The sequence below is a fragment of the Streptococcus cristatus genome (assembly GCF_003943815.1).
GTDB lineage: Bacteria > Bacillota > Bacilli > Lactobacillales > Streptococcaceae > Streptococcus > Streptococcus cristatus_F.
The window spans coordinates 1-169,751 of sequence record NZ_RJNA01000005.1 but is presented as its reverse complement, the minus strand read 5'-3'; the positions used below and the strand labels follow the sequence as shown (position 1 = coordinate 169,751).

Sequence of the window (169,751 nt, the reverse complement as noted above, 5' to 3'; positions counted from 1 at the left end):
AGAAAGGGAGCGAACAATGGGGCATTTAGCAGAAAAAATTAATCATTTTTTGAATGAGGTTATATTGACAGCTGAGAATCAACATGAAATCTTGGTCGGCTCTTGTACGAGCGATGTGCGGCTAACGAACACGCAGGAACATATTTTAATGCTCTTGTCTCAGGAGTCTTTGACAAATTCTGACTTGGCAAAAAGACTGAATGTTAGTCAGGCTGCTGTAACTAAAGCTGTTAAGGCGTTGGTGGAGCAAAAGATGTTGGAAACATTCAAGGATGAGAAGGATGCTCGTGTGACTTTTTATCGATTGACTGATTTGGCACGACCGATTGCGGAAGAGCATCAGCACCATCATGTGCATACTTTAGATACCTACCAGAGATTGGCAGAGCAATTTTCTTCTGATGAGCAAGAAGTGATTGTGAGGTTTTTGGATGGTTTGATTGGAGAAATTGGGAAATGAGATATATCACAGTGGAAAATCTGTCCTTTTACTATGACAAGGAACCTGTGTTGGAGCATATTCATTATTTTTTGGATAGTGGCGAGTTTGTAACCTTGACAGGGGAGAATGGGGCTGCTAAGACGACACTTGTCAAGGCTAGTCTGGGGATTCTGCAGCCTAAGCATGGCGAGGTCAAGATTTCCAAGACCAATGAGAGAGGCAAGAAATTGAGAATTGCTTATTTGCCTCAGCAGATTGCTAGTTTTAATGCAGGTTTTCCTAGTACGGTATATGAGTTTGTCAAGTCTGGACGTTATCCGCGCAAGGGTTGGTTTCGTCGTTTGAATGAGCATGATGAGGAGCATATCAAGGCAAGTCTGGAGTCGGTTGGAATGTGGGAACATCGGGATAAGCGAATTGGTTCTCTTTCTGGCGGGCAAAAGCAGAGGGCTGTGATTGCTCGGATGTTTGCTTCGGATCCGGATATTTTTGTCCTAGATGAGCCGACAACAGGGATGGATGCAGGCAGCAAGGATGAATTTTACAAGCTCATGCACCATAGTGCTCACCAGCATGGGAAAGCTGTTTTGATGATTACACACGATCCGGAAGAAGTTCGTAAATATGCCGATCGTAATATTCATTTGGTCCGTAATCAGGACTCACCTTGGCGCTGTTTCAATGTGCATGAAAGCGACAATAGACAGGAGGTGAGTCATGCTTAATCTATTTTCCTATGATTTTATGCAGCGAGCCTTTTTAGCAGTTATTGCCATGAGCCTCTTTTCACCGATTCTGGGGACTTTCTTGATTTTACGGCGGCAGAGTCTTATGAGTGACACGCTTAGTCACGTTTCATTGGCAGGTGTGGCCTTTGGCTTGGTTCTAGGTTTGTCACCGACCTTCACAACGGTAGTGGTGGTTATAATCGCAGCAGTCTTCTTAGAGTATCTGCGGACTATCTATAAAAATTTCATGGAAATCGGGACAGCCATTCTTATGTCAACTGGCTTAGCCATTTCCTTGATTGTTATGAGTAAGGGCAAGAGTTCCAGCGCCATGAGTCTGGACCAGTATCTATTTGGCTCTATTGTGACTATCAGTAGGGAGCAGGTGATTTCTCTTTTTGTTATTGCTGCTGTGGTGCTTGTCTTGACCTTCCTATTCATTCGGCCTATGTACATATTGACCTTTGATGAGGATACGGCCTTTGTGGATGGGCTGCCGGTGCGGTCTATGTCTATTCTCTTTAATATCGTGACGGGCGTTGCGATTGCTCTCATGATTCCAGCTGCGGGAGCCTTGCTGGTTTCGACCATTATGGTCTTGCCGGCCAGTATTGCCCTGCGGATTGGGAAAAATTTCAAGTCGGTTATTCTACTGGCAAACGTCATCGGCTTCTTTGGTATGATTGCCGGACTTTATATTTCTTACTATGCAGAAACGCCAGCAAGCGCCAGCATTACGATTATCTTCGTCAGCTTGTTCTTGCTGGTCAATCTGGTCAAAAAATTTATGAAATAGGAGCATAAAATGAAAAAAATTAGTTTACTATTAGCAGGTTTACTGAGTATTTTCTTAGTAGCTTGTTCCAATCAAAAAAATGCAGATGGCAAGCTCAATATTGTCACGACTTTTTATCCGGTTTACGAGTTTACTAAGCAGGTGGCTGGAGATGAGGCGAGTGTTGAACTTCTAATCGGGGCTGGTACAGAGCCGCATGATTATGAGCCTTCAGCTAAGGCAGTTGCTACCATTCAGGATGCAGATGCCTTTGTCTATGAAAATGAAAACATGGAGACTTGGGTTCCTGATTTGCTAAAAACCTTGAAAAATAAGGAAGAAAAGGTTATCAAAGCGACTGGAAATATGCTTTTGCTGCCTGGTGGTGAAGAGGAAGAAGATCACGACCATGGTGAAGAGGGGCATCATCATGAATACGACCCCCATGTTTGGCTGTCTCCGAAGCGAGCTATTAAAATGGTGGAGCACATTCGAGATAGTCTGAGCAAGGCCTATCCTGACAAGAAAGCTGCCTTTGAGAAAAATGCAGCGGCTTATATCAAGAAGCTGGAAGCCTTGGACAAAGAGTTTGAAGATGGTTTAGCCAACGCCAAGCAAAAGAGTTTTGTTACTCAGCACGCAGCCTTTAACTATCTGGCGCTGGACTATGGTTTGAAGCAGGTGCCAATTTCTGGACTTTCACCAGATAGCGAGCCATCCGCTTCACGCTTGGCTGAATTGACCGAGTATATCAAGAAAAATAAAATCAAGTATATCTACTTTGAAGAAAATGCCTCTCAGGCTTTGGCTTCTACTCTGGCTAAGGAAACAGGAGTAGAGCTTGATGTCTTGAATCCGCTGGAAAGCTTGACAGAAAAGCAGACCAAGGACGGGGCAGACTATATTTCAATCATGAAGGCCAATCTCAAGGCTCTCAAGAAAACGACTGACCAAGAGGGAGCAGAGATTGCTGCTGAGAAAGAAGAGGATACTAAGACAGTGCAAAACGGCTACTTTGAAGACAGTGCCATCAAGGATCGGACCTTGTCTGACTACGCTGGCGAGTGGCAGTCTGTTTACCCTTATCTGAAAGACGGGACCTTGGACCAAGTCTTTGACTACAAGGCTAAGCTGACTGGTAAGATGACGGCAGCTGAATACAAGGACTACTATGACAAGGGCTACAAGACAGATGTTTCCAATATCAATATCACAGACAAGACCATGGAATTTGTGGTAGATGGAAAATCCAAGAAATATACGTATAAATACGTTGGTAAGCACACTCTGACTTACTCTAAGGGAAATCGTGGAGTTCGCTTTATGTTTGAAGCGACAGATGCGGATGCTGGCCAGTACAAGTATGTTCAGTTTAGCGACCACAACATTGCACCGACCAAGGCAGCTCACTTCCATATCTTCTATGGCGGCGAAAGCCAGGAAGCACTCTTTGATGAGCTAGAAAACTGGCCAACCTACTATCCAAGTAAGTTGACCGGTCAAGAAATCGCCCAAGAGATGTTGGCACACTAATAGAATAAAGCAAGAAGACGGGATTATCCCGCCTTCTTTTTTGTATATCAGGAAATAACGATAAAAATACTTGACAAATTACGATTACAATTGTAAACTATTAAAGAATCGAATTACAAATGTAAATGTTAAGGAAGTGTTAAACAATGGAACAGCAAAATATGAGCCAAGCAGAATGGCAAGTGATGCGTGTGCTATGGGCGTATCCACACAGTCGCAGTACAGAGATTATAGCGCGGTTGGAAGCCGATTTTTCCTGGAAACCGGCAACAATCAAGACTCTTTTGAATCGTCTGAAGACCAAAGAATTTATCGCTATGGAAAAAATCGAGGGCAAGTTTTACTACGATGCTCGGATTTTAGAAGCGGACCATCTGGAAAGTACTTGGCAGGCTCTTTTTGACAATATCTGTAATACTAAACATGGAGATCTTTTGATTTCGATGATTGAGAGAAGTCAGTTCAGTCAAAGGGACTTGGAGCGGCTCAGCCAAGTCATTGATAAGAAAAGAGCTTCGGCTCCGCTAGAAATCAAATGCCACTGCCCTCAAGGTCAGTGTCGTTGCGGGCACGGAAAGGAGACACATTGATGAGCGAGAAGAAAGAATACAAGCTCTCAGGTATGACCTGTGCTGCCTGTGCTATGACGGTGGAGATGGCGGTCAAGGACTTGGAAACGGTAGAGGATGTCAGTGTCAATCTGGCGACAGAACGTCTCAGTTTAGTCCCTAAGGCGGGATTTGACAGCCAGCAAGTGCTGGATGCGGTAGCTGAGGCTGGTTATCAGGCTGAAGAAAAAGGAAAAAATAAGCCGTCTGACGTAAACGAAGAGGCTGTAGCTAGAGCGCAAATATTACGAAGAAAGAAACAAGAGCTACTAATTCTTTTATTTACAGCTCTGCCCTTGCTTTATATCTCTATGGGCAGTATGATTGGTCTTCCCTTGCCTAGCTTCTTGGATCATATGGCACATCCCTTGGTCTTCGTTCTGTCACAACTGCTTTTGACACTGCCTGCTGTGTGGATCGGTCGTGGCTTTTATCAGAGAGGATTTCGCAATCTGATCAAGCGACATCCTAATATGGATAGTTTGATTGCGGTAGGGACCAGCGCAGCATTTTTCTACAGTCTCTACTCGGTCAGTCAGGTTTTTCGAGGTCATCATGCCTTTGTGCATCAGCTTTATTTTGAGTCTGTTGCAGTGATTATTGCCTTGGTTCTTCTGGGTAAATATCTGGAAAGTTCAGCCAAGGGGAGAACGTCTCAGGCGATTCAGTCTCTACTTGAGCTAGTGCCTAGTCAGGCGACAGTGATTCGCTATGGAGAGGCTGTGACCATTGATACAGAGGATATCCGAGTTGGAGACATTATCCGTATCAAGCCAGGGGAGCGTATGCCGGTAGATGGCCTTGTGACAGACGGGCAGACCTTTGTGGATGAGTCCATGATGACTGGAGAAAGTGTCCCGATTGAAAAGAAGGTCGGCGACACTATCACCAGTGCAACAATCAATCAAAATGGTAGTATTGACTACCAAGCAATCAGGGTGGGTTCAGATACGACCTTAGCTCAGATTGTTAGATTGGTGGAGGAAGCACAGGGGTCTAAGGCACCGATTGCGGCCTTAGCTGATAAGATTTCGCTTTATTTTGTTCCAATCGTGCTGAGCTTGGCTACTTTATCTGCATTTGGCTGGTATTTTCTGGCTGGTGAGAGTCTTAGCTTCTCCCTGTCAATCTTTATCGCAGTTCTGGTCATTGCCTGCCCTTGTGCGCTGGGCTTAGCCACTCCGACAGCCATCATGGTCGGGACTGGTAAAGGGGCTGAAAATGGCATTCTGATTAAGTCTGGGCAAGCCCTGGAGGCTGCTTATCAGCTGGATACTATTGTTCTTGATAAGACGGGGACGATTACGGTTGGTAAGCCCAGTCTGACGGATTTGTTACCTTTAGGTGCTTTTAATCGCTCTGACTTGTTGCGGCTAATAGCCAGTGCTGAGCAGCATTCTGAACATCCTTTGGCTCAGGCTATCTTGGAAGCAGCTGAAGAGGAGGTGCTTGACTTACTGCCTGTCAGTCATTTTGAGGCCGTAATTGGACGAGGTTTGTCAGCTCAGATTGAGGGCAGACAGCTTCTGGTGGGAAATGAGTCATTGATGAAAGAAGAGCACATTGATAGCAGTTCTTTTCAGGAACAGTTGTTAGAGCTATCCCAGGAAGGGAAGACAGCCATGTTTGTCGCAATAGATGGACAGCTGGCTGGTATTTTAGCGGTAGCAGATGAGATGAAATCCAGCAGTCTGTCGGCTGTGCAGGAGCTACAGTCTATGGGACTGGAAGTCATCATGCTGACAGGAGATCGTGAAGAAACAGCGACAGCTATTGCCCAGAAAGCTGGAATCCAAAAAGTTATCGCAGGAGTATTACCAGATGGTAAGGCCACTGCTATCAAGAACTTGCAGGAAGCTGGGAAAAAACTAGCCATGGTCGGAGACGGTATCAATGATGCACCAGCTTTGGTTCAGGCAGATGTTGGAATTGCCATCGGTTCAGGCGCCGATGTGGCTATTGAGTCGGCAGATGTAGTGCTCATGCATAGTGATTTGCAGGATGTGGTCAAGGCTATCAAGCTCAGCCAGGCGACCATTCGTAACATCAAGGAAAATCTTTTCTGGGCCTTTGCCTACAATACACTAGGCATCCCGATTGCTATGGGTCTGCTGCATCTTTTCGGCGGTCCCTTGCTCAATCCGATGTTGGCTGGTCTAGCCATGAGCTTGAGCTCAGTGTCAGTTGTGGCCAATGCCCTGCGTCTAGGACGCTTTAAATTTTAAAATGAAGGAATATACGGAGGAATAAATCTATGAAACAAACAGTTCAATTAGAAAACTTATCTTGTCAAAACTGTGTTAAACACGTTACCCAGCACTTCCTATCTATGGAGGGAGTGTCAGATGTGACAGTAGATCTGGACAAGCAGACAGCAGAAGTTATTGCGGATAGATCCTTGAGTGTAGAGGATTATCAGGTAGCTTTGAGCAAAACCATCTATAAAGTCTTAGGGGTGCAGGATAGCTGAGCCAACTTGTAAAATAGGCTGAAAAAGTCTATAATATTAGTAATCATTTATTGGATAAGGAGAAAGCCATGAAGCAGAAAATAGTCTATCCTTTGTTATGTTGCTTAGCTCTATCGACTTTGGCAGCCTGCTCTAGTAAGTCAGTTAATTCTACTCAAACAAGTTCGAGTACTACTCAGGAATCTTCTCAAGTAGCTTCTAGCCAGAGTGTTGCAGAATCGTCTTCTTCTGCCACAAGCAGTCAAAGCTCAGCAGAAGTTAGTCCAGAAAAGACGCAAGAGGAGAAAAAAGCAATGGATATTTCGGCCTTGGCCAATGGAGACTACTCCAGTGTAAAAGGAACCTGGCAGAATGCTGCTGGTCACCAGCTAGTGTTCAATGATAAAGGGTTGGTTTCCGATAGCTATGAGCTGTATGGAGCATCGTTAACGGATTATGGAACAGCTTCTGGCGGTGTATACGGCGGTGAAACTGGTGGTTTCTTGCTAGAATTCATTCCAAAAGGTGTCAAGCTTGCGAATAAAGAAAATTTCCAAGATAGCTCAGATGCCAGCCAAGATCGTCTGTGGACGGGAGTTGGGATGAATAGCTTTGATGAACAAGGTCAATTTTATTATCGTGTTACTAACTAGTCGTGTAGGATAGAAATTTTCTATCCTATTTTTTGTTTTAAAAGAGTAGTTAGTTAAAATATGATAAAAAATTGTGCAAACGTTTGAATAAATGCTTGAAATAATAATTAAAAAAGGATATAATATCTTTATGAAAGCGCTTTGAAATTTTTAGGGGTTTCAAAGGCAACTATTTTCACATAAAGTAAAGGGGAACTTATGGTTGAGTTAAATCTAAAAAATATTTATAAGAAGTATCCAAATAGTGAGCACTATTCTGTTGAAGACTTTAATTTGGACATTAAGGACAAGGAGTTTATCGTTTTCGTCGGTCCGTCAGGATGCGGAAAATCCACAACGCTACGTATGATTGCAGGTCTTGAGGATATCACAGAAGGAACAGCGTCGATTGATGGTAAAGTGGTCAATGACGTGGCGCCGAAAGACCGCGATATCGCCATGGTCTTCCAGAACTATGCCCTCTATCCACACATGACAGTCTATGACAACATGGCTTTCGGATTGAAACTGCGCAAGTACAGCAAGGAAGATATCGACAAGCGGGTGCAAGAAGCAGCTGAAATCCTTGGTTTGAAAGAATTCTTGGATCGTAAGCCAGCGGACTTGTCAGGTGGTCAACGTCAGCGTGTTGCTATGGGTCGTGCTATTGTGCGTGATGCAAAGGTTTTCCTAATGGACGAGCCTTTGTCAAACTTGGATGCGAAGCTGCGTGTGTCCATGCGTGCTGAGATTGCCAAAATCCACCGCCGTATCGGAGCAACAACCATTTACGTTACCCATGACCAGACAGAAGCGATGACGCTTGCAGACCGCATTGTTATCATGTCAGCAACCAAGAATCCTGCTGGAACTGGAACCATTGGTCGAGTAGAGCAGATCGGTAGTCCACAGGAAGTTTACAGAAATCCAGTCAACAAGTTTGTGGCGGGCTTCATTGGCAGCCCGGCGATGAACTTTATTACTGTGACGCTTGAGGGAAATCAAATTGTTGCCGATGGCTTGCGTTTGACAGTGCCAGAAGGAACACTGAAGGTGTTGCGTGAGAAGGGTTACGACGGCAAGAAGTTGATCTTTGGTATTCGTCCAGAAGACATCAATACAGAACCTGCTTTCTTAGAGACCTTCCCAGATTCTGTGGTTCATGCGACCATTTCTGTCTCTGAACTTTTGGGTTCTGAGTCTCACCTTTACTGTCAAGTTGGTGACAGTGAGTTTATCGCGCGGGTAGATGCTCGTGACTACTCAGAAACAGGTGCTGGAATTGACCTTGGCTTTGATCTAAACAAGGCGCATTTCTTTGATTTCGAAACAGAGAAAACAGTTTATTAAAATATGAGTTATAAAAAAGATAGTCCGCAAGCCAAACGGAATGCATTTGGTCTGCGGACTATCTTTTCTTTATTTTGCTTTTCCGACAAGAATGGTAGCTGCAATGGTCACTTGGGTGAGGTCAGTCCAGTCAATCTGGTCTTGCTCAACGTGAAAGAGGAGTGGTGTCATTGCTAAAAGAGCGGCTCTACTTTCGGTAGTCAAGGAGTGGCTAGACTCAACATTGATTTCAGAGATTATATCGAAGTGCTCTTGGAAATGCTGGATGACTTCTTGGTTAGAGTAATCCTTGTTACTGAGTTGAGGCGCGGCTTTTTGGCGAATTTCCTGAAGGTGGCGCTCGGTGGGGATGACCTTGATGAGTAGGGCATTGTCAGACATGACTCTCCGAAATTCCTGATAATTGGCTGGGGAAAAGATGTCTAAAATGATGTCCATGCTGGCATCTTGTAGCGGCAGCTTGGCCAAATCACCAACGAACCAATTGACTGCGAAAGTGCTGTCGCTCCTGGCCGCCAACTGGATGGAATCCTTTGAAATATCAAAAGCATAGAAGGTTTTTTGTGGATGGGTTTCCTGGAGTTTACGAGAGTAGAAGCCCTCACCGCAGCCAATATCTAAGACTGTTTTGGCAGATTCTGAGCTAGCAAGTAAGTTCGAGACAGCTTCTAAGATAGCTTGGTAAAATCCTGCTTCTAAAATCAACTGCCGATTTTGAAAACTGGCCTTATCGTAGTCTTTGGGTTGTTTGATTTGGGGTGCTAGATTGACATAGCCAAACTTGGCCAAGTCATAAGAATGCCGATGTTGGCATTTAAGGCTGCTATCCATCAGCTGCAGCTCTTCCTTGCAGATGGGACAGGCAAAAGCGGTCGCTGTGGCAAAACGCTGGAGTTTGGGTTTGAGGTTTGTATTCATAGTTTAAGTGTATCAAAAGAGACAAGTGAAAGCAACTTTAGGAGTAAGTAGATGGGAGATTCAGTAGAAATAAAACTAATTCTCCAATTTATAAAATGAAATTGCTTTTATATCTAAATTTCTATATAATAATGATAAGGAGGAAATAAGTATGTTAAAAGAAGTATTAACCGTTGCAAAAGTTGCGAAAAAATCTTCACTATTTTTGGGTGGTGTCGCATTTGGTACCCTTGGCTTGAAAATCTTAGCAAGTAAGGAAGCTAAAAAAGGTTATTCTAAAGCTTTGGCTAAGGCTTACAAGTTGAAAGACGGGCTAGATGCATCTGTTTCTGTTGTAAAACAACACGGTGATGATGTTTTACAAGATGCTAAATATTTATACGAACAGGAAAAGAAAGAAGAACAATTAGATAGCCTGATAGGAGAATAATATGTCTTTTAAAGTGCTATATAGAGGATATCAACATATCCGACTATCATCTTCTTTTTCATTGACCTTGGATATTCAAGACTATCTTCGTTCCTTGGCGAGAGATGAAAAGGGAATTGAGTCTATCCAGTTTTATATGGATCAACAGCACTTTACTCTACGTATAAAAGAAGGCTTCTCCGTATTAGACAATGCAGAAGCCTTTTTAAAAAGAATTGATAAAGGGAAAGTTTCTGAGTTGATGACTCTTCCCATTCGTAGAGAAGAGAGTGCTTATTCTATTGTTTCAGGTGCAGCGGTTAAGCGTGTACTTTTTCGTAGTTTTGTGCCGTATCCTATTCGCTATATATGGACTTGTTATCAGGCTTTTGGCTATATTAGAGAAGCCTATCAAACACTAGCGCGTAAGGAACTAACGATGGAAGTCTTGGACTGCTCGGCGATTTTATTGTCCTTGTTCATGAATCAATCCAAGACTGCTAGCAACATCATGTTTATGCTTGATTTGGGGAATCATTTAGATCAGTGGTCCTTGAAAAAAACTGCAACAGATTTAGAACAGAGTCTTCTTGCAAAAGAGAGCGATGTATTCCTAGTACAGGGCGATACGGTTGTTAGTATCAAGAGTTCCGATGTTCAAATAGGAGATGTTTTGGTCTTATCTCAAGGAAATGAAATTCTGTTTGATGGACAAGTAGTTTCAGGTTTAGGTATGGTCAACGAAAGTTCCTTGACGGGAGAGAGTTTTCCAGTTGAAAAAAGAGAGTCTAATTTGGTTTGTGCAAATACAGTATTAGAAACTGGAGAGTTACGCATTCGTGTAACCGATAATCAGATGAACAGCCGGGTTTTACAACTGATTGAGTTGATGAAGAAATCTGAAGAAAACAAGAAAACGAAACAACGCTATTTCATCAAAATGGCGGACAAGGTCGTCAAATATAATTTCTTGGGGGCTGGGCTGACTTACCTATTGACAGGTTCTTTTTCTAAGGCTATTTCTTTCCTATTGGTCGATTTCTCCTGCGCTTTGAAAATCTCTACTCCTGTAGCTTATTTGACAGCTATCAAGGAGGGGTTGAACCGTGAAATGGTGATTAAGGATGGAGATGTTTTGGAGAAATATCTGGAAGTTGATACTTTCTTGTTTGATAAGACGGGAACAATCACAACTAGCTATCCGATAGTTGACAAGGTGTTACCTTTTGGGGACTATAGTGAGGAAGATATTCTCAGAATCAGTGCCTGTCTTGAGGAACACATTTATCATCCTATTGCTAATGCCATCGTCAAGCAAGCTGAGATAGAGGGGATTGAACATGAGGAAATGCATGGGAAACTCCAATATATCGCAAGCAAGGGGATCAAATCTCATATAGATGGCCAACCAGTTCTTATTGGGAATTATGTCTTGATGCAGGATGAGCAGATTCATATCAGTTCAGAACAAAATGCTTTAATTGAAGAGTACAAGAGTCACTACAATCTCTTATTCTTGGCTTATCAGAATGAATTGATTGGAATGTTCTGCATTCATACTCCTTTGAGAAAAGAAGCAAAAACAGCCTTGGATAAACTTAAGGCACAGGGGAAAAAATTGATTCTGGCAACAGGGGATACCTCGGTTAGGACAGAGGAATTAGTCAAAGATTTGCCCTTTGATCAGGTATATACAGACTTGAAACCTGATGGGAAATTTGAATTGGTGCAGGAGTTACAGCAATCTGGTCATACTGTCTTAATGGTCGGAGATGGCCTGAATGACTCGGCAGCTCTAACCCTTGCGGATATTGGTGTTGTGATGAATGAAAGTGCAGATATTTCTAAGCAAATGAGCGATATATTATTATTAGATAATCGCTTGGATTTTTTTGAAGAATTAGACTCTCTGTCATCGTCTTTGCAAAAACTGATTCAGAAGAATATCCAAGAAACCGTCGTCGTAAATAGTAGTTTGATTGGCTTTGGTTTATTTAACTGGCTTAGTCCTTCCAATCTTTCTATCTTACATAACCTCACAACTTTGCGAATTGTACTTCGTAGTCTTTCTGTTAAGAATAGATAAGTAAGAAGATTTTAATCTACTATGAGCAAAAAGGAGTTATCTCAGAGAAGAGTAACTCCTTTTGTTTGTGTGGATAAATTTTGAATGTTTTAGTATGTAAGGACGAAGTATTTCTTCTTACCACGGCGGATAACAGTAAGTTCATTCTCTAACTTATCTGCGTCGCTCAAGACATAGTCAAGGTCTTGGATGCGGTCGCCGTTGACGTAAATTGCTCCGTTTTGAACATCTTCGCGGGCTTGGCGTTTTGAGTTGACTACGCCAGATGACACGAGGATTTCCACGATGTTAAGATTTTCGTCGGCTTGAACTTGGTAGTTTGGTACTCCACGAAGTCCTTGTTTGAGTTCTTTGACAGAAAGGTTTTTGATGTTTCCAGCAAAGAGTTGCTCGGTAATATTGAGGGCTTCCTTGTAGGCTTCTTCACCGTGAACAAGAGTCACGACTTCACGAGCGAGGATTTTTTGAGCCAAGCGTTCGTGTGGAGCTGCTTCGAATTGTTTGCGGATGTCTTCAATCTCATCCAGTGACAAGAAGGTAAAGATCTTCAAGAAGCGAACAGCGTCAGCATCCATGACGTTCATCCAGAATTGGTACATTTCGTATGGAGAAGTCTTGTCAGCATTGAGCCAAACAGCATTTCCTTCTGACTTACCAAATTTCTTACCGGTCGCATCAGTGATAAGGGGAACAGTGATGACGTGACCTGTCTTGTCAGCCTTGCGACGAAGTAATTCGGTACCTGCTGTCATATTGCCCCACTGGTCAGAACCACCGATTTGCAGGGTAACATTGTGGTCTTGGTTAAGGACAAAGAAGTCGTAACCTTGCATGATTTGGTAGGCAAACTCAGTGTAAGAAATCCCTGTTTCAATCCGTTTTTTTACGGATTCCTTGCTCATCATGTAGTTGACAGTGAAGTATTTACCAACATCACGGAGGAAGTCAATGAAGCTGATGCTGCCAAACCAGTCGTAGTTGTTGACCATGACAGCTTTGTTATCACCATTTTCAAAGTCAAGAAAGCGTGACAGTTGGCCTTGGATAGACTGAACCCAGCCATCAACGGTTTCCTTGGTTTGCAGGCTACGCTCTGCATCTTTAAAGGATGGGTCGCCAATCAAACCTGTTGCACCACCGACGAGGGCATAAGGCTTGTGACCAGCTAACTGTAAGCGGCGGCTGGTCAAAATAGCCACCAAGTGACCTAAGTGCAGACTGTTTGCTGTTGGATCATAGCCAGTATAATAAGAGACCTGCCCTTCTTCTAAGGCTTTACGCAAAGCTTCTTCATCCGTAGTTTGAAAAATTAAACCACGCTCTTTTAGCTCATCAAAAATGTGCATAGTTGTCTCTCCTTTTCTAAGATAGCAAAGATTTTGCCCTTGCTCAATTATTTTTTGTCTTATCTTTCTATTGTATCACAAACGCGACAAATAGCAATGAGTAGCCAGAAAATAATTCTTGTAAAAGCGCTAGAATTAGCTCTTTCTTGATATAATCTGCTGATGTTTGCTATAATAGTCGAGAAGGAGAATCTATGTTGAAACCATTTATAAAAAAGTTAAAACAGTTTGGTAAGGGGGAGCCCTCACCTGCTAAGACGTCTAAGTCAAAAGGAGAGACTTGGTCGGTACTGGATATTGTTTCCGTTATTTTTCGGACAGTAAAACTACTCTTAAATGTCGCTTTTGTATTTATCTTTTTTGGAATAGTATTGGGAGCTGGACTCGGATTGGGCTATGCCGCCAGCCTTTTTAGTGATGTCTCTGTGCCGAAGCAGGAAGAGCTGGTAAGTCAGGTTAATAAAATTTCTGGGATTTCCAAGCTGACCTATGCTAATGGAGAGTTGATTTCTGAAATCGATAATGACTTGTTGCGGATCCCAGTTGCCAGCGATGCGATTTCTGATAATGTCAAAAATGCTATCATTGCGACGGAAGATGAGAACTTTGAAACTCATAATGGTGTTGTGCCCAAGGCGGTTCTGCGGGCAACCTTAGGTTCTGTAGTTGGAGTTGGTTCATCCAGCGGGGGCTCGACCTTAACTCAGCAGTTGATCAAGCAGCAGGTCGTGGGGGATGCTCCGACTTTCAAGCGGAAGGCAGTAGAGATTGTTGATGCCTTGGCTTTGGAACGCTATATGTCTAAGGATGAGATTCTGACTGCTTATTTGAATGTAGCACCTTTTGGTCGGAATAACAAAGGACAAAATATTGCTGGAGTGGAAGAAGCAGCTCAAGGGATTTTTGGTGTATCAGCCAAGGAGTTAACCATTCCGCAGGCTGCGTTTATTGCAGGATTGCCTCAGAGCCCGATTGTCTATTCGCCCTATGCCGCTGATGGCAGTTTGAAGAGTCCAGATGATATGGCTTTAGGTCTAGAGCGGGCTCGGAATGTTTTGTATAATATGTACCGTACAGGTCGACTGAGTGAGGCAGACTATCAGCAGTACAAAGACTATGATCTGACGCAAGATTTTAAGCCGACTGAGAGCCTTCAAAAGAGCTCGCATAGTTACCTCTACCATACAGCTTTTTCAGAAGCGCAGACGGCCATGTATCAGTATTTGATTCAGCGAGACAACGTATCCCAGCAAGAATTAAAAAATAATGCAACGGTTGAAGCCTATCAGGAGTTGGCTCGAAAAGAGCTGAGCGAGGGTGGTTATACGGTCACAACAACCATCAATCATTCTATTCATCAGGCGATGCAGAATGCAGTTGCCAACTACGGTGGTCTCTTGGATGATGGGACAGGAATGGCCGAGGTTGGGAATGTCCTTCAGGATAATAAAACAGGAGCCATTATTGGTTTTGTCGGTGGTAGAGACTATAGTTCTAATCAAAACAACCATGCTTTTGATACGGAAAGATCTCCGGGTTCGACTATCAAGCCGATTTTAGCTTATGGGATTGCCATTGATCAAGGGCTGATGGGAAGCGCAAGTGTCCTTTCTAATTATCCGACGAATTTCTCTAGCGGTGAGCCAATTATGCACGTGGACAGTCGCGGGACAGGTATGATGGACCTGCAGGAAGCCCTCAATACTTCTTGGAATATTCCAGCTTATTGGACCTATCGTGCACTTCGTGAGAAGGGTGTGAATGTCCGAGGCTATATGGAAAAAATGGGCTACCATATTGACAACTACGATATTGAAAGTCTACCAATGGGTGGGGGAATCGAGGTTTCGGTTGCTCAGCACACCAACGGTTTCCAGACCTTGGCTAATAACGGTTCTTATCAAGAAAAGTATATGATTGAAAAGATCACAGCTCCAGACGGCAAGGTAGTTTATGAGCATAAGGCAAAACCAGTTCAGGTTTATTCGCCTGCTACTGCAACGATTATGCAAAGCTTGATGCGGGGTGTGCTCAACTCTGGTGCAACTACGACCTTTAAATCAAGAATTAGTCAAGTCAATGGCACCTTGGCAGGCGCAGATTGGATTGGTAAGACAGGTACAACCAACAGCAATGGTGATATGTGGCTCATGCTTTCTACTCCTCGGATGACTCTTGGAGGCTGGATTGGTCATGATGACAATACTTCTATGGCTGCCCTGACAGGCTACAATAATAATGCGACCTATATGGCCTATCTAGCCAATGCCATTTATGAGGCGGATCCAAGTGCCTGGGGAATCGGAGAGAAGTTCAATCTTGATTCGAGCGTTATCAAGTCTGATGTTCTCAAGTCTACTGGAGAAAGACCAGGAACCGTCACAATCAATGGTCGCTCCATCAATCTAAACGGTCCGACTGTTCCTAGCTACTGGGCTAAGAATGGCGCTCCAACGACGAGCTATCGCTTCGGCATTGGTGCATCAGATGCGGATTATCAGAAAGCTTGGGGAGCAATCTTGGGTGGTACAGCTGGCAACACCAATCGTAATAGCCAATGAGAAATTGCCTAACAATTAGAACGAAAGGTAGGGAATGCTAGATGTCAGGGAAGATTTCTTCAGATACTATCGCAGCAAGTTCCGCAATTAGTGAATTAGTAGGAGTGGATACTTCAGCCTTCAGGAACAATCAAGTTGAATTTGGTTATACAAGTGATATTGCTGGAATGGAAGCTGGTCGTCAAGCCTGCAATCAAATGTTGCAGGCTGTCAGTGACTTCAGTTCGGCCGTCTTAACTCAGGCTAATAAATTTCCAGAAATTGCTGCAAAAATTGAGAAACGCGATATAGAGCAGGCGCAACGTTGGAGCAACTGATGATAAAAGATAAAAATCAAGAAAAACGTGAACAATTATATAAGCAAATCATCCAGCTTGAGAATCAAGAAGAAGATCTTTTAGTTATCAAAAGACGTTACGAAGAGAAGGTAATGGATTTTCGTGCAGATATCTGGACGATAAATGCCCAAATAGAAAACTTGATAGATCCCGTATCAGAGACAAGCCATACCAATCGTAAAATATGGGAAGAAAACCAAGCCTTGCAACAAGCAATTGACAGCTACGTAGAGCAAGAGTTGGACAATGTTTCCAAACAAACAAGGAAAGTTCGGCAAAAATTAGATGAAAATCGAGAAAGATTGACGAAAGAAAGGAACTCTTTACCATGGGAGTAAAGTACAGTGCATCGGAGTCTTCACAGCTGATGGAGGCTATGGCTAATAATATTCAAGTGGCCAATGAGGTAACAGACCGATTGTCTCAGGGATGTGACCACCTAATAGCTACTCTAGACTCTGGAGAACTCATGGGAGCAGCCTATACAGCAGGTAAGGGTCTTTTTTCAGAGATTATCATTCCTGCCATTAAGAAGCTACAGGCTGCAGTGGACGACATTCAAACGGAGTTAAATTCATATAGGATTGCCGATGCTCAGGTATCAGAGTATGGAAACCTCGATCTGGATCAGCTGAAAAAGACAAAAGAATTGCGAGAGAAACAGCTAGCCTCTATCAAAAAGGCTATTGAAGCTAAAGAATCATTCTTAGAGCGGATGAAGTCTATTGCTACATTTAATATCGTTTCTCATATGGAGTCTCTAGTGATTCTTTCTAGTGCAGAGTCGCAAATTGAAACACAAATTAAAGAGTTGGAAGAGAAGATTGAAAAGCTGGAGTTCTTTGTCGCTCAAGTTTCTCAATATTTCAGTGATAGTCTAGAAGTTCTTCGTCTAGCTATCCAAGGAGCCACACAACTAAGTGAAATCATTGTCGATAGTGATGGCAACTACTATGCGGACGGTGTGGACATGAATTGGGTCAAGAAGATGAAAGAGCAGAAGATTGAAAGTATAAAATATGATTCTTCTAAGAAAACCAAAGACTTGCATAAAGAGTATCAAAGTATTTTAGACAAGTTGAAAAAGGGCAAAGAGCTGAGCGATAAGGAATTTGAAACCCTAGAATCTTATGCTCGACGTTATCCGAAAGTTCAGTTACCAGAAATTGTCACCAACAAGCTGAAGACAGAAGCTGCTAATAGAGCTAATCCAAAGAAACTACAGGAAAAGGTTGAGAAAATCAAAAAGAGTGATAAGACTTCAATTGAAAAAGCAGACCAAATCGTCAAAGCTTATGAGGATTATCTGTTTTATAATAATAGAGAAGCCTTTGAAGAGTATTGGCGAATACGTAGTGCATACAATGGTAAGTGGGATCCATACTCAGATAATCCATTTATTAGAGAAGCTGAGGGAATTATCTTGGAATCAGTAAATAGAGAAAATATAAGAAAAATTGTAGCAAGGATGGGAGACGATGTATTAGATGTTAAAAAAATAGAGGATAAAAAGAAATACAATTTGATTCAAAGGGGTAGAAGTACATGGAAAAGCCCAGGAGATAATGGTTTAGTAGATAATGCCATAGCTGTCGGTTCACAGTGGGGAGCTCTTCCTGCTGATAATTTAAACTTTATGGAGTTGGTGAACACAGGCCAGCCTTTGGATTTAAAAACACGAGTTTATAGAGAAGATTACCCTTTTTCAATTTGGAGTCGGCAATGGGAAGAAGGAATGGAGTCTGACTACCTTGGGAATTATCTTTTTGGCTATGTTGGTAAAGGTTATTTAGAATCTAGTGATACATATTTGAAAGTTGGTGCAGGAATGGCTCAGGGATGGTCAGATAAGAATCCTTTGAAATATTTAGAGAACGTTATTAATGGAAATTATGGAGATAATCCAGGAGATGCTAAGACAATTCAAGATGGTATTAATGATTATAGGGAGAATTACAAATGACCTATAGTAAGAAAAAAATCTGGAAATTAGGCTGTGGCTTGCTAATATTAATCCTAGCAACTAGCATTTTTGGACTATATTTATGGGCAAAAAACATTGGTAAGTACACTCTGCAACCAGGTCAAAGTGTTAAATTGAAAGTTTTTTCTAAAACAGAGCAGCTGGAGTATCATTCGGAATTGATTTTAGAAAAAAAAGATGACGCTAAATTAAAATTATCGGGCCGAAAAGGCTGGGGGATGAAAGGAAGTAATACGGTTTATAATGTTGAGAAGCGGTCAATAACTGAGATTATTATTTCTAAAGATGGAACAGAGCGCAAAGACTTACCGAATGATAAGAGTAAAAGTATCTATTTAGAGAGTGATGGAATAGTGGTTCAAGGGGAAATAAAGGAAGTATTTGGGGTGACGGAAGAAACCCCCTACACCATCACCATCACCAATGTAGACAATAAACCGGCCAAATTTGAGGCTCAAGTGGTGGATAGGTAAGGTAGAGCGCTGGCAACAACTTAGAATTAGCAATCAAGTTACAGACCGACTGCCTAAAAGAGCGTGACTACCTAATAGTTACTCTAGCCTTTGGAGAACTCTTGTAAGTAGCCTATATACAGCAGGTGGACAATTTATCAAGCACGGGAAAAGATGGGATTTCTTATGGAAACCAGATACGGATGAGCATAAAAAATCAAAAGAAGATTTTTATGATTATTTGAAGCGAGGAGAAGATAAGAATGTCGGTACGTAAAAAAATAATAAGCATCCTACTTTTGATAATAACTGCTTTTGCCATTTGGTTGCTCTTTTGGTCAGATGATAAACCTGAACCAGATTTTTCCTCTGCCAATAAAATTGAATTACTGGCAAGTATCCTCGCAGGTAACAACGAGGATATTATCCGAGATGCTGGCTATGGAATTCCGGATGACCCAGTGATTCGCCGATGGGGGATAAATAAACTTAAAATATCTGGGAAATTAAACTTGGATGTACGCCCACCGACTAGTTTGGAAGACAGTGAGCTTCTAGTTCTTTTTTCTACTATGATTAACGGTAAAGAAACAGATGTAGCGTTTTTCTTAGATAAAAAATTGAATTTAATTGATTCGAGTTATGAGTCCATAGAGGAAAATGATACTGGGAAAAAATTGAGATAGATGAGACTCAAGAAAAAGAGTTACTACATCAGGTTCAAACAGAATTAAATCAGTTCTTTGAAAAAATGAAACAGCAGCTAGCTTCTAAATAGGAAATATAATAAAAGAATCATAAAATAAAGATTCGGAAGGCTGTTGATGAGCCGCTCTGGGAAGAATTGGATAGGAAACATGAAGGATACATCAAAATCCATGGTGAACATGTTCATGACGACGAGGAAGTGGATGAGAGCGGCTTAAAATAAGCATGCTTCTATTTCAAGATTAAAGATGAAAGTGTCCTGAAAATTATATAAAACTACTTGAATTTTTATATAATTATGGTATAATAGTATCAATAATTTGTCGTGTGCTTTAATTGAAATATTGTCCGATTAAAGCTTGCAGCAGTTAAATCAAACTTTTTATAAGTCAGATTTAGCTGCTCTTTTTGTGTCTATTTTTCAGAATTCTAAGATTTGTAACGCAAACTTAAAGATTCTAAAAACTTAGCAAAAGGGACTGATTGTAGCTGTTTTGACGAGAGTCAATGGCGTAGAAGGGGTCTCCCCTTGGTAAGAGTGAAGAAGAGTGTGATATGAGAGGCAAATGGTTATTATTTTAATAATCAGAAAATCTCAATTCTCTCCGATTTCCTCCCTCTGTACTTTATAAAAAAGGAGTTAGAAACTTGGCAGGACATGACGTTCAATACGGGAAACATCGGACCCGTCGTAGTTTTTCAAGAATTAAAGAAGTTCTTGATTTACCAAACTTGATTGAAATTCAAACAGACTCGTTTAAAGATTTCTTGGACCATGGTTTGAAAGAAGTCTTCGAGGATGTGCTTCCTATTTCAAACTTTACCGACACCATGGAACTGGAATTTGTCGGCTATGAAATCCGTGAGCCTAAATACACGCTGGAAGAAGCTCGTATCCACGATGCTAGCTACTCAGCGCCAATCTTTGTGACTTTCCGTCTGATTAACAAGGAAACTGGTGAAATCAAGACTCAGGAAGTCTTCTTTGGTGATTTCCCAATCATGACTGAAATGGGAACCTTCATCATCAATGGTGGTGAGCGGATTATCGTATCCCAGTTGGTGCGTTCTCCAGGGGTTTACTTTAACGATAAAGTTGACAAAAACGGTAAAGTTGGCTACGGCTCAACCGTTATTCCTAACCGCGGAGCTTGGTTGGAGCTAGAAACAGACTCAAAAGACATTGCCTATACTCGTATTGACCGGACGCGTAAAATTCCATTTACGACCTTGGTTCGTGCACTTGGTTTCTCGGGCGATGATGAGATCTTGGACATCTTTGGTGACAGCGACTTGGTGCGCAACACCATCGAAAAAGATATTCACAAGAACCCAATGGACTCTCGTACGGATGAAGCTCTGAAAGAAATCTATGAGCGCCTTCGTCCAGGTGAGCCTAAGACGGCTGAAAGCTCACGTAGCTTGCTTGTGGCTCGTTTCTTTGATCCACATCGCTATGACTTGGCTGCCGTTGGTCGTTACAAGATTAACAAGAAGCTCAACATCAAGAACCGCCTGCTCAATCAAACATTGGCAGAACATTTGGTAGATGCTGAAACAGGTGAAATTCTTGTCGAAGCTGGTACAGTCATGACCCGCAGTGTGATTGACAGCATTGCAGAGCAACTGGACAATGGTTTGAACAAGATCACTTATATTCCAAACGACTCAGCTGTCTTGACAGAGCCTGTGGAATTGCAGAAGTTCAAGGTTGTCGCACCAAGCGATCCAGACCGTGTTGTGACCATTATTGGCAATGCGAACCCATCTGACAAGGTTCGGACTGTAACACCAGCTGATATCTTGGCTGAAATGAGCTATTTTCTCAACTTGGCAGAAGGTATCGGTCGTGTGGATGATATTGACCACTTGGGGAACCGTCGTATTCGTGCGGTTGGTGAGCTTTTGGCTAACCAAGTTCGTCTCGGACTTTCTCGGATGGAGCGTAATGTTCGCGAACGGATGAGCGTTCAGGACAATGAAGTGCTGACCCCACAACAAATCATCAACATTCGTCCAGTAACTGCAGCTATTAAAGAATTCTTTGGTTCTTCACAATTGTCACAGTTCATGGACCAACACAATCCGCTGTCTGAGCTTTCCCACAAGCGTCGTCTCTCTGCCTTGGGACCTGGTGGTTTGACACGTGACCGCGCTGGTTATGAAGTGCGGGACGTGCACTATACTCACTATGGTCGTATGTGTCCGATTGAAACGCCTGAAGGACCAAACATCGGTTTGATCAATAACTTGTCTTCTTATGGGCACCTTAACAAATACGGATTTATTCAAACGCCTTACCGTAAGGTGGACCGTGAAGCTGGTGTGGTAACCAACAAAATCGTTTGGCTGACAGCTGATGAGGAAGATGAATTTATCGTAGCGCAGGCAAACTCTAAGCTTAATGAAAAAGGTGGCTTTGCAGAGCCTATCGTTATGGGACGCCACCAAGGTAACAACCAAGAATTCCCATCAGACCAAGTAGACTACATGGATGTATCGCCTAAGCAGGTAGTTGCCGTGGCGACAGCATGTATTCCTTTCTTGGAAAATGACGACTCCAACCGTGCCCTCATGGGTGCCAACATGCAACGTCAGGCTGTGCCTTTGATTGATCCAAAAGCGCCTTATGTTGGTACTGGTATGGAATACCAAGCTGCCCACGATTCTGGTGCAGCGGTTATTGCCCAGTATGATGGTAAAGTTACTTACGCAGATGCTGACAAGGTAGAAGTTCGCCGTGAAGATGGTTCACTAGACGTTTATCACATCCAAAAATTCCGTCGTTCAAACTCAGGAACTGCCTACAACCAACGCACCCTTGTAAAAGTTGGCGATGTTGTTGAAAAAGGCGACTTTATCGCTGACGGACCTTCTATGGAAAATGGAGAAATGGCGCTTGGACAAAACCCAATCGTTGCCTACATGACATGGGAAGGTTACAACTTCGAGGATGCCGTTATCATGAGTGAGCGTCTGGTGAAAGACGATGTCTACACCTCTGTTCACTTGGAAGAATACGAATCAGAAACCCGCGACACCAAGCTTGGGCCTGAAGAAATCACTCGTGAAATTCCAAACGTTGGTGAAGATGCCCTTAAAGATCTTGACGAAATGGGTATTATCCGTATCGGTGCGGAAGTTAAGGAAGGCGATATCCTTGTAGGTAAAGTGACACCTAAGGGTGAAAAAGACCTTTCAGCTGAAGAGCGCCTCTTGCACGCTATCTTCGGCGACAAGTCTCGTGAAGTTCGTGACACTTCTCTTCGTGTACCACACGGTGCCGATGGTGTCGTTCGCGATGTCAAGATCTTTACCCGCGCTAATGGTGACGAGCTACAATCTGGTGTCAATATGCTGGTACGTGTCTACATTGCTCAAAAACGTAAGATCAAGGTCGGAGATAAGATGGCCGGACGCCACGGAAACAAAGGGGTTGTATCCCGTATCGTTCCTGTAGAAGACATGCCTTACCTTCCAGACGGAACTCCAGTCGATATCATGTTGAACCCACTCGGGGTACCATCCCGTATGAACATCGGTCAGGTTATGGAGCTTCACCTTGGTATGGCAGCGCGTAATTTGGGTATCCACATTGCGACACCAGTCTTTGACGGAGCTAGCTCAGAAGATCTCTGGGATACTGTCCGTGAAGCTGGTATGGATAGCGATGCCAAGACGATTCTTTATGACGGCCGTACTGGTGAGCCATTTGACAACCGCGTTTCTGTCGGTGTCATGTACATGATCAAGCTCCACCACATGGTTGACGACAAACTCCACGCCCGCTCAGTCGGCCCTTACTCAACCGTTACCCAACAGCCACTCGGAGGTAAAGCTCAGTTTGGTGGACAACGTTTCGGGGAAATGGAAGTTTGGGCCCTAGAGGCTTACGGTGCGTCAAACGTTCTTCAGGAAATTTTGACCTACAAGTCTGATGATATCAATGGTCGTCTCAGAGCCTATGAGGCCATCACCAAAGGGAAACCAATTCCAAAACCAGGTGTGCCGGAATCCTTCCGCGTCTTGGTAAAGGAATTGCAGTCTCTCGGATTGGATATGCGTGTGCTCGACGAAGATGACAACGAAGTAGAATTGCGTGATTTGGATGAGGATATGGATGAAGATGTGATCCATGTGGACGATTTGGAAAAAGCACGTCAAAAACAGGCTCAAGAAGCGAAAGCAGCTTTTGATGCTGAAGGAAATGAAGAAAAATAATTCGTCGCTGATTAGATAAATAAGAAAGGTAAGAAATAGTGGTTGATGTAAATCGATTTAAAAGTATGCAAATCACCCTAGCTTCTCCAAGTAAGGTCCGTTCATGGTCTTACGGAGAAGTGAAGAAGCCTGAGACAATCAATTACCGGACCTTGAAGCCAGAACGTGAAGGCCTCTTTGACGAGGTGATCTTCGGGCCAACCAAGGATTGGGAGTGTGCCTGCGGTAAGTACAAACGGATTCGTTACAAAGGGATTATTTGTGACCGCTGTGGTGTCGAAGTAACACGGACTAAGGTTCGTCGTGAGCGTATGGGCCACATTGAGCTCAAAGCACCGGTTTCTCATATTTGGTATTTCAAAGGAATCCCAAGCCGTATGGGCTTGACTCTGGATATGAGTCCGCGCGCCCTAGAAGAAGTCATTTATTTTGCGGCTTATGTGGTGATTGATCCTAAGGAAACACCACTGGAGCATAAATCTATCATGACTGAGCGCGAGTATCGTGAGCGCCTCCGTGAATATGGTGCAGGTTCATTCGTTGCCAAGATGGGAGCAGAAGCGATCCAAGACTTGCTGAAACAAGTGGATTTGGAAACAGAAATTGCGGCTCTCAAGGAAGAATTGAAAACAGCTTCTGGTCAAAAACGAATCAAGGCTATTCGTCGATTGGACGTTTTGGATGCCTTCTACCGCTCTGGCAATAAGCCAGAATGGATGATTCTCAACATCCTGCCAGTCATTCCACCAGATCTACGTCCAATGTTGCAGTTGGATGGTGGCCGCTTTGCCTCATCTGACTTGAATGACCTCTACCGCCGTGTTATCAACCGGAACAACCGTTTGGCTCGTTTGCTTGAGTTGAATGCACCAGGTATCATCGTTCAAAATGAGAAGCGGATGCTGCAAGAAGCGGTGGATGCTTTGATTGACAACGGTCGTCGTGGTCGTCCGATCACAGGTCCAGGTAGCCGTCCACTTAAGTCTTTGAGCCACATGCTCAAAGGGAAACAAGGTCGTTTCCGTCAAAACTTGCTGGGTAAACGGGTTGACTTCTCAGGACGTTCCGTTATCGCTGTTGGTCCGACATTGAAAATGTATCAATGTGGTGTGCCACGTGAAATGGCGATCGAGCTCTTCAAGCCGTTTGTCATGCGGGAAATTGTTGCTCGTGATTATGCACAGAATGTGAAAGCTGCTAAGCGCATGGTAGAGCGTGGCGATGAGCGCATCTGGGATGTCTTAGAAGATGTTATCAAAGAACACCCAGTGCTCCTTAATCGCGCACCGACTCTTCACCGTTTGGGTATCCAAGCCTTTGAGCCAGTTCTGATCGACGGTAAAGCTCTTCGCTTGCACCCACTGGTCTGTGAAGCCTACAATGCCGACTTTGACGGTGACCAAATGGCCATCCACGTCCCATTGTCTGAAGAAGCGCAAGCTGAAGCTCGTATCCTCATGCTGGCTGCTGAGCACATCTTGAATCCGAAAGACGGAAAACCAGTTGTAACACCATCTCAGGATATGGTCTTGGGTAACTATTACCTGACCATGGAAGAAGCAGGTCGTGAAGGTGAAGGTATGGTCTTTAAAGACCGTGATGAAGCTGTGATGGCCTTGCGTAATGGCTATGTCCACTTGCACACTCGTGTAGGTATCGCGACAGATAGCCTCAATAAGCCATGGACAGAAGATCAAAAACACAAGATCCTCATGACCACAGTAGGTAAGATTCTCTTCAACGATATCATGCCAGAAGAGCTGCCTTACCTGCAAGAGCCAACGAATGCTAACTTGACAGAAGGCGTTCCAGCTAAATACTTCTTGGAGCCAGGTAAAGACATCAAGTCTGCTATTGAAGCTCTAGAGCTGAATATTCCGTTCAAGAAGAAAAATCTAGGAAATATCATCGCTGAAATCTTCAAACGCTTCCGCACGACAGAAACATCTGCCCTGCTGGACCGCTTGAAAGACTTAGGTTACCACCATTCTACTCTGGCTGGTTTGACAGTGGGTATCGCTGATATCCCAGTTGTTGAAGACAAGGCAGAGATCATTGAAGAGTCTCACAAGCGTGTAGACCAAATCACCAAGCAATTCCGTCGCGGTATGATTACCGATGATGAGCGCTACAATGCAGTTACTGCTGAGTGGCGTGCTGCCCGTGAAAAATTGGAAAAACGCTTGGTTGCCAACCAAGATCCGAAGAACCCAATCGTTATGATGATGGACTCTGGAGCCCGTGGTAACATCTCTAACTTCTCACAGCTTGCCGGTATGCGTGGTCTGATGGCTGCGCCAAACGGACGTATCATGGAATTGCCAATCCTTTCAAACTTCCGCGAAGGCTTGTCAGTACTCGAAATGTTCTTCTCAACTCACGGTGCCCGTAAAGGTATGACCGATACGGCCCTCAAGACAGCCGACTCAGGTTATTTGACTCGTCGTCTGGTTGACGTTGCTCAAGATGTGATTATCCGTGAAGACGACTGTGGTACAGATCGTGGACTTCTTATCACTTCTATCACAGAAGGCAAGGAAATGATCGAGTCTCTGGAAGAACGTCTCAATGGTCGTTACACTAAGAAGACGGTTAAACATCCAGAAACTGGTGCTGTCATTATTGGTCCAAATGAATTGATCACCGAAGACAAGGCGCGTGAGATTGTCAATGCTGGTGTTGAAGAAGTGACGATTCGTTCCGTATTTACATGTAACACTCGCCACGGTGTCTGCCGTCATTGTTACGGTATCAACTTGGCGACTGGTGATGCGGTTGAAGTCGGTGAAGCAGTCGGAACCATCGCTGCTCAATCTATCGGGGAGCCTGGTACACAGCTGACCATGCGGACCTTCCACACGGGTGGTGTTGCCTCTAATACCGATATCACACAAGGTCTTCCTCGTGTCCAAGAAATCTTTGAAGCTCGCAATCCGAAAGGGGAAGCGGTCATCACTGAAGTCAAGGGTGAAGTTACTGCCATCGAAGAAGATGCATCTACTCGTACCAAGAAAGTCTTTGTCAAAGGTGCAACTGGCGAAGGTGAATATGTGGTACCATTTACAGCCCGCATGAAGGTTGAAGTGGGCGACCAAGTTTCTCGTGGTGCTGCCTTGACTGAAGGTTCTATCCAGCCTAAGCACTTACTGGCTGTCCGCGATGTCTTGTCTGTTGAAACTTACCTGCTTGCTGAGGTACAAAAGGTTTACCGTAGCCAAGGGGTAGAAATCGGCGACAAACACATCGAGGTAATGGTTCGTCAAATGATTCGTAAGGTGCGCGTCATGGATCCAGGTGATACAGATCTCCTCATGGGAACTCTCATGGATATCACTGACTTTACAGATGCTAACCGTGATGTGGTTATCTCAGGCGGAGTGCCTGCGACAGCTCGTCCAGTCCTCATGGGAATCACCAAAGCTTCCCTTGAAACAAACAGCTTCTTGTCTGCAGCTTCCTTCCAGGAAACAACTCGTGTCCTGACAGATGCGGCTATCCGTGGTAAGAAGGATCACCTGCTCGGTCTCAAGGAAAATGTTATCATTGGTAAGATTATTCCAGCTGGTACTGGTATGGCTCGTTACCGTAACTTGGAACCACAAGCAATCAATGAAGTTGAAATTATTGACGAAGTTGTGGAAACAGCAGAGACTGAAGAAGTTGAAACAAGCGTAGAATCATAAGAGCTTGCTTAAGTTTACAATATAAAAGTCTATCGAGAGTGGGACAGAAATCGGTAATTCGTTAGAATTCGATTTCGTCGTCCCACCTCCGCACAGTTGAGTAGGGCTGTAAAAGCTGATGAAATCAGCGTAGTAGAGCCCACTCAACCACTGCGTCTTGCTCGACAATCCAAAGACAATTGAGAGGCTAGGACTTTTGTCCTAGCCTCTTTTTGCTAGGTGCACTGCATTGGTGAAGGTATAATAAAAATTGAAATTTTAGCGCTCTATTTTGCTGCCAGATTGAATCGAAAGCATAGGAAAGGAGCTTCCTAGTGAGCATGATGGCACATTTTTTGATTTTATATGGCTCTTAGCTGTACAGGAAGGGAAAAATTCGATATACTAAGTAAAAGGAGGAAGAAATGAAATTTTTTTTGCAAAAAGTAGAATATAGTTTACTGGCTTTGTTTTTAGCCGTCCAGACTCAAGTTCCTTTTGTGCTGATCCAGTTTTACAAAGGTCGAGATCAAAATTTTTCAATAGGATACACCTTGCTTGTCCTGATGGTTTATTTGCTGATTATTTTTTATGCCCTGCGAATGGCTAAAAAAGAAGGCTTACTGACCCTTGATTTTAGTTTTTTTAATTTAAAATCAGTAATCTGGTTAGTGTTATCCTATTTGGTAAGTATTGGAATTAATATCTTTGCAGCGATTATCATGGTTCTAGAGGGTCAATTTTCAGGAACGACAGCCAATCAAGTTGCTTTGCAAAACTTGTTTCAGAGTACGCCCGTTATTTTGCTTGTTGTGGGAGCACTTTTCTCAGCGCCAATTTTGGAAGAGATTCTTTTCCGTGGTTTGATCCCCCAAAAGCTGTTTCCAAAGCATGAGTTGATTGGTTTGATAGTTGGTTCTATTCTTTTTGGTTTTTTCCACGGACCGACCAATATCGGTAGTTTTATTCTTTATGCTGGCATGGGTGGCGTCTTAGCTTTAGTAGTTTACCAGACCAAGCATTTGGAAATGGGAATTTTAGCCCATATGCTACGAAATGGAATTGCTATTTTGGTGATGATCATCTCACAAAGTTAACGATATATCATTCATGGATGAAGAGGTCAGCTTGACCTCTTTTTTGACATTTCAGGGATAAAAAGTGACTTTTTAGGACAACGAGCCAACAGAGCGAATCTTTTGCTTTATAATGATAATTGTATCTTAGCTTTAGGGAGTGAAAAATATGCGTCTCAAATTTCAAAAATCTATCCAAATCTTATTAGTAGTTATGCTGCTTCAATCGGGTTTGTTGCTTTTGCTTCAGCCAATGACCAACCGCTTGGTTTTAGCAAGGCCCAGTTTGCTCTTTATCTCTCTCTTTTTGCTCATTCTTTTTGGGTATGCCTCTTACTTTTCTCGTGAGTGGTGGGATTTTAAGGTAGAGCTACGGGCTTCCAAGCGGTTTCAGCACTTACGTTGCCTTTATTTTTTAATGATTGCAAGCAATGCAGCGAGTCTTGTTCTCCTTTGTGGGCAGGCCAGTTTGGTGCAAGCACCCTTGCAGCAGCTAGTTTCAGACAGTTTTTTGGCTACCACCTTGCTGCTACTTGGCATGGATTTACTGGCTTTGTCGCCGCAGGTTAGCCAAAATAGGCAGATGAAATATGGGAAAAGTTGGGCTTTTGCCTTGGGAATCACTCTCTTTGCTTTCCTGAGAAATCCCGGAGAATCATCTTGTTTTCTGATTTATCTAAGTTTAGGCATGGCTTTTGTCCAGCTCTTAAAAACCTGGGTTAGCTCTCTGGAATTGTCCTTACTGGCTCATCTTCTTCGGAATTTACTTCTGATTCTCCTTTTGCCTTTCTGTTTGTAAAAAGTGTTTTCTTAAATAGGGGAATTGTGGTAAAATGGTAAATGAAACAAGGGGCAGATGAGGTCTTCTTGTGAAGTCGAGTGCAGTTCATAGGACTGGATGCTGCATCTGCTGTTGGCTTTGCGGTACACTAGATGGGTGTGCCTTTTTTGTTGAAAGGTAGTAGCAGCAAGAGGAAAGGAAATACGATGAATCTAAGACAGCTTGCCCCAGAGGGTAAGACAGCCCTTTGCGGGATTCTCAATGTTACCCCAGATTCCTTTTCGGATGGGGGCAGATATGATACGGTGGAAAAGGCTCTGGAGCAGGCGCGCAAGATGATAGCTCAAGGAGCTCACCTGCTGGATATCGGTGGTGAGTCGACTCGTCCGGGCAGCCATTTTGTGGACATTGGAGCGGAGATAGGTCGTGTGGTACCAGTCATTGAGGCTCTTCGTCGGGCGACTGATATTCTTATTTCTGTGGATACTTGGAAGGCACCAGTTGCAGAAGCAGCTTTGGCCGCTGGAGCCAATATCATCAATGACATCACAGGACTCTTAGGTGATGAGAGAATGTCAGTTGTGGCTGCCAAGGCTGGAGCGCCAGTTATTGCCATGTTCAATCCAGTCATGGCCCGGCCCCAACACACCAGTTCGAAAATCTTTCCGACTTTTGGCTTTGAGCCAGCTTTTACGGATTCAGAATTAGCAAATTTTGAACAGCTGGATATTGAGGCACTCATGTGGGCATTTTTTGAAAAAACACTGGGGAAAGCTAAGCAAGCTGGTCTGGACCGTGAGCAAATCATGCTGGATCCAGGGATTGGTTTTGGCTTGACCAAACGGGAAAATCTCTTGCTCTTACAGGAACTGGACAGCATTCATCAGGCAGGCTTTCCCATTTTTCTGGGTGTCTCTCGCAAGCGCTTTTTGGTCAATATCTTGGAGGAAAATGGTTTTGAGACTGACCCAGAGACAGCCGCTGGTTTTCAAAACAGAGACCTAGCTTCAGCTCATTTGACCAGCATTGCAGCTAGTCAGGGTGTCGAGGCTGTCCGAGTGCATGATGTGGAAGTCCACCGGATGGCAGCCGAGATTGGCGATGCTATTCGACTGGCTCAGAAAATGGAAGATCTAAATTTACAGCAGTATAAATGAGTATGATAAAAGAAGAATTGCCAGATTTAAGCTGGCTGGAAGCCTATCGGACGGATAGTCCTAATTTTGGCTTGGAGCGGATGGAGCGGATGCTGGCGCTGCGGGGAAATCCCCATTTGCAGCTGTCAGTGATTCATATAGGGGGGACCAACGGGAAGGGTTCAACCATTGCCCACCTGCGTCAACTCTTGGAAATGCGGGGTCTGCGTGTAGGAACCTTTACCTCCCCCTATTTGATCAGCTACAATGAACAAATCGCCATCAATGGCCGGTCTATTCCCAATCAAGATTTGTCGCGCCTGCTAGAGATCTATCGAGCTCTCTTTGAAGAGCAAGCGAACGATGAGGTTTTGCAGGGAGTGACTGAGTTTGAAATCATGACGGCTTTGGCCTATGATTATTTGGCTCAGGAGCGGGTCGATGTGGCCATTATGGAGGTCGGCATGGGCGGCCTCTTGGACAGTACCAATGTCTGCCGCCCTGATTTGACAGCCATTACGACCATTGGCTTAGATCATGTGGCTTTGCTGGGGCATTCGCTGGCAGCAATTGCCGAGCAGAAGGCTGGGATTATCAAGCCAAATGTGCCCTTGGTGACTGGGCGGATTGAGCTAGAAGCTCTGGCGGTTATCGAGGACAAGGCTCATCAAATGCAAGCGCCTCACTATGTTTATGGGCAGTCTTATCAAGTGCAGAGCTTGGGCGGGACTGACTCAGGAGAGCAATTTAGCTTTTCCAATGCCTATCGGGAGGCGGAGCCTTACCTGACACCTCTGTTGGGGCAACATCAGGTAGACAACGCTGGTTTGGCGATTCAGCTCTGTGACCTCTATTGTCAGCTCAAGCAGCTACCGCTGTTAACAAAAGAGCAAGTTAGCGCAGCTTTAGTGGCGACAAACTGGCCGGGGCGGATGGAGCAGATTTTGCATCAGCCTCGTATTTTGCTTGATGGTGCCCACAATCCCCATGCCATGGAGAGGTTGACGAGGACCTTGAGCCAGCATTATCCAGACTTAGATAAGAAAATCCTTTTCAGCTGTATCCAGACCAAGTCTCTGGAGGAAATGGTGGGTCAGCTTAAGCAGGTGCCTAAGAGTCAACTAATTTTAACTAGTTTTGCGGATCTACGGAGCTTTTCCAAAGAAAACATGGAGGCGCTGGCCGGTGAGCAGGGCTTGGACTATGCTGATTGGCAGAGATTTTTAGAGGCTTATTTGAAAGCTGAGCATAGGGATGATGAGCTGCTGCTTATCACGGGCTCCCTTTATTTCCTAGCTCAGGTCAGGGCCTATATCATTGACAAAGAAAAAGAATCTAGGAGTGAATATGGACACGAAGAAAATTGAAGCAGCAGTTGCCCAGATTATTGAGGCGGTTGGCGAAGACGGAAATCGCGAAGGCTTGCAGGAGACGCCACAGCGCATTGCCAAGATGTATCAGGAAATTTTTGCTGGGCTGGGCGAGACGGCTGAGGAGCATCTATCCAAGTCTTTTGAAATCATTGACAATAATATGGTGGTGGAGAAGGATATTTTCTTTCATTCCATGTGTGAGCACCACTTCCTGCCATTTTACGGGAAGGTTCACATCGCCTATGTGCCTAATGGTCGGGTAGCAGGCTTGTCCAAGCTGGCTCGAACGGTAGAAGTCTATGCTAAGAAACCGCAGATTCAAGAGCGATTGACCGTAGAGATTGCTGAGGCCTTGATGGACTATCTGGGTGCTCAAGGTGCCCTGGTCTGGGTGGAAGCTGAGCATATGTGTATGAATATGCGCGGAGTCAGAAAGCCTGGCACTGCAACGGTTACTACAGCGGCGCGCGGCGTTTTAGCGACGGACAAGGACCTGAAAAATGAAGCTTACAAACTGATGGGGCATTGATTTTATCAGTGGTGGAGCAAGTCAGGAAGGGCTAGATAGTTTTATCAAGGGTGAATGCAGAAACTTGAATCAGAAAGGATAAGAAAATGGATCAGCTGCGCATTAAGGATTTGGAAGTGTATGCCTATCACGGTCTGTTTGGAGCAGAGAAGGAATTGGGCCAGCGTTTTGTGCTGGATCTGATTTTGGACTATGATATGACTCGAGCGGCCAAAACAGGTGACCTGACAGCTTCTATCCACTATGGAGAATTGGCTCAAGATTTGACCCACTGGTGTCAGGAAAGCAAGGAGGACTTGATTGAGACGCTGGCTTACAAGCTGATTGATCAGATTTTTCTGACCCATCCTTTAGTGCAGAAGGTCAGCTTGGAGGTCAAAAAGCCTTGGGCGCCAGTGCCGCTGCCTTTAGAGACCTGCTCAGTCAAACTAGTGCGTCAAAAGCGGAAGGCCTTTATCGCTTTGGGAAGCAATCAAGGCAACCCAGCTGCCAATCTGGATGCTGCTTTGGAAAAAATGGCAGAGCAAAATATAAGAATTTTGCAGGCATCAAGCCGCATTGAGACGGAGCCTTGGGGTGGCGTTGAGCAGGATCCGTTCCTCAATCAAGTTGTTGAAGTGGAGACTTGGCTCAATCCTGAGGAATTAATGCAGACACTCTTGGCTATCGAAGCGGAACTAGGGCGCGTGCGGGAGATCAAATGGGGGCCTCGTGTGATTGATCTGGATATTCTTTACATAGGACAAGAAGAGTTATACAGTCCAAACTTGATTGTTCCTCATCCTTATGTGGCGGAGCGGGCTTTTGTCTTGCAATCTCTGGTGGAAATCGCCCCACACTTTGTCGATCCGGTGCAGAAAAAAAGCATCCGCCAGCTCTGGGATGCAGTTGAAAAATGAGAAAAGAAACTTGTCGCGAGGCAAGTTTTTTTATTGTCTGAACTTTCTCTGAACTTGTCCTTGTATACTAAAGAAAAAACAAAAGGAGTTCAGTATGGAACATATAGTGAAAATAGAAGGAGTCTGCAAAAAGCATGGCAGCAAGCAGATTCTAAAAGATATCTCTTTTACAGCTAGAAGCGGGCGGATTACAGCTTTTCTAGGCCCAAATGGTGCAGGGAAAAGTTCGACCTTGAGGATTCTCTTGGGGCTTGATCGGGCGACAGCAGGGACTGCGACTTTTGATGGGCAAACCTATCAGTCAATGACCTATCCGCTCAGAACGGTAGGTGCAGCCTTTGACGGCATTGGCGGTCTGCCAAATCGAAAGGTCTATGACCACTTGAGGATTATTGCGGCTAGTAATGCTATTCCCAAGTCTCGGATCGATGAGGTTTTGGAGATGACTGGAATCGCTCATAAGAGGAAGGACCTCTTGTCAAGCCTGTCTCTAGGGGAAAGTCAGCGGCTGGGTTTGGCTGCAGCTTTGCTGGGTGATCCTCAGTTTCTTATATTAGATGAGCCGACTAATGGACTGGATCCAAGTGGGATTAAGTGGTTTAGAAAGTTCATCCGTCAGCAGGCTGATTTAGGGAAAACGGTACTTCTATCTTCTCATATCCTATCAGAGGTGCAAATGGTGACAGATGATGTAGTCTTGATTCATCATGGGCGAATTATTGAGCAGGGACCATTGGAAGAGGTGCTGCAAGATTCAGACAGTCTAGAAGATCTCTTCTTTGATTTGACAGAGGAGGTTTAAGATGAGAGAATCGGTGTCCTTATTGCATTCAGAATGGTTGAAAATTCGCTCAACCAAGGCTTTCAAAGTGAGTATGGCCTTCATGCTGCTATTGGTGCCTGCCGTATCCTGGCTGGAGGGTCGACAGTATTTATCTGTCGGCTTGGATGCCACGCCTGAGACGGTTCCCGGCCTGGCAGAAGCCATTGACCCGCTGGAATATCTAGGCCTCAATGGGGCTTCTATGGCAGGCATGGTTTTGGTCATCTTAGCTGGAATTTTGGGAGCTATGGAATTTCAGTCTCATAGCTTGAGAACCAGTCTCTTGACCTGTAATAACCGCCTGAAGTTGCTTGTGGGGAAACTCATGACCTTTGCTTGCTTTTCTCTTGCCAGTAGCTTTTTATCAATCTACTGTAGTTATATGGTCATGCATCTTGCTTTAGGAAAGGAAGGGCTTGATCCGATTCTGCTCAATCAGGCAGCTTGGAGTTTGATTTTGTGGAAAACCTTATCTCTAACCCTATTAGGAATCCTTTCATTTTTGTTAGGTTTATTGGCTCGGACCATGCTAGTTCCTCTGCTTTTTCTCGTGCCACAGATCTATAATCTAGGAAACTACCTGGCAGCTCACACGAGTTGGGGAGCTTATCTGCCACAACCAGCAGGAGAGTTGTTTGCTGCAACGCCAACTTCCCAATATGTCAATAATCCCTTGCAAGGGCTGTTGATACTAGGCACATGGTTGCTGGTCATTGGCGGCATGACCTCTCTGCGCTTTTTGAAGACGGATTTAGGAGGGCGATACTGATGATAAAAGCTCTACTTAGAAGCGAATGGATTAAGTTCCGTTCTTACTATCTCGCTCTTGGTGCAGCCTTGGTGGCTCTGGTAGCTGTTCCATTTTTTCTAATGAATCTTGACTACAGTCAGACAGCAGTTGGTCAGATGAAGGCTCTGAGCGAGGTTTTGCACGCCCTCTATCTGGCGCAGCCTGTCATCGTCATCTTTACTTCTCTCTATTTTGCCCAGGAGTTTGTCAAGTCTGGGATGCGAACGAATTTTCTAACCGTATCAAATAGAAAGGCTTGGTTGGCTGGGAAATTCCTGTTTCTGGCCTTGCTGCTCTTGGCTCTCTACAGTGTCATGATAGGCAGCTGTTTCCTTGTTATGCTGGCTCGATTTGACCTAGACTTTAGCTGGTCCTTACTGGGGAAATTCCTTTATTACAGCTTTTTTGGTCTTCTCAGCAATCTTTTTATGGCTTTTTTAACTGCCGGCCTCGCTTTGCTATTTCAATCTTGGGTTGTGCCGGTGTCAGTGCTCTTTCCTCTCTTGATTGGTCTCAGCCGTTTATTGGCAACGTTCATCAAGGAAGCAAAATACCTGCCCGATCTGGCTACGCTAAATCTTTTTGAGTATGAAGGGTTTCAGCATTCAATAGATCTATCAGGGCTGGGAATACAGCTGTTATGGTTAGCTTTGGTTTGGAGCTCTGCTATATTCTTAACCTTGAAACGAGATGTTCGCTAGAGGTATGCTATAATGGAAAATATGAGACAGTATCGTATTTTGGTAGTTGATGACGACCGGAGCATTTTGAAGCTGGTGAAAAACGTCTTAGAGCTCGATGCTTATGATGTGACGACGCTTGATCGGATAGAAGACCTAGAGCTGACGCATTTTGTCGGATATGACTTGATTCTGCTGGATGTGATGATGGAGCCTGTTAATGGTTTTGAGCTGTGTTCCTACATTCGTCCTCATTTTTCGTGTCCAATCATCTTTCTGACGGCCAAGGAGTTGGAGGAGGACAAAGTAGAAGGGCTCTTTCGCGGAGCAGATGACTATATTGTCAAGCCTTTTGGAACCAAAGAATTGCTGGCGCGTGTCAGGGCTCATCTTCGGCGGGAGGAAAGACGTGAGGAGCGCTATTCTGAGATTGCTTCTTGTCAATTTTATCCAGAGCGCTATGAAGTTGCCTGTTTTGGTAAAGTCTTGAAATTTTCAGAGCGAGAGTTTAAGTTGCTGCATTTACTTGCTAGCAATCCCAAGCAGACCTTTTCAGCTGAACGCCTGCATACCTTGCTTTATCCAGAAAGCTCAGAAACACAGCTTCGATCCATCTCAGAATACGTATATCAGATTCGTCAAAAATGTAAACAAGAAGGGCTGCAAGCAATCGCAACAGTGAGAGGAGTAGGCTATAGATGGCAATTAGAACCCGAAATTTCAAAAGCCTAGTCTGGACAACCAGTTTAAAAATCGTCTTTTTCCATGTTTTAATTTTTGTGCTTATAGGTTATGAATTTACACAAGGCAGCGATTATGCCCTTTTCACCTTGTTCTTTTGGGCAGGGAGCTTGCTGCTGATTACTTTTTATCATATTTTGAAATTGCTCCGAAAAATCGACAGGGAAATAAAAATGCTAACGAGCAAGAAGCTTTTAGAAGAAAATCAAAGCCAGCTTTTTCGGATCGAGGAAATGCTCGAAGTCTATAGTGATTTACGGAGCAGCCACCAAGAAAATGCTCGTCTTCTAGAAAAAGAGCAGCAGCATAATCAGGAATTGATTTTACAGCTATCAGCGACATCGCACGATTTGAAGACGCCCCTAACTGTGATTAAGGGAAATGCTGAGCTCTTGGAATTGGCACAGTTGGGCTATCCACAGGCAGACTATGCTGCTGAGATTTTGCAGGCTAGTCACAAGATGGAAGAGTATTGTGGCTCTTTGATTGATTACGCTAAGACTTTTCAGATTGATGCTAATCAGTTCAGTCAGCTTTCCTTAGGGGACTTTTTGGCTGATCTCCAGAACGACTGGGCACTGTTCAGCAAACAGGAAAGCTATTGTTTTTATCTCCAAGAAGATTGTGATCTTAGTCTGATTTTGTCGATTCATTTGGACTATCTCAAACGGGCTTTGCTTAATATTTTACTGAATGCGCTTGAACATGCAGACCAAGACCAAAAAGAAGTCAAGCTAACGCTATCAGTGCAGCAGGACCAGTTGGTTTTTGCTATCTGGAACAATGGTCCTGCATTTTCAGAGGAGATGCTGCTGGGAGCGGAACAGCTCTTTTACCAGAGTGACCAAAGTCGCAATTCAGCTAATCCCCATCATGGCATCGGCTTAGCCTTTTCTAAGCAGGTCGCTCTCTTGCATGGTGGTCGTCTGACCCTGCTCAATCCGGACCAAGGAGGAGCTTGTGTCGAATTGGCTTTAGCTTTGGAAAGCAAATAACAAAGGAAATCAATAAAGATGATGAAAGAGAGTGGGACAGACAGCCATGACGACATAGCCGTCACCCACAGAAACACGAAAATAAAGACAAAAGCCCTCATTTAGAAGTATAATCTAAGTGAGGGCTTTGTGGTTGATAATTTCTTGAATATCACTTTCGCGGGACAAACTAATCCACTCTACCGACGAGTACCCCAAAATATCGCCTTGAGCATGAGTATAAAAATACGACAACGGTATCGGTAGACAAGCTCTCTGACTTTATAAATGGAGGGAATCACAATGGATGTTCTCTATCAATCTTGTGCAGGTATGGATGTCCATCAAGCTACTCTTGTGGTTTGTATTCTACATGGGCCGCTCACTTCTACTCGTCCAAAGCGTGAAATGGCCCAGTTTGATACAACAACAAAAGGATTAAAAGCCTGTCATGATTTTCTCAGTCAATTTCATGTAGAAGCCGTCGGCATGGAAAGCACAGGAGTTTACTGGAGACCTGTCTGGCATGAACTCTGTGATGACTTTGAACTCATCCTAGCACAGCCTGCTCATATGAAAGCTATTCCAGGTCAAAAAACAGATAAGAAAGATGCTCACTGGATTGCTCAATTAACACGAATCGGTCTGCTCCCTCGCAGTTTCGTTCCTGATGAAACCATTCAAGAATTGAGAGAGTTAACACGACAACGGAAACACTATGTAGAGAGCCGTAATCGTGAGACCAATCGGATCCATAAAATCCTCCAATCAGGAGGTAGAAGCTGACAACCTACATAGAAGATATCATGGGGGCTTCTGGTCGAAACTTACTGCAACTGCTTATTGATGAGACGCCCCTTACCCCAAGAATGATCCACCAATCTGTTTATACCAGTTTGAAAAGAAAAGTTCCCCAACTCCTTGAGGCACTTGATGGGTATTTTTCGGCTCATCATCGTTTTATGTTAGGTCAGTCCTTGGAGATTTACGATTTTTATCAAGAACAAATCGATTGTTTAGAAGAGCGTATGAACGGCTATCTAAATCTCTATGAGAGACCAGTGGAAATCCTAGATTCTATTCCTGGTATTGATCTCATTACAGCCTCTGTGATCATAGCGGAAATTGGGGTAGACATGAGCCAATTCCCAACAGCTGGACATCTTGCTTCCTGGGCTGGTTTGTGTCCTGGAAATAATGAAAGTGCCGGTAAAAAGAGGAGTACAAAAATCAGACATGGCAATTCCTATTTAAAAAGGTATCTCTGTCAAACAGTTTTTGCTGCAAAAAAACAAAAAGGAAGTCCACTAGCAGAGCGTTATTACCAGATTCAAAGCAGGAGAGGACCGCAAAAAGCAACTATTGCACTCGCACATCAACTTCTTAAAATAGTTTATACCCTTTTGAAAGAAAATCTTACTTATCAGGAGTTTGTGCTACAAAAAAGGCTACTAGAGACGAGCCAGTAGCCTAATACAATTTTTTCACTTTCATTATATCACAAGGGGAGTCTTTTTGCGCTCTTTTGAGTTTTCGTATAAGAAATCGGTAATTCGTTAGAATTCGATTTCGTCGTCCCACCTCCGCACAGTTGAGTAGGGCTGTAAAAGCTGATGAAATCAGCGTAATAGAGCCCACTCAACCACTGCGTCTTNCTCGACAANCCAAANACAATTGAGAGGCTAGGACTTTTGTCCCAGCCTCTTTTTTGCCGCTTTCTTCTTGACAAAAGATGTAAAGGAGACTATACTATGTTTGAAAAGTAAAGTTTGTTTTACATTGCGAAAAGGAGGCAGCCTTGGAAAATCGAATTCAAGAATTGCGAAAAAGAAAAAAGCTCAGCCAAGAAGAACTGGCTGAGAAGCTAGAAGTTACGAGACAAACGATTATTTCTTTGGAAAAGGGCCGCTACAATGCTTCGCTGCTTTTGGCTCATAAAATTGCATCCTTTTTCAATTTAAGGATTGAAGAAGTGTTTCTCTTTGAGGAGGATGAATCATGAAATGGACTTATTTGTGTAAATGGATATTGGCTATTTTGGTCGTTGTTGGCTTGTCTTATCTCCATTTGCAAGCCAATTTTATCCCTAAGGAAATCCTGCCTGTTGTGGGAATGTTCCTGATTGTCGTGATTTTGAAAATTTTTCAAGCGTATGAAAAATAGGAGGCTGATATGGAAGCATTAACTAAACAAGAATTTCGGAAAAAACTTCAAAAGAAAGTGATCATAGGTCGCATCCTAATCCTAGTCCTCTGGCTGGGACTGGGATGGAGCTACATTCATTCTCTGGATGATTTACAGGAAGGCATCATGGTGGGTCTGCTTTTAGGGATTTCTTTGATGGTTCTGCGTTATAATCTTGCCTTGAAACAGGAGGAAGCCTTTAATAGGCTCTACATTCAGGTGACGGATGAGCGCAATCGGATGATTGACGAAAAGACTCGCACTCTGCTGTTTGACATCCTATTGCTGCTGGCAGCAGGACTAAGCCTTCTGTCTATGATTTTTCCTATCATTTTAAATCTCAATCAGTTTCTGACCTTGACCATTATCCTAGTTTTGGGACTTTACTATCTCTTGCGCTTTCTCCTGTCTAAACGTTATTAAAAAGAGGCTGGGACAAAAGTCCTAGCCTCTCAATTGTATTTGGATTGTCGAGTAAGACGCAGTGGTTGAGTGGACTCTACTACGCTGATTTCATCAGCTTTTACAGCCCTACTCAACTGTGCGGAGGTGGGACGACGAAATCGAATTCTGATGAATTACCGATTTCTGTCCCACTCTCTCTCAACAAGCTTTTAACAGAGCTTGTTTTTATTTTCTATAAAGTCGATCATACTGATGAACAGGATCCATGGTTACATGGATGCCGAGTTTGCGCAGGACATTTTTGTCTTCATCTGTCAGCATTACGGTTGAATGAGCTTCGCTGCCCTTGAGATTTCCAAGCTCTTGCATGGCTTGGGCAGCATCTTGATTTTCCATGGCTGTGATTGCCAGAGCCATCAAGATCTCATTTGAGTGAAGGCGCGGATTGCGGCTGCCCAAATGATTGATTTTCAGACCTTGGATTGGTTTAACGTACTCGGGCTCGATCAGCTTAGTCTCTTTGGCAATATTGGCTAATTTCTTAATGGCATTAATCAATACAGCAGCCGTAGGGCCAAAGAGTTCAGAGGTTTTACCAGTTACGATTTCACCGTTTGGTAATTCCAAGGCCAGAGCTGGTTCACCAGTGCTTTCAGCTTTATCGCGCGCAACAACTGTTACTTTACGATCCAGTGGTGTGATGCCTAGGTCATTCATCAAGAGTTCGATTTTCTTGATAGCAGATTCAGAAACGCGCTCCGCCTTGAAGTCTAGAATCGTCTGGTAGTAGCGGCGGATGATTTCCTGTTGAGATGCCTCGATAGCCGCATCATTATCTACAATGGCAAAGCCGACCATGTTGACGCCCATGTCTGTTGGAGAAGCATAAGGTGATTTACCTAGGATACGCTCCAGCATACGCTTAAGGACTGGGAAAATTTCGATATCACGGTTGTAGTTGACAGTGGTTTCGCCATAGGTTTGCAGGTGGAAAGGGTCAATCATATTGACATCGTCCAAGTCCGCTGTTGCTGCCTCATAAGCTAGATTGACCGGATGGTGCAGGGGCAGATTCCAAACAGGGAAGGTCTCAAACTTGGCATAGCCTGATTTGAGACCATTGATTTGGTCATGATACATGTTGGACAAGCAAGTAGCTAATTTACCAGAACCAGGACCAGGCGCAGTCACTACGACCAGATTTCGACTGGTCTTAATATAGTCGTTCTTGCCCATTCCCTCAGGTGAGATGATATGGTCCATATCAGTAGGATAGCCCTTGATTGGATAGTGGATGTAGGAGTCAATTCCATTCTTTTCTAGCTGAGCGCGGAAGAGATCAGCTGCTGGCTGACCAGAATATTGGGTAATGACTACGGATCCTACATAAATATCCAGCTCGTTAAAGGTATCGATTAGGCGCAGCACTTCTTGGTCATAGGAAATGCCCAAGTCCCCACGTGCTTTAGAGTGCTCAATATTATTGGCATTGATAGCAATGACAATCTCTACTTGGTCCTTGAGCTCTTTGAGCAGTCTAATTTTATTGTCCGGCTCATAACCTGGCAGGACACGGGCAGCGTGGAAGTCTTCCAGCATTTTACCGCCGAATTCCATGTACAATTTGCCCTCAAATTGATTAATGCGCTCCAAGATATGGTCGCGCTGCAGGTTTAAGTATTTTTCTGAATCAAAAGCAATTTTTTTCATGTATAGTTTCACCTCTGCTAAGCATTATAACAAAATTTTCTTCAAATTGGAAAATTAAAAGAAAGTATATTAGATAAAATAGATAGCAGCCCGAATGAAGAACGGGCTGCTTTTCGAAATCAGTAGTTGGTAATCGTGTCCACTGTTGCGCGATCTAGCTTTTTAACCAGAGCTTGCAGGAAGGCTTGGGCTTGCAGGAAATCGTCCATGGCATAGAGAGTTTGGTGGGAATGAATGTAGCGAGCGCAGACACCGATGGTAGTAGATGGTACGCCGCCGCTTTGGAGATGGGCAGCGCCAGCATCCGTTCCGCCCTTGCCGCAGTAGTATTGATACTTGATGCCAGCTTCTTCTGCGGTTGTCAAGAGGAAGTCTTTCATAGCTGGCAGCATGAGATGACCCGGATCAAAGAAACGAATCAGCGTTCCATCACCGATGGCTCCTTGACCGCCGTAGATGTCACCAGCTGGGGAGCAGTCCACAGCTAGGAAGACCTCAGGGGCAAATTTTGTCGTTGAAGCATGGGCACCACGCAGGCCAACCTCTTCTTGAACATTGGCGCCGACATAGAGTTGGTTTCCTAGTTCTTGACCAGACAAGGTTTGAGCCAATTCGCTGACCATAAGGACGCCGTAGCGGTTATCCCAGGCTTTGGAGATGATATTTTTTCCGTTAGCTGTGAGAATAGCAGAGCTGTCTGGCACGATCGTGTCTCCTGGACGGATGCCGTAGCTTTCAGCTTCTGTCTTATCTGCAAAGCCACCGTCAAAGACAATATCTGCAATCTGTGGCATGACTGGTCCGCCAGCACCGCGTGTCAGATGAGGAGGGACAGAGCCTGAGATGACAGGGATTTCTCGTCCTTCGCGGGTAAAGAGTTTGAAGCGTTGACTGCTCACGACCAATGGATTCCAGCCACCGATTTCCACTACACGGAAAGTCCCGTCGGGCTTGATCTCGCTGACCATGAAGCCAACCTCGTCCATGTGAGCCGCAACCAGAACGCGGGGAGCATTTTCAGCTTGAGAATGCCGAACCCCGAAGATGCCGCCTAGACCGTCGGTAACGACCTCATCAACGTGAGGAGTGATTTTTTCTCGCAGATAGCTGCGGACAGGTGCCTCGTGACCAGAGATTGCTGAAAGCTCTGTCACTTCCTTGATTTTTGAAAATAAGTCAGACATAAATTTACCTTCTTTCTGCCTCTATTTTATCACTTTTTTAGAGGGAATAACAGGATGAACTAAAAGAAGCTGAGAAATCTGCAATATTGTTTGTCGCCTATGCGCTTTTGTGTTAAAATATTCTACATGAAAGCTAAAAAAATCATTTTAACGACAACCGCTCTTTTGGGAGCGGGAGCCGTGGCCTTTGGAGCTGCCAAGCTTGTGCAGGAGCAGAAAAGACTGCGTAATAGAGAAGAAATTGTTCAGGTCGTGCGGGAATTTTTTGCCAGCCGAGGACCGATTGCAACGGTCTATGTGGAACTTTATGAATCAAGCGACAGCCGCACTGTTGGAGGAGTTGTCCTAGAAGACGACCGTCATTTCACCTTCGTATATGAAAATGATCAGCTGACCTATGAGGAAGAGTGATGATTCGGCCGCAAAGTATGGAGGAGCTAGCTTCTTATGTGGAGCATAAGGAGAAGACTGTCTTCTTTTTCACAGCAGATTGGTGCGGAGACTGTCGCTTCATCAAGCCTTTTCTGCCAGAGATAGAAGCGGAGAATCCTGACTTTACCTTTGTCGAGGTGGATCGGGATCAGTATATGGCTGTGGCCCAAAAATGGGATGTTTATGGGATACCTAGTCTGGTTGTCGTGGAAGATGGACGAGAGATTGGTCGCTATGTCAATCGCGACCGCAAGACCAAGAGTCAAATCAATGATTTTTTAGCGAGTTTATAAAAAGTTTTAAAAGTATTTTTGGAGGAAGAAATGATTTTTACATATAACAAAGAGCATGTCGGAGATGTTCTCATGATCATCGCTGCCGATGATCAGGGAGCTAAACTAAGCGCTGAGCGCAAGGGAAATGTTGCGCGTGTTTACCGTGAAGATAATGGACAGACAGTAGCTTGGAACATTTTTGAATTGTCAAACCTTTTTGAAATTGCAGGGCGCGGACAGGTTCAGCTGACAGATGAGCAGGTTGCGACTCTCAATCAAGAATTGACCAAAGAAGGCTTCCAAGCCGAGCTGGTTAATGACCGTGATCCTAAGTTTATTGTGGGGGAAATCCTTGAGATGGTAGCCCACCCTGACAGTGACCACCTCAATATTTGTCAAGTGCAGGTGGCAGCTGATCAGACGGTTCAAATCGTGGCTGGCGCTCCGAATGCTCGTGTCGGTCTTAAGACGATCGTGGCTTTGCCTGGTGCTATGATGCCGAAGGGCAATCTCATCTTTCCAGGAGAACTCCGTGGCGAAAAGAGTTTTGGTATGATGTGCAGCCCACGGGAGCTCCAGTTGCCAAATGCACCGCAAAAACGTGGTATCATTGAATTGGCCGATAGTGAAACGGTCGGAACGGCCTTTGATCCAGCTAAACACTGGCAGTCTTAAGACTTAGTATAGAAAAGGAAATCGTGATTTTCACGATTTTTTTGTCTTTTCTCGCGAATAAATAGATAGGAGGAAAGAATATGTATAATAAAGTCATCATCATTGGCCGGCTGACGGCTACACCAGAGTTACACAAGACAGCAAATGATAAGTCGGTCGCGCGTGCGACAGTGGCGGTGAATCGCCGGTACAAGAGCCAAAACGGAGAGCGTGAAGCGGATTTTATCAATCTTGTTGTCTGGGGACGCTTGGCTGAAACCTTGGCAAGTTATGCTAGTAAGGGGAGTTTGATTTCTCTGGACGGAGAATTGCGGAGCCGCCGCTATGAAAAGGATGGAACCACTCATTATGTGACAGAAGTTCTTTGCAGCGGCTTTCAGCTTTTAGAAAGCCGAGCCCAGAGAGCACTCCGTGAGAATAATACTGGGGCAGATCTAGCAGATTTGGTGCTGGAAGAGGAGGAACTCCCTTTTTAAAAGTGGTTTTCTGGTCTTGAGTGTTCATGATAAAAGAGAAGAAAGTTAGGAAAGTGTTCCTAACTTTTTTGGTTAAAGGGTAAGTTTAGGTGTAGAAATGAGCAACGGAAGTAGCATCAAGCTTTACAAAATTGTCAGGGAAAATTGTTTTTATAAAGGGATTTCCATTGTTTTCCTATCTTAAATTTGGTATAATAAAGGTGAATCTGGAGGCAGGCTAGAAAGGAAAAAATCGGAAACGAAACAGCCGCTGATGGTCGCTTTGCACATTGTAGTTTGAAATAAGGAGAGGAGGTTTATCATGTCTTTGTCTACCTTATTTGAAGTATCAATAGCTATTTTGGGTGTGGCCTCTGCTGGTTACCTCATCTATGCCTATTATGAGTTTCTAAAAGAAGTGGCTCATATGGAGAAAGTACATCATTTTCATCACAGAGGTTGAGACAAAAGTGTCTCGGCCTCGCTTTTTATTAGAAAGAGATCCTTGAGGTTGCAGCTGCTTGCTCAATAGCCATCAATTGTTGTGCAGCTTCACGGGGCTGGGACTGTTTATAGCTCTAGGAAAATTTTTTAAGTCTTGCCTCAGAAACAAGGGAGGCAAGCTAAATCTTTGAAAACGTAGTTCTATTCTGCCACCGTACTTTTATTCTAGTCCTCTTGGTTTTCATATTGATTTAAAAATGTTAAAATAGTAGGCAAGAAAGCGGAGAGAATGCATGCCAAAAGAAGAAAATTTAACGGGGAATCAGGTTGTAGCCCTAACCAAAAAATATTTAGCTGCAGAGGATGTGGCTTTTGTTCAAAAAGCGTTGATTTATGCGATGGAATGCCATAGCGGGCAAACTCGTAAGTCGGGAGAGCCCTATATAGTCCATCCGATTCAGGTGGCGGGAATTTTAGCCAAGCTCAAGCTGGATGCTGTTTCAGTAGCCTGTGGTTTTTTGCATGACGTCGTAGAGGATACGGCGGCGACCTTGGACGATCTGGAGCGGGAATTCGGTCATGATGTGCGCGTGATTGTGGATGGTGTAACCAAGCTTGGGAAAGTCAAATACAAGTCTCACGAAGAACAGTTGGCGGAAAATCATCGCAAGATGCTCATGGCCATGTCAGAAGACCTTCGAGTGATCTTGGTCAAGCTGGCTGACCGTCTGCATAATATGCGTACTCTGAATCATTTACGGCCAGACAAGCAAGAGCGGATCTCGCAGGAAACGATGGAAATTTATGCTCCTCTGGCCCATCGTTTGGGGATTTCCAGTGTCAAATGGGAATTGGAAGACTTATCTTTCCGTTATCTCAATCCGACGGAATTTTATAAAATTTCCCACATGATGAAGGAGAAGCGTCGAGAGCGGGAAGCTCTGGTAGAGGAAGTTGTCCACAAGATTGAAACCTACGCGGGTGAGCGCAATCTGCATGGGAAGATTTATGGTCGTCCCAAGCATATTTACTCCATCTACCGCAAAATGCAGGACAAGAAGAAGCGGTTTGATGAGATCTACGATCTGATTGCTATTCGTTGCATTTTGAGCACTCACAGTGATGTCTATGCCATGCTGGGTTACATCCATGAGCTTTGGAAACCCATGCCGGGGCGTTTCAAGGATTATATTGCCAACCGCAAGGCCAATGGCTACCAGTCCATCCATACGACCGTTTATGGTCCTAAAGGTCCGATTGAGTTCCAGATTCGAACCAAGGAAATGCACGAAGTCGCAGAATACGGGGTTGCTGCTCACTGGGCCTATAAAAAAGGAATTAAGGGTCAAGTTGATGGCAAGGAATCTGCCATCGGGATGAATTGGATCAAGGAATTGATGGAATTGCAGAATCAGTCTGGTGATGCTAAGGAATTTGTTGATTCGGTTAAGGAAAGCTATCTTGCTGAGGAAATCTATGTCTTCACACCGGATGGAGCAGTGCGTTCTTTGCCTAAGGACTCAGGACCCATTGATTTTGCCTATGAGATTCATACTAAGGTTGGGGAGAAGGCGACAGGAGCCAAGGTTAATGGCCGCATGGTGCCGCTCAATACCAAGCTGAAGACTGGGGATCAGGTGGAAATCATCACCAATGCCAATTCCTTTGGACCTAGTCGTGACTGGCTTAATCTTGTCAAGACCAGCAAGGCTAGAAATAAAATCCGTCAGTTCTTTAAAAATCAAGACAAGGAGCTGTCTATTTCTAAAGGGCGAGAGCTCTTGCAGGCTCAATTTCAGGAGAATGGTTATGTAGCCAATAAGTACATGGACAAGAAGCACATGGAAGATGTGCTGCAAAAGACCAGCTATAAGACCGAAGAAGCGCTTTTTGCGGCAATTGGTTTCGGTGAGATCGGTGCCATTAGTATTTTCAATCGTTTGACAGAAAAAGAGCGCCGTGAGGAAGAGCGGGCCAAGGCCAAAGCAGAGGCAGAGGAATTGGTCAAGGGTGGTGAAGTCAAGGTCGAAAATAAAAAAGACACCCTTAAGGTCAAGCACGAAGGCGGTGTGGTCATTCAGGGAGCGTCTGGTCTCCTCATTCGGATTGCTAAGTGCTGTAATCCTGTGCCTGGTGACGATATTGTTGGTTACATTACCAAAGGACGCGGCGTAGCTATTCACCGGCAAGACTGCATGAATCTTAAGGCTCAGGAAAATTATGAACAGCGCTTGCTTGATGTGGAATGGGAAGAAAATAATTCGACTAAAGAGTACACAGCCCACATTGATATTTATGGTCTCAATCGGTCTGGCCTCCTTAACGATGTGTTGCAGGTGCTGTCTAATACCACCAAAAACATCTCAACGGTTAATGCCCAGCCAACTAAGGATATGAAATTTGCTAATATCCATGTTTCTTTTGGCATTGCTAATCTGTCCATGCTGACGACGGTGGTGGATAAGATCAAGAGTGTGCCAGAGGTGTATTCGGTCAAACGGACCAATGGCTAAGTGCGAGCCTGTCAGAGTAGATAGTAGTCAGAAATAAAGGAAAAGATATGAAAGTTGTCATTCAGCGCGTCAAACGTGCTCAGGTCAGTATTGACCAGCAGCTGCATAGCAGCATTGAACAAGGTCTCCTGCTCTTGGTAGGTGTCGGGCCTGATGATAGTCAGGAGGATATGGACTACGCGGTCAGGAAGATTGTCAATATGCGGATTTTTTCCGATGCGGAGGATAAGATGAATCTTTCTGTTCAGGATATCGGAGGGGAGATTCTTTCCATTTCCCAATTTACCCTTCATGCAGATACCAAAAAGGGTAATCGGCCAGCCTTCACAGGCGCAGCCAAGCCGGATATGGCTAGTCCCTTTTATGACAAGTTTAACCAGCTGTTAGCTGAGCAAGTGCCAGTCAAGACGGGCGTGTTCGGAGCAGATATGCAGGTAGAATTGGTAAATGATGGCCCAGTGACTATTTTGCTTGACACCAAAAATCGATGAAGGAATTACGCGCCTTTTGAAGGTTAGTGGTTTAAGACCAAGCAAAAATAGTTTACTTCTTTCCTAGGGATAAGGCGCAATTCATAGGCTTCATAAGTAACTTTTAATAGACCAGATGCTGGTTTCCTTAGAAGTTCTTATGAGGCTTTTTGTGTGGTTTAAAAGATACATTATTCTAATATATGACGGATTTGAAGTTGATAAATCGGAATGGCAGACATGAGTTGCTCCTTGTCAGATGCGACAGATACGTAGGGCTTATTGGAAAGAGGCTTTACGACTTATGGTATAATGATATATATAAGTTTGAGGAGTCTCTTGATTTTTTCAGACTGATTTTCATAAAAAGAATAGGAAATAAGTATGCGTTCGATTCTTGCCTTATATATCACCCTGATGCCGGTCATTCTGGCTGGAGTTCTGAATATGATTTTTTGCAAGTCTTCACTGCTAGAGGCGGCTTATCGACCAATGGATGCTGGGCTGATTTTAAAGGATGGGAAGAGGCTGTTTGGGGCTAACAAGACCTGGAAAGGTTTCTTTGGCATGATTGTCTGGGGAGCTTTGGCTCAGATTCTCTGGGGATTGCTTTTGAAGAGTATTCCTACTCTAGAGAAGCTGCACTTGGTCTATGCCTTCTACGAAAATACCGTGCTCTTTAATCTGGTGCTTGGGGCTCTTTTGGGGCTGGCTTATGTTTTGTTTGAGCTGCCTAATAGCTTTATCAAGCGCCGTTTGGAAATCAGAGAGGGCAAGACGGCGGAAAATGGCTGGAAATGGACCTTTATCTGGATCGACCAGATTGATTCCTTGATTGGCTGTATTATTTTCTTACTTTTCTATATCCCTCTGTCTTGGCAGCAGATGCTGGGCATTCTAATCCTAGGGGCGGGCACGCATCTAGGAGTCAACCGCCTGCTCTACTGGGCTAAGCTTAGAAAAAATCGTATGTGAGATGGGAGTTTTTGATGAAAGAACTATGGCTGGAAAAAGAGCCTTCGGCCGTCTATGGCGGTAAAATCAATCAGTTAATCAACCTCTGCCAGCTGGGGCTTTCGGTTCCTAAGGGCTTGATTTTGCCTGCGAACCAAGTAATGGTTTGGCTAAGAGCGGCTCTACCAGAATACTCAGAACAGGGACTTAAAGAGTTAATTCGCCTGGGCAAGGAAGAAATTGCAGAGCGTTTGCAGCAATTTCCCTTGGATCAAGCTTGGCAGCAGGAGTTAGCAGCTTTTTGTCAGGAAAATCAAGCTTATATCGTTCGCAGCAGTGCCCTCTTAGAAGACGGACAGGCCATGTCATTTGCTGGTCAATATGACTCGATTGGCGACTGCCGGACACTGTCAGAAATTGAGCAGGGCATTCGTTCTTGTCTACTTTCTCTCTTTAATCCAGAAGCATTGGCTTACTGGCAGCGTCAGGGGCTGGCTGAGCAGGATTTTGCTATGGCAGTGCTGATTCAGAAGCAGATAGAGCCCGATTTCAGCGGTGTCTGCTTTTCCCTAGACGTGGCGACTAATCAGGACCAGACTATGCTGTTGGAGTATGTAAAAGGATCGGCTGAGAGCTTGGTTAGCGGTCAAGTCAATCCTAAGCAGCTAACTCTTTCTTGGTACAAGCCGGACTGGAGCCAGTTTGAAGAGCTTGAAATCTCTCTTACAGTCTTGCAGAAGCTGCATGCGCAGGTCTTGCAGATTGTGGCGTATTTTGGTCGGCCGGTGGATATTGAGTGGTGTGTCGTACAAGAGCAAGTCTATCTGCTACAGGCTCGGCCCATCACGACAGTACCAACCAAAATTGATAGTGGCCGCTGGACGACGACGAATTTTCGGGATGGTGGCGTGGCGGCCCAGCCCTGTCCAAATCTGATGTGGAGCCTTTACCGCCATTCTTGGCAAGAGGCACTCTCCAGTTTTTTGCTGGCAATTGGCCTAGAGCCTGAAGGAGTTATGCCTCCGCTGATGCGTCTCCATTATGCTCGGCCTTTCTGGAACTTAGGCGTGGTCAAGCAAGGTATGGAGCAGATTCCGGGTTATATTGAGCGAGACTTTGATGATGAGCTGGGAGTCAATAAAGACTACCAAGGTCAAGGTTTTACTAGTAAATTAAGTCCAGCCTTGCTCTTGAATTTCCTACGGGTAGCTTTAAAAACACAAAAAGTAACTAAGACTTTTCTGCATCAGGCGCCAGACAAGTTGCAAGAGCTGCGTCAGCAATTTACCCACCTAAATCAAGAAATACGAGAACTGAACGACCAAAGCCCGCTGCAGCAAGTCGAGAATCTTTGGCAGTTAGTGCTAAATCAGGCTTATTTAGACAGTGAGGGAACTTATTTCTGGCAGGCCTACATCAATACGGTCCAGCTGTCCATGAAAAAGACCAGTCTGCTCAAATGGCTGACGGTGGATGAATTTTTCCAACTGATAGCTAAGTTGGGAAATGTTTCGCATACCAAGCCTTTGACTCGAATGCTGGAAGCTGCGGATCTTATTTTGACAGACGAGAAGCTGATAGACGATTGGTTGAAGCTATCGGTGGAAGAATTGCAGGAACTGGCTGCACAATATCCTGAGAGAGCTGATTTCATCAAGATTCAGGATTTTCAAAAGGACTTTGGCTATCACTCGACACGGGAGCTGGACTTGCGAGTAGCCAGTTACGAAGAAGATGCTCATCAGGTGCTGACAGCGGTTCAGCAGTTGGTTGCTGATTCAGCGTATTACCAAGCTTTCAAAGCTTCGATCAGTCCTGTCTCAGAGTCTGAGCTGGATCTGGCTCATCTATCTCGAGCCAAGCAGAAAAAGATAGAAAAAATCAGTCAAGACCTTCGGAACTTGCTCTGGTGGCGAGAGGAGTTCAAAGATATTTCCACGCGCTATTATCACCTCATTCGTCAAATTAGCCTCAAACTCGGCCGAGCCTACGAAAAGCGAGGCTTTCTGAAAAATGAACAAGATATTTTTTACATTATGAAAGAAAGTCTGACTTCCTTTATGGAAGGGCAAAAGACTGCAGACCAGCTGCAAGAAGAAGCAGCAGATAATCGGCATTATTGCCAGGCCTATCGAAATTTTGAGCCAGTGGGGGATTTGACCGACAAAGAGATGAGCTTGGGAAAGGTGGCCTATGAGAGTCAGGCTCTGCTGACGGGAATGCCAGCCAGCAGCGGTCAGGTAACCGGTCGGGTTCGAGTTCTCTTGGATTTGGCTGATATTGAGACGATTGAACCGGGAGAAATTCTTGTCACTCGCTATACAGATACGGGTTGGAGCTATGTTTTCGGTATTCTAGGCGGTCTTGTGACAGAGTATGGCGGGGTTCTCTGCCATGCCTCCATTGTCGCTCGGGAATGCGGGATTCCAGCTCTGGTCTGCGCTAAGAATGCAACTCAGCTGCTAGAAACTGGCATGCTGGTTACTTTAGATGGAAGAAGAGGAGAAATAAGAATCCATGAAGAAGAATGAACCTTTGTTTATCGGTGAATATGACAAATCTGTTATCTTGACTTATATGGGCGCTGCTTTTGCACTGTTGGCAGTCTATGCCATCATTCAGTCCCAGCTGCGGCTAGCTATGATGGCCTTTATCGTTAGCGGTATCTGTGACCTTTTTGATGGTGTGGTGGCGCGACGGATGAAGCGGACTGAAAGTCAGAAGCGTTTCGGCATTGAGATTGACTCGCTCTGCGACATGATTAGCTTTGCGGCTCTTCCGGCTGTGCTCCTCATGACCCAGTTGCCCTTGGGAGCGGCGAATATCGTCTTGGCTGTCCTCTATGTCTTAGCTGCGGTTACGCGCCTGGCTCATTTTAATCGCTTGGCCAAGCATGATGAAGGATCTGGCTCTTATTTTATTGGCTTGCCCGTGACTTACAGCGCCCTCTTTTTTCCTCTGACCTATCTGGTCTGTCAATGGCTGGCGCCTGGTTTCTTTGCTTGGGTGTGGCTGGGTTTGTCTCTTTTGCTGACCTTCCTATTTGTCTATAACTGCCGTATTCCCAAGCCGAATAAGCTGGCCTATCTGGTCTTTGCGATTCTAGCTGTTGCAAGTCTGATTGGTCTGGGGGTTATTCCGCATGGTTAGGGTCTATCAGAGAAGGACTGGCCAAGTACTTGAACCGACAGAATACAAGGCGGGTCTGCTAGACAAGCTTTATGGTACTGCTTGGGGTCGCTTCTTATTGCCTATCTTGACCCGACCTAGCCTGTCTTATCTTCTGACTTTGAAAGACTACACTCCTTGTTCTCGCAAGAAAATAGCAGCTTTTGTGGAAAATTATCAGCTGAATCTGGCTGACTATGAAGATGGTCCCTATCCTAGCTTTGCGGCTTTTTTCGAGAGGAAAATCAAGCCAGAACTGCGTCCGGTCTGTCCTGACAGTCAAGTACTGGCAGTTGCGGATGCTAAGCTAGAGGCTTTTACCATCAGTCAGGACTTGCAGCTGACGATAAAGGGTCAGACATACAGACTAGCTGAGTTACTGTTGGATGAAAAGTTGGCTCAGCTATTTAGAGGCGGAACAGCGCTTGTCTATCGCTTGGGAGTAGAAGACCTGCACCGCTATTTGGCGGCTGAATCTGGCAAAATTACCCAAAGACGAAAAATCAAGGGACGCCTGCATACGGTCAGACAGGTAGCCCAGAAGCGGCGCTTGATTTACAAGGAAAATAAAAGAGAATACTGTCTTTTAGATACCGACCTAGGACCTGTCCTGCAGATGGAAGTAGGGGCTCTCTTGGTCGGAAGAATATATAATCACAGTCAGGATTATTTGGTCAGGGGACAGGAGAAGGGCTGCTTTGGTCTGGGCGGCTCAACCATTCTTGTCCTCTATCCAGCAGGCACGATTCGCTTGGATCGGGATATCCTGACTTACTCAGACCTCGGAATAGAAACCCAGATTCAAATGGGTGAAAAGATTGGAGAAAAGCTATGTTTAAACGATTAGCTGTTTATTATAAGGAAATGTTTCCCTTGCTGCCACGCTTTTTTGTGGCAGCCATCATGTTTTTTGAGATTTATTTTGTCCTCTTGCTCAATGACGGAGTGACCACCTTTCACTTTGACCATCAGGAGTTGATTGGGATTTTTACGATTTTCGTCTTTCTGATGATTCTGCGGATTGCGGATGATTTCAAGGACTACGAGACCGACAGACGGCTCTTTCCTCATCGGGCATTGCCATCTGGCCGGGTGAAAAAGAAGGACCTGGCTATTGCCCTCAGCTTTATCGTAACTGTGTCTGTGCTTCTCAATATCCTCTTTATGAACAATATTGGCTGGTTCCTCTTTCTCTACATCTACGGAACTCTCATGTCCTTCTGGTTCTTCAAGCGTGATAAGATTCAAAATTCTCTGCCGCTAGCTCTGGTGACCCATAATCCGGTCATGATGATTTTGAATCTCTATACTATCTCTTTTGTCTGCTACAAGTACAATCTGCCTCTCTTGTCCTTGCCGACCGTTTTGCTGGCATTTACCATGTATTTCCCAAGTCTGATCTGGGAAGTCTGCCGCAAGATTCGGGCGCCAAAAGATGAGACAGAGTATGTGACCTATTCTAAGCTTTTTGGTTACAAAAAAGCCACTCGGTTTATCGAGGTGGTGACTCTGCTGGATATCTTGACCAATTTCGCTCTCCTCTGGAATATTTCCCATGTCGGAGTGGTAGTCTTGGTGCTGAATGTCATCTGGATGACCGTCCAGTTTGAGCAGTTTATCAAGGATCCGACTCGCTTTAATATCCGGGAGCGGGTGGAGCGTTATACTTATATCACGGAGACGACCATGGTTCTGTCCGTTGCTGTTTATCTCTTGATGGGGGTACTTTGATGAAAAGAATCAAGCAGACAAGGCTTGACCAGGTCGGAGGCAAGGCCTATCATTTGCTGAAAATGCAAGCTGCTGGATTGCCGATTCCTGACTTTGCAGTGTTTGCTTTTGACTTTTTTCAAACATCTGCAAGCTCTGTTGACTTGGAGCGGATGGAAGCAGCCTATCGGTCTGGAGAGTTGGACTTGTCCCAGCTCAGCCAGCAGCTGCAGGACTGGGCCAGAGAGCAGTTTAGTCAAGAAGATTTGACGGCGGCTGAAAACTGGATTCGGCAGGAGTTTTCTCAGAAAGACTGTCGCTTTGCAGTCCGCTCATCTGCTACCATTGAGGATGGCAAGGATTCATCCTTTGCCGGTCAGTTTGAGAGCCAGCTCAATGTGAAGCCAGAGGGGCTTAAAGAAGCCATCCAAGCGACCTTGCTCTCTCTTTATCAGGAATCGGCTCTCACCTATCTATTTGAGCAGGGACTATCTTTGAAGCAGGCACAGATGATTTGCCTTGTTCAGGTCATGCAGAAGGGAGACTTGTCTGGGATTTACTTCACAGCTAATCCCAAGGGTATTCTGAACGAACACATCATTGTTATTGGTCGGGGCTTAGGCAATAAGGTTGTCGAGGATAAGATTCCTACAACCATGGTGACGCTTCATACCAAGGATCAGCTCTTTTATACAGAGCAGACGGAGGACTCACCAGACGTATCACAGGAACAACTTGAGAAGTTACAAGCCTTGGCTGGTCAGGTGAGTCAGCTTTTTGGACCTTATATGGATATGGAGTTCACCTTCGCAAATGGCCAGCTCTATCTCTTGCAGGCACGACCTATTACCACCTTGCCAGAGGGACAGCAGATTATTCTGGATAATAGCAACATTGTCGAGAGCTATCCGGGCGTTTCCAGTCCTCTGACTATTAGCTTTATTCAAGAGGCTTATGCCAGCATTTTTCGCAGTCTGGCCCAGCGCTTGGTTGGCAAGGATGCCCCTGAGTTGGCTGCCTATGAAGCCACTTTTCAAAATATGCTGCAGCCGGTCAATAGCCGAGTCTATTACCAGATTCAGAGCTGGTATCAGCTCTTGCAGCTTCTGCCTTTTTCAAAGAAAATCATTCCAATCTGGCAGGATATGCTGGGAGTGAGAGAGACAGAGGTACCTCAGATGCCGGTGCACCTATCTGCTTTCAAACGCCTGCAAATCATGCTTCGTATCCTCCGAGAGTTTTGGACAGTACCCAAGCAAATGCGGCAATTGGAAGAACAGTTTGCCCAGATTCAGCGCGAATACGAAGCGAGCTTTTCTCCCGACGCAGATGCGGAGACCTTGATTACCTTGGTCAGCAAGCTAAAAGAGGATATTTTGACTCACTGGGACATTACGCTGGTCAATGACCTCTATGCTTTTATTTATACTGGACTACTGAAGAAGTCGCGTCGCGGCGGAGCTGTTCAGGCTGAGATTGCAGGAATTGAGCAGATTGAAAGTATGCGGCCGGCTTTGGCGCTGCAGGCTTTAACAGCTCAGCTGAAAGCGGAAGAAAATGCAGCGATTAGACAGGCCATGGCAAGTGAAAGTCCAGCAGTCTTTCTAAGTCGTCAGCACCCTTTGATCCAAGAAATTGCCCATTTTATCCATGAATTTGGTGATCGAGCTCCGGAAGAGTTGAAGTTGGAAACTCCAACCTTCCGAACGCACCCAGAGCGTCTGCTCAAGCTCTTACTGCAAATGTGCCAGCAAGAGGAGAAGAAGTTGGCCCCTCAGAAACTTGAAGATGAGGTGCAAAAATCAGGCTGGTGGGCGAATTTTCTTCGCAAGCGAGCCATGACTGGTGTTAAATATCGGGAAAGCTCCCGTTTAAACCGCACACGGATCTATGGAATGATGCGGCAGATTTTTCGAACTCTGGGGCAGCAATTAGCCGAGCAAGGGCAGCTGGCTACGCCTGACGATGTTTTTTACCTGACAAAGGAAGAATTGTTTGAGCTGACCAGAACGCCCAGAGATGTTAATGGCTTGATAGCCGAGCGTCGAGAAAAGATGGAGGCGGATAAGGAGCTACCAACCTTTAGTCGCTATGTTTTTGCTGGACAGGTCTTTGAGAAATACCTGAAACCGCAAAACCGTACCAGCAGTCATAACACGAGCAATCAAGCCTTACAAGGGATTGGCTGCTCACCTGGCTGCGTCAAGGCTCAGGTTTTGGTCGTGGAAGATGTGCAGGAGATTGAGTCTGCTCAGGACCGGATTATCGTGACCAAGATGACCGATCCGGGCTGGGTCTATCTTCTGACCCAAGCCAAGGGTGTCATTGCCGAGCAGGGGTCTTTGCTCTCGCACACGGCCATTATTTCCCGCGAGTTAGGTATTCCTTCCATTGTCAATGTCAGAGGCGCCTGCAGTCACTTGCAAAACGGCGACTGGATTGAGATGGATGGCCTTACTGGCAAGATTCGACTGTTCAAGGAGGAAGACCATGCTGGAAATTAAACCAGTCAAACCAAATACTGCAGAGCTGGACGATTTTCTGGCCCTGCCCAAGAAGATTTATCGGCCAGAGCACCTCATGCAGTCGGAAGAGGAAGAATTAGCTTTGATTGAGGGCAATCACCCGCTGAGTTCTGACTTAGAAACCTATGCCTTTGTTGGCTATGAGGACAGTCAGCCTTGTATTCGCGGACTTCTGACCTTCTATCCAGATGATGAGGCTGCTTACTTGGGATTTTTCGAGTCGATCAATGATCAACAGATTGCATCTGCTTTTATCGAACATTTAGCAGGCTTTGCTCGCAGTCTCGGAGCCAGCAAGATAATCGGTCCCGTACAGGCAAGCTTTTGGCTAGGCTATCGAATGCAGCTGACTGGAACAGAGGAGGTCCCTTTTACAGGGGAGCCTCATAATCCAGTCTATTATCCTGATCTATGGCAGGCTGCTGGTTTTGAGCTCAAGGAGCGCTATCTGTCCAATTTTTATCCCAAGGTTAGCAATCAAACTCATCAGGACAAGCTGGCTCATCGTTTTGAGTCTTTTGAAGAAGCAGGTTTTACCATTTGTTCTCCCAAAAAGAAGGACTGGGAAGAAGCTTCGCTGCAGGTTTTTGAGCTCCTCAATCGCCTCTATCAAGATTTTCCGATTTATCGGTCTATTTCCAGTCAGCAGTTCAGTCAGATTTTTCAAAAATACCAGTATATTCTTGATTTTTCCATGGTTAAGCTGGCCTATAAGGAGGGCGAGCTAGCAGGTTTTCTGATTGCCATGCCAGACTATGGCTCTCTGGTTTATCAAAAGCTGACTCCTCTCAACCTAGCCAAGCTTTTTTGGACCAAGCGCTTTGCCAAACGTTATACGATTATGTATCTGGGAGTGGATGAAGAATTTTTGGGCTTGGGCTCTGCCTTGGCCTATCCGATTTTTAAAGAAGCGCAGAAACGGCAAGCCTCGGCTATCGGCGCCCTGATTCACCAAAATACCGTCACGCGCCACTATGCAGCAGAATTGCAAGGGGACAAGCATGAGTACGGCCTCTTTGAGTTGGATTTGGGGCTTGGATGATCTGTAAACAGTAGGTTCTCTCCCAGAGAATCTGCTTTTTACTTGTCGCTAAAATGGAGACCTTTTCGATAGCTGAAAGAAAAGTATTTTATAAGGCTAAGGGATTGCAATTTTGAGTAAAATTCAGTAAAATTTTTATTAGCTTATTATATGAAGAAAAGGGAATTTTATGAAAAAAAGAGTCACTGGTGACATATACCAGCGCTATTCTTTTAGAAAGCTGTCTGTAGGTCTAGTTTCCGCTACTATCGGAAGCTTCTTTTTGTGTACGACAATGGGAGGAGTTGTCAGCTCTGTCGAGGCAGCAGAAGTGTCTGCCAATCAGTCTACCGTCGTTCAGTATCACTATGTAGTGGAGAGCGATCTGACTGAGGCTGAAAAAGCTGCTATTGTAAAGGAACTACCCAAATTTGCGGAAGAAAATTCGGACGCTTATTATTTGATTTACCGTCCGACAAGTCAGGAAAGCTTGTCAGGGAAGCTCCCTAAGACAGGCGAGTCAGGTCTCTTGGGAGCGGCTTTTGCAGCTACAGGTCTGGCCTTAGTTGTTTTAGTGCTGGTACGAGGGAAAAATGGCAAGAGATACCTGTCTTCTATTTTGCTTGTGACAGGATTGGGTTCTGTGCTTCTGCCAGCTTCTGTTTTGGCAATCAGCAGTACGGATTTGGCTGCCTATAATCAAAGTCTGACTTTGGCCGTTGGCGATCAGTTGCCAGAACCATTGAAAATTGCTGGCTACCAGTATATTGGTTACCTTAAAAAAGAAGCGCAGCATCAACTAGCTCAAAGAGGAAACTCTCAGCTGCCAGCCCTTCAAAAGGAAGCCTCAGCTAGTCAGCCTGATCAGGAGTTGAAAGAGTTAGCAAGTCGCCCTAAAAATACTGAAGCTCCGAAAGAGCCCCTGCTAGCTGAAGGAGCCTATCTTTCCGAGAAGGAGAGGGAGGAGATTGCTGCTAAAGAAGGGCAGTTTGCTCGTCAAACGCCAGTTCATGAGCGACCGGAGCTGCAATTTACAAGTCAAGTAAGGACCCAGACCCAAGAAATCCCCTATAAAACGGAGTATCAGTATTCAGATGACTTAGCCGAAGGACAATCTCGAGTGATCCGCGCGGGCATTCCAGGGATTCGCAAGATCGTAACACGTCACTATAGTGTTGAAGGAAAAATCGTAGAGAGCAAGCAGATTTCTGATCAAGTAACCACTGAGCCTGTTTCAGAAGTTGTTTTAGTCGGGACTGCAGCAAATAAGGCTGTACCTAAAGAAGCTCCAATACATAAAGTTCCAGAGCTCACTAGTTATGGCACGGTCCCTGATAATGCCCCGGTACAAGAGGTTCCAGAGTTGTCTGACTATGGTACAGTTCCGGATAGCGCCCCCGTGCACGAGGTCCCCGAGCTCACTAATTATGGCACGGTTCCCGATACAGCTCCCGTGCATGAAGTCCCTGAGTTAACTGGCTATGGCACGGTTCCCGATACCGCTCCTGTGCAAGAGGTTCCCGAGCTTACTAGTTATGGCACAGTCCCTGCTAGCGCCCCCGTGCATGAAGTTCCCGAGTTAACTGACTATGGCACGGTTCCCGCTAGTGCTCCAGCCCATGAGAAACCAGAGCTCACTAATTATGGCACGGTTCCCGATACAGCTCCCGTGCATGAAGTCCCTGAGTTAACTGGCTATGGCACGGTTCCCGCTAGTGCTCCAGTCCGTGAGAAACCCGAGTTAACTGGCTATGGCACCGTTCCTGCTAGTGCTCCAATCCATAAAGTTCCAGAGCTCACTAGTTATGGCGCCGTTCCAGATACCGCTCCAGTTCACGAGGTTCCCGAGCTCACTAGTTATGGTACGGTCCCTGACAGTGCTCCTGTACACGAGGTCCCTGAGTTAACTGGCTATGGCACAGTCCCAGATAGCGCTCCGGTTCATGAGGTACCCGAGTTGCCTGGCTATGGCACCGTTCCTGCTAGCGCTCCCGTGCACGAGAAACCAGAGCTCACTGATTATGGCACCGTTCCCGCTAGCGCTCCCGTTCATGAAGTTCCCGAGCTAACTAGCTATGGCACAGTCCCAGATAGCGCTCCCGTACACGAGGTTCCCGAGCTCACTAGTTATGGTACGGTCCCCGCTAGCGCTCCTGTGCACGAAGTTCCTGAGTTAACTGGATATGGCACGGTCCCCGATACCGCCCCCGTGCACGAGAAGCCTGAGTTATCTATCTATGGCACCGTTCCTGATAATGCTCCTGTACACGAAGTTCCCGAGTTAACTGGCTATGGTACAGTTCCCGCTAGTGCCCCCGTGTACGAGAAGCCTGAGTTATCTATCTATGGCACCGTTCCTGATAATGCTCCTGTACACGAAGTTCCCGAGTTAACTGGCTATGGTACAGTTCCCGCTAGTGCCCCCGTGTACGAGAAGCCTGAGTTAACTAGCTATGGCACGGTTCCAGATACCGCTCCTGTGCACGAGGTTCCTGAGTTAACTGATTATGGTACAGTTCCCGCTAGTGCTCCCGTACACGAGAAACCCGAGTTGTCTGACTATGGCGCGGTCCCTGATACCGCTCCTGTACACGAGGTTCCCGAGTTAACTGATTATGGCAATGCTCCCGTGCACGAGGTCCCCGAGTTAACTGACTATGGCACGGTCCCAGATACTGCTCCCGTACATGAGAAACCCGAGCTCACTAGTTATGGCATCGTTCCAGATACCGCTCCGGTTCATGCGGTTCCCGAGTTGTCTGATTATGGCACGGTCCCCGATACCGCTCCTGTGCACGAGGTTCCCGAGCTTACTAGTTATGGCACAGTCCCTGGTATCGCTCCAATCCATGAAATTCCTGAGTTAGAGTTGGTTGAAAAGGATGAAACTCGTGTGGAGAAGATTGCTTTTAACATTGAGGAACAGTATACTGATGAGTTACCTCAGGACGCTCGCCAAATCGTCACTCCGGGTGTTCAAGGCGAACGTACCATCAAGACTCGTATCTATAGTTCCAACGGCCAAGAACTTGCCCGCCAAGAGTTGTCCAACGAGGACACTTTAGCTCCGGTCACACAAGTTGTCAAAATTGGCACGGCCAAGCTACATATGGTACCGAGCACCGCTCCGCAAGCATCTGCCCTACCAGAGTATCCGCTGACTTATAGGGATGAAACGCGAGTAGAGAAAATCGCCTTCACCACACGTGAAGAAGAAACGGATGAACTAGTTCGTGGCGCTCGTCAAATCGTCACTCCAGGAGTGCCAGGCGAACGGACCATCAAGACTCGTATCTATAGTTCCAACGGTCAGGAAATTGACCGCCAAGAAGTGTCCAACGAGGAAACTTTAGCTCCAGTCACGCAAGTTGTCAAAGTCGGCACGGCCAAGCCACATATGGTACCGAGCACTGCTCCGCAAGCATCTGCCCTACCAGAATATCCGCTTACTTATACGGATGAAACGCGAGTAGAGAAAATCGCCTTCACCACGCGAGAGGAAGAAACGGATGAACTAGTTCGTGGCGCTCGCCACATCGTCACTCCAGGTGTTCAAGGCGAGCGTACCATCAAGACTCGTATCTATAGTTCCAACGGTCAGGAAATTGATCGTCAAGAATTGTTCAATGAGGAGACGCTAGCCCCAGTTACGCAAGTTGTCAAAGTCGGAACGGCCAAGCCACATATGGTACCGAGCACTGCTCCGCAAGCATCTGCCCTCCCAGAGTACCCGCTGACTTATAAGGATGAAACGCGAGTAGAGAAAATCGATTTCACCACGCGAGAGGAAGAAACGGATGATCTTGTGCAAGGTGCTCGTCAAATCGTCACTCCAGGTGTTCAAGGCGAACGTACCATCAAGACTCGTATCTATACTTCCAGCGGTCAAGAGATTGCCCGCCAAGAGTTGTCCAATGAGGAGACGCTAGCCCCAGTCACGCAGGTTGTCAAAATTGGCACGGCCAAGCTACATATGGTACCGAGCACCGCTCCGCAAGCATCTGCCCTACCAGAGTATCCGCTGACTTATAGGGATGAAACGCGAGTAGAGAAAATCGCCTTCACCACACGTGAAGAAGAAACGGATGAACTAGTTCGTGGCGCTCGTCAAATCGTCACTCCAGGAGTGCCAGGCGAACGGACCATCAAGACTCGTATCTATAGTTCCAACGGTCAGGAAATTGATCGTCAAGAATTGTTCAATGAGGAGACGCTAGCCCCAGTCACGCAAGTTGTCAAAGTTGGCACCGCCAAGCCACATATGGTACCGAGCACTGCTCCGCAAGCATCTGCCCTACCAGAGTATCCGCTGACCTACAGGGATGAAACTCGAGTAGAGAAAATCGCCTTCACCACGCGAGAGGAAGAAACGGACGAGCTGGTTCAAGGCGCTCGCCGTATCGTTACTCCAGGTGTGCAGGGCGAACGGACCATCAAGACTAGAGTTTATACTTCCAATGGTCAAGAACTTGCCCGCCAAGAGTTGTCCAACGAGGAAACTCTAGCTCCAGTCACACAAGTTGTCAAAGTCGGAACGGCCAAGCCACATATGGTACCGAGCACTGCTCCGCAAGCATCTGCCCTCCCAGAGTACCCGCTGACTTATAAGGATGAAACGCGAGTAGAGAAAATCGATTTCACCACGCGAGAGGAAGAAACGGATGATCTTGTGCAAGGTGCTCGTCAAATCGTCACTCCAGGTGTACCCGGCGAACGGACCATCAAGACTAGAGTTTATACTTCTAACGGCCAAGAACTTGCTCGTCAAGAGCTGTCCAATGAGGAAACGCGGGCAGCAGTTGCTCAGCTTGTCAAAGTTGGCACAATAAAACCGCACATGGTACCAAGCGATGCCCCGCAAGTGGAAGCCTTGAAAGAGTTCGATTTGATTTCGCTTCACAATCTGCTAACAGAAGCGGAGCAAATCAAGGCTCAGGCTCGTTATTTCAACGATAGTCAAAGTCGCCAAGCAGCCTATGATACCGCTTTGACTGCAGGCCATGCACTTCTCAATCAGTCACAAGCCCGCCAAGCGGAAGTCAATCAGCTGGTGGAGCAAATTAATCAAGCTAAAGCTCAGTTACAGGGGCTTGAAGTGGACAAAACGCGTTTGCGGAATGAACATGATTTGGGGAGAACTGTGCAGACGACTGTTCAATACAAGAATGCGGATGCAGATAAGAAAGCAGCCTATACAAACGAATTGGCCAAGACAGAGGGAATTCTGAATAATCAAACCGCCACACAAGTGCAGGTCAATCAAGCTTTTGCCAGCCTGACAGCAAGCAAGACGGCTCTAAATGGTGTGCCTAAGGTTAAGCCGACAGTTTCGATCTTAAGTCTGACAGAAAATCCAGAGGACAAGTCGGTCACGGTTCAATACAGCTTGGAAGACAAGACAAAATCCTTGCGCTCAGCGACAGCTGAATTGTACAAGGGAGACCAGCTTGTTCGCTCGCTTCCGATTGACAATGTGACAGGAAGTCTGAAGATTGACGACTTAGACTACTACACAGGCTATACCCTGAAAACCAAGCTGACTTATGAGCTTGATGCTGGCAGCCTGACTGACCTTGAAAAAGATAGCCGCAACTTTGAGTTGCAATACAAGAAGATTTCCTTCCGTGATATTGATTCGGCAGAGTTTTACAGAAAAGAAAAGGACCAGTTCAAGCGTGTCGTTTCCATGAGCGCTATACCTACGGACCTGTCTACCTACTTTGTCAAAGTCAAATCAAGTGAATCTAAGGACATGCTCCTGCCGGTTCACAGCATGGCAGAAGGCCAGAAGGATGGCAAGGCTGTCTACAAGGTAAGGGTCTCTCTGCCTGAACTGGTACAAGAGGGCGAAACAGGCTACAAGTCTGGCTATGACTTCTATATCAGCAGGGCAGTGCCTAGTCAGCAAAATGTCTACACAAGCTTTGCTGGTTTGGTAGACGCCATGAAGAAAAATATGGCCGGTAACTTTGTTCTAGGAGCCGATTTGGATGCCAGTGAGGTCAGTCTGGCACCTGCGGATTATGTCTATCTCCGAGGTAACTTCACAGGCAGTCTGACAGGTAACAACAATGGCAAGCAGTATGCGATTTATAATCTAGCCAAACCTTTGTTTGAAAACCTCAAGAGCGGTTCCTCTATTTCTAATCTGGACCTGAAAGAGGTCAATATTGTCGGGACCTATGACTCTGCTGCCTTGGCTCGTAGTGCAGATAATGCGCAAATCACGGATGTTTCTGTCCAAGGTAGAGTGTCGGTAGTGGGCAATGCGTCCCAGGTGGCTGGTTTGGTCGTTGTTGCAAGCAATAGCCAAATCACCAACAGCTCCTTTACTGGAACTATCCAGACCAATGACAAGCAGTACAAGGCTTATAATGTCGGCGGTTTGATTGCTAACCTCAAGGGAGGAAATTCCTTGCTGAGTCAGAGCAGGGCGGATGTGACCATTCTGGCGGGAGCTCGAACAAACGAACAGCGCTTCGGCGGTCTGGTCGGTCGCTTGGAAGACAATGCCCGCATCAGCCGTTCTTATGTGACTGGAAAGATCCAAAATTCTACGAAGAACGGTCAAATCGGGGGAGTGGTTGGTTCCAATTATTTCAATGGCTTGATTGACAATGTTATCAGCAATGTCAGCGGTACAAATGTTTACAGCATTTCTGGCGACCAAGATTACAAGAATGATCGCATAAAAGAAGCCTATGCCATTGAAGGAAACGAAACTTTAGGAAATGATCAGTTTGTCACGTCTACTCTGACTTTGGACGAGGCTGAAGAGAAGCTGGCTAGCCTAGACATTACAACCACGCTAGAGGACAGCAATCTCAATCTCCATACTGTTGACTACAGCAAGGAAAAGAATGCTCGAGAAGACCGTCTGATAGCCTATGCCAATATGGAAAAACTCCTGCCATTCTATAATAAGGAAACTATCGTTGCCTACGGCAATAAACTTCCAGATCATCACAAGCTTACTAGAGAGTATTTGCTGGATGTGGTTCCGATGAAGGGTGACCAGATGATCACTGATATAAATAGCAACAAGACTGTGATTAACCGCCTGATGCTGCACTTTGAGGATAAGACGGTTGACTATCTAAATCTGACCTATAAGGGAGACTTCAAACATCAAGCTATCGCAGAATACACTGTAAATGCCTTAGACCTCCTTTATACTCCAGAAGCCTTCCTATCAGACTATAGCAGAATTCTCAATCAAGTGCTGCCAGAGTTGAACAAGGTTGTCCTTGACTCACCAGCCATGCGAACTGTTTTAGGCGTGAATGCGGATGCTTCTATGGATGAGCTCTATCTGGATACAGCCTTTGAGCAAGTCAAGACCAAGTTGGCAGAAGAGTTACGCAAAGTTCTAGCTATGGACAAGTCCATCAATACTGAAGGCGATGTTGTAGCGGACTATGTGGCTCAGAAGATTAGAGCCAATAAGGAAGCATTCCTGCTGGGTCTGACCTATCTCAATCGTTGGTATAATATCAACTATGACAAGACCAATGTCAAGGATTTATCGGCCTATAAGTTTGACTTCTTTGGAAATCATAAGGCTTCAACGCTAGACACCATCATTGCACTCGGTCAGTCTGGTTTTGAAAATCTCAAGGCCAAGAATAACCATCTGGCCTACGACAACTCGCTCTCTGAAGCGACTGGCAAGCGCGGCCTCTTCAACTATCTGGAAAGCTATCGCCAGCTCTTCCTGCCAGACAAGACCAATAACGAATGGCTCAAGACCAATACAAAAGCCTACATCGTTGAGGCTAAGTCCGATGTAGCAGAAGCCAGACAGCTTCAGGATGCAGCCGAGGGCAAGAGCAAGTATTCTGTCGGCGTTTACGACAAGATTACTGCGGATAATTGGGAACATAAGGGCATGCTCCTGCCACTCTTGACCATGACTGAGAAGGGTGTCTATGTCATCTCCAATATGTCCACCGTCTCTATGGGAGCTTATGATCGCTACCGCCTTGATGCCAATAACAGGGTGCGAACAGATGCAGAATTGGTTGAGTATGTCGAAGACCGAGTTAGAAAGTCAGCTGAATGGCAGCGTGACCACTATGATTTCTGGTATAAGATCCTAAGTCCTGAAAGCAAGGACAAGCTCTTCCGTTCTGTTCTGGTTTACGATGGATTCTCATTGGTTGACAAGGATGGTAAAAGATATTGGGCTCCAGCTAATGACAAGAAATCACTAGCTATGCAGGAATTCTTTGGACCAGCCGGCAAGTGGTATCCAAGCAAGGGATACAATGCCTATGCTACGGGAAGTGTCACCCACTTTGATGCTGCTCGTTTGTTAGAAGACTATGGGAACTCTGTCTACACCCATGAGATGACCCATAACTCCGACGGTTCTATCTACTTTGAAGGCTATGGTCGTCGTGAAGGACTGGGGGCTGAGCTCTATGCGCGTGGTCTCTTGCAGTCCACTCCAAGTCCAAATGAACCTACCATTACCCTCAATACCCTCTTCAAGACGGACAAGGATTCTAAGACACGGATGCATACCTACAACTTCAAGGAACGTGTCCAAAATGCAGCAGATTTGCAGCACTATGTCCATGGCATGTTTGACATGATTTACACGCTGGATTATCTAGAGGGGACTTCGATGGTCAAGCAGAGTGATGCTGCCAAGCTCCAGTGGTTCAGAAAGATGGAGAATTACTATATCACAGATAAATATGGCAAGCAGACCCATGCTGGTAACCAGACGCGCACTTTCACTGCTGAGGAAATCAAGCAGCTAACCAGCTTTGAATCTCTGATTGACAATGATGTCATCACCCGTCGGGAGAATAAGGATAGCGGACAGTATCCACGTAATGGCTACCTCAGTCTCAGCCTCTTCTCGCCAATCTACTCAGCCTTGAGCAATCCAAATGGGGCGCCGGGAGACGTTATGTTCCGTCGCACAGCCTATGAATTGCTGGCAGCCAAGGGCTATCATGAAGGATTTGTCCCTTATGTTTCAGGGAAATTCTCTGAAGAGGCTGCTGCAGAAGGCAAGACAACTTGGGATGGCTGGCTCAGGAGAGATGTTGGTCTGGTGACCGACCAGAAAGTCTTGGAAAATGTATTCAAGGGTGAGTATGCTTCATGGGCGGCCTTTAAGAAGGCCATGTACCAAGAGCGGATTGACCAGCTAACCAAGCTCAAACCAATCACCATTGAGTACGAACTCAGAAATCCAAACAGTACCAAGCAAGTAACCATTCGCTCGTATGCAGAGATGCAGAAGCTGATGGATGAAGCAGTCGCAGAGGATGTGCGCAACATTACCAATGCGACAAATCGTGTTGAAGCTAGCTGGGTCAACCTGCTCAAGAAGAAGATTTACAATGCCTATCTTCGTGAGACAGACGACTTCAGACAGTCAATCTTTAACAAATAAGCCTTAGCTTGCTTGTCGAAAATAGCAAAAAGCTCATGAACCAGCTGAAAAACTGGTTTCATGAGCTTTTTATTTGTTGAAATTCTAGATGGCTGCTTCAATCAATTGTTTAAGATTGTCTAGAAGGCTATCCAAGGCTAGGACGGCTTCCTGCTGATGGTCTGGCTGGTAGAGATGTTGGAAGTAGTCTTGGATATTGGCTTCAAAATCCTGAGGCAGGCGGGAGCAATTTTCTTTGGCATACTGGAGCATGCGCTTTTCGCCTGGATGGAGCTGCTCATTGAGGGCAAAGAGTGCATCAAAGTAAGAGGCGAAAAACTCGCTGCTGCGGTGATTGATGCTGAGCAGGTCTTGGCGTTTGAGAGCTTTTTTGATCTGTCTTGAAAAAGCTGGCATAGCCTGGTCGAGGAGCAGGAGCTGCTTGCTGATGATATTCTTTTTCAGCTCAGCTGGATAGGGCAGACTGTACTTGCTCTGGAGGGCAGCATAGCGGCCGTCTCGATCGTAGAGAATCTTGCTGTGGATCAGATTGTACCACATACAGGTAGTGTAAGAATTCTGGGCTTGATGCTCTAAAACGACGGTCTGTAGGTCTTGGTCAAAGTCGTCCAGCGAGCGGTAAATCAGCTCAATCTCGATCCCATTATTGAGGACGCAGTCGTCTTCCAGTTCCCAAAATTGATTGCCGATTTCCATATAGGAGCAGTACTTGCTGAGGATTTCTTGGCGGATGGCTGGCGCGAGAGGAGCGCTCAGGTAGACATAGACATCATAGTCTGAGTCTTGGTCAAAATGCTGGCCGGCCCGTGAACCTCCGAGAGCCAGAGCTTCAACTTGCTCTAGCCGAGCTAATTCTTTAAAGAGATTTTGTGGCATAATTTGTCCTTCTTAATTTTTTGACATCATTCTAGCAAAAAGTGAAAAGGTTTGCAAGGGGGTAAATGGGATCTTTTCTTTCTTTTAAAAAACGTGATGAAGTGGAAGTGTCTAGAGTATTATTTTGATCAGAAAAGTCTTGGTCTTTCTAGGCGGTTTGTGATATGATTTGATTTATACTTTTCAGTAAGGTAGATAGGATTTTTCCTAAAAACTCCATAATTCCTGCTAAAACAATTATAGAGCATATGATATCGGATACGAAAAAATAGGAGGTCAGGATGTCCCAGCCTCCTATTCTTCCTTCATCTGTTCAAAGATATAGAGAAAAAATTCTTTCGAAACTTCGAAATGTCCGTATCTTATCTGAGAAACATATTGGCGCCACTGAGGATGCTGGCGGACTTGTTCAATGGGGCAGTCTTTGACAGGTTGGTAGTAGCTGACATCTCGCCGAAATGGGACAAAGCCTTCAAACATCTCTACTTGGTAGGCAGTGTCATCTAGAATCTTGCCAACTGCTGTAAAGGCCTGCAGCTTTTCCTGACCATTCAGCTGATACTTGGGGCTGTAATACAGAAGATAGTCCCCCTTTTTCATTCGGTTCAATGGTGCTTTCTTTCCATGGCAGACTTGGCAAAATCCACCTTCTACACCTTTTAGCACATGTTCTTTTGATACGACACCAATCCAAAATCTAGTCATTTTCTGCCTCCAGTTCTATTAAGAGTTGGTTTAATGTTTCTGTATTATTTTCTAATTTTCCAAAGAACGCCTGATCAATGCCTTCTACCAGAGGAAGGGCTTGGTTGATCTTTTGCAGCCCCATTTCCGTTAGAAGTATGATGTTGGCGCGGCTGTCCTTGGGATGGACTTCCCGCATGATCAAACCTTTCTTGACCAAGAGGCGGATGATTTGGGATACGGTCATAACATCCATGTCAGAAAATTGGGCAATATCGGTCTGACTCACCCATTCTTGCTGACGCAGGAGTGCAGCAAGAGTGGTCAGAACGACAAACTGGGGATGGGTCAAATCAATCGTTCTCAGTTTGTTTTTTATCAGCCCATGCCACTTGTGGTAGGCACGGATAAAGAGCAGACCGGTTGATTTTTTGTATTCATCCTTGTAGATGGAGTTAAATTGCGATTTTTCCATTAGCTTTTCCTCTGGATATTTATAAGTACACTTATTATATTCTAACATCTTATTTTTGTCAATAAAAACCCAGTTTAGACTAAAAAGTCTGAACTGGATCCTGTTTATAGTTTTTCTACATAAATCTGTTGGGCAATCATAGGGCTAACTTGGATTGCTTGGCCGTCTACTTCTAGTTGATAGAGCTGGCTGTAGTCGTCATACTGGAGGAAACGGATTTCTTGGTTTATGTTTAGATTGTGCTTTTCCAGATAAGCCAAAAGCTCAAAGTCGTCGTGGACACGGCGGATGAGGTAGTTACCAGGCTCTTGAGCGGAGGCCAGAGTTTGATGGTATTTTTCTTTCAGCAGCTGGTGTTTGGCTGGGATTGTGCCACCATGAGGGCAGGTCTCTGGGAAATCTAGCATTTTTTCCAAGCCTGCGACAAAGCGCTCAGAAACGGTATGTTCCAGAATCTCGGCTTCCTGATGGATTTCGTCCGTGGTGTAGCCTAGCTTTTGGACCAAGAAGACCTCAATCAATCGATGCTTGCGGTAGAGGTCAGAGACCAGCTGCAGGCCTAGGTCGGTCAGCAGATAGCCGGCCTTTTTGTCCTTGATTAGGAGTTCTTCAGCTAGCATTTTCTTCATCATCTCCGTCACGGCCGGCGGAGAAACCTGCATGTGCTGGGCGATTTCTTTATTGGTGATTTTTCCCTGGCGCGTGCCAATCTCGTAAATACATTTTAAATAGTCTTCTTTATTTGGCGTCATCTTTTGTCCTCGTTGTTTTCCTAAGACTAGTATAGCAAAAAATGCTGAAAGAATACAATTTGAGACCGAAAGTTCCATTGTACGTTGACTTTTACATGAAATTTTGGCATATTTAGAGATAAATAGGAGAGGTATCGAAGGCTGCATGAACCTGCTAGCGGAGTCTTAAACGGTGCTAAAGAAATTTTATATGATGGATGTGGATGGTGATGGAAGTAGAAATCGAGCAATACCGCCTAAAATTACAAGCGATCGGCTGGTCTCAAGCTGCTCTTGATAAAGTTTTTCTGGCAGAAATGGCGTCATTGCCACATGAATCAGCTCGCCAAAGCCTTTTTGAGGAAGCTTTCATATTTGGCAGTCCCCTCTTTCAGAAACTGTGGTCTTTTGAATGTCGAGCAGTCCAGCCCCAGCAAGCTGAGAACTTGTTAGAGCTAGCTATGCTCTATATGGACATGCCTGACGAATTGAGCGGGGAAGCAGCAGAAATTACCAAACTGCTCTCACGTATACATTCGGACTTATCGCCACACGCTCCCTTTTGGCGCCAGTTTTCTCAACCGATTCGACAGGCTTTTTCTCCAGCAGATTTTATTGCAGACAGTGGCAATCAAAGGTTAAAAGGTCAGTTGCACCAGTTTCGCTACGTCATTTCCAGTCAGCAGGCCCAGTGGGTCAGACAGCATTTTCGCAAGCCGGGGATGACAGATGGCCAGGCTCTCCTAGCCTATTTTCAGGCGCATCCTGACCTAGACTGCCAGCTCTGGGAATCTTCGAGGCTGCATAATAAAGCCTTTGTCGATAAGGGCAAGGTGACCTACCCAGACCATCAGCCCTATCAGGCCAATATCAAGATTCTCCATCGTTTCCATACTGAGTTTATTCTGGATAGGGAAGGGCACTTTCTCAATATCCTAGATCCAGAAAAGAGCAGTCAAAATGGGCTAGTCAATGGAGCTAGTTTTAATTATGGGAAGAAACCCTCGCTTTTCAATCATAGTTCCCATTATTATTACGATGTCAAAAGTCCAGCCCAGTGGGATCCCCAGTTTCGCAGGCTGGCGATTCGAAATGGAGGGCAAGCTTTCAAAGCCCCTCAGAATAATCGAGGATCGGCTGGTTACCATACGGCTAGAAGTTGCTATGCAATTGCGGGGAAAAGTGCTAAAAATCAAGTAGATGCCCAAGTAAAAGATTTTGAAAAATCATTAGTCAAAAAGTTAAAAGGGCAAGCTTATCTCAAATATTTATGGAATAAAGTGAAAAATAAGTATCTGAGACTATAGAAATGAGGTGGGAAGATGCCGATTAAAATGATCGCTACGGATATGGACGGTACCCTTTTGGATCCGAGAGGCGAGCTGGATTTGCCACGCCTGACAGCAGTTTTAGACCAGCTGGAGGAGCGGAACATCAAGTTTGTCATTGCGACGGGCAATGAAATTCAAAGAATGCGCTTATTGTTGGGCGACTTGACAGAGCGTATGACCCTGATCGTCGCCAACGGCGCTAGAATCTTTGAAAAGAATGAAATGTTGCTGGGCACTTTCTGGCAGCCTGACTTGATTGCGGATACGCTGGCTTATTTTCAGGGTCAAGAACGAGAGGTGCATCTGGTGGTCACTTCCACTAAAGGTGGCCTTGTTCAGGACGGCACTGATTTTCCGATGATTAGCAAGATTATGACAGAGGAAATGGCGGCCCATTTCTACAAACGAATGAATTTCGTACCCAATCTGCAAGATCATCCGTTTGAAGAAGTGCTAAAGATGAGCGTTATGGTAGATGAAGCGCAAGCAGCAGAGATTACGCGGCAGATCAATACAGCATTTGCCGGAAGATTGAGTGCTGTGACCAGTGGCTATGGTGCGATTGACATTATCCAAGAAGGCCTTCACAAGGCCTGGGGGCTTCGTCAGCTCATGGATCGGTGGCAAATCAAAAGCAAGGAAATCATGGCTTTTGGCGACAGCGAAAATGACTTGGAAATGCTGGAACTAGCGGATTTCTCCTATGCTATGGAAAATGGGGACGAGAAGATTAAGCGCATTGCCAGTCGCTTGGCACCAGCCAATTCAGAGGCCGGCGTTTTGCAGGTAATTGAGCAATACTTAGAAAAAGGAGTCTAAATGGCAGTTCAACTATTAGAACAGTGGCTTTTAAATGAGCAGGCAAAGATCCAGAAAAATTATCGGGATCTGAATCAGCTTGCGGTAAAAGAGCCAGCGATTATTTTTATCGGTGATTCGATTGTGGAATATTTCCCACTGCATGAGCTATTGCAAAGTCCTAAAACCTTGGTCAATCGTGGCATTCGTGGCTACAAGACTGATTTGCTTTTAGAAAACTTGGATGCCCATCTCTTTGGGCAGGCTCTGGACAAGGTCTTTCTCCTGATTGGAACCAACGACATTGGCAAGGAGATGTCTCAGACTGAAACGCTGGCCAATCTGGAAGCAGTTGTTCAGGAGATTTCCCGTGACTATCCTCTGGCTCAGATCCAGTTGCTGTCCGTCCTGCCTGTGAATGAGCAGGAGCAGTACAAAGGGACGGTTTATATCCGAACGAACGAGAAAATTCAAGCCCTCAATCGTGCCTACCAAGACCTAGCAAGCATCTATACCAATGTCCATTTTATCGACCTTTATGATAGCTTCTTGGATGAGGGCGGTCAGCTGCGGGAGGATTTTACGACGGATGGCTTGCATTTGACCATTGCTGGCTATGCGACGTTGTCAAAGGTTCTGCAGCCGTATCTGTAAATGTTTTCTGAAAATATTTTTCTTGGCCAGCTTAATCAAGCAGTTAAAACTGACATTTCAAAACGAGAGTGGGACAGAAATCGGTAATTCGTTAGAATTCGATTTCGTCGTCCCATCTCCGCACAGTTGAGTAGGGCTGTAAAAGCTGATGAAATCAGCGTAGTAGAGCCCACTCAACCACTGCGTCTTGCTCGACAATCTAAAGACAATTGAGAGGCTAGGACTTTTGTTCCAGCCTCGTTTTCTATATTATTAAAGATTTTTGCTTGCTTTAGTCTAGCCACTGGATAAAGGCCTTCTTATCTTGGTGGTTGTAGCCAGCCCGTTTATAAAATTCCCAGGTGCTTTCTTTCTTGGAGCCCGTTAGCAGCATCATTTTGTAGCAATTGGCTTCGGTTGCTATTTTCTTAGCAAAATCAAGGCATTCACTAGCATACCCCTTTCCTCTAAAGTCATGATGAGTGACGACATTTTCGATCAAGGCGTAGGGGCGTAGTCCTCTCGTGAGATTGGGAATAACGACACAAATACAAGAAGAAACAATCTTTCCGTCAAGCACTTTGACTATAATATGATGGTCTGGATCTTCTACCATCCGCTGCCAGACTTTTTGTAAGGTTGGACTTTTTTCTGGAATGGCCGTCTCGTGCAAGGAGAGGTACAAATGGAGTAATTCATCTAGGTCGTTAGGACTGGCTTCTCTGATCATCTTTTCACCTACTGTTTTGGAATATTTTCGTTTACCTAGCAATATTATAGCATGTTTAGCCCTTAAATTTCTAGTTTGCTCCAAATTAAAATCTTCCCCAGTTTCAAAGGTCAGCGAGAGTCACTTTCACCTTTTTCTGAAATCTATTATAATATACATTTCAAAAGTCAGAAAAATCTCATAATTGTTATGTAATAGTTCTAAAGCGTTCCTGAGCATATTCTTATACAAGCGGTGGAAAAAGTGATAAATTTGTAGAGTAAGTTTATTGAAACGTTTTCATTATATTATCTGAAAGTTTTCGATAAATAATTTAATTTTGAAGGAGAGTTATCATTATGACTCAAGGGAAAATTACTGCATCTGCAGCAATGCTCAACGTATTGAAGACATGGGGCGTAGACACCATCTACGGTATCCCATCAGGAACACTCAGCTCATTGATGGATGCTTTGGCTGAAGACAAAGATATCCGCTTCTTGCAAGTTCGCCACGAAGAAACAGGTGCTCTTGCAGCAGTGATGCAAGCTAAATTCGGCGGCTCAATCGGGGTTGCAGTTGGTTCAGGTGGTCCAGGTGCGACTCACTTGATTAACGGTGTTTACGATGCAGCTATGGACAACACGCCATTCCTTGCTATCCTTGGATCACGTCCAGTCAACGAACTCAACATGGATGCCTTCCAAGAATTGAACCAAAACCCAATGTACAACGGTATTGCTGTCTACAACAAACGTGTGGCATACGCTGAGCAATTGCCAAAAGTGATTGACGAAGCTTGCCGTGCTGCAGTTTCTAAAAAAGGTCCAGCCGTTGTTGAAATTCCAGTAAACTTCGGTTTCCAAGAAATCGACGAAAATTCATACTACGGTTCAGGTTCTTACGAGCGTTCATTTATCGCTCCTGCTTTGAACGAAGTTGAAATCGATAAAGCGGTTGAAATCTTGAACAATGCTGAACGCCCAGTTATCTACGCTGGTTACGGTGGTGTTAAAGCTGGTGAAGTGATTACTGAATTGTCACGTAAAATCAAAGCACCAATCATCACAACTGGTAAAAACTTTGAAGCTTTCGAATGGAACTACGAAGGTTTGACAGGTTCTGCTTACCGTGTTGGTTGGAAACCAGCCAACGAAGTTGTCTTTGAAGCAGACACAGTTCTTTTCCTTGGTTCAAACTTCCCATTTGCTGAAGTTTACGAAGCCTTCAAGAACACTGAAAAATTCATCCAAGTCGATATCGACCCTTACAAACTTGGTAAACGCCATGCCCTTGACGCTTCAATCCTTGGTGATGCAGGTCAAGCAGCGAAAGCAATCCTTGACAAAGTAAACCCAGTTGAGTCTACTCCATGGTGGCGTGCAAACGTTAAGAATAACCAAAACTGGCGTGATTACATGAACAAACTCGAAGGTAAAACTGAGGGTGAATTGCAATTGTATCAAGTTTACAATGCAATCAACAAACATGCTGATCAAGACGCTATCTATTCAATCGACGTAGGTGACACTACTCAAACATCTACTCGTCACCTTCACATGACACCTAAGAACATGTGGCGTACATCTCCACTCTTTGCGACAATGGGTATTGCCCTTCCTGGTGGTATCGCTGCTAAGAAAGACAATCCAGATCGCCAAGTATGGAACATCATGGGTGACGGTGCATTCAACATGTGCTACCCAGACGTGATCACAAACGTTCAATACGACCTTCCAGTTATCAACGTTGTCTTCTCAAATGGTAAATATGCCTTCATCAAGGACAAATACGAAGACACAAACAAACACTTGTTTGGTTGTGACTTCCCTAACGCGGACTACGCGAAAATCGCTGAAGCTCAAGGAGCTGTTGGATTTACAGTTGACCGTATCGAAGATATCGATGCAGTTGTTGCAGAAGCTGTTAAATTGAACAAAGAAGGTAAAACTGTTGTTATCGATGCTCACATCACTCCACATCGTCCACTTCCAGTAGAAGTACTTGAGTTGGATCCAAAACAATACTCAGAAGAAGCTATTAAAGCCTTCAAGGAAAAATACGAAGCAGAAGAACTCGTACCATTCCGCCTCTTCTTGGAAGAAGAAGGATTGCAATCACGCGCAATCAAATAATTCCTCTTATCGAAAATCAAATTTGAAGTTTGTAGATTTCATTCTATGATTTTCTTAGAGCGGAACTTGAAAAGATCGGAGCAATCCGATCTTTTTCTTTGTCTTTTTACTTATCACAAGATTGTGATAGTTTACATCTTCATAACAAAGGGATAAAAGGACTTGATTGTTTTGGACTATCGTTATAAAATATAACCGAAAAATGAAAGAGGTATTAAAAATGTCTGAAAAACAAATGAAAATTTTAGGTTGGGTTGCAACCTTTATGTCCGTAATGATGTATGTGTCCTATTTTCCACAAATCATGAACAACCTAGCGGGGCAAAAAGGGAATTTTATCCAACCGCTCGTCGCAGCAATCAACTGTAGTCTTTGGGTTTACTACGGCTTGTTCAAAAAAGAAAGAGATATTCCGCTTGCAGCTGCCAATGCACCAGGTATCGTTTTTGGCCTAGTAACGGCCATCACGGCTTTGATTTAAGAGGAATAAGAGAAGACTGGTTTTCGGTCTTCTTTTTTGTTTCAGGAGAGGCTAATTGCCTTTTTCTTAAAAGACGGTTTTTTAAAAAACGGGACTCTGAAAATCTTTTGTATTAATTTAAATAGTAGAATAGTATCATTGTTTCGCAGTATTTCACAAGTAAAGGTCTGGATATTGGGGTATAATATAAGTAAATGAAGAGATAAAATAAGAAAGTGAGTAGAATTATGACTGAAAAACTGACTTTTCCGGATGGTTTCTTGTGGGGCGGAGCGACAGCTGCCAACCAGTGTGAAGGTGCTTATGATGCGGATGGTCGTGGGCTGGCTAATGTAGATGTGGTGCCGATTGGTGAGGACCGTTTGGCCATCATCACGGGTAAGAAAAAGATGTTTGACTTTGAGGAAGGCTATTTCTACCCTGCCAAGGAAGCTATTGACATGTACCATCGCTTCAAGGAGGACATTGCCCTCTTTGGCGAGATGGGCTTTAAGACCTATCGGCTGTCCATTGCTTGGAGTCGGATTTTCCCTAAGGGGGATGAGCTGGAGCCCAATGAAGCTGGCCTGAAATTTTACGAAGACCTCTTTAAGGAATGCCATAAGTACGGTATTGAGCCCTTGGTGACTATTACTCACTTTGACTGTCCCATGCACTTGATTGAGCAATATGGTGGTTGGCGGAGCCGTAAGATGCTGGAATTTTACGAGCGTCTCTGCCGCACTCTCTTTACCCGCTACAAGGGCTTGGTCAAGTACTGGCTGACCTTCAATGAAATTAACATGATTCTCCATGCACCATTTATGGGGGCGGGGCTCTGCTTTGAAGAAGGCGAAAATGAGGAGCAGGTCAAGTATCAAGCGGCCCATCATGAGCTGGTCGCGTCAGCCATTGCCACCAAGCTAGCTCATGAGATTGATCCAGAAAATAAGGTCGGCTGTATGCTGGCGGCGGGGCAAAATTATCCTAATACCTGTCATCCACGCGATGTATGGGCTGGTATGGAGGAAGACAGGAAAAATTATTTCTTCATCGACGTGCAGGCGCGTGGTGAATATCCTAACTATGCTAAGAAAGCTTGGGAGCGCGAGGGCATCACTGTCGAAATGACAGAAGAAGATCTGCAGCTGCTCAAGGAGCATACGGTGGACTTCATTTCCTTCTCATATTACTCTAGCCGGGTGGCTTCGGGCGACCCTAAGGTCAATGAGCTGACGGAGGGCAATATCTTTGCTTCTCTCAAGAATCCTTATTTGGAAGCTTCTGAGTGGGGCTGGCAGATCGATCCACTGGGCTTGCGCATTACGCTAAATACCATCTGGGATCGCTATCAAAAGCCCATGTTTATCGTGGAAAATGGTCTGGGTGCAGTGGATACTCCGGATGAAAATGGCTATGTGGCTGATGATTACCGGATTGACTATCTGGCGGCCCATGTCAAGGCCATGCGGGAAGCCATCAATGAGGACGGTGTGGTTCTGTGGGGCTACACGACCTGGGGCTGTATTGATCTAGTATCAGCTGGTACTGGCGAGATGAAGAAGCGCTATGGCTTTATCTATGTGGACCGGGACAATGAAGGAAGAGGAACACTCAAACGTTCTAAGAAAAAATCCTTTGACTGGTACAAGGAAGTCATCGCGACTAATGGAGCATCTGTGAAATAACATCAAGGAGGCTGGGACAAAAGTCCTAGCCTCTCAATTGTCTTTGGATTGTCGAACAAGACGCAGTGGTTGAGTGGGCTCTACTACGTTGATTTCATCAGCTTTTACAGCCCTACTCAACTGTGCGGAGGTGGGACGACGAAATCGAATTCTAACGAATTACCGATTTCTGTCCCACTCTCTTTCTTTTGCATCGTTTATATTTGATTGACTTGCTGGCTCATCCTTGCTACACTAGTTTTATCAAGCTATTGGAGAGTGATGATGGCCAATCTTTTACTAATTGAAGACAACAATGATATTCATGAGATTTTGAAAAATCTCTTTACGCAGGATCATGTCGTGTTTTCAGCTTATTCTGGAACCGAGGGACTGCGGATTTTTGCGGAAGAAGAGATTCATTTAGTTCTGCTGGATATTATGCTGCCGGGAAAAAATGGCGACGAGGTGCTGAGGGAAATTCGCAAGACCAGTCAGGTGCCGGTAGTCATGCTGACCGCCCTGGGCGAAAAGAGTCTCGTGAGCCAGTATCTGCTGGACGGTGCCAATGATTACATTGTCAAGCCTTTTAATCTAGACGAAGTGGCGGCGCGTGTCACAGTCCAACTGCGAAGTAATCAGCAGTCTCAGCCTAAGCCTACTGGGGAGACCTTGATCAAAAACATCCGCCTTCTACCAGATACCTTTGAAATTGCTTCTGGTGACCAGTCCATGCGGCTAGGGAAAAAGGAATTTCAGATCTTCCAGACCTTGCTGGCTCATCCTAAAAAGATTTTTACCAAAGAGGAGCTGTATGAGTCGGTCTGGGAGGAGACCTATCTGCCAGGCGATAATACGCTCAATGCCCATCTCAGCAATCTTCGTAAGAAATTAGCCCAGCTGGATAGTTCGACAGATTATATCGAGACCATTTGGGGTCTGGGCGTGCGGCTCAAGGAGGATTAGCTATGTGGTTAATTATAGCCTTTGTGCTCATACTCTTCTTGTCAATCATGCTGGTTCGCTATCATCTGACGATTCGTAGTCTGACCAGCCAGATCCGTGCTAAACGTCGCACAGGAAGTCAGGTTCGGCTGACTTTGAGAGATCAATCTCCGAGCCTAGTGGCTCTGATTGACGAGGTGGAGCAGCTTTTTCAGGAAATTGATAAGATGTCCTTTGTGACCCAGCAGGAAAAGAAAACCTTGGACATGGCTATCAGCAATATTGCCCACGATATCCGAACGCCACTGACCATTGCTAGTGGCTACACGCAACAGCTACTCAAAGATGCTGATAAGGACCAGATGGACCAGCAGTTGCAAAAGATTGCGGATAATCTGGGTATGGTATCCAGGCGCTTGGAGGCTCTGATGGAATACCGTCGCTTGATGGAAGGAGCTATTCGACCGAAGTTGCAGCGAGTAGATCTATCCCAGCTGGTCACCCAGCAACTCTTTGCCTATTATGATGCCTTTCAGCGAGCAGGGATTGATTTAGATGTGGATCTGTCTGAAAATCTGCTTTTGGAAACGGACAGTGACATCTTTGATCGAATCATCCAGAACATGCTCAGCAATGTCCTCAAACATGGCCGAGAAACAGCCAGCATCAGTCTGAAAAAAGAAGGACAAAAGGTCATTTTTCAGGTCAAAAATAAGGTTCAGAAGCCTATTTTGCATCTGGATAAACTAACCAATCGCTTCTATTCTGAAAATCTCTCCAGCAGTGAGGAGTCGTCTGGGCTGGGCCTTTATATCACCCAGCAGCTGGTCGAAATCCTGGGTGGTGACTTGACCATTCAAGCAGAGGACGATTGGTTTGAATTGATTGTGGCCTTATAAAAAAGAATCAGCTAGTCAGAAGATTAGCTGATTGTTTGGTTTTAGAGATCTTTTTTCTTGAAAATGAGGAGGCTGTTGCCTAGGAAGAAGACTGCTATGCCAATCGCTACCAAGCTAGCTTGCAAAACAGCAGCAGGATCCGCAGCCATCTCTATTCCAAATCGTAAGGTTAAATAGCGGAACAACTCTATATGGGGATAGAGTAAGACTGGAAAGGCAAGCAGGGCGCTTCCGATAAAATAGGTAACAAAGACCGCAGCAATGGAATGGCTGAGATAGAGGACGAAGGACACGATGCCAATCCAAGCGATGGTCACAATGAGTTGGACGAGAATGGTTACTAAAAATTGGCCAAAGAAACCTGCTGGAGCTGTTCCAATTCCGTTGATAGAGCTAGCGATAATGAAGGATAGCCCTAGCAAGAGAATGAATTGGAAGATGGCGACAACAAAGGAGACCAAAGTTTTAGATAGGAAGAACTCTGTCCGTGAAATACCGTGAGCGAGGCTGTTTTTATAAAGCTTGCGGGACAAGTCCACACCTAATAAGAGGCAGACGACAATGAGAGTGAAAAATATAATACTGTCAGAATTTCCAGAGAAATGGGCAAGAGCATTGATACCCGTCATTTTTACTGGTGCTTGCTGAGTGATGTTTTGTCCATCCGTCTCAATGGATGTTCCAAATCTGCTGGTAACCTTATAGAGGACGCCGAGCAGGATATTGGCTAGCAAAACGAACTCGGTAATCCAAAAGCCCTTGGAGTGGAAGAGACGGTAAAAGTCAGCGCGAATGGTTTGAATCATGATAGACCTCCCTGGTTTTGATCAAGTAAATCTGTAAAGAAATTTTCGAGATTTTGTCGTGCATAGTAGATTTCTTGAATGACTAAGTCAGCTGTGACCAACTCTTTTACGATATTGTTGATGTTATGTGAGTGAGTAAAGACATGGATCTCATTGAGAGCATTGACCACCTTGATGCGGTAGCCTAATTGGTCTTGGAGTAGCCGGCTGGCTTCCTCCAAATGATCCGTTTTCAAGACGATATAATCTTCGCTTTGTTCTTCAAATTCAGCCTTGGAAATTTCCTTGATCATATGGCCTTGGTCGATGATGCCAAAGCGCGTAGCGACTAGATAAAGCTCAGATAGGATATGACTGGAAATAACAAAGGTCATGCCCAGCTCTTCATTGAGCTTTTGGACAAGCTGGCGAAATTCCTTGATGCCGACGGGATCTAGTCCGTTGATAGGTTCGTCTAGAATCATCAAATCTGGCTTAGACAATAAGGCAATGGCAATTCCCAAACGCTGCTTCATACCGAGAGAAAAATCTCTGAATTCCTTCTTGCCAGTATCTGTTAAGTTCACGTATTCCAAGGTTTCTTGGATGGCCTTCTCGGCATTAGGTATCTGGCGGAGTTTGCAGTAGTAGCTGAGATTTTCGTAAGCGGTCAAGTGGTTGTGGGCAACGGGCGTTTCAATGACCGAGCCGACCCGCTTGAGGGCTTGTGTCCATTCTGCCTGATTGCTGGAACCAAAGAGAGACACGGTTCCGTTGCTGGCATGCATCAGCTGGGTCATGATTTTGATCAGAGTGGTTTTACCGGCCCCGTTTTTACCGATGAGACCGTAGATATCTCCTTTTTTGATGGTCAGATTGACATCGCTCAGAGCCTGCTGCTGGCCGAACTTTTTGCTGACCCCTTGTAAAACTAAAATATTTTCCATGGTTTTACTTCTCCTTTTTGAATTATCTTTGGAAATCCTTTCCTCACTACCTAGTATATCGGACACTTATTAAGTATTCATCAAGCATTTCTAAAATATTTCTAAAATCTTGAAATAGCAGGCCTACTTCTTGTCTTAGCGGACTGAGGCCTATAGAAAAGAGAGTGAGACAGAAATCGGTAATTGGTTAGAATTCGATTTCGTCGTCCCACCTCCGCACAGTTGAGTAGGGCTGTAAAAGCTGATGAAATCAGCGTAGTAGAGCTCACTCAACCACTGCGTCTTGCTCGACAATCCAAAGACAATTGAGAGGCTAGGACTTTTGTCCCAGCCTCAATCATCTATTTCCAATTCATAAAGGCCTCGCAGTGTGTTGCAGGCGTAGATTTTTTCTGCTGATGTCAAGTCGTCTAGGCTGAGAATTTTTTCTGTGGCCTGACCTGTTGCTAAGAGATGCTGGCGATAGATGCCATTCAAAAGGCCTAGCTCGACTGGTGGCGTATAGAGGTGGCCGTCTAATTGGAGAACTAGGTTGCCGATGGAGCTTTCTAGTAGCTGCCCTTGGGCATTGTAGTAAATCTGCTCCTGCTGGCCCAAGGATAAATGCGGCCGATAGCTGGTTTTAAAGTAGGTGAAAGGCTGTTGTAAGTCGGCATTTTGTGGAACGAGAATGGCTTTGCAGAAAGCTTCTGGGAGTGTTTGCAGCTTTTCTAGCTGGCAGGTCACTTTTCCAGATTTTGCGATGGAGATCCGCAGGCGGTAGTCCGTACTTGGATCCAGTTCCGCTAAGGTTTGGTTCAACTCTACCTTCAGTTTTTCCTCATCAAATGGATAAGCAAAGTAACGGGCGGATTCTCGTAGACGCTTCAGATGTTGGTCTTGGAAGGTCAGTCGGCCTTGCTCAACCTTCCCTGTCGTAACTAGATCAAACTGCGGATTTTTCCGATAAAGAACAGCTGATTTTTGCTGGGTTTCGATGTACTCGGATTCCCATGTGCTATCCCAAGTGATGCCACCGCCAACACCGTAAATCGCCTTGTCAGCCGCAAGCTGAATGGTGCGGATGGCCACATTGAAAATCCGTCTCTGGTCTGGCAGACAGATACCAACTGTACCGCAGTAGACACCGCGGGCGGCTTTTTCGGTCGCCTTGATGATAGCCATGGTCGAAATCTTTGGAGCACCAGTGATAGAGCCACACGGAAAGAGGGCATCAAAAATTTCTCCTAGGCCAATCTCGGGCCGCAGCTGGCTCTTGATGGTGGAGGTCATTTGCCAGACAGTGGAATACTGCTCGACCTGACAGAGGTGGTCGACTCGTTCACTACCAATCTCTGAAATGCGGTTCATGTCGTTGCGCAGCAGATCAACGATCATCATATTTTCCGCTCGGTTTTTAGGATCCTGACGGAGCCATGCAGCCTGCTCCAAGTCCGCAGCGACTGTCAGACCGCGATTGGTAGTGCCCTTCATCGGCCGTGTTGTCAGCTCACCTCGGTGCTCCTTGAAAAAGAGCTCAGGACTGATGGATAAGACTGCTTGATTATCGTGCTCTACGTAGGCATTGTAGGCGGCATTTTGCTCGACGACCAGACGGTTGTAAATAGCCCAACTGTCTTGCGGATTAAGCTCTGCGCCTAGCTGCAGGGTGTAGTTGACCTGATAAGTATCGCCTTGACGGATATGATGGTGAATGGTTCCGATGGCCTTTTCATACTCTTGCTCTGTCGTCAGACTCTGCCATTGCACCGGCATTTCTACCTCATCGTATGCCAAAGGGAATGGTGCTTCATCAGCCTTGTCATGAATGGTAAAGTAAATCAGGTACTCGCCCAGCAGAGGGGCTTTATGGACCTGGAGTTTTTCCTCAAAAGCAGGAGCGGCTTCGTAGCTGACATAGCCGACTGCATAAAATCCTTTTTTCTGCCAGTCTTCGACCTCTTTCAGAATCTCTCTAACTTCGGCTAACTCGCGTGTTTTTAGCTCTTTGATGGGCTGGCTGAAAATCAAGCGCCGACCCAGTTCTTTAAAATCAATAATCGTTTTCTTGTGCATGAGTTTATTGTATCATAAGATAATTTGAATGAAAACGGATTTATCGGATGAGACAATGTTTGTTTTATAATAGTTGACAGATTAGTGAGTGTGTCGGTATACTAATTTAAAAAAGAAAGAATGAGATGCTTATGAAATCAAACAAATTGCTATGGATAAATGGAATTGTTGGCATTTTAGGAGGCCTTCTGATCATTTACGCTTCTTCTAATAGATGGCACTGGGAAATTATTAATTTAGTTCCTAAACTAATAGAAAACCCTGGCTGGGGCGATATGGTTGTATTGACCAGCTGGCTGCTTTTGGGACTTTCTATCGTCGGAATGTATCACTATAGCAACGACCCAAGAGTCAATAAGACGAGTCATGAGCTTCTATTCTGCGCCTCTGTCATGGGATTTATTCCTTTTCTAGCTATATTTGCAGGCCTTCTATCCATAGGAGCTGGGGTTCTATATCTTCAAGATTTTTAAAAATTTGAGAGTGATGGCAAAGTTGACTGACCCATGTTTCCTCCTGCTCGAAAGCCCTCGAAAATTATGATAAAATAAGGAAATGACAAAACTGTAAAGGAAGCCTTATGAAAAAAATCAATGAATCCTATAAACTCATCGTCTTTGCGGCGCTTGCTCTGGCTTTGGTTCTCTACATTGGAAATATCTGGTCGGGCCTGCAGAGTCTGACGTCGGTATTTTCACCCATTATACTTGGTGGAGTCCTAGCCTTTATCTTTAATGTGCCGATGAAAAAGCTGGAAGACTTCCTAGACAAATGCCGTGTCCCCCAGAAGCTACAGCGCAGTTTGGCCTTGGTTTTGGAGGTGCTGATTTTAGCTCTCATTATGACGGGGATTGTCTCTATCGTTGTGCCGACTCTGACCACGGCGGTCAATCAGCTGAGCGAAACAATCGGTAAGGTAGCGCCGCAGCTAGCCAAGTGGTTGCAGCAGTCTGGCTTGCTTTCCTCTAGTCAGTTGAAAGATTTGACCAAGCAGCTGCAAAACAGCGACATTGTCAACCGAGCCATCTCTCTTCTGGGCAGTCTGACAGGTAATATCTCAGCTATTTTTGGCAATTTCTTTTCTGTCATCATGTCTATTTTTCTCATGTTTGCCTTCTTGAGTAGCAAGGAGCATTTGCAGACAATCACTAGCCGTCTCTTGCAGGTCCTGCTTCCTGAGAAGGCTGTCAAACGCTTATCCTATGTGGGTTCTGTCATTGTTGAGACCTATGATAAGTTTCTGATGGGGCAGATGATTGAGGCTGTCATTGTTGGTGTTTTGGTCTTTATCGCCTACTCTCTGACAGGCCTGCCTTATGCGGCCTTGACAGGAGTTCTGGCTGGAGTGCTCTCTTTCATTCCCTACATCGGGCCTTTCTCAGCTTGTGCTCTAGGAGCTATCTTTATCTTTACCGATAGCCCTTGGAAAGCCCTCCTTTCTATAGCAGTCTTTCAGCTGGTGCAGCTGATTGAGGGCAATATCATCTATCCGCGCGTGGTCGGCCAGTCCGTCGGTCTCCCAACTCTCTTTACCCTTGCTGCAGCCCTGATTGGGGGTAACCTCTTTGGTTTGGTCGGCATGATTTTCTTCACGCCTATCTTTGCGGTTATCTATCGTTTGGTTAGAGAGTTTGTTGTGGAGAAGGAGGAGAGGAATGAAAGTGGGAAAGTTGCCTAATTACATAGATGATAAATTTGCAAAAATAGGAGCTTAATTATGAAATGGAGTAAAACAAAGAGTCTTATTACACTGCTAGTATTAGCAGGTTTATCTTTGTTATCTTGGACTCTCTACCTCTACTGCAATAAACAATATTACGGACAATTCCATAAGTATACGGGTAAAGCAAAGATTGATGATTATGAAATGATTGCGGATGGTGCGGGCGCTATTGTCCATTGGGTTTCAACGACTCCGGACGAAGACAAAAAAATGGAAGAGTTTGGGAGTTACGGATTTGTACAAAATACTCGTGTAGGTTCTCGATATATATTGCGTCAGAATATGAAATTAAAAGATACTCCTTATTATTTACAGGAGCGACCAATTGATGGAGCTTACTGGACTTTGAGTATTTACCAAGTTAAGGGCATGAAGCTTGAGGAGGAGACGGAGTTGGATCTTTACAAGCTGGTAGAAGATTACAATGTGGATTATATACCAGCAGAGCTAGGGGATATTTATACTTGGAAAGGACAAGAGTATTTAAAGATTCAGATACGGGATTTAAAGAATTATCAAAATACTAAACCACTTTTTCTTAATTTGCAAAATAAGAAGATTGAGGAAAATGAAATTCTAGCTCAAGACTTTAACAGAAAGTTGGGAGTAACAACATCAACATCTTGGGATGATAAAGCTAATGGTATTAAAACTGTTTCTGTTGGTGGGGAGTTCTCGATAGATAAAGCTTTTTTGGAACAGACTCAGTTTTCTAAGAGCTCAAAGCCCTATAAGCTCTTAGAAAAAGGAAATGCGACTGTATTTATTTTGAATTCTAAAAATAGTGCAGTGCAATTTGAGCGTGAGGCAACCGTCTACAGCTTATTTTTGCCGTCTACGGTGAATGTATATGAAGCTGTAAACATTCCCTCAGAACTGTCTGTTGACAGTCAGGAGCATATCGTCAACTCTAAAGAAGAGTTTGACAGATACTATGATATTGAAAAGGCTAGGAAGCTGTATCACGAAACAGAATAATCAAGACAAGCAATTGAAGAAACCAACGAGATTTTATTCTCGCTGGTTTTTCTTTTTCCAAGCTCATAACTTCTACCTATAGCAAACAATAATTTTGTTCAATGGCAGTTGTAAAATAAGGTTTTCTGATCTAGAAGATGACAAGGGTATAGTTTTAGGCTATATCAAACTCTGGGAAATTCCAATTATACAGAGGGCGGATTTTCTGTTAAGATAGTTTCAACAACAATTTTTGGAGGACGTTTATGTCAACGACTATCATTGGTTTCCCTCGTTTGGGTGAATTTCGCGAATTAAAATTTACAACTGAAAAATACTTTAGAAAAGAAATCTCAGAAGAAGAACTCCTTGCGGCAGCAAAAGACTTGCGTGCAAAACACTGGAACATTGTCAAAGAAAAAGGCATCACTGAAATCCCATCAAATGACTTTTCACACTATGACAACTTCCTAGATGCAGCTTTCCTCTTCAACGTGGTGCCTGCTTCAGTTCAAAACTTGGACTTGACTGACCTTGAGCGCTACTTTGCCTTGGCGCGTGGTTACCAAGGAGAAAAAGGGGATGTGCGTGCCCTTCCGATGAAGAAGTGGTTCAACACTAACTACCACTACATCGTTCCTAAATTTGAAAAAGATACTCAAGTAAAACTTGCAGGTCACAAAATCTTTGATGAGTTCCAAGAAGCCAAAGAACTTGGCCTCAATACTCGTCCAGTCCTTGTAGGACCATTCACCTTCCTTCAATTATCAGACTTCGAAGAAGGTGTAAAGGCAGAAGACTTCGTAGACAGCTTTGTGACTGCTTACCAAGAAGTCTTTGCAAAATTGGCTGAACTTGGTGCGACTCGTATCCAATTGGATGAAGCAGCTCTTGTCAAAGACTTGACAGCTGAAGAAAAAGCTCTCTTCTTGAACATTTACAACAAACTATTGGCTGACAAAAAAGGTCTTGAAGTCTTGCTTCAAACTTACTTTGGTGACGTTCGTGACGTCTACAATGACCTTGTGAACTTGCCAGTTGATGCGATTGGTTTGGACTTTGTTGAAGGTAAGAAAACTCTTGAGCTTGTTAAAGGTGGCTTCCCAGCGGACAAGACTCTTTATGCAGGTATCGTCAATGGTAAAAACATCTGGCGCAACAACTATGAAAAGAGCTTGGCTATTCTTGAGCAAATCCCAGCTGAAAACATCGTATTGACAAGCTCATGCTCCCTTCTTCATGTGCCATTTACAACTGCTAACGAAGAATTTGAGCCAGCTATCTTGAACCACTTTGCCTTTGCAGTTGAAAAATTGGAAGAACTTCGTGATTTGGATGCTATCCGCAATGGTCAAGGTGCAGAAGCACTTGCAGCTAATAAAGAACTCTTTGCAACTGAACGTGTTGGTGAAAATGCAGAACTTCGTGCGCGTATCGCTGGCTTGACAGACGCAGACTACACTCGTTTGCCACTCTTTGCTGAACGTGAAGCGATCCAAGAAGAAGCCTTCAAACTTCCAGCTCTTCCAACAACAACGATCGGTTCATTCCCTCAAACTAAGGAAGTCCGTGCCAAACGTTTGGCCTTCCGTAAGGGTGAATTGTCACAAGAAGAGTACGACGCTTTCCTTGCTGAAACTATCGACGAATGGATCAAATGGCAAGAAGAAGTTGGATTTGACGTACTGGTACACGGTGAGTTCGAGCGTAACGACATGGTTGAGTACTTCGGTCAAAACTTGTCAGGTTACCTCTTCTCTAAAAATGGTTGGGTACAATCATACGGTATGCGTGGGGTGAAACCACCAATCATCTGGGGCGATGTCACTCGTCTTAACCCAATCACTGTGAAATGGTCTAGCTATGCACAAAGCCGTACTGACAAACCTGTTAAAGGTATGTTGACTGGACCTGTTACCATCCTTAACTGGTCATTCCCACGTGAAGACATCTCTATTAAGGATTCTACTCTTCAAATCGCTCTTGCTATTAAGGATGAAGTTCTTGACCTTGAAGCTGCAGGCGTGAAGATTATCCAAATCGATGAGGCTGCTCTTCGTGAGAAATTGCCACTCCGACGTAGCGACTGGTACGAAGACTACCTTGACTGGGCTATTCCAGCCTTCCGCTTGGTACACTCAACAGTAGCGCCAGATACTCAAATCCACACTCACATGTGTTACTCAGAATTTACAGATATCATCCCAGCTATCGACAACATGGATGCGGACGTTATTTCTTTTGAAGCCAGCCGTTCAAACCTTGAAATCTTGGACGAACTCAAAGCGAAAAACTTCCAAACAGAAGTGGGACCTGGGGTTTACGATATCCACTCACCTCGTGTGCCAAATGAAGGTGAAATCGACCACACAATCGAAGCCATTCTTGCCAAAGTACCAAGCAAGAAAGTTTGGATTAACCCTGACTGTGGTTTGAAAACACGTGGTATCCCAGAAACAAAAGAAAGCTTGATCCGCCTTGTCGAAGCGGCTAAAGCAGCTAGACAAAAACTGAATTAATATTATTTCTACATTTAAACTCAGCTCTGATAAACCTGCAACAAAGCTGTTTGCAGGTTTGTTATAGGCTGCTAGTTAGTAGATTGAAAGGAATTTTATCTCTATGGTGAATCGCCAAACTCCTAGTCTCTCATTTGAAGTATTTCCTCCTAATCCGGCAGTAGGCAATGATAAGATTTTTCAGGCGTTGAGGGAGATGCAAGACCTGGCTCCCCACTTTATCAGTGTGACTGCCAGCAATAATAAATTTGATATTGAGGAGACAACGGTTCGTTTGGCTGAGTTCATCTCCAATGACCTTGAGATTCCAACGATTGCCCATTTGCCAGCTGTTTATCTAACCAAGGAAATGGTGTCCAATATCTTGCAGGCTCTGGATCGTGTTGGAGTTAATCAGATTTTGGCTTTGCGAGGCGATATTTTTCCAGATGTGGCGCCTAAGGATGATTTTAGATATGCGACTGACTTGATTGAGTATATCAAGACAGCAGCACCGCATTTTGACATCATCGGAGCCTGCTATCCAGAAGGCCATCCAGATTCTCCAAATCAGATTTCGGATATTCAAAATCTGAAGAAGAAAGTGGATGCGGGCTGCTCTAGTCTTGTCACTCAGCTCTTCTTTGACAATGAACGTTTCTATGATTTCCAAGACAAATGTACCTTGGCTGGGATTGATGTTCCGATTCATGCAGGTATCATGCCGATTCTTAACCGAAACCAAGCGCTTCGTCTTTTGAAAACGTGTGAGAATATTCATCTTCCGCGCAAATTCAAGGCTATTCTGGATAAGTATGAACATGATCCAGAATCTCTGCGGACAGCTGGTTTAGCCTATGCGGTGGATCAAATTGTCGATTTGGTGACCCATGATGTAGCAGGGATCCATCTCTATACGATGAATAACGCGGCAACAGCTTACCATATCTATAAGGCGACCCATGCGCTCTTTAACCATACCCCATCCGTTCAATCTTTTTAAGATGAATGAAGAAACCACTAATCAGATTCATTTGCTGTTTAGTGGTTTTTGTTTATAGATTTTGATCATTTAGAAGCTGATAAATGATAGAGTCGTTCTTTTCTTGCTTGCTAAAATGTCTTATTTTGTTTATATTAGTTTTATAAGCTTTCTTGGAGGCGTTTACATGACCGAAGATCGTTTGAAGTTGAAATTGTTGGGAAATCCGAGTATTTTTCTTAATCAGGAGGAAGTCTTTTTTCCTTTTGCCAAAATCAATGCTTTGCTCTATTATCTCCATATCAATGGGACAGTCAATCGGGAGGAGATTGCGGGGATCCTCTGGGAAAACAAGGATAATCAGACTGCCAAAAAGAATCTGCGCAACACAATTTATCAAGCCAATAAGCTACTAGGTGGAGAATGGATTGTTGCTCCCAACCGGACTGTGCTGTCGCTTAATCCCGAGTGTGCGATTGAAAGTGATGTAGAAATTTTCACGAACCATCCAGCGGAGCATCTGTCGCTCTATCAGGGTGATTTTCTGCAGGGCTTCTATCTCAAGGACAGCGAGGCTTTTGATTATTGGGTGTCCAAGATGCGGACGCGATATGAGCAGATCTATATCCAAGCTTGCTACCAAAAGTTGGAAAAAGAACCGTCAAATTTGGAGGAATCAGAGCGAAATCTGCGTCGTATGATCAGTATTGATGAGTTTGATGAGAAGAATTATCATCTGCTGATGAAGCTCTATCAGGAGAATGATCGACCTGGTAAGGTGATTGAGACTTATTATAAATTGGTCAATCTCTTGGACAAGGAATTGGGGATTAGTCCGAATGAAGCAATTCAACAGCTGTACCATGAAGTGATGGCTAAGGATCGCAGTGAGCGCAAAATCAAGCAATTTTTACGTAATACGGACCACTTTTTTGGTCGAGTGGATGAAATCAAGCGTTTGGAATCTTATTTTTCTAAGATTTTAGAGAGGCAAGAACCTCGTGCGCTGCTCTTAGTCGGTGGTACTGGTATCGGTAAACGGACAGTAACCCGACAAGTACTGGCTAATCAGACCAAGTATTTCCAGATTGTTATGGCAGAGTGCTTCAAGGAAGAAATGACGGTCGGATTGCAGCCTTGGCGCAGTCTGCTAGATGGCTTGGGCGACTTAGTCATTCAGCATCAGATCCTTTCGACCAGCCAGTGGCAGGTTATTTTGGATAGTTATTTTCCGATGATGGCAGGTGAGGCTTCGGATTTTGAGCTGAATACGGATCGTCTGGCTTGGTTTGTACTGGATATTTTGCAAAAGATTTCTAAGAAAAAGGCTCTGGTGATCTTGGTTGAGGACTGTCACTGGATGGATGAGGCTAGTGTGGCTGTTTTAGAGCAGGTTATGAACCATTTGAGGGATTATCCAGTAGCCTTTGTGCTGACCAAGCATCTGAGTACGCCACCTTATCTTGGACGTTTTTTCAATCGCTTATTGCTTCGTAGCCAGCTAGACTGCATTGAACTGCAGCCGCTGGATTTTAAGGCAAGTGTGGCGTATTTGCAGGCCCAGACGGGACAGTTAGCTATATCTGAAGAACGGCTTGAGGCTATTTATCGGGTCAGTCAGGGCATTCCTTTCTTTTTATCGGAGTATGCGGAACAGCTTCTGCGAGGTGAGAAATTCCAGCCATTGACCTCAGCTATTAAAGCAAAACTATCTCTGAAATTAGGCTATTTGAGCAGCCAGGAGGAGGAATTGGTTGACTATCTGGCTTGCTTTAGTTCCCCTGCTTCGGTTGCGCTCTTAGCTAAGTTGCTAGGCCTATCTGTGGAAGAAGTGGTCGAAATTGCGGAAGGATTTGGGCAAAAGCAGCTTTTAATAGAAGAGGAGCAGGAGGAATTGGTTTTACGATTCAGCCAGGAGCTTTTGCGGATTTATGCTTATGAGCGCTTGCCGCTTGCCAAGAAGCGGATGCTACATCACCAGATTGCCCAAGGCATGGAAGACCAGCTGGGAGTCTCTCTCTATCATGCTCAGCTGCTCAATGACATTGCCTATCATTATAAGATGTCTAAACAACCGATTAAGTCTTTGGAGTATGAGTTGCATTATCTCGAGGCCACCTTGCAGTTTCATCATGAGCTATTTCCGATTTATTCACGGGAGTTTGGCTTTATCGAAAAGACGGATGATAGCAATCAGTCTGCGGTTTTAGACCAGTTTGACCGTATCCGTCGGGAGATAGAGGACTTAGAAAGAAAACACCAGAATCACAAAGATTTTCAGCTATTGGTTCTCCGTTTTCTCTATCTGGAAGGGCGCTATGCCATCCGGACGGGGAATTACCAGCAGGGGATGGACAACATCCAGCAGGTGATTGCTTCTGCTAAAGAGCTACAGCAGATGGAGTTTCTCCTAGAAGGCTATCGGCAGATGATTTACTATTGCATACAGACGGAGAATATTCCTGAGATGCGCTATTATACGGAGTTGGCTCTGGATGCTTCGGTTCAGGCCAATAATCACGAAGCTATTGCAATGAATCTTCGACTTAAGGGGCTTTATCATCTCATGATTGGAGATGAGGAGCAGTCGCTCCGTCATCTCTACCAGTCTATCGATTGCTTTAGTTTGACGGCTTCGTTGCGCTCAAAGTATTCGATTCAGATTGCGGCGGCTCTAGATTATCTGGCAGAGATTGAGCAGATTCGTGGGAATTTCACGACAGCGCTGGCTCATCAGAAAGAGGCGATTGAGCTGACGGAAAATAAAACAGCAGAGCCTTCGATTTTTGCTTTCTATATAGGCTTGGGGCTGACTTATTATCAGCTAAAGGATTATGAAAAGGCGGAGCGAATCTTGCTGAAAGCGAAAGTAGCCCTGAAGTCGCTCAGCTTTCCTTGGAAGGAGACCCAGCTGGAAGTTTATTTGGCCTTGATTGGCTGCGAGAAGGGGGATTACCAGCCGGTGCTTGATCTGCTGCGGAAAAAGGATAGTCTCATTAGTCGCTATGGCAATCCGCGGGACAAGGGCTTGATCTACTATCTGATGGCTGTGATCAAGTATCGCCAGCTAGCTGGGAGCTTGCAGGAAGCTGGTTTTGAAAATTTACTAGCTCAGGACTTTGAAACCTACTATGAAACGGCCAAGAGTCAACTCAATCCTTATCGCGACCGCCACCAGCTAAAGGAATTAGAAAACTTACGTCGAACCTTGTCTTAAGAATTGAACACAAATAAAAGAGGATGAAAGCAATGTTCATCCTCTTTTGATGTTCTTAATGAAGTTTTTAAATCCCCATTAATCATGTACTTGTGCCCAGACTTGGGTTAGGTAAAAGACAAAACTTGCCGCTAGGTTGGCCGTGTGGTTATCTATATCGTGAGGTGGAGAGACTTCGACGATGTCAAAGCCAATCAGTTTGCCTGACGCAGCGATGTGCTGGAAGACCAGCACAGCCAGATTGGGGTCTACCCCCAGTGACTGAATGGCACTTACACCAGGAGCAGCGCCAGCTGCAAAGCAGTCAATATCAATGGTTAAATAGACCTGCTCCTTATCGGCTAGAAAAGCATCAACTACCTTGCAGACTTCCTTGTGACCCATTTGGTAAATGTCCATTCCAGTCAGGAACTGGATAGCCTTAGATTTGGCTACAAAGTCAAAGAGAAAGAGATTGTTATTATGCTCCTGAATCCCTAGGATGAGATAGTTAAAGATCTGTTTCTGAGCTAAGGTATCATCAAACATTTGACGAAAACCGGTACCGGAGTTGGGACCCGTCTGATCGTAGGGGCGTAGGTCAAAATGGGCATCCATATTGATCACAGCTAAGTTTTGGTCAGGATTTAGTGACGACTTGAGACCTAGATAGTTGCCGTAGGCTGTTTCGTGACCGCCGCCTAGAACGATGGGTCGGAGATTAAGCTCTCGCAGGCGTTTGACTGCTCGTGCCAAGCTTTGCTGCAGTTGTCCCAGAGAGCGGTTAGGCCCGTCGATATCGCCAACGTCAAAGACGCGAACGTTTCTACCTAGATGCCAAGGAAGTTTGGCCAGCTGAGTTCGGATAGCTTGTGGTCCTTCGACAGCCCCCACTCGGCCGTTATTGATATAGACACCCTTGTCGCTCTTGAAGCCAATCAAGGCAAAGTTTACCCCTTCAAAAGGAGTTAAGCTAAGATCATTTAAGTCCAGAAACTCAATGACCATGCCCCACTTAGCAGTATATAGATTGTCCTCTGGACCTCGCTGATAGTAACGGTTGTCTAGCTGATAGTAATCTTCTAACATAATTTTGTCCTTTTTGATAACGATAGTTGCGACTTTATTATAAGAGTTTCCGCTAAGCCTGTCAATGGTTTTTGGCGGGAAAAGAAGCCCAACTGCATGTGAGCGGGCTTCTTAGGTTAACTTTTTACAGAGTCATCAGCTTTAGAACTGAATGCTCAAGTCCACAGCCTTTTCAACGGCTGCTAGAAATTCATCGCTTTCAATCAGCTCAGAAGCCTTGTTGAGCTCTTCGTAGATTTCGATATCCTTATCAAACTCGATAAAGCGGACATGCTGGCGGAAGAGGTCGTAGGCTGGCTTGGTTCCTTTACCAAGTTCATGGTTTTCTGGTTTCAGATCCAGAGCTTGGCAGGCTGCCATGATTTCTGTTGCCACGATGCGGCGAGAATTCTTGAGAATCTCAGCTGCCTTGCGTGCTGCAGTAGTTCCCATGCTGACAAAGTCTTCTTGGTTTTCACAAGATGGGATAGAGTCTACGCTGGCTGGATGAGATAGAACTTTGTTTTCAGAAGCAAGCGAAGCACAAGCATACTGAGTAATCATAAAGCCAGAGTTGAGTCCTGGGTGTTTGACCAAGAAGGATGGGAGCTTGCTCAATTGGCTGTTGACTAGACGCTCTACACGACGCTCGGATACATTTCCGATTTCAGAAATAGCGATGCCTAGGAAGTCGAATGGCTGAGCCATTGGTTCTCCGTGGAAGTTACCGCCTGAGATGACATGGCCTTCCTTGGTGATGATAGGGTTGTCTGTAACAGAGTTGATTTCAATCTCTACCTTGGTCTTAACATAAGCGATAGAGTCCTTGCTGGCACCATGAATCTGCGGAATACAACGCAGGGTATATGGGTCTTGGACCCGTTGTTGAGTGGCTACAGTTGTGTTGCCACTGCCTTCCAGAAGGTTGCGGATATTGCGGGCTGTAGCCAGCTGTCCGCTTTGAGGACGGATGGTATGTAGGTCTTCTTCAAATGGACTGGTAATACCATTGTGGACCTCCATGGAAAGGGCACCAGCGACATCTGACAATTTAAGTAGCTGGATGGCATCGTAGGTAGCCAGAGCTCCGATACCTGTCAGGACAGTCGTTCCGTTAATCAGTGCCAGCCCTTCCTTGGCTGCTAGAGCAATTTTCTCGATGCCGGCCTTGTCCAAAGCTTCTTGTCCAGAGAGCAATTGGCCTTGATAGTAAGCGCGCCCCAGTCCTAGCATAGGCAGAACCATGTGAGCCAGCGGTGCTAAGTCGCCAGAGGCACCGAGAGAACCTTTTTCTGGAATAAATGGCACGACGCCTTTATTGAGCAATTCCAGAAGTTTTTCGACAGTAGAGAGCCGGATACCAGAATAGCCCTTGACCAGAGAATTAATCCGAATTAACATGATAGCACGAACTGCATCTTCAGGAAGAGGATCGCCAAATCCTGAAGCATGGGTGCGAATCAAGTTTTCCTGCAGCTGAGTCGTATCTTCTGGCGAGATGCTGACATTGCAGAGGGAGCCAAATCCAGTCGTAACGCCGTAGACTACCCGCTTTTCGCGGACGATGTCATCTACGATTTTACGGGAAGCTTCTACAGCTTTCTTAGCTTCTTGGTTGATTTCGCAGATAGCTCAATGACGAGCTACAGCAATGACATCTTCTAAAGTAAGGTGTTCGCCATCCAAATTGATTACATGTGTCATAAGATTCATTCTCCTTTTTGTTCAAGAACTTTATTTTTACAAATCAGTACTATGTAGATATAGTAGACTGCGCTGGCGACAAGGACACCGATGAGACCATAGACATAGTTCATTGGGTTTTCACCCCAAATCATGATGAGGCTGACTAGAACCGCTAAAATTGGAATGACTGGACCAAATGGAACGCGGAAGACCACTTTCTTATCTGGATATTTCTTTCTCAATACCAATACGGCTAGAGCAGTTGGGATGTATTGGAAGAAGCGGAAGACTACGCTGAGAGCCGCTAATACTTCAAATGTTCCTGTAAAGAGCAGGGCAATGGCTAAAAGTCCGGAGATAATAATGGCAATTACAGGGGCGTTTTTAGCGTTGGTTTCGGCGATTTTTTTAGGCAACAAGCCTTCATCTGCAATGGCTGCACCATAACGTGGGACCATGATAGATTCCCCAATGTTAAGTCCAGCAATAGAGATCAGCGCTCCGATAGAAACAATCCATGCTCCAGCAGGGCCAATCATTTCGACAAAAGCGTCTTGCACAGAGGCATCTGTTTGCAGGATACGGCTGCCTAGCATGGCGATAGTTCCTGCGATAATTAGCATATAGAGAACAGAGACAATACTGATAGAGCCCAAAATAGCCCGAGGCACATTCTTTTCTGGGTTGCGCATTTCACCAGCAACGATAGACATGGTTTCAAATCCGATGAAACCGTAGAAAATGTAGATCGCTGTACTAGAGATGGCTTTCATGATATCTACGCCAGGTTCTAGCTGAACAAACGGAGTGAAGTTTCCCTTGTCAATTCCTCCTTTGATGAAGAAAATCGCACATAGACTGAAAGCGACAATTGGGATGAGCTTGGCTACGGTTGCGGTCAAGGTGAACATTTTAGAAGTCTTAAGACCTGAGATATTCATCAGACTGAGTAGGATAATCAGGCTCACACTGAGTAAAAGTTCATAGGGGGCAAAGGATTTAAAAGTAATGACAAAAAGTCTCGCAAATCCTGCTGCCATTGCTGACCAAGCGATGATGGTAACCGCCCAGCCTAGGAAGCCAACATTAAATCCGACAAAGTCCCCAAAGGCTGCTTTGGAATATTGGAAGGCTCCGCCGTTTTTATTAAAATAACCAGCAGTTTCTGCCAAGCAGACGGCTAAGAGGATAACGAGGAGGGCTGTTCCCAGCATGACAGCTAGAGAAGCAGGACCCAGCCCTTTATAAATCTTTTGAGGTAGGAGGAAAATTCCTGAACCGATAACAGCATTGATACCATAGAGAGTAGCGCCAGAAAAGCTGAATTTCGCATTTTCTCGCTCTTGTTCTTTTGCAGTGAGTTTAGTCGCATTCATAATAATGTTTCTCCTTTAGAGATGTGGGATCCTTTCCTAGTAAAGATAGAACGATGATAGGACATCCTTGTATCTTTACTTAGTAGGGATATGGGTCAAACCAGCCCATATAGCAAGGGGAGCACCCGTTGGCTGGTTACTCGAAAACATTATTTGCAACTCAGTTTCCTGAGTCTCTTTTTCCACTATCAGAAGTTGCCCTGCCTTTAGGTTAAGCGATGACAGGTCTGTTCCTGTCACCATCAAATCACTTAAGACATAGATAAATTGAATGGCTTCATCTCGGCTAAGCTCTTGTCCATCCGAGATGGCAAGCATCTGTCCCTGATAATGGTCGCTGTAGATTAAGTTAAAGTCGGTACAAGTCCCACGACTTGTGATAGAATCACTCCCTTCGAAAAAATAGGGGGTAAAGGGAGCTAGAACCGTTTCCTCCTGCCGACTGGCATTGTGGAGATGAAGTGTGTGGTCCAGGCTCATGAGAATGCGGTGAAAGCCGCTGAGGTCAGAAAACTGACTTTCAGCCAACTCTACAGTCGCTGTTGAGAGTCGATAGTCAAAGTCCCGCTTGCCATAGTGGCCAGTTGGCGGGGAAAGATAAAGTTGTTTTGTCTTTCCCCCCGACCAATCGGAAACTTGAAAATCGTTTGATTTTAGAAGAGTTATATTTGTCATTTTTGGTATTTATTAGAACAAACCGCTGATATTGCCATCTTTGTCGACGTCAATCTTTTCGCTGGCTGGCACCTTAGGCAATCCTGGCATGGTCATGATTGCACCAGTCAGAGCAACGATAAAGCCTGCACCAGCAGAAACTTTGAGCTGGCTAATAGTCACAACAAAGTCTTTAGGCGCACCTAGCTTTTTAGCATCGTCTGAGAAGGAGTACTGAGTCTTAGCCATACAGATAGGATAGTTGGAGAAGCCTAGCTCTTCCAGCTGTTTGAGCTCGCGTTTAGCAGCAGGAGTCAGGCGAACGCCCTTGCCTCCATAGACCTTGGTAACGATCTTGTTCAACTTGATCTCAATGGAGTCCTCTTCATTATATACAAATTGGAAGTGATTGTCTCCTTCGGCCAGTTCCACGACTTTTTCAGCCAACTCTTTACCGCCAGCTCCGCCATTTGCCCAGACGTCGGAAATCACGACGTCAACGCCGCGTTTTTGGCAGGCGTCATAAACTGCTTGCAATTCTGCTTCGGTATCCAGAGGGAATTTATTGATGGCAACGACTGCTGGCAATCCATAAACATCTTGAATGTTTTCCAGATGTTTTTCTAAGTTTGGCAGCCCATCTACAACGGCTTGGACATTTTCTTCAGCCAAATCACTCTTAGCCACACCACCGTGCATCTTGAGAGCGCGGATGGTAGCAACCAGAACTACAGCCGCTGGACGAAGACCAGATGTACGACACTTGATATCAATGAATTTTTCAGCACCCAGGTCAGCACCGAAACCAGCTTCTGTGACTGCATAGTCGGCATATTTGAGAGCCAGCTTGGTAGCTAGGACACTGTTACAGCCATGGGCAATGTTGGCAAAAGGTCCACCGTGAATCAGGGCTGGTGTGTGTTCCAGAGTTTGAACCAAGTTTGGATGGATGGCGTCTTTGAGGACAGCAGCCATAGCGCCACCAGCTTTCAGATCCTTAGCAGTTATTGGCTTACCTTCAAAGCTGTAGCCAATGATGATTTTTTCCAAACGGTTCTTGAGATCGGTGATATTTTCTGACAGACAGAGAATAGCCATAACCTCAGAAGCAACTGTAATGTCAAAACCATCTTCACGCGGAACACCGTTGACCTTACCCTGCAAGCCATCCACAATGTGGCGCAACTGCCGGTCATTCATATCAACTGCCCGCTTCCAAGTGATGCGGCGAGAGTCGATGCCTAAGGCATTGCCATGGTGGATGTGGTTGTCAATGAGGGCCGCCAGCAGGTTGTTGGCAACACCGATGGCATGAAAGTCACCAGTGAAGTGGAGGTTGATGTCCTCCATGGGCACAACTTGAGCGCGTCCACCACCAGCAGCTCCGCCCTTGATACCAAAGACAGGTCCGAGTGAAGGTTCCCGCAGAGCGATAACGGCTTTTTTACCGATAGCAGCTAGAGCATCGACCAATCCGACAGAAGTCGTTGTCTTGCCTTCTCCGGCTGGTGTCGGAGAAATGGCTGTCACGAGAATCAGTTTGCCGTCTGGCTTGTCTTTTAAGGATTCCAGTTGGCCGGCACTGATTTTTGCCTTGTAATTTCCATAAAGAGACAAGGCGTCTTCATCAATTCCAAGCTTTTCTGCAACCTCTTTGATGGGCTTCATTTGAACCGAATTGGCAATTTCAATATCTGATAAAACCATATTGTTACCTCTTGAGAAGAGGAAGTCCATTCATGGGAAAGAGCGAACTTCTCTTCCGTTTATCTATTAGACAACTTTCAAAATTTCTTGATAAATTTCATCGGCTAGGGCGCTGCCTTTTTGCAGGAGCTCTTCACCCTTGCTGCGGTAGTCTGCGACGAATGCTTCATCCTTGACACCTGACAGGTTGATGAGGACATTGAGCCAAGCCCCTTGCAAACCAGCCTTAAGGTTGAGAGCTGCTACCCCCAGGTCGCTGGCAGCGTTGGTATTGGACTTGCCGACAGCCTTTTGGGTTGTTTGCAGGGCAGCCAAGATGTCTTCCATCATGCCATAAGGTGACTTGGTCGCTTCCTTGAGGGCTTGTTGCATAGCTTCCCGACGGGCAGCCTTGTCTTCCTCCGTTTCCTTAGGCATATCAAAGACAGCGGAGACTAGATTGAAGGCTTCAGTGTCCTTGTCAATAGCTGCGAGCAGGCTTTCTTGGAGTCGAGCGCTTTCAGCATGTACTTGAGCAATTTCTGCTTCAAATTCTGCGTATTTTTTTTTGCCAAGGGTCAATTCACAGACCATCTTGGTCAGGGAAATACCGTTCGCTGCGGAAAGAGCAGCGGCAGAGCCGCCTCCTGGTGCAGGAGCGTCTGAGCCTAGGACTTGGGCAAATTCTGTCAAGCTTAAATCTACTAATTTCATAGGTTTTTGTCCTCCTAGCCCAGCAAATGGTTTTCCAGAACTTGCTTGCCGTAGTCAAAGTCTTCGATTTGCAGATAGTATTCTGCTGCGTCAATCAAAGCCTTAGCTGGAGCCAAACCGATGACTTCTGAGCCGAGGATTCCAACTCCGTAGCGCTTAGCTTCAAAGCGAACAGTTTCAAAGACGCGATAGAGTGGGAATTTTTCTAGATTGACCATGTTAATAGAAACCTGAGCAATGTTGCGGTCTTCCAGCATAACGCCGATAGCTTTACAGTACTTGTAGCCACCGCTTGATCCACGGATGATTTTGGCAATGTTGTTGGCAATTTCCAGATTGTCTGTATCCAAGTTGATGTTGTAGGCGATGAGCGGCATCCTAGCTCCGACAGCAGTGACACCAGCAGTTGGGTGAATCTTTCTTTCACCATAGTCTGGAGCCCAGTCAGGTTCCAAGAGCTTTTCAGGCATGCCTTCAAATTGTCCTTTACGAACCTTGGCCAAGTTCTTACGCTCTGGACGAGTCGCTGCATCTTCATAGAGGAAGATAGGAATACCGAGCTCACGATTGATCCGCTCAGATACGGTCTTCGCAATTTCTACGCATTCCTCACTTGTGATGTCCTTGATTGGTACAAAAGGCAGGACATCAGTTGCGCCCATACGAGGGTGTTCACCCTGGTGTTTGGTCAAGTCAATATTTTCAGAAGCGTATTTGACCAAACGAAAGGCAACTTCCTGAATGTTTTGATCATCACCGACCAGGGTAAAGACGCTGCGGTTGTGGCTGGCATCAGAAGAGTGGTCCAAAAGTGTTACGCCTGGCACACTCTTAGCTACTTCCACTAGACCGTCAATGACCGCTTGGTTGCGGCCTTCAGAAAAGTTAGGAATACATTCAACAATTTTTGCCATAAGATATTACCTCGTGTTATATGTTATTAAAATTTACAAAGTAGATAAAGTGGAACTTCCGTCTGAGCTAGGTTGACACCTAGCTCAGTTCAGAAGTTGGGGGACAAGTTTTTTCTATTCGAACAATTTTTTAACAGATTCTTTGACCAAATCTTCGTCAGTTAAGTACGGAATGGTAATGTGGTCTGTTCCTTGGTGGAGACGGTTGTACTCGATAGCTGTCTCAATAGCATGCTCATTACGTGCCCAGTTACGACGAGCAACTCCGCCGATTGTATCCCAAGCGATAGCAGATTTGATGATTTCATCAATACGTTCACTACCGTCTAATACCAAGCCAAAGCCACCGTTGATTGCTTTACCGATACCAGTTCCGCCACCGTTGTGGAGAGCTACCAGGCTCATACCGCGAGCTGCGTTACCAGCGTAACATTGCACAGCCATGTCGCAGGTAACATTAGAACCGTCCTTAATATTGGAAGTTTCACGGAATGGAGAGTCAGTACCAGATACGTCGTGGTGGTCACGGCCAATCATGACAGGACCAATCTTGCCTTCGCGGACTAATTCATTGAACTTGAGGGCGATATTGACGCGTCCCATACAGTCTTGGTAGAGAATCCGAGCTTGGGTTCCAACAACCAGCTGGTTCTTTTCTGCATCGCGGATCCAGTTGTAGTTGTCGCGGTCTTGGTAGCGGCGGTTAGGGTCGATCACTTCCATAGCTGCATGGTCAGTAGCGACTAGGTCTTCGTGCTTACCGCTCAGACATACCCAACGGAAAGGACCATAACCATAGTCAAAGAGCATTGGGCCCATGATATCTTCTACATAAGATGGCCAGATGAAGCCGTCTTTGTCGTCAAAGCCGTTTTTAGAAATTTCCTTGATGCCAGAGTCATAGACTGCCTTCATAAAGGCATTACCGTAGTCAAAGAAGTAGGTGCCGTTGCTAGTCAGAGTCTTGATTGCCTTGAAGTGACGTTCCAAGGTTTGGTCAACCAATTTAGCAAAGGTTTCCTTGTCTTCAGCCAGGAGACGAGTCCGTTCTTCAAAGCTGATACCAGCCGGACAGTAGCCGCCGTCGTAAACATTGTGGCAAGAAGTTTGGTCAGAAAGCAGATCTACATGGATATTGTTCTCGTTGACGTATTCCAAGAGGTCTACAATGTTACCATGATAGGCAATGGAAGTTGATTCGCCAGCTTCCAGAGCTTTTTGAGCCAAGTCGATAGCTTCTTTTGGACTTTCAGCCAATTGGCTAATCCAGCCTTGGGAGTGGCGGGTTTCAATCCGAGATTGGTCTACTTCAGCTACGATTGCCACAGCTTTAGCAATTTCAGCTGCTTTCCCTTGAGCTCCACTCATACCACCCAGACCAGAAGAGATAAAGAGTTTGCCAGTCAGGTCGCCATCATCAGCTACACCCAGTTTCAAGCGCCCAGCATTGAGGAGGGTGTTGAAAGTACCATGAACGATACCTTGAGGGCCGATGTACATCCAGCCACCTGCTGTCATTTGACCATAGTTGGTCACGCCCATTTCTTCTGCAATTTCCCAGTCCTTCATATTGTCATATTCACCGACCAAGAGGCCGTTAGTGATGATAACACGAGGAGCTTCTGGTTTAGATTTGAAAAGTCCGAGTGGGTGGCCAGATTCCACGACCAAGGTTTGATGGTCAGTCATGACTTCCAAGTATTTCTTGATGAGGTTGTACTGCATCCAGTTAGCACAGACAGATCCAGTTTCCCCATAAGTAACCAATTCATAAGGATAAAGGGCGATTTCAAAGCTCAGGTTGTTGTCAATCATGACCTGCATAGCTTTGGCTGCAGTACAGTTCCCTTTGTACTCGTCAATTGGTTTGCCGTAGATGCGTTCTTTTGGACGCCAGCGGTAGCCATAAATCCGTCCGCGAGTTTTCAGTTCTTCTAAGAATTCCGGAATCACTTCCTCATGGAATCTCTTTGGAATATAGCGAAGGGCATTTTTTAGCGCAATTTCGGTTTGAGCTTGAGTCAAACGGAAGCCCCGGTCAGGTGCTCGACGGATGCCTTCTTGGAAAACCGTTTTTTCAGGTAATACATCGTCTAATTTGACGGTCATTGCTGCTGCAATATCTTGTTCGCTGTAGAATGACATGTTTATTTCCTCCTTGTAAAATAACTTAAGATTTGACCTTATTGTATAACAGCGCCGTCAGTACAAAGTCAAGAAAATATTTCTAAAGATAAAAAATATCAATATATCTAATATATATTGGTTTTTGACTATAATTTGACGATAGTGTATTATGATGAAAAGTAAATAAGTTGGAAAATGAAATGGAGGAACAAGCATGACTGCTGATTTACTATTAACTCACTTTAATCAAGTCTTCTGTCCCAAGGATCTCGGACATCCCCTTTTTGGTGAGGAGATGAAGGAAGCTCAGGTCTTGGAGGACGGTTACATTGCAGTCAAAGACGGCAAAATCCTAGCAGTTGGCAGTGGAGAGCCAGATGCCAGTCTGATTGGACCAGATACTAAGATTCAGTCTTATGAGGGCAAGATTGCTACACCTGGCTTGATTGATTGTCACACTCACTTGGTCTATGGCGGTAGCCGAGAGCATGAATTTGCCAAGAAATTAGCCGGTGTCCCTTATCTGGAAATTCTTGCTCAAGGCGGCGGAATTCTCAGTACAGTCCGGGCGACACGAGAAGCTTCTTTTGACACTCTCTATGATAAGTCCAAGAGGCTGCTAGACTATATGCTGCTGCATGGGGTGACGACTGTTGAGGCTAAGAGTGGCTACGGTCTGGACTGGGAAACAGAGAAGCGCCAGCTGGATGTCGTTGGAGCTTTGGACCGTGACCATGAGATTGATTTAGTTTCGACCTTTATGGCTGCCCACGCCGTTCCACCAGAATACAAGGGACGTTCTCAGGAATATCTGGAGCTCATCGTCGAGGAAATGCTGCCTCGGGTAAAAGCAGAAAATCTAGCTGAGTTTTGTGATATTTTCTGTGAAAAAGGCGTCTTTACAGCTGATGAGTCACGCTACCTGCTTTCTAAGGCTAAGGAAATGGGCTTCAAGCTTCGTATCCATGCTGATGAAATCGAATCGATTGGTGGAGTAGATGTAGCAGCTGAGCTAGGAGCAACTAGTGCAGAGCACTTGATGGTAGCGACCGATGAGGGCATTCGTAAGATGGCAGAAGCCAAAGTTATCGGTAATCTCCTACCAGCAACTACCTTCAGTCTGATGGAAGATACCTATGCACCAGCCCGCAAGATGTTGGAAGCTGGCATGGCTATCACTCTAACTACTGACAGCAATCCAGGCTCCTGTCCAACTGCTAACCTGCAGTTCGTTATGCAGCTTGGCTGTTTTATGATGCGTCTGACGCCAGTAGAAGTTCTCAACGCTGTAACCATCAATGCGGCCTACTCAGTTAACCGTCAAGATAAGATTGGCAGCTTTGATACTGGCAAGCAGGCTGACATTACCATCCTAGACGCTAAGAATATCGACTATCCACTTTATTTCTTTGCGACTAACCTGACCCATCAAGTTTATAAAGCAGGAAAGTTGGTTGTTGATCAGGGTAGAATCGTCTAATTTTACAAGTCAGTCCCATTTCCATGTGATAGCAAAGATTTTCTTAGAAGTTCTATTGTTGATTATAAAAAAAGCAGATTTGTGTTCAATAAAGGTCGTGGCTTAAACACCACGACCTTTCTGTTTTTTTTATGAGATTAGGACATTGAGTTGGTCTCTTTATTATCTACCCACACACTGCGCGTAAAGACCATGGAGAATAGAGCTAGAGACGCAAAGGCTGCTCCTACATACCAGTAGGGCATATCCAGTGTTGTGGAGCGCCCAGATAGGTTGACAATTCCACGAAAGAGCATGCCGGCTGTCATGGTGGCTACAGCTGAGTTCCAGAGGTTGAGGCTGAGCCGAGAGAGGTTGGGAATCATTTTCATGAAGAGCAGGAGGAGGATGCCCCCCACTAGAGGAAGGGCAAAGAGATAGTGCATATGGATAGATGTTTCCCCGAAGCTGAAGGATTCATAGATTCTGCTGAAAGCAAAGAAGAAAATCGTTAGCAGGATGTAGGAAACAGCCGTTTTTTTGAAACGTTTTTTGCTGGGATTAGTAACCGATGTAGACAATGTCGCTCACCGCCCTTTCTGAAATATTTCCGTTGGTGGTAGGTTTGTTGATGACCTGACCGTTGAAGTACATAGTGGATGAGCCGCCGCCGTCAAGGTTATAGGCAGTCTTGACGCCATAAGATTTCATGACTTCAGCCATTTCATAGAGGGAAAGCCCCTGACTTTCTGAAGTGCGTCCGTCTGAAACGATGATGATATAGTGGTTTTCGTCAATGATACCGATAGCTGTCCGTGGATTGGAAGCCATGGACTGGCCAACTTCGGACTTGGTATTCACGACAATCTCACCATTTTCTACAAGGGCTGGGCCGAAGGCTAAGAGATTGACCACGCCGTCTTCAACCAGCTGATCGGCAGAGATTTCATTTTCGTAAATGATTTTAAAGGAGCCGTCTTTGTAGATAGCCAAGTCCCCATTGCTGGCGTCCTCTCGAACGGTATCACGGTAGACAACGCCATTGCGAATAACATAGCCGGTAGAATTGGCACCGTAGTAGTCGCCGTTAACCGCTAGAATAGCCTTGTTATTAGCGGCCGTTTCTGAAGTCTTGGCGGTGACATTGGTTCCGTAGGTGTTGTTGGCAAGGGCTGTTTTCAAATATTCAGCGGAGCTGATGGTCACATCGGCAACGTAGACTTGGGTATTATTGACGGTCTTTTCAGTCAATGTGACCGAGATATTGTCGTCTGAATAGCTGGTATCTGCCACAGTTGCTGTTTCAGCAGCCTTGCTGGCAGCCTCGGCATTGGATGATGAAGCAGTGCTTGAGACTGTAGAAATAGTCTCTGCAATGACGAAGGTTTTCAGCATGGAGTAGCTGAAAGAAGCTGTCAGAAGTAGCCCGAAAATCGAGGCGTAGGCATAGCCTTTCTTTAAGAATTTCATAACGCAGTGTGTGTCCTTTCCTTAAAAATAAATCTCTTTTGTACCATCCAAGAGATGGTAAAGAGCAGCAGTCCGACGATGATCTTGACAAGCAGAAGATTGAGACCGAAGACAGCATAGAAGAGGCGAATCAGCAGTGTGTCTAGGATAAAGAGCACTACAGCTAGGCTGAAATAGCCAGTTCCTGTCTTGAGAATGCTGTCGTCGTTCTTAAAGACCAGTTTTTTATTGGTCGAGTAGTTGAAGATCGAACTGGTCACGCGGGCAATCCCGTTGGCTAAAAGAATTCTCAGGCTGGTCGGAGCAGCAGCTAAAAATAAGAGAGCTAGTGCGTAGACCATATAGTCCACGATGAAACTGCTGAGAGAAGTCAGGGCGAATTTAAAGATATTTTTATAAATCATGAGTCCGTCTCTAACAGGTCGGAAGTGCGAACCTTGATTATCATTGATATAGACTGTCTCAATGGGCACTTCCAAAATGGGATATTCCTTACTGGCTTTTAGGAGCATGTTCATTTCATACTCATAGCGCTGGCCCTCTACCTTTAGCATAAATGGGATCATGTTGGTCGTAAAGGCGCGCAAACCGGTCTGAGTATCGGAGACACCTACGCCAGTCTGGAGCTTGAAGAGAGTCCGAGTCAGGCTGTTGCCAAAGCGGCTGCGCAGAGGTACCTTGCCAGTAAAGGCGCGTGCTCCCAGAATCAGCTGATTGGGATTTTCAGCAGCCTTGGCTGCCACGCGGAAAATATCCCAGACCTTGTGCTGGCCATCCGCATCTGCTGTTACCACCGTTCCGTATTGACCCAGAGACTGGATGTAGGTGAAGGCAGTTTTCAGCGCCTGTCCCTTGCCTTGATTGTTTTCGTGATGGAGGACAGTCGCATATTGTTCAGCCTTCTCAAAGACTGTCTGGCACTTGGCTGAGCTACCGTCATCGATGACAATGATATGAAAATCGCTCTTGCTCTGAATTTTTTGAATCAGTTTAATCAAATTATAATCGGGCTCGTAAGCCGGAATCACTAGATAGTCCATATCCATACCTCTTTCTTAGATGATTTGTAGAAAGTATACAGATTGCGGCTTAAAGCTAGCTGATATCAGTTAGCTTTAAGAAAAAGTTAAATCTTCTTTAAGGAAAGAGTGAGGAAAGTATCTCGTAGGACAAAATAAAAAACTGAGAGTGGGACAGAAATCGGTAATTCGTTAGAATTCGACTTCGTCGTCCCACCTCCGCACAGTTGAGTAGGGTTGTAAAAGCTGATGAAATCAGCGTAGTAGAGCCCACTCAACCACTGCGTCTTGCTCGACAATCCAAAGACAATTGAGAGGCTAGGACTTTTGTCCCAGCCTCAGCGCTTTGTTTAATAACGTTTTTCTTTGGGCCAGGTGCTCATTTCAGCAACAGCTGTAAAAAGTACATCTGTGGATGAGTTGAGGGCGGTTTCGCAAGAGACTTGGATGACACCGATGACAAAACCAACGCTGACGACTTGCATAGCCAGATCATTTGGGATACCAAAGAGGCTACAAGCTACAGGAATCAGGAGAAGTGAGCCTCCAGCCACTCCAGAAGCCCCGCAGGCGGAAATGGCTGCAACGACGCTAAGCACCAGTGCTGTTCCGAAATCCACCTGAATGCCCAGTGTGTTGGCTGCTGCAAAGGTCAGCGTATTGATTGTCACCGCTGCTCCTGCCATGTTGATAGTTGAACCGAGTGGGATAGAGACCGAGTAGGTTTCAGAGTTAAGGCCTAAATCTCGACAAAGTTTCATATTAACAGGGATATTGGCAGCAGAACTGCGAGTGAAAAAGGCAGTGACTCCGCTGACTTTTAAGCAGCGCCAAACCAGTGAATAAGGATTTTTCCGAAACATAATGAAGACAATCAAGGGGTTAACGACCAGCGCAACAAGGGCCATGGAACCCAGTAGTAGGAGCAGGAGCATGCCGTAGCTTTTGAGTGCATCAAATCCTTTACCAGAAATGGTCGTATATACTAGACCTAAAATACCAAAGGGGGCTAGATTGATAATCCATTCGACAATCTTCGAAGTAATATCTGCCAGTGTTCTCAAGAGTTCTTTACTTTGCTGACTTGCTTCTCGCATAGCCACTCCAAAGACGACTGCCCAAGACAGAATACCGATATAATTGGCCTTGGTCAGGGCGTTGATTGGATTATCGACAAGGTTGAGGAGGAGATTGCTCAGAACTTGGCCGATGCCTTCTGGGGGACTAACTTCCGAGCTAGCTGCGGTCAGCTCGATGGTCACAGGGAAAATATAATTGGCAAGGACAGCGACAAGGGCAGCCGCAAAAGTCCCAATTAGATAGAGGATAATGACGGTTTTCATACTGCTCTTCTGCCCCTTTTGGTGCTGAGAGAGGGCATTGGCAACGAGGGTAAAAACGAGCAGTGGTGCGATAGCTTTTAGACCGCCGACAAAGATTTGGCCGAGGAGGCTAATGGCGCTGGCTTGTGGAAAGATGAGAGCCAGCAGGGCGCCTGTGACAATCCCAATAGAAATCCGTTTGATAAGGTTGGCGCGATTCCAAGCAGAAAGAATTCGATGAAACATAATAGCTCCCTTTCTAAAATAAACTGTTTTCCATTATACGCTAGAGGTCGTATAAAATCAATGTTTTTTAAGTATTCGCTATGTGGAATAAGGGTGCTTTGATGCCTATCTGTCGCCCTTTGTGGTATAATGAATAAGATTTTTGTATCTCATAGGAGGAAAGAATGACAGCTAATGAGAATGTTTTTACGCGCTATTTCCAGCAATTCAACTGGTCAGCTATTCTGGATGATGTATTTTCAAAATTCGTCTCCTTGGTCTTTTTGTGCTTACTATTTTGGGTGGCTAAGAAAATTCTCCATCTTTTTGTGACTAGACTGATTGCGCCATCTTTGAAATTATCTCGGCAGGATGAGGCTCGGCAAAAGACCATTACACGTCTGATTGAGAATTTGCTCAATTATGCCCTTTATTTTCTTTTGTTCTACTGGATTTTATCCATTTTGGGTATGCCGGTCTCAAGTCTTTTGGCTGGGGCAGGGATTGCCGGCGTAGCCATTGGGATGGGGGCGCAGGGTTTTCTGTCCGACTTGGTCAATGGTTTCTTTATTCTCTTAGAGCGTCAGTTGGATGTGGGGGACAATGTTCGCTTGACCAATGGTGCTATCAAGATTGCAGGGATAGTTGTCAGTGTCGGGATTCGGACGACGCAGGTACGCGATGCGGACGGAACTCTTCACTTTGTGCCCAACCGAAATATCACTGTTGTCAGTAATCTTTCTCGGGGCGATATGCGGGTTTTGATTGATATTCCTATCTATGCTGAGACGGATTTGGATGAGATTTATCGGATTATCGCCGCTGTCAATCAGGAAGCCGTACCAGAGCATCCAGAGATTATGAAGGAGCCTGATATTCTAGGACCGCAGATGGCTGCTAACGGCCAGTTTAATTTTCGGGTAAGCTTGACAGTAGAGGGCGGTATGCAGACCAGTATCTATCATATTTTTTACAGGCTCTACCATGAAGCCCTGCTAAAAGAAGGAGTGGCGCTACCGACCTTGGCTCCAGTTACAGGAAATAATGGCAAAGTTTAGCAGTAATTATGGAAACAAAGACAAACAACCTCTATTGAAAATAAGTTTTCTAATCACTAAAAGAGGCTGGGACAAAAGTCCTAGCCTCTCAATTGTCTTTGGATTGTCGAGCAAGACGCAGTGGTTGAGTGAGCTCTATTACGCTGATTTCATCAGCTTTTACAGCCCTACTCAACTGTGCGGAGGTGGGACGACGAAATCGAATTCTAACGAATTACCGATTTCTGTCCCACTCTCTTTTTCATTATAGCTTATCCGAGGTCTAACCTGTTTAAATATGACATGCTATGGCAAGTATTGTATAATAGGAAGAGGAGATGGAGTGACCATGCAGAATAATAGACTATTTCGGATATTGTACTACATTTTGGAGAGAGGAAAAGTGACTGCAACGGAGCTAGCAGAGAAATTCGAAGTTTCGGTCCGGACCATTTATCGAGATGTGGACTCTCTTAGCAGCGCTGGGATTCCGATTTATACCACGCAAGGAAAGGGTGGCGGTATAGAAATCGCAGAGGATTTTGTCTTGCGGAAGTCCTTGCTGACAGCGGAGGAGAAAGAGCAGATCATGGCGGCCCTGCAAGGTCTGGAGAGCACCAGTCAGCTTTACCAGAGTGATCTACTTACAGAGCTTTCGGCGCTATTTCAAGTCAAAAATCCCAACTGGATCGAAATCGATTTTAACCACTGGCAAAACGATAAAGCATATGAAGATACCTTTCATCAACTAAAAACTGCAATTCTAGGCAAGCACCTTGTTTCTTTTTCTTACTTTGCTAGTGATGAGCGGGAGACAAGCCGTCGTGTCAAGCCTGTACGCTTGTTCTTTAAAAATCAGAATTGGTATCTCTATGCCTTTTGCCTCTTGCGACAGGAATTCAGGTATTTTAAGTTATCTCGGATGAAAAGTTTGGAGCGGCTAGAGGAGAGATTTGAGGACAGCTTTGAAGATGTCGTCTTGGAAAAAGAACTGACCTACGAAAATACCATTAAGCTGGCAGTCAAGTTTGATCGCAAAGTAGCCTTCAGGGTTTATGATGAACTAAGCGGAGACATTCGGACAGATGCGGAAGGAAATTTATATACAGAAATCGACATTCCCAACGACCATCGTCTATATAGTTATATTCTGTCCTTTGGAGACGCTGTGGAGGTCTTAGATCCGCCCGAAATCCGAGTGAAAATGAAAGAAATGATTCATCAGCTGGCAGAAAAATATAAAACCTGACATAGGGTGTCAGGTATCTTCTTGTATACTAATAGATAAGAAGAGAAAAGGAGGCAGCAAGATGAAATATGAATGGAGAAAAAGCGAGAAAGGTCTTTATGGGGCCAAGCAAAAGCCAGAGCTAGTAGAGGTGCCGAGTCAACAGTTCATTGTGATTGAAGGCGAGGGCAATCCCAATGAAGCGGATTTCTCCGAGCGGGTATCTGCCCTTTATTCACTGGCCTATTCCATAAAAATGCTCTTTAAATCCATGATGAAAGATGAGGCGGAGGATAAGGTGACGGATTTCACGGTTTATCCTTTGGAAGGTATCTGGGAAAAAGCTGCTGGGGAAGGCTTCGATAAAAGTCGACTTCGCTATCAGCTCATGATTCAGCAGCCTAATGTCATCGATCAGGATATATTTGCGGCAGCGCTTGAGAATGTCCGCAAGAAAAAGCCTAATCCTCTCTACGACGACATTTGTTTTCAAAGATTACCAGAGGAGCGGGCCATTCAGGTCTTACACATAGGAAGTTATGACAGTGAGCCGGCTTCTTTTGAAAAAATGGCCGAGTTGGCAAGCAGCTTGGGACTGGAGAGATGCGACCAAGTGCACAGAGAGATTTACTTGAACAACAAAAATAGGACACCAGAAGAAAAGTTGAAAACCATCTTAAGGTATTCCGTCAGATAGGAGGAATTTGTCATGCCAAGACCTACAACAAAAAACGATTTGCTAGTTGCTGCTACAGAAAATTTTGAAAAACTCAATCTGCTCATTTCGAACATGACAGCGGACGAGTTGGCGAGACCCTTTGATTTTTCAAAGGATGAGAAAAAGAAAGAAGCCCACTGGAAGCGTGATCGGAATCTGAGGGATGTCTTAATCCATCTTTATGAATGGCACCAACTGCTACTTAACTGGGTGCAGGCCAATCAAAGGGGAGAAGAGAAGCCTTTCCTACCAGCTCCCTACAATTGGAGAACTTATGGTGATATGAATGTCGCATTTTGGGAAAAGCACCAGCAGACCTCTCTTGAGGAGGCAAGTTCTTTACTGGCTGGTTCGCATAGAGCTGTCCTGGACCTAGCCGCAACCTTGACCAATGAAGAATTGTTTTCCAAGGGAGTTTATAAATGGACAGGCGGAACGACTTTGGGTTCTTATTTTGTCAGCTCTACATCCAGCCACTATGATTGGGCTATGAAAAAGCTTAAGGCTCATCAAAAGAATTGTAAAAGGAATCTTGTCCAATAAAGTTTTCTAGGACTTGAGACTGATTTTTAGCACTCTTTCAAAAAGAGTGCTAATTTTTTGAGTTTTTGTCTTGACATTCATTTTTAAGAGTGTATAATAGAATCATAACTTAGCACTCGATGCATTAGAGTGCTAAATATAAAAAATAAAATCTCGCCAGTGGCTGGAAATTTTCTAAAGAGAGGTGAGGTCCTTGGTAACAGAACGCCAAAATGAGATTTTAAATCTAATTATTGATATCTTTACCAAAACGCAGGAGCCTGTCGGTTCTAAAGCCTTGCAAGAGTCTATCCAGTCTTCGAGTGCCACCATCCGAAATGACATGGCAGCCTTGGAAAAGAAAGGCCTGCTGGAAAAGGCCCATACATCAAGTGGCCGCAAGCCCAGTGTCGCTGGTTTCCAGTATTTCGTCCGGCATTCCTTGTCCTTTGACCAGCTGGCGGGAAATGAGCTCTACGAGGTCGTCAAGGCCTTCGATCAAGAGTTCTTCAAGCTGGAGGATATCCTGCAGCGGGCAGCGGACGTTTTGGCAGAGTTGAGTGATTGCACGGTTGTAGCTCTTGACGTCGAGCCTAGTCGGCAACGGCTGACGGCTTTTGATATCGTTGTTATTAGCCAGCACGCAGCCTTAGCTGTCTTTACTCTGGATGAGTCCAATACCCTGACCAGTCAGTTCATGATTCCTAGGAATTTTCTCCAGGAAGACCTACTGCGCTTGAGGGATATGATTCAGGAGCGCTTTCTGGGGCAGACGGTCTTAGATATTCACTATAAGATTCGGACGGAGATCCCGCAGATTATCCAGCGTTATTTTACGACGACGGACAATGTTCTCGATCTTTTTGAGCATATTTTTGCTCAGATGTTTTCGGAAAAAGTAGCTGTAGCTGGCAAGGTCCACTTACTACGTTTTGCGGATTTTGAGGCCTATCAGTTCTTTGATGATCGGCAGAAGGTGGCCTTTGAAATTCGCAATAGCTTAGCCGAGGATCAAATGCAGAATGTCCGAGTCGCAGCTAGCCAAGAGGACTGCCTGGCTAATCTAACCTTGATTTCCAGCAAATTCCTGATTCCCTATCGGGGCTTTGGTATGCTGGCAGTGGTCGGTCCAGTCAATCTGGATTACCAAAAGGTGGTCAGCCAACTTAATGTTGTCAATCGAGTCTTGACGATGAAACTCACAGATTTCTACCGCTATTTGAGTAGCAATCATTATGAGGTGAGTTGAACATGAAATTACATAAATTCCTAAAAAGGAGGCGAAAAATGTCTGAGGAAATAAAAAACAAAGAAGTAAAAGAAGAGGAAGTGGTAGAAGCTACTGAAGAAAAGGTAGAAACCGCTAAAGAAGCGGATGAAACTACTCCCGAAAAATCAGAACTAGAACTAGCAAATGAGCGGGCAGAAGACTTTGAAAATAAATACCTTCGCGCTCATGCAGAAATGCAAAACATCCAACGTCGTGCCAATGAAGAACGCCAACTCTTGCAACGCTATCGTAGCCAAGATTTGGCAAAAGCGATTCTCCCTTCTTTGGACAACCTTGAGCGTGCGCTTGCCGTTGAAGGATTGACAGACGATGTCAAAAAAGGCTTGGAAATGGTACAAGAAAGCCTGATTCATGCTTTGAAAGAAGAAGGAATTGAAGAAATCGCAGCGGACGGATCATTTGACCATAACTATCATATGGCCATCCAAACTCTCCCAGCAGACGACGAACATCCAGCAGATACCATTGCCCAAGTCTTCCAAAAAGGCTACAAACTCCATGACCGCATTCTAAGACCAGCAATGGTGGTTGTTTATAATTAGGCGGTAAGTCAGAAATCTGTGATTTCGTTGACGCACCCCCGCAAGGGTGATTAGGCTGGTCACGAGCGTTTGCGAAGTGAACTGCCAATCAGCTACTGCGCAAACCTTGTCCGAAACGACACTAAACTATGAAAGAAAGATAAAATATGTTTGGCTTTGCAATAGTGAGCGAAGCGAACCAAAGACGATACTCTTCGCCGTGGCGCTATTTGCGCAAACTTTGAGACCTTAGGCTCAAAGTTTAGTCAAAGAGATTGATGAAGTCAAGCTCTGACGGCGCCGCCACCTAAGAAGAGTATCAAAAAGAAAAATAGAATATAAAATTTAAGGAGAAAAACACATGTCTAAAATTATCGGTATTGACTTAGGTACAACAAACTCAGCAGTTGCGGTTCTTGAAGGAACTGAAAGCAAAATCATCGCAAACCCAGAAGGAAACCGTACAACTCCATCTGTAGTATCATTCAAAAATGGTGAAATCATCGTTGGTGACGCTGCAAAACGTCAAGCAGTCACAAACCCAGATACTGTTATCTCTATCAAATCTAAGATGGGAACTTCTGAAAAAGTTTCTGCAAACGGTAAAGAATACACTCCGCAAGAAATTTCAGCTATGATCCTTCAATACTTGAAAGGCTATGCTGAAGATTATCTTGGTGAAAAAGTAACCAAAGCGGTTATCACAGTTCCAGCTTACTTCAACGACGCCCAACGTCAAGCAACAAAAGACGCTGGTAAAATCGCTGGTCTTGAAGTAGAACGTATCGTCAACGAACCAACTGCGGCGGCTCTTGCTTACGGTTTGGACAAGACTGACAAAGAAGAAAAAATCTTGGTATTCGACCTTGGTGGTGGTACATTTGACGTCTCTATCCTTGAATTGGGTGACGGTGTCTTCGATGTATTGGCAACTGCAGGGGACAACAAACTCGGTGGTGACGACTTTGACCAAAAGATTATCGACCACTTGGTAGCAGAATTCAAGAAAGAAAACGGTATTGACTTGTCTACTGATAAGATGGCAATGCAACGTTTGAAGGATGCAGCTGAAAAAGCTAAGAAAGACCTTTCAGGTGTAACTTCAACTCAAATCAGCTTGCCGTTCATCACTGCGGGTGAGGCTGGACCTCTTCACTTGGAAATGACTTTGACTCGTGCGAAATTTGACGATTTGACTCGTGACCTTGTAGAACGTACAAAAGTTCCAGTTCGTCAAGCTCTTTCAGATGCAGGTTTGAGCTTGTCAGATATTGACGAAGTGATCCTTGTTGGTGGTTCAACTCGTATCCCAGCCGTTGTAGAAGCTGTTAAGGCTGAAACTGGTAAAGAACCAAACAAATCAGTGAACCCTGATGAAGTAGTGGCTATGGGTGCTGCCATCCAAGGTGGTGTCATCACTGGTGATGTCAAAGACGTTGTCCTTCTTGACGTAACGCCGTTGTCACTTGGTATCGAAACAATGGGTGGCGTCTTCACAAAACTTATCGATCGCAACACAACGATTCCAACTTCTAAATCACAAGTCTTCTCAACTGCAGCAGACAACCAACCAGCAGTTGATATCCACGTTCTTCAAGGTGAACGCCCAATGGCAGCAGATAACAAGACTCTTGGACGTTTCCAATTGACAGACATCCCAGCTGCTCCTCGTGGAATTCCTCAAATCGAAGTAACATTTGACATCGACAAGAACGGTATCGTGTCTGTTAAGGCGAAAGACCTTGGAACTCAAAAAGAACAAACAATTGTCATCCAATCTAACTCAGGTTTGACTGATGAAGAAATCGACCGCATGATGAAAGATGCAGAAGCTAACGCTGAAGCAGATAAGAAACGTAAGGAAGAAGTTGACCTTCGTAACGAAGTTGACCAAGCTATCTTTGCGACTGAAAAGACTATCAAGGAAACTGAAGGCAAAGGCTTCGATGCAGAACGTGATGCTACCCAAGCTGCCCTTGATGACCTTAAGAAAGCTCAAGAAGACAATAACTTGGACGACATGAAAGCAAAACTCGAAGCTCTCAACGAAAAAGCGCAAGCTTTGGCAGTGAAACTCTACGAACAAGCCGCAGCAGCCCAACAAGCTCAAGCACAAGCAGGAGCAGAAGGCGCACAAGCAACAGGAAATGCAGGCGATGACGTCGTAGACGGAGAGTTTACTGAAAAGTAAGATGCAAAGCCCGTTAAAACCTCACAGTGAAAATAGGAAATCTGACGCAGAAACTTTAGTTTCTAGAAAGATTTATCTTTTTCACAAAGAGGTTAGGGCGTGCTCGATTCAGCATTACTAGCTTGATTTTTAAAACTCGAACGTCGTAATGATAAGAAGAAATCCAGAGGTTGCAACCCAGCCTCTGTTTTTCGGTAAAAATAGATTATGTGATATTATGAAAAAAGTTAAACTTCTTTTAAAAAATCATTGGAAAATCCTTCTTTTTGAATTAGTTTTCATAGTGCTATACGTTGGTTTTTCTATTTGTATTGATAGGTATCTAATACAAAATGTTACGATATTGTCTATAATATTTTCAGCTGAATTTTTTGTAGCAATGATAGTTGGTGTTGCTGCAGTGTATTCTTGGATCTATCATAAGAAAGTATCGGATTTAGAGATTACAGATGCAAAATATAACAGCGATTTACACTTATTACAAAATATAGATGAACTTTTAGAGGTATATAGAAATAAAGGTGAGGAACGAGCAATTGGTGATGAATTACAAATTTTTCTAGAAGGTTTGGAGGAAACATATAAAAATAAAGATATGTCAGAGCCAAGAAATAAATTTTTAGATATCTATTATCGTTTTCTAAGTGATAAAACTAGTCCAGACCAAGATAATCTGGATATAAAAACAAAAATTTCTAGAGAGCTAGGAGTTAATAAAAAGAATATTCGATATAGTAAAAATTATGAAAATGACGCTAAGAGAGATAATCTAAAATGGACTACTTGGTTCACCCTTTCGGAAAATACCATTGACGATTTGGAAGTTGATGATAATCAAATTTTTATAACTAATGTTGATGGTAAAGATATCATATTCCAAATTCGAGGTAAGGATTTAAAAGATATGATTTCAGAAGGGAAAATTCGTAAACGTCTACGTGCAGGAAAAACTGTTTATGACTTTTTCTTTGGACAAGATTTTAAAGAAAATTTTGTTGAAGGAAAGCGTAAGATTGATTTAGGAAAATATAATATTGAAATTTTATCAGATAGCAAGGTATTAAATAATGAATAATACAGAATTTTATGATCGTTTAGGTGTCTCTAAGAATGCTTCTCAGGATGAGATCAAGAGAGCCTATCGGAAATTATCTAAAAAATACCACCCAGATATTAATAAAGAGCCTGGGGCGGAAGATAAATATAAGGAAGTCCAGGAGGCTTATGAAACCTTGAGCGATGAGCAAAAGCGGGCAGCCTATGACCAATATGGCGCAGCGGGCGCCAATGGTGGCTTTGGTGGTGCAGGCGGCTTCGGTGGCTTTGATGGCTCTGGTTTTGGTGGCTTCGAAGACATCTTCTCTAGCTTCTTTGGCGGTGGCGCTACTCGTAATCCAAACGCTCCACGCCAAGGGGATGATCTCCAGTATCGGGTAAATCTCCGCTTTGAAGAGGCTATTTTCGGTACAGAAAAAGAAGTGAAATACAATCGTGAGGCGAGTTGCCATACTTGTCACGGTTCAGGTGCCAAGCCAGGAACTAGCCCAGTAACTTGTGGCCGCTGTCATGGTTCTGGTGTCATCAACGTTGACACACAGACACCGCTCGGCATGATGCGTCGACAAGTGACTTGTGATGTCTGTCACGGTCGCGGACAAGAAATCAAAAGTCCATGCGAAACCTGCCATGGAACAGGACATGAAAAGCAAGCTCATAGCGTTCATGTAAAAATTCCAGCTGGTGTAGAAACAGGTCAACGAGTTCGCTTGGCAGGTCAAGGTGAGGCAGGCTTTAATGGCGGTCCTTATGGAGACTTGTATGTAGTGGTGAACGTTGAACCAAGCGATAAATTTGAGCGTGACGGTTCTACCATTTACTACAAGCTCAACCTCAACTTTGTGCAAGCAGCTCTGGGCGACAGTGTGGAAATCCCAACTGTGCATGGAAATGTTGAATTGACAATTCCAGAGGGAACCCAGACTGGCAAACGTTTCCGTCTGCGTGGTAAGGGAGCACCAAATCTGCGCGATGGAAGTGTAGGTGATCAATATGTCACTGTCAATGTCGTAACGCCGACAGGCCTCAATGACCTTCAAAAGGCGGCTCTTAAGGATTTTGCGGCGGCTGGAGACATCACAGTGAGCCCTAAGAAGAAAGGCTTCTTTGATAAGATGAAAGATGTCTTTGAAGGGGAATAATGAAGGAAAAAGCAGAGTTACTATTCTGCTCTTTCGTTAGGAGCAAGAAATGACAGAATTTCAAGACTTTATCGAGCAAGTTTTTAAGGAGCAATATGAGGCTTCTTTTGGGTCGGCTAGGCTTGAAGAACTTGAGCCCAAGGATTATTATCTGACGAGAGAGGAAGAAGAGCACTTAATCGCCTTGCTCCATGCCCAGCAGGTGTTGGAAAACATCCATATCAAGGCCTTAGTGGTAGATAAGGAACATCAGAAAAAGGGCTTGGGAGCCAGTCTACTGGCAGAATTAGAAGAAAAGGCCGAGAAAATGGGAGTCAGCAGCATCACCTTGTCCACCAAATCTTATCAGGCCAAGGATTTTTACATCAAGCAAGGCTATGAAATCTACGCCAGTCTGGAAGATGTACCTCAAAAAGGTGTGACCAAATATCATTTCATCAAGCGACTGGGCTGAATTGTTTTTAGAAATAGAAGTCAAGTTGGCTTCTGTTTTTTAATATTCATTTGCATACATTCAGTATGTATGTTAAAATAAAATTTAAGAAAAGGAGAACAAATGATTACTAGTTTATATACAGTTTTAATGAGTGAAGATGTCCATCAATCAGCACAATTCTTTATTGATTTTTTCCAATTTCAGGAAACCTTTCGTTCAGATTGGTATATTAGTTTAAAGAATGTCGAGAGTGGTTTTGAGCTTGCTTTTATTGATAGCAAGCATGGGACAGTGCCACAAGCCTACCAGTCTAATGCGAGTGGCCTAATCATCAATATTGAAGTTGACAATGTAGATTGTCTTTATGAAAAATTGCATCAGCAAGAAGAAATGGAGTTCCTTCTTCCCATTAAGAGTGAAGATTTTGGTCAGCGCCATTTCATTGTGAAAGCGCCGGGTTCTGTTTTGGTTGATGTCATTCAAGTTATTCCACCTAGTGCTGAGTTTGCGGCAAATTATTTGGAGAGTGAAGATGAATAAAAAGCAGCAGGCTTCTCTAGAGACAAGCAAGAAAATATTAGCTATCGCTCGGAAACATTTTTCTTTAAAGGGTTATGCAGAAACTTCCTTGGAAGAAATTGTAGATGAGTTGGGAATGACAAGAGGCGCACTTTATCATCATTTCGGGAATAAGAAAACTTTATTTACCGCCGTACTAGCACAAATTCAGTCCGAACTGGGGTCTTATGTAGAAAAAAGTGCCTTGGAAGCACAGGATTCTTGGGAGCAGTTGGTGGAAGGCTGTGTTGCTTTTGTTCGTTTTGCGACCTTGACCGAAAATAAACGTATTCTCCTGCTTGATGGTCCCACTGTCGTTGAGTGGAAAGAGTGGCGTCGTCAGGACGAGGCTAATTCTTTCTTTCATTTGAGAGAGCAATTAGACATTTTAGCTAAAGAAGGGGAACTTATCTCTATTGATCTGGATATGGCGGCTCATATGATTTCAGGTGCCTTGAATGAATTGTCTCTTTTTCTGGCTGAGAAAGAGGGAGGAGCAGAAGTCAGAGAAGCAGTGAGAAGTCTGTTAAGGGGATTTAAAAATCATGGCGAAAAAGATTAAAGATTATTATGATTTGGTTTATGCGGAGGATTTGAGCCGTCGCCTGCAAGAAGTCACAGATAAATCTGATGCTCAGCATTTTATGTCTCTAGTTGAAAGCGAATTAGAGGCTTTGGAATTTGCTCAGCGTCAAGAGCTGCTGGCAAAGAGTATCAAAGAATGTTTGCCGCTTTCTTATGCTGATTCTCTGAAGGTTTTTGAGCAGATACTTGGTCCGGAGTTAGAGGGCAGCTTGGGGATGTTCTCAGAGGGTTACTGGTTGTGGCCGATTGGCAAATACGTAGAACTTTACGGAGGTCAGGAATTCGATTTGAGCGCCGCTTTCAGTAAGGAATTAACCAAGCGATTTACTGGAGAATTTTCTATGCGGCCCTTACTGGCTAATTTTCCTAAAGCTACGATGGATTTACTACTAGAGTGGAGTAAAGACGAGAATATGCGCGTCCGTAGATTAGCTAGCGAGTGTATGCGTATCCGATTGCCTTGGGCTAAGAAGCAGACTGTGGTCTTAAATCATTTTGATGAATTTAGCGCTATTTTAAGGAATCTAAAGGATGATGCGGATAAATCAATCCAAAAAAGCGTCGCGAATAATCTGAATGATTTATATAAAGAAGCTCCTGAAAAGTTTGAGTGTATTATTCAAGCTTGGCAGGAGGAAGAATTGAGTCCGAGCTGCGCTTGGATTATCAAGCATGCTTCTCGAACAAAAATAAAGCAGAAAAATAAGCTTTGCTAGNCTAGCAAAGCTTATTTTTTAGTTGTCTTCGTCTGGTGTAAGCACCATCGGAATGATAATCGGTTCGCGCTCGGTGCTTTCGTAGAGGAAAGGACGCAAGGCGTTGACGATAGCGCCGCTGACAGATTGGACGCTGGCGTCTTTATTCTTGAGTGCAATGCGAATGGCATTGAAGAGGATGCGCTGGCTTTGGCGAATGAGATCACCTGATTCGCGCATGTAGATAAAGCCACGGCTGAGAATATCTGGCCCGGCTAAGATCATCTGGGACTCGAAGTCAACCGTCGCGACAGCCAGAACCACACCGTCCTCTGACAGGTCTTTACGGTCGCGCAGGACTGCAGCTCCGATTTCACCAATACGGTTCCCATCAACATAAATATCCTGAGCGTTGAAGCTGCCAGCAATACGAGCTGAGTCAGCTGTCAGAGCCAGCACATCACCATTGCTCATGATGAAGATATTTTCTTTTGGTACTCCAGTATCAACGGCTAGACCTGCATGGACTTTTTGCATACGGTATTCACCATGGACTGGCATGAAATATTTAGGCTTGATCAAGCGGAGCATGAGTTTCTGCTCTTGTTGGCCACCGTGTCCAGAGGTGTGGATGTTGTTGATTTTACCGTGAATGACTTCTACACCAGCCTCGGAAATGATGTTAATCAGCTTGTTAACACTGGTCGTATTACCAGGGATAGGACTGGATGAGAAGATAACTGTATCTCCTGGCTGCAGCTGAACTTGGCGGTGGGTACCATTGGCAATCCGAGACAGGGCTGCCATCGGCTCACCCTGACTTCCGGTACACATAATCAGCACTTCGCCAGCTGGATAGTCCTTGAGTTCATTTGGCTCGATGAAGGTATCTTTGGGAACCTTGATATAGCCCAGCTCAATCCCGTTGACAATAGCCTTTTCCATAGAGCGGCCAAAGACCGCAATCTTACGTCCAGTCTTGACAGCAGCCTCAGCAGCTTGCTGGAGGCGGAAGATGTTTGAAGCAAAGGAAGCGAAAATAATCCGTCCATGAATGCCTTCGATGATCTTCATGATAGACTGTCCGACCACTTTTTCGGAATTGGTAAAGGTCGGAACTTCAGCATTGGTCGAGTCAGATAGGAGACAGAGCACACCTTCCTCGCCCAGAGCAGCCATACGGTGCAGGTCGGCCGGCTCACCGACTGGTGTAAAGTCAAATTTGAAGTCACCGGTACAGACAATCTTACCTTGCGGCGTATGGATGACAATTCCCAAGGGCTCTGGAATAGAGTGGGTTGTGCGGAAGAAGGTCGCCTTCAGATTTTTAAAGGTCAGTTCTGTATTTTGATTGATTTCATAGAGCTTAGCGTCACGCAAAAGTCCATGCTCTTCTAGCTTGCCGCGAATGAGGGCCAGGGCCAGAGGGCCAGCATAGATAGGAACATTGGCTTGCTTGAGCAGGAAAGGAATGCCGCCGATATGGTCCTCGTGCCCGTGGGTGATGAGGACAGCTTTTACGCGGTCGATATTTTCTACAATATAAGAGTAGTCGGGGATAACATAGTCGATACCCAAGAGGTCGTCTTCGGGAAATTTAATCCCAGCATCGACAATGATAATCTCATCTTGATACTCAATTCCGTAGGTGTTTTTACCGATTTCGCCCAGACCGCCGATGGCGAAAACACCAACTTCTTCTTTCTTTAAGTTATATGCCATAGGTTACAACTCCGTCAATTCGAAGGCGCCTGACTCTTTTTCGTATTCCAAATGTTTGTCAGACAAGAGTTCGATAAATTCAATATTGTAAGGAGTCTTTTCTTCGACCAATTTGCGGGCTTTGATGCGGCCTTCTAATTCATCGGATGCTTCGACATCTAAGTAAAGTGCACGTGTTTGTTCACGGCGTGGGCTGCGTTCTTTTGTTTCTTGATAAAAAACTTTGTAAATCATTTTATTTCCTTCCATTTTTCACGATCAAGCTACAGAAAACGACAGCTAATCAGCTGTTTTCTTTTATTCAGTTTTATGAGTAGTAGATTGACCTTGATTCGATATAATTCTAACCAATTATATCATAAAACCAGCTTTTAGTAAAAGACATAGCCGAGAAAATCTTGTTGAGATTTTCAGAAAAGCTTTTGAGGACAATCTGGGTCATCAAATGACTGCCTCTCTCTACCCTTGTCGCTTCTTTTGTAGTATAATAAGAAGCAAACACTCGAGTAAGGAAGAAAATGATGAACATTTTAGCGATGGATACGTCAAATAAGGCTCTGTCTCTAGCGATTTTAGAGAATGAGGAGCTCTTGGGGCAGGTGACGCTCAATATCAAGAAAAATCATAGCATTACCCTTATGCCGGCTATCGATTTTCTGATGAAAAGTCTTGATATGAAGCCAATGGATTTGGATCGTATCGTAGTTGCTCAGGGTCCAGGCAGCTACACAGGTCTGAGAATTGCGGTGGCGACAGCTAAGACTCTGGCGCATACCCTCAAGATTGAACTGGTCGGTGTGTCTAGTCTGCTGGCTTTAGTCCCAGAGCAGGCGGAAGGCTTGGTCATTCCTGTCATGGATGCCCGCCGCAATAATGTCTATGCTGGTTTTTACCAGTCTGGTCAGGCTGTACGGCCGGAAGCTCACCTGCCTTTGGCAGAGGTGTTGGAAATGGCTGGCGCTGCTAACCAATCAGTCACTTTTGTCGGAGAGACAGCAGCTTTTGTGGAGCAGATTGAAGCGGCTATTCCTCAGGCTGCTATTCAGCCGACCTTACCAGATGCGGCAGCTATTGGTCGTCTCGGTTTAGATCTGCCCGCCCAGTCTATTCATGATTTTGTCCCTAACTACCTCAAGCGGGTAGAGGCCGAGGAAAATTGGCTCAAGAACCACCAAGAATCCAGCGATTCTTACATTCAGCGCCTATGATTAAGTTGAGAAAATGGAGCGACAGCTCGGATGTGGACATGGCAGTTTTGGCAGAAGAGCTGGAGCAGTTCTTGCTTGCAGTCTATGAGGTCAGCCCTTGGACAGCGGATCAAGTAGCAGAGGTTCTGCGCTCGAATGTGAACAGCTGTGCGCTAGCAGAAGATGAAAGTAAGCTGGTCGGCTTTTTAGTCTGGCAGGAGACAGACTTTGAAGCAGAAGTACTGCAGATTGCTGTATTGCCTAGCTATCAGGGGCGAAAAATCGCGACATCCTTGTTTGACTTTTTGCCAGCAGACAAAGAAATTTTCCTCGAAGTGAGGGAGTCCAACATGCCAGCTCTGCTATTTTACAAAAAAGAAAAATTTGAAGAAATCGCGCGGCGGAAGGCCTACTACCATGCGCCGGTGGAAGATGCGATTGTCATGAAAAGAGAGATCCATGAAAGATAGATATATTTTAGCTTTTGAGACGTCTTGTGACGAGACCAGTGTGGCGGTTCTGAAAAATGAAACCGAGCTTTTGAGTAATGTCATTGCCAGCCAGATTGAGAGCCACAAGCGTTTTGGCGGAGTGGTACCAGAAGTGGCCAGCCGTCACCATGTGGAGGTCATTACGGTTTGCATTGAGGAGGCCTTGGCAGAAGCAGGGATTAGTGAGGAGCAAGTCACAGCAGTAGCCGTCACCTACGGTCCTGGTCTGGTTGGGGCGCTTCTGGTCGGCTTGGCAGCGGCCAAGTCTTTTGCTTGGGCTCATGATATTCCCTTGATTCCGGTCAATCATATGGCCGGGCACCTGATGGCAGCCCAGAGTGTGGAGCCCTTGGAATTTCCCTTGCTGGCTCTCTTGGTCAGTGGCGGCCATACCGAGCTGGTCTATGTTAGTCAGGCTGGTGACTATAAGATTGTGGGGGAAACTCGCGATGATGCGGTCGGTGAAGCCTATGATAAGGTCGGTCGAGTCATGGGCCTGACCTATCCAGCAGGCCGGGAGATTGATCAGCTGGCTCATGAGGGACAGGATATTTATGATTTTCCGCGGGCTATGATCAAGGAAGACAATCTGGAATTTTCTTTTTCTGGTCTCAAGTCGGCCTTTATCAACCTGCACCACAATGCCCAACAAAAAGGACAGGTCTTGTCTAATCAAGACTTGTCAGCAAGCTTTCAGGCGGCGGTCATGGATATTCTCATGGCCAAAACTAAGAAAGCACTGGAAAAATATCCAGTCAAGACCCTAGTCGTGGCGGGCGGTGTTGCGGCCAATCAAGGCCTGAGAGAACGCTTGGCAGCTGAGATTCAGGATGTCAAGGTGATTATTCCGCCACTGCGCCTCTGCGGTGACAATGCTGGTATGATTGCCTATGCCAGTGTCAGTGAGTGGAATAAGGAAAATTTTGCCGGTTTGGACCTCAATGCGAAGCCAAGTCTGGCTTTTGAAACCATGGAGTAAAGGAGAAGAATGCGCGGACAGACATTTAAACAAGGGGCACAAGCGGCAGTGCCAACAGCTCTGGGCTATATTGGGATTGGCCTAGCCTGCGGCATCATGGCAGCGCCTTATATGAATCCCTTGGAGATGGGGTTGATGAGTATTCTGGTTTATGCCGGCAGTGCCCAGTTTGCCATGATTGGTTTATTTGCTCAGCAGGCGCCTGTATTGGCCATCGCACTGACTGTTTTTCTTATTAATATCCGGCATCTTTTGCTCTGTCTGCATGCCTCAACTCTTTTTCGTAAGTCTAGCTTGATGCAGAATATTGTCATTGGCTCTTTTTTGACGGATGAATCTTATGGAGTCTTGATGGGAGAGCAGGTGTATACAGAAGAGATTGCTGCTAGCTGGATGATGGGTAACAATTTCATGAGTTATGCTTCTTGGATTTTAGGTACTGTTTTAGGAACTGCCCTCGGCGCCCTTCTGCCCAATCCTGAGAGCTTTGGCCTGGACTTTGCCCTAGTAGCTATGTTTATTGGCATTTTCTCCTCTCAGTTTACAATCATGCTGCGAAGGGTTAAGATAAAGAAGCTCTTTTTGGTCTTGGGTGTGGTGGGCCTTGCCTACTTGGTCCTGACCATGCTGCTTCAAAATTCGCTGGCGGTACTTTTTGCAACCTTGCTAGGCTGTATGGTGGGGGTGATCTTGGATGATAAGTAAGTATATTTTGCTGGCCATTCTTTTGTCAGCCCTGGTCACTTGGATTCCGCGGGTTTTGCCCTTTATCCTAGTCAAGTACAAGGGGCTTCCGCCTATGGTGGAGCGTTTCCTCAAATATCTGCCAGTTTCCATCATCTTTGCCCTCATCCTGTCCAGTGTCACCAATGCTAAAACAGGTCAGCTGCCGAGTTTTAAATGGCTAGATTTAATAGCCGTTTTTCCGACTAGCTATGTAGCTTTTAAGTATAAGAACTTGATTGCAACTGTTGTATTTGGTGTAGTCTTGGTGGCCTTGCTGCGATATCTGGCTGGATTTCTTGGGCTGTAAAGAGATACAAGACAGATTGAATCAGTCGATTCGGTCTGTTTTTTTGTCAAATTCTAAGAATTGTCTGAAAATATAATATTTTATGCTATAATGGAAGCAATAAAAATCATGGAGGTTCGGAAATGGCAGAAGCAGGTCATAAATTTTTAGCAAAATTAGGAAAGAAACGCCTTCGTCCCGGTGGTAAGCTGGCGACGGACTGGCTGATTGAGCAGGGGCAGTTTTCCAGCGATAAGAAAGTTCTGGAAGTCGCCTGCAATATGGGGACCACAACAATTGAGCTGGCTAAAAGATATGGCTGCCAGATTACTGCAGTTGATTTGGATAAGGCTGCGCTGGCTCAGGCTAAGCTTAATGGAGACAAGGCTGGTGTTGGTGAGCTCGTCACATTTGAGCTTGCAAATGCCATGAAGCTGCCTTATGATGACAATTCTTTTGATATCGTTATCAATGAAGCCATGCTGACCATGCAGACAGAAAAGGGAAAAGCTAAATGTATGGATGAGTACTACCGGGTGCTGAAGCCAGGCGGAGTGCTCCTCACCCACGACGTCATGCTCAAGCAAAAAGATGAGAATGTCCGAGAAGAGCTATCTCGTGCGATTAATGTCAATGTGGGGCCTCTAACCGAGGGATCTTGGATTCAGCTAGCACGTTCTCACGATTTTGACCGTGTGGACACCTTTGTTGGCGAAATGACCTTGATGAGCCTTCGAGGGATGATATATGACGAAGGGCTGGGTGGCACACTGAAAATCTGCTTCAATGCCCTTAAAAAAGAGAACTACGGCCAATTTATGAAGATGTTTAAGATGTTCCAAAAGAATCAAGAAAAACTGGGCTTTATTGCTATGGTTTCTCGCAAATAAATACTAGCTACTTTGGAAAATTTAAAGTGATTTAAAAAATTTCATAAAAAGCTTGACTCTGCCCTAAGGTCAGGGCTTATACTATAAGGGCAAGGAGGTTTTTTATGTATCATATCAAAGAAGCTGCGCAGCTTTCGGGTGTCTCTGTCAAAACCCTGCACCATTATGATAAAATTGGTCTTTTGGTCCCTGCCAAATCAGAAAATGGCTATCGAACATACAGCCAAGCTGATTTAGAGCGGCTGCAGGTCATCCTTTACTATAAGTATCTGGGTTTTTCTTTGGAGAAAATAGCAGAGCTGCTGAGTCAGGACGATCAGGCCTTATTGCCGCATCTGGTGAGGCAGTTAGAGTATTTGCAGCAGGAAAGAGACCGCTTGGATACCTTGATTTCTACCTTGCGAAAAACTATCCAAGAAGAAAAAGGAGAAAGAAAGATGACAATGAAAGAAAAATTCGCAGGTTTTGCCTACGAAGACAATCAAAAATACCACCAAAAAGCTGTCGAAGAATACGGTCAAGAAGTCATGTCGGAAGCACTGACTCGTCAAAATGGACGGGAAGAAGAATCTGCCGCAGCCTTCAATCAAGTTTTTCAAAGTCTGGCAGAAAATATGCAGCAAGGCTTGCCAGTTGAAGCGGCAGAAAATCAAGAGCAGGCAGCGCGTCTCTTGCAAGCCATCCGTACTTATGGCTTTGACTGCTCTATTGAAGTCTTCGGTCATATCGGTAAAGGCTATGTCTATAACCCAGAGTTTAAGGAAAATATCGACAAATTTGGTCCAGGCACAGCTCAGTACACATCAGATGTCATTGCAGCTTACGTTCGGACAAATGCAGAATAAATGAGAGTGGGACAGAAATCGGTAATTCGTTAGAATTCGATTTCGTCGTCCCACCTCCGCACAGTTGAGTAGGGCTGTAAAAGCTGATGAAATCAGCGTAGTAGAGCCCACTCAACCACTGCGTCCTGCTCGACAATCCAAAGACAATTGAGAGGCTAGGACTTTTGTCCCAGCCTCATTTTTTACTTCAAATCATAAAGCCAGTCGTCGCCGTCTTTATAGTAAAAGAATTCACTTAACTCGTCTTCTAAAAAAACACGCAGCATGTCTGACATATCCTCAGTTGCAAGTTTCAGATGAGAGAGATTTTCCAAATCTTCCCACCAAACCTTTCCTTCATCTGAGGATTGCAGCACGCCGGAATAGTGCTTTGTCTTGTAGAGCAGGACGACATAACGGTAATCCTTATCATCATACCAATCCTTGATGCCACAAAGTTGGGGTTTGGATATGGTCAGTCCAGTTTCTTCTTTGACTTCTCTGATAACTGCCTCGGTAAAAGATTCCCCGCGTTCTACATGCCCACCGGGAAAGGTAATACCGGGCCAGTCGGGACTAACTCGGTCTTGGACCAGAACTTTTTCTCCGTCATAAATCATACACATGTTGACGAATTCGACTGTTTCGCATCTGTTCATCTTGTTCTCCTATTTTGTTAGTAACTTTTCCACTACGTTTAACTTTCGCATGGTCAGATCCACGCCAAACAGCTTTTCAAGATAGTTAGTATTGAGCTTTTTTCGTTTTGCAGTTCTAGGGAGATAGAGGTAGAGACAGTGATCGCCTACACAAATTTCTTCCTCACCGTAGTCAGCTTTCAATTTTTCTAATGGCAGACTTTGGATAAATCCCTGATAAAGAATCACATGTACACGATCATGAAGATAGTCTTCTTTAAATGGATTCTCATGAACAATCTTTTCAAAATCGTTCTTATTCTTGATAACCATTTTTAAGTCGGCCCCAATTTTTTCCTTTATCAGAGTATGAACGCGTTCTCGTATTTCTTCTAAATCTAAGTCACTTTCAAGGATGATATTCCCACTTTGAATATAGGTTCGAACGTGTTGAAAACCAGCTTCTGTCAAAATATCTACCAAATAAGACATTTTCGGGATAGCATTTTTTCCATTAGGAGTAACGCCTCTTAGTAAAATAATATGTTCCAAAGGACTTCCTTTCTTATTTGGTACTTATTGGATTTGAGCCTGCCACCCAGCCAGTACAGAGGGCAGAAGTGATGTTAAAGCCACCTGTGTGGGCATTGATGTCTAAAACTTCCCCAGCAAAGTGGAGACCAGGTACTAGCTTACTTTCAAGGGTTTTAGGATTGATTTCCTTGAGGCTGATACCACCCTTGGTTACAAAGGACTTGGCAAGAGACATTTTGCCAGTGACAGGGATGGGCAGTTCTTTGATTTGTTTGATCAGAGCCTCTTTTTCACTGAGATTGAGTTGTTTGACTTTTTCAGGATATCCTTGAACAAAAAATTCTGCCAAGCGTTCTGGCAACAAGGTTTTTAAAGCATTTTTTAGGGATTTTTCTCGATGTTCTTCTAAAAAGTCTGCCAAATCCTGCTGACTCATCTGAGGCAAGACATCTAGATAGATGGTCTCGCCGCCCTTGACAAAGCTGGACATGCGTAGGGCAGCAGGACCAGATAAACCAAAGTGGGTAAAGAGCAGGTCATGGGTGATGACATGCTTTCCATAGCTGAGGGTCACATCGTCCAGCGAAATCCCCTGAAGCGCTTTGTGAGGAAAGTCAGTCAGAAGTGGACTTTCGGCTGCTTCCAAGTCGGTCACAGTGTGCTTAAAGTGTCGGGCAATATCATGGCCAAAACCAGTCGAGCCAGTTGAAGGGTAGGACTTGCCGCCAGTTGTCACAATCAATTTCTGGCAGGTCCAAGTCTGGTCGCTGGATCTGACAGTGAAAAGCTCATCAGATTTTTTGACGGAGACGATTTCAGTATTGGTGATGACAGTGCCACCCAACTCTGCAATTTTATTTTCCAAAGCTTCGATAATGGTACGGGACTTGTCTGTCGCTGGGAAAACACGGCCATGGTCCTCAACCTTGAGTTTGACACCGTTCTCTGTAAAGAAGTTGATGATATCATGGTTGTCAAACTGGGAAAAGACGCTGTAAAGAAAGCGCCCGTTGCCAGGAATGCCGGCCATGAGGTCATCCAAGTTTCCATTGTTGGTGACATTGCAGCGCCCGCCGCCTGTACCCGCTAGTTTCTTGCCCAGTCGTTTATTTTTCTCGAGAAGCAGGGTCTTCTGTCCGTAGAAAGAACTGGAAATAGCAGCCATCATGCCAGCCGGTCCTCCGCCGATGATGATTGTATCGAAATGGTTCATATATTTTTTCCTTTCGTGAAATAGGAATTTTATGTGCTAGCTAATCTTGTGCAAGGTGATTTGGCCTTCTCGGCTATACAGTGGACATGCTCTGGACAGCTTTTCTGTCAGTCCTTCAGCTAGCATCTTGGTAGAAGATTGATCGGATTTCAGGCTCATTTTTACGGAAGATCTTTTCCAGAGGCCAAGTAGATTTCGTACCATTCTTTTCTAGTCAGTTCAATATCTGCTGCCTTGGCTGATTCGATGATGCGGCTAGTCTTGGTCGTGCCGATGACTGCCTGCATCTGGGCTGGATAGCGTAGTACCCAAGCAATAGCTACTGCGGATGGTGATATTTGGTATTTGTCGGCCAGTCGGTTCAGGACGGCATTGAGTTTGGGGTATTTATCCGAACTGACAAAAACGCCTTCGAAATAGCCATGCTGGAGGACAGACCAAGCCTGAATCACGACATCGTTGAGGCGGCAGTATTCGAAAATACTACCGTCACGCATATTTGCGGCTGTTCCCTCCATGTTGACGTGGAAGCTGGACTCAAAAGCAGGTGAAAAAGCTGCGCTCAATTGGAGCTGATTTGCCACCAAAGGCTGCTTGACTTCTTTTTTGAGAAGTTCCATCATCATAGGATTCTGGTTGGACACTCCAAAATCAAGGACCTTTCCTTGAGATTTGAGCAGATCAAAAGCTTCAGCGATTTCACTGGGCTCCATTAGGGCATCTGGTCGATGCAAAAGCAGAGAGTCCAGATGGTCCACGCCTAAGCGCTGTAAAATACCGTCTGTTGCCTCTAGGATATAGTCTTTGGAAAAGTCAAAGTAGGTAAATTCTTCTACGCGGATTCCCACTTTGGACTGGATCCACATTTTAGCCCGTAGGTCAGGTCGATTTTTGAGCACTTGTCCCAAAATTTCTTCGCACTTGCCTCCACCGTAGATATCGGCTAAGTCAAAAGCATTGATTCCGATTGACAAGGCTGTTTCGACCAGTTCTTCCACCTCTTTGGGTGTCATTTGGGCAATTCGCATCAGCCCTATGATAATCTGGGAAATTTCTCTCTTGCTTTCTCCGAATTCAAGATATTTCATAAGCTCTTCTCCTCGTGTCATCTTAATCCCAGTATAAGCTAAACCTGCTCTAAAGTCAAAAAGCGACTAGCTAGATCGAGCCTTGGAGCAAATGTGTAGAAAATCCTCATTTTGGCTAATGAAATTTGGCTGACTTTGTTGGAAAATTAGAAGATTTGACAAAAACTTGGCTTCCTGATAGAATAAGAATGTCTTAAAGACAAATAACTTCTTCTTGGTTGCAGGAATTGCCAAGCCTGCCACTCGGATGAAGCGTAAAGAAAAGGAGCTTATCATGGCAATCTCAAAAGAGAAAAAAAATGAAATCATTGCACAATATGCACGTCACGAAGGTGATACAGGTTCAGTAGAGGTTCAAGTTGCTGTCCTTACTTGGGAAATCAACCACCTTAACGAACACATCAAACAACACAAAAAAGACCACGCTACTTACCGTGGTTTGATGAAGAAAATCGGTCGCCGTCGTAACTTGCTTGCATACTTGCGTAAAAACGACGTTAACCGTTACCGTGAGTTGATCAACTCTCTAGGACTTCGTCGTTAATCTGCTTTATTTTCCACTTACATTGCGTAGTCACCTTACCTCGATATACTCAGTATAATCTTCGGTTACGTTTCCTAGCACTGTAAGGTAAAATAAACCAGATCATCTCCCTTCGGGGAGATTTTTTGTTTCACTAAAATTTTCGTACAATCTTCGGCTCGTCGCCTTGTCTAGAAACATTTTATCCAGCAAGAATAAAGCTCTCTGATCTCAGAGGGCTTTTTTGTTTTCACTAGGATTTTAGCCCGAGCTCAAATTAGCTCTCTGACTTTATAGGTTTTTCGTTATCCTTACTTTGTCTTCTATCAGTACAATTTTTAGCTCTCCTTGAATTTTTTAGAAAATCTTGCTAGACTGTAGCTACTAAGATAAAAACACAGTTCTGGTTGGTAGTCCAGACGCAAAAAATCCATTTTTTGTCAGTAACCTTCCTCCTTGGTTGTCCATTCTTAGGGATTTTTAAAGGAGGTGCTGTCATGGATAAGATTTCAATGACGCTGACAGTTTATTTTGAAGAGGGATTTTGGTACGGTCTTTTCGAGCAGGAACATGCTCAATCTTATAGAGTTTGCCGAGTCACCTTTGGTGCAGAGCCTAGTACGCAGGAATTGTTGGATTTTCTAAACCGTTATTATCATCGGTTGCAGTTTAGTCCTAGCATCAGGGTGAAGGAGAAGACTAAGTCGGTCAGTCCTAAACGCCTGCAGAGACAGGCTAAAAAAGAGCAGATGGCTTCACGTTCTTCAAAGTCTCAGGAAGCGCTGAAGCTGCAATTTGAAGAGCAAAAGCAAATCGCTCGCATCAAGCGCAAGCAACAGAAAGAACTGGCTAAGCAAAGGAAATTCGAACTCAAACAGCAAAAACGATTGGAAAAGCACAAGGGGCATTGAGCCTGGTTTTTCTTATTTTTATGGAAAGGTCTTCCTATGGGAGGCTTTTTTGTTTCTTAAACAAATTTTTCTTGTCTCGAAACTATACCAATTTTATGTTGACAAATATCAAGTTGGTGTGTATAATGGTTTCGTCTCTCGATAAAAAGATAAATAAGACTATACCAATTTTAATAAAGGAGGAACTAGCTTTTTGACAGCAAAAGGCTAGAAATAAATCTATGTGTGGAATCGTCGGAGTTGTGGGAAACCGCAATGCAACAGATATTTTAATGCAAGGACTTGAAAAGTTAGAATACCGAGGCTATGATTCGGCTGGAATTTTTGTGACAACAGGAGAAAAATCTAGCCTAGTCAAGTCTGTTGGTCGGATTGCAGATCTTCGTGCCAAGATTGGCATGGATGTGGCAGGTTCAACAGGTATTGGTCATACCCGCTGGGCAACCCACGGAAAACCAAGTGAGAATAACGCCCATCCTCACACTTCTCAGACAGGCCGTTTTGTTTTGGTTCACAACGGTGTGATTGAAAATTACCTGGACATCAAAAATAACTACCTTGCTGGCCATGATTTTAAAGGCCAGACAGATACAGAAATTACAGTTCATTTGATTGGGAAATTCGCGGAAGAAGATGGCCTCTCTGTTCTTGACGCTTTCCGCAAGGCCCTTCACATTATCGAAGGTTCCTACGCTTTTGCCTTGGTAGATGCCCAAGATCCTTCTACGATCTACGTTGCCAAAAACAAATCTCCGCTTTTGATTGGCTTGGGAGAAGGTTACAACATGGTCTGCTCCGATGCTATGGCTATGATTCGTGAGACTAGCGAATACATGGAAATCCATGATAAAGAGCTGGTTATCGTGACGGCTAATAGAGTAGAAGTGCAAGACTACGAAGGCAATGTTCTTGAACGCGGCAGCTATACTGCTGAGCTGGACTTGTCCGATATCGGCAAAGGCACTTATCCTTACTACATGTTGAAGGAAATTGACGAGCAGCCGACCGTGATGCGGAAGCTGATTAGCACCTATGCGGATGAAAATAATAAGATGCTGATTGATCCAGCCATCATCAAAACAGTCCAAGAAGCGGATCGCATTTATATCATTGCTGCTGGAACTTCTTATCATGCGGGTTACGCTTCTAAACGAATGCTGGAAGAACTGACAGATACGCCAGTTGAACTGGGAATTTCTTCTGAATGGGGCTATGCTATGCCGCTTCTGAGCAAGAAGCCACTTTTCATCTTTATTAGCCAATCTGGTGAGACAGCTGATAGTCGCCAAGTCTTGGTCAAGGCCAATGAACTGGGCATTCCTAGCTTGACAGTGACCAATGTGCCAGGCTCAACCTTGTCTCGTGAAGCCAAGCATACCCTGCTTCTCCATGCTGGACCAGAAATTGCCGTGGCTTCAACCAAAGCCTATACTGCACAAATCGCTGCCCTAGCTTTTTTGGCCAAGGCGGTCGGTGATGCCAATGGCAATGAAAAAGCCAAGAAGTTTGACTTGGTTCATGAGCTGTCTATCGTAGCCCAGTCTATCGAGTCTACTCTTTCTGAGAAAGAATTGATCGAAAGCAAGGTTCGTGACTTGTTGGCGGAAACTCGCAGCGCCTTTTATATCGGTCGTGGTCAGGACTACTATGTGGCGATGGAAGCCAGCCTTAAGCTTAAGGAGATTTCCTACATTCAGTGTGAAGGCTTTGCGGCAGGAGAGCTTAAGCATGGTACTATTTCTCTGATTGAAGAGGGAACCCCTGTCCTAGCTCTGCTTTCAGACGAAGTCTTGGCTAGCCATACTCGCGGAAATGTTTCTGAAGTTGTGGCGCGTGGAGCCAAAGTGTTGACTATTGCGGAGGAAAATGTGGCTAAGGATGGAGACGATATTGTCCTGAGCCAAGTTCACCCTTACTTGTCACCAATCTCTATGGTGGTGCCAACTCAATTGATTGCTTATTTTGCAACCTTGCACCGTGGTTTGGATGTGGATAAACCGCGTAATCTTGCTAAATCTGTAACGGTAGAATAACCGTCTTAATGAATCTCGATAAGAATACCAAGCCTCAGATTTTTCTGGGGCTTTTGGTATGGTATTTGGTGATGGTGCCCTTTGGAAGTCTCTTTCTATCATGATAAAACCATGTTATTCTATGCAGATGGACAATGGAGTGAGCATCATTTTTGTATATGCCACTAATTAGTGATAAAATATTTTCATCTTAAATATCAGGAGGACAGAACATGGTGGAATTAGGTATTTCTACTTTTGGAGAGACAACGCCACTGGAGGGTACAGGGCAGACCTATACTCATGACGAGCGGCTTCGGCAGCTGGTAGCAGAGATTGAGCTGGCAGACAAGGTGGGGCTGGACGTGTATGGTATTGGAGAGCATCACCGAGAGGACTTTGCTGTCTCTGCACCGGAGATTGTGCTGGCGGCTGGTGCGGTCAAGACAGAGAAGATTCGCTTGACCAGTGCTGTCAGTGTCTTGTCGAGCTTGGATCCTATCCGAGTCTACCAGCAGTATGCGACGATTGATGCTCTGTCAAATGGCAGAGCAGAGGTCATGGCTGGCCGTGGATCTTTTATCGAGTCCTTTCCGCTCTTTGGCTATGACTTGAAGGATTATGAAGAGCTTTTTGATGAAAAATTGGATCTGCTCCTCTATGCCAGTGCCGAGACGCGGTTGAATTGGAAGGGCAAGCTGACGCAGACTATTGATAATCGGGAAGTCTACCCACGGGCGGTGCAAGAAACATTGCCAGTTTGGGTGGCGACGGGGGGCAATGTTGAGTCCACCATTAAGGTCGCCCAGAAGGGCCTGCCAATTGCGTATGCCATTATCGGTGGACAGCCTAAGCGCTTCAAGCCCCTGCTGGATGCGTATCGCCGGATTGGGCAGGAAAGTGGGCACTCAGATGAAAAGTTGAAAATCGCTGCCCACTCTTGGGGCTGGGTCATGGAGGACAATGAGGAGGCGGTCCGGACTTACTTCCATCCGACCAAGCAGGTAGTGGACGCTATCTCCAAGGACCGCCCTCACTGGCGGGAGATGACCTATGAGCAATACCTAGATCAGGTAGGACCAGAGGGGGCCATGTTTGTCGGTAGCCCTGAAAAGGTCGCTCAGAAATTAATCAAGATGATAGAGGAGCTGGGGTTGGACCGCTTCATGCTACATCTGTCGTTGGGATCGCTTCCGCATGAGCAGGTTCTCCAGTCTATCGAACTCTTTGGCACCAAGGTTGCACCGCTTGTGCGGGAGTATTTTGCAGTTAAGGGTAAGTAAAATCGAAGTAGAGGTCTTTTGATAAAGATTGCCTATCTCTCCCATAGAAAATATATATCTTGCCTTTCTAAAAATAGTAAGAAAAAATAGGTTTTTCATCGAAAGCTGAAAAAGCTTGGTAAAGCTAGATTGAGCTAGCTTTTTTAATTTACTCTTATAAATATTTTTAATCGGGCTGATAGGAAATATATATTTGGAAAGCCCACTTTTCAGTGATATGATAATAGCAATCAAATTGAAAAGGAGCAAGATATGTCTAAAAGAGAGTTGGTTTTAAAAGCCTTTAAGGGGGGGAAAGTTGACCGAGTGCCGGTTGGTTTCTGGCATCATTTTACCAGCGAGGATGAGTGGCTGGCTGGTTTTGGCAATCAGACTATTATCGAGAAAAATCTGACAGGTCATCAAGCGTTTCTATCAGAAGTCAAGCCAGACTTTGTCAAACTGATGAGCGATGGTTATTTTGCCTATCCGAATGAGCGCTTGAAAAAAGTTCAATCTATCAAGGACTTGGCAGATATCGAGCCGCTAGGCGCTGACCATCCTTGGATCAGTGAGCAGGTGGAGCAGGTTCAAAAGATTAGGGCTGGCTTCACAGAGGATTTGGTTGCTACTTACAATATTTTTGCTCCGGTGACCTACTTCAAATGGTTGGTTGGCAAGGTTGCTGGGGGAGATGACATCATTGCAGATTTTCTAGCAGAGGATGCGAAAGTGACAAAGCGGGTGCTGGATGTGATTGCTCAAGATATTGCGGCTCTGACAGAGCGCATTATCAAGGAAGCTGGTGCGGATGGAATTTACCTCAGCGTTCAGAGCATTCAGGATGCGCGAGTGTCGGCCGAAGATTACAAGGCTTACATTGCTCCTGGTGAATTAGCGGTGCTGGAAGCAGCCAATGCAGCTGGCGGAGTAAATATTCTGCATATTTGTGGCTACGAAGGCGCGCGAAACGACGTTCATCTTTTCACAGATTATCCAGCTCAAGTTATTAACTGGGCAGTGGGGCCAGAAGGCATCAGCTTGGCAGAAGGTCGTAAATTATTTGGCGGTCGAACCGTTCTCGGTGGTTTTGAAAACGGCAAGGATGGCCTGCTCTACACAGGTAGCCAAGAAGCTATTCAAAATGAAACTAAGCGCTTGATAGCAGAGGCTGGCAAGGATGCTTTGATTATCGGGGCTGACTGCACCATCCCAAGCGATATTGATCCAGAGCGGATTGAGTGGGTTCGCCAAGCAGCGAGTTTAGCATAAGAAGGAGACGAAAGAATGAGTAAGAAAAAATGGATTATCGGTGGAGCAGCTGTGATTGCTATTGTTGCCGCAACTTATTTGGGACGGACCTTGACAGGGGCTTCGTCCAGCAAGGCGAGTAGTGCGACATCAGGCAGTGACAAGGTCACGACTTTAAAAGTAGCTCATACGCAAAACTACGTTCCTTACGACTTTTTGGACGAAAAAGGCCAGTCAGATGGGTATGAAGTAGCAGTACTCAAGGCCATTGATGAAAAATTGCCAGATTATCAGTTCGAATATACTGGCACCAGTGACGAAGATCTTTTGATTGGTTTGGAATCTGGGAAATATGATATCGGAACCAAGGGAGCTTGGTACACCGAAGAGCGGGCGAAGAAGTTCATCATTCCAGAAAGTCCTATCGGAGCTAGTATCATCGGCTTCACCATTCGAAAAGCAGACGCAAATAAATTTAAAAATATTGATGATTTTGCCAAAGAAAAAGGAAAATTGGTGCCGATTTCGCCACAGAATGCTCAATGGACAGTGATTGAAGAGTACAACAAAAAGCACAGCGCTAGCCCAATTGAGTTGACCGCAGCAGAGTCTTTTCAGATAGCGGATGCCTATGCTTGGGTCTTGGAAGGTCGCTATGATGCCTTCTTTGATATCAAATTGTCCTTTGAAAAAGCTGTCACAGACAAGGCAGGTTCCTACCATCAGTATGCGGATCAGCTGAGTTGGTTCCCTTACAAGGGTATCCCTACCTATCCACTCATTCATAAAGATAAAAAGAATGAGGAGTTTGCCAAAGCCTATGAAAAGGCTATTAAAGAGCTGGAGAAAGATGGGACACTCTCTAAATTATCGGAAAAATACTTTGGTGAAGATGTCTTTTCTTATGTAGATAAAGACTAAAAGCTGGAGAAAGGAGACCGTATGGTCGCTTATGATTTGTCCCGTGTTTTTGGCCTACTGCCTGGTTTGTTACAGGCCTTGCCGACTACTTTATGGATTATGTTCGTGACGGTTTTAATTGGCTCCTTGCTAGGCGGCCTGTTGGCTTGGGCTCAAGTTGCGGAGGAGCCGACTTTTGCTGGTCTGGCTAGAGGGTATATATTTATCCTTAGGTGTACACCGCCTGTTGTCTTGCTCTTCTTGGTCTTCTATGGCATTCCAGAGTTTTTAAAGTGGTGGCTGGGGCTGGATATCAATAATTGGTCGCGGACTGTGTTTGTCATTATCACCATGATTTTGCTCTTTGCGGCCATGATTGCAGAAGTCTTCAAGGCAGCCTATCTTGCTGTTCCCAAGGGACAGACCGAGGCAGGACTCAGTATTGGCTTGACACCAGTGCAGACTTTTCTGCGGATCATTCTGCCACAGGCTTTTCGCATCGCCCTGCCCAATTTGACTACCGCCTTTCTTAATCTCATGCGGGATGCTGCGCTGGCCTATACGATTGGAGCAGTTGATGTCATGGGAGCGGGGCAAAATCTCATCAGCCGGAATCTGGGTAATTATTCCCTCGAAACCTATACAGCGGTGGCCTTGATTTACTGGGGGATTGCTCTAGTGGTTTCGCTGGCTTCCCAGCTTCTGGAAAAAAGTCTGACAGTCAAGGAGAGGTAAAGCATGGATTTGAATTATATTGTAAATACCTTTCTGGTTACTTTGAAAGGTATACCGGTAACCCTGATCATTATGGTAGTGGCTATTCTGCTCAGCTTTATTCCGGCTCTGCTCTTGGCTCTAGGTCAGATTTATAAAATTCGTGGTGTTCGAACTTTTTCGGTTGTTTATCTAGCCTTCATTCGGGCGACGCCTCCTATTTTACTTATCCTCTTTTTCTACAGTCTATTTCCTAGCTTGCTGAATCAATTTTTCAAAAGTCTAGGCAGTCAGGTAGATGTCTTTAAGTTCAATCCGCTTTACTATGCTTTCATCATTTATAGTTTGATGACAACAGGGAGTTTATCGGAAATCTTGCGCTCTGCTATTTTGACAGTGGATAAAGGACAGTTAGAAGCAGCTCAGGCGATTGGGTTGACGAATTTTCAAGCTTATTGGAGGATTGTTTTTCCTCAGGCTCTGCGTTCTGCCCTGCCCAATCTCGCCAATCTGGTTATCAATTTGGTTAAGGGGACCTCACTGGTATTTGTCATGACGGTCAAGGATATTACAGCTTTGGCTAAGGTCGAAGCCTCTCATTCTTACCAGTATTCAGAGTCTTACTTAGTAATTTTTGTTATTTATCTCATTATCTGTGGCTTGATTCAGTGGATGTTTAGGGGCTTGGAAAAGCGCTACGCTCTTGCTTAGGAAGGAAAGATTATGTTAGAAGTAAAACATATCTCCAAACGATTTGGAGAGCACCAGGTGCTGGCAGATGTCAGTCTCAAGGTCAATCAAGGTGATGTTGTGGTTATTCTGGGACCCTCAGGCTCTGGGAAAACAACATTTCTGCGCTGTCTAAATCACTTAGAAAAAGCGGATAGCGGCCAGCTGACTTTGGCTGGTAAGGACTATGATTTGGCTAAACTTAGCAAAAAGGAAATTTTGGAAATACGCAGAAAGACGGCCTTTGTCTTCCAGCATTATAACCTCTTTGCTAATAAAACTGCCCTTGAAAATATCTTAGAGGGCTTAGTGATAGCTCGTAGGATACCGAGGGAAGAAGCGCTTGAGATTGCAGAAGAGTCTTTGAAGCGCGTGGGACTTTTAGCCTACAAGGACTACTATCCTTCTCAGCTATCAGGCGGTCAGCAGCAGCGGATTGGGATTGCCCGTGCCATTGCCGTCAAGCCAGATGTCATCCTGCTGGATGAGCCAACTTCGGCTCTAGATCCGGAACTGGTCGGTGAAGTTCTCAGTGTCATGAAACAGCTGGCTCAGGAGGGAGTGACCATGGTCGTTGTGACCCATGAGATGAGCTTTGCCCGTGATGTGGCCAACCATGTCATCTTTATGGACGGCGGTCACATAATCGAAGAAAATCCTCCTCAGGAATTCTTCTCTAGTCCGAAGGAAGAGCGGACCAAACAGTTTCTGTCCCGCATTTTGTCGGATGCCAGCTATAGTGTAGAATATATGATTTAACTTGTATCAAAATAGAGAAGCTTTCTTCATGTTTTTATGTGGAGAAAGTTTTTTGATTTTAAAAAAATTATGTAAATTTTTTGTTCAAACCTATTGACAAGGGGTAAAAAAGGATGTATAATTACAAATGTAAACAAAAAGTTTACGTAAATTTAATCAGAAGGTATGAATACAGCCGGAAGGCAATTATTTTTGGGAGGATTAAAAGTTATGTAACATCATATTCTTCTGAAATAGATCCAACTCATCCATAAAGCAAGAGACTGAAGGAGTCTTAATTTTTGGAAATAGAATAAGTTATGTAAAATAGTAGATAGGAGAAGATCTCCGATATGAACATAAATGTACAGTAGGTAAGAAAGAGATTTCTTATCTGAAACTTTAGCAAATGAAAAAATGATATAAAACGTATAAAAAGTGAGGAAAAATGATGAACAACAATTACAACAATTTCAACAATATGGACGACCTTTTCAACCAACTCATGGGGCGCATGGGTGGCTACAACAGCGAACATCGTCGCTACTTGATCAATGGTAGAGAGGTCACACCGGAAGAGTTTGCTCAGTACCGGGCTACTGGCAAGCTCCCTGGTCAAGGAGCAGGTGAGCAGACTGGACAAGCTGGAGCGCATGGGCCTAAGCAAGATGGCATTCTGGCTAAGCTAGGTCGCAATCTGACTCAGGAAGCGCGTGAAGGCAAGCTAGATCCAGTTATTGGGCGCAATAAGGAAATCCAAGAAACTGCTGAAATCCTTTCCCGCCGGACTAAGAACAATCCGGTTCTGGTTGGCGATGCCGGAGTTGGTAAGACAGCTGTCGTAGAAGGATTGGCTCAGGCTATCGTCAATGGTGACGTGCCAGCGGCCATCAAGAACAAGGAAATTATTTCTGTTGATATTTCTGGCTTGGAAGCTGGTACCCAGTATCGTGGTAGCTTTGAAGAAAATATCCAAAACTTGGTCAACGAAGTCAAGGAAGCTGGCAACATCATCCTCTTCTTTGATGAAATCCATCAAATCCTAGGAGCAGGATCTACTGGTGGAGATAGTGGCTCTAAGGGGCTAGCGGATATTCTCAAACCAGCGCTTTCTCGTGGGGAGTTGACCGTTATCGGGGCTACTACTCAGGACGAGTACCGCAACACCATTCTCAAAAATGCAGCTCTGGCTCGTCGTTTCAATGAAGTCAAGGTCAACGCACCGTCTGCCGAAGATACCTATCAGATCCTTCGAGGCATTCGGGACTTGTACGAAAAGCACCACAATGTCATCCTGCCGGATGAAGTGCTGAAAGCGGCTGTGGACTACTCAGTTCAGTATATTCCACAACGGAGCTTGCCAGATAAGGCCATTGACCTGGTCGATGTGACTGCTGCCCACTTGGCAGCTCAACATCCAGTAACGGATGTTCATGCGGTTGAAAATGAGATTGCTGAGCAAAAAGACAAGCAGGAAGCGGCTGTTGAAAAAGAAGATTATGAAGCTGCTCTGAATGCCAAGACCCGCATTGAAGAGCTGGAAAAGAAAATTCAAAACCACACCGAGGATATGAAGGTAACGGCGACAGTCAATGATGTGGCAGAATCTGTTGAACGGATGACGGGTGTGCCCGTATCTCAAATGGGTGCTAGCGACATTGAGCGCCTCAAGGGCATGAATGACCGTCTCAAAGCCAAAGTCATCGGCCAAGACAAGGCTGTAGAAGCTGTGGCTAGAGCTATCCGCCGCAACCGTGCAGGATTTGATGAGGGCAACCGTCCGATTGGCAGCTTCCTCTTCGTTGGTCCAACTGGTGTCGGAAAGACTGAGCTGGCTAAACAACTAGCTCTAGATATGTTCGGTACCAAGGATGCTATCATCCGTCTGGATATGTCTGAATACAGTGACCGCACAGCCGTTTCTAAGTTGATTGGTACGACTGCTGGTTATGTCGGCTATGATGATAACAACAATACCCTGACTGAGCGTGTGCGCCGCAATCCATATTCTATCATTCTCTTGGATGAGATTGAAAAGGCGGATCCACAAGTGATTACTCTTCTCCTTCAAGTTCTGGATGACGGTCGTTTGACAGATGGTCAAGGTAACACAGTCAACTTCAAGAACACGGTCATCATTGCGACTTCCAATGCAGGCTTTGGCTATGAAGCAGGTCTGGAAGAGGATGCAGAAAAGCCTGAGCTGATGGATCGACTCAAACATTATTTCCGCCCAGAATTCCTCAATCGTTTCAATGCGGTTATTGAGTTCTCTCATCTCAAGAAAGAAGACCTGATGGAGATTGTGAATCTCATGCTGGTTGAAGTAAATCAAACCTTGAGCAAGAAGGAAATTGATCTGGCTGTATCTGATGCAGCTAAGGAATTCCTACGTGATGCTGGTTATGACCAAGTCATGGGCGTTCGTCCGCTCCGCCGTGTCATCGAGCAGCAAATTCGTGACAAGGTGACCGACTTCCACTTGGATAATCTAGATGCTAAGCACCTGACTGCAGATATGGAAGATGGTGTCTTGGTTATCCGTGAAAAATCAGCAGAATAACTACCTATAACTTTCAAAATCCCGTAAAACGAACAGATATTTAGTCTGTTCGTTTTTTTATTCATCCTGTTCAGATAAAAAATCTCCAATCAGCTGACGGGAGATTTCCTTATTTTCTTCGATACTGACTAGGTGTCATTTGATAGTATTTTTTAAATTGTCGGTTGAAATTAGAAAGGTTATTAAAACCAGACTGGCTGGAGATTTCTAGAACTGACAGAGTGGAGTGCTGGAGGAGCTCGGCAGCCTTGCGCAGGCGGAATTGAATCAGATATTCAATGCAAGAAACGCCCAGATGTTTTTTGAAGAAATTCATGAAGTGCGTCGGACTGTAGCCGCAGATGCCAGACAGCTGATCAATAGAGAGTTCTTCCTGATAATGCTCATTGATATAGTCGATGATAGACCGAATTTTTTCTTCCTTGCGGTAGCCCTCGGCAGATAGCTCCTTGGAGACGATATAGCCGTTTTCAAAAAGCAAGTAGAAGAGCTGATTGAGCTGGGCCTTGAGTTGGAATTCATAGTATTTCTTTTGGCAATAACCGGTTTCCATAGTAGCCAGCAGGCATTGGCGAATTTCCTCATAGGCTTGATCAGTCGGCTTGATGACATGGACAAAGTCCAGTTGACCATTGTAGAGAGGCTGTAAATAGTGGATACTAGCATGGTCCATGGCCGAATAGCCCATTAAGTCCAAGTGAAAGTTAATGGCATCCATGTAGTGGCGCTGCTGCTCAATCGGATGAATGGAGTGAAGGGCATTGGGACGAATCAGGACAATATCGCCCTTGTGACTGTTAAAATAATGATCGTCGATATGAAATTGGGCGCTTCCCTCGTGGACGTAAATGATTTCAACATCGGTGTGCCAGTGGAAAAGGATGTCAGGCTGGCCGTTTTCCGTAATGGTCCGCGTCAGAGAATAGGGGGTCCCTTGATTCTTATATTCAGTAGTTTTGTGCAATTGGCCCAAATCCATCATAATGCCCTCCTTCGTAGAATACTATCATTTTTTAAAGTAATTAGATTGGAAAATGTGTTTGCCAACTATTATAATATAATTAAAAAGAAAATGAAAGTAGGAAAATAGAGAGGAGAAAATTTTCTGAAAGTCTAGTTTAGGCTGGCAGCGTGGGCGAATCATTTAAGAATTTTTAGCTACCATCCAGCTCCTTATAGAATAAGAAAAGTGTGGAATCCATAGCTCTTTCGAGCTCATGTTGTTTCCACACTTTTTATTGGATAGCTTTATCTAGCGGCCTTTTGTTCTTTATGTTTGTGAAGGATAAAGGAGTTTGAAAAACTCAGGCTTGCCAGTACAAAAAGAAGAAGGGTTGTTGCTGGATAGCTAAGGGAGATATGATTGGTTTTGATGACAAAGAGAAGGGCAAAGGCAAGAATGGCAAAGAAAACGCTGAGGCCCCAAGTCATTCGGCGACTGAGTAAGTGCTGCTCAAAGAGCAGAGGAATGAGGAGACAGCCTAGAAGAAGGCTCGTTGGGAAAACGACATACTCGGCAGAAAAAATTGTCAAGATACTCAGAGTGACAAACAGGCAGCTAAGTACATGATGGGTATAGTTGAGCCAGTTTATTTTCATTTGAAAACCTCCTTTTGATGATGATTGTTTGGATACGGTTGATGGTGTAAAAACCACACTTTTACACCTTTATTATAAGTCTTTAAAAGCAAAAAGCAAGCGTTTACACTCTTTTTTATCCCGTTCATCAATCTTTTTCATTACTCTGAATTATCAGATATTTTCAAGCTTTCTGGTACTTCTTTTTCTTTCAAAAAATAGATTTTTTCGGTATAATAGTCAAAGATAGTCAATGTTAGAGAAGACTTGAATGCTTATTTTTAGATATAACAGATAGAAAGGTATATCATGGGCATCAAAAATACCTCGGATAGTATAGAAGAATATATCAAAAGAATTTTGGCGCAGGCGGGCATGGTCGAGCTGAAGCGCAGTGAGTTAGCTGATGTTTTTCAGGTGGTTCCGAGTCAGATCAATTATGTGATTAAGACACGCTTTACGGAGAGCCGGGGCTATATCGTTGAAAGCAAGCGCGGCGGCGGTGGCTATATCAGGATTGGTAAGATTGAATTTTCCGATCGGCACCAAATGCTGTCTGATTTGTTGGCCAATGTTGGTGAGTCGCTCAGCCAGCCAGTTTTTTCAGATATTTTGCAGCTGCTCTTTGATGAAAAAATTATTGGCCAGCGTGAGGGAGATCTGCTCCTAGCGAGTGCCAGCGATGCTGTCTTAGGAGCAGAGGCTCCGAGGATTAGAGCCAGAATGTTACGGAAAATTTTGCAGCAATTAGATAGAAAAGGAAATTAAGAATATGAATTATTCAAAAGCTTTAGTGGAAAGCTTAGAAGCGGCTCAGCTCTTAGCTGGTCATTTTGCTACTGATTATTTAGAATCGTGGCAGGTGCTGATGGCTCTGACTAATAATCCCTACAGCGTTGCAGGCTCGGTTCTAAATGAATTCCCTATTGAAGTAGATAAACTGGAAGAAGCAGCCTTTGACATTACTGGAAAAGAGTACCAAAAACAGGGTGGTTTTGACTTATTGCCTTTCTCTCACCGTTTGGAGGAGCTCTTTGCTCAAGCAGGGCAGATTGCGGAAGCCGTCCATGCTAAAAGCCTAGGGACAGAACACCTGCTCCTAGCCATGCTATTTGATCGTGGAACCTTGGCAGCTCGTGTGTTAGAAGCTGCAGGTTTCGGCTATGATGATAAGAGTGCAGCTCCTCGGTTCAGTGATTTACGAAAGGTTTTGGAGCAGCGTGCTGGCTGGGGCAGAGAGGAAATCAAATCGATCCGCTCGCTAAATAAAAACACGGCTTCTGCCAAACAAACCATGGCGAATATGATGGGCATGCCTCCTTCAACTAGCGGTGGCCTGGAAGACTATACTCGGGATTTGACAGAACTGGCTCGGGCTGGTCGTCTGGAACCAGTTATCGGGCGAGATGAAGAAATTTCTCGAATGCTTCAGATCCTCAGCCGCAAGACAAAGAATAATCCAGTGTTAGTCGGTGATGCGGGGGTCGGTAAAACGGCTCTGGCACTAGGCTTGGCTCAACGCGTAGCAGCTGGTCAGGTTCCAGCTGAACTTGCCAAGATGCGCGTCTTGGAACTAGACTTGATGAATGTCGTTGCTGGGACTCGTTTCCGCGGAGACTTTGAAGAGCGGATGAACAATATCATCAATGACATCGAAGAAGACGGCCATGTCATCCTCTTTATCGATGAGCTGCATACCATCATGGGCTCTGGCAGCGGGATAGATTCGACCTTGGATGCGGCCAATATCCTGAAACCGGCTCTGGCTCGGGGAACCTTGCGAACAGTTGGTGCTACGACGCAGGAAGAGTATCAGAAACATATCGAAAAAGATGCTGCTCTGTCTCGGCGTTTTGCCAAGGTAACCATTGAAGAGCCTACTGTGGCCGACAGCATTGCTATTTTGCAAGGTTTGAGAAAGAGTTATGAGGATCACCATAAGGTGCAGATTAGTGATCAGGCCATTGAAACAGCGGTCAAGTATGCTCATCGCTATCTGACCAGCAAGCATTTGCCAGACTCTGCTATTGACCTTTTGGATGAGGCCAGTGCAACTGTGCAGAACAAAGGACCGCAGAATTATAAACAGTCGGATTTGACGCCTGTGGATCAGGCTTTGATGGCTGGAAAGTTGAAAAAAGTCGGCCAGCTACTGGCAAAAGAGCAGGAGCCAACTGTTTACAAGCTGAAAGTGGAAGCAGGAGATATCCTGGAGACTCTCAGCCGCTTGTCTGGTATTCCTGTGCAGAAATTAACTCAGACAGATGCCAAAAAATATCTCAATTTGGAAAAAGAACTACACAAACGAGTTATCGGGCAGGATGCGGCAGTTTCGGCTGTCAGTCGGGCTATTCGTCGCAATCAATCGGGCATCCGCACCGGCAAACGCCCAATTGGTTCCTTTATGTTCTTAGGGCCAACGGGTGTCGGAAAGACTGAGCTGGCTAAAGCCTTGGCAGAAGTTCTCTTTGATGATGAATCCGCCCTGATTCGCTTTGACATGAGTGAATATATGGAGAAATTCGCAGCCAGTCGTCTTAACGGGGCGCCTCCAGGCTATGTAGGCTATGAGGAAGGCGGCGAATTGACGGAAAAGGTTCGCAACCGTCCATATTCAGTTCTTCTCTTTGACGAGGTAGAAAAGGCTCATCCAGATATTTTCAATGTCCTCTTGCAGGTCTTGGATGATGGTCAGCTGACCGATAGCAAGGGCCGCAAGGTGGACTTCTCCAATACCATCATTATCATGACCAGCAATCTGGGGGCAACGGCTTTGCGGGATGATAAGACGGTTGGTTTTGGGGCGCGTGATATCCGCTTTGATCAGGCTAATATGGAAAAACGAATTCTGGAAGAATTGAAAAAGACCTACCGGCCTGAATTTATCAATCGAATTGATGAAAAGGTGGTCTTCCACAGTCTGTCTGCTGAGGATATGCAGGAAGTGGTCAAGATTATGGTGCAACCGTTGATTGGGAGTCTGGCAGAGCAAGGCATCGTACTTAAATTCCAAGCTAGTGCCCTGAAATTGCTGGCTCAGGAAGGTTACGATCCAGAAATGGGAGCGCGGCCGCTGCGCCGTACCCTGCAGACGCAGGTGGAGGACAAGCTGTCTGAGTTGCTCCTGACTGGAGATTTGGCAGCTGGTCAAACGCTTAAAGTTGGTGTCAAAAACGGTCAACTCAAATTTGAAATGACTTAGGGAGGATGTGTGCAATGGAAATTCGTGTGATGACAGAAAAGGATTATGCCTCTGTTTACCAGCTGTGGCTCTCTTGCGCTGGTATGGGGCTCAATAACTTAGATGACTCTGAAGAAGGGATTGCCCGCTTTTTGAAGCGCAATCCTGAGACCTGTCTGGTTGCCTTGGAAGGGGAGAGCTTTATAGGTGCTATTCTAGTTGGCACAGATGGACGTAGAGCGTACATTTATCATACAGCTGTCCATCCATATTTTCGTAGAAAAGGAGTAGGCAGAGCTCTGGTCGAACAGGCCTTGTCAGCAGTGAAAAGACTTGGTATCCATAAAGTATCGCTGGTCGTTTTTGAAAGAAATGAACTGGGCAACCGTTTTTGGCAGGAGCTGGGATTTTCAGTTAGAAATGATCTGCTTTACCGAGATCAAGGACTAACGGAGATGATTCGACAGGATACATAAAAAGCTGATTTACTTAGCATTCTTGCTAGGCTAGTCAGAACCGTGTTATCATACTGAAGAATATCGTTTAGAAAGGCGGAAACTGTGTCTCTTCGTTACCTTACTCGAATCGCTCTTCTAGCAGCGCTCTGCGTCGTACTTCGCTATGCCTTTGCCGGCCTGCCCAATATCAAGCCGATTACAGCGTTGTATTTTCTCTTGGTGGATTTTGAGGACTTGAAGGGCTCGCTTCTGGTCATGTCTATCAGTATCTTTGTATCTTCTTTCCTCTTTGGAATGGGGCCTTGGGTCCTTTTCCAGATCTTATCCTTTGCGGTGGTCATTTGTCTATGGTACCTGCTGTATCGGCGACTAGGATTGTTTGGTCAGAGTATGTTGGCCTTGCTTTTAGCCTTTAGCTATGGTCTTGTGATTGATGGTATCACAGCTTTGATTTATCAAATGCCTTGGTGGACCTATGTGGCAGCGGGAGCAGGCTTCAATCTAGCCCACGCCTGGTCCACGATGCTCTTCTATCCTATCTTGTATTTTATTTTAAGGAGACTTTATCATGAAAAAAATCTTTAGTTTACTTACGCTTGCCTTTGCTCTCTTTTTAGTGGGCTGTAGCAATAATCAAACAAAAAACGATACCAGCTCTAGTTCGGCTGCTTCTTCCGTCAAAAAGGAACTGAAAATCAGCATCAGTATTGCACCAGAAGGTCAGAAGAAGAGCGAGAAAACGGTGGCTGTTGAAGAAGGAAAGACAGCTATGGATGCTTTGAAGAAGGCCTATAAGGTCGAAGAAAAAGATGGTTTTATCACTTCGATTGATGGTCATGCTCAGGATGAAGCAAAGGGCCTCTACTGGATGTTTAAGGTCAACGGAGAAATGGCTCCTAAGGGCGCCAATCAAATCACGCTCAAGGATGGAGACAAGCTAGAATTCTATCAAGAAGTCTATCAGCAATAAATCTTGTAGAAAAAGAATCTGATGCTTAAGATATTAGGTTCTTTTTTTGCGCTTAATGCAGTTTTAAAGTGTCTGAAAAATATTTTTATAAAATTTTATAAAAAACTATTGACAAAAGAAAAATATAGTTTATAATAAAATCATAGAAAGAATAAAATATAATAAAAAGGTTAAGCGTATGAAAGAAAAAATTGCAATCGTCTTTGGAACCTTTGCTCCCTTGCATCAGGGGCATATCGATTTGATTCAGAAGGCTAAGCGTTCTTATGACAAAGTGCGCGTGGTGGTTTCTGGCTATCAGGGAGACCGTGGCGAGGAAGTAGGTCTATCTCTGCAGAAGCGATTCCGTTATACTCGTGAGACCTTCGCAGATGATGAACTGACTCAGGTTTATAGACTAGACGAAACGTCTTTCCCTCGCTATCCTCTGGGTTGGGCTCAGTGGTTGCCCGCTTTATTGGACTTGGTGGGTTATGATTCAGAAGGCGAGGAGTTGATTTTCTTTGTCGGAGAGGCTGACTATCAGGCAGAGTTGGAAAAGCGTGGCTTCAAAACTTCTTTTGAGGAGCGGCAGTTTGGGATTTCAGCTACGATGATTCGGGAAAATCCTAGCCTTTATTGGAAATATATCGCCCAACCTTTCCGCCGTCACTTTACCAAGAAAGTGCTGATTATGGGCAGTGCCAGCAATGGTAAAACGACCTTGGCCAAGGATTTAGCTCGCTTCTATGATGCTCCGGTCAGTCTAGAATATGCTCGGGAGTACCAGATTCAGAACAATGTGCGAGACGATGAGTTGACACCTAAGGACTATTATTATCTGCTCTTGGGACAATATGCTCAGACTTCCCGCTTGATTGACAGCAGCGCCAACCGTGGTCTGGTCGTGGCCGATACAAATTCGCTAGTAACCAAGGCTTACTATGATTACTATCTGAAAGAAAGTCCCGTTCAAGACGAGGAGACAGATACCTTTGACAATCTCTTTGCTAGTATTTTGGCCAAGGAAAAATGGGATTTGATTCTCTTTGCTGAGCCGGTCGGCACCTATGTCAACGATGGCTTTCGTGACATGAGCATGGCGGACGAGGCTATCCGCAGTGATTTTTCAAGCTATCTGAAAAAGCTGAAAGAGCAGTGTTTGGCTCATATTCCGACGGTCTATCTGGCTAACAGTTATTTGGATAATTATCAGGCGGCTAAAGAAGCGATCGACATGATTTATCAAGCAGATTAAAAAAGAAAGTGGTAAAATAGAATGGTAGTAAAAAATCAAAAACTCTCACCTGCAGCTCTCTCCGCAGGACTAAAACAAAAATCTCAAACCTTTGCTCGGAATTTTCAGAATGTCTGTGCAGCAGCTAAAGAACAGGGTTTTAGCGGTATTGCCAAATTGCTCTGGCAGGATTTATTTGGCGGGCGTAGCTTGTCTCAATGGCTCTACTTGATCGCTCTTTCCAGTCTGCCCTTCATTTTGGAGTTTACCAGTGGGCAGGAGCAGCATGACTGGTTGGGACTCTTTGCTTCCTGGACAGGCATCGTCTGCGTCATCTTAGTAGCTGAGGGGCGGGCCAGCAATTACCTCTTTGGAGCTGTTAATTCGGCAATTTATCTCATTTTGTCCTTTCAGGCTAGCTTTTATGGAGAAGTGCTGACTACGGTTTACTTCTTTATCATGCAGCCGATTGGCCTTTATACTTGGCTGTCCAACCGAGTCAATGAACAAGATAAGACAGAGCCGTCTCATTTTGAAGCTAAGAAGTTAGACTGGCGTGGCTGGCTTAAATATTTGGCCTTGACCGCCTTGATTTGGATTGGTATGGGCTTTGCTTATAAGAGTATTCACAGTCACCGGCCTTTCCGTGATAGCGTGACAGATGCGACCAATGGCATCGGCCAGCTTCTCATGACGGGTCTCTATCGCGAGCAGTGGATTTTCTGGATTGCGACCAATCTCTTCAGTATCTACCTCTGGTGGGGCAACAACCTCCATATCCAAGCTATGTACTGGGTCTATACGCTCAATAGTATAGTTGGCTGGTATCAGTGGACCAAGGCAGTGACGAAAGCTTAGAGCAAGATTTGGAGGATTTTTGATAGAAAATATAGTTTAGGAAAGGAAGAGAAATTCATGACCAAACAGGATATCCCAGCGGGAATGTCAGAAAAAGAGTACTATGAAACAATGGTGGATGAATCCGCCTTTTTGGCATGGTACAAGACACAGGATTTGCCCAAGTATGAGACACCTAGCGTAACAGCAGATATGGTAGCCTACTGTTTCGTGGAAGGTCAGATAAAACTCTTGGTCATCCAGCGCAAGGCTCACCCTTATCAAAATAAATATGCTTTAGTCGGAGGTTTTGTAGACAAGCATGAGGATGCCTATCAGGCCTGCATTCGGGAAGTAAAGGAAGAGGTAGGGCTGGAGATACCGCTGGAAAAGGTGGAACAGCTGATGACGGTTTCCACTCCAGGACGTGATCCGCGAGGTTGGGTCATCACCATTGCCCATCTGGTTTATCTGCCGGCCATAGCAGTAGACCAAGTACAAGCTGGGGATGATGCCAAGGAAGTCACCTTTCTTGATGTTGACTTTAAGACAAGGAGTTTTAGAGACGGTGAGCGAATCCTGACAGCAGAGGACTTTGCCTTTGACCACTACCAAATTCTGCTGGAATCTATCAAGCGGATTCAGGGGCGACTTGACTGGAATCCAACTTTTCTCCATCTGCTGGAATCACCGTTTACTGTTTATGAAGGGACCGAGCTGGTCAATCTTATCTCGCCTAGACGACCTATCGTCAGCAATAATTTTCTAGTTAAATTTGGAGAATACTTGGAAGAGGCCGGTGTCAAGCGCGTGCCTAAGAAGAAACCGAGAAAAGTTTATAAACTGAAGACAGAAAAATCGGATTAAAAGAAAATTGATGATATAGTTTACTTGCAGGACAAAAATGTTCTGCTTTTTTTATTTTTATTACGAATATAAAAGTAGCGACATATCTGCTGAAGAAGAGAGGAGGCCTAAGTTCCGGATGCTATTTGCTTCAAAAATTTTTGAAAAATTCCATTTATCTAGTTGACATACTTTATTGCAAGTGTTACAATAATATTACAAAAAGATTTCCGAATGTTACAAAGGAGAAGAAAATGAAAACTAAGACTTATACAAAATTGATGGCTGCTACTGTTCTAGCTTCTAGCTTGCTTTTAGGGGCTTGTGGTCACAAAGAAGAAACCAACCCTAGTGCAAGTTCTAGCAAGACGGTTCAAGCTTCTTCTAGCTCTAAAGTTGCCTCATCTAGTAAGGCTAGCAGCGCTCCAAAAGCCAGCAGCAATGCTTCTTCAAATAAAACAGTAAGGCAAGCAGAACAAGTACAGAAAGCTGTGGAATCCGTTCAACCTTCACAAAACCAAACACAACAAGGAGTGGATCAGCAAGTTCAAAGTCAACAAAATACACAGGCTCAACCAAGCCAATCTCAACAAGCTCCTAGTCAACAAGCTACGCCGACTCAACCAACTAAACCAAATCAAGCGACTCAGCCAGCCCAACCGAGTCAACCAGCTCAAAATCCAGCCACTGATCGTCAGCTTCAAAACAAGCAGGCAGAAACAAATGCTCGCTATAAAGGCGTTTTGAATATGGTGGATGGAGATTTCTCTGCAGCTGCTGGCAGTTGGACAGATGCAGGAGGTAGTACAGTGACTGTTTCAGCAGGCGGACAATTTAGCGTCAAGTCAGCGAATGGAACTGTCAATACTTACCATGTTGCTTCATATGCCTATACTTTGGATGATGGTCGCTATACAGCTCAGCTGGGTTCTGCTGAGCCATCTGCTCCTAGATTGGGCATCCAAATCACTACTGGCGCTGATGGTAAAGTAGCCAGTGTTCAATTGATCAAATAAGAAAAAAGAAATTTGCAAAAAAAGGAGGCATCTTTGTAGATGCTTCCTTTTATTTCTTTAATGTTGGAGTTGCAAGAGTTCCTCAATCTCTGCCAATGTGCTAGCCTGCGAAATGGCACCGCGAAGTTTAGCTGCACCAGATGTCCCACGAAGGTAGTGAGGAGCGAGTCCGCGGAATTCACGAACGGCTACGTTTTCTCCTTTGAGGTTAATCAAGCGTTTGAGGTGTTCATAAGCAATCTTCATCTTGTCCTCAAAAGTCAAATCAGGGAGGATTTCGCCTGTTTCAAAATAGTGATTGATTTGGTTGAAGAGGTAGGGATTTCCCATAGCTGCACGGCCAATCATGACAGCGTCAGCGCCGACTTCTTTGATGCGTTGTTTGGCTTCTTGCACGCTGCGGATATCACCGTTGGCGATGAAAGGAATCTTGGTAAGAGCTTGGGCCACATCGTGCAAGGTCTCAAGGTCAGCATGACCAGTATACATTTGCTCACGGGTGCGGCCGTGCATGGCCAAGGCTGAAACACCAGCCGCTTCGGCTGCCAGAGCATTTTCTACAGCCAGTGAGCTGTCGGACCAACCTGTCCGCATCTTGACTGTCAGAGGAATATCTAGAACGGACTGAACCTTGTTGATGATTTTATAGATTTTCTCAGGATCCTTGAGCCACATAGCGCCAGCTTCGTTTTTGACGATTTTGTTGACTGGGCAGCCCATGTTGATATCGACGATATCCGTCTTGGTGTTTTCTTGGATAAATTCCGCTGCGCGGGCTAAACTGTCCTCGTCGCTACCGAAAAGCTGGATAGAAACGGGATTTTCTCCCTCATCAATATGGAGCATATGGAGAGTTTTCTCGTTGTTATACTGGATGCCCTTGTCAGAGACCATTTCCATCACGACCAGGCCTGCTCCCAGCTCTTTGGCAATGGTCCGGAAAGCAGAGTTGGTTACGCCAGCCATAGGCGCCAGAACCGTACGGTTGGGAATTTCAACATTCCCAATCATAAAAGGGGTATTAAGATTTGTCACGAATCAGTTCCTCCAAGTCATTTTGGTCAAAGTGATAGGCTGTCTGGCAGAATTGGCAGATGATTTCAGCTCCGTGGTCTTGGTCACGCATCTCTTCTAAGTCAGCCTTTGGCAGGGTAGCCAAGGCATTCATGAAGCGCTCTTTGCTGCAGTCGCACTGGAAGCGAATTTCCTCTTCAGACAGGCGTTTGTAGGGCTCGTCTCCATAGATGGCAGCCAGCAGTGCTTCGATATGGTCATCGGATTCCAGCAGTTTTGAGATAGCAGGCATTTCTTGGATCCGCTTCTCAAAGCGAGCAATATCAGCTTCTTTGGCACCAGGCAGAACTTGTACCAAGAAACCACCAGCAACCTTAACTTTATCATGCTCATCCAAGAGAACATTGAGGCCAACGGCAGAAGGAGTTTGCTGGCTTTCAGTCAGATAGAAGGCCAGGTCTTCGCCGATTTCACCAGAAATGAGTGGTGTCATAGAATTGTAGGGATTGCCAGTGCCGTAGTCCGTGATAACCAAAAATTGACCAGAGCCGACAAAGGGACCAACTAGAACTTCGCCGGTGGCTGTCTTTTTAATATCCACACCGGGATTTTGCACATAGCCCTTGACATTTCCCTCGGTATCTGCCACGGTGATGATTGCGCCTAGCGAGCTGCTACCAAGAACTTTGACGGTGATCTTGGTCTGGCCCTTTTCATTAGCCGCCAAAATCTGGCTAGCAATCAGTGTGCGACCAAGTGCAACGGTAGAGCTTGCTTGAGTTTGATGTTTTTCTTGAGCGGTCCGAACCGTCTCTGTGCTATCCAGCACATAAGCACGGAAAGAACCATTTTCTGAGATAGTTTTAATAATTTTGTCCATACCTTTTATTTTAACATAAAAATAAAAACAAACGTAGCCTTTGTGCTTGTTTTGTCAAAGATTTCTTCTTTACATTGTACTAGAATCAAGTCAAACAAAAAGGAGAAGATGATTAATCAGAATTTAGAGGCGATCTAGCAGTGGCGGATGCGTTTGATTTGACAAATGTAACATATTTAGTTACAATTAAATCATAAATTACGAATGGTATCAAAAAGGAGAGCATATGATTGAAATTACTTATCTAGATGCAGCTAAGTCAGAACGGAAGATAACTTTCGAGTCTTATGAGGAGTTTGAACTATCCCAGCAAGCCTGCCTGATCGGGGTGGCGGATTATCATCCAGTTAAAAAGTTAGTTTATAATGGCCATGATTTGGACTACCATGGGACTTATGGAGATGTGTACTTTTTCCTGATGAAACAGGATTTGAGCCAATATAAGTAAAAAGGAGAAATACAATGGCAAAAGCAATTACAGATGCAACATTTGAACAAGAAACAAAAGACGGTTTGGTCTTGGTAGATTTCTGGGCAACTTGGTGTGGGCCATGTCGTATGCAAGGCCCAATCTTGGACAAATTGTCTGAAGAACTTTCAGAAGATGTCTTGAAAATCGTTAAAATGGACGTTGATGAAAATCCAAACACAGCTCGTGCCTTTGGAATCATGTCTATCCCAACCCTTCTCTTCAAAAAAGACGGCCAAGTGGTGAAACAAGTCGCTGGTGTTCACACCGCGGAACAAATCAAGGCCATCGTTGCTGAATTAAGTTAAAATCAAAGCACTTCCCATTCGAAAAGGGAGTGCTTTTTTGTTTGCATAGAAAAAGCCCTGTTCCTCAAACTGAGGCCAGGGCTCTTTTTGTTTCTTATTCTTCTGTTCCAAGGCAGTTTTTAGCAACAAGAGCTGCAAGAACACCACCTACGATTGGTGCAAGAATGAAAATCCATACTTGTTGAAGAGCGGCACCACCTACCAAGACAGCAGGCGCTAAGCTACGAGCTGGGTTCACTGAAAGTCCAGTGATGTTCAATCCCACAAGGATCATAGCTGTCAATGACAAACCAATCACCAAACCAGCAATCGCACCATTTCCCTTGCTTTCTGAAGTCACGGTCATGATCACCAAAACAAACAAGAAAGTTGCGATGACTTCAAACAAGAAACCACCAAAGACAGTTACACCTTTTGCCAAGGCATTTTCACCAAGACTAGCAGTTGACATGCCTGAGTTAGCCAAGAGGAAGAAGACCGCACCTGACGCAAGGAAAGCTCCAACTACTTGTCCAAGGATGTAGTTTACAAGCTCTGAAGATGACAAACGTTTGTTTACAAACATAGCGATTGAAACAGCTGGGTTTAAGTGGGCACCTGAAACAGTTCCGATTGAGAAAGCTGCTACCACGATTGCCAAGCCAAATGCTAAAGCAATTCCTAGGTGACCAAGACCCTCAACACCATTTCCAAAAACAACGGCTCCTGTTCCGATGAACACAAGCATGAACGTACCGATTAATTCAGCGACAAATTTTTTCATGATAAGTCTCCTTTTTCAAAACTATGTATTAGTCTATCAAAAGAAGGAAAGGGTTTCAAGAAAATTGATTGGAAATTTACTGGTTTGCCTTACTGTCTTTTAATTGAGGGATTCGATAAAAAATACATTTCCTCTATAGGGCTTATCAGTCGCTTATCTCACTAGCATTTAGCAACTTGATATAATCCAGACCCCATTTCTCCACAGCATCTAAAACAACTCTGAATCCCCGCCCCATTTCGGTTAAGCTGTACTCAACTCGTGGGGGAACTTCAGCATAGACCTTTCTTTGAACAATCTTATCCTTTTCTAATTGACGGAGATGACGTGTCAAAATAGTTTGAGTAATCCCAGGCAATAATCTCTGCAATTCTTTAAATCGTTTAGTACCCGTACTCAACTGATAAATGATTACCAGTGCCCATTTCCCTGTTAAAACCCTTTGCGTTGTCGCAAATGGACAAATACCATACTCACTCACTTTATTGGGCATAAAATACCTTCTTTCTATTTTTTAAAAAAAATTTATCTTTTAGTATCAACAATAGTACTACTTTTGATACTAGCTATCGAAGAAGTGTCTACTTGTTTTTTTGATTTTAACTGTTACAATTATACCATAAAAAAGAAATGGAGAATAGATATGTCAACAAACTTAGAAATTTTCAATGCTTATAACCAAGCTTTAATTGCTGGTGACTTTCCTGGTGTCTTTGAAACGATGGCAGACGATATTATCTGGCATCAACCTGGTACTCATAGTATATCTGGTACAGTTGTTGGTAAGGACAAGCTAGGAACTCACCTAGCTACATTTGCTGAGAAAACTAATGGAACCTTTAAGGTGATAACAAATTGGGTTTCTGACAATAAGGATTTAATCGCAGCTAATGTTACTTTTCTCGGAACACGTGCTGATGGTACTGAACTCAATATGAACGGGATTGACCTCTTCCGTATTGAAGACGGAAAAATCAAAGAAGTTTGGCTCTTCTCTTCAGATCAAGCTGAAGAAGATAGCTTTTGGGGATAATTTAAGAGGCCTGAACAAAAAATTTTGATTTTAGAATTCTTTATTATAAATTTTTAAAATCGATAGATTAGAAAAAAAGCGAACAAGACAGTATTCTGAGTGTCAGATAACTCGTTTTGTTCGCTTTTTATATTTAAGGTTAGACTTTTGTCTCAGACTCTTTTAATTTACTCTCCCAACTCAGCACTGTAGGCGATAATCTGATCAACTGTATCAGACAAGAATTGGATGGTATCACGGAGTGGTTTATCCATTGAGATATCGGCTTCGATAATCATAGCTGACTCAAGCGGAGTCTTGCTGCTGCCAGATTTGAGCAGTTCTAGCCAGTCACGGGCAGCATTTTCGTCATTTTTCAGGTGTAGGTAGCTGGTGTCTCTCACGCCCCTAGCTTGCCTCATTAGTCCTCTATCGATTTAAGAAAAATGATATATTCCAGTTTTTTTGTTGGAAAATATAGTTTTTAGGTTATAATAGGAAGAAGGTAAATTACAAGGTATAGAAAGGGCGCTGTTTATGCTTGAGTCATTATCGCAGTTTGGCTTTATTTTGATGGTTTTCACGCCGTTTATTGCGGTGCCGATTTTCTGTTTCTTTGTAGGCTGGATGATTCCTAGGTCGCAAATAACGGAAAAAAGTATCATGGCTGTATTAAGCTTTGTCCTTTTTTGCTTGGTTTTGATTTCATATTATGCTCCTCAACTGTTGGGAATGTTTTTTTGGGGTCTGATTTGGTTCTTTATTGGCCTCCTACGTGCTAAAAATTATAGCAAGTCACAGTTTTGGATGAGGTGGCTCGTATTTATCGTCTGTTTTACAATCTATATTTTGGTTTATCTATATTTCTTTAAACTTTTTTAAAAATTTAGCTTCAAATTTCATTTTAGGAACAGATTTATTGAATCATGTAAAAACAGACTGAGACATTTTTGTCTCAGTCTGTTTTTTATTCCTCCAACTCCTCACTGTAAGCAATAATCTGATCAACTGTGTCGGACAAGAACTGGATGGTATCGCGGAGCGGTTTGTCTGTCGAAATATCTGCTCCGATAATCAAAGCTGACTCAAGCGGAGTCTTGCTGCCACCAGATTTGAGCAGCTCCAGCCAGTCACGGGCACCATTTTCGTTATTTTTCAGGTGTAGATAACCGGCGGTAGAGATGACTAAGCCTGCTGAGTAAGTATAGCTGTAAAGCCCCATGTAGTAGTGGGCTTGGCGCATCCAGGTCAGGGCAGCATCGTCGTCAATCTCAACGGCATCGCCCCAGAATTCTGTCAAAACTTCTTTCATGATAGCGTTGAGTTTGCTTGCACCGAAGGTTCCGCCTTCTTCAATCAAAGTATAGACCTTGCGTTGGAAGGCAGCTTCCAGCAAGTGAGTGATGAAGTTGTGGAAGTAGGTATCCGTCAGACGGTGTGCCAGGGCAAAGCGTTTCTGGCGAGGATTATCAAATTGGTGCTCCAGATAATCACTGAGCAGGAGCTCATTAAAGGTAGACGGTGCTTCCACATAGTAGGTGGACATGTGGGCGTTGAAATAGCTTTGGTGATTGTCAGAGAAGATAAACTGACCGGAGTGGCCAATCTCGTGAATCAGAGTATAGACATCACTCATACGTCCAGTCCAGCTCATGAGGACATAAGGGTGAACCCGATAAGGATCAGCAGCATAGCCGCCAGAATCCTTTCCAGCATTGGCCGCAAAGTCGACCCAGCGTTCTTCCTTATAGCGGGCAACTTCTTGACAATACTCTTGTCCGAGTGGCTCGACTGACTTCATGACGAGGTCGTAGGCATCTTCAATGCTGACTTCGGGATTGAGCTCGCTGTCCAAGTCCAGCTTCCAGTCGGCAAAAGTCATCTTTTCCAGTCCATTGACCTTAGCGACATGCTTGAGGTATTTCTGAGCTACTGGGGCAAATTCACTCATAATTAAGTCAATCTGCCGGTCAAACATAGAGCGATCAACTTCTTGCTCAGCTAGCAAGTAGTCAAAGACAGAGTCATAACCTTTCATGTCAGCCAGCAGTTTTTCAGACTTGACCTGAGCCAGATAGGCAGCAGCGGCAGTGTTTTGGTGCTGACGAAGGCCTTCAGAGAAAGAACGGAAAGATTTTTCGCGGATTTCTGCATTTTCATGGTTTTGGTAGAAATTCTCATAGGTGACAAAACTATTTTTGTAAACTTTTCCGTCTACTTCAAAGTCAGCCATGGCAAAGTCGCCGGCCCGCATCTTGGTGTAAATATCCTGTGGACTGTAAAAGACTTCGCCCAGATTGGTCAAGGCTTTTTCGACGTCTGCTCCCAGATAGTGGGCTTTTTTGATTTTAGCTTGGCGGATAGCTGAAGTCAGATGGGGCTCTTGGCCTAATCTCTCTAAGACAGCTTCGTCTGCACCGACCAGGGCGTCGTCAAAGAAGCTGAGTGCGACATTGGCCTCGGTCTCAAACTCCATGGCTGCTTGGGCAATCTGCGCAAAGCTCTCGTTACCAAAGTCAGTGGTCTGTGGCATAAAACCGTAGTTACCGATGTGGCTGATTTGGATATAAATCTGCTCTAACTCAGCAAATGCCCGCTCAAAATCTTCGAAAGTGTTAAGCTTGCCTTGGTAATCACGGACGAATTTTTGGATGTCCTCTCTGGCCTTTTCGATGGCCCGCAGGAAGTCCTCTTGGTCTTGGTAAAGGGCCGTTAGGTCCCAGAGTTCATTTTCTGGAAATTCAGAACGATGTTTTTGTTCCATAGTTTACTCCTTTTGATTAAATAGCTATATTCAGTATAGCAAAAAATCCTTCAGAATGCCTTGCTTATAGGAAAAAATTAGGGAAATATGACTTCAGCAGTCTGCTTAGAAAAAAGAAAAATAGATTTTCAGTACTTTTATAGAAAAAAGCCATTTTCAGCCTTTTTCTTTTGCCTGAAATTGTGGTAAAATAGGGTCTGTACGTGCTTGATACAAAGATGAGGATATAATAAGCCACTGAGAGTATGAAATTAAAGTCAAAGTGCTAACAGAACACGTCCTATGGGTTGCTTAAGGGCGTAGTATCTTGATCTTTGTAGCCAAGGCGTATGAAAAAATTTGAGCATGTGCTCGGCAAGGAGTCTTTATGACAAAACAAGTTTTTAAAACTATTTTTGCAGGTCGTGAGCTGGTAGTTGAAACTGGTCAGGTTGCAAAGCAGGCAAATGGCAGCGCCGTTGTTCGATATGGAGAAAGTACCGTTTTAACTGCGGCGACCATGTCCAAAAAGATGGCTACTGGTGACTTTTTCCCATTGCAGGTCAATTATGAGGAAAAAATGTATGCAGCTGGGAAATATCCTGGTGGCTTTAACAAACGTGAAGGCCGTCCATCAACAGATGCGACTTTGACTGCCCGCTTGATTGACCGTCCGATTCGTCCTATGTTTGCAGAAGGTTTCCGCAATGAAGTTCAGGTTATCAATACTGTTCTTTCTTATGACGAAGATGCTTCGCCTCAAATGGCTGCTATGTTTGGTAGCTCTCTGGCTCTTTCTATCTCAGATATTCCTTTTAATGGCCCTATCGCAGGAGTTCAGGTCGGCTATGTAGATGGTGAATTTATCATCAACCCTAGCAAGGAACAAAAAGAAGTTTCGCTTTTGGAACTGACAGTGGCTGGTACCAAAGAGGCTATCAACATGGTAGAGTCTGGAGCCAAGGAACTGTCTGAAGATGTCATGCTGGAAGCTCTTCTCAAAGGGCACGAAGCAGTCAAAGAATTGATTGCCTTCCAGGAAGAAATTGTCGCAGCAGTCGGCAAGGAAAAAGCAGAAGTAGAATTGTTGCATGTTGATGAAGAGTTGCAAGCAGAGATTATCGCAGCCTATAACAGCGATTTGCAAAAGGCTGTTCAGGTAGAAGAAAAACTGGCGCGTGAAGCAGCAACTCAGGCTGTCAAAGACCAAGTCACAGCAGTCTACGAAGAAAAATATGCAGACCACGAAGAATTCGACCGTATCATGCGTGATGTGGCTGAAATCTTAGAACAAATGGAGCATGCAGAAGTGCGCCGTTTGATTACCGAAGATAAGGTTCGTCCTGATGGCCGTAAGGTTGATGAAATCCGTCCGCTGGATGCGGAAGTGGATTATTTGCCGCGCGTGCATGGTTCTGGTCTCTTTACTCGCGGTCAAACCCAAGCCTTGTCTGTCCTGACTCTGGCACCAATGGGCGAAACGCAAATTGTGGATGGCTTGGATCCGGAATACAAGAAACGTTTCATGCACCACTATAATTTCCCGCAATACTCTGTCGGGGAGACAGGCCGTTATGGTGCTCCTGGTCGTCGTGAAATCGGACACGGTGCTCTTGGGGAGCGTGCCTTGGAGCAAGTCTTGCCTAGCTTGGAAGAGTTTCCTTACGCTATCCGTCTGGTAGCAGAAGTCTTGGAGTCAAACGGTTCATCCTCCCAAGCCTCTATCTGTGCGGGTACTTTGGCTCTGATGGCCGGTGGTGTGCCGATTAAGGCACCGGTTGCTGGTATTGCCATGGGCTTGATTTCAGATGGTAGCAACTACACGGTTCTGACGGATATTCAAGGTTTGGAAGACCACTTTGGCGATATGGACTTTAAGGTAGCTGGTACTCGTGAAGGGATTACAGCTCTCCAAATGGATATCAAGATTGAAGGAATTACAGCGGAAATCCTGACAGAAGCTCTTGCTCAAGCCAAGAAAGCTCGCTTTGAAATTTTGGACTTGATTGAAGCGACTATTCCAGCTCCACGTCCTGAGTTGGCTCCAACTGCTCCGAAAATTGATACCATCAAGATTGATGTGGACAAGATTAAAATTGTCATCGGAAAAGGCGGGGAAACCATCGATAAGATCATCGCTGAGACCGGTGTTAAGATTGACATTGACGAAGAAGGAAATGTATCCATCTACTCTAGCGATCAAGCGGCTATTAACCGTGCTAAGGAAATCATTGCTGGCTTGGTCCGCGAAGCTAAAGTGGATGAAGTTTACCATGCTAAGGTTGTTCGGATTGAGAAATTCGGTGCCTTTGTCAACCTCTTTGACAAGACCGATGCCTTGGTTCACATTTCTGAAATGGCTTGGACTCGAACCAACAATGTCGAAGACTTGGTGCAAATTGGTGATTTTGTCGATGTTAAGGTCATTAAGATTGATGAAAAAGGCCGCGTAGATGCGTCTATGAAAGCTCTCTTGCCACGTCCACCTAAGCCAGACAAGCCAAAGAGAGACCACGATAAACATCAGGAAAAAGGGCATTTTCATAAGAAACATGAAGAAGCTCCTAAAGCTAAATCAGAAGAATAATGAAAAGGGAGTGATCAGGCTCAATTACCTTACAAAGTTTCTTTGTGTAGGGCCTACTCCCTTATTTTACCTAATGAAAGGAGAAGAAGATGGGCTGGTGGAAAGAAGCCATTGAGATTGTAAAAGAAAATGATCCGGCTGCTCGTACTTCGCTGGAAGTCATCCTGACTTATCCAGGTGTCAAGGCCTTGGCAGCCCACCGTCTTTCTCATTTCCTCTGGAAGAAAGGCTTTAAGCTACTGGCACGTATGCACAGCCAATTTTGGCGCTTTTGGACTCAGATTGAGATTCATCCAGGTGCTCAGATTGAGTCTGGAGTCTTCATTGACCATGGTGGTGGATTGGTTATCGGTGAAACGGCCATCGTGGAAAAGGGTGCTCTTCTGTATCATGGCGTGACCTTAGGCGGAACTGGTAAGGATATAGGGAAACGGCATCCGACTGTGCGTCGGGGTGCCTTGGTCTCTGCTCATGCTCAAGTCATTGGCCCAGTTGAAATTGGTGAAAATGCCAAAGTTGGAGCTGGAGCAGTTGTTGTGGCCGATGTGCCTAGTGATGTAACTGTAGTTGGAATCCCGGCTAAGATCGTGCGTGTTCATGGTCAGAAAGATGAGCCAACCATCCACGAGGTGGAAGAACAGCGAGAATATTATTTGGATAAGCTGGAGCATGCCCGCGAAGCCAGCCACCATTCGTCGGGGTTGTAGAGAACAGTTATATATAAGTAAGGGAAGTGGTCGGAATGGATATTATTTTTATTATTTTAGCTTTATTTTTATTTATTTGTTTTTACATTTACTCTAAACAAAAAGAAATGAGAATGGACATGGAGGCAGATTATAGCGATATTATAGGTCGAAAAGAAGTGATTGATGGGAAATTGTGTTTATTGTTTGAGTATACAAGATATCAACCACGAAAGTATGATTATATTCTTGATAATTTTTTTCCTGGGCGAAGTGTCTTTGCAATTGATCCGAGAACAAATGAAGCTGATCCAAAACTGGAGTATGTTATCTTAGATAGGATAGACCTAGAGTATAAGAGAAATCACAAAGAAATATTCGCTCCTCTCTATATAGTTTTTACGATTAAACCCAGAGAGGAATATAGTAACTATTCAACAAGTATAATCCATAATGCCCCTGTTCAAAATAATTATGCCGGGAATAATTATCAAGATAATAGATATAGTGTTTATTATAATGAGATTATTTCAGTGCTAAATGATTACAAAACAGAATTGATTCAACATGGTATCAAAGATAGCGAAATTAACAGTATCATTACTTCTCCGCAGGATAAACAAAAATTGAAATATTTTGTAGAGAAGTATGAGCCGATCTTAAGAACTATTGAAGTTGCGAGTGCAGCTGCTACACTTTTTGATATATTGCTGAAATTTCTATAGATAGTAGGATATAGGAGTAATTATGATTAAAATTTACGACACCATGACCCGCAGCCTACGTGAATTTGTGCCCATTGAAGAGGGCAAGGTTCGCATGTACGTCTGCGGTCCGACGGTTTATAACTATATCCATGTCGGCAATGCCCGCTCAACAGTAGCTTTTGACACAGTTCGTCGCTATTTTGAGTATCGGGGATTTGAGGTCAACTATATTTCCAATTTTACAGATGTAGATGATAAGATTATCCATCGCGCCAAGGAAGAAGGCATAACGCCTCAAGAGGTGGCTGACAAGTATATCGCTGCCTTTCGTGAGGATGTGACGGCTTTGGGTGTCAAGTCTGCGACCCGTCATCCGCGTGTTGTGGAGTTTATGGCTGACATCATCCGTTTTGTAGAGGATTTGATTGACAAGGGCTATGCCTATGAGTCAGAAGGCGATGTCTATTTCCGCGTCGAAAAGTCTCACAATTATGCCAAATTAGCCAACAAAACCTTGGCAGACTTGGAGTTGGGCGCTTCTGGTCGGACAGATGAGGAGACCGCTCGTAAGGAAAATCCGGTGGATTTTGCTCTCTGGAAGGCAGCTAAGCCGGGCGAGATTTCCTGGGACAGTCCTTGGGGAGCAGGTCGTCCGGGCTGGCACATCGAGTGCTCGGTCATGTCGACGGAGATTTTAGGTGATACCATTGATATCCACGGTGGCGGGGCAGACCTAGAGTTTCCTCACCATACCAATGAAATCGCCCAGTCAGAGGCCAAGACTGGTCAGACTTTTGCCAACTACTGGATGCACAATGGCTTTGTCAACATCGACGATGTTAAGATGTCTAAATCTCTAGGCAATTTCATTACTGTTCACGATGCTCTCAAGACCATTGATGGTCAGGTGCTGCGTTTCTTCTTTGCTACCCAGCATTACCGCAAGCCGATTAATTTCACAGAAAAAGCTGTTCATGATGCAGCAACCAATCTCAAGTATTTGAAAAATACCTATGGGCAGCCTTTCACTGGTCAGGCAGACTCTGCTCAGCTTCAGAGTTTTCTGGACAAGTTCACCGCTGCTATGGACGAAGATTTCAATGCTGCTAACGGTATCACGGTTGTCTTCGAGTTAGCCAAGTGGATCAACTCTGGCAATTACACCGCTGAAGTTAAGGCAGCCTTTGCCAAGCTCTTAGAAGTTTTTGGTATCGTCTTTATAGAAGAAGTCCTGGATGCGGACATTGAGCGCTTGATTGAGGAACGCCAGGCAGCGCGGGCTAATCGAGACTTTGCGACTGCAGACCGTATTCGGGATGAATTGGCCGCTCAGGGCATCAAGCTTTTGGATACTAAGGACGGAGTGAGGTGGACACGTGACTGATGTCAACCTGATTAACGGCATTGCCCTCGCTTTCGAGGGGGATGCTGTCTACTCCATGTATATCCGGCGGCACCTGATTTTTCAGGGTCTGACCAAGCCCAATCAGCTGCACAGGGAAGCGACTAAGTATGTTTCTGCCAAGGCTCAGGCTAATCTCATCTCTCTCATGATAGAAGAAGGGATTCTGACGGAGAAGGAAGAGGATATCTACAAGCGTGGCCGCAATGCCAACAGCCACACCAAGGCTAAGAATACGGACATCGTCACCTACCGTATGTCTACCGGATTTGAGGCAGTCATGGGCTACCTGCATATGACCGAAGCCATTGAGCGACTGGAAGAGCTGATTGACTGGTGTATTCGGAAAATAGAGGCTTTGTTCTGATTTTGAAAGGAACTAATTTATGAGTGATTTCTTACAATTTGATAATTTTAATTTTAAATTGGCTATTATTCAGGAGTTGATGTATGAACAAAACGTGCTTGAGCCACGATTTGACGTCTACAGTTTTTGTGAATCTGATAACTTATCTGTAGATCCAGAAGACTTCTATGAGGCACCAATTCCTGAAGTGCAGGCTTATTTCGAACAGTTGGAAATACCTAAAGAGTATGCGCAGAATGTGGAAAGCCTCTTCTTTGATGGAGGAAATGAGATCTATGCACAATTGATTCCCTTGTGGGATGGGGAAGATGAACAATTTGATTTGGAAAATGTGACTGAAAAGGAGCTATCGCAGTTTTCGAATTTAAAAACCATTGACGGAACAATTTTTCCATTTTCTAAAGAAGTGCGTGATTTATTCGAATCCAAAGGAATTGAGATTGAAGAGTGACATAAACTAGTAATGCTTTGATGGTTTCTATTGATTGTCATCTTATTTATTCTGAGATAGAATTCTTTTACTAACAACCACTAGGATTTAAGAAATTTATATATCAAAGACGAGTTTTACATAAAGCTCGTTTTTTGATGCTCCTATATAAACAAGCATGTTGTCTCAAGAAAAACTGGAAAATTTTATAGAAGATTGAGTTTGAAACTTTAAATATATAATTGGATGAAAAGTAGGAGATTGAAATTTATTTTCAGAAAAGTATTGACATGTTTTCTGAAAAAGAGTAGAATGGCTCATGTTTTAAAGGAGGAACTTATGTTTGCCAAGTTAAAAGGCTTTTTTATTGGACGCCCATTAAAATCTGGAAAAGAGGGAGAAGATGGCCATTTATTGACTAAGATGCAAGCTTTAGCCATGCTCTCCAGCGACGCTTTATCTTCGATTGCTTATGGACCAGAACAGGTTGTTTTAGTCTTGACGTCTGTTTCTGTTGGTGCCATTTGGTGGTCGCTTCCCATAGGAATTGTCGTATTGATTCTATTAGCGAGTTTAACGATTTCCTATCGTCAGGTTATTCATGCTTATCCTCAAGGAGGAGGAGCTTATATGGTGACGACAGAAAATCTATCTCCAACGGCAGGTTTGATCGCTGGCGGAAGCTTGCTGGTAGATTACATGTTGACAGTAGCCGTTTCAGTCGCTTCTGGAGCGGACGCAATTACCTCTGCAATTCCCGTCTTACATCCCTACAATTTACATATTTCCATTTTCCTAGTTCTCTTGTTGATGCTAATGAATCTCCGAGGATTAAAAGAATCGGCTACTTCCTTGATGATTCCTGTCTATCTTTTTATTGTCAGCACCTTATTGTTGATTGGTTTTGGTTTTGTGCAAATCCTGACAGGAAATTTAGACTATCACGCAACTGCGAGCATTGGTAGTCCGATTACTGGAGTAAGTTTGATCTTGCTGCTTCGTGCTTTCACCAGCGGCTCTGCTTCCTTGACAGGAGTGGAAGCTATTTCCAATTCGGTTCCTTTTTTCAAGAAACCAAAAGCTCACAATGCCGCAGCCACCTTATCAATTATGGCTTTAATCCTAGGTATCATGTTTGCTGGTATTACCTTCTTGAATTATTGGATTGGCATCGTGCCTGTCAAAGGTGTAACGACCCTGGCTCAGATGGCGCAAGCGATTTTGGGAAGCTCTCCCCTTGGTCGTATCTTGTTCTATGTTTTCCAATTGTCGACTGCTTTGATCTTAGCAGTGGCAGCCAATACAGGCTTCTCAGCCTTTCCGATGCTTTCCTACAATATGGCTAAGAATAAATACATGCCTCATATGTACATGGAAAAAGGAGATCGGCTCAGCTATTCTAATGGCATTTTCACCCTGGCTTTTGGAGCTATTGCACTTTTGTTTATCTTTAAGGGAAATACAGAACGTTTGATTCCCCTGTACACGATTGGTGTATTCGTGCCCTTTGCTCTTTCCCAGACCGGTATGGTTGTCCATTGGAAGAAAAAATATGGAAATAATTTCTTGAAGCATTCGATTGCGAATATCCTTGGTGCGATCATTTGTTACGGGATTGTCCTTATTTTACTTTTATTCCGTCTTCAAGATATCTGGCCTTTCTTTCCTATTATCATCGTCTTGACTTGGCTGTTCTTGTCTATCAAGCAGCACTATAATAGAGTCGCTAAACAGTTGAGATTGCATGACCACATTGAGCGACAGAACTACACTGGTAATACAGTAATTGTCCTAGTCGGGAATGTTACTAGAGTCAGTGTTGGTGCGATGAGCTATGCTCGCAGTATCGGAGATGAAGTCGTGGCAATGCACGTTTCTACAGCAGAAACTGCTGAAAAAGATGCTGAAGTCGCCGAGGAATTTGCTGACTACTTCCCAGATATTCGCTTCGAGACAGTCACAACTAGCTATCGCAATATCATCAGTCCGACAGTTCAGTATGTGATTAAGGTAGCCAAGCGAGCCAAAAAAGAAGGAAGAACAGTGACAGTCCTAGTACCTCAGTTCATACCTAAAAAGAGATGGCAAAATGTCTTGCATAACCAGATGAGTTTAAAATTAAAATACTATTTGAAATGGTATGAGGATGTCGTGGTTGCAAGTTATTCTTATCACTTAAAAGAATGAGCGAATGCCTTTACTGAATGAGAAAAAGGAGTTGAAGATTTTTCAACTCCTTTTATTATTTATTGGAAATAGCACAGAGCTAATTTGTCTGTACTTTTTGGTAATTTTGATAAAATTCTACCTTGATCTTAATAAAAGTCTCCAAGTCTCGTAAAAGTTGCAGAAGTGTAGCGCGGGTTTCAAATTCTTGCCGAGTCTTAGGAAGCGGGCGTTCGCGAAAGACAGCCAAGCAGGTTTCGATTTCTTCAACTAGTTCGTGAGCAGGATTTTCTTGACTGAGCTGTTGGGCTGTCTTGGAGAAAAGACGTGCTAAAATCAAGCTCTCACTGGCTGCCAATTGGCAGTTGTTGATGTTACCTGCCATGTCTTCTAAAATGCGATTCTGCGCCTGCCGCATTTCAAAATAGTGAATGTGGTAGTTGGTCTGATGAAAGAGATGGTTGGAATGGTCCAGATAGACTAGTGCTAAGGCTTCTTGAAGGATAGTATCCAGTTCCTTGATTAGAGTTGCATCGTTTCGGCCGTCGCCGGCTTTCAAGAAATATTCAAAACGCAGTAGAATTTTCTTCAGTTGCTCTTCAACTTGAATACGATAGTTCTCAATATCTTGCTGGTTTGAAGCCATATAAAGATTGGCTAGGAGAGCGAATCCCGTTCCGATAAGGAAAACGGCCATTTCATTGGCCAAAAGAGACCAAGAAACAGAATGGGCCAGCAGCAGATGAGTGACCAAAACTGTGCTGGGGGTGATGCCTATTTCCCAGCCAAAGAGATAAGCCAAGGGAACGTAGAGTAGGATATAAATCCCTAAGCTCCAAAGGTTAAACCCCAAAAGGATGAAAGCTAAGCTCCCGATGGCTAGTGCTAAAATAGTAGACAAGAGGCGGTTGCGGGCTAGTTTGATAGTGCTTCTGCGGGTGTCGGAAACGCTGAGGATGGCAATGATACCGGCTGATATAGCATTGCTTAGACCTAAAAAAGCAGCTAGAGCCGCAGCAAGACATGTTGCAAGAGCTAGTTTGATGGTACGTTGGAGGAGAGGCATAAGCTTCTTTCTATTTCATAAAGTTTTATCTATTATATCACATGATTAGTCGTAGACATGTGAGCACAATATGTCAATGTTTAAAAATTGCAGAAAGGTGCTGCTCCATAGATGCTACGATTATGGTAGAATGACTGGAGTTGAAAAGTCGGATAGTCTAGGTGAAATTTTTTTGACTAGACGGCAAATTTATCGTACAATAGAAAGTAGCGAAAAAATGCCTGGCTAAATGCCTGTGTAATCTTAAGGAGAATAACTTTGGAATTAGAAGTATTTGCAGGACAAGAAAAAAGTGAGCTTTCGATGATTGAGGTAGCACGTGCCATCTTAGAATTGCGCGGGCGTGACCATGAAATGTATTTCGATGAGCTTGTCAATGAAATTCAAAATTATCTGGAAAAATCAAATAGCGAAATCCGAGAAGCGCTGCCTCTATTTTATACAGAACTGAATGTAGATGGCAGTTTCATTCCACTTGGTGACAATAAATGGGGTCTTCGTTCTTGGTATGCGATTGACGAAGTCGATGAAGAAATCATCGCTTTGGAAGAAACGGACGAGGAAGACGAGCCTAAGAAACGCAAGAAAAAACGCGTTAATGCCTTTATGGACGGCGACGAAGATGCAATTGATTACAGCGATGATGATCCTGAAGATGAGGACTCATATGAAGAGGATCCAGCTCTTTCATACGATGAAGACAATCCAGATGATGAAAAGAGTGAGGTTGAAGCCTACGATGCTGAAATCAATGAAATAGCTCCAGATGATCTCGGCGAAGAAGTTGAGTTAAATGAAGAAGACGATGAATATTCTGACGATGATCAGGATGTTGAAGACGAAGAATAATAATCAAGAAACAACTGCTTTTTGAAGCAGTTGTTTTTGCGTTCTAACATGTCTTAAAAAGTCCCTGAGATGTCTCAAATTTTTTTGTTAGGAACCAGTTAGAGCATAAAATAGACAGGATGGAGGAATGCCCCCTGAAGGAAGATTTTTTCTTGTAGAATCATATTATCAAAGAAAAAGGAGATAACATGAACTTCAAGGAACGCTATGAGAAAGTGCAGTGGATCGTCCGTCGCTGTGCACGGGATTATTATGTACATTTATGGGAGAGTAGTGACTGGGAACAAGAGGG

Annotated in this window: 151 protein-coding genes and 4 pseudogenes; 116 read left to right on the top strand and 39 right to left on the bottom strand. The window is 44.6% G+C overall.

What is annotated here, in order from left to right; translation table 11 throughout:
* The first annotated feature begins 16 nt into the window (after positions 1 to 16).
* From D8872_RS04865 to D8872_RS04825, 9 genes are all read left to right on the top strand, one after another.
* Entirely contained in the window at positions 17 to 460 is a 444-nt protein-coding gene (locus D8872_RS04865; protein ID WP_048791672.1) for a zinc-dependent MarR family transcriptional regulator, read from the top strand.
* A complete protein-coding gene (locus D8872_RS04860) occupies positions 457 to 1,167 on the top strand; it encodes a metal ABC transporter ATP-binding protein (RefSeq protein ID WP_062005698.1) in 711 nt (236 codons plus the stop codon). Before D8872_RS04865 ends, D8872_RS04860 begins: the two co-directional genes overlap by 4 nt.
* Positions 1,160 to 1,966 (top strand): metal ABC transporter permease, encoded by an 807-nt coding sequence (locus D8872_RS04855; RefSeq protein ID WP_125390158.1) that lies wholly within the window; start codon positions 1,160 to 1,162, stop codon positions 1,964 to 1,966. The genes D8872_RS04860 and D8872_RS04855 overlap by 8 nt, the downstream gene beginning before the upstream one ends.
* Before the next feature lie 9 nt (positions 1,967 to 1,975).
* Positions 1,976 to 3,478, top strand: coding sequence for a zinc ABC transporter substrate-binding protein AdcA (locus D8872_RS04850; protein ID WP_125390157.1), 1,503 nt, complete (start codon positions 1,976 to 1,978; stop codon positions 3,476 to 3,478).
* A gap of 146 nt (positions 3,479 to 3,624) precedes the next feature.
* The gene (locus D8872_RS04845; protein ID WP_125383739.1) at positions 3,625 to 4,068 is read left to right on the top strand and encodes a CopY/TcrY family copper transport repressor; all 444 of its coding nucleotides are present in this window, start codon (positions 3,625 to 3,627) and stop codon (positions 4,066 to 4,068) included.
* On the top strand, positions 4,068 to 6,311 hold the full coding sequence (locus D8872_RS04840; protein WP_125390156.1) for a heavy metal translocating P-type ATPase: 2,244 nt from the start codon (positions 4,068 to 4,070) through the stop codon (positions 6,309 to 6,311). Before D8872_RS04845 ends, D8872_RS04840 begins: the two co-directional genes overlap by 1 nt.
* Before the next feature lie 29 nt (positions 6,312 to 6,340).
* Positions 6,341 to 6,556 carry a heavy-metal-associated domain-containing protein gene (locus D8872_RS04835; RefSeq protein ID WP_125390155.1) on the top strand — a complete coding sequence of 72 codons (216 nt, stop codon included), beginning with the start codon at positions 6,341 to 6,343 and terminating at the stop codon, positions 6,554 to 6,556.
* A 68-nt stretch (positions 6,557 to 6,624) separates the two neighbouring features.
* Complete coding sequence (locus tag D8872_RS04830) at positions 6,625 to 7,188, top strand: DUF6287 domain-containing protein (RefSeq protein ID WP_125390154.1); 564 nt, start codon at positions 6,625 to 6,627, stop codon at positions 7,186 to 7,188.
* Positions 7,189 to 7,386: 198 nt separating this feature from the next.
* Complete coding sequence (locus D8872_RS04825; RefSeq protein WP_005591633.1) at positions 7,387 to 8,517, top strand: ABC transporter ATP-binding protein; 1,131 nt, start codon at positions 7,387 to 7,389, stop codon at positions 8,515 to 8,517.
* A 69-nt stretch (positions 8,518 to 8,586) separates the two neighbouring features.
* Here D8872_RS04825 and D8872_RS04820 read toward each other — a convergent pair whose 3' ends face one another.
* Positions 8,587 to 9,435 carry a methyltransferase domain-containing protein gene (locus tag D8872_RS04820; protein WP_125390153.1) on the bottom strand — a complete coding sequence of 283 codons (849 nt, stop codon included), beginning with the start codon at positions 9,433 to 9,435 and terminating at the stop codon, positions 8,587 to 8,589.
* Between the two features lie 151 nt (positions 9,436 to 9,586).
* Between D8872_RS04820 and D8872_RS04815 the strand changes: the two genes are divergently transcribed.
* On the top strand, positions 9,587 to 9,865 hold the full coding sequence (locus tag D8872_RS04815; RefSeq protein ID WP_000910910.1) for a DUF6110 family protein: 279 nt from the start codon (positions 9,587 to 9,589) through the stop codon (positions 9,863 to 9,865).
* A 1-nt stretch (position 9,866) separates the two neighbouring features.
* A complete protein-coding gene (locus tag D8872_RS04810; protein ID WP_125390152.1) occupies positions 9,867 to 11,930 on the top strand; it encodes a heavy metal translocating P-type ATPase in 2,064 nt (687 codons plus the stop codon).
* Between the two features lie 89 nt (positions 11,931 to 12,019).
* Here D8872_RS04810 and tyrS read toward each other — a convergent pair whose 3' ends face one another.
* On the bottom strand, positions 12,020 to 13,276 hold the full coding sequence (gene tyrS, locus D8872_RS04805) for a tyrosine--tRNA ligase (RefSeq protein WP_125390151.1): 1,257 nt from the start codon (positions 13,274 to 13,276) through the stop codon (positions 12,020 to 12,022).
* A 194-nt stretch (positions 13,277 to 13,470) separates the two neighbouring features.
* On the opposite strand from tyrS, the gene pbp1b reads away from it, so the two are divergent.
* From pbp1b to D8872_RS04680, 23 genes and pseudogenes are all read left to right on the top strand, one after another.
* The gene (gene pbp1b, locus D8872_RS04800) at positions 13,471 to 15,837 is read left to right on the top strand and encodes a penicillin-binding protein PBP1B (protein WP_376739490.1); all 2,367 of its coding nucleotides are present in this window, start codon (positions 13,471 to 13,473) and stop codon (positions 15,835 to 15,837) included.
* A gap of 41 nt (positions 15,838 to 15,878) precedes the next feature.
* Positions 15,879 to 16,154: a TIGR04197 family type VII secretion effector gene (locus tag D8872_RS04795; protein ID WP_125388026.1), complete on the top strand. Its 276-nt coding sequence runs from the start codon at positions 15,879 to 15,881 to the stop codon at positions 16,152 to 16,154.
* On the top strand, positions 16,154 to 16,513 hold the full coding sequence (locus D8872_RS04790; RefSeq protein ID WP_125388025.1) for a hypothetical protein: 360 nt from the start codon (positions 16,154 to 16,156) through the stop codon (positions 16,511 to 16,513). The genes D8872_RS04795 and D8872_RS04790 overlap by 1 nt, the downstream gene beginning before the upstream one ends.
* Positions 16,504 to 18,138 (top strand): polymorphic toxin type 44 domain-containing protein, encoded by a 1,635-nt coding sequence (locus D8872_RS04785; RefSeq protein WP_125390150.1) that lies wholly within the window; start codon positions 16,504 to 16,506, stop codon positions 18,136 to 18,138. Before D8872_RS04790 ends, D8872_RS04785 begins: the two co-directional genes overlap by 10 nt.
* The gene (locus tag D8872_RS04780) at positions 18,135 to 18,632 is read left to right on the top strand and encodes a hypothetical protein (RefSeq protein WP_125390149.1); all 498 of its coding nucleotides are present in this window, start codon (positions 18,135 to 18,137) and stop codon (positions 18,630 to 18,632) included. Before D8872_RS04785 ends, D8872_RS04780 begins: the two co-directional genes overlap by 4 nt.
* Before the next feature lie 242 nt (positions 18,633 to 18,874).
* On the top strand, positions 18,875 to 19,297 hold the full coding sequence (locus D8872_RS04775; protein WP_260471670.1) for a hypothetical protein: 423 nt from the start codon (positions 18,875 to 18,877) through the stop codon (positions 19,295 to 19,297).
* A 670-nt stretch (positions 19,298 to 19,967) separates the two neighbouring features.
* Complete coding sequence (gene rpoB / locus D8872_RS04770) at positions 19,968 to 23,540, top strand: DNA-directed RNA polymerase subunit beta (protein WP_125390148.1); 3,573 nt, start codon at positions 19,968 to 19,970, stop codon at positions 23,538 to 23,540.
* A 38-nt stretch (positions 23,541 to 23,578) separates the two neighbouring features.
* Positions 23,579 to 27,223, top strand: a complete 3,645-nt coding sequence (rpoC, locus tag D8872_RS04765) for a DNA-directed RNA polymerase subunit beta' (protein WP_125390147.1) — start codon at positions 23,579 to 23,581, stop codon at positions 27,221 to 27,223.
* 404 nt (positions 27,224 to 27,627) lie between these two features.
* Positions 27,628 to 28,299, top strand: coding sequence for a CPBP family intramembrane glutamic endopeptidase (locus D8872_RS04755; protein ID WP_125390146.1), 672 nt, complete (start codon positions 27,628 to 27,630; stop codon positions 28,297 to 28,299).
* A 148-nt stretch (positions 28,300 to 28,447) separates the two neighbouring features.
* Entirely contained in the window at positions 28,448 to 29,077 is a 630-nt protein-coding gene (locus tag D8872_RS04750) for a hypothetical protein (RefSeq protein WP_125390145.1), read from the top strand.
* A gap of 188 nt (positions 29,078 to 29,265) precedes the next feature.
* Complete coding sequence (gene folP / locus D8872_RS04745) at positions 29,266 to 30,216, top strand: dihydropteroate synthase (RefSeq protein WP_185761390.1); 951 nt, start codon at positions 29,266 to 29,268, stop codon at positions 30,214 to 30,216.
* A 2-nt stretch (positions 30,217 to 30,218) separates the two neighbouring features.
* The gene (locus tag D8872_RS04740) at positions 30,219 to 31,562 is read left to right on the top strand and encodes a bifunctional folylpolyglutamate synthase/dihydrofolate synthase (protein WP_125390163.1); all 1,344 of its coding nucleotides are present in this window, start codon (positions 30,219 to 30,221) and stop codon (positions 31,560 to 31,562) included.
* Positions 31,543 to 32,097: a GTP cyclohydrolase I FolE gene (gene folE / locus D8872_RS04735; protein ID WP_045498124.1), complete on the top strand. Its 555-nt coding sequence runs from the start codon at positions 31,543 to 31,545 to the stop codon at positions 32,095 to 32,097. The genes D8872_RS04740 and folE overlap by 20 nt, the downstream gene beginning before the upstream one ends.
* Positions 32,098 to 32,183: 86 nt before the next feature.
* Positions 32,184 to 32,996, top strand: a complete 813-nt coding sequence (gene folK, locus D8872_RS04730; RefSeq protein ID WP_125390143.1) for a 2-amino-4-hydroxy-6-hydroxymethyldihydropteridine diphosphokinase — start codon at positions 32,184 to 32,186, stop codon at positions 32,994 to 32,996.
* Between the two features lie 94 nt (positions 32,997 to 33,090).
* Positions 33,091 to 33,798, top strand: a complete 708-nt coding sequence (locus tag D8872_RS04725; RefSeq protein WP_125390142.1) for an ABC transporter ATP-binding protein — start codon at positions 33,091 to 33,093, stop codon at positions 33,796 to 33,798.
* 1 nt (position 33,799) lies between these two features.
* Entirely contained in the window at positions 33,800 to 34,588 is a 789-nt protein-coding gene (locus D8872_RS04720) for a lantibiotic ABC transporter permease (RefSeq protein WP_125390141.1), read from the top strand.
* Positions 34,588 to 35,310, top strand: coding sequence for an ABC transporter permease (locus tag D8872_RS04715; RefSeq protein ID WP_125390140.1), 723 nt, complete (start codon positions 34,588 to 34,590; stop codon positions 35,308 to 35,310). Before D8872_RS04720 ends, D8872_RS04715 begins: the two co-directional genes overlap by 1 nt.
* Before the next feature lie 12 nt (positions 35,311 to 35,322).
* Positions 35,323 to 36,021 (top strand): response regulator transcription factor, encoded by a 699-nt coding sequence (locus D8872_RS04710; protein ID WP_125390139.1) that lies wholly within the window; start codon positions 35,323 to 35,325, stop codon positions 36,019 to 36,021.
* Positions 35,988 to 37,025: a sensor histidine kinase gene (locus D8872_RS04705; RefSeq protein ID WP_125390138.1), complete on the top strand. Its 1,038-nt coding sequence runs from the start codon at positions 35,988 to 35,990 to the stop codon at positions 37,023 to 37,025. The genes D8872_RS04710 and D8872_RS04705 overlap by 34 nt, the downstream gene beginning before the upstream one ends.
* 282 nt (positions 37,026 to 37,307) lie before the next feature.
* Positions 37,308 to 38,473: pseudogene (locus D8872_RS04700) on the top strand (IS110 family RNA-guided transposase).
* A gap of 329 nt (positions 38,474 to 38,802) precedes the next feature.
* The gene (relB, locus tag D8872_RS04690; protein WP_002896748.1) at positions 38,803 to 39,006 is read left to right on the top strand and encodes a type II toxin-antitoxin system RelB family anti-toxin; all 204 of its coding nucleotides are present in this window, start codon (positions 38,803 to 38,805) and stop codon (positions 39,004 to 39,006) included.
* Positions 39,003 to 39,167, top strand: coding sequence for a hypothetical protein (locus D8872_RS04685; protein WP_125390137.1), 165 nt, complete (start codon positions 39,003 to 39,005; stop codon positions 39,165 to 39,167). Before relB ends, D8872_RS04685 begins: the two co-directional genes overlap by 4 nt.
* A 9-nt stretch (positions 39,168 to 39,176) precedes the next feature.
* Complete coding sequence (locus tag D8872_RS04680) at positions 39,177 to 39,611, top strand: DUF2178 domain-containing protein (RefSeq protein WP_125390136.1); 435 nt, start codon at positions 39,177 to 39,179, stop codon at positions 39,609 to 39,611.
* A 207-nt stretch (positions 39,612 to 39,818) separates the two neighbouring features.
* Here D8872_RS04680 and D8872_RS04670 read toward each other — a convergent pair whose 3' ends face one another.
* The gene (locus D8872_RS04670; RefSeq protein ID WP_125390135.1) at positions 39,819 to 41,303 is read right to left on the bottom strand and encodes a DUF1846 domain-containing protein; all 1,485 of its coding nucleotides are present in this window, start codon (positions 41,301 to 41,303) and stop codon (positions 39,819 to 39,821) included.
* Between the two features lie 119 nt (positions 41,304 to 41,422).
* Entirely contained in the window at positions 41,423 to 42,487 is a 1,065-nt protein-coding gene (pepA, locus tag D8872_RS04665) for a glutamyl aminopeptidase (protein WP_125390134.1), read from the bottom strand.
* Between the two features lie 126 nt (positions 42,488 to 42,613).
* Here pepA and D8872_RS04660 point away from each other — a divergent pair, with 126 nt between their 5' ends.
* From D8872_RS04660 to D8872_RS04595, 15 genes are all read left to right on the top strand, one after another.
* On the top strand, positions 42,614 to 42,898 hold the full coding sequence (locus D8872_RS04660; RefSeq protein WP_125390133.1) for a DUF4651 domain-containing protein: 285 nt from the start codon (positions 42,614 to 42,616) through the stop codon (positions 42,896 to 42,898).
* Entirely contained in the window at positions 42,898 to 43,212 is a 315-nt protein-coding gene (locus D8872_RS04655; RefSeq protein WP_125390132.1) for a thioredoxin family protein, read from the top strand. The genes D8872_RS04660 and D8872_RS04655 overlap by 1 nt, the downstream gene beginning before the upstream one ends.
* Before the next feature lie 30 nt (positions 43,213 to 43,242).
* The gene (gene ytpR, locus D8872_RS04650) at positions 43,243 to 43,869 is read left to right on the top strand and encodes a YtpR family tRNA-binding protein (protein ID WP_125390131.1); all 627 of its coding nucleotides are present in this window, start codon (positions 43,243 to 43,245) and stop codon (positions 43,867 to 43,869) included.
* An 80-nt stretch (positions 43,870 to 43,949) separates the two neighbouring features.
* Positions 43,950 to 44,345: a single-stranded DNA-binding protein gene (locus D8872_RS04645; RefSeq protein ID WP_015604291.1), complete on the top strand. Its 396-nt coding sequence runs from the start codon at positions 43,950 to 43,952 to the stop codon at positions 44,343 to 44,345.
* A 301-nt stretch (positions 44,346 to 44,646) separates the two neighbouring features.
* The gene (locus tag D8872_RS10825) at positions 44,647 to 44,787 is read left to right on the top strand and encodes a hypothetical protein (protein WP_185761389.1); all 141 of its coding nucleotides are present in this window, start codon (positions 44,647 to 44,649) and stop codon (positions 44,785 to 44,787) included.
* A gap of 274 nt (positions 44,788 to 45,061) precedes the next feature.
* The gene (locus D8872_RS04640) at positions 45,062 to 47,281 is read left to right on the top strand and encodes a RelA/SpoT family protein (protein WP_005592469.1); all 2,220 of its coding nucleotides are present in this window, start codon (positions 45,062 to 45,064) and stop codon (positions 47,279 to 47,281) included.
* 47 nt (positions 47,282 to 47,328) lie between these two features.
* Positions 47,329 to 47,772, top strand: a complete 444-nt coding sequence (gene dtd / locus D8872_RS04635) for a D-aminoacyl-tRNA deacylase (protein ID WP_125390130.1) — start codon at positions 47,329 to 47,331, stop codon at positions 47,770 to 47,772.
* Positions 47,773 to 48,135: 363 nt separating this feature from the next.
* Complete coding sequence (locus tag D8872_RS04630) at positions 48,136 to 48,726, top strand: CDP-archaeol synthase (RefSeq protein WP_053794685.1); 591 nt, start codon at positions 48,136 to 48,138, stop codon at positions 48,724 to 48,726.
* A 14-nt stretch (positions 48,727 to 48,740) separates the two neighbouring features.
* Entirely contained in the window at positions 48,741 to 51,236 is a 2,496-nt protein-coding gene (locus tag D8872_RS04625) for a PEP/pyruvate-binding domain-containing protein (RefSeq protein ID WP_125390129.1), read from the top strand.
* Positions 51,223 to 51,855: a CDP-alcohol phosphatidyltransferase family protein gene (locus tag D8872_RS04620; protein WP_125390128.1), complete on the top strand. Its 633-nt coding sequence runs from the start codon at positions 51,223 to 51,225 to the stop codon at positions 51,853 to 51,855. The genes D8872_RS04625 and D8872_RS04620 overlap by 14 nt, the downstream gene beginning before the upstream one ends.
* Positions 51,848 to 52,720 carry a phosphatidylserine decarboxylase gene (locus tag D8872_RS04615; RefSeq protein ID WP_125390127.1) on the top strand — a complete coding sequence of 291 codons (873 nt, stop codon included), beginning with the start codon at positions 51,848 to 51,850 and terminating at the stop codon, positions 52,718 to 52,720. Before D8872_RS04620 ends, D8872_RS04615 begins: the two co-directional genes overlap by 8 nt.
* Positions 52,705 to 53,604: a UbiA family prenyltransferase gene (locus D8872_RS04610; RefSeq protein WP_049547985.1), complete on the top strand. Its 900-nt coding sequence runs from the start codon at positions 52,705 to 52,707 to the stop codon at positions 53,602 to 53,604. The genes D8872_RS04615 and D8872_RS04610 overlap by 16 nt, the downstream gene beginning before the upstream one ends.
* On the top strand, positions 53,604 to 56,087 hold the full coding sequence (locus D8872_RS04605; protein ID WP_125390126.1) for a phosphoenolpyruvate synthase: 2,484 nt from the start codon (positions 53,604 to 53,606) through the stop codon (positions 56,085 to 56,087). The genes D8872_RS04610 and D8872_RS04605 overlap by 1 nt, the downstream gene beginning before the upstream one ends.
* A complete protein-coding gene (locus tag D8872_RS04600; RefSeq protein WP_125390125.1) occupies positions 56,074 to 57,150 on the top strand; it encodes a hypothetical protein in 1,077 nt (358 codons plus the stop codon). The genes D8872_RS04605 and D8872_RS04600 overlap by 14 nt, the downstream gene beginning before the upstream one ends.
* Before the next feature lie 169 nt (positions 57,151 to 57,319).
* The gene (locus tag D8872_RS04595; RefSeq protein WP_125390124.1) at positions 57,320 to 66,541 is read left to right on the top strand and encodes an SIALI-17 repeat-containing surface protein; all 9,222 of its coding nucleotides are present in this window, start codon (positions 57,320 to 57,322) and stop codon (positions 66,539 to 66,541) included.
* 84 nt (positions 66,542 to 66,625) lie between these two features.
* On the opposite strand, the gene D8872_RS04590 is transcribed toward D8872_RS04595, so the two are convergent.
* From D8872_RS04590 to D8872_RS04575, 4 genes are all read right to left on the bottom strand, one after another.
* A complete protein-coding gene (locus D8872_RS04590; RefSeq protein WP_125390123.1) occupies positions 66,626 to 67,417 on the bottom strand; it encodes a nucleotidyltransferase domain-containing protein in 792 nt (263 codons plus the stop codon).
* Positions 67,418 to 67,711: 294 nt separating this feature from the next.
* Positions 67,712 to 68,122, bottom strand: coding sequence for an EVE domain-containing protein (locus D8872_RS04585; protein WP_125390122.1), 411 nt, complete (start codon positions 68,120 to 68,122; stop codon positions 67,712 to 67,714).
* Positions 68,115 to 68,576: a MarR family winged helix-turn-helix transcriptional regulator gene (locus D8872_RS04580; RefSeq protein WP_125390121.1), complete on the bottom strand. Its 462-nt coding sequence runs from the start codon at positions 68,574 to 68,576 to the stop codon at positions 68,115 to 68,117. Before D8872_RS04580 ends, D8872_RS04585 begins: the two co-directional genes overlap by 8 nt.
* Before the next feature lie 104 nt (positions 68,577 to 68,680).
* Complete coding sequence (locus tag D8872_RS04575) at positions 68,681 to 69,328, bottom strand: metal-dependent transcriptional regulator (RefSeq protein ID WP_125380244.1); 648 nt, start codon at positions 69,326 to 69,328, stop codon at positions 68,681 to 68,683.
* A 203-nt stretch (positions 69,329 to 69,531) separates the two neighbouring features.
* Here D8872_RS04575 and D8872_RS04570 point away from each other — a divergent pair, with 203 nt between their 5' ends.
* Genes D8872_RS04570 through D8872_RS04560 form a run of 3 tightly spaced genes read left to right on the top strand, consistent with a single transcriptional unit; the run spans position 69,532 to position 72,090 of the window.
* Positions 69,532 to 70,614: a DUF3114 domain-containing protein gene (locus tag D8872_RS04570; RefSeq protein ID WP_376739489.1), complete on the top strand. Its 1,083-nt coding sequence runs from the start codon at positions 69,532 to 69,534 to the stop codon at positions 70,612 to 70,614.
* Between the two features lie 15 nt (positions 70,615 to 70,629).
* Positions 70,630 to 71,457: a Cof-type HAD-IIB family hydrolase gene (locus D8872_RS04565; RefSeq protein WP_125390119.1), complete on the top strand. Its 828-nt coding sequence runs from the start codon at positions 70,630 to 70,632 to the stop codon at positions 71,455 to 71,457.
* Positions 71,458 to 72,090: an SGNH/GDSL hydrolase family protein gene (locus D8872_RS04560; protein WP_125390118.1), complete on the top strand. Its 633-nt coding sequence runs from the start codon at positions 71,458 to 71,460 to the stop codon at positions 72,088 to 72,090.
* A gap of 271 nt (positions 72,091 to 72,361) precedes the next feature.
* On the opposite strand, the gene D8872_RS04550 is transcribed toward D8872_RS04560, so the two are convergent.
* On the bottom strand, positions 72,362 to 72,799 hold the full coding sequence (locus tag D8872_RS04550) for a GNAT family N-acetyltransferase (protein WP_125390117.1): 438 nt from the start codon (positions 72,797 to 72,799) through the stop codon (positions 72,362 to 72,364).
* A 338-nt stretch (positions 72,800 to 73,137) separates the two neighbouring features.
* On the opposite strand from D8872_RS04550, the gene spxB reads away from it, so the two are divergent.
* The 5 genes from spxB to D8872_RS04520 all read left to right on the top strand — a co-directional run bounded on the left by spxB (position 73,138) and on the right by D8872_RS04520 (position 78,884).
* Complete coding sequence (spxB, locus tag D8872_RS04545; RefSeq protein ID WP_125390116.1) at positions 73,138 to 74,913, top strand: pyruvate oxidase; 1,776 nt, start codon at positions 73,138 to 73,140, stop codon at positions 74,911 to 74,913.
* Positions 74,914 to 75,133: 220 nt separating this feature from the next.
* On the top strand, positions 75,134 to 75,394 hold the full coding sequence (locus D8872_RS04540; protein WP_001291473.1) for a SemiSWEET family transporter: 261 nt from the start codon (positions 75,134 to 75,136) through the stop codon (positions 75,392 to 75,394).
* A gap of 227 nt (positions 75,395 to 75,621) precedes the next feature.
* The gene (locus D8872_RS04535) at positions 75,622 to 77,061 is read left to right on the top strand and encodes a 6-phospho-beta-glucosidase (RefSeq protein WP_125390162.1); all 1,440 of its coding nucleotides are present in this window, start codon (positions 75,622 to 75,624) and stop codon (positions 77,059 to 77,061) included.
* Between the two features lie 264 nt (positions 77,062 to 77,325).
* Complete coding sequence (locus D8872_RS04525) at positions 77,326 to 78,006, top strand: response regulator transcription factor (RefSeq protein ID WP_125390161.1); 681 nt, start codon at positions 77,326 to 77,328, stop codon at positions 78,004 to 78,006.
* 2 nt (positions 78,007 to 78,008) lie between these two features.
* Positions 78,009 to 78,884 (top strand): sensor histidine kinase, encoded by an 876-nt coding sequence (locus tag D8872_RS04520; RefSeq protein WP_125390115.1) that lies wholly within the window; start codon positions 78,009 to 78,011, stop codon positions 78,882 to 78,884.
* Positions 78,885 to 78,925: 41 nt separating this feature from the next.
* Here the strand turns inward: D8872_RS04520 and D8872_RS04515 are convergent, their stop codons facing one another.
* The 3 genes from D8872_RS04515 to pabB form a co-directional block, all read right to left on the bottom strand.
* Positions 78,926 to 79,690 (bottom strand): lantibiotic ABC transporter permease, encoded by a 765-nt coding sequence (locus tag D8872_RS04515; protein WP_125390114.1) that lies wholly within the window; start codon positions 79,688 to 79,690, stop codon positions 78,926 to 78,928.
* Complete coding sequence (locus tag D8872_RS04510) at positions 79,687 to 80,616, bottom strand: ATP-binding cassette domain-containing protein (RefSeq protein WP_125390113.1); 930 nt, start codon at positions 80,614 to 80,616, stop codon at positions 79,687 to 79,689. The genes D8872_RS04515 and D8872_RS04510 overlap by 4 nt, the downstream gene beginning before the upstream one ends.
* A 333-nt stretch (positions 80,617 to 80,949) precedes the next feature.
* A complete protein-coding gene (gene pabB, locus D8872_RS04500) occupies positions 80,950 to 82,671 on the bottom strand; it encodes an aminodeoxychorismate synthase component I (protein WP_125390112.1) in 1,722 nt (573 codons plus the stop codon).
* A gap of 131 nt (positions 82,672 to 82,802) precedes the next feature.
* On the opposite strand from pabB, the gene D8872_RS04495 reads away from it, so the two are divergent.
* The 6 genes from D8872_RS04495 (at position 82,803) to D8872_RS04470 (ending at position 92,048) form a co-directional block, all read left to right on the top strand.
* Positions 82,803 to 83,144: an insulin activator factor gene (locus D8872_RS04495; RefSeq protein WP_185761388.1), complete on the top strand. Its 342-nt coding sequence runs from the start codon at positions 82,803 to 82,805 to the stop codon at positions 83,142 to 83,144.
* A 107-nt stretch (positions 83,145 to 83,251) separates the two neighbouring features.
* Positions 83,252 to 84,349, top strand: a complete 1,098-nt coding sequence (locus tag D8872_RS04490) for an AI-2E family transporter (protein WP_125390110.1) — start codon at positions 83,252 to 83,254, stop codon at positions 84,347 to 84,349.
* A gap of 39 nt (positions 84,350 to 84,388) precedes the next feature.
* Positions 84,389 to 85,372 (top strand): hypothetical protein, encoded by a 984-nt coding sequence (locus tag D8872_RS04485; RefSeq protein WP_125390109.1) that lies wholly within the window; start codon positions 84,389 to 84,391, stop codon positions 85,370 to 85,372.
* Positions 85,373 to 85,617: 245 nt separating this feature from the next.
* Positions 85,618 to 87,870 carry a 5-methyltetrahydropteroyltriglutamate--homocysteine S-methyltransferase gene (gene metE / locus D8872_RS04480; RefSeq protein WP_125390108.1) on the top strand — a complete coding sequence of 751 codons (2,253 nt, stop codon included), beginning with the start codon at positions 85,618 to 85,620 and terminating at the stop codon, positions 87,868 to 87,870.
* 103 nt (positions 87,871 to 87,973) lie between these two features.
* On the top strand, positions 87,974 to 88,852 hold the full coding sequence (metF, locus tag D8872_RS04475; RefSeq protein ID WP_125390107.1) for a methylenetetrahydrofolate reductase [NAD(P)H]: 879 nt from the start codon (positions 87,974 to 87,976) through the stop codon (positions 88,850 to 88,852).
* Between the two features lie 166 nt (positions 88,853 to 89,018).
* Positions 89,019 to 92,048, top strand: a complete 3,030-nt coding sequence (locus D8872_RS04470; protein WP_125390106.1) for an ATP-binding protein — start codon at positions 89,019 to 89,021, stop codon at positions 92,046 to 92,048.
* Positions 92,049 to 92,126: 78 nt separating this feature from the next.
* Here the strand turns inward: D8872_RS04470 and hutG are convergent, their stop codons facing one another.
* From hutG to hutU, 8 genes and pseudogenes are all read right to left on the bottom strand, one after another.
* Positions 92,127 to 93,116, bottom strand: coding sequence for a formimidoylglutamase (gene hutG, locus D8872_RS04465; protein WP_125390105.1), 990 nt, complete (start codon positions 93,114 to 93,116; stop codon positions 92,127 to 92,129).
* Positions 93,117 to 93,257: 141 nt separating this feature from the next.
* Positions 93,258 to 94,799 (bottom strand): annotated as a pseudogene (gene hutH / locus D8872_RS04460) (histidine ammonia-lyase).
* Between the two features lie 5 nt (positions 94,800 to 94,804).
* Positions 94,805 to 96,157, bottom strand: coding sequence for an APC family permease (locus D8872_RS04455; RefSeq protein WP_125390104.1), 1,353 nt, complete (start codon positions 96,155 to 96,157; stop codon positions 94,805 to 94,807).
* Positions 96,158 to 96,232: 75 nt separating this feature from the next.
* Entirely contained in the window at positions 96,233 to 96,832 is a 600-nt protein-coding gene (locus tag D8872_RS04450; RefSeq protein ID WP_125390103.1) for a HutD/Ves family protein, read from the bottom strand.
* Positions 96,833 to 96,844: 12 nt separating this feature from the next.
* On the bottom strand, positions 96,845 to 98,518 hold the full coding sequence (locus tag D8872_RS04445; protein ID WP_125390102.1) for a formate--tetrahydrofolate ligase: 1,674 nt from the start codon (positions 98,516 to 98,518) through the stop codon (positions 96,845 to 96,847).
* Between the two features lie 66 nt (positions 98,519 to 98,584).
* Complete coding sequence (locus D8872_RS04440) at positions 98,585 to 99,211, bottom strand: cyclodeaminase/cyclohydrolase family protein (protein ID WP_125390101.1); 627 nt, start codon at positions 99,209 to 99,211, stop codon at positions 98,585 to 98,587.
* A 14-nt stretch (positions 99,212 to 99,225) separates the two neighbouring features.
* On the bottom strand, positions 99,226 to 100,125 hold the full coding sequence (ftcD, locus tag D8872_RS04435; RefSeq protein WP_002903832.1) for a glutamate formimidoyltransferase: 900 nt from the start codon (positions 100,123 to 100,125) through the stop codon (positions 99,226 to 99,228).
* A gap of 114 nt (positions 100,126 to 100,239) precedes the next feature.
* Positions 100,240 to 102,270, bottom strand: coding sequence for a urocanate hydratase (gene hutU / locus D8872_RS04430; protein ID WP_125387974.1), 2,031 nt, complete (start codon positions 102,268 to 102,270; stop codon positions 100,240 to 100,242).
* Positions 102,271 to 102,466: 196 nt separating this feature from the next.
* On the opposite strand from hutU, the gene hutI reads away from it, so the two are divergent.
* Positions 102,467 to 103,732: an imidazolonepropionase gene (gene hutI, locus D8872_RS04425; RefSeq protein ID WP_004188628.1), complete on the top strand. Its 1,266-nt coding sequence runs from the start codon at positions 102,467 to 102,469 to the stop codon at positions 103,730 to 103,732.
* Between the two features lie 137 nt (positions 103,733 to 103,869).
* Here the strand turns inward: hutI and D8872_RS04420 are convergent, their stop codons facing one another.
* From D8872_RS04420 to sstT, 4 genes are all read right to left on the bottom strand, one after another.
* Positions 103,870 to 104,292 carry a hypothetical protein gene (locus D8872_RS04420; protein ID WP_125390100.1) on the bottom strand — a complete coding sequence of 141 codons (423 nt, stop codon included), beginning with the start codon at positions 104,290 to 104,292 and terminating at the stop codon, positions 103,870 to 103,872.
* Positions 104,273 to 105,181 (bottom strand): phosphodiester glycosidase family protein, encoded by a 909-nt coding sequence (locus D8872_RS04415; RefSeq protein ID WP_125390099.1) that lies wholly within the window; start codon positions 105,179 to 105,181, stop codon positions 104,273 to 104,275. Before D8872_RS04415 ends, D8872_RS04420 begins: the two co-directional genes overlap by 20 nt.
* Positions 105,178 to 106,227, bottom strand: coding sequence for a bifunctional glycosyltransferase family 2/GtrA family protein (locus D8872_RS04410; RefSeq protein ID WP_125390098.1), 1,050 nt, complete (start codon positions 106,225 to 106,227; stop codon positions 105,178 to 105,180). The genes D8872_RS04415 and D8872_RS04410 overlap by 4 nt, the downstream gene beginning before the upstream one ends.
* Positions 106,228 to 106,550: 323 nt before the next feature.
* Positions 106,551 to 107,768, bottom strand: coding sequence for a serine/threonine transporter SstT (sstT, locus tag D8872_RS04400; RefSeq protein WP_125390097.1), 1,218 nt, complete (start codon positions 107,766 to 107,768; stop codon positions 106,551 to 106,553).
* A gap of 164 nt (positions 107,769 to 107,932) precedes the next feature.
* Here sstT and D8872_RS04395 point away from each other — a divergent pair, with 164 nt between their 5' ends.
* The 13 genes from D8872_RS04395 (at position 107,933) to D8872_RS04330 (ending at position 119,748) form a co-directional block, all read left to right on the top strand.
* The gene (locus D8872_RS04395) at positions 107,933 to 108,805 is read left to right on the top strand and encodes a mechanosensitive ion channel family protein (protein ID WP_125390096.1); all 873 of its coding nucleotides are present in this window, start codon (positions 107,933 to 107,935) and stop codon (positions 108,803 to 108,805) included.
* Positions 108,806 to 109,133: 328 nt separating this feature from the next.
* Entirely contained in the window at positions 109,134 to 110,033 is a 900-nt protein-coding gene (locus tag D8872_RS04385; protein ID WP_125390095.1) for a helix-turn-helix transcriptional regulator, read from the top strand.
* A 61-nt stretch (positions 110,034 to 110,094) separates the two neighbouring features.
* Positions 110,095 to 110,709 (top strand): GyrI-like domain-containing protein, encoded by a 615-nt coding sequence (locus D8872_RS04380; protein ID WP_125390094.1) that lies wholly within the window; start codon positions 110,095 to 110,097, stop codon positions 110,707 to 110,709.
* A gap of 12 nt (positions 110,710 to 110,721) precedes the next feature.
* The gene (locus D8872_RS04375; protein WP_125390093.1) at positions 110,722 to 111,273 is read left to right on the top strand and encodes a ClbS/DfsB family four-helix bundle protein; all 552 of its coding nucleotides are present in this window, start codon (positions 110,722 to 110,724) and stop codon (positions 111,271 to 111,273) included.
* Positions 111,274 to 111,466: 193 nt separating this feature from the next.
* Complete coding sequence (gene hrcA / locus D8872_RS04370; protein ID WP_125390092.1) at positions 111,467 to 112,501, top strand: heat-inducible transcriptional repressor HrcA; 1,035 nt, start codon at positions 111,467 to 111,469, stop codon at positions 112,499 to 112,501.
* Positions 112,502 to 112,539: 38 nt separating this feature from the next.
* A complete protein-coding gene (grpE, locus tag D8872_RS04365; RefSeq protein ID WP_125390091.1) occupies positions 112,540 to 113,085 on the top strand; it encodes a nucleotide exchange factor GrpE in 546 nt (181 codons plus the stop codon).
* Between the two features lie 340 nt (positions 113,086 to 113,425).
* Positions 113,426 to 115,255, top strand: coding sequence for a molecular chaperone DnaK (gene dnaK, locus D8872_RS04360; RefSeq protein WP_125390090.1), 1,830 nt, complete (start codon positions 113,426 to 113,428; stop codon positions 115,253 to 115,255).
* A 217-nt stretch (positions 115,256 to 115,472) separates the two neighbouring features.
* On the top strand, positions 115,473 to 116,330 hold the full coding sequence (locus D8872_RS04355) for a hypothetical protein (protein WP_185761387.1): 858 nt from the start codon (positions 115,473 to 115,475) through the stop codon (positions 116,328 to 116,330).
* Complete coding sequence (dnaJ, locus tag D8872_RS04350; protein WP_125390088.1) at positions 116,323 to 117,453, top strand: molecular chaperone DnaJ; 1,131 nt, start codon at positions 116,323 to 116,325, stop codon at positions 117,451 to 117,453. Before D8872_RS04355 ends, dnaJ begins: the two co-directional genes overlap by 8 nt.
* 49 nt (positions 117,454 to 117,502) lie before the next feature.
* Positions 117,503 to 117,907, top strand: coding sequence for a GNAT family N-acetyltransferase (locus D8872_RS04345; protein ID WP_125390087.1), 405 nt, complete (start codon positions 117,503 to 117,505; stop codon positions 117,905 to 117,907).
* A 102-nt stretch (positions 117,908 to 118,009) separates the two neighbouring features.
* The gene (locus D8872_RS04340; protein ID WP_125390086.1) at positions 118,010 to 118,429 is read left to right on the top strand and encodes a VOC family protein; all 420 of its coding nucleotides are present in this window, start codon (positions 118,010 to 118,012) and stop codon (positions 118,427 to 118,429) included.
* Positions 118,422 to 119,009, top strand: coding sequence for a TetR/AcrR family transcriptional regulator (locus D8872_RS04335; RefSeq protein WP_125390085.1), 588 nt, complete (start codon positions 118,422 to 118,424; stop codon positions 119,007 to 119,009). Before D8872_RS04340 ends, D8872_RS04335 begins: the two co-directional genes overlap by 8 nt.
* Positions 118,993 to 119,748, top strand: a complete 756-nt coding sequence (locus tag D8872_RS04330) for a DNA alkylation repair protein (protein ID WP_125390084.1) — start codon at positions 118,993 to 118,995, stop codon at positions 119,746 to 119,748. Before D8872_RS04335 ends, D8872_RS04330 begins: the two co-directional genes overlap by 17 nt.
* A gap of 18 nt (positions 119,749 to 119,766) precedes the next feature.
* Here D8872_RS04330 and rnjA read toward each other — a convergent pair whose 3' ends face one another.
* Positions 119,767 to 121,449 (bottom strand): ribonuclease J1, encoded by a 1,683-nt coding sequence (rnjA, locus tag D8872_RS04325; RefSeq protein WP_125390083.1) that lies wholly within the window; start codon positions 121,447 to 121,449, stop codon positions 119,767 to 119,769.
* Positions 121,450 to 121,452: 3 nt separating this feature from the next.
* A complete protein-coding gene (gene rpoY, locus D8872_RS04320) occupies positions 121,453 to 121,683 on the bottom strand; it encodes a DNA-directed RNA polymerase subunit epsilon (RefSeq protein WP_125390082.1) in 231 nt (76 codons plus the stop codon).
* Between the two features lie 287 nt (positions 121,684 to 121,970).
* On the opposite strand from rpoY, the gene tsaB reads away from it, so the two are divergent.
* The 7 genes from tsaB (at position 121,971) to D8872_RS04285 (ending at position 126,853) form a co-directional block, all read left to right on the top strand.
* Positions 121,971 to 122,657, top strand: a complete 687-nt coding sequence (tsaB, locus tag D8872_RS04315; RefSeq protein WP_125390160.1) for a tRNA (adenosine(37)-N6)-threonylcarbamoyltransferase complex dimerization subunit type 1 TsaB — start codon at positions 121,971 to 121,973, stop codon at positions 122,655 to 122,657.
* The gene (rimI, locus tag D8872_RS04310) at positions 122,654 to 123,106 is read left to right on the top strand and encodes a ribosomal protein S18-alanine N-acetyltransferase (protein ID WP_125390081.1); all 453 of its coding nucleotides are present in this window, start codon (positions 122,654 to 122,656) and stop codon (positions 123,104 to 123,106) included. The genes tsaB and rimI overlap by 4 nt, the downstream gene beginning before the upstream one ends.
* Positions 123,096 to 124,106, top strand: coding sequence for a tRNA (adenosine(37)-N6)-threonylcarbamoyltransferase complex transferase subunit TsaD (gene tsaD, locus D8872_RS04305; RefSeq protein WP_125390080.1), 1,011 nt, complete (start codon positions 123,096 to 123,098; stop codon positions 124,104 to 124,106). The genes rimI and tsaD overlap by 11 nt, the downstream gene beginning before the upstream one ends.
* Before the next feature lie 9 nt (positions 124,107 to 124,115).
* Positions 124,116 to 124,811 carry an AzlC family ABC transporter permease gene (locus D8872_RS04300; RefSeq protein ID WP_125390079.1) on the top strand — a complete coding sequence of 232 codons (696 nt, stop codon included), beginning with the start codon at positions 124,116 to 124,118 and terminating at the stop codon, positions 124,809 to 124,811.
* A complete protein-coding gene (locus D8872_RS04295) occupies positions 124,801 to 125,139 on the top strand; it encodes a branched-chain amino acid transport AzlD family protein (protein WP_125390078.1) in 339 nt (112 codons plus the stop codon). Before D8872_RS04300 ends, D8872_RS04295 begins: the two co-directional genes overlap by 11 nt.
* Positions 125,140 to 125,261: 122 nt before the next feature.
* Complete coding sequence (locus D8872_RS04290) at positions 125,262 to 126,008, top strand: class I SAM-dependent methyltransferase (protein WP_125390077.1); 747 nt, start codon at positions 125,262 to 125,264, stop codon at positions 126,006 to 126,008.
* A 104-nt stretch (positions 126,009 to 126,112) separates the two neighbouring features.
* The gene (locus D8872_RS04285; RefSeq protein ID WP_125390076.1) at positions 126,113 to 126,853 is read left to right on the top strand and encodes a MerR family transcriptional regulator; all 741 of its coding nucleotides are present in this window, start codon (positions 126,113 to 126,115) and stop codon (positions 126,851 to 126,853) included.
* Between the two features lie 182 nt (positions 126,854 to 127,035).
* Here the strand turns inward: D8872_RS04285 and D8872_RS04275 are convergent, their stop codons facing one another.
* The 4 genes from D8872_RS04275 to D8872_RS04260 all read right to left on the bottom strand — a co-directional run bounded on the left by D8872_RS04275 (position 127,036) and on the right by D8872_RS04260 (position 130,305).
* The gene (locus tag D8872_RS04275) at positions 127,036 to 127,491 is read right to left on the bottom strand and encodes an 8-oxo-dGTP diphosphatase (RefSeq protein ID WP_125390075.1); all 456 of its coding nucleotides are present in this window, start codon (positions 127,489 to 127,491) and stop codon (positions 127,036 to 127,038) included.
* A gap of 9 nt (positions 127,492 to 127,500) precedes the next feature.
* Complete coding sequence (locus D8872_RS04270) at positions 127,501 to 128,022, bottom strand: DUF1697 domain-containing protein (RefSeq protein WP_125390074.1); 522 nt, start codon at positions 128,020 to 128,022, stop codon at positions 127,501 to 127,503.
* A gap of 13 nt (positions 128,023 to 128,035) precedes the next feature.
* Entirely contained in the window at positions 128,036 to 129,217 is a 1,182-nt protein-coding gene (gene aao / locus D8872_RS04265; protein ID WP_125387953.1) for an aminoacetone oxidase, read from the bottom strand.
* Between the two features lie 161 nt (positions 129,218 to 129,378).
* Entirely contained in the window at positions 129,379 to 130,305 is a 927-nt protein-coding gene (locus D8872_RS04260; protein ID WP_125390073.1) for an aldo/keto reductase, read from the bottom strand.
* Between the two features lie 274 nt (positions 130,306 to 130,579).
* Here D8872_RS04260 and rpsO point away from each other — a divergent pair, with 274 nt between their 5' ends.
* The 10 genes from rpsO (at position 130,580) to D8872_RS04200 (ending at position 141,908) form a co-directional block, all read left to right on the top strand.
* Complete coding sequence (gene rpsO, locus D8872_RS04250) at positions 130,580 to 130,849, top strand: 30S ribosomal protein S15 (protein WP_001018251.1); 270 nt, start codon at positions 130,580 to 130,582, stop codon at positions 130,847 to 130,849.
* Between the two features lie 476 nt (positions 130,850 to 131,325).
* Positions 131,326 to 131,739, top strand: coding sequence for a YjdF family protein (locus D8872_RS04245; RefSeq protein WP_061910944.1), 414 nt, complete (start codon positions 131,326 to 131,328; stop codon positions 131,737 to 131,739).
* A gap of 221 nt (positions 131,740 to 131,960) precedes the next feature.
* Positions 131,961 to 133,772 carry a glutamine--fructose-6-phosphate transaminase (isomerizing) gene (glmS, locus tag D8872_RS04240; RefSeq protein WP_125390071.1) on the top strand — a complete coding sequence of 604 codons (1,812 nt, stop codon included), beginning with the start codon at positions 131,961 to 131,963 and terminating at the stop codon, positions 133,770 to 133,772.
* A gap of 212 nt (positions 133,773 to 133,984) precedes the next feature.
* Positions 133,985 to 135,034, top strand: a complete 1,050-nt coding sequence (locus D8872_RS04235; RefSeq protein WP_125390070.1) for an LLM class flavin-dependent oxidoreductase — start codon at positions 133,985 to 133,987, stop codon at positions 135,032 to 135,034.
* Positions 135,035 to 135,286: 252 nt separating this feature from the next.
* Positions 135,287 to 136,285, top strand: coding sequence for a uroporphyrinogen decarboxylase family protein (locus D8872_RS04225; RefSeq protein ID WP_125390069.1), 999 nt, complete (start codon positions 135,287 to 135,289; stop codon positions 136,283 to 136,285).
* Between the two features lie 15 nt (positions 136,286 to 136,300).
* Positions 136,301 to 137,185, top strand: coding sequence for a transporter substrate-binding domain-containing protein (locus tag D8872_RS04220; protein WP_125390068.1), 885 nt, complete (start codon positions 136,301 to 136,303; stop codon positions 137,183 to 137,185).
* Between the two features lie 21 nt (positions 137,186 to 137,206).
* Positions 137,207 to 137,899, top strand: coding sequence for an amino acid ABC transporter permease (locus tag D8872_RS04215; RefSeq protein ID WP_125390067.1), 693 nt, complete (start codon positions 137,207 to 137,209; stop codon positions 137,897 to 137,899).
* A 3-nt stretch (positions 137,900 to 137,902) separates the two neighbouring features.
* The gene (locus D8872_RS04210; RefSeq protein WP_125390066.1) at positions 137,903 to 138,589 is read left to right on the top strand and encodes an amino acid ABC transporter permease; all 687 of its coding nucleotides are present in this window, start codon (positions 137,903 to 137,905) and stop codon (positions 138,587 to 138,589) included.
* 12 nt (positions 138,590 to 138,601) lie between these two features.
* Positions 138,602 to 139,366: an amino acid ABC transporter ATP-binding protein gene (locus tag D8872_RS04205; RefSeq protein ID WP_125390065.1), complete on the top strand. Its 765-nt coding sequence runs from the start codon at positions 138,602 to 138,604 to the stop codon at positions 139,364 to 139,366.
* 430 nt (positions 139,367 to 139,796) lie between these two features.
* Positions 139,797 to 141,908 (top strand): ATP-dependent Clp protease ATP-binding subunit, encoded by a 2,112-nt coding sequence (locus tag D8872_RS04200; protein WP_125390159.1) that lies wholly within the window; start codon positions 139,797 to 139,799, stop codon positions 141,906 to 141,908.
* Between the two features lie 109 nt (positions 141,909 to 142,017).
* On the opposite strand, the gene D8872_RS04195 is transcribed toward D8872_RS04200, so the two are convergent.
* On the bottom strand, positions 142,018 to 142,890 hold the full coding sequence (locus tag D8872_RS04195; protein WP_111705339.1) for an AraC family transcriptional regulator: 873 nt from the start codon (positions 142,888 to 142,890) through the stop codon (positions 142,018 to 142,020).
* A 266-nt stretch (positions 142,891 to 143,156) separates the two neighbouring features.
* Positions 143,157 to 143,507, bottom strand: coding sequence for a hypothetical protein (locus tag D8872_RS04190; protein ID WP_125390064.1), 351 nt, complete (start codon positions 143,505 to 143,507; stop codon positions 143,157 to 143,159).
* A 288-nt stretch (positions 143,508 to 143,795) separates the two neighbouring features.
* Here D8872_RS04190 and D8872_RS04185 point away from each other — a divergent pair, with 288 nt between their 5' ends.
* The 9 genes from D8872_RS04185 to D8872_RS04145 all read left to right on the top strand — a co-directional run bounded on the left by D8872_RS04185 (position 143,796) and on the right by D8872_RS04145 (position 152,010).
* Positions 143,796 to 144,254, top strand: a complete 459-nt coding sequence (locus tag D8872_RS04185; protein WP_125390063.1) for a CtsR family transcriptional regulator — start codon at positions 143,796 to 143,798, stop codon at positions 144,252 to 144,254.
* Between the two features lie 4 nt (positions 144,255 to 144,258).
* Complete coding sequence (locus D8872_RS04180; protein WP_125390062.1) at positions 144,259 to 146,688, top strand: ATP-dependent Clp protease ATP-binding subunit; 2,430 nt, start codon at positions 144,259 to 144,261, stop codon at positions 146,686 to 146,688.
* A 14-nt stretch (positions 146,689 to 146,702) separates the two neighbouring features.
* A complete protein-coding gene (locus D8872_RS04175; RefSeq protein ID WP_005591148.1) occupies positions 146,703 to 147,143 on the top strand; it encodes a GNAT family N-acetyltransferase in 441 nt (146 codons plus the stop codon).
* 84 nt (positions 147,144 to 147,227) lie between these two features.
* On the top strand, positions 147,228 to 147,710 hold the full coding sequence (locus tag D8872_RS04170) for an ECF transporter S component (protein WP_125390061.1): 483 nt from the start codon (positions 147,228 to 147,230) through the stop codon (positions 147,708 to 147,710).
* The gene (locus tag D8872_RS04165; RefSeq protein ID WP_125390060.1) at positions 147,694 to 148,095 is read left to right on the top strand and encodes a DUF4430 domain-containing protein; all 402 of its coding nucleotides are present in this window, start codon (positions 147,694 to 147,696) and stop codon (positions 148,093 to 148,095) included. Before D8872_RS04170 ends, D8872_RS04165 begins: the two co-directional genes overlap by 17 nt.
* A gap of 178 nt (positions 148,096 to 148,273) precedes the next feature.
* Positions 148,274 to 149,332: an AAA family ATPase gene (locus D8872_RS04160; RefSeq protein WP_125390059.1), complete on the top strand. Its 1,059-nt coding sequence runs from the start codon at positions 148,274 to 148,276 to the stop codon at positions 149,330 to 149,332.
* Between the two features lie 21 nt (positions 149,333 to 149,353).
* The gene (pnuC, locus tag D8872_RS04155) at positions 149,354 to 150,169 is read left to right on the top strand and encodes a nicotinamide riboside transporter PnuC (protein ID WP_125390058.1); all 816 of its coding nucleotides are present in this window, start codon (positions 149,354 to 149,356) and stop codon (positions 150,167 to 150,169) included.
* Positions 150,170 to 150,226: 57 nt separating this feature from the next.
* Complete coding sequence (locus tag D8872_RS04150; protein ID WP_125390057.1) at positions 150,227 to 151,015, top strand: NUDIX domain-containing protein; 789 nt, start codon at positions 150,227 to 150,229, stop codon at positions 151,013 to 151,015.
* 233 nt (positions 151,016 to 151,248) lie between these two features.
* Positions 151,249 to 152,010 carry a hypothetical protein gene (locus tag D8872_RS04145; protein ID WP_125390056.1) on the top strand — a complete coding sequence of 254 codons (762 nt, stop codon included), beginning with the start codon at positions 151,249 to 151,251 and terminating at the stop codon, positions 152,008 to 152,010.
* Between the two features lie 57 nt (positions 152,011 to 152,067).
* Here the strand turns inward: D8872_RS04145 and dusB are convergent, their stop codons facing one another.
* Positions 152,068 to 153,045 (bottom strand): tRNA dihydrouridine synthase DusB, encoded by a 978-nt coding sequence (gene dusB / locus D8872_RS04140; protein ID WP_125390055.1) that lies wholly within the window; start codon positions 153,043 to 153,045, stop codon positions 152,068 to 152,070.
* Positions 153,032 to 153,904 (bottom strand): Hsp33 family molecular chaperone HslO, encoded by an 873-nt coding sequence (gene hslO / locus D8872_RS04135; RefSeq protein ID WP_125390054.1) that lies wholly within the window; start codon positions 153,902 to 153,904, stop codon positions 153,032 to 153,034. Before hslO ends, dusB begins: the two co-directional genes overlap by 14 nt.
* A 226-nt stretch (positions 153,905 to 154,130) precedes the next feature.
* Between hslO and D8872_RS04130 the strand changes: the two genes are divergently transcribed.
* Positions 154,131 to 154,352, top strand: coding sequence for a DUF4649 family protein (locus D8872_RS04130; RefSeq protein WP_045497807.1), 222 nt, complete (start codon positions 154,131 to 154,133; stop codon positions 154,350 to 154,352).
* A gap of 14 nt (positions 154,353 to 154,366) precedes the next feature.
* Complete coding sequence (gene trxA, locus D8872_RS04125; protein WP_001029581.1) at positions 154,367 to 154,681, top strand: thioredoxin; 315 nt, start codon at positions 154,367 to 154,369, stop codon at positions 154,679 to 154,681.
* A 94-nt stretch (positions 154,682 to 154,775) separates the two neighbouring features.
* Here trxA and D8872_RS04120 read toward each other — a convergent pair whose 3' ends face one another.
* Positions 154,776 to 155,444, bottom strand: a complete 669-nt coding sequence (locus D8872_RS04120) for an MIP/aquaporin family protein (protein WP_125390053.1) — start codon at positions 155,442 to 155,444, stop codon at positions 154,776 to 154,778.
* A 145-nt stretch (positions 155,445 to 155,589) separates the two neighbouring features.
* Entirely contained in the window at positions 155,590 to 155,937 is a 348-nt protein-coding gene (locus D8872_RS04115; RefSeq protein ID WP_125390052.1) for a winged helix-turn-helix transcriptional regulator, read from the bottom strand.
* 150 nt (positions 155,938 to 156,087) lie between these two features.
* Between D8872_RS04115 and D8872_RS04110 the strand changes: the two genes are divergently transcribed.
* Positions 156,088 to 156,477, top strand: coding sequence for a nuclear transport factor 2 family protein (locus tag D8872_RS04110; protein WP_000106197.1), 390 nt, complete (start codon positions 156,088 to 156,090; stop codon positions 156,475 to 156,477).
* A gap of 167 nt (positions 156,478 to 156,644) precedes the next feature.
* Here the strand turns inward: D8872_RS04110 and D8872_RS04105 are convergent.
* A pseudogene (locus D8872_RS04105) lies at positions 156,645 to 156,848 on the bottom strand (oligoendopeptidase F); the annotation flags it as partial.
* Between the two features lie 145 nt (positions 156,849 to 156,993).
* Between D8872_RS04105 and D8872_RS11000 the strand changes: the two are divergent.
* Positions 156,994 to 157,338 carry a hypothetical protein gene (locus tag D8872_RS11000; protein ID WP_125383456.1) on the top strand — a complete coding sequence of 115 codons (345 nt, stop codon included), beginning with the start codon at positions 156,994 to 156,996 and terminating at the stop codon, positions 157,336 to 157,338.
* An 85-nt stretch (positions 157,339 to 157,423) separates the two neighbouring features.
* On the opposite strand, the gene pepF is transcribed toward D8872_RS11000, so the two are convergent.
* Positions 157,424 to 159,220, bottom strand: a complete 1,797-nt coding sequence (gene pepF / locus D8872_RS04095) for an oligoendopeptidase F (RefSeq protein ID WP_125390051.1) — start codon at positions 159,218 to 159,220, stop codon at positions 157,424 to 157,426.
* Between the two features lie 367 nt (positions 159,221 to 159,587).
* Here pepF and pnp point away from each other — a divergent pair, with 367 nt between their 5' ends.
* The 7 genes from pnp (at position 159,588) to kimA (ending at position 167,565) form a co-directional block, all read left to right on the top strand.
* The gene (pnp, locus tag D8872_RS04090; protein ID WP_125390050.1) at positions 159,588 to 161,786 is read left to right on the top strand and encodes a polyribonucleotide nucleotidyltransferase; all 2,199 of its coding nucleotides are present in this window, start codon (positions 159,588 to 159,590) and stop codon (positions 161,784 to 161,786) included.
* An 89-nt stretch (positions 161,787 to 161,875) separates the two neighbouring features.
* Positions 161,876 to 162,493: a serine O-acetyltransferase gene (gene cysE, locus D8872_RS04085; protein WP_125390049.1), complete on the top strand. Its 618-nt coding sequence runs from the start codon at positions 161,876 to 161,878 to the stop codon at positions 162,491 to 162,493.
* 35 nt (positions 162,494 to 162,528) lie between these two features.
* Entirely contained in the window at positions 162,529 to 163,197 is a 669-nt protein-coding gene (locus tag D8872_RS04080; protein WP_125390048.1) for a hypothetical protein, read from the top strand.
* A gap of 22 nt (positions 163,198 to 163,219) precedes the next feature.
* Positions 163,220 to 164,563 (top strand): cysteine--tRNA ligase, encoded by a 1,344-nt coding sequence (cysS, locus tag D8872_RS04075; protein WP_125390047.1) that lies wholly within the window; start codon positions 163,220 to 163,222, stop codon positions 164,561 to 164,563.
* Complete coding sequence (locus tag D8872_RS04070; protein ID WP_125390046.1) at positions 164,556 to 164,948, top strand: Mini-ribonuclease 3; 393 nt, start codon at positions 164,556 to 164,558, stop codon at positions 164,946 to 164,948. The genes cysS and D8872_RS04070 overlap by 8 nt, the downstream gene beginning before the upstream one ends.
* Positions 164,949 to 164,967: 19 nt before the next feature.
* Entirely contained in the window at positions 164,968 to 165,399 is a 432-nt protein-coding gene (locus tag D8872_RS04065) for a DUF6892 domain-containing protein (RefSeq protein ID WP_005591125.1), read from the top strand.
* A 318-nt stretch (positions 165,400 to 165,717) separates the two neighbouring features.
* Positions 165,718 to 167,565, top strand: coding sequence for a potassium transporter KimA (gene kimA, locus D8872_RS04060; RefSeq protein WP_125390045.1), 1,848 nt, complete (start codon positions 165,718 to 165,720; stop codon positions 167,563 to 167,565).
* Positions 167,566 to 167,644: 79 nt separating this feature from the next.
* Here kimA and D8872_RS04055 read toward each other — a convergent pair whose 3' ends face one another.
* Positions 167,645 to 168,610, bottom strand: coding sequence for an aromatic acid exporter family protein (locus D8872_RS04055; protein WP_125390044.1), 966 nt, complete (start codon positions 168,608 to 168,610; stop codon positions 167,645 to 167,647).
* 258 nt (positions 168,611 to 168,868) lie between these two features.
* Here D8872_RS04055 and rpoE point away from each other — a divergent pair, with 258 nt between their 5' ends.
* Positions 168,869 to 169,459, top strand: a complete 591-nt coding sequence (gene rpoE / locus D8872_RS04050; protein WP_015604416.1) for a DNA-directed RNA polymerase subunit delta — start codon at positions 168,869 to 168,871, stop codon at positions 169,457 to 169,459.
* Positions 169,460 to 169,647: 188 nt separating this feature from the next.
* Positions 169,648 to 169,751, top strand: a pseudogene (locus D8872_RS10995) (sigma-70 family RNA polymerase sigma factor); the annotation flags it as partial.

Bases quoted from the DNA above. Each gene is read 5' to 3' on its own strand.
- glmS (WP_125390071.1), top strand. From the start codon at position 131,961: ATGTGTGGAATCGTCGGAGTTGTGGGAAACCGCAATGCAACAGATATT.
- D8872_RS04455 (WP_125390104.1), bottom strand. From the start codon at position 96,157: ATGAATGCGACTAAACTCACTGCAAAAGAACAAGAGCGAGAAAATGCG.
- D8872_RS04510 (WP_125390113.1), bottom strand. From the start codon at position 80,616: ATGGAAAATATTTTAGTTTTACAAGGGGTCAGCAAAAAGTTCGGCCAG.
- D8872_RS04235 (WP_125390070.1), top strand. From the start codon at position 133,985: ATGGTGGAATTAGGTATTTCTACTTTTGGAGAGACAACGCCACTGGAG.
- ftcD (WP_002903832.1), bottom strand. From the start codon at position 100,125: ATGGCAAAAATTGTTGAATGTATTCCTAACTTTTCTGAAGGCCGCAAC.
- D8872_RS04630 (WP_053794685.1), top strand. From the start codon at position 48,136: ATGCGTTCGATTCTTGCCTTATATATCACCCTGATGCCGGTCATTCTG.
- D8872_RS04385 (WP_125390095.1), top strand. From the start codon at position 109,134: ATGCAGAATAATAGACTATTTCGGATATTGTACTACATTTTGGAGAGA.
- cysS (WP_125390047.1), top strand. From the start codon at position 163,220: ATGATTAAAATTTACGACACCATGACCCGCAGCCTACGTGAATTTGTG.
- D8872_RS04740 (WP_125390163.1), top strand. From the start codon at position 30,219: ATGATAAAAGAAGAATTGCCAGATTTAAGCTGGCTGGAAGCCTATCGG.
- hutU (WP_125387974.1), bottom strand. From the start codon at position 102,270: ATGTCATTCTACAGCGAACAAGATATTGCAGCAGCAATGACCGTCAAA.
- D8872_RS04720 (WP_125390141.1), top strand. From the start codon at position 33,800: ATGAGAGAATCGGTGTCCTTATTGCATTCAGAATGGTTGAAAATTCGC.
- D8872_RS04485 (WP_125390109.1), top strand. From the start codon at position 84,389: ATGAAATGGAGTAAAACAAAGAGTCTTATTACACTGCTAGTATTAGCA.
- D8872_RS04580 (WP_125390121.1), bottom strand. From the start codon at position 68,576: ATGGAAAAATCGCAATTTAACTCCATCTACAAGGATGAATACAAAAAA.
- D8872_RS04470 (WP_125390106.1), top strand. From the start codon at position 89,019: ATGACCGAAGATCGTTTGAAGTTGAAATTGTTGGGAAATCCGAGTATT.
- D8872_RS04645 (WP_015604291.1), top strand. From the start codon at position 43,950: ATGTATAATAAAGTCATCATCATTGGCCGGCTGACGGCTACACCAGAG.
- D8872_RS04440 (WP_125390101.1), bottom strand. From the start codon at position 99,211: ATGAAATTAGTAGATTTAAGCTTGACAGAATTTGCCCAAGTCCTAGGC.
- D8872_RS04670 (WP_125390135.1), bottom strand. From the start codon at position 41,303: ATGAAAAAAATTGCTTTTGATTCAGAAAAATACTTAAACCTGCAGCGC.
- D8872_RS04830 (WP_125390154.1), top strand. From the start codon at position 6,625: ATGAAGCAGAAAATAGTCTATCCTTTGTTATGTTGCTTAGCTCTATCG.
- D8872_RS04715 (WP_125390140.1), top strand. From the start codon at position 34,588: ATGATAAAAGCTCTACTTAGAAGCGAATGGATTAAGTTCCGTTCTTAC.
- D8872_RS10825 (WP_185761389.1), top strand. From the start codon at position 44,647: ATGTCTTTGTCTACCTTATTTGAAGTATCAATAGCTATTTTGGGTGTG.
- D8872_RS04165 (WP_125390060.1), top strand. From the start codon at position 147,694: ATGAAAAAAATCTTTAGTTTACTTACGCTTGCCTTTGCTCTCTTTTTA.
- D8872_RS04575 (WP_125380244.1), bottom strand. From the start codon at position 69,328: ATGACGCCAAATAAAGAAGACTATTTAAAATGTATTTACGAGATTGGC.
- hslO (WP_125390054.1), bottom strand. From the start codon at position 153,904: ATGGACAAAATTATTAAAACTATCTCAGAAAATGGTTCTTTCCGTGCT.
- tyrS (WP_125390151.1), bottom strand. From the start codon at position 13,276: ATGCACATTTTTGATGAGCTAAAAGAGCGTGGTTTAATTTTTCAAACT.
- D8872_RS04850 (WP_125390157.1), top strand. From the start codon at position 1,976: ATGAAAAAAATTAGTTTACTATTAGCAGGTTTACTGAGTATTTTCTTA.
- D8872_RS04160 (WP_125390059.1), top strand. From the start codon at position 148,274: ATGAAAGAAAAAATTGCAATCGTCTTTGGAACCTTTGCTCCCTTGCAT.
- pnuC (WP_125390058.1), top strand. From the start codon at position 149,354: ATGGTAGTAAAAAATCAAAAACTCTCACCTGCAGCTCTCTCCGCAGGA.
- D8872_RS04190 (WP_125390064.1), bottom strand. From the start codon at position 143,507: ATGAAAATAAACTGGCTCAACTATACCCATCATGTACTTAGCTGCCTG.
- metF (WP_125390107.1), top strand. From the start codon at position 87,974: ATGGTGAATCGCCAAACTCCTAGTCTCTCATTTGAAGTATTTCCTCCT.
- D8872_RS04605 (WP_125390126.1), top strand. From the start codon at position 53,604: ATGAAAAGAATCAAGCAGACAAGGCTTGACCAGGTCGGAGGCAAGGCC.
- D8872_RS04610 (WP_049547985.1), top strand. From the start codon at position 52,705: ATGTTTAAACGATTAGCTGTTTATTATAAGGAAATGTTTCCCTTGCTG.
- D8872_RS04615 (WP_125390127.1), top strand. From the start codon at position 51,848: ATGGTTAGGGTCTATCAGAGAAGGACTGGCCAAGTACTTGAACCGACA.
- D8872_RS04065 (WP_005591125.1), top strand. From the start codon at position 164,968: ATGAGTGATTTCTTACAATTTGATAATTTTAATTTTAAATTGGCTATT.
- D8872_RS04115 (WP_125390052.1), bottom strand. From the start codon at position 155,937: ATGCCCAATAAAGTGAGTGAGTATGGTATTTGTCCATTTGCGACAACG.
- D8872_RS04130 (WP_045497807.1), top strand. From the start codon at position 154,131: ATGATTGAAATTACTTATCTAGATGCAGCTAAGTCAGAACGGAAGATA.
- D8872_RS04375 (WP_125390093.1), top strand. From the start codon at position 110,722: ATGCCAAGACCTACAACAAAAAACGATTTGCTAGTTGCTGCTACAGAA.
- D8872_RS04840 (WP_125390156.1), top strand. From the start codon at position 4,068: ATGAGCGAGAAGAAAGAATACAAGCTCTCAGGTATGACCTGTGCTGCC.
- D8872_RS04680 (WP_125390136.1), top strand. From the start codon at position 39,177: ATGGAAGCATTAACTAAACAAGAATTTCGGAAAAAACTTCAAAAGAAA.
- D8872_RS04620 (WP_125390128.1), top strand. From the start codon at position 51,223: ATGAAGAAGAATGAACCTTTGTTTATCGGTGAATATGACAAATCTGTT.
- rimI (WP_125390081.1), top strand. From the start codon at position 122,654: ATGATTAAGTTGAGAAAATGGAGCGACAGCTCGGATGTGGACATGGCA.
- D8872_RS04750 (WP_125390145.1), top strand. From the start codon at position 28,448: ATGCGTCTCAAATTTCAAAAATCTATCCAAATCTTATTAGTAGTTATG.
- D8872_RS04820 (WP_125390153.1), bottom strand. From the start codon at position 9,435: ATGAATACAAACCTCAAACCCAAACTCCAGCGTTTTGCCACAGCGACC.
- D8872_RS04300 (WP_125390079.1), top strand. From the start codon at position 124,116: ATGCGCGGACAGACATTTAAACAAGGGGCACAAGCGGCAGTGCCAACA.
- D8872_RS04225 (WP_125390069.1), top strand. From the start codon at position 135,287: ATGTCTAAAAGAGAGTTGGTTTTAAAAGCCTTTAAGGGGGGGAAAGTT.
- dtd (WP_125390130.1), top strand. From the start codon at position 47,329: ATGAAAGTTGTCATTCAGCGCGTCAAACGTGCTCAGGTCAGTATTGAC.
- D8872_RS04145 (WP_125390056.1), top strand. From the start codon at position 151,249: ATGAAAACTAAGACTTATACAAAATTGATGGCTGCTACTGTTCTAGCT.
- D8872_RS04175 (WP_005591148.1), top strand. From the start codon at position 146,703: ATGGAAATTCGTGTGATGACAGAAAAGGATTATGCCTCTGTTTACCAG.
- D8872_RS04290 (WP_125390077.1), top strand. From the start codon at position 125,262: ATGGCAGAAGCAGGTCATAAATTTTTAGCAAAATTAGGAAAGAAACGC.
- D8872_RS04865 (WP_048791672.1), top strand. From the start codon at position 17: ATGGGGCATTTAGCAGAAAAAATTAATCATTTTTTGAATGAGGTTATA.
- D8872_RS04150 (WP_125390057.1), top strand. From the start codon at position 150,227: ATGACCAAACAGGATATCCCAGCGGGAATGTCAGAAAAAGAGTACTAT.
- grpE (WP_125390091.1), top strand. From the start codon at position 112,540: ATGTCTGAGGAAATAAAAAACAAAGAAGTAAAAGAAGAGGAAGTGGTA.
- D8872_RS04595 (WP_125390124.1), top strand. From the start codon at position 57,320: ATGAAAAAAAGAGTCACTGGTGACATATACCAGCGCTATTCTTTTAGA.
- D8872_RS04705 (WP_125390138.1), top strand. From the start codon at position 35,988: ATGGCAATTAGAACCCGAAATTTCAAAAGCCTAGTCTGGACAACCAGT.
- D8872_RS04120 (WP_125390053.1), bottom strand. From the start codon at position 155,444: ATGAAAAAATTTGTCGCTGAATTAATCGGTACGTTCATGCTTGTGTTC.
- D8872_RS04210 (WP_125390066.1), top strand. From the start codon at position 137,903: ATGGATTTGAATTATATTGTAAATACCTTTCTGGTTACTTTGAAAGGT.
- D8872_RS04450 (WP_125390103.1), bottom strand. From the start codon at position 96,832: ATGACAAATATAACTCTTCTAAAATCAAACGATTTTCAAGTTTCCGAT.
- D8872_RS04585 (WP_125390122.1), bottom strand. From the start codon at position 68,122: ATGACTAGATTTTGGATTGGTGTCGTATCAAAAGAACATGTGCTAAAA.
- D8872_RS04215 (WP_125390067.1), top strand. From the start codon at position 137,207: ATGGTCGCTTATGATTTGTCCCGTGTTTTTGGCCTACTGCCTGGTTTG.
- D8872_RS04845 (WP_125383739.1), top strand. From the start codon at position 3,625: ATGGAACAGCAAAATATGAGCCAAGCAGAATGGCAAGTGATGCGTGTG.
- D8872_RS04755 (WP_125390146.1), top strand. From the start codon at position 27,628: ATGAAATTTTTTTTGCAAAAAGTAGAATATAGTTTACTGGCTTTGTTT.
- folK (WP_125390143.1), top strand. From the start codon at position 32,184: ATGGATCAGCTGCGCATTAAGGATTTGGAAGTGTATGCCTATCACGGT.
- cysE (WP_125390049.1), top strand. From the start codon at position 161,876: ATGGGCTGGTGGAAAGAAGCCATTGAGATTGTAAAAGAAAATGATCCG.
- D8872_RS04330 (WP_125390084.1), top strand. From the start codon at position 118,993: ATGGCGAAAAAGATTAAAGATTATTATGATTTGGTTTATGCGGAGGAT.
- D8872_RS04275 (WP_125390075.1), bottom strand. From the start codon at position 127,491: ATGAACAGATGCGAAACAGTCGAATTCGTCAACATGTGTATGATTTAT.
- D8872_RS04795 (WP_125388026.1), top strand. From the start codon at position 15,879: ATGTCAGGGAAGATTTCTTCAGATACTATCGCAGCAAGTTCCGCAATT.
- aao (WP_125387953.1), bottom strand. From the start codon at position 129,217: ATGAACCATTTCGATACAATCATCATCGGCGGAGGACCGGCTGGCATG.
- D8872_RS04395 (WP_125390096.1), top strand. From the start codon at position 107,933: ATGACAGCTAATGAGAATGTTTTTACGCGCTATTTCCAGCAATTCAAC.
- D8872_RS04295 (WP_125390078.1), top strand. From the start codon at position 124,801: ATGATAAGTAAGTATATTTTGCTGGCCATTCTTTTGTCAGCCCTGGTC.
- D8872_RS04080 (WP_125390048.1), top strand. From the start codon at position 162,529: ATGGATATTATTTTTATTATTTTAGCTTTATTTTTATTTATTTGTTTT.
- D8872_RS04655 (WP_125390132.1), top strand. From the start codon at position 42,898: ATGATTCGGCCGCAAAGTATGGAGGAGCTAGCTTCTTATGTGGAGCAT.
- pepA (WP_125390134.1), bottom strand. From the start codon at position 42,487: ATGTCTGACTTATTTTCAAAAATCAAGGAAGTGACAGAGCTTTCAGCA.
- D8872_RS04110 (WP_000106197.1), top strand. From the start codon at position 156,088: ATGTCAACAAACTTAGAAATTTTCAATGCTTATAACCAAGCTTTAATT.
- D8872_RS04775 (WP_260471670.1), top strand. From the start codon at position 18,875: ATGTCGGTACGTAAAAAAATAATAAGCATCCTACTTTTGATAATAACT.
- trxA (WP_001029581.1), top strand. From the start codon at position 154,367: ATGGCAAAAGCAATTACAGATGCAACATTTGAACAAGAAACAAAAGAC.
- tsaB (WP_125390160.1), top strand. From the start codon at position 121,971: ATGAACATTTTAGCGATGGATACGTCAAATAAGGCTCTGTCTCTAGCG.
- D8872_RS04860 (WP_062005698.1), top strand. From the start codon at position 457: ATGAGATATATCACAGTGGAAAATCTGTCCTTTTACTATGACAAGGAA.
- pnp (WP_125390050.1), top strand. From the start codon at position 159,588: ATGACAAAACAAGTTTTTAAAACTATTTTTGCAGGTCGTGAGCTGGTA.
- D8872_RS04340 (WP_125390086.1), top strand. From the start codon at position 118,010: ATGATTACTAGTTTATATACAGTTTTAATGAGTGAAGATGTCCATCAA.
- kimA (WP_125390045.1), top strand. From the start codon at position 165,718: ATGTTTGCCAAGTTAAAAGGCTTTTTTATTGGACGCCCATTAAAATCT.
- D8872_RS04565 (WP_125390119.1), top strand. From the start codon at position 70,630: ATGCCGATTAAAATGATCGCTACGGATATGGACGGTACCCTTTTGGAT.
- rpsO (WP_001018251.1), top strand. From the start codon at position 130,580: ATGGCAATCTCAAAAGAGAAAAAAAATGAAATCATTGCACAATATGCA.
- D8872_RS04415 (WP_125390099.1), bottom strand. From the start codon at position 105,181: ATGAAATTCTTAAAGAAAGGCTATGCCTACGCCTCGATTTTCGGGCTA.
- D8872_RS04560 (WP_125390118.1), top strand. From the start codon at position 71,458: ATGGCAGTTCAACTATTAGAACAGTGGCTTTTAAATGAGCAGGCAAAG.
- D8872_RS04640 (WP_005592469.1), top strand. From the start codon at position 45,062: ATGCCAAAAGAAGAAAATTTAACGGGGAATCAGGTTGTAGCCCTAACC.
- D8872_RS04855 (WP_125390158.1), top strand. From the start codon at position 1,160: ATGCTTAATCTATTTTCCTATGATTTTATGCAGCGAGCCTTTTTAGCA.
- D8872_RS04200 (WP_125390159.1), top strand. From the start codon at position 139,797: ATGAACAACAATTACAACAATTTCAACAATATGGACGACCTTTTCAAC.
- hutG (WP_125390105.1), bottom strand. From the start codon at position 93,116: ATGTTAGAAGATTACTATCAGCTAGACAACCGTTACTATCAGCGAGGT.
- folE (WP_045498124.1), top strand. From the start codon at position 31,543: ATGGACACGAAGAAAATTGAAGCAGCAGTTGCCCAGATTATTGAGGCG.
- folP (WP_185761390.1), top strand. From the start codon at position 29,266: ATGAATCTAAGACAGCTTGCCCCAGAGGGTAAGACAGCCCTTTGCGGG.
- spxB (WP_125390116.1), top strand. From the start codon at position 73,138: ATGACTCAAGGGAAAATTACTGCATCTGCAGCAATGCTCAACGTATTG.
- dnaJ (WP_125390088.1), top strand. From the start codon at position 116,323: ATGAATAATACAGAATTTTATGATCGTTTAGGTGTCTCTAAGAATGCT.
- dnaK (WP_125390090.1), top strand. From the start codon at position 113,426: ATGTCTAAAATTATCGGTATTGACTTAGGTACAACAAACTCAGCAGTT.
- D8872_RS04600 (WP_125390125.1), top strand. From the start codon at position 56,074: ATGCTGGAAATTAAACCAGTCAAACCAAATACTGCAGAGCTGGACGAT.
- D8872_RS04205 (WP_125390065.1), top strand. From the start codon at position 138,602: ATGTTAGAAGTAAAACATATCTCCAAACGATTTGGAGAGCACCAGGTG.
- D8872_RS04180 (WP_125390062.1), top strand. From the start codon at position 144,259: ATGAATTATTCAAAAGCTTTAGTGGAAAGCTTAGAAGCGGCTCAGCTC.
- hutI (WP_004188628.1), top strand. From the start codon at position 102,467: ATGACTGCTGATTTACTATTAACTCACTTTAATCAAGTCTTCTGTCCC.
- D8872_RS04520 (WP_125390115.1), top strand. From the start codon at position 78,009: ATGTGGTTAATTATAGCCTTTGTGCTCATACTCTTCTTGTCAATCATG.
- D8872_RS04335 (WP_125390085.1), top strand. From the start codon at position 118,422: ATGAATAAAAAGCAGCAGGCTTCTCTAGAGACAAGCAAGAAAATATTA.
- D8872_RS04260 (WP_125390073.1), bottom strand. From the start codon at position 130,305: ATGAAATATCTTGAATTCGGAGAAAGCAAGAGAGAAATTTCCCAGATT.
- D8872_RS04445 (WP_125390102.1), bottom strand. From the start codon at position 98,518: ATGGTTTTATCAGATATTGAAATTGCCAATTCGGTTCAAATGAAGCCC.
- D8872_RS04525 (WP_125390161.1), top strand. From the start codon at position 77,326: ATGGCCAATCTTTTACTAATTGAAGACAACAATGATATTCATGAGATT.
- D8872_RS04495 (WP_185761388.1), top strand. From the start codon at position 82,803: ATGAAATCAAACAAATTGCTATGGATAAATGGAATTGTTGGCATTTTA.
- tsaD (WP_125390080.1), top strand. From the start codon at position 123,096: ATGAAAGATAGATATATTTTAGCTTTTGAGACGTCTTGTGACGAGACC.
- D8872_RS04220 (WP_125390068.1), top strand. From the start codon at position 136,301: ATGAGTAAGAAAAAATGGATTATCGGTGGAGCAGCTGTGATTGCTATT.
- D8872_RS04660 (WP_125390133.1), top strand. From the start codon at position 42,614: ATGAAAGCTAAAAAAATCATTTTAACGACAACCGCTCTTTTGGGAGCG.
- D8872_RS04345 (WP_125390087.1), top strand. From the start codon at position 117,503: ATGACAGAATTTCAAGACTTTATCGAGCAAGTTTTTAAGGAGCAATAT.
- D8872_RS04785 (WP_125390150.1), top strand. From the start codon at position 16,504: ATGGGAGTAAAGTACAGTGCATCGGAGTCTTCACAGCTGATGGAGGCT.
- D8872_RS04355 (WP_185761387.1), top strand. From the start codon at position 115,473: ATGAAAAAAGTTAAACTTCTTTTAAAAAATCATTGGAAAATCCTTCTT.
- D8872_RS04380 (WP_125390094.1), top strand. From the start codon at position 110,095: ATGAAATATGAATGGAGAAAAAGCGAGAAAGGTCTTTATGGGGCCAAG.
- D8872_RS04810 (WP_125390152.1), top strand. From the start codon at position 9,867: ATGTCTTTTAAAGTGCTATATAGAGGATATCAACATATCCGACTATCA.
- D8872_RS04710 (WP_125390139.1), top strand. From the start codon at position 35,323: ATGGAAAATATGAGACAGTATCGTATTTTGGTAGTTGATGACGACCGG.
- D8872_RS04590 (WP_125390123.1), bottom strand. From the start codon at position 67,417: ATGCCACAAAATCTCTTTAAAGAATTAGCTCGGCTAGAGCAAGTTGAA.
- D8872_RS04835 (WP_125390155.1), top strand. From the start codon at position 6,341: ATGAAACAAACAGTTCAATTAGAAAACTTATCTTGTCAAAACTGTGTT.
- D8872_RS04725 (WP_125390142.1), top strand. From the start codon at position 33,091: ATGGAACATATAGTGAAAATAGAAGGAGTCTGCAAAAAGCATGGCAGC.
- D8872_RS04055 (WP_125390044.1), bottom strand. From the start codon at position 168,610: ATGCCTCTCCTCCAACGTACCATCAAACTAGCTCTTGCAACATGTCTT.
- D8872_RS04185 (WP_125390063.1), top strand. From the start codon at position 143,796: ATGGGCATCAAAAATACCTCGGATAGTATAGAAGAATATATCAAAAGA.
- D8872_RS04825 (WP_005591633.1), top strand. From the start codon at position 7,387: ATGGTTGAGTTAAATCTAAAAAATATTTATAAGAAGTATCCAAATAGT.
- D8872_RS04815 (WP_000910910.1), top strand. From the start codon at position 9,587: ATGTTAAAAGAAGTATTAACCGTTGCAAAAGTTGCGAAAAAATCTTCA.
- D8872_RS04195 (WP_111705339.1), bottom strand. From the start codon at position 142,890: ATGATGGATTTGGGCCAATTGCACAAAACTACTGAATATAAGAATCAA.
- rpoY (WP_125390082.1), bottom strand. From the start codon at position 121,683: ATGATTTACAAAGTTTTTTATCAAGAAACAAAAGAACGCAGCCCACGC.
- D8872_RS04285 (WP_125390076.1), top strand. From the start codon at position 126,113: ATGTATCATATCAAAGAAGCTGCGCAGCTTTCGGGTGTCTCTGTCAAA.
- D8872_RS04515 (WP_125390114.1), bottom strand. From the start codon at position 79,690: ATGATTCAAACCATTCGCGCTGACTTTTACCGTCTCTTCCACTCCAAG.
- D8872_RS04490 (WP_125390110.1), top strand. From the start codon at position 83,252: ATGAAAAAAATCAATGAATCCTATAAACTCATCGTCTTTGCGGCGCTT.
- metE (WP_125390108.1), top strand. From the start codon at position 85,618: ATGTCAACGACTATCATTGGTTTCCCTCGTTTGGGTGAATTTCGCGAA.
- D8872_RS04685 (WP_125390137.1), top strand. From the start codon at position 39,003: ATGAAATGGACTTATTTGTGTAAATGGATATTGGCTATTTTGGTCGTT.
- ytpR (WP_125390131.1), top strand. From the start codon at position 43,243: ATGATTTTTACATATAACAAAGAGCATGTCGGAGATGTTCTCATGATC.
- D8872_RS04540 (WP_001291473.1), top strand. From the start codon at position 75,134: ATGTCTGAAAAACAAATGAAAATTTTAGGTTGGGTTGCAACCTTTATG.
- rnjA (WP_125390083.1), bottom strand. From the start codon at position 121,449: ATGGCATATAACTTAAAGAAAGAAGAAGTTGGTGTTTTCGCCATCGGC.
- D8872_RS04780 (WP_125390149.1), top strand. From the start codon at position 18,135: ATGACCTATAGTAAGAAAAAAATCTGGAAATTAGGCTGTGGCTTGCTA.
- D8872_RS11000 (WP_125383456.1), top strand. From the start codon at position 156,994: ATGCTTGAGTCATTATCGCAGTTTGGCTTTATTTTGATGGTTTTCACG.
- D8872_RS04245 (WP_061910944.1), top strand. From the start codon at position 131,326: ATGGATAAGATTTCAATGACGCTGACAGTTTATTTTGAAGAGGGATTT.
- pepF (WP_125390051.1), bottom strand. From the start codon at position 159,220: ATGGAACAAAAACATCGTTCTGAATTTCCAGAAAATGAACTCTGGGAC.
- pbp1b (WP_376739490.1), top strand. From the start codon at position 13,471: ATGTTGAAACCATTTATAAAAAAGTTAAAACAGTTTGGTAAGGGGGAG.
- D8872_RS04535 (WP_125390162.1), top strand. From the start codon at position 75,622: ATGACTGAAAAACTGACTTTTCCGGATGGTTTCTTGTGGGGCGGAGCG.
- D8872_RS04790 (WP_125388025.1), top strand. From the start codon at position 16,154: ATGATAAAAGATAAAAATCAAGAAAAACGTGAACAATTATATAAGCAA.
- D8872_RS04570 (WP_376739489.1), top strand. From the start codon at position 69,532: ATGGTGATGGAAGTAGAAATCGAGCAATACCGCCTAAAATTACAAGCG.
- D8872_RS04550 (WP_125390117.1), bottom strand. From the start codon at position 72,799: ATGATCAGAGAAGCCAGTCCTAACGACCTAGATGAATTACTCCATTTG.
- pabB (WP_125390112.1), bottom strand. From the start codon at position 82,671: ATGCACAAGAAAACGATTATTGATTTTAAAGAACTGGGTCGGCGCTTG.
- D8872_RS04410 (WP_125390098.1), bottom strand. From the start codon at position 106,227: ATGGATATGGACTATCTAGTGATTCCGGCTTACGAGCCCGATTATAAT.
- sstT (WP_125390097.1), bottom strand. From the start codon at position 107,768: ATGTTTCATCGAATTCTTTCTGCTTGGAATCGCGCCAACCTTATCAAA.
- D8872_RS04625 (WP_125390129.1), top strand. From the start codon at position 48,741: ATGAAAGAACTATGGCTGGAAAAAGAGCCTTCGGCCGTCTATGGCGGT.